The sequence below is a fragment of the Streptomyces sp. NPDC056144 genome (genome assembly GCF_042264145.1).
Lineage (GTDB): Bacteria > Actinomycetota > Actinomycetes > Streptomycetales > Streptomycetaceae > Streptomyces.
Map to the genome: position 1 here is coordinate 280,963 of NZ_JBHJVF010000003.1, position 200,469 is coordinate 481,431.

Below are 200,469 nucleotides of genomic sequence, written 5' to 3' on the forward strand. Positions count from 1 at the left end.
CCGAGACGCGGGTCGCGCACGGCGTGCAGCGCTCGACGTGTTTCTCCAGGGACCAGGCGTCCGTCTCGGAGTCGATGCCCTCCGCGTACCGGCGGGCCTGGGCGTCGGTGACGTGCCAGGGGGACGTCATGCGGTGCCTCCCAGGAGGTACGGGCCGGGGCCGAGCGCCGCGCGGAGTTCGCGGCGGGCGCGCAGGGCCCGGGTCTTGACGGTGCCTTCGGGGATGCCGAGAAGGCGGGCGGCCTCGCGGGTCGTCAGGCCGTCGACGACGGTCGCCCGCAGGACCTCGGCGAGTTCGGGCGAGATCCGGTCGAGGGCGGCGCCCACCTCCCCGTACTCCAGACCGGCGAGCACGCGCTCCTCGGCGGAGGGCGCGGGCGCGGCGGGTTCGAGGGGTGCGGCGGAGGCGCGTTCGGAACGCGCGTGGGCGCGCTGGGCGTCGACGAGCCGGCGGGCGGCGATCACCCAGAGCCAGCCCCCGGCCTCGCCGGAACCCCGGTAGCCGTCGGCCGAGCGCCAGACGGTGACGAAGGCGTCCTGGAGGACCTCCCGTACCGTCTCCTCGTCCGGGCAGCGACGGGCGAGCCGCGCGTACAGCCAGCCGGCGTGCCGGTCGTAGAGGGCGGCGAGCGCCTCGGCGTCACCGCGCGCGACCGCGCGCAGCAGCGTCGCGTCGTCGCTCTCGTCTCGCCTCACGGGCCCCCCTGAGGGGCGTAACAGTCTCACGCCCCTCTATCGCCCGTGCGGCCGACCTCGGTTCACGGGGCGGTCGGCGGGCCGCCCTCCGGGAGGGCGTCGAAGACGCGCTGGAGGGCGGGCGGGCGCTCGCGGTCGTCGGTGACGAGGACGCGGTCGCGGTAGGTGAGGGTGTACGTGAATCCGTCGGCGACCGGGGTGCCGGCGGGGCGCTCCGGGACCTCGGCGAGCGCCGGGTCCTCCAGCGCGGCCCGCAGCGCGGCGGCCTCGGTGGGGGTCTGGCGGCCGGTGCGGGGCGGCTTGGCGGCGGAGTGCGAGGTCCAGGCGCCGTCCTCGTGGACGACGAGCCGGTTGCGCACCCCGGCGAAGCCGCCGGTGACGGCCACGTCGACGAGGACGGCGGAGGGCTGGGGTTCGGTGGAGGGGGTGGCCGGCGTGGCGGAGGTCGTCGCCTCCGTCGGCACGACATCGGCGGACACCGGGCCACTCGCGCGCGTGCCCGTGCCCGTGCTCGCGCCCGTGCCCGGCGGGGCGGCCGGGTCGCAGGCGGCGACGCCGCAGGCCAGGACGCCCGCGAGGAGCAGGGCGCCGATGCCCCGCCCCCTCTCCCGTACGCCGTTTCGGGATCCGCGTCCGTCCCTGTCCCCGTCTCCGTGTCCCATGGGTCGAGCATGCCCGCCGGCGGCCCCACGGCGCAGCCCGACGGCGCGATCGGCCGGGCCCGTCCGGTCAGTCTCCCGACCGGACGATCCCCGTCAGCGGCCCCCGGTACCGCCACCCCAGCGACGCGTAGAGCGCGCGGCCGTCCGTGGTCGCCGCGAGGACTCCGGTCGTGGCGCCGGCCTGTGCGGCGGCGGCTTCCAGGGTGAGCATGACGTTGGCGCCGAGGCCGCGCCGTCGGTGCGCGGGGTCGGTCTCGATCTGGTCGGCGACGGCGGTGGTGCCGGTCACGGCGATCTGGCCGCGCGCGGCGAGCGTGCCGTCGGTGGCGAGGACGCGGACGTGGACGACACCGTTCCGGACCTCGACGGTCCGCGCGTACCCCTCGGGCGGCGCCGGGCGCGCGGCCGGGTCCAGCGGTTTGACCATCATGAAGCCCGGGTCGTCGGGGATCGTCCACCCGTCGCCGATCCACCCCGCCACCTCCTCCGGCTCGGCCACCACCTTGAGCCAGCTGTACGGCTCCGTCAGCCGCGCGCACAGCGCGCCGACGGTCGCGGCGTCGGGCGCGGGCAGCACGTGCCGGAGGACGTGCCGGGGCAGGCCGACCCGGACGCTGAACCCCCAGGGCTCGACGACGGCCTCGGGCGTCCCCCGCGAGACGGTCCAGCCGGCCACCCAGGCAGAAGTAATAGCTGCGATGTCCATGGGGGTATTACATCGGCCTGGAGTCCTCTGTGGGGAGGCTGATCGCTCAGAGCGAACGGCGCCGGGGGAACATTCGCGGACTCACATGCATTGAGTCGGTACAGCTCAACTTGATTGATGCTGACGATTGATGCCGACGACCACCGAAGGTCTGCCGGAGACCACCGAAGGGGAGATCATGGCTTCTGAGTCCACGTCCGTGCCGCTCACGCTGCCCGTGCTGCCGCTCGACGACGAGGTCGTGCTGCCCGGCATGGTGGTGCCGCTCGACCTGTCCGACACCGAGGTCCGCGCCGCCGTCGAGGCCGCGCAGGCCGCCGCGCGGAGCGGGGCCGGGAAGCCGCGGGTGCTGCTCGTGCCGCGGGTCGACGGGACCTACGCCGGGATCGGCGTCCTCGGCACCGTCGAGCAGGTCGGACGGCTCTCCGACGGCGACCCCGGCGCGCTCATCCGCGGCCTCGGGCGCGTCCGCATCGGGGCCGGTACGACCGGGCCCGGCGCCGCCCTGTGGGTCGAGGGCGCGACCGTCGAGGAGTCCCTGCCCGATCCGCTGCCCGGCTCCGTGACCGAGCTGGTCAAGGAGTACAAGGCGCTCGCCACCAGCTGGCTCAAGAAGCGCGGCGCCTGGCAGGTCGTCGACCGCGTGCAGCAGATCGACGGGGTCAGCGCCCTCGCCGACAACGCCGGCTACTCGCCCTTCCTCACCGTCGAGCAGAAGGTCGCCCTCCTGGAGGCCGCCGACCCCGTCACCCGCCTCAAGCTGGCCACCGCCCAGCTCCGCGAGCACCTCGCCGAGCAGGACGTCGCCGAGACCATCGCCAAGGACGTCCAGGAAGGCGTCGACAAGCAGCAGCGCGAGTTCCTGCTCCGGCGCCAGCTCGACGCCGTGCGCAAGGAGCTCCGCGACCTGAACGGCGAGGCCGAAGGGGACGAGTCGGACGACTACCGCGCCCGCGTGGAGGCCGCCGACCTGCCCGAGAAGGTCCGCGAGGCGGCCCTCAAGGAGGTCGAGAAGCTGGAGCGCTCCAGCGACCAGTCCCCCGAGGGCTCCTGGATCCGCACCTGGCTCGACACCGTCCTCGAACTGCCCTGGAACGAGCGGACCGAGGACCAGTACGACATCCCCGGCGCCCAGGCGATCCTCGACGCCGAGCACGCGGGCCTCGCGGACGTGAAGGAGCGCATCACCGAATACCTCGCCGTCCGCAAGCGCCGCGCCGACCGCGGCCTCGGCGTCATCGGCGGCCGTCGCGGCGGCGCCGTCCTCGCCCTCGTCGGCCCGCCCGGCGTCGGCAAGACCTCGCTCGGCGAGTCCGTCGCCCACGCCATGGGCCGGAAGTTCGTGCGCGTCGCCCTCGGCGGCGTACGGGACGAGGCCGAGATCCGCGGACACCGGCGTACGTACGTGGGCGCGCTGCCCGGCCGGATCGTGCGGGCGATCAAGGAGGCCGGGTCCATGAACCCGGTGGTCCTGCTCGACGAGATCGACAAGGTGGGCTCCGACTTCCGGGGCGACCCGGCGGCCGCCCTCCTCGAAGTCCTCGACCCGGCGCAGAACCACACCTTCCGCGACCACTACCTGGAGGTCGAACTCGACCTGAGCGACGTCGTGTTCCTCGCGACGGCCAACGTGCTGGAGGCGATCCCCGAGGCCCTCCTCGACCGCATGGAGCTCGTGCGCCTCGACGGCTACACCGAGGACGAGAAGGTCGTCATCGCCCGCGACCACCTGCTCCCGCGCCAGCTGGAGCGGGCCGGCCTGGAGCCGGGAGAGGTCGTCCTGGAGGACGCGTCGCTGCGTAAGCTCGCCGGGGAGTACACCCGGGAGGCGGGCGTCCGCACCCTGGAGCGCGCCATCGCCCGGCTGCTCCGCAAGGTCACCGCGCAGCACGAACTGGGCGACCGCGAGCTGCCGTTCACGGTCACCCCGGACGACCTGCGGGACCTCATCGGCCGGCCGCACCACGTGCCCGAGTCCGCGCAGGACCCGGCCGAGCGGCGCACGGCCGTGCCGGGTGTCGCCACCGGTCTCGCCGTGACCGGGGCGGGCGGTGACGTCCTCTTCGTCGAGGCGTCCCTCGCCGACCCCGAGACCGGCGCCGCCGGGCTCACGCTCACCGGCCAGCTGGGCGACGTGATGAAGGAGTCCGCGCAGATCGCGCTCTCCTTCCTCCGCTCGCACGGCGCGGAGCTGGAACTGCCCGTCACCGGCCTCAAGGACCGCGGCGTGCACATCCACTTCCCGGCGGGCGCGGTCCCGAAGGACGGCCCGAGCGCGGGCGTCACGATGACGACCGCCCTCGCGTCGCTCCTCAGCGGCCGGCTGGTCCGCACGGACGTGGCCATGACCGGCGAGGTCTCCCTCACCGGCCGGGTCCTGCCGATCGGCGGCGTGAAGCAGAAGCTGCTCGCCGCGCACCGGGCGGGCATCACGACGGTCGTGATCCCCAAGCGGAACGAGGCCGACCTGGACGACGTCCCGGCCGAGATCCTGGAGAAGCTGGAGGTCCACCCGGTGACGGACGTCCGCCAGGTCCTGGAGATCGCGCTCGCCCCGGCGGCGGTGCCGGTGGTCGCGGCCGCGTAACTCCCGTACGGCAACGGCGGGGTGCTCCTTCGGGAGCACCCCGCCGTTGTCAGTGGCGGCTGCCATGCTCGTACGCATGAACGACGACGCCTTCTGGGCTCTCATCGACGGGTCGCTCCGCCGTCCCGGCAGCCGGGCGGAGCGGCTGGAGCGGCTGCGGACGGAGCTGCTGCGCCGGCCGGCGGCCGAGAGCGTGGCCTTCCAGGTGCGCCTGGAGGAGGCCTGCGAGACCGCCCGCATACGCCCGCTGTGGGCGGCGGCGAACCGCGTTGAGCGCGGCTCCTGCAGTGACGACGGCTTCCACTACTTCACGCTGTGGCTGGTGGGCCAGGGACGGGAGGTGTACGAGGCGGTCCTCGCCGACGCCGACGCGCTGGCCGACGTGCCCGCGGTGCTGGCCCTCGTCGGACGGCCGGTCGACGACTGGTGTGACCACGAGTGGCCCGAGTGGGAGGAACTCGACTACGTAGCCCAGGACGCCTTCGACGAGCTGACCGGTCAGGAGGACGACGAAGGGGACGAGTTCCTCGACGCCGTCGAGGAACTCGCGGAGGAACGGGAGGGACCGGAGGAGTGGGAGGAGCGGGAAGAGGACGAGGTGCCCTGGGAGGCTCGGCCGGAGGGGTTGGCGATACCCCGGCTCTCCGCCCTCTTCCCGATCGGTACCTCCGCCGCCTGAGGGGACAGGCCTAGGAGGCGGAGGAGTTCCGGCGGCGGCCCAGGAGCAGGGTGCCGGCCGCGAAGGCGGCGAGGCCGCCCGCGCCCGCGAGGGCCAGGGGGAGCGGGGAGGCGGGGGTGCCGGCGGTGTCGGCGGAGAGCGCCGGGGCCTGCTCGTCGCCGCCGTGGCCCGCGTGGCTGACGGTGGAGAGCTCGGCGCCGGCCGCGATCTTCGCCTCGGTCGGAGCCTTCGCCGCGACCGCGGTGGTGCCGCCGAAGGTGACGTCCGAGCAGCTGTAGAAGGCCTCGGGGCTGTCGCTGCGCTGCCACACCTTGTAGACGATGTGGCGGCCGGTGCGGGCCGGGAGGTTGCCGGTGAAGTTGTAGTAGCCGTCCTGCGAGGTGCGGGTGGTGGGGTAGACGGCGACGGGGGTGGAGTCCAGGTCCGACCACTTGAGGGGCTGCGTGGGGTCGAAGCCGGGCTTGGTGATGTAGATCGTCATCGTGCCGGAGTGGGGCGCGGTGACGCGGACCTTGAAGTTGAAGGCTCCGGCGGCGACGGCGGTCGAGGGCCAGTCGGTGCGGGCCCAGTCGAGCGCGCGGTACTTGGCGCGGTTGGCCGAGCAGAGCTTGCCGTCGGGGATGAGCGCCTGGTGGTTCCCGGCGGCGTTGGCGATGTTGACCTCGTTCCAGTCGTAGAGCGGCTGGGTGCCGGAATCGGCGACGAGGTCCTTGCACACCTGCGACTTGGGGGTCTCGGGCCCTTCGGCGTAGCAGGCGGCCACGCGGCTGACGGGGTTGAAGACGGCGCCGTGGGCGCTCGCGGTGGTCGGGGTGAGGCTGACCAGGGCGGCGGCGGCGGACAGGGCGGCGACGCCGGTGGCGGTGCGGCGGGAGGACTGCATGCGGGGGCTCTCTCTCGTGCGTGGGGGAGGACGGGAGTACGGGGGCGAGCAACGCGCGTCGGCGGCACGGAAGTTGAATTCCGGCCGACCGGCGTAGAGCCTCGCATTGGTCCATACCAATCGGCAAGGGGGTGGGCGCGAAAAAGCGGCCCCCCGGGTGCCGCCGCACCCAGGGAGCCGCCGTGGCGCCGTGAACGAACCGCAGGTCAGCCGTTGGCCAGCGCCTGTACGCGCGAGTAGTCGCCGTTGAAGTGGTTGTGGTCGCCGACCGTCGGGCCGGAGGAGGTGTACTGCCAGATCGTGTAGTAGAGCCAGCCGGCCGGGAGTTCGCCGACCTCGGAGGCGTACCGCGCGATCCACAGCGGGTTCGTGGACGAGAAGGCGGCGGAGTTGCCCGTGCACTGCTTCCACCAGCTCGTCGCCGTGTAGATGACCGCGTCGCGGCCCGTCCGGTACTTGTACCGGTTCACGAAGTCCTGGATCCACGCGACCATTCCGGCGGCCGTCTTGCCGTAGCAGGTGGCGCCGTACGGGTTCCACTCGATGTCGAGGACGCCGGGCAGCGTCTTGCCGTCCTTCGACCAGCCGCCGCCGTTGTTGACGAAGTAGTCCGCCTGGGCCGCGCCGCTGGTCGTGTCCGGGGTGGCGAAGTGGTAGGTGCCCCGGATCATGCCGACGTTGTAGGAGCCGTTGTACTGCTGCGCGAAGGAGGTGTTCTTGTAGTACGTGCCCTCCGTCGCCTTCACGTAGGCCCACTTGACCCCGCTGTTCCAGAGGGTGGACCAGGCCACGTTCCCGTTGTGGCTGGACACGTCCACGCCCTCGGTCTGCACGGCGGCGGCGAGGCCCGGGGCTTCGGCTGCGGGCTTTCCGCCCTTGCCGTCGTGTGCGATCACGCCCATGCCCATGGAGGCGGAACCGCGGGCGGGGACGGCCCGCGCCCCCGGGTCCTGGGCGGCGCCGGCGGAACCGGCGAGCGGGAGGAGGAGTGCCAGCGCCGCGAGGGCGGCACCGGCGAGGGTCGTTCCGGATCTGTGCACACGCATCGCGTGCCTCCGAAAGGCTCGGTGGGGGAGTGGTACCGACGGGGAGCGGTACCGACAGTCCTGGGTGTGGACATGTCAGAAAGGACGCTACGCGCGTGGACCCGCCCCGCGAAAGGGGGTCGGGATACCGCCGTTGGTCTACTCCTGCGAAATACTGGAGGAGCTGCGGCGATCGTCCGCGGCAGGGGGAAACTTTCAGCGGCGGGAAGCCGCCCCAACGACGCCTGGGAGGTGCTGACGTGCACGGAAGCGGTACGGGAAGTGAAGGCCGAGGCGCCACGTCGTCGGGCGTCGACCCCGAGTTCCTCGCGCTCGAACGGGAGCTCGCCGTGTTCCTGCGGCGGGCGCGGGCGCAGTCGGGCGAGATGGCGCGGGAGGTGCACCCCGAACTGGAGCCCGCCGCCTACGGGCTCTTCGTGCGGCTCGACGACGCCGGGCCGCAGCGGGCCACCGAGCTCGCCGGGTACTTCGGCGTCGGCAAGGCCACCATGAGCCGCCAGCTGCGGGCCCTGGAGATGCTCGGGCTCGTCGTCCGCGACCCCGACCCCGCCGACGGGCGCGCCTCGCTGGTCCGGCTCACCGACGAGGGCCGCGACCGGTTCCGGCACGTGCGGGACGCGCGCCGCGAGCGGTACGTCCGCAAGCTCGTCGACTGGGACCGGTCGGAGGTCGCCGAACTCGCCCGGCTGCTCCACCACTTCAACGTGCGCTCCGAGGGCTGACGGACCGCCTCAGGGCAGGCGGGGCAGGGACGCGTAGACCGCCGTCGCGTCGTCGTGCGGCTTGCCCCTTCTCCGTACGCCCCTGGCGGCGTCGGCCTCCTCCAGCGCCCGCACCCTGCGCAGCAGGCCCCCCGCGCCCTCCTCGCGCAGGACGCCGAGGCAGGCCGTCCAGTCGCCCGCGCCGAACGTGTCGACCCAGCGGGTCGCCCCGTCCGTGAGCGCCGCCAGGGCCCGCACCTCCGAACGCGGAGTCGTCCCCGTCACCGCCCGTGCCGCGACCTCCGGGTCGGCCGCCGCCGTGAAGAAGCCGCCCTCGGCGTTCCGCAGCCGGTCCGTCGCCTCCACCGAGCGCAGCACCTCGGCCGGCACCCGGTCGAGCCGGTCGTCGAGCACCGCCCGTACCGTCCCGTCCGGCGCCTCCAGGAGGAGTGCCGAGTCGGAGAGGACCAGGTGCTCCACCACGGCCGCGTTCCAGCGGGCGAGGACCACCGTCGCCTGGGGCGTACGCACGTGAGAAAGGTCACAGGTGTCCCGGTGGGCGTCCGCGGTGCGCCGGATTGCCCGCGCCAGGACCCCGGCGAGCGGCATGTCCGGCCGAGAAGCGGACAGTTCGGTCAAAGCCCCGCCCAGCCGCGCGGTGAACCACGGCACCGTGTGCACACAACCGTCATCACCCGCGGGAGGTGTGACGCCGTCGAGGAGGACGAGCGTCCCGCCGTCGCCCGCACCGGGCAGAGCTGCGGCCGCCCAGTCCTCGTTGGGGCGTTCGGGACTGCCGGGGAGGGTGGCGACATCGCTGCGCATGACCACCAGTGTGCCCCGCCCCGCCGCGAGACGCCGGGTTCCTTCACGGCACCTCCAAACGGCCGGAAATGGCCTGTACCAACCCCGCCGGGGCGCCGTGGAGGGCGGAAGCGGGGCCTCCGTCGAGCTGCGGGCGGGCATCCTGCCAAAGCCCGCGCGGAAGATCCAACCGGGGCCCGCGAAGGCCCGTGGCGCCCGGCTCGGGGAGCCGGGCCGGAGTTGTTCGCCAACTCATGAGTGTTGTTCACTCGTTCGGGTGGCGGAGCGGCCGTTGCGCGTCCCCTTCCCAGAACCGCTGGAATGGTCGGAAGCCGTACCAGGGGTGGGGGCGCTCCACGTGACCGGTCGTCACCTCTGCTTTGTGGGCGGACGAGTCAAGGATGCGGACACCGGTGGAGAAGAAGCGGCCTCGGAGCAAGAACGGCACGCGGAGCCAGACCCCCGACGCGACGGCGACCCCGTCCGGGGCCCCCACGGCACCCGTCTCGCCCGCCGGAGCCGCCGCGCCGGCCCCCGGCCGTCCCAAGCGCGTCCGTAACCGCCTCGTCCTCGGCGTCGCCCTCGTCGGCGTCACCGTCCTCGCCGCCGGCGCCCCCGCCGTCCTCGCCGCCTCCACCGATCTCACCGAGACCCAGCGACTGGTCACCCTCGCCGAGCTCGACCGGCAGGCCGTCACCCTCGCGCACTCCCTCGCCGACGAACGCGACGAGGTCGTCGCCTACATCGCCGCCGGCCGCGACCAGCAGTCCGGCGAGGCCAAGGACAAGCGGCAGATCACCGACGCCCGCGCCACCCGCGTCGACCGCCAGATCGACGAGATCCGGCCCGCCGCCGCCCCCGAGCTCCGCCGCGAACTCGCCGGCGTCCCCTCCGTCCGCCGCGCGGCCCTCACCGGCGAGGGCACGGCCCTGGAGGCCCACAAGGCCTACTCGGACGTCATCGCCAAGCTCCAGGCCCTCTCCGAGGAGCTCGCCGAGAAGACCCCGGCCCGCGCCGCCGACGCCGCCCTCACCGAGGCCACCCGCGCCCCCGCCGCCCTCGGCCGCGCCGTCGAACAGGCCTCCGCCACCCGCGGCCTGCTCCTCGCCGCCCTCGCCGTCCCGCAGCCCGCGCCCACCGGCGAGGTCCACTACGACCCCGCCACCGGCACATACCTCCCCGACGAGCCCGAGGGCGCCGCCGAGGCCACCCGCGCCCGCGACGCCCTCGGCGCCGCCGCCCAGCAGGCCCGCGTCCGCGAACTCGCCGCCCTCGGCGACTTCGACCAGGCCGCCGGCACCGCCGCCCGCGACTCGCTCTCCGCCACCGTCGCCGGACCCGAGGTCAAGAACGCCGAACGCTCGCTCGCCACGCTCACCGACCAGCCCCGGCTGACCGAGAAGGAGCGCGAGACCGACCCCGGCGCGCTGGAGGCCACGCTCTCCGCCCGCATCGAGCAGATGCGCGGCGTCGAGTCCGCCCTCGCCACCGAGCGCGTCGAACGCCTCGCCGCCCTCCGCGACGACGACGTCACCGCCCTCGAACTGCGCATCGCCTTCCTCGGCGGCTGCCTGCTCCTCGCGATCGGCGTCTCCACCTACGTCGCCCGCACCCTCACCCGCCCCCTCGCCGTCCTCCGCCTCGGCGCCGCCCGCCTCGCCGGAGCCCCCGAGCCGCAGACGGCGGAGGCGGTCCGCTTCACCGGCCGCAACGACGAGTTCGCGCAGGTCGTCCGCTCCCTCAACACCCTCCACGGCAGGCTCGCCGCCCTCGGCGCGCACACCGAGCGGCTCGACGACGAGCGCGCCGACCTCGCCGCCGCCAAGGACTCCGTCGCCGCCGAGCTCGCCGCCCAGCGCGCCGACCTCCAGGGCCGGGTCGCGCTCCTCACCGCCGACCTCGAACGGCTCCGCGGCACCGTCCACCACACCTTCGTCAACCTCTCGCTCCGCAGCCTCGGCCTCGTCGAGCGCCAGCTCGGCGTCATCGAGAAGCTGGAGGAGCGCGAGCAGGACCCGGACCGCCTCGCCACCCTCTTCAAGCTCGACCACATGGCGACGGTCATGCGCCGCCACAGCGAGAACCTCCTCGTCCTCGCCGGCCACGAGCACGTCCACGGCCACGCCGGGCCCGTCCCGCTCGTCGACGTGCTGCGCGCCGCCGTCAGCGAGATCGAGCGGTACGAGCGGGTCACCATCCAGTCCCTGCCGCCGCACGCCCAGATCGCCGGCTTCGCCGCGGACGACCTGAGCCACCTGATCGCCGAACTCCTGGAGAACGCCACCTCGTTCTCGCCGCCGGACGCCGAGGTCCAGCTCTCCGGCTGGCTCCTGGAGACCGGCGAGGTCGTCCTCTCCGTCCTGGACGCCGGCATCGGCATGACCGAGCCCCGTCTGGCCGAGCTCAACGCGCGCCTCGCCGCCGCCGACCCGGACGCCTTCGAGGGCGAGGGCCTCGGCATGCGCGTGACCGCGCTGCTCGCCGCCCGCCACGGCGTCAGCGTCCAGCTGCGCGAGCAGAAGCCCGGCGGCATCGCGGCGGTCGTGGTCCTGCCGCTGCCGCTGCTGCCGACGACGCCTCCGACGAGCGTCTCGGAGCCGGTACGGGTCGCGGGCGCGGCGCCCGTACTCCACCTGCCCGGCTCGGTGGCCGAGGCCAACTCCAACACCCTGCCGACCCGGGAGCGCGACCCGCTCGTCGAGGCGGCGGAGCGCGCGATCCGCGCGGCGGAGGAGGCCGAGGCGGAGGCCCAGGCCCAGGCCCGGGCGGCCCAGGCCCCTGCCGTGGAGCCCGAGCCGGAGCCCGAGCCCGAGCCTGTGGCCGTGGCGCAGCCGTACGTATCCGAGCCCGAGCCCGAGGCCGTGCCGGAGCCGTACGTCCCCGAGCCCGAGGCGTACGACGAGCTCCCGGCCCCCCGCGAGTCCGTCTCCGAGACCACCCTCCAGGTCCGTCTCCCCGCCCCGCCCCCCGAGCCGGACGCCCACGACCGCGCCGCCGACGAGGCCCAGGCCCCGGTCCAGGCCCCGGCCCAGGCCCAGGCCCAGGCCCCGGTCCAGGCCCCGGCCCAGGCCCAGGCCCAGGCCCAGGCCCAGGCCCCGGTCCAGGCCCCGGCCCCGGCCCAGGCCCAGGCCCCGGCCCAGGCGCCGGAGCCCGGCCCCCGTCCCGCCCAGTGGGAGCGGGTCACCGACAAGGGCCTGCCCAAGCGCACCCCGCGGGTGGTCCGCCAGCCCGGCTCCGCCGTCACCCCGCGCCAGGGCGGCGTCGACGCCGAGGCCCTGCGCCGCCGCCTCGGCGGCTTCCACCAGGGCGCCAAGGCCGGCCGCAGGGACGTCGAGGCGGAGCTCGACGCCACGACGGCCCCGGCTCCGGCCCCGGGCGCGGGCATGGCCCCGGGCGCGGCGGCCCGCATAGCGAGCAGCGACAGCACCGCACGTGCACGTACAGAGGAGTTGACGGGGGACACAGTCGAGGAGGCACGCAGTTGACCGCGACGGGAACGTTCGGACTGAGCACGGAGGCCCGCAACCTGCAATGGCTGCTGGGCAACCTCGTGGAGGAGGTGCCCGGCGTCCGCTCGGTCGCTGTCGTCTCCTCCGACGGACTGATGCTGCTCTCCTCCGACCCGGACGAGCAGCAGGCGGCCGCGACGGCCGCCGCCGAGCCGCCCCGCCCCGAGGGCCCGCGCGGCTCCAGCGCCGACCTGGCCACGATCGTCTCCGGCATCGGCAGCCTCACGGTGGGCGCGGCCCGGCTGATGGACGGCGGCGGGGTCAAGCAGACCATGGTCGCGATGGAGGAGGGCAGCGTCTTCGTCATGTCGATCAGCGACGGTTCGCTGCTCGGCGTGCACGCCACGCCCGACTGCGACATGAGCGTGGTGGCGTACCACATGGCGCTCTTCGTGGGCCGCGCCGGACACGTCCTCACCCCCGAAGTCCGCAGTGAGCTGCGCAAGTCGATGGCCGAGCCGAGGGAGAGCACCCGGTGATACCCGCCGTCACGCCCGCCTTCAAGCTGCCGGTACGGGGAGAGGGGCGCCGCCCCTCCCGCGTACGCCCGTACTCGCTCACCGGCGGCCGCACCCGCTTCGGGCACGTCCTCCTCGTCGAGACCTTCGTGGCCGCGCTCGAAGTGGCCGCCCTCGAAGCGTCGCCCGCGCGCAAGGTCCTGACGGACGGCGGCCCGGCCGCCCGCGGTCTGATGCCGGAGATGCGGGCGATCGTCGCGCTCTGCCGCCGCATGCGGACGGTCGCGGAGATCTCGGCCCTCCTGAAGATGCCGCTGGGCGTCGTCCGGGTGCTGCTCAGCGACCTGGCCGACCAGGGAAAGATCCGTGTGTACGGGACCGGTCACGGCACCGGCCAGCCCGACCGCGCGCTCCTCGAAAGGGTGCTGAGTGGACTCCGTCGTCTCTGACGCCACCGCCGTCTCCGAAACTCCGGCGGTCGCCGGGATCCCGGCCCAGCCCCGCCCGGCACCGGTCGAACCGGACCCCGAGGACGGCGCCCAGGACTGGCAGCTGGACCACACCCGCGCCCCGATCGCGACGAAGATCGTGGTCGCGGGCGGCTTCGGCGTCGGCAAGACCACCTTCGTCCGCGCGGTCTCGGAGATCACCCCGCTCCAGACCGAGGCGCTGATGACCCGGGCGAGCGAGGACACCGACGACCTCACGTCCACGCCGGACAAGCTCACCACCACGGTGGCGATGGACTTCGGCCGGATCACGCTCGACAACGACCTCGTGCTGTACGTCTTCGGCACTCCGGGACAGCAGCGCTTCTGGTTCATGTGGGACGACCTGGTGCGCGGGGCGATCGGCGCGATCGTGCTCGCCGACACGCGGCGGCTCACGGACTGCTTCCCGGCGCTCGACTACTTCGAGAGCTGCGGCCTGCCGTACATCGTGGCCGTCAACCACTTCGAGGGCACGGCGCGCTTCGAGCCGGAGGACGTCCGGGAGGCCCTGACCATCGCCCCCGACGTACCGGTGGTGATCATGGACGCGCGCAAGCGCTACAGCGTCGTCGAGACCCTGCTCTCAATGGTCGCCCACGCGCTCGAAGCCACGCCCGAATAGGCAAGACGCACCACGCACCACGCACACAGGCCAGGAGCACCACCATGCGGAAGATACTCATCGTCGGCGCGGGCCAGTCCGGCCTGCAGCTCGCTCTCGGACTCCAGTCGCAGGGGTACGAGGTCACCCTCATGTCGAACCGGACGGCGGACGAGATCCGCTCCGGCCGGGTCATGTCGACCCAGTGCATGTTCGACACGGCCCTCCAGCACGAGCGGGACCTCGGCCTCAACTTCTGGGAGTCCCAGGCGCCCCGCACCGAGGGCGTCGGCGTCTCGGTCGCCGCGCCGGACACCAGCCGCGCGATCGACTGGGTGGGCAGACTCCGCGGGTACGCGCAGTCCGTGGACCAGCGCGTGAAGATGGCCGGCTGGCTGGACACCTTCGCGCAGCGCGGCGGCCAGCTGGTCATCCACGGCGCGGCCGTCGGCGACCTCGACTACTTCTCCCGCAGCTACGACCTGGTGCTCGTCGCCGCGGGCAAGGGCGAGCTGGTCTCCATGTTCGGCCGGGACGCGGCCCGTTCGCCGTACGCGGAGCCGCAGCGCGCGCTCGCCGTCGCGTACGTCCACGGTCTCGGCCCCCGTCCCGAGCACCCGGAGTTCGACGCGGTCCGCTGCAACCTGGTCCCGGGCGTCGGCGAGCTGTTCGTCATGCCGACCCTGACCCTCGGCGGCCGCGCCGACATCCTCTTCTGGGAGGGGATACCCGGCGGCCCGCTCGACGTCTTCCAGGGCGTCAAGGACCCCTCCGACCACCTGGCGCTGACGCTGGAGCTGATGGAGAAGTTCACGCCCTGGGAGTACGCGCGGGCCACCAAGGTCGAGCTGACCGACGCCGGCGCCACCCTCGCCGGCCGGTACGCGCCGACCGTGCGGAACCCGATCGGCCGCCTCCCCGGCGGCGGTCTCGTCCTCGGTGTCGCCGACGTGGTCGTCGCGAACGACCCGATCACCGGCCAGGGCGCCAACTCGGCCGCCAAGTGCGCCGCCACCTACCTCGCGGCCATCGTCGAGCACGGCGACAAGCCCTTCGACGAGGCGTGGATGCAGGCCACGTTCGACCGCTACTGGGCGACCGCGCGGCACGCCACGACGTGGACGAACGCGATGCTGGGCGCCCCGCCGGAGCACGTCCTCCAGCTCATCGGCGCCGCGGGCGAACTCCAGCCGGTCGCCGACCGCTTCGCGAACGGCTTCGACGACCCGTCGGACTTCGAGAACTTCTTCTTCGACCCGGAGAAGACGGCGGCGTACCTGGCCTCGGTCTCCGGAGCCTGACAAGCCTCTGACCTGCGTCGGAGCGGTTGTCATTGGTGGTTGTTGGTGACCCTCGGGACCCGTTTGACGGCCCAGAGACGGCCCGGCTCCGGGCCCGGGGGAAGCCGCTAGCGCTAGCGGCGCTGCCCGCTAACGTTAGCGGCCCCGCTAGCGCCTGAAGCGGCTGTGAGCAGCGTGTTAGCCGTTAGCGCCCACCTTCGGAATCTGCTTCGTTGGAGGATAGACAGGGCGGCACCGGCCACCGGCCGCGCGTCAGGGCGAAGAGTCAGAAGGGCCGCCCTGACGAGCGGACGTCTTTCCGGCCGCCCATGGAGCTGGTTGGCGCGGGCGTGTTGGCGGTGGGTGGTCCGCTCAGTCAGCGGTTGAGTGGGGTGGAGCGCAGTCATACTTCTCGGCGTGAGAGCGAAAATGAAGAAGCTGGCGTGGCGTACGCTCCTGGTCCTCCTGTCAGTTGGGGCGCTCATCGGTCTTGGTCTGCTGCTTTTGCGGGGGCCCTGGTGGTTTGATGGGGACCACCTCCTAGACAAGAATCTCCAACCCGCCGCCGGCGTAGTCGTTACTGGCTTCCGGACTACGCTCGTTGCTCTGGGTGTGGCTGTCACGGCTGGGATCGGCTTGGTCTACACGCATCGGAACTTCGAGCACACCCGCGAAAAGGACCGCGAGCAAGCGGAGATGACCCGCGAGGGTCAAGTCACGGGTCGCTACGTCGAAGCGATCAAGCTGTTGGCGGCACGGGACTCTGCGGAGGAGGGTCCAAGGGTCATGGAGCGCTTGGGCGGGATCTACGCACTTGAACGGATCATGCGCGACTCTGAGAAGGATCACGACACGGTGGTGCAGGTGCTCGCAGCCTTCGTGCGCCAGCAAGCGGCATTGCCAGACCCCGATCTCCCAGACCCGGGCGACCAAATCCCCCGCCCGGGGCCGAAGGAGGATGTCCAGGCAGCGCTCAGGGTCCTCGGCCGGCGCCCGAACAGGGTGGAATCACAGCGGCTGGACCTGTCATTCACCGCTCTCTGGCGCGTCGACCTGTCTGGTGCTCGACTTGAAGGCGCCGACCTCTTTGGGGCTGAGCTCCACCATGCAGATCTCAGGTACACGGATCTGAAGGGGGCGGAACTTGGAGCTGTAGAGCTCGAGGACGCGGAACTTGCGCATGCCGATCTTAGGGGGGCAAACCTCGCAGGTAGGCTCAACATCGCCGCAAAGCTGGAAGTGGATCAGCTACTGCAAGCAGTATTCGACAAGCACACAAAGCTGCCGCTTCACCTTGCTCACAAGCCGGAAGTGAAAAAGGCGCTTGAGGCGTAGCGATGCCATGCGTGCGCGCGGAGGGTCAACTCGCCTTGCCTTGTCGCATGTCGCTGCACAGGGCAGCGGCCCTTTGCAGCACATCGAGCGGGCACGTGGCTTTTCAAGGGGCGGGGACGGCGGTGCGCACCCTCGGTCCCCCGCCCTTGAAAAGCCTCCCGTGCCTCTCTTGCTAGAGAGTTGAGAGAAAACAGCGTCCGCAGCGTCCGCAAGCCGCCCGGCGCACCCTCTGACCTGCGCTTTCACTGTGGACGCTAAACAAACTGTTTAGCGTCCGCTAGCGTCCGCAGCGTCCGCACGACCCGCTCCCCTCTAAGAGCGTTGTTGCAGGTCAGGGTGCTCTTAGGGGGGGAGAGGGTGCGGACGCTGAACCCTCCGAGGGCCCGCACAAGCAAGAGGAGCACGCCGCGCCGGGTGCTCCTCTTGCTTGTGCAGTCGCTGGACGCTCCGACGGCCGGCCGACCCGGACGAAGAATCCACCCGGGCGCGGCCGGGTGGGCTCTTCCGTGGGATGTCGTGCCGACCCGAACTTGTCGTGCCCCTTGTCTTGTCGCTTGTCTTGTCGCTTGTCGCCCCGCAGGCCAGAGTGCCCTGGGCGGCGCCAAGGCCGGCGAGCGGGTGCCCGGGCAGGGTGACAAGACAAGCGACAAGGCGAGGAGCGCATGTCAGCCCGCTCCTGATGGCGATTGCCGCAGCGCGAGCGGAGAGAGCTGCCATAGGTCGCATGCCCGCAGGGCACCCCGTCTTCGATCTCTCTCCGATCGGAACACCGGGCCTGACAGCCGCCTGACGTCTGACACCGTCACGGGTCCCTGACACCCAAACCCTTAGGCGAACGCGGGTGTCACGCACTCTGACACCCCGCGTGACACTGCCTTGACACCCGCGCATGACGCCTCCTGACACCACAGCGCCCCTGCTAGGCCTAGCAGTCGTTGCCGCTAGGTCTAGCAGGGGCGCTAGCAGTCGAATGGGCTCCTGACCTGGGATCTAGCGTCTAGCACTCAGATTTCAGCCCAGCCCCTTCGAGCGCTTTCAGCACTGAATCAGGCTCACCGCTGTAGAGGATGTGCGGCTCCCCGGCCTGAGGGGGGACGAACCGAGTCCGGTAGCGGGCCAGGTCGTTCTCCGAGAAGTAGATCGAGTTCGGATCAGCTTCGTGCTGAGCGTTCCTCTGGCTCACCCGCGACCAGAGTTCCTCATGACTTGCTTCCAGGTAGACCAGCAGCGGCAGGGCACCGGCGTCCGTGGCGATCGCCATCCACCGGGCTCGGTCGTCGGGGGTCCAGAATCCGTGGTCAACCACCACGTTGCGGCCGGCCCGGAGGTGGTCACAGAGCTCCACGGCAATCTCTTCGAGTACCGGGCGCTCCAGGGTCGGGAACGTGCCCCGCGGGAAGTCGACGCCATACACGCCGTGGCGGCGGAACATCTCCTCGTCCGGGCACAGCCGGACGAACCCGCGAGCCGTAAGCGTGCGGGAGAGCGTCGTCTTGCCCGAGCCCGGAAGCCCCGCCATGAGCACGCAGAAGGGCCGCACGGCCTGGTCCGCCGTCACTGCGTGAGCTCCGATTCCGTGAGCCATGTCCGGCCAGGGCCGCCAAGATCCACGCCGTACTCCACGACGTGATCCCCGCTGTCGACGAACTTCGCGGTCATCACGACCACCGGTTCCGTAGGCGGGTTTGTGGGGTCCAGCTCCAGGAGCTCCGCGTCCGCTGGCGTCAGCAGTCGGGCCGATGCCGTGTCGATCCGGCGGGTGATCGGCCGCCCCGTGGCCTGGGCGATGAGCTGGAGGGACGTTCCACCGGACAGACGCGCGCTCTCCGCCAGCTGGGGGACGAGCTTCCCGTACTGCACCGGGATCCACGACGTGGAGTGCGCGACGATGCCGTGCCGGTCGCGGTAGACGCGGCTACGGCGGATCACGTCCGCGCCGGACTCGATGTCGAGCACCTGCGCCACGTCGGCCGGCGCCGGGACCACGGCCGCTACGTGGGAGTCGGATCGTTCGCCCGCTCCCCAACTCGACCCGCTTCGGCGGCCTCGGTCCTGGCGCTGCGCGCCGGAGGACATGGGGGCCGGGCGGTCGATTACCTCGGTGCCGATGCCGTGGATTCCCCGGATGAGCCCGTCTGTGCGGAGCTTCCGGAGCGCCTTCTCGGCCGTCGCGGTGCTGACGCTCCACTCCTGGGAGAGCGCCTTGATGCTGGGCAGAAGCTCGCCCGGCTGCAGCTGGCCGGACGTGATCATTTCCTCGTAGTGCGCGGCGATCCGTGCGTACGGCGCCCGATGGCCGGCCTGATCCGACACCACGTCAACTCCCTTGCTCATTGGATGCGTTCCCTAGCGTACCGCTTGACACCCTAGGGTGCCCTAGGGAACCTTAGGGATGTGCCTGCCGGTCGGATCGATCGGAACGGGTACGGCTCCCTGCATGGGGGCTGAGGCATGGAAACGTCCTGGTCAGTGGCCTAGGACGAAACAGGGAGCGGCTCCCTACCGCCAAGCAGATAGCCGCTCCCCGACCCACGAAGGGGTACTCCCATGATGCCTGGATCGAACGAGACCGCGTTACTGGTTCGGCCTTCTGTGGCCGTTGTGGAGCTGACCGGGGATGAGCGCGTGGTGGCGCTGTACGTCTCGGACATGCCCGACCGGTTCCGCGCCAGCTCCGTGGACAAGTCGCAGGTGGCCGCCTGGATCGTGCAGGGCGCCGAGCGCATCGGCCTGGAGGAGCTGCGCCGTGAGGCGGCGTTCTTCTACGGGCACCGGCTGCTGGAAATGAGCCGCGTCGTGCCGGTGGACGTGCAGGCCCGGCACGAGCAGCGATTCCCGAAGGCTCGCCGCCTGGAGAAGGCGGAGTCGCTGGCCGCCGCCACGAAGATGCCGACCTGGATGCCGATGACGCCGCAGGCCATGGCCCGGAACTCGGCCGCCGAGGTCGAGGGCGGGTGCCCGTGCCGGGGTACCCGGTCCATCAAGCTCGGCCGCGCGTTCTCCCTGATCTGCCCGGTCCACGGCCGTGCCACCGCACACCAGAACCGTGCGGGGGTGGCGCTGTGACGATCGCGCCCGAGTCCCCCATGAACCTCCCCGCCCCGATGCCGGCCGAGGGGAACCTGCGGCTGGCGGCGGCCATCGTCGAGGCCGATCTGACCTACGCCGAACTCGCCGAGCAGCTCCAGGTGGACCCGAAGACCGTGGAGCGGTGGGTGAACGAGCCCGGACGCCGCCCCTACGCCCGTCACGCCCACGCCGTCGCCCGCGTCCTGGGGACGACGGTGTGGGACCTGTGGCCCGCCATGCGGCCGAAGGAGCTGTCCCTGCAGGCGCCGTCCGTGGTGCCGGTGCCGCCAGTCCTGCTGACGGCCGCCCGGGACGCGCTGAGCCGGGTCGAGAACCTCGACCTCGGCACGGCGAGCCCGACCGCCATGGCCATGCACCTGGGCTCCCTGTCCGCCGCGCTGCGGACCGTGCTCGACCTGGTCGACGTCTCCGGGGTGACTGGGTGAGCCTGCACGCCTCTCCACGGCTCAACGCCGCCCGTCGTCGCAGCCGCAAGGCTCAGCTCGCGGCCCGCGACGGCTGGCGGTGCGCCTACTGTCGGCACCGCTTCCGCGACCTGCGCGACGCGACCATGGACCACGTCGTCCCCTACTCGATCTACCGGACGTGGTCCGCGAATGCCCTCGTGCTCGCCTGCCATCCCTGCAACCACGCCAAGGCCGACCGGCTGTTCCTCTCGCTCGCCCTGTTGCTGGTGTGGTCGACCGACCCGGCGTTCACGGGTGTTCAGCCGACTGGCGACCCGACCGACCCGACGTCCCCCGCGCCCGACTCGGAGTCGAGCCGGTTCGGCCCGGACCAGGTCGACTGGCTGATGCTCGCACGGATCGTTCACGCCTGTTCATCGGCCGCGCGGTCTACCCCTGACCAGGCAAAGCATCGCGAACCGGCCGAGCGTCGCGTGCGGGTCGGTCGACTCGACCACGGGCGGCGTACGGCCCGGATGAACACCTGTGAGCAGTCGACCGATCGAGGGGTGAGCGCGTGAACAGCACCACCAAGCCGGTGAACGGAACCGCCCGACCGACCGGCCCCGACCGGTCGACCGACCCGGCGCCCGTGAACACCGGACAGTCGGCCGTGAACACCGGACGGGCGTCCGTGAACAAGCGCCCGCCGGCCGACGACGGGGGCAAGAAGCCATCGGCCGCCGTGCGGCTGGTCGCCCTCGCCCGGGAGCGGTACCGGTTCGTCGTGTCGACCGACGGCCGCCCCTACGCGGTCGCGATCGACGGCCCGAACATCGCCCTGCCCCTGCGCGGCCGGTCCGGCGTCCGCCAGCGGCTCGCCCGCCTGTACGCGGAGACGTTCGACGGGGACGTGGCCTCGCAGTCCGCGCTCGCGGACGCCATGACCGTGCTGGAGGGGATCGCGGAGTCGGACGACCCGGTGCAGGTGCACCTGCGGGTCGGGCATGACGACGCGGGGACGATCGTGGTCGACCTCGGCACCGCCGACGGCCGCGCCGTGACCGTGTCGGCCGGCGGCTGGCACGTCGTGGAGCGTTCCCCGGTCCTGTTCCGCCGGTCCGGGGCCATGGCGCCGATGCCCGCGCCGGTCCTGCTCGGGGACGGGCTGTCGATGCTCCACAGCCTGCTGAACATGGACGAGTCCGCGTTCCGGCAGCTCGTGGTGTGGCTGGTTGCCGCGTGGATGCCGTCCATCCCCCACCCCGTCCTGACGTTCAAGGGCGAGCAGGGCACGGGGAAGTCGGCCGCCGCGCAGATGATGGTCAACCTGGTCGATCCCTCCCCGGCCGCGAAGCGCTCCCAGCCGAGGGATCACAAGGCGTGGGCGACGCAGGCGTTCAGTTCGTGGGCGCTGTGCCTGGACAACATCTCCACGCTGCCTCAGTGGCTCTCCGACACCCTGTGCAAGGCCGTGACCGGGGACGGGATCGTGGACCGTGCCCTCTACACCGACGACGACGTCGTGGTCCTCTCCTTCCGCCGGGTCCTGGCGATGACGACGATCGACGCCGGAGCCCTCGCGGGGGACCTGGCCGAGCGGCTGCTCATGCTGGAGCTCCAGATGATCGAGCCGGAGCAGCGCCGCACCGAGGAGGAGTTGGCGACGGCGTTCGAGACGATCCGGCCGGCCGTCCTCGGCTCGCTCTTCGACCTCCTCGCCACCGTCCTCGCCGTCCTGCCCGACGTGAAGCTGGCCTCCATGCCCCGCATGGCCGACTTCGCCCGGATCCTCGCAGCGGTCGACCAGGTGATGGAGTGGACGACCCTGGACGACTACCTTGCCGCGTCCGCGAACGTCGCCGGAGACGCCCTGGAGGGCGACCCGTTCGGCTCCGCGCTCGCGGCCCTGGTCGAGGAGTGCGGGACCTGGACCGGCACGGCCGCCATGCTCCTGGAGCACGTCCAGCCGCCTGGCGGCATTCGGCCGCCGTCCTGGCCCAAGGACGCCACTCGCGCCGGAGGGAAGGTGAAGCGCCTCGCCCCTCTCCTGCGGTCGATCGGGATCACGGTGGACGACACGCAACGTAGCCGGGACCGGCACCGCCACAAGCTCCTCGTGCTCGCCCGGGCCGACCTCTCCGACGAGGCAGCGTCCGCAGCGTCCGCACCCCCGACCGGCCCTCTCTGGCCCGACGTGCCCCCAATCGGACAGGGCCACAGGGTCCCTGACCAGTACTGACGCCGCCGGACCGGGCCGCACACCAGCGGCCCGGACACGGCCGGAGCTGCGGACGCTACAGCCGTCCAGCGCCCGCAGCGTCCACACCAGCGTCCGCACCCCTCACCGCCTCTGACCTGCACGAACGAAGGCGTGCGGACGCTGGGGCGCTGCGGACGCTGAAATGCACCACATCTCTAGGACGGCGACCGGCACCACTCCCACCCCGCCCCGCGACGGACACGAGGAGTCACCCCACCCCATGGTCAGCAAGCCGATCGAGACCCTCCGCGCCGGACTCCCGGACCGCTACTTCACCCCCGAGGACATCGCCGCGATGTTCTGCGTCCCCATCGAGACCGTCTATCACTGGCGCAAGCAGCGCACCGGCCCGCCCGGCTTCCGCGTCGGCCGCCACGTCCGCTACGACCCCGCCGCCGTCCGCACCTGGGTCCAGCACCAGGAAGCCGCCGACACCGCCGCCTGACTCTGCCGGCCGAGCGGGAGGTAGGGCCCCCTCCCGCTACCCGTCACGGCGTCACACCCCCGTCACACCCCACCGTCACACCCCCTGCCGAGACCGCTCGGGTAGAGGGAGCCCTTTACCCCGGTAGAGGGGGCGGCAAAGGCCACTGACCTGCGAGGTAAGGCAGGTATAGGGGGAGGCGTCACGGCCGTCACGGACCCCCGTCACACCCGTGACGCCACCCGTGACGCGGGTGTGACTCCGTCCGTCACGGCCGTCCGCTCGGGGCCGCTCGTGTGGCTGTCGCCCGGGATTCGAACCCGGGGTTCCGCAGCCGGGCGAACCGGCGTACGGAGTCCTCGGCCGCTAGACGACGACAACCGCGCGCAGCCTACCCAGTCAGGGAGGCAGGGAGAACTCCCTGACCGCCTCCCTGAACCGCCTCCCTGCCGGTGACCTGCTCAAACCCTCCGCCAGGGAGGCAGGGAGGCACCCTCCTCGACCACCCCGAACCCCTCCACAACCACTTCCACGGCACCCCCATGCCTCCCTCCCTGAGGGCAGGCACACCACCACCGAGAGGAAACAGCCCACATGGCTGGCCACGTCCAGGACCGCTGGTACAAGACCGAGATCGACGACGACGGGAACGAGCGCCGCACCAAGACCGATCGGTATGGCACCGGCCTCCGCTACCGCGCCCGCTACATCGGCCCCGACGGCACCGAGAAGTCGAAGTCGTTCCCGGACCGCAAGAAGCGCCTCGCCGAGGAGTGGCTCACCCTGATCGAGGCGGACATGTCCCGGGGGCAGTACGTGGACCCGAGGGCGGCCAAGACCACGTTCCAGCAGTTCACCGAGAAGTGGCTCAAGTCCCACGGCGTGGACCCGAGGACGCTCGAATCCATGACGTCGCAGCTCAAGCTCCACGCGTTCCCTCACATCGGCTCGCGGCCTCTCGGTTCGTTCCAGCCGAGTCACATCCGGGAGTGGGTGGCGGTACTCGAATCGACCGTGACGGGGTCGTACGGGCGGGCCATCTACGCGAACGTGCGGGCCGCGTTCAGTGCGGCCGTGGACGACGGCCACCTGAGCCGGAACCCCTTCTCCGCAGGTTCCGTTCGGCCGCCGGCCATCGACGCGAAGCGCGTCCTTCCCTGGACGGCCGAGAGGGTGTTCGCGGTCAGGCAGGCCATGCCTGAGCGGTACCGCGCCATGGTCGACTTGGGCGCTGGGTGCGGACTGCGACAGGGGGAGATCCTGGGCGTAGCCGTGGATGCGATCGACTTCGAGGCCGAGACACTGCACATCGGGCAGCAGCTCAAGCTCAGCAGGAGCAAGCCGGTATTCGCCCTCCCCAAGGGCGGGAAGGTTCGCGATGTGCCGCTGCCCGGACCCGTCGCCGATGTCCTGCGGGCCCACATGAAGCAGCACCCGCCGGTGGAGATCACCCTCCCTTGGAGGACGACTGACGGACCGAAGGTGACCAGGCGCCTCATCTTCCTGGCCCCGGGCGGCAACCACGTCTGGCGTACGTCGCTGAACGAGGAGGCGTGGAAGCCTGCTCTTGTCACGGCTGGCGTCATCGCCCCGCCGGAGACCAAAGAGGACCGGCACGCCGCTGCCCGCGAGCATGGGATGCACGCGCTGAGGCACTTCTGCGCCTCCGCCCTCCTGGACGGAGGGGAGAACATCAAGGCCGTCAGTGAGTACCTTGGGCACAGCAACGCGGCCCTGACGCTCCGGATCTACGCCCACCTCATGCCGAGCAGTCAGGAGCGCACCCGGAGCGCCATCGCGAGCGTCTACGAATCGGCCGCCTTCGAGGTGTGACGACCTCGTGTCGTCCCGCCCAAGTGCCCCCAGCCTCTCGTGTGCTTGATGAGGAGCGGCTGGGGAAGCGGCACTCCGGTTCGCTGCTGCCGGTAGGTCGTGACTACCCGGCACCACCCTGCTTCCACTGCAGGTACAGGGTGGCCAGGGCTATCAGGAGGCTGATCACGGCTGCTCCAGCCCCGATCCAATCGGGGCGCGTCCAGGGAGGAGGCGTGCGGATTCTCATGGGTGTACTATTCTTCCCGGTGCACTCTCCTGTGCATCGGGTTGGCTCTTTCATGTGAACCTCCTGGTGAGCGTGAAGAGTTAGCTGAAGAGTCCGTGCGCACTCGGCCAAGAGTGGAGCGCAGCGGGCTCTTTTCGCATGCCTAAAGGCGAACCCTAGTGCAGGTCGGCCCAATCGCTCTCGGTTGAACCGAAGTTGAGTTGGCGGTCCAAAGCAGGGTGTGGAGGCGCCATCGCGAGCGTCTACGAAGCGGCCCGGTTCCAGCTCCGACGGCCCACAGGCGGCCCACGGCCCCGCTCGGGCGCCCCAGTTGACGGAAACCTGCTGGTAGAGCCCGTGCAGGGCCGATCGGTGTTTTCTCCGACCCGGAGAAGACGGCGGCGTACCTCGCGGAGGTCGCGGGCGCCGGTGCCGATGCCGGTACCAGCGCCGGTGCCGTGCCGGAGGCCCCCGCTCCGTAAAAGAATCGATTCAGCGCCAGGAGTGTTCGAGAATCCCCGCATGTCCCTCTCGAACACCCTGGCCCTCGTCGACGCCGACCTCGCCGCCGGACGCGTCCCCATGGCGCGCCAGCGGCTGCGCGGTCTCGTCTCGTCCTTTCCCTGGGACCTGACCCTCCGTCGCCGTCTCGCCGAGGTCTACCGGCTGTACGGGGACCCGGCCGAGGCGGGCCGCTGGATGTACCTCGAAGAGGACCGGGACGCCGACGAGACGGCCGCCTTCGAGGCGCGGTACAAGACCGCCGGCCGGCGGATGAAGGCCCTCGCGTGGCACGGCCCCGAGGCGCTCGCGGCCACCGCCTTCGCCCAGGAGCGGCTGGCGGCCCTGCGCGCGGCCCGTGCGGCGGAGACGGGCCGGCCGGTCGACTGGGACGAGCCCCTCTCGTACGAGGAGGACGTCGACCCGTACGAGGACGACGAGCCGATGAAGCTCCGCGACAAGCTCGCGGGCCTCGGCTGCTTCCTCGCCGCCCTCGTGGGCGGTGGCGCCTTCGTCTACGTCTGGGTGCTCGGCCTCATCTCCCTGTGGGACTGACGTCGTACCCCTCGTCCCCGCCCTCCCGCGCCCCCGTCGGAAGCTCCGGCGGCGCGTACGTCTTCAGGGCCGTCGCGCCCGGGTCGGGGCGGACCGCGCCGATCAGCGGGTTGGCGGCGATGGGGGAGACCTTCACCTTCCCGCCGGGGCGCGGCGCCTGCACCACCAGGCCCTCGCCGAGGTAGAGGGCGACGTGCGTGGCGCCCTCGAAGTACACGACCAGGTCGCCGGGGCGCAGCTCCGCGAGCGGCACGCGGGGGAGGGTCGCCCACTGCTCCTGGCTCGTGCGCGGGATGTCCCGGCCCGCCGCCGCCCAGGCTCGCTGGGTCAGCCCCGAGCAGTCGTACGACTCCGGGCCCTCGGCCCCCCACTCGTACGGTTTGCCGATCTGCCCCACGGCGAAGCGCAGCGCGTCGGATCCGGCCCGGGACGGGGTGCGGCGGCCGTCGAGGACTCCGGTGTCGAGGAGTTCGCGCTGCGCGCCCGCCGTCTGGGTCCGTTCGAGCTCGGTGAGCCGGGTCAGCTGGTCGGCGGAGAGGGAGGCGAGCAGCTTCTCGACCTCGCGGAGCTTCGCCGTCACCTCGTCGCGCCGCACCCGCTGGGCCGCGGCGAGGGTCTGCTGCCGGTCGAGGGCCTTGCGTGACGCGCTCGCGAGCGCGTCGGCCTTCCGCTCGGCCGAGGTGAGCCGCTCGACCGTGCCGGCCCGGTCGCGGGCGGCGCGGGAGAGCAGCCGCCCCTGGTCGAGGGCGGTCTGCGGGTCGTCCGCGAAGAGCACCTGGAGGTACGCCGAGAAGTCCGACCGGCCCTGGTACTGCTCCCGCGCGAGCCGCCCGGCCTCGGCCCGGCCCTTGGCCAGCTCGGTACGGGCGGTGGTGAGCTGCGCCGTCACCTTCCGGGTGTCGGCGGCCTGGGCGGTACGGGCCTCCTCGGCGGCGTTGAACCGCTCGGTGGCCTCCTCGGCCTGCTGGTAGAGCGTGCGCAGCCGGGTGAGGAGGGCGGCGACGGAGTCCCCGCCGGGGGGCGGGAGCGCGGAGGCGTCGTCGAGGGGCGGGGCATCGGCGTCGGCGGCGACCGGGCCGACGGGCTCCACCGGGTCCACGGGCTCCGCCGGCTCCGCCGCCGGTCCCACCGTCGGTTCGACCGGCCCCACCGGATCCACCGGCCCTTCCGCCGGTTCGACCGCTTCCGCCGGTCCCACCGTCGGTTCGACCGGATCCACCGGTCCCACCGTCGGTTCGACCGGATCCACCGGCCCCACCGTCGGCTCGACCGGATCCACCGGCCCCACCGGCTCCTCCGTCGGGTCCGCCCACGCGATCGGGGCCTCGGCCGGAGGGTCCGGGGCGACCGGCGGGTCCGTCGGTCCCGCTCCCGCCGCCGGGACCACCCCCGCCAGGGCGGTCACCGCCGCCAGCGCCCCCGTGCAGACCGTACGCAGCAGCCTTCGTGACACGTCACCACCTCCCTTTCCCTGGGGATGATGGCGTGTCATTTCATCCGATTACCTCACGCATCGGACGAAGTGCGGCGTGCTCACTCTTTCGGCCCAGGCTCGCGCGGGCCCGGCTTCGACCACGGCCACTTCAGCTCCCGCCGCTCGCGGCCGTCGGGGGCGTACTCGTACACCCAGCCCGTCTGGAGCCCGAGCCGCTTCGTGTGCCCCGCGGGCTCGCGCCGGTACGCGTACACGGTCGGCGGCCGGCCGTCGTGGGCCGGGACCGGGACCTCGTACCACTTCGGCGGGTGGCCGGTCGGGCCCAGGAGGATCGGCAGGACCCGGCCGTCGAGCGGGCCGCCGCGGAAGGGGGTGTTCTGGCTCTTCACCGCTCCAGTTTCTCCCGGCCGGAGCGGTCACAGCAGGTGGGCCGCCTCGCCGACGATCGGTGTCACCTTGCGCGCGAGCCGCGCCACCGGCCCGTCGGCCGTCTCCTGGGCCAGCATCCGCTTCACGACCCCCGCCGTCTCCTCGTCGCCCGCCGCCGTCGCCGCGAGCAGCGCGACCAGGTGGTCCACGAGCCAGTCCCGCAGCTCCTCCGCCGGGGGCTGCTTTCCCGCGTCGAGCCAGATCAGCGAGGCCGCCTCCACCGCCGCGATCCACGTCCTGACGAGGAGGGAGAGCCGCAGCCCCGGCTGCTCGACCCCCAGGTGGAAGTGGATCTGTTCGGCGCCGGTCCGGCGCACCTCGTCCACGATCGCGCTCGTCCGGGACGTCTCGGCCACGCTCCCGCCCCGCAGCAGCGCGCTGAACCCGGCGTCGTGCCCGTCGACGAAGGCGAGGTACCGGTCGAGGACCCGCCCGAGCCGCTCGGTCGGTGCCCCGGCCGGCGGCTCGGTGAAGCAGCGGTTGAGCGCGTCGGCGGAGGAGCGGAGGGCCGCCTCGTACAGCTGCTGCTTGCCGCCGGGGAAGTACCGGTAGACGAGCGGGCGCGAGACGCCGGCGGCCTCGGCGACGTCGTCGAGCGAGACGTCCTCGGGCGGCCGGTGGGCGAAGAGCTCCTGGGCGGAGTCGAGCAGTTGCTCGCGCCGCTCCTCGACACTCAGCCGGCGGTACGCGGGTGTGGCGGCGCTCGTCATGTGCCGACCCTAAAGGGTGGGCGACTCCCGTACGACTTGTTGACGATCCGTCTACCAACGTGTGAGCCTGCGGGAAGCGGACGGTAGGCAGGACCGGAAGGAAACGGAAGGAGTCGTCGGTGCCGACGAACGACCTGTACGTGAACGCCCCCGCACAGCCCGTCTGGGAGGTGCCCGCCACTGGCCGGGCACGCTTCTCCTGGGAGTACGACGACGGACGCGAGCGCCTCCTCGCCCTCTACCAGAAGGGCAAGGACAAGCAGTGGGACGGCGCGACCCGCGTCGACTGGTCCCTCGACGTCGACCCGCACGACCCGCTCGGCACGCCCGACGAGGTCCTCACCCTCCACGGCACCCGCCACTGGGCGAAGCTCACCGAGAAGGACAAGGGCGAGCTGCGACAGCACTACGCGGCCTGGAACTTCAGCCAGTTCCTCCACGGCGAGCAGGGCGCGATGGTCTGCGCCGCCCGCATCGTCGAGTCCGTCCCCGACCTGGACGCGAAGTTCTACTCCGCCACCCAGACCATGGACGAGGCCCGGCACGCGGAGATCTTCGGCCGCTTCCTGCACGAGAAGGTCGGGATGCTCTACCCGGTCAACGACGACCTCCGGAGCCTCCTCGGCGACACCCTCCACGACTCGCGCTGGGACATGCCCTACCTCGGCATGCAGGTCCTCATCGAGGGGCTCGCCCTCGCCGCCTTCGGGATGATCCGCGACACCACCGACAAGCCGCTGCCGAAGCAGATCCTCGCGTACGTGATGCAGGACGAGGCCCGGCACGTGGCCTTCGGCCGGATGGCCCTGCGCGACTACTACAAGCAGCTCACGGACGCGGAGCTCCGCGAGCGCGAGGAGTTCGTCATCGAGGGCTGCTACCTCATGCGCGACCGGCTGCGGGGCGTCGAGGTCCTGGAGAACTTCGGCATCGCGCGGAAGGAGGCCGAGGAGCTCAGCGAGCGCAGCGAGTTCCTGCACCTCTTCCGGAAGCTGCTGTTCAGCCGGATCGTGCCCTGTGTGAAGGACATCGGCCTGTGGGGCGAGCGGCTCCAGAAGGCGTACCTCGACATGGGCGTCTTCGACCTCGGCGACTCGAACCTCGACCTGCTGATGACCCAGGACGAGGAGATCGCGGAGGCCCTGGACCGGGAGCGGTTCGCGGCGGAGGAGCGGGAGCGGGTGGCGGAGGTGGAGCGCACGATCGAGGAGGGGAGCGCCTGACCTCCCTGGCCTACCTCCGGGCCTCCGCCTCCAGCCTGAGGGCCTCCCGCATCACGTCCCGGGCGATCGGCGCCGCGCTGCCGCCGCCGCTGATGTCCGTACGGGAGGCCTCCGCGTCCTCGACGACGACGGCGACGGCCACGGCCGGCTGGGCGGAGTCCTCGGCCTGCGCCCAGGCGATGAACCAGGCGTACGGGGTCCCCGTGTTGCCGAAGCCGTGCTGGGCGGTGCCGGTCTTGCCGCCGACGCGGGCGCCGGGGATCGCCGCGTTGGTGCCCGTGCCCTCCTCGACGGCCTTGACCATGAGCCGCTGGAGCTGGAGGGCGGTGGCCGGGTTCATGGCCTGGCGGTAGCTGCGGCGGGGGGTGCGGTCGACGGTGGTGCCGCCGGAGGTGGTGGTGCGGTCGACGAGGTACGGGCGGGCGATCTCGCCGTGGTTGGCGACGGCCGCCGCGACCAGGGCCATCTGGAGCGGGGTCGCCGTCGTGTCGAACTGGCCGATGGACGACAGGGCGAGCTGGTCGGGGCTCATGTCCTCGTCGAAGTTGGACTTGGCGACCCAGGAGGGCACGCGGAGGCCGGTGTCGTTGAATCCGAAGGCCTCCGCCGCGTCGACCATGCCGGTGAGCCCGACCTCCACCCCGAGCCCGGCCATCACCGTGTTGCAGGACCACTGGATGGCGTACGAGAGGGAGGCGTCCGCGCAGCCCTTGGCCTCGTTCGGCAGGACCTGGCGGGTGCCGGGCAGGACGAAGGGGTCGGGGGTGTCGGTCGGCGCGTCGACGTCCCGGACGACTCCGGCGTCCAGGGCGGCCGCCGCCGTCACGATCTTGAAGGTGGAGCCGGGCGGGTACGTCTGCCGGAGCGCGCGGTTCAGCATCGGCTGGTTGGGCGAGGTGGTGAGCCGCGTCCAGGCGTCCTTGACCGTCTTCCCGGTGCCGGAGAGGACCCCGGGGTCGTACGAGGGCGAGCTCACGAGCGCCAGGATCCGGCCGCTCGACGGCTCGACCGCGACGACGGCACCGCGCTTGCCGTCGAGGCCGCGGTAGGCGGCCTCCTGCATGGTCGCGCGGACGGTGGTGAGGACGTCGCCGCCGGGCTGGCGGCCCCGGGTGAGGTCGTTCCAGAGGGGGAGGGGCGCGAGCATCGGGTCGGTGCCGGAGAGGACGGCGTCCTCGGCGTTCTCGACGAGCGTGGTGCCGTACGTCTGGGAGGCGTAGCCGGTGACGGGCGCGTACAACGGGCCCTGCCGGTAGCTGCGTTCCCAGCGCAGCTGCTGACCGCTGTCGCGCGATCCGGTCACGGGCTTGCCGTCGACGACGATCTCGCCGCGCGGCTCGGCGTACCGCTCGATGGCGATCCGCCGGTTGGCGGGGTTGTCGTCGAGGTCCTCGGCCTCGAAGACCATGACCCGGGCGGCGTTGACGAGCAGGGCCACGAGCAGCACGAGACAGAGCGCGGCGGCCCGCCGGATGTACCGGATCACGCGACGCCTCCCGGGGTAGGGATCAGGCAAGGGCCCGCACAGCCGGAACCTTTCACCGCGCCTCCCACCGCGCCTCCCACCGCACCTCTCACCGCGCCCCTCACCTCGCCTCCGCCTCCCCGCCCACCCGCGCCAGCGTCCCCGTGTCCGCCGTGTCCGGCTGCGGCGCCCGCGCCGAGTCGCTGACCCGGATGAGGAGCGCCACGATCACCCAGTTCGTGACGACCGACGAGCCGCCCTGCGCGAGGAACGGCATCGCCATGCCCGTCAACGGGATCAGCCCCATCACCCCGCCGGCGATCACGAACACCTGGAGCGCCACGATCGACGCGAGCCCGATCGCGAGCAGCCGCCCGAAGGGGTCGCGCAGCGAGAGGCCGGCGCGGTAGCCGCGGGCGACGAGGAGCGCGTACAGCAGGAAGACCGCGGTGAGACCGACGAGTCCGAGCTCCTCGCCGACGGTGGCGAGGATGAAGTCGGACTTCACGGCGAAGCCGATGAGGATGGAGTGCCCGAGCCCGAGCCCCGTGCCGAGCATCCCGCCGGCCGCGAACGCGAACAGCGACTGGGCGAGCTGCCCGGGGCCGTCCCCGGCGCGGATGGAGGCGAAGGGGTCGAGCCAGTCGGCGACGCGGCTGTGCACGTGCGGTTCGAGCGAGCCGACGAGGAAGGCCCCGGCGGAGGCCAGGACGAGCCCGACGGCGATCCAGCCGGTGCGGCCGGTCGCCACGTACAGCATGATCACGAACAGCCCGAAGAAGAGCAGCGAGGTGCCGAGGTCGCGTTCGACGACGAGGACGCCGACGCTGAGCAGCCAGATCGCGACGATCGGCCCGAGCACCCGCCCGGTGGGGAACTGGAACTTCCAGATCCGGCGGCCGGTGTGGGCGAGGGCGTTGCGGTTGGCGGCGAGGTACGCGGCGAAGAAGACCGCGAGCAGGATCTTGGCGAACTCGCCGGGCTGGAAGGAGAGCCCGCCGATCCGGATCCAGATCTTGGCGCCGTTCACGGCGGGGAAGAAGATCGGCAGGATCATCAGGGCGAGCGCGGCGGCGACGGAGACGTACGCGTACTGCTGGAGCGTGCGGTGGTCGCGCAGGAGCAGCACCACCACGATGAAGAGCGCGACGCCGAGCGTCGACCAGACGAGCTGGGTGGTCGCCGCCTGGTCCTTCGGGGTCTCCAGGTCGAGCCGGTAGATGAGCACCAGGCCGAGGCCGTTGAGCAGGACCGCGATCGGCAGGAGCAGCGGATCGGCGTACGGGGCGCGGAAGCGGACGGCCAGGTGGGCGACGAGGGCGAGGAGCCCGAGCCCGGCGCCGTAGCGGGCGGCGTCCGGGGGGACGGCGCCGCTGCGGGCGAGACCGACGGCGGCGTAGCCGGACACGGAGATGAGGACGGCGCCGACGAGGAGCGAGAGTTCCACGCCGCGACGCCTGGGGACGCGTACCCCGGGCGGGGGAGCGTCCGTGCGCGGTGTGGTGGCCATGGTGCGCAACGTAGCAAGCGGTATGCCGTATGTCCCTTTTGTGTGACGGTGTGCCGTCGGCTCTCGGGGTGCGGCACTCAGGTCACGGCTCCCGGGGCCCAGCTCCCTCCTCTCAGCTCTCCGGGGGCGGCTCTTCGAGCGCGGGCAGCCGCAGGACGGCGGAGGCGCCACCGCCCTCCGCGGCGGTGAACTCCAGCCGGGCGCCGATGACCTCGGCCTGCCCGACGGCGATCGTCAGCCCGAGCCCGTGCCCCTTGCCGCCGCTCTCGGTGCGGAACCGCTGCGGCCCCGACTCCAGGAGGTACGGGGGATAGCCGGGCCCGTGGTCCCGTACGGTCACGACCGGCCCGTCGACCGTCACCACGACCGGCGGGGCGCCGTGCTTGTGCGCGTTGGCGACGAGGTTGCCGAGGACCCGCTCCAGGCGCCGCCGGTCCGTCTCGACGGTGGTGTCCCGGACGATCCGCACCTCGGTCTCCGTCCCGGAGGCCCGCACCACGCGCGCGGCGAGCGGGCCGAGCTCGTGCTCGGCGAGGTCGACGGTCTCGTTGCGGGCGTCGAGCCGCGAGATCTCCAGGAGGTCCTCGGTGAGGTCGCGCATCGCCCGCACCCGGTCCTGGACCAGCTCGGACGGCCGTCCGTCCGGCAGCAGTTCGGCGGCGGCCGAGAGCCCGGTGAGCGGGGTGCGCAGCTCGTGGGCGACGTCGGCGGTGAAGCGCTGCTCGGACTGGAGCTTGCGCTGGAGCGAGGAGGCCATGGTGTCGAGGGCGCCGGAGACGGTGGCGACCTCGTCCTGGTGGCGGGAGGGGTCCGCGGTACGGGGATCGTCGACGCGCGCGTCGAGGTCGCCGGCGCTGATCCGGCGGGCCACCTGGGCGGTCAGGTGGAGGCGGCGGGTGACGCGGGTGACGGCGAAGACGCCGACGAGGAGGGTGACGCCGATCGCGAGGGCGGAGGAGCCGAGGATCGACCGGTCGAGGGCCTCGATCGTGGCGGCGCTCTGCGTGTAGTCGACCCGGACGGCGAGGGCGCGGCCGTCGGCGGGGCCGGCCGCCCACATGGTGGGCCGCCCCTCGTGGTCGGTGACGACGGTCCCGTGCTCGCCCTTGACGGCGAGGGCCCGCAGGGACGCGGGGAGGCCGCGCGGGTCGATCCCGGCGAACGGGGGGAGCGGCTCGCCGTCGACGTACAGCCGGCTGACGTCGGTGAGCCGGGTGAGGGCCTTCTCGCGGGCGTCCTGGACGGTCTTCGCGGTGACGGAGACGTGGACGAGGATGCCGAGGAGCGCGGCGAGGGCGCAGCACATGACGGCGATGAAGACGGCGGCCTTCCAGGTGAGGGTCGCCGTCCAGGCGGGCAGCCGGGGCGGTCGGGGCGGCCTCACGGCGCGGTCTCGGTAGGGGCGGCGGAGGCCGAGGGGGCGACGAGCGCCGGCTCCGAGGGTGACGGGCTGACGAGGACGGGCGCGGGCACGGTGGAGGCGCCCGCGCCCGGCGGCTTCACCCGGACGATCTCGTCGCTCGCGGGGAGCATGCTGTGCTGCGTCTCGTCCCAGGACCACGCGGTGCGGTACTCGTACCCGGGGATGCCGGCGGAGCTGACCCGCATGATCAGGTCCCGGCCGGCCAGCTCGACGCTGACGACCTGGTCGACGGTGGACATGATCCGGGTGAGCCCGCCGTTCTCGGCGAGGTAGACGCGGACGCCGACCTGCTGGTCGGGCATGCGGATGCCGACGATGAGCTCGTCGCGGCCGTTGCCGGTGAGGTCGCGGTAGTACGGCCGCATGACCGGGCAGGCGGCGGGCTTGGTGCCGCAGGCCTCGATCGCGCGGACGGTCTCGTCGTACAGCCCGTCCCCGCCGGAGTACGTGCCCGGGCGCGCCCGCACCTCGGCCTGGACCACGGCGATGGGGGTGACGCGGCGGACGTCGCTGTCGGGGACCTCCACGCCGGGGACGCGCTCGGTGTCGGACTCGCCGTAGTCGATCGGCGGATCGGTGACGGGCGGCAGCTCCGGCCACAGGCGTACGGGCCCGACGGCCGTCGGTGTCGCCCCGGCGCTCCGCAGGCCGCCCTCGCCGCTGCCGCACCCGGCGACGAGCGTCGCGCAGGCCGCGGCGAACACCGCCCCGCGGACGACTCCGCGCCGCACCCGCTGCGCTCTCACCCGGCTCCTCGAAGGACGACGACGTTGACCGTATGAACCCTATTCAACGGGACGCCCTATTTGTCCACCCGGCGGGGAGGCCGACGGGAAGCCTGAGGGGAAGACCGACGGGGCTCTACGGCCGCTCCATCCGGGCGAGCGCGGCCCGGCACAGCGTGAGGAGCTTCTCGTCCTGGTGGATGTCGTGGCTGCCGGAACCGCCCTCGCGGGCGTTGTGACGGCGTCTTCGGGTCAGCTCGGTCAGGATCACGAGCCGCGCGTCCGCCGCGGCCGGGCCCATCTCCGCCAGGCACTCCGCGATGTCCACGCGCGCGTGGCCGTTCTCCTCCCAGGCCGCGAGCAGGATGGGGACGGTGAACGCGGTGTCGCCCGTGATCCGCCAGAGGGCGGTGGCGCAGCGGACCCGCACCCAGAGGTCCTGGGAGGCGAGGCCGGGCCGCAGCGCGGGCGCCGCGGCCGCGGCGGCGGGGCCGACGGCGCCCAGGGCGAGGGCGGCGGAACACCACTCGGGCCCGGACGCGTCCGGCCGCAGCCACCGCTCAAGCGCGGGCAGCACGTCCGTGACGTCGCCCTCGGCGGCCCACAGCGCCCGCGCGGCGGCCGCGGAGACCTGGGCGCTCCCGTCCCCGAGCAGGGCGCGCAGCTCGGGCGCGGCCTCCCGGGCCGCGGGCCCGAAGGCCGCGAGGGTACGCAGGGCCGCCTCCCGCACCCAGTCGCGCCGGTGCTCGGGCGCACCGCGCAGCACCCGCAGCACCTCGGGCAGCGCCTGCTTGCCGCGCACGGCCGCGAGCCCGAAGAGCAGCGGCTGCGCCCGGTCGTACAGCCGCTCGTCCAGCTCGACCGCCCCGAGCCGCTCGCGCAGCAGCGGCGCGAGCCCCGAGGCGGCGGGCCCGAGCCCGTCCAGGGCGTAGAACAGCTCCCGCCGCACCTCGTGCCCCTCGGCCAGCAGCCGGGCGAGCGGCGGCACGGCCCGCGCGTCCCCGGCCCGGGCCAGGGCGAGCAGCGCGGTCTCCCGCCACGACCGCCCCACGGGCCCGGCGAGGGGCCCGAGGCCGCAGGCGGGTGCGGCGGAGCCGTGGCCGGCAGAGCCGGCGGAGGGGGTGACGGCCGGGGTGCCGGGGGCGGCCGGGGTCACCGACCCGGGGGCGGCCGGGGCCGCCGGGGTCACCGACTCGGGGTCGCCCGCGCCCGCCGGGTCCGCAGGCGTCGTGGCCCAGCCCGCCATCTCCTCCGCCACCCGCTCCGCCAGCGCGTCCGTCGCCGGGGCGGTCAGGTCGAAGAGGCGCTCCAGGAAGGAGGCGGCGGCCTCGCGGAGGCGCGGGTCCGGGGTGTGCAGCTGGTCGCCGATGTGCCGGACGACCTCCTCGTACCGCCCCCGCCAGACCCGTATCAGCCCACCGCACAGCCAGATCGCGTCCGAACGCTGCCAGGGGTCGGGGCTGCGCAGCTGCGCGAGGATCAGCTCGATCCGCTCGTCTACGCGGTCGTCGAGCGCGCAGTGGAGCGTACGGAGCAGCTCCTCGGCCCACGGCGCGGGCCGTCCCGCCATGTGCTCGCCCAGCAGCTCCCGTACCTGCCCGATGAACGTCTGCGAGCCGCCCTCCCCGTCATCCCACGCCCGCCCGTCGCCGTCGCCGTCCCCGTCCTCACCCGCGGCCTCCCGGATGTCCTCGAGGAGTTCCGTCACCCGCCCCACGACGTCGTCCGGGATCGAGGCAGGCGCGCAGCGCGCCAGCTGGGCGAGGGCCGCGAGCCGTACCCCCGGGTCCTGGGCCGCGCGGGCCAGCCAGCCCAGCCACGCGACGGTCTCGGCGCGCAGCGACGCGTGCCGCAGGGCGATCCGGCCGACGGAGGACACGAGGGTGAGCCGCACCTCGGTGTCCCGTTCGACGGTGAGCCGCTCTCTCAGGAGGGTCAGGACACGCGCGGGCTCGGGGTGCAGCGAGGCGAGCGCGCAGGGCGCGGCGAGCCGCACCTCGGTGTCGGCGTCCCCGACGAGCCCGAGGAAGACGTCGGCGCCGGCGGCGATGGCGGCCGAGGCCATCGCGTAGTTGGCGGCCGGGATGAAGTCCTCGTCGTCCGGGTCGAGTCCGTCCAGCTCGTCCAGTTCGTCGTCGTCGTCCAGCTCGATCCCGCCGATGCTGGTGAGCAGCTCGACGATCCCGCCCCGGTCCTGGACCGCCGGGTCCGCGACGAGTTCGAGGAGGAAGGGGATGCAGGCGAGCGTCGAGTCGTAGACGTCCCCCTGGTGGTGCACGGCGCCGTACATGCCGTCGAGGGCCGACTCCCGCTCCGCGGGATCGGCGGAGGCGAGTCCGCGGAGCAGCGCCGGCACGTCGTCCGCGGGGCCGTACGCATGCCCCAGCGAGGCCCAGTCGACCTCCTCGATCCCCGTCAGCATTGCCAGGCCGCCTTCCCCGCGAGCAGTACCGAGCAGTCAGTGTGCACCACGTCACGGACAACAACCCCTGGCCGACGGCACAGGCCCGCGCGAGGGCCCGGGGTTGCGCTCTCTTTGCGCCATGTGCGGCGCGGAGCAGGGCGGTTGCTCTCGGTACTTGTTCGGGGCAAGGTCGCTGAAGGCGCCGCTCCGCGTCCCGGGTCAGCCGTCCGAGCGCACCCGGACGAATCCCACGTGGTCGTGCCGCCCGGCGACCTGCCGGAGCTCGACCGGAACGGGAGATTCCAGCCAGTGCGCCCCGGGAAACTCCACCGCTTCCCCGGCTGCCCCCGCCCCCTCTCGACCCCCCTCCCGATCTCCGTCCCGGTCCTCCTTCCGACCTCCGCCCCGGCCCTCCTCCCGGCCCTCCTCCCGGTCCTCTTCCCGGCCCCCCTCTCGACCCTCCTCCGCGAGCCCGCCCGGAGCGCCCCGGTCGCCCTCCACGAGCCCTCCGACCAGCTCCCCGACCTCCCGAGCCTGCACCGCGGTAAGCCGCGGCGAGGTGGCCACCGTGCGGCCGTCCGCGAGCCGGACGACGAGGGCGCGAGGCCGCTCGACCGGCCCGATCAGCCCCAGGAGCAGGCCGTCGCTCGTGTCGGTGTGCCGGATCTTGCGCCAGGCCCAGGTGGACCCCGCCCGGTAGGCCGAGTCCAGGGACTTCGCGACGATGCCCTCGACGCCGGCGTCCCGCAGGTCGCGGAACCAGCCCCGCGCGGTCTCCTCGTCGAGGGTGGCGAGGACGCGCTGGAGGGGCGGATCGACGTCCCGCAGGACGGCCCCGAGCAGCTCCCACCGCTCGCGCAGCGGCAGCCCGCGCACGTCGCGCCCGGGCACGGCGAGGAGGTCGAAGGCGATGTACGAGACGGGCACCCCGGCCCGTACCCGCTCGGCGTGCGAACGCAGCAGGTCGGTGAAGCTGAGCCGCCCGTCGCGGTAGGCGCACAGCTCGCCGTCGAGCACGGTTCCGGGCGGCAGCCGCTCCGTGAGCGGCCCGGCGATCTCGGGGAACTCAGGGGCGAGGTCCCGGCGCGAACGGGACTGGAGGACGACCTTCCCGCCGTCGAGGACGAAGGCGAGGGCGCGGAAGCCGTCGAGCTTGAGCGAGTACTGCAGCTCAAGGGCCGGGGTGTCGCCCTGCGCGGGGATCTCGTCGACGGAACGGGGCCGCATGACGTCGACGGGCGGCGTGAGCACGACACCCCTGGCACCCCTGGCACCCCTGCCATCCATGGCCCCCCTGGCACCCCTGGCCCCCCTGGCACCCATGCCACCCATGGCACTCCTCGCACTCATGGCGCTCCTGGCACGTTTCCGGCCCGACCGGTGTCGAAAAGGGGCTCCAGGAGCTCCCCGTACCGCTCCAGACGTGGCGCGATGTCGCCCATGGAAAACACGAGCGCGCCGGAATCCGGTAGCGGTGTCTCCGCGCACTCCGCGACCTCCTCCCACGTGACGGGGGTGGAGGCGGTCGGCAGGGTGCGGGCCCGCAGGGTGTACGGCGTGGCGGTGGTCTTGGCGGCGGCGTTCTGGCTGTGGTCGACGAAGACCTTCCCGGGCCGGAGAGCCTTCGCCATCCGGTGCACGACGAGCCGCGGAAGCTCCGCCTCCGCCGCGACGGCGAGCTGTTTCGCGTACGCCGAGACGTGCGCGGACGGGGTGGGGGCGATCGGTACGAGGAGGTGGAGCCCCTTCGCCCCGGAGGTCTTGGCGAAGGCTTCGAGACCGTCGGCGGCGAGCCGTTCGCGCAGGTGGAGGGCGACCCGGCAGCACTCGACGACGGTCGCGGGCGCCCCCGGGTCGAGATCGAGCACGAGCCGGTCGGCGACGCCGGGGGAGGAGGCCCGCCACTGGGGGGTGTGGAACTCGACGACGAGGTTCGCGGCCCAGACCAGCGCGGCGAGGCCGTCGACGACGACCTGCCGGGCGCGGGGTGCGTCGGAGCGGGGCACGGGGGCGGTCGTCACCCAGGCGGGTGTGCCGGGCGGCGGGTTCTTGGTGAAGAACAGCTGCCCGCCGGGCCCGTCGGGATAGCGCAGGAAGGAGACGGGCCGATCGCGCAGATGCGGCAGGATCACGGGCCCGACGGTCGCGTAGTAGTGCAGCAGCTCGCCCTTGGTCGTCCCGGTGGCCGGGTGGAGCACCTTGTCGAGGTTGCTGAGCGTGAGGCGCCGTCCCTCCACCTCCGTGATGGGCGTCATACGATGAGAATCCCACGTTTACGGGATAAGTCTCCGTATCTCCGTATCTCCGCATAAGGAGCGAAGCGTGAGATCCATCTGGAACGGCGCCATTTCCTTCGGCCTGGTCAGCATCCCGATCAAGCTGGTGAACGCCACCGAGAGCCGGTCCGTCTCGTTCCGCCAGATCCACCTCAAGGACGGCGGCCGGGTCCGCTACAAGAAGGTGTGCGAGCTCGACGGCGAGGAGGTCTCGACGGCGGAGATCGGCAAGGCGTACGAGGAGGCCGACGGGGTCATGATCCCGATCACCGACCAGGACCTGGCCGCGCTGCCGCTCCCGACGGCGAAGACGATCGAGATCGTGGCGTTCGTCCCGGCGGGGGAGATCGACCCGCTCCAGATGGAGACCGCGTACTACCTCTCGGCGAACGGGGTGCCGGCCGCGAAGCCGTACACACTGCTGCGCGAGGCGCTCAAGCGGAGCGACAAGGTGGCGGTCGCGAAGTTCGCGCTGCGGGGCCGGGAACGGCTCGGCATGCTGCGGGTGGTGGACGACGTGATCGCGATGCACGGGCTGCTGTGGCCGGACGAGATCAGGGCGCCTGAAGGGGTGGCCCCACAGACGGCGGTGACGGTGCGGGAGGCCGAACTCGACCTGGCGGACGCGCTGATGGCGACGCTCGGCGAGGTCGACATCAGCAGCCTGCACGACGACTACCGCGAGGCCGTGGAGGAGATGATCGCGGCGAAGGCGGAGGGCGGCGCGGCGGTGGCGCCGCCGGAGCCGGGTGAGGACGGGGGCGGGGGTCAGGTCATCGACCTGATGGCGGCGCTGGAGAGCAGTGTGCGGGCGGCGAAGGAGGCGCGGGGGGAGGTGGCGGAGGTGACGGAGCTGAAGCCGAGGGCGGCGGCGAAGAAGGCGGCGGCGAAGAAGGCGACGGCGGCCAAGAAGCCGACGAAATCGGCGAGTTCGGCGAGTTCGGCGAAGCGGACCGCAAAATCGACGGCCGCCAAGCCGGAGTCGGCGAAGAAGCCCCCGGCGAAACGGACACCGCGCAAACGCTCGGCTTGACCGGCAAAACCCCCTATAGACGACGAAGGCCCCCGGACCGCAGTCCGGGGGCCTTCGCGTTGCACGCCCCGTTCGCCCCGAAAAGTCCCCTCAACTCCCCGCACATCGGACACATCTGACCGACCTTCGGACAACAGAAGGTCAAATCCTTGTTGTAGACCTGTCAAACAGGCGGCTTCGCTGGCACGCTCGCATCCGCATCACACAGCCACCCCCCCCCACAGCACCCCCACGTGTTTTCAGCTGATGCAGCTGTTGCAGCGAAGGAGCCCGCGTGATCCGCCAGCAGTCCTCGCCCCGCCGTACCGCCGCCACCACCGCCCGTGCCGCCGCCCTGATCGCGTCGGCCGCCATGGTCGTCGTCGGCGTCCAGACCGGAACGGCCAGCGCCGACGCCCAGCGCGAGGCCGGCGCCACCGCCGTCGTCCTCACCGGCACGCAGCGCGCCGCCGCCGTCCAGGAGGCACAGGCCGGCGCCGCCGCCACGGCCAAGGCCATCGGCCTCGCCGCCCAGGAGAAGCTGGTCGTCCGGGACGTCGTCAAGGACGCGGACGGCACCGTCCACACCCGCTACGAGCGCACCTACGAGGGCCTCCCCGTCCTCGGCGGCGACCTGGTCGTGCACCAGAAGAAGGACGGCTCCCGCAAGACCACGAAGGCGACCGAGGCCCGCATATCCGTCGCGACCACCGAGGCCGCGGCCCCGGCGGCGACGGCGCGGAGCACCGCGCGCAAGGTCGTCTGGGCGGCCACGGGCAAGCCGGTCCTCGCCTTCGAGACCACCGTCAAGGGCGTCCAGCAGGACGGCACGCCGAGTGAGCGCCACGTCATCACCGACGCGACCTCCGGCAAGGAACTGTTCTCGTACGAGGCGATCGAGACGGGCGTCGGCAACACGATGTACGCCGGCCAGGTCACCCTCGGCACCTCGGGCTCGTACACGCTGACGGACGCCACCCGCGGCGGCCACAAGACGTACGACCTCAACGGCGGCACGTCCGGCACCGGCACCCTCTTCACCAACTCCGTGGACACCTGGGGCAACGGCCTCGCGTCCAACCGCGCCACCGCGGCCGCCGACGCCCACTACGGCGCCGCCGTCACCTGGGACTTCTACAAGAACGAGCTCGGCCGCAACGGCATCCGCGGCGACGGTGTCGGCGCGTACTCCCGCGTCCACTACGGCAACGCGTACGTGAACGCCTTCTGGGACGACTCCTGCTTCTGCATGACGTACGGCGACGGCATCGGCAACACCCACCCGCTCACGTCCCTCGACGTGGCCGGCCACGAGATGTCCCACGGCCTGACCTCCTCCACCGCCAACCTCCGCTACAGCGGCGAGTCCGGCGGCCTGAACGAGGCCACGTCCGACATCCTCGGCACCTCGGTCGAGTGGTACGCGAACAACTCCACCGACGCCGGCGACTACCTCATCGGCGAGAAGATCGACATCAACGGCAACGGCACGCCGCTCCGTTACATGGACAAGCCGAGCAAGGACGGCAAGTCCGCCGACTACTGGTCGAAGTCGGTCGGCCGCCTCAACGTCCACTACTCCTCGGGCCCGGCGAACCACTTCTTCTACCTGCTCTCCGAGGGCAGCGGCACGAAGACGATCAACGGCGTCACCTACGACTCGCCGACCGCCAACAACTCCACCCTCACGGGCATCGGCCGCCAGGCCGCGTACAAGATCTGGTACAAGGCCCTCTCCACCTACATGACCTCCTCCACCGGCTACTCCGGCGCCCGCACCGCCACCCTCTCCGCCGCCGCCGACCTCTACGGCTCCGGCAGCACCCAGTACAACGCGGTCGCCGCGGCCTGGACCGCGATCAACGTGAAGTAACCCGCACGACCGACCACCACCTCCGCCGGGGCCGCCACCAAGCGACCCCGGCGGAGGTGTTGGTGGGGAACCGGGGGGCTGCGGGGTGCGTCGTGCCGTGCGACGGCAGACCGAGGAGTCGGGGGCGACCACGATGCGAAGAGCGATGATCCAGCTGGTGACGGGGTGCGCGGCGGTGTTGTCGGTCACGTCCTGCGCGATGTCGGAGAGCCCGGCGGGGGAGCCGTCGCCGACGAGCGGCCGGGCTCGCGTGTCCGCGACGGTGACCCCCGGTCCCTCCGCGATCGAGCCGACGAGCAAGGAGCAGGCCGTGGCCTGGGCGGCCGACCGCATGAACGCCGCCGCCTCCGGCGCCAACTCCCCGGCGGGACCGGGGCTGCTGGTCGCCGCCGACTCGGACAAGGGGGCCCTCTTCGTGTGGGAGACGGCGGACGGCCGGTCCTGTCACGGCGTCGCGTTCATGCCGGGGACGACGACCGTCGCTTGTTCTTCCCGCCCCGACCCGCCTTCGGCGGAGGGAGAACCACGGCTCGTCCCGCTGGTGCGCATGATGGCGACGGGGTGGAACGTGGTCTTCGGCGCGGAGCGCGAGACGGTGGAGTCCGTCACCTGTAACGGCAGACGGCTTCAGGTGAGGGATGTGGGAGTCACAGCGAACGGACGCCGCACGGTCCACGCCATCGAGTTCCCCGACCTCACCGTGGGCGAGGTGAGCGTGCGGGTGAGAAGGGGAACACGTGTGGTCACGGAGTACCTCGAACTGGAGAAGTTCGAGAAGGCGGGCGGCCAGGACCTGCCGAGCTGCGGTCCCGTCGATCGCTAGAGTCCACCCCGCACACGAAGCCCTGGGTGCACATACAACAAGACCCCGTCCTCAGCGTTTCCGCCGACTACGGGGTCTGTCTGGCACTTCCTGTGAAGTGCCCCCGGCAGGATTCGAACCTGCGCACACGGCTCCGGAGGGCACTCTCGTCTGGGCGGTCCGCAGCGCTCTGAGCTGCGGAGACTTGCCTTGACGCTGTTGTGGGACCTTCCGGTTACTCGCTCCTCACTCGCACACGCCGGTCCGCGTTTCTCCGCGGAGACCGCGACACTGTCAGAGCATCGAGCTAGTGTTCGATTATGGAGATCACGCGTACCAGCCCTCCCCGAGGCAGGGGGCCTCCCTTTACGCTGCTCGCACTGGGGCGGAGAGATCAGGGGGGTCCTGCTTGGTGGACAGAGACGGCAAGTCTCGCAAGCGGAACATTCAAGCCGTTGATGATCGCACCGTCACTACGATGATGGAGCAGCTGCAGGTGGGCTATGTCTCCACCGTGGCGGCGACGGCCGGCTGTTCCGTGGAAGTGATGAGCAAGGACACCTTCGGTGTCGATGTCCAGTTCATCCGCCCTGGGCGCAACCACCTGGAGCAGGAGAGTTTGCTCTTCGCGCAACTCAAGTGCACCACTCAGGTGGTTCCCAATCGAGACGACAAGTCATTCCGCTACAAGTTCTCGAAGCGTGAGTACTTTGAGGGCCTGTCGGTGGTTCGTTCGTATCCTAAGAAGATCCTCATCGTTATGACGGTGCCCCTCGCTCAGTGCGACTGGACCGAGATCATGGATGGCGGGCTTCTCGTGAAGCGGGAGTGCTACTGGACGCACCTTGAGGGGGAGGCGTCGGATCTGGTGAAGCCCGTGATCGACGTCCCCACGGGCAACGTATTCGACGCGCAGGCACTGATCGAGCTCTTGGGTAGGCAGGATAGGGGTGAGTCGCTTGCTGGGTGAGACCGAAGGCTTGACTATCCCGGCCAATGTTGATCCAGGTAGGCTTCAAGCGATCTTGGGCGAGCTGGGATGGCTCGTTGCTGGTTCGCGTGCTGGCATCTATGCGCGATATGCGCCGCCGGGGGGTGGTGAATATGAAGGCATGCCCAGTGTCGTCATTCCCCTTGACTCGAATGCCCCCGACTATCCGCAGCTAATGCATTCGGCGCTAGCTCAATTGGCTCAGCGTCGTGACTTCTGGTCGCGTTCGCTGTACCCCAGGATTGCTGTCGCCGCCTCCGACGAATTCCGATTCCAGAAGGAATCGAAGGCGCCGAGTGGTTTGATCTCATGGCGTCAGGGTGAGCGGCTGATTGAGAGTGCGCGCAGGACTTTCCTGGCTGGTGCGAAATACTACCTTGGTCCAGGTCGTCATTTCGTTAATCGGCATGGGCGATTCGCTACGCGATACTTGGATCAGATCCTCATGGGGCAGACGGCGGTTGGTAGTTACATTGTCACTGCTCTCGCTCCGTCGGATGCTGCGATCGATCTCAAGCAAGGATCTGAGGGTTCGACCCGGATGCTAGACGTAGGCGTAACTCGGGTGCGGAGTGTCAACGAGGCCGTGGTCCATGCCGTGGGAGCAACCGTAGAGGCCCTTGATCACTACCGGGCAAGTGGCTCACTCGCAGGGTTCGAGCAGGGCGTCATCGACGGCATTTCTTACGAGATGACCAATGCTCTCCTCGGTATAGCCTCTAATTCCGATGAGGCGCTCATTGCCGTGGAGTGGGATCAAGGGCAAGCGAGGCCAAGTGGGGTGGAGAGTGAGTTCCTTTTCCATTCCGAGGATGTTGCTCCCCTTTCGCAGGCGGCCGTGAGGCTGGCTGAGGATGAATCATCTACGCAGTTTACGATCACCGGTAGAGTTCATCTTCTCGCGAAGAAGACAGTGGGGAGTCCCGGCGTATTCGGTATCGACTCGCTGCAGCCACAAGGGCCCCGCAAGGTTCGCGTGAGGCTTGCGGATGAAGAGGACTATCACGAGGCTGTTAGGGCGCATGAGGAGGATCTTGCGATTCTTGTGGCCGGGCGCCTAGAAAAAGAAGGCAATCTGAGTTGGCTCTATGACGCCACTGTGGTGCGGACGCTTGGGCCGCTGGAGGAATTTCAGGCCACTAGGCGTCCCTCGGAGCAAGAGGGCATTCCGGGCCAGTTGGGGATGTTCTAGCGCTTAACGACTGCTGCGCGTCGCAGGTGGCATCGATTTCTGCTGTCGCCTGCGGCGGGCTGCGTAGTATTAGCTGCTTAAGTGAGGGATTTGGTGAATGCGGAGCCCTAGGTCGTAATCGCTGGAGGAGAGTGTGAGGGAGGTGGCATGGCGGAGCGACCGAGTCCGCGCGGCACGTATCTGTCTATCGCGGATGGCCTAAGGAAGGATGTCGAAGGGGGCAGGGTTACGTCTTCGCTGCCGTCGGAAGCGACGCTCATGGCGTCTCATGGCGTGTCGAGAAACACCGTGCGCCGTGCCTTGAAGGTTCTTGAGGCTGGCCGTGTCATTGAGTCAGTGCCTGGCGTCGGATGGCGGGTTGTGGGCAGTGGCGACGCAACGTCGCTCGTTGACCGGATGGTGAGCGTCATCCTCGATGACCACCTTGCGGTGGGGGATGTCTATCCCAGTGAGTCCCAGCTCTGTACGCGGTTTGGAGCCTCGCGAACTGCAGTACGTCGTGCGCTCGCGCAGATGGAGGGGAACGGTCTGCTCGACACAGTCCATGGCAAAGGGCGGACTGTGCGCGCTCTCCCAGGTTCGACCGAGCAGCCGTAGCCTGGCGTCCATGGGGCTTACTGAGTGGGCGTACTCGCTCTCCGAATCGATGCTGTCCGAGCCGCTGCCGCGTCGTTGGGCGCATTCCATCGGCGTGGCCAAGCGGGCTCGGTCCCTGAGCCCGATCCTCGGCGCTGATGCCGAGCTGCTGGAGGCCGCAGCCGTTCTGCATGACGTCGGGTACTCGCCGGCCATCGCGACCACCGGCTTTCACCCGCTCGACGGGGCTCGGTTCCTTCGAGACCAAGAGGGTGCCGATGAGCGGGTGGTGCGGCTCGTGGCGCATCACTCCTGTGCGCTCCTGGAGGCCGAGGAGCGAGGGCTTCGGCATGAGCTTGAGACTGAGTTCGAGCTTGAGCGGCCCGAGCTTGTGGACGCGCTGATCGTCTCTGACATGACGACGACCCCCGACGGTGGGCACACCACTCCGATCGCCCGGTTGGACGAGATCGTGCAGCGGTACGGGCCGGACACCATCGTGGGGCGGTTCATTCAGCGCGCGGCGCCCGAGATCTACGCCGCCAACGAGCGGGTGGAGCACCGTATGGCCGCTGCCGCGGCCGGCGCTCAACCGAGGTAGGGCTCCCGTCGCGATTCGTCCAGGCCGTGTCGGATGCGCAGCCTCATGGACGGGTGGATGTCCAGGTCATCGAGGTCCGCTGGGTTCACCCAGCGGACCTCCTTCGATTCGCTGCTCGTGCGGAGGGACCCGCCGACCGGGTGGGCCCGAAAGCAGATGGAGAACTGCTGGCGGACCTCTCCGTCGTCGTACGCCAGGACGTGATCCGGGTCCGTGTAGAGGCCGACGATGTTGTCCACCTCCACCTCGATCCCCGTCTCTTCCCGGACCTCCCGGACCGCGGTGTCACCGATTCGCTCACCGATGTCGTGCCCCCCGCCAGGAAGAGCCCACAGGTCGTTGTCGGTCTTGTGGATGAGGAGGAGCCGTCCCTCGCCGTCGCGTACGACGACCGTCACGGACGGCACCACCGAGTTGGCCTTTGGAGCGGCGGGGTCGCGGAAGTAGTCGATACGGCTCATGCGTCCGAGCCTCCCAGGTCAGTGGGGGAGGTGATGGGGCGGGCGCTCTCCCAGACCCGTTCGATGCTCTCGGCGTAAGCGTCGAATAGCTCGCCGCCGGCCACCCGCTGGATGTGCAACACCGGCGCCATGTACGCGCCGACGCCGTACAGGTGCCCGTTCGCGAGCATCTGGTCATCCGCGCGATAGAGGGAGTTGTAGAGCGTGGTGGAGTGGAGGCGGAACTCCACGCCGGGGAGTCCGAAGAGTGGCGCATAGTTGACCAGGGCATTTCGGATCTTGCCTGCCATGGCCCCGCCGATCCCCTCGTCGGCTCCGCGCACTGCCACCGCAGCTGAGTCGGGGTCGCCGAGCATGAACCGGACCGGGATGCCGGCGGCCGACTTCTCCTTGACGACCTGGTGGAAGGCCGCGTCCTCGGTGAGCCAGAACCCCGAGTAGACCAAGACGTCGAAGGACCGCTGAGCGCTGGCGTAGAGCTGCGTCCAGAGCCGATTCGGCACGACCGAGCGGTGGGGGTAGAGCTTGATCAGCTCGGCGTTGCCCGCCTCGGTGACCTCTGCGGACGTCCGCTCCTCAGACCATAAGTAAGACATCTCGCGCTGAAGGAGCGAGGCTGTCGCGTACTTGAATCGGCGGTACGGCTGGCGCTTGGGGTCGTTGATCCAGCGCTCGACTGTCTTCGCCGACACCCCGAGCCGCTCGGCGACCTGATCGAGCGTCATGCCGCTCTCGATGATGGCGCCGCGCAGTCGTTCGTTGGCCATGCCGCACTCTCCCACCCGCGGGACGACTTGGGACGACTTCACCGTAGCCAAGTCGTCCCGCAGTCGTACATGTGTGGAGTCCAGCGTCTGCCCTGATCAGGCCAAGCTTGAGGCATCGAGCGGGGCGGGTTCACGAACTCCTTGAAAACCAAGGGACTTGACGACCCCAACCCGTCTCTCCATGATGAGGAACAGGTAATACATGTACCTCATTGGTTTCGGCCCGAAGAGAGGTGCTGTCTGCAAGCACAGGGCGGGGACGCTGCAATCCCGCTAAAGGCCAGGTGGAACAGGGTTTCGGCCCGTACTGGCGAGGTGGCCCGGCGACCGCGAGCAACGGCCGGAGGGTGGGGACACAGGTCCCCCTTGCAGTGCTTCATCCGATCCAACCGACCGAGGGGGTCCCCATGCATCGACGAAGACTCTGGGCGTCGCCCGTGCTCGACCGGCACGGCGACCACGCCCACCGCGTCCCCTGATCCGCCGCTTCGACGCACCGGGATAGCCGGTGACTCGCGGACGTCAGGTCACCTGCGCAGCGATTGCTGCGGCCGGTTGCCTCCCTCGCCCGTCCGGACCCCGCACGGGGTGCCGTACGGGCGAGGCAGGGGGAGCCGGAGAGATTCCGACCCCGCCGCGCTGGGGTGGCTGCCTCTCACCACGGACCGAGGCCACCCAGCGCCCCTTCGACAAGTTCAGGAGCGATCAGCCATGCGTACATTCATCGGCGGCCATCAGGCCGTCAGCACCAACGACTTCGTGGAACTCGCCCTCGGCACCCCGGTGGAACTGTGGCTCGGGGTGGAGGGCGAGAGCGAGGAGGAGCGCGCGGCCCGTCTGGACGCGGCGCGGGACATCCTCGCGGACAACCCGAACCTGCCGGACGAGGTGAGCCGGGTCGCCGCCGAGGCGATCGAGGCGTTCGCTCCGGAGCTGTTCAATGTCATCCCGCTGGTTCGGCCGGCGGCCCGCCGCTCCCGTTCCCGGAAGGGAGCGGCGGCATGAGCGCCCGGGTGCCCTGGGGCCCGGAGCTGGTTCTCGTCTGGCTCGGCTCGCTGATCGCGGTGGGCAGTGCCGCGGGCGCTGTTGCGGCCCATCAGGCGTGGCTGTTCGCCGCGGCGGTTCTCGGGTTCCTCATCCAGCACATCGGCTGGGCGGTTCGGAACCGGAAGCTCTTCGGTGGTGCGCGATGACGACCGCGATCACCAACGAGCGGTCGGCGGTGCCGCCGCTGACCCGTCCCGAGTTGGGCCTCGCCGGTATCGGCGCGCTCGCCGCAGCTGGCGTCGGAGCCCTCGGGCTCATCTCCTCCTTCGACGCCGTGTCGGCCGCCGCGCTGCGGTGGGGCTTCGGCGAGCCGTGGATGCTGCCGGTCGGCATCGACGTGGCCATTCCGGTGTTCACCGTGGCCAACCTCCTGCTGATCCGGATGGACATGGCCCTCGCGTGGGTGCGGTTCGTTCCCTGGGCCCTAACCCTGATCACCTGCGGCCTGAACGTGGCCGCCGGGCACGGAATGTGGGCCAAGCTCGCCCACGGCACGATGCCGCTGCTGTGGGTGGTGTTCTCCGAGATCGGCGCCCACATCTACGCCGTACGGATCGGGGCCGCGACCGGCCGCCGGATGGACAAGATCCGGGCGTCGCGGTGGTTGCTCGCCTTCCCCTCCACGTTCTCGCTGTGGCGGCGAATGACGCTGTGGGAGATCACCTCCTACGCCGACGCGCTCTCCCGCGAGAAGGAGCGGCAGCTCGCCCGCGCCGACCTGCGCGAGACCTACGGCTGGCGGTGGCGGTCGAAGACCCCGCGCCGCGAGCGCGTCCTCCTGCGGCTCGGGGAACTTGCCCCCAACGGGGCCGTGGAGGAGCCGGAGCAGGAGCCTGCTGTGCCGCCCGTGCCGCCGCCGGACAAGGAACAGGACGAGCAGAAGTCGCGCAAGCGCACCACCCGCCAGAAGCCCAAGGGGGCGAAACCGCCCCGCTCGGCGGCGGAGCTGCTGACCGAGGCCCGCGAGCTGACCGCCGACTGGCCGCTGGCGGGGATCAACGCAGAGGCGATCCGGACCGCACTGCACTGCTCGGCAGCCAACTCCCGTGTTTTGCGTGACGAGTTGCTCGCCGAACGAGCCAGCCGCCCGGAGCTCCACTCCGTGGAGACGAAGGACGGCAGCGACGCGGACGAGTCCGCCGAGACGGCCGAGGAGGTCGCCGCATGAACACCCTCGCCACGATCCTCGCCGCGACCGGTCCGCTCGCGGCCGGATGGTCCGGCCACGTGCTGTGGCTGCGCCGCCGGCTCCGCACCGCCCGCCGCGACCCGCTGACCGGGCTGCGGACCCGCGAGGGTTTCACCCGCCGGGCCGCCGCGCTCCTGCGCGACAACAGGGCGGTGGTCGTCCTCGCGGACGTCGACCACTTCAAGCAGATCAACGACCGCCACGGCCACGCGGCCGGCGACGCCCTCTTGAAGGTCACTGCCGACCGGCTCGCCCACTACGTCGGCCCGAACGGCGTCGCCGGGCGCCTCGGCGGCGACGAGTTCGCGGCCGTCGTCCTGGACACCGACGGCACGGTCACGGACCTCCTGGCCGTCCTTCACGGGGTACTGGCACGCCCCGCCGACAAGGCCAACCCGGACGTGGCCACCACGGTGTCCCTCGGCTGGGTCCGCGCCGCCGATTTCCCCGGCGAAGACCTCTCCGCGCTCCTCGGTCGCGCCGATGAGGCCATGTACGCGGCCAAGCAGGGCCGCACCGGGATCAAGGGGGCCCGGCTGGGTCGGTTGCTCTCGGCGGTCACCGGCCGCCGGTCTGGACGCCGAGGTGCCCCGGCCGGGGCACCGGCGGTGGGGGTGGCGGCATGATGCCGGGCCCGCTCGCCGCCGCCGACCTTTTCCACACCGTGATGGAGGCCGCACAGCACCGCTGCCAGTGCGCCGGCGTATGCGGACAGCCCCACACGAAGGGCGAGGGGCGCTGCACCCGCGAGCACGGCCGCCACGCGGGCAAGCACAGCGGTCCGATCCGCCTTATGGCCGCCGCGGCCGACCCGCTCACCACCGAGCTCGCCGCCGCGGCTCTGCCCGCGAGCGAGCTGCGCGCCTGGTGCCCGCCCTGCTTCACCGCCGCCCGCCGGGCCGCCCAGCGTGCCACCTCGGCGCCCGACGCCGACCAGGGCGGCCTGTTCGACCTCAACCCCTCCGACGCCTGATCCGAGGAGCACGCCATGCAACCCGCCACCCTGTACCGCCTGTCCCGCCACAGCGACGCCGACCGCACTGGGCGCTGGCGCCCGGAGCGGCTGACCGTCCACACCGCCCGCGTGAGTATCAGCGGGGCCCGCAAGACGGCGGACACCGTCCACGTCTACGAGACGACCGACCGCGACGGCAACAACCTCCACGTTGCCCACGTCCACTACGGCCGCGGCCACTGGGGCAACGGCGCGTTCATGACCGAGATCTACGAGATCCCCACCGCCGCCCTCCTGGAGATCTAGCGCCCCAGGTGCCCGGGGAGAAAGGGGACACGAACTGTGTCCTCTCCCGCGGCATCGCGGGCTGACGATTCACCGCACGGGCCCGGCCGCTCACCTTCCACAGCGCCGGCCGGGCCCGTCGTTCCCTCCCGAGAGAAGGAAGAGTCTCAGTGAAGCACCCCGACGACGAGAACGACTTCTTCGACCGACTCGAAGCCGACATGGCCACCACCGGGTCGCCCGACTCCGGGGCCGACGTGGTCGACCTCGACAAGGCCCGATCCGCCCGCACCGAGTCGGCCAACTCCACCGCCGACGCGTCGGCCGACTCCCACACGCGCGAGTCGGCCGACGAGTCGGGTGACCCGTCGGCCCGCCGGTTGGTCGACGGCCCGGCGCTCGCCGGGCCCGGCTACCTCGGCCGACTCGCGGGCGCCAAGCGGCGACGGATCGTCCCCGCGTGGCTGCGGTCGACGGCCGATCTCAAGACCGCCGCCCGCTGGGTCGCCAGCCACTACAGCCACCTCGCCGGGTACCACGCGCTCCGCTCCCCGGTCTACGCCGGGCGTCTCGCCCTCCAGGCCCCGCGCGGTGCGGCGAAGTTCGTCGGCGGCACGATGCGCTGGGTCGCCGACCGCGAGGGCGAGCCCGTCCGGCTCGCCGCCGTCCGGCGCGAGGACGCGGCGGAGTACCTCAAGCTGTCGCGGCAGCGCGACGGCCGCGTCCGGCTCCGGACCCTGGTCGCCACCCTCGCCACGCTGATCGGCATGGGCGCCGCGCTCGCCCTCTACGTCCTCGCCCCCGGCTGGCTCCAGGTCGTCTCGGTCGGTGCGCTGTTGCTCGCCCTCGGGTCGGCCGGCGGCCAGGCCGACGCTCCGGTCATCAACCGGGCCGTGGAGGTCACCAAAGCACCCAAGCTCACCAGCGACATCGTCCTGCGCGCGTTGGGGGCGCTCGGCATCCCGGCGATCAACCAGGCACAGGGCAAGGGTCGGGACGGCTTCACGTTCACTGCCCCGATCACCCGCGACGGGCCTGGCTGGCGTGCGGAGGGCGACCTCCCGTACGGCGTGACCGTCACGGACGTGATCGAGCGCCGCGACAAGCTCGCGTCCGGCCTGCGCCGCCCGCTGGGCTGCGTCTGGCCCGAAGCCGTACCGGAGGAACACACCGGGCACCTGGTGCTGTGGGTCGGCGACCAGGACATGTCGACCGCGCGGAAGCCCGTGTGGCCGCTGCTCAAGAGCGGGGCCACGGACCTGTTCAAGCCGGTCGCTTTCGGCACCGACCAGCGCGGACGCTGGGTGGAGATGACGCTCATGTACATCGCCGCCGTCATCGGCGCGATCCCCCGCATGGGCAAGACGTTCCTCCTGCGACTGCTGCTCCTGATCGCCGCCCTCGACCCGCGGGCCGAGCTGCACACCTACGACCTCAAGGGCACCGGCGACCTCGACCCGGTCGGCGAGCGCGTCTCGCACCGCCACCGCGCCGGGGACGACGACGAGGACATCGAGTACGCCCTCGCCGACCTGCGGGAACTGCGAGACGAGCTGCGACGCCGGGCGAAGATGATCCGCTCCCTGCCCCGGGACATCTGCCCGGAGTCGAAGGTCACCAGCGAGCTGGCGAACATGAAGAACCTGGGGCTCCACCCGATCGTCGTCGGCGTGGACGAGTGCCAGGTGTGGTTCGAACACCCAAAGCACGGCGCGGAGTTCGAGGAGATCTGCACCGACCTGGTCAAGCGCGGCCCAGCCACCGGCATCGTGCTGCTGCTCGCCACCCAGCGCCCCGACGCCAAGGCCCTGCCGACCGGCATCAGCGCGAACGCGTCGGCCCGGTTCTGCCTCAAGGTCATGGGCCAGCTGGAGAACGACATGGTCCTGGGCACGTCCTCGTACAAGCGAGGCGTGCGGGCCACGATGTTCTCCTGGAAGGACAAGGGCATCCACTACTTCGTCGGCGAAGGAGCGGACGCCCGGATCGTCTCCTCCGTCTACGTCGACGCCCCCACCGCCGAGACCATCGGCCTGCGGGCCCGCAAGCTCCGCGAACAGGCCGGCACCCTCTCCGGCCACGCGCTGGGCGAGTCGTTCGAGACCGGCGAGACCAGCGCGTACGACCTGCTGCGCGACATCCTCGCCGTCGTCCCCGCAGAGGAGCCCAAGGTCTGGTCCGAAGTCGTCGTGGCCCGGCTCGCCGAGCTGCGCCCCGACGTCTACGGCGGCTGGGACCCCGAGGGACTGGCCGCCGCCCTCAAGCCCCACGGCATCTCCACCACCCAGGTGTGGGGCAAGACCGAGAGCGGCAAGGGCGCCAACCGGCGCGGCATCGAGCGCTCCCGCATCTCCGCTGCCATCACGGAACGTGACGGAAGCCGGGACGCGAGCTGACACGGATCGCCGCTAGACCTAGCAGCAAGCCCCGCTAGATCTAGCGGCACCGCTAGCACCCCATACCGCATCTGGTCAGCCCGCTAGTACCTAGCGGGCTGACCTGCGCATACCCGGAAAACCGCCGGAGAGGCCCCCGATGACCCCCTTCCTCACCGCTAGCGCACTCCTGCTCGCCATCACGCTCGGTTACTCCGCCCTGTGTGCGGCCTCGCCGTTCGGTAACTGCCGCAAGTGCAACGGACTCGGCTTCGCCCTCATGACGGACCGCAAGGGCAAGCCCAAGCGCGGCAAGACCTGCCGCCGCTGCAAGGGCCACGGCATCCGCATCCGCGTCGGCCGCCACCTGTTCAACATCGCCGCCCGCGTCCACCGCGACGGCACCCGCTGACCCCGCAACGACAGGAGCCTGACATGAACTTCGAGATCTCCGCCGTCCTGCTCTTCGGCGCCGCGTCCGCCTTCGCCGTGAAGAGCAAGTCCTCCGGCGCCGGCGCCGCCATCGTGCTCTTCCTCTTCGGGTTCTTCGCCGCCGGGACCGGCGCGTACGAGCCGATCGCCAACCTCGTCCAGTCCTCCGCCACGGCCCTCTCCGACCTCGCCAACTAGCCGAAGGAGCACGCGATGAACGAGCCGATCACCGCCCCGCACTGGCTCACCACGGCCATGCCGAAGGTGGCCCCCGCCCTCGCCACGTCCACGGTCCTGGTCCTCAGCCGGATCTGGAACGCCAACGGCGCCGAACACTCCGTCGGCAATGCCATCCTGATGGTCGTCCTCGCCGCCGGAGCCGCCACGGCCGGCGCCTTCGCCTCCGCCGGACACCGCGGGGACAGCGTCCTCGCCGGAGCTGCCTTCGCGACCTCGGGCGGCCTCGCCTTCGCCGGGGTCGCCGGATACGCCGACGGACTGTCCCTCCCGCTCCTGCTCTGGGTGCTCGCCACCGCCGTCGCCTACGGCCTCGCCGCCCGCTACTGGCGCACCGCCCGCAGCGAGACCACCGCCTACGAGCGCCGCACCGTCGAGCGGCGCGAGGACCACGCCCACATCGAGCGCGTGGAAGCCCTGCGTGCCGGAGCCCAGATCGAGGCCGCCCGCACCGGCGCCCTCTACGCCGAGCAGCTCGCCACCGCCCTCCTCACGCGCGCGGCCCTGCCCGGCTTCGACCCCCAGGTCCTCACCCGCGCCGGACTGCCCGAACTCGCCGCCACCGAGAACACCAAGGAGCACTGACCCATGTTCGAGATCCGCGTCATCTGCGACCCCGACGACACCGAGCAGGTGACCGCCGCGCTCGGCGGCACCTTCACCACAGGTGCCGTACGCCAGTACGCCACCCGCGACGGCAAGCGCGAGCGCCTCTACCTCACCGCCGACCTGCGGGCCGAGCGGTGGCCGACGCCCGAGGAGGCCTACGCGCTCGCCCCGAGCATCATCAGCGAGGTCGGCTGGACCGCTGGCACCGCGGCCGACAAGCCGTTCGGCAAGGGCCTCGGCCGCGAGTTCTGGCTCCGCAAGGCCGCGCTCCTTGACCGCATCGCGCTGGGCGACGAGAGCGAGCGCGTACGCACCGACGCGGCGGAGATGGCCACCGCGGCAGCCCGCCGCCTCATGGACACCGACGGCACCGCGGTCATCTGCGACCCTCGCGCCTACGTCCGCCAGCAGTACGAGCGGTGGCTCAAGCAGAAGTAGCTGTGCCCGGGGCGGTCGCCTCTCACCACAAGACCGCGACCGCCCCGGCTCTCCGTCCCTTCGACAGAAACAGGAGAACCCTCAGCATGACACCTGAGCCCGCCCATGGGCAGTACGCCCCCGTGGTGCCGCTGCACAGCGCGCCCGGCGGCACCGAGCGGATGGCGCCGCACGACCGGGAAGCCGAACAGGCCGTCGTCGGCGCGCTCATGCTCGCGCCCGGCGTCATCGGCGACGTGAACGGCTCGATGGACCCGGGCGACCACTACGTGCCCGCCCACGAGACGATCCACCGCGCGATCCTCGCCCTGCACGCCCAGGGACAGCCCGTCGACCCGATCACCCTCGGGCACCACCTGGAGCAGACCGGAGAGCTCGTCCGCGCGGGCGGACGGCCCTACCTCCACACCCTCATCCAAGCCGTGCCCTCCACAGCCAACGCCACCTACTACGCCGAGATCGTCCACGACCTCGCGCGGCGCCGCCGGAGCATCGAGGTCGGCACCCGCATCGTCCAGGCCGGCATGTCGGCCGAGGCCACCGAGGACGACCTCCGCGAGGCCCTCGCGCTCGGCGCCGCGACCGTCCCGACCGCGTGGCCCGAGCCGATCCCGCTGGACCGACAGCCGAAGCTGCCGCCGTTCCCCGTCCACGCCCTCCCCGGCTGGGTCGCGGACCTCGTCGTCGCGCTCGCCGAGGAGACCCAGACCCCAGTGGACCTCGCGGGCGCCCTCGCCCTCTCCGTCCTCGCGACCGCGGCCGGCGGCCGGGCCGTCGTCCAGGTCCGCGGGCGGTGGCGCGAGCCCACGAACCTCTTCGTCGTCGTCGCCCTCGGTCCGGCCAACCGTAAGTCCGCCGTCTTCGCCGCCATGACGGCCCCGCTCTACGAGGCGGAGAACACGCTCGTGGAGGGCTCCAACCTCACGATCGTGGAGGCCGAGGTCACCGCCCGCATGGCGCGCGAGGCCGCCGACAAGGCCGCCGCTCAAGCCGCCAAGGCGGAGGGTCCCGAGCGGGACAACCTGGTGGCCGAGGCGATCGGCCTCGCCCAGACCGCCGAGTCCCTGACTGTGCCGCCGCGCCCGCGACTCCTCGCCGACGATGCCACCCCGGAGACCGTCACCACCCTGCTTGCCGAGCAGGGCGGCAGGCTCGCGGTCATGTCCGCCGAGGGCGGGATCTTCGACATCATCGCCGGGCGGTACTCCGGTGTGCCCAACATGGAGGTCTTCCTCAAGGGCCACGCCGGCGACCGGCTGCGCGTCGACCGCCGGACCCGCCAGGAGTTCATCGAGGCGCCCGCGCTCACCATGGGGCTCGCCGTCCAGCCCAGCGTCTTGGAGGACATCGGCAAGAACCGCGGCTTCGACGGCCGCGGGCTGCTCGCCCGCTTCCTCTACTGCCTGCCCGAGTCGCTGGTGGGCTACCGGAAGATCGACCCGGACCCCGTTCCGCCCGCTGTTGGTGCGACGTACGAGCGGAACGTCTTCGCTCTCACGCTCAAGCTCGCGGACTGGACCGACCCCCTTGTGGTGCAGGTGGGCCCCGAGGCCGATGCTGTCCTCAAGGCGTACGGCGAGCGCTTGGAGCCGCAGCTCCGCACCAAGGGCGGGCGTCTCGGGCACATCGGGAAGTGGGCCGGGAAACTCGTGGGCGCCGCGGCCCGCATCGCCGGTCTGCTCCACCTCGCCGAGCACATCGACGGCGGCACCAATGCCCCGATCAGTGCCACCACGATGGGCGCGGCGATCGAAGTGGCCGACTACTTCGCCGCCCACGCCCTGACCGTCTTCGACCTCATGGGCGCCGACGCCACCCTGGCTCGCGCCCGGAGCTTGCTGTCCGTCCTGGAGGACAACGGTTGGGAGAGCGTCAGCCGCCGGGACCTCTTCGCCAAGCTCTCCCGTTCCGAGTTCCCCACCATCGCCGAACTGGAGCCGGCCGCTGCCGTCTTGGAGGAGCACGGCTACCTCCGCAGCGAGACCCCGCCCCGCACCGGCAAACGGGGTCGCCCGCCGGCGCCCCGCTACCTGATTCATCCGAGCGTCCGCGAGGCCAAGGCGTGAGCGTCCCCGCCCGCCTTCGCATGGGACCCCCGCCGCACAAACCGCAGAATCCGCAGAAACCCCCGGGTGGCCGTCCCCACCTGCGGAAACGGCCCGTCGGCCCGGCAGCCGCAAAAATCCGCGAAACCGCCGCACAAATCCCGTCGCCGGTTACGCGACGCTCGGCCCTCGGTGCCTCCGTCCATTTCTGCGGCGATTCTCGCGATTTTTGCGGCAGCCGCCCCCGCACCCCCAACGCCGCAGGTCAGGCCCCGGATCCGCAGGTTTCTGCGGATTCTGCGGTTTCTGCGGCGCTCCGCCCTGTCTTCGGTAGCCAGTCGAGGAGGACCCGTGTCCGCGACGCGTGACGAGATGCTCACGATCCCCCAGGTCGTGAAGGAGATCGGAATACCCCGAGCCACCTTCTACCGGTGGCGCCAGCTCAAGAAGGGCCCGAAGGCCATCAAGCTCCCGAACGGCGCGGTCCGCATCCGTCGCTCGGATCTGGAGCGCTGGATCGAGACCCTGGAGGAAGCCGCGTGACTTACCGCAAGTCCAGCAACACCCCGGGCGCCCGCAACAGCGGGCGCCCGCCCGTTTCCGGGGACCTGACCCTCTCTACGGACGTACGGGTCTGGAAGGTCAACCAGGTACGGAGCAAGAAGGCTCCGTATCAGATCCGCTGGACGGTCGCCGGAAAGGTGAAGGCCGCCAGCTTTGCCACCGTGGCCCTCGCGGAGAGCCGTCGCTCCGAGCTGTGGCAGGCGATGCGGAAGGGAGAGGCATTCGACGTGGCGTCCGGCCTGCCGGAGTCGGAGCTCCGGGCCGCTGCCGCGAAGGAGAACGAGAAGCCCGACCCGTCGTGGTGGGACTTTAGCCGCGAGTACATGTCGAGCCGGTGGCGTACGGCGGCGGCAAAGACTCGTGAAGGGCTGGCCGACAGCCTGGCCACGGTAGCGCTCGCGATGGTGGAGGGCGGGAAGAAGGCGCCCACGCCGGAGGAGACGCGGCTCGCGATGCGGTGGGCGGTGGTACCGGCACACCAGGACGAGGATCCGCCGCCGGAACTCGTGGCGGCATGCACGTGGCTCCGGACCCGATCGCTGGCGCTCTCGGCTCTCACCGACCCCAAGGTGGTGCGGGACGTCCAGTACCGGCTCTCGTTCAAGCTGGACGACACCCCGGCGGCGGGGGAGACCTACAAGCGTCGGCGCCGCGGCTTCAACACGGCCATGGAGTACGCCATTGAGTGCGGGTACCTGGAGGAGAACCCGCTCGCGGGAGTGAAGCGTGCGGGGTCCACCAAGGGTGACGTGGTGGACCCCCGTGTTCTGGTTAATGCAGTCCAGGGCGAACAGCTCCTCACGGCGGTTTCTTACGTGGGCTCCGTCCACCGGAACCGCGGGCGCCGACTCGTCGCCTTCTTCGCCTGCCAGATGTACGCGGCGATGCGGCCGGCCGAGGCGGTGGGGCTCCGGAAGAAGGACTGCTACCTCCCCGAGAAGGGGTGGGGGACGCTCACGCTCAAGGAGACCCGGCCGGTGTCCGGCAAGCGATGGACGGACTCGGGGCAGCGCCACGACAAGCGCGGACTCAAGTCCCGTGAGCCCAAGGCGGACCGGCCGGTCCCGATTCCCCCGACGTTGGTCGCCATGCTTCGCGCGCACATAGCGGAGTTCGGCACGGCGAAGGATGGCCGGCTCTTCGCCAACGAGCGTGGCGCCGTGCTCGGAACGTCCAGCTACTGGAGGGTCTGGCAGGATGCCCGGCCGATCGCCCTCCCGCCAGACAAAGTGGATTCACCGCTCGCCCACCGGCCGTACGACCTGCGGCACACCTGCATCACGAACTGGCTGAACGCGGGAGTCCCCGTCGCCGAGGTGGCCCGCCGGGCGGGCAACTCACCCGAGGTCATCCACCGCCGCTACGAGGGCTGCATTGACGGACACGAGGAGTTGAACAACAGGAAGATCGAAGAGGCCATGGGATGGGTGGAAGGATCATAGGCCGTTAGCTGTCGAGCGAGTCGGAGTCATAGAACTCCGACTCGCGGGCCCGCTTGGCGCCTGCCGATCACTGCATCACTACAACACCAGCAGGCGGCTATTCGCCATGTCGCCTGCCTTCAATGTATTCCTCGGTGCATCGCTTGATGTGGTCTTCCATTCCCTCGGAATTAGAAAGGTGAGGGGAAAGGATGGTGCTGCTGGTTACATGAGCCGCAAGGAGTTGGGTGGCTTCGACGACAGCCAGCGATTCCCCGGCTCCACCCAGGTTGGCTTCGTGCAGGTCCGCTCCTGAGAGGTTGGTCCCCCGGAGGTATGCCCCTTGGAGTTGTGCCGCCCGGAGATTAGCGCCGCTGAGGTTGGCGCCGTCAAGGTTGGCCCGTTCCAGGATCGCACCTTGGTCGAAGTGAGCTTCCCTTAGGTCGCAGTTCGAGAGGTCCGCCCGCCGGAGATTGGCCTTAGAAAATCGTGCAGCTGTGAGCGCCGCACCGTTGAAGTCCGAGTTGTTCAACTTGGCTTTGGTGAAGTCGGCGCCGCGCAGATCGCTCGTCTCGTTGCCTATGAGGCTTACGCCAGCCAGGTTGGCCCTCCTCAAGTTGAGGGCTCGTGCTCTCTCGGCTCCCACAATGTCGGTGCTTCGGCGGGCAATGACTGCGAACGCCGATCGATCGGGTTCGCGAACGGTCGCGGGGTCCTCCCCGTTGTTGCCTTCCCGCTGCTTCTTACTACTCTCCCTGATCGCCCCAGACAGCAACTGGATGATGGTGAGAGCATCCTCTGGCGAGTCGGTCATTATGCGTTCCAAGGCATAGATGCCGCCAAGCTGGGATGTGTTGCTCTCGGAAGCGAGGAGTCCCACAGCTTTGACGTAGCGCTCGGTAACCTGCCCCTCGCGGGCGAGGTCCTGCTTCTCCCTGTCCATGGCCCTCGTGTGTGCCAGGTTCTCTTCAGATAGGGCGTGCTGCTTCCGGTCCCTCTCCTGCGTCTGCTCAAGGGTTGCGCGGGTCACCTGAAGGTTCTTCCACGTCAGGTACGCGCCGAGGACGGCCACGGCTGCAAGCCCGAAGCTCACCACGGCGGTGCGGAACCCAGTGACGAGCACCGCCTTCGGAGCGTCATCCTTGGTGAGTCGATCTAGGTGGGCACCGTCGAACCGCCACGGTCCCTTAACCAGCATCCAAGCGAGGAAGCTGACGGCCGCAAGCGCCGCGATGATGGCGAGAGTCTGGAGTATCCAGTTCGGCTTCTTCTGGCTCTGTTGCACCCGTGTCCTCCGGAGGTGATGACCTACGTCGGCGCGATTCTTACGTGCGGGTTGGCGATTCGTCACGGGGTGTCGAGCCGCGCTGCCCGGCGTCAGGTGATGTGCCGGCGAGCACCAAACAGGCTCACTCGCCACTCACTCGCGATCAGTGACACACAACGACAGAGACCCGGACTCAGTGGGACTGAGTCCGGGTCTTTGTGTTTGGCACTCTCGCTGGTCAGCGGGTTGATCACGCTGTCCGAGCTGGAGTGCCCCCGGCAGGATTCGAACCTGCGCACACGGCTCCGGAGGCCGTTGCTCTATCCCCTGAGCTACGGGGGCGTTGCCGCGTTCGGCGGCGACGGGTAGAACCCTACCAGCCTTGGGGGTGTGCCTGTGAACAGGGATTTCCAGGGTGTCACCGGGCGGCGGGTCCCCCGCACGGGTCGGAAGTGGGCAAAACCCGGACGCAGCCCCTCGGGGCGTCCTACTCTCGTTGATGTGTCAGGCATGTCCGGTCGGGTGCTTGTTGTCGACGACAACAAGGTGATCCGGCAGTTGATCAGGGTCAATCTCGAACTCGAGGGGTTCGAGGTCGTGACCGCGGCCGATGGTGCCGAGTGTCTGGATGTCGTGCATCAGGTCTGTCCTGATGTCGTCACCCTCGACGTCGTCATGCCCCGCCTCGGGGGGATCAAGACGGCCGAGCGGCTGCGCGCCGATCCGCGCACCAGGCATCTGCCGGTGGCGATCATCAGCGCCTGCGGCGAGCACGAGGTGACCGGTGGGGCCGGGGCCAGTGTCGACGCGTTTCTGGCCAAGCCCTTCGAGCCGTCCGAGCTTGTCCACGTCGTCCGGCAGCTGATGCACCGGGAGCGGCGCGAGCGGCGCGAGGCCGGGCCTGGTTCCGGTGATTCCCGAGAAGCCGGAGACGCCGGAGAGGAACCGCACGCAACTGTCGTCTCCCCCTGAGGGCCCCCTGAGCGCCTGCGGAGCCCCCGCTGAGTGCACGCCGAGTGCCCGCATGTCGAAACCGGTTCGCGCTGGGCCCCCCCTCCTCCCCTAGGCTTGGAGTGTGACCCCCGCGGACCTCTCCCTCACCGTGCTGCACGCCGTGCGCCGTGCGGTCGACGACGGTGCGCTGGCGGTTGACGTACCCCCGCGGGTGAAGGTCGAGCGGGCCCGGCCCGGTGGGTCGGGGGAGTACGCGAGCAATATCGCCCTCACCCTCGCCCGGCCCGCCGGTCGCAGCGCGATCGACGTCGCCAGGGTCATCGAGGAGCGGCTTCGCGACGTTCCCGGGCTTCGCGGTGTGGAGATCACCGGGCCCGGGTTCCTCAATTTCACGCTTCAGGGGCAGGACCGCGCCGGGGAGCTCGTGCGGGCCGTGCGGGACGCCGGACTCGCGTACGGGCACGGCACCGCGCTTGCCGGGACCACCGTCCGGTTCGCCGAGGTGACGGAGGCGCGGGCCTGTGTCGTGGGCGAGGTGGTGGCCGGTCTGCTGCGGTCCCAGGGGGCGCACACGGAGGTAGGCGGTGGCGAGACGCTGTACGTGCGCCCCGCTCCGTACGACACCGCCGTGCTCGGCGTCGACGCCGCCCGCTGGTCCCTCCTGCGGGCCGCCCCGCACGACCGGGCTCTGGACGGGCCGCCGCTGCTCGTCCAGCACGAACGCAATAGCCTCTTCCGGGTGCGGTACGCGCACTCCCGCGTCCGGCGGCTGATCGTCAACGGCGCACAGCTCGGGGTCACCCCCTCGTACGCGTACGAAGCCGGCGCGGATGTCGACGCGCCCGCGCTGCTCGATGCCCTCGGCGACCACCCCGCCGTGCTCCTCGCCGCCGCCCGCCACCGCGCCCCCGACCGGGTCGCCCGGCACCTCGAAGCCACCGCCGACGCGCTGCTCGCGTTCCAGCACACCGTGCTGCCGCTCGGTGACGAGAAACCCTCGGCCGCCCACCGGTCCCGGCTCGCGCTCGCCGAAGCCGCCGGGACGGTGCTTGCCGGTGGCCTGTCCCTGCTCGGCATCAGCGCACCCGATCGGATTTGAAAGAGCCACTCATGAGCCGTTCCGCCCACCCCGCCGGGCCCCGCCACGCAGACGTCCTCCCCGAGGGCCACTACACCGCGCCGCCCGCCGACCTGAACGTTCTGGACCCCAAGGTCTGGGCGCGGACCGTCGCCCGGGACGAGCGCGGTGTCGCCACCGTCGGCGGGATCGCCGTCGACGCGCTCGCCGAGGAGTTCGGCACCCCCGCGTACTTCCTCGACGAGACCGACTTCCGCGCCCGCTGCCGCGCCTGGGCCGAGGCCTTCGGGGGGGACGCCGACGTCTTCTACGCCGGCAAGGCGTTCCTCTCCCGCGCCGTCGTGCGCTGGCTCGCCGAGGAGGGGCTGAACCTCGACGTCTGCTCCGGGGGCGAGCTGACCACGGCGCTGTCGGCCGGCATGCCCGCCGAGCGCATCGCCTTCCACGGCAACAACAAGAGCGAGGAGGAGATCCGGCGGGCCGTCGAGGTCGGCGTCGGCCGGATCGTCCTCGACTCCTTCGCGGAGATCGTCCGCGTCGCGCACATCGCCCAGTCCCTCGGCAAGCGGCAGCGCGTGCTGATCCGTGTGACCGTCGGCGTCGAGGCGCACACGCACGAGTTCATCGCCACCGCCCACGAGGACCAGAAGTTCGGCATCGCGCTCGCCGGCGGGCAGGCCGCCGAGGCCGTCCGCCGCGCGCTGAAGCTGGACGCGATCGAGCTCGTCGGCATCCACTCGCACATCGGTTCGCAGATCTTCGACATGGCCGGCTTCGAGGTCTCCGCCCGCCGCGTCGTCCAGCTGCTCGCCGAGGTCAGGGACGAGCACGGTGTCGAGCTGCCCGAGATCGACCTCGGCGGCGGCCTCGGCATCGCGTACACCTCCGCGGACGACCCGCGCGAGCCGCACGAGATCGCCAAGGCGCTCAGCGAGATCGTCACCCGGGAGTGCGAGTCCGCCGGGCTGCGCACGCCCCGGATCTCCGTCGAGCCCGGGCGGGCCATCGTCGGGCCCACCGCCTTCACCCTCTACCGGGTGGGGACGGTCAAGCCGCTCGAAGGACTGCGGACGTACGTGAGCGTCGACGGCGGCATGTCGGACAACATCCGGACCGCGCTCTACGACGCCGAGTACAGCGTCAGCCTCGTCTCGCGGACCAGCGACGCCGAGCCCATGCTCTCCCGCGTGGTCGGCAAGCACTGCGAGAGCGGCGACATCGTCGTACGGGACGCGTTCCTGCCCGCCGACCTGGCGCCCGGCGACCTCGTCGCCGTCCCCGCCACCGGCGCCTACTGCCGCTCGATGGCGAGCAACTACAACCACGCGCTCCGGCCGCCCGTCGTCGCCGTCCGCGACGGCGAGGCCCGGGTGATCGTCCGGCGCGAGACGGAGGAAGATCTCCTGCGTCTCGACGTCGGCTGATGAAATAGTCGAGTCATGGCCGAGCGGTGAAATAGATGTCTCAGGATCCGGACAGGGGGCGGAAACCCCCGTCCGGTGAGTGAGACTGGTTCCACCGGAGCGATCCGGGGGGCTACGGCCGCGGAGAGCCGTAGAGAAACGACCGTAGACGAAGCTGAAGTACGGGAAAGAGGTCGGATGATGCGTACGCGTCCGCTGAAGGTGGCGCTGCTGGGCTGTGGAGTGGTCGGCTCAGAGGTGGCGCGCATCATGACGACGCACGCCGACGACCTCGCCGCGCGCATCGGCGCGCCGGTCGAGCTCGCCGGCGTGGCCGTCCGCCGCCCCGACAAGGTCCGCGGCGGCGTCCCGGCCGAGCTGATCACCACCGACGCGACCGCCCTCGTCAAACGCGGGGACATCGACGTCGTCATCGAGGTCATCGGCGGGATCGAGCCGGCCCGTACCCTCATCACCACCGCGTTCGAGCACGGCGCCTCCGTCGTCTCCGCCAACAAGGCGCTCCTCGCCCAGGACGGCGCGACGCTCTACGCCGCCGCCCAGCAGCACGGGCAGGACCTGTACTACGAGGCCGCCGTCGCCGGCGCCATCCCGCTGATCCGCCCGCTGCGCGAGTCCCTCGCCGGCGACAAGATCAACCGCGTGATGGGCATCGTCAACGGCACGACGAACTTCATCCTCGACAAGATGGACACGTCCGGCGCCGGCTACTCCGAGGCGCTCGACGAGGCCACCGCCCTCGGGTACGCCGAGGCCGACCCGACCGCCGACGTCGAGGGCTTCGACGCCGCCGCCAAGGCCGCCATCCTCGCCGGCATCGCCTTCCACACGCGCGTGCGCCTCGACGACGTCTACCGCGAGGGCATGACCGAGGTCACCGCCGCCGACTTCGCCTCGGCGAAGCAGATGGGCTGCACCATCAAGCTGCTCGCGATCTGCGAGCGGGCCGCGGACGGCGGGTCCGTCACCGCGCGCGTGCACCCGGCGATGATCCCGCTGAGCCACCCGCTGGCCTCCGTCCGCGAGGCGTACAACGCCGTCTTCGTCGAGGCCGACGCCGCCGGGCAGCTCATGTTCTACGGCCCCGGTGCCGGTGGCGCCCCGACGGCCTCGGCCGTCCTCGGCGACCTCGTCGCCGTGTGCCGCAACAAGCTCAACGAGGCCAACGGCCCCGGCGAGTCCGCGTACACCCAGCTGCCCGTGAGCTCCATGGGCGAGGTCGTCACGCGGTACCACATCAGCCTCGACGTGGCCGACAAGCCGGGCGTCCTCGCCCAGGTCGCGACGGTCTTCGCCGAGCACGGCGTGTCGATCGACACGGTCCGCCAGCAGGGCAAGGACGGCGAGGCCTCTCTCGTCGTCGTCACCCACCGCGCGCCCGACGCCGCCCTCTCCGGGACCGTCGAGGCGCTGCGGAAGCTCGACACCGTGCGCGGTGTCGCCAGCATCATGCGTGTTGAAGGGGAGTAAAGGACCCATGACCAGCAAGGGCACCCACCAGTGGCGCGGCATCATCGAGGAGTACCGGGACCGTCTTCCGGTCACGGACACGACGCCGGTCGTCACGCTCCGTGAGGGCGGTACGCCGCTCGTCCCCGCTCAGGTCCTCTCCGAGCGCACGGGCTGCGAGGTGCACCTCAAGGTCGAGGGCGCCAACCCCACCGGTTCCTTCAAGGACCGCGGCATGACGATGGCCATCACCAGGGCCAAGGAGGAGGGCGCGCAGGCCGTCATCTGCGCGTCCACCGGCAACACCTCCGCCTCGGCGGCGGCTTACGCGGTGCGGGCCGGCATGGTCTCCGCCGTCCTGGTGCCGCAGGGCAAGATCGCGCTCGGCAAGATGGGTCAGGCCCTCGTGCACGGCGCCAAGATCCTCCAGGTCGACGGCAACTTCGACGACTGCCTGACGCTCGCGCGCAGCCTGTCCGAGAACTACCCGGTGGCGCTGGTCAATTCGGTCAACCCGGTCCGCATCGAGGGCCAGAAGACCGCCGCGTTCGAGATCGTGGACATGCTGGGCGACGCCCCCGACATCCACGTCCTGCCCGTGGGCAACGCCGGCAACATCACGGCGTACTGGAAGGGGTACCGCGAGTACGCCGAGGACGGCCTCGCGACCCACCGCCCCCGCATGTGGGGCTTCCAGGCCTCCGGTTCCGCGCCGCTCGTGCGCGGCGAGGTCGTCAAGGACCCGTCGACGATCGCCACCGCGATCCGTATCGGCAACCCGGCCTCGTGGGACTACGCGATCGCCGCGCGCGACGAATCGGGCGGTTTCATCGACGAGGTGACGGACCGTGAGATCCTCCAGGCCTACCGCCTGTTGGCCGCGCAGGAGGGCGTCTTCGTCGAGCCGGCCTCGGCCGCCTCGGTCGCCGGTCTCCTGAAGGCCGCCGCGCAGGGCAAGGTCGACCCGGGTCAGAGGATCGTCTGCACGGTCACCGGCAACGGCCTGAAGGACCCCGACTGGGCCGTCGCCGGCGCCCCCCAGCCGGTCACCGTCCCCGTCGACGCCGCGGCCGCCGCCGAGCGTCTCGGCCTGGCCTGATCTCGACTCCCCCGGCGCCCGGGGGAGTACTGATCGAAACCCGATCAGGAACGTACATAGGCGCACAGGTTGGCTCGCGACACGCATCGTGCGCCTCCTGTGCGCCCTATGTCGCCACAGAACCTTCCTTCGATAGGCTGTACCGAACCCGCCCCGACGCATATGCGCGGTGTTGTTGCCGTTGTCGCCCCCTGAGGCCGATGCGGAATCCGGGTCTCCGAGTACGTTTTCGTGAACACTCGCTGTACGAAACACCGTTGTCGCAATCAAGGAGAGTCAACGAGCGATGGCCGGTCCAGCGTTCCGCGCCGCCGCCGTACGGGTGCGCGTCCCCGCCACCAGCGCCAACCTCGGCCCGGGCTTCGACGCCTTCGGCCTGTCGCTGGGTCTCTACGACGACGTCGTCGTCCGGGTGGCCGACTCCGGCCTGCACGTCGACATCGCGGGCGAGGGCGCCGAGACCCTCCCGCGCGACGAGAGCCACCTGCTCGTACGGTCCCTCCGCACGGCCTTCGACCTGCTCGGCGGACAGCCGCGCGGCCTCGAGGTCGTCTGCGCCAACCGCATCCCGCACGGCCGCGGCCTCGGCTCCTCCTCCGCCGCCATCTGTGCCGGCATCGTCGCCGCCCGCGCCGTGACCATAGGCGGGGACGCGAAGCTCGACGAGGCCGCCCTGCTCGAACTCGCCACCGAGATCGAGGGTCACCCCGACAACGTCGCCGCCTGTCTGCTCGGCGGCTTCACCCTCGCGTGGACCGAGTCCGGTGCCGCGAAGGCGATCAGGATGGATCCTTCGGATTCCATCGTTCCGGTGGTTTTCGTCCCCGGAAAGCCCGTACTGACGGAGACCGCCCGCGGCCTGCTCCCGCGCACCGTCCCGCACGTGGACGCCGCCGCCAACGCCGGCCGCGCCGCCCTCCTCGTCGAGGCCCTGACCCGCCGCCCCGAGCTGCTGCTCGCGGCCACCGAGGACCGGCTGCACCAGGAGTACCGGGCCCCCGCGATGCCGGAGAGCATCGCCCTCGTGAACCGACTGCGCGCGGACGGCGTCCCCGCGGTCATCTCCGGCGCGGGCCCCACGGTCCTCGCGCTGGCCGAACCGGGGACGGCCGACAAGGTCGCCCTCCTCGCGGGTGAGGGATGGGCCGCCAACCGGCTCGACCTCGACGCGTCCGGAGCGAGCGTGCTGCCGCTGGCGCCCTAGGGGCGCGCGGCGGCGGGCCGCGAGGGGGCGCCGGGCAGCGCCCCCCACCGCCCGGACACGAGATTGCCGGTGAGGGAGAGGGGGAATGTTTGTTGGAGCCGGTAGTGTTAACCTCAAGTCTGCACCTGACCTCTTTGTGGAGCGGTGCGGAGTGTCCCCATCAGGGACCACCGATTCTTCCGGAAGCCTCCTCAACTGCTGAGCAGCCTGCCTGAGCAGTTTTGAGCACGCTCCGGAACCGGCGCGACACCCCTCGCTTTTTCCGGTGAGGGCCGAGCAGGGGGCCTCGGGCCGGACCCACAGCACGTTTTTCTCTCTCCGCCGTACCCGGCGGGACCACCGCCCCGGACACGGTCCACAAGCCAGGACCCTGCCGGACAGCACAACCGGTCGCCGAGCCAGATGGCCGACGTCCGCTCCAGGGAAGGACCCTTCGTGAGCGACACCACCGATCTGATGGGCGTGACTGCCGACAGCAGTGTCGACACCTCCGCGCCCGCCGCAGGTGCTGCCAGCACCGCACGGCGCCGCCGCTCCGGCACCGGCCTCGACGGCATGGTCCTGGCCGAGCTGCAGCAGGTCGCGTCCGGCCTCGGCATCAGGGGCACCGCGCGGATGCGCAAGAGCCAGCTGATCGAGGTCATCAAGGAGACGCAGGCCGGAGGAGGCTCCGCCGCCCCCGCCAAGGCCGACGCCGCCGCCGAGACCAAGCCGAAGCGCCGCGCCACCTCCAAGGCGCGCACGGGCGAGACCGCGGCCGAGACCGCCGCGCCCAAGGCGGAGAAGGCCGAGAAGGCCCCTGCCCAGCAGCAGATCGACATCCCCGGCCAGCCGGCCAGTGAGGACGCGCCGGTCGGCGAGCGTCGCCGCCGTCGCGCCACCGCCCCCGCCGGTTCGCCGGAGGGCGAGGCCAAGTCCGAGGCCGCGCAGACCGTCAAGGTCGAGGCGCGCACGGAGACCGCGCGTACGGAGACCAAGGCCGACGCGCAGGCCGAGGGTGCCGTCGACGGCGCCGAGGGCCGCAGCCGCCGTGACCGCGGCGAGCGTGGGGAGCGCGGCGAGCGCCGTGACCGCCGCGACCGTCAGCGCGAGCGCGGCAAGGGCGACGAGCAGCAGGGCGGCGGCCAGGGCGGCCAGCGTCAGCGCCAGGGCGGCCAGGGTCAGGGTCAGGGCCAGCAGAGCCAGGGCCAGGGCCAGGGCCAGCAGGGCGGCGGCCAGCAGGCCGGTCCGCAGGACGACTACGACGACGAGGCGGGCGGCCGTCGTGGCCGTCGCGGCCGCTACCGCGACCGCCGCGGCCGTCGTGGCCGTGACGACTTCCAGGCCGGCGAGCCGCAGGTCTCCGACGACGACGTCCTGATCCCCGTCGCGGGCATCCTGGACATCCTCGACAACTACGCGTTCATCCGGACCTCCGGCTACCTGCCCGGCCCGAACGACGTGTACGTCTCCCTCGCCCAGGTCCGCAAGAACGGCCTGCGCAAGGGTGACCACGTCACCGGCGCCGTGCGCCAGCCGAAGGACGGCGAGCGCCGCGAGAAGTTCAACGCGCTGGTCCGCCTCGACTCCGCGAACGGCATGGCCGCCGACTCCGGCCGCGGCCGCCCGGAGTTCAACAAGCTGACCCCGCTCTACCCGCAGGACCGGCTCCGTCTGGAGACCGACCCGGGCGTGCTCACCACCCGCATCATCGACCTCGTCTCGCCCATCGGTAAGGGCCAGCGCGGTCTGATCGTGGCCCCGCCGAAGACCGGCAAGACCATGATCATGCAGGCGATCGCCAACGCGATCACGCACAACAACCCCGAGTGCCACCTGATGGTCGTCCTGGTCGACGAGCGTCCGGAAGAGGTCACCGACATGCAGCGGTCGGTCAAGGGCGAGGTCATCTCCTCGACCTTCGACCGCCCGGCCGAGGACCACACCACCGTCGCCGAGCTGGCCATCGAGCGCGCCAAGCGTCTCGTCGAGCTGGGTCACGACGTGGTCGTCCTGCTCGACTCGATCACCCGCCTGGGCCGCGCGTACAACCTCGCGGCGCCGGCCTCCGGCCGCATCCTGTCCGGTGGTGTCGACTCGACCGCGCTCTACCCGCCGAAGCGCTTCTTCGGTGCCGCGCGCAACATCGAGGACGGCGGCTCGCTGACCATCCTCGCGACCGCGCTCGTCGACACCGGTTCGCGCATGGACGAGGTGATCTTCGAGGAGTTCAAGGGCACCGGCAACATGGAGCTCAAGCTCGACCGGAAGCTCGCCGACAAGCGCATCTTCCCCGCGGTGGACGTCGACGCGTCCGGCACCCGCAAGGAGGAGATCCTCCTCGGCAGCGACGAGCTCGCGGTCACCTGGAAGCTGCGCCGCGTGCTGCACGCGCTCGACCAGCAGCAGGCGATCGAGCTGCTCCTCGACAAGATGAAGCAGACGAAGTCGAACGGCGAGTTCCTGCTCCAGATCCAGAAGACGACCCCCGGGGCCGCCAACAACGACTGACGCATGATCGACTTGTGACCTGCGTCACGCGGCAGTGGTGGGGCATCGCCCTCGTAATCCTGTCGTGACCTGCGTAAACCGCCGCGCCCACCGTGAACTCACGGTGGGCGCGGCGCGTTGATCACGGGGAAGTCACAGGTCCGTATGCAACCCTTTCGGGTGCTTCGCCGTCACAAAAGGTGAACCGAGGGCCCGAGGGAAGACGATGACCGAGCAGAACAACACCGGCCGAATACCCGGCGCGGGTACTGGCCGCCGCCGCAAGCCGCCCACCAAGAGCCGCCGCCTCCCCGTACTCATATCGGGGGCCGTCGCGGTGCTCATCCTGGGCGGCGCCGGACTGGGGTACGTGTACGTCAAGCTCGACGGCAACATCAAGGGCGTCGACATCAACGCCCAGCTCGGCACCGAGCGCCCCGACGACGTCGACAACGGCTCGATGGACATCCTCGTCCTCGGCTCCGACTCCCGCTCGGGCGACAACGGCGCGTACGGCAAGGACGAGGGCGGAGCCCGCTCCGACACCGCGATGATCGTCCACGTCTACGAGGGCCACAAGAAGGCGAGCGTCGTCTCGATCCCGCGCGACACCCTCGTCACCCGCCCCGAGTGCGTCGACAGCCAGGGCGGCACCGTCCCCGGCCAGACCCGCGCCATGTTCAACACGGCGTACGAGGTCGGCGGACCGGCCTGCGCGGTGAAGACCGTCGAGTCGATGTCCGGCATCCGCATGGACCACTACATGGAAGTCGACTTCACCGGCTTCAAGAAGCTCATCGACGAGCTGGGCGGCGTGGAGATCACCACCACCCAGCCCATCAAGGACAGCAAGAGCCACCTCGACCTGGAACCGGGCACCCACACCCTCGACGGCGAGCAGTCCCTCGGTCTCGTCCGTACGCGCAAGAGCGTGGGCGACGGCAGCGACCTCGGCCGCATCCAGCTCCAGCAGGCCTTCATGAAGGCCTTCATGAACCAGGTGAAGTCCCTCGGCGTCTTCACCAGCCCCACGAAGCTCCTCGACCTCGCCGACGCGGCCACCAAGGCCATCACCCCGGACTCGGAGCTCGACTCCGTCAACGAGCTGATGGGCTTCGCGAAGAGCCTCGCCGGAATCGGCGCCGAGAACGTCAAGATGATCACGCTGCCGGTGCAGTACGACCCCGTCGACCCGAACCGCGTCGTCCCCCTGGAAGCCAAGTCGGAACAGGTCTGGACGGCCCTCAAGGCCGACAAGCCGATCCCCGCGTCCGCCACCCAGGACGCCGCCACGGGCAAGGCCGACGGCGTCGTGAAGTAGCCGCGGAGCCGCCCGGGACACGCACGGGAATACTCCCGGCCCGACCCCGGTTTGGGGAGATGCGCCCAGTCCTGGCAGACTGGTACGTCGGCCCCGGTTCACGCTCGCCGCAAACCCGTGACAGCGACCCGGAGCCCTCCCGAAACTAGGAGACACCTTGAAGCGCGAGATTCACCCCGAGTACGTCGAGACCCAGGTCAGCTGCACCTGTGGCGCGTCGTTCACCACCCGTAGCACCCTGACCGAGGGCACCATCCGTGCCGAGGTCTGCTCCGAGTGCCACCCGTTCTACACGGGCAAGCAGAAGATCCTCGACACCGGCGGCCGCGTGGCCCGCTTCGAGGCCCGCTTCGGCAAGGCCGGCTCCGCCGCGAAGTAGCGAGCCCCTGCGCCGGTCCTCGGTCGCCCCGCGCGGGTGGCCGGGACCGGCGCTTTGCCGTCCCGTAGCAATTGACGAAAACCCAGGAGCCCCCGATGTTCGAGGCGGTCGAGGAACTGGTCGGCGAGCATGCCGACCTCGAGACGAAGCTCGCGGACCCTTCGGTCCACGCCGACCAGGCCAACGCGCGCAAGCTGAACAAGCGCTACGCCGAGCTGACCCCCATCGTCGCCACGTACCGGTCCTGGAAGCAGACCGGTGACGACATCGAGACCGCCCGCGAGTTCGCGCACGACGACCCCGACTTCGCCGCCGAGGTCAAGCAGCTCGAGAAGGACCGCGAGGAGCTCACCGACAAGCTCCGCCTCCTCCTCGTCCCGCGCGACCCGAGCGACGACAAGGACGTCATCCTGGAGATCAAGGCCGGCGCCGGTGGCGACGAGTCCGCGCTCTTCGCCGGCGACCTGCTCCGCATGTACCTCCGGTACGCCGAGCGCGTCGGCTGGAAGACCGAGATCATCGACGCCACCGAGTCCGAGCTCGGCGGCTACAAGGACGTCCAGGTCGCGGTGAAGACCAAGGGCGGCAACGGCGCGACCGAGCCCGGCCAGGGCGTCTGGGCCCGCCTCAAGTACGAGGGCGGCGTCCACCGCGTGCAGCGCGTGCCCGCCACCGAGTCCGCCGGCCGCATCCACACCTCCGCCGCGGGCGTGCTCGTCACGCCGGAGGCCGAGGAGGTCGACGTCGAGATCCACGCCAACGACCTGCGCATCGACGTCTACCGCTCGTCCGGCCCCGGCGGCCAGTCGGTCAACACCACCGACTCCGCCGTCCGCATCACCCACCTGCCGACCGGCATCGTCGCCTCCTGCCAGAACGAGAAGAGCCAGCTCCAGAACAAGGAGCAGGCCATGCGCATCCTGCGCTCCCGGCTCCTCGCCGCCGCCCAGGAGAAGGCCGAGGCCGAGGCCGCCGACGCCCGGCGCAGCCAGGTCCGCACCGTCGACCGCTCCGAGAAGATCCGGACGTACAACTTCCCGGAGAACCGCATCTCGGACCACCGCGTCGGCTTCAAGGCGTACAACCTGGACCAGGTGCTCGACGGCGACCTGGACACGATGATCCAGGCGTGCGTCGACGCCGACTCGGCGGCGAAGCTCGCCGCCGCGTAGGTCCGCAGCACAAGGCCCCCTCAAAGCCCCACCCCGCACCACGGAGGACCAGCGTGAACCTGCTGCTTGCCGAGGTGGCCCAGGCCACCCAGCGGCTGGCCGACGCCGGCGTTCCCTCACCGCGTTTCGACGCCGAGGAGCTCGCCGCGTTCGTGCACGGCGTCAAGCGGGGGGAGCTGCACAACGTCAAGGACGCGGACTTCGACGCCCGCTACTGGGAGACGATCGCCCGCCGGGAGGCCCGCGAGCCGCTCCAGCACATCACCGGCCGGGCGTTCTTCCGCTACCTGGAGCTCCAGGTCGGCCCCGGCGTCTTCGTGCCCCGGCCGGAGACCGAGTCGGTCGTCGGCTGGGCCATAGACGCCGTGCGCGCCATGGACGTCGTCGAACCGCTCATCGTCGACCTCTGCACCGGCTCCGGCGCCATCGCGCTCGCCATGGCGCAGGAGGTGCCGCGCTCCCGCGTGCACGCCGTCGAGCTCTCCGACGACGCCCTCGTGTGGACCCGGAAGAACGCCGAGGGCTCGCGCGTCACCGTCCACCAGGGCGACGCGCTGACCGCCCTGCCGGAGCTGGACGGCCAGGTCGACCTGGTCATCTCCAACCCGCCGTACATCCCGCTCACCGAGTGGGAGTACGTGGCGCCCGAGGCCCGCGACCACGACCCGGAGATGGCCCTCTTCTCCGGCGAGGACGGCCTCGACACCATCCGCGGCATCGAGCGCACCGCCCACCGTCTCCTGCGCCCCGGCGGCCTCGTCGTCATCGAGCACGCGGACACCCAGGGCGGGCAGGTGCCGTGGATCTTCAACGAGGAGGCCGGCTGGGCCGACGCCGCCGACCACCCGGACCTGAACAACCGGCCGCGCTTCGCGACCGCGCGCAAGGCCACGCCATGACGTCGGCCACGACCGCGACGACGGCTGCGGCTGCTGCGACTGCTTCGACGAATCACGTGAACGAGGAGGCCGGGAAGTAATGGCAAGGCGATACGACTGCAACGAGGCCACCGACCGCGTCACCGGTCTGCGCGAGGCGGCCTCCGCCGTCCGCCGGGGCGAGCTGGTCGTGCTCCCCACCGACACCGTGTACGGGATCGGGGCGGACGCCTTCAGCAGCGAGGCCGTCGCGGACCTGCTGGCCGCCAAGGGCCGGGGCCGCAACATGCCCACGCCCGTCCTCATCGGCTCCCCGAACACCCTCCACGGCCTCGTCACGGACTTCTCCGAGCAGGCCTGGGAGCTCGTCGACGCGTTCTGGCCCGGAGCCCTCACCCTCGTCGCCAAGCACCAGCCGTCCCTCCAGTGGGACCTGGGCGACACCCGGGGCACCGTCGCCATCCGCATGCCGCTGCACCCCGTCGCGATCGAGCTGCTCACCGAGGTCGGCCCGATGGCCGTCTCCTCGGCGAACCTCACGGGCCACCCGTCCCCGGAGACCTGCGACGCGGCCCAGCAGATGCTCGGCGACTCCGTCTCCGTCTACCTCGACGGCGGCCCGACCCCCGGCATCGTCCCGTCCTCCATCGTCGACGTCACGGGCAAGGTCCCGGTCCTGCTGCGCGAGGGCGCGCTCTCCCCGGAGGAGCTCCGGAAGGTCGTACCCGACCTCGAGGTGGCCAGTTGACCGCCCCTGAGGGGCGTGGCATAGCGGGGTTCGACGACAGCACCACCTTCCGCATCCTCCACGTCAGCACCGGCAACGTCTGCCGCTCGCCCATCACCGAGCGGCTGACCCGCCATGCCCTGTGCGACCGCCTCGGCGATCCGCTGGGCGGCGGCCTGATCGTGGAGAGCGCCGGCACCTGGGGGCACGAAGGCGCCCCCATGGAGGCCAACGCCGAACTGGTCCTCGCCGACTTCGGCGCGGACTACAGCGGCTTCGTGGGCCGCGAGCTCCTCGACGAGCACGTCATCCGCGCGGACCTGGTCCTCACGGCGACCCGCGACCACCGCGCCCAGGTCATCTCGATGGGCCACTCGGCGGGCCTGCGCACCTTCACCCTGAAGGAGTTCACCCGCCTGGTCCGCGCGATCGACCCCGCCACGCTCCCGGACCCCCGGGACGAGGGCATGGTCGAACGCGCCCGAGCCCTGGTCCGCGCCGCCGCGGCTCTACGCGGGTGGCTCCTGGCCCCGTCCGCCGACGCGGACGAGGTCAACGACCCGTACGGCGCCCCGATCAGCTTCTTCCGCTCGATCGGCGAGGAGATCAACCAGGCCCTCGACCCGGTCGTGACGGCCCTGACGGGTGTCGACGCCAAGGGCTGACGGGCGGGGGGCGAGGGCCGCGCCTACATTGGTTCCATGCCGTCGGTCACCGCGCCCCTCGATGAGGATCTCGACGTCCTGCGCCGGCAGGACCCCGAGGTCGCCGATGTGCTGTTCGGGGAGGTGCGGCGGCAGGGGGACAGTCTTCAGCTGATCGCGGCGGAGAACTTCGCGTCGCCCGCGGTTCTCGCCGCGCTCGGTTCGCCGCTCGCCAACAAGTACGCCGAGGGTTATCCCGGAGCCCGTCACCACGGTGGCTGCGAGTTCGCCGACGCCGCCGAGCGGATCGCCGTGCAGCGGGTCACCGCGCTCTTCGGGGCCGAGCACGCCAACGTACAGGCGCACTCCGGTTCCTCGGCCGTCCTGGCGGCGTACGCGGCCCTCCTGAGGCCCGGGGACACCGTCCTCGCCATGGGGCTCGACCACGGCGGGCACCTCACCCACGGGTCGCCCGCGAACTTCTCCGGGCGGTGGTTCGACTTCGTCCCGTACGGCGTCGACGCCGAGACCGGGCTCGTCGACTACGAGCAGGTCGCCGCCCTCGCCCGCCACCACCGCCCCAAGGCGATCGTCTGTGGCTCGATCTCGTACCCCCGCCACCTCGACTACGCGGTCTTCCGCGGCATCGCCGACGAGGTGGGGGCGTATCTCATCGCCGACGCCGCCCACCCCATCGGGCTCGTCGCCGGGGGAGCGGCGCCGAACCCCGTCCCGTACGCCGACGTCGTCTGCGCGACCACCCACAAGGTCCTGCGCGGGCCGCGCGGCGGGATGATCCTGTGCGGTGCCGAGCTCGCGGAGCGGATCGACCGGGCCGTCTTCCCCTTCACGCAGGGCGGCGCGCAGATGCACACGATCGCCGCGAAGGCGGTCGCGTTCGGCGAGGCGTCCACCCCGGCGTTCGCCGCGTACGCCCATCAGGTGGTGGAACACGCGCGCGTACTCGCCGCCGCGCTCGCCGCCGAGGGCTTCGCGCTGACGACCGGCGGCACGGACACCCACCTCATCACCGCCGACCCGGCGCCCCTCGGCATCGACGGCCGCACCGCCCGCGCCCGGCTGGCCGCCGCCGGCATGGTGCTCGACACCTGCGCCCTCCCGTACGGGGACGGGCGCGGGATCCGCCTCGGTACGGCCGCCGTCACCACGCAGGGCATGGGCGCCCCGGAGATGGCGAGAATCGCCGCCCTTTTCACGGCCGCGCTCCGTGACGACCCCGCCGAGACCGCCCGCGTACGGGCGGAAGTACGGGAGCTGACCGGCCGATTTCCCCCGTATGGACCCTGAGCGGAGCCCGAGCGCAACCGTTCGGGTGGCCTGCGTGTCTCCCAGCACATGGACGGCACGGCTAGGGTGTGGGGCTGAGATGGCCAGCGATTCCTGTGGGGCAGCCCGTGCGTGATTACCTGCTGACGCTCTGTGTCACGGCTGCGGTGACCTATCTGCTGACCGGGCCGGTGCGGAAGTTCGCCATCGCGACCGGGGCGATGCCGGAGATCCGCGCCCGCGACGTACACCGAGAACCGACTCCGCGGCTCGGTGGCATCGCCATGTTCTTCGGGCTGTGCGCGGGACTCCTCGTCGCCGACCACCTCCAGAACCTCAGCAGCGTCTTCGAGCTGTCCAACGAGCCGCGCGCGCTGCTCTCCGGCGCCGCGCTGATCTGGCTGATCGGCGTCCTCGACGACAAGTTCGAGCTGGACGCGCTCATCAAGCTGGGCGCGCAGATGATCTCCGCCGGCGTGATGGTCGCGCAGGGTCTGACGATCCTGTGGCTGCCGATCCCCGGCGTCGGCACGGTCGCCCTGACCCCCGGTCAGGGCACGCTCCTGACGGTCGCCCTGGTGGTCCTCACGATCAACGCGGTGAACTTCGTCGACGGCCTCGACGGTCTCGCCGCCGGCATGGTCTGCATCGCCGCCGCCGCCTTCTTCCTGTACGCGTACCGGCTCTGGTACGGCTACACGATCGAGGCCGCCGCCCCCGCGACGCTCTTCGCCGCGATCCTGATGGGCATGTGCCTGGGCTTCCTGCCGCACAACATGCACCCGGCGCGGATCTTCATGGGCGACTCGGGCTCGATGCTCATCGGCCTGATCCTCGCCGCCTCGGCGATCTCGATCACCGGCCAGGTCGACCCGGACGTCCTGAAGCTGTTCGAGGGCTCGACCCGTCAGGCCACCCACGCCGCCCTGCCGGTCTTCATCCCGCTCGTGCTGCCGCTGACGATCATCGCGATCCCGATGGCGGACCTGGTCCTCGCGATCGTGCGCCGTACGTGGAAGGGCCAGTCGCCCTTCGCGGCGGACCGCGGCCACCTGCACCACCGGCTCCTGGAGATCGGCCACTCGCACAGCCGCGCGGTGCTGATCATGTACTTCTGGTCCGCGCTGATCGCCTTCGGGACGCTCGCGTACTCGGTCCACTCGACGTCGATGTGGATCGTGCTCGCGATCACGGTGCTGAGCGCCGTCGGGCTCGTCCTGCTCCTGCTGCCGCGTTTCACGCCCCGCGCCCCGCGCTGGGCCCAGAAGGTCGTCCCGCCGCGCTACCGGCGCCGCAGGCCCGCCCAGGACGCCCTGGTGGCGGAGGAGAAGCTTCCGGTGCCCTCGGGGCTCCACGGCGCCACGGCCATCGGCAACCGCGAGGGCTTCACCGATAGGCGGAAGGCCGGAACGCCGAGTTGACGAATGCCGCATCCGCGGCCATTACCTGACAAGGTGCCCGCTTGTCGCGCACACACGCGCGCCGTAACCCTCATGTGTGACAGTTGGCACACCCTACGGGTAAAGACCTATTCAAATAGTTTGTGATACGGTTCACGAGACCCGGCGCCAGAGCCGAAAGACCGTAGTGCGACGGTCTGTTGGCCCCGAGACCCACCTCGGACCGGGCTTACGCTCGTCCTTGACGACACCATCGCCCCCTCCATCAAGCGGAGACACCGCCATGCCGTCCAACGACGCACGCCTCCTTCTGCATACCGCCGTACCCACCGCTGTCGTCGGCGCTGTCGCGACCGTCATCAGTGGCGTGGTCGCCGGTGGCAAGGGTGCGATCGGCGCCGTCGTCGGCACCCTGGTCGTGCTCCTCTTCATGGGGATCGGGCTGATCGTGCTCCAGCGGACGGCGAAGAAGCTGCCGCAGCTGTTCCAGGCCATGGGGCTCATGCTCTACACGGCCCAACTCCTGCTGCTCTTCGTCTTCCTCGCCCTGCTGAAGGACACCACGGCGTTCGACTTCAAGGCATTCGCGTTCACACTGCTGGCGACGACCGTGGTGTGGGTCGCCGCACAGGCCCGGGCCTACATGAAGGCCAAGATCATGTACATCGACCCCGGAAACACGGGGTCGAAGTCGTGAAAGGTAGGGCCGGGATAAAGCGGTGTTCGGCTTCCTGCTATCGTCCGGTGCCAACTGCGGCACTGCGGGCGCGGGCATCCGAGACGCCTGTCCCAGCGCGAGGCTCGATGCCGAACCGCCGCCCCCTTATCCGTAAGACCAGTCCAGTGCCGACCCGCGGCTGCGTGCCGCGCCGACACAACGAGGTTGCCGTACCTATGCGCCACGCTGAAGGAGCCCGCGGTGAGTGCTGACCAGACGCTTGCCTTCGACCCGGATTGCCACATCTTCACCGGATGTGGCTTCCCGGCGCCGGGCCTGCACACGTTCATGTACGAGCCGATCGCCACGTGGGGAAGCTTCGAGTTCACGAAGCCCATGCTGCTCGCGATCCTGGGCTCGATCGTGGTCGTCGGGTTCTTCTGGGCCGCCTTCCGCAAGCCCAAGCTGATCCCCGGCAAGATGCAGATGGTCGGCGAGGCCGGTTACGACTTCGTGCGTCGCGGCATCGTCTACGAGATCATCGGCAAGAAGGACGGCGAGAAGTACGTCCCCTTCATGGTGTCGCTGTTCTTCTTCGTATGGATCATGAACCTCTGGTCCATCATCCCGCTCGCCCAGTTCCCGGTCACGTCGCTGATCGCCTTCCCGGCGGCCCTCGCGCTGATCGTCTACGTGGTCTGGGTCTCGCTGACCTTCAAGAAGCACGGCTTCGTCGGCGGCTGGAAGAACATCCTCGGGTACGACAAGTCCCTGGGCGCGATCCTCCCGCTGATCATGCTGCTCGAGTTCTTCTCGAACCTGATCATCCGGCCCTTCACGCACGCGGTCCGACTGTTCGCGAACATGTTCGCCGGTCACCTGCTCATCGTGATGTTCTCGCTGGCCACCTGGTACCTCATGAACGGCATCGGCTTCGTCTACGCCGGCGCCTCCTTCGTGATGGTCCTCGTGATGACGGCGTTCGAGCTCTTCATCCAGGCCGTCCAGGCGTACGTCTTCGTCCTCCTGGCTTCCAGCTACATCCAGGGCGCTCTCTCCGAGCACCACTGAGTCCGGTCCCTCGACCGGCAGCACAACCCCCCAAACCCCCAGTCGTCCGGTGGCCAACCCCCACCGGGTCCTTGAAAGAGAAGGAAGAACCGGCATGTCCGCTCTCGAGACTCTCGCCGCCGTCAACGGAAACGTCGCCTCCATCGGCTACGGCCTCGCGGCCATCGGCCCCGGCGTCGGCGTCGGCATCATCTTCGGTAACGGCACCCAGGCCCTCGCCCGTCAGCCCGAGGCTGCCGGCCTGATCCGCACCAACCAGATCATGGGTTTCGCCTTCTGTGAGGCGCTCGCCCTCATCGGCATCGTCATGGGCTTCGTCTACAAGTAAGCCGGACCGACTGCCCGATTCTTTACACGGAAGGCACTGATGTGAACGCTCTGCTTCTTGCGGCAGCGGAGGAGCCCCAGCCTCCTCTGATCCCGCATCTCGACGAGCTCGTCATCGGCCTGATCGCCTTCGTCATCGTCTTCGGCTTCCTCGCCAAGAAGCTCCTCCCGAACATCAACAAGGTTCTGGACGAGCGTCGCGAGGCCATCGAGGGTGGCATCGAGAAGGCCGAGTCGGCCCAGATCGAGGCTGAGAGTGTGCTGGAGCAGTACAAGGCTCAGCTCGCCGAGGCCCGCCACGAGGCCGCGCGTCTTCGCCAGGAGGCGACGGAGCAGGGCACCGCGATCATCCAGGAGATGAAGGCGGAAGGCCAGCGACAGCGCGAGGAAATCATCGCGGCCGGCCACACGCAGATCGAGGCCGACCGCAAGGCCGCGTCCGCGTCGCTGCGTCAGGACGTGGGCAAGCTCGCCACCGACCTGGCCGGCAAGCTGGTCGGCGAGTCCCTCGAGGACGCCGCCCGCCAGAGCCGCACCATCGACCGCTTCCTCGAGGAGCTCGAGGAGAAGGCCGAGGCCGTCCGATGAACGGAGCGAGCCGCGAGGCACTGGCCGCCGCCCGTGAGTCCCTCGACGCGCTGACCGACAACACGTCGGCCGACGCGACGAAGCTCTCGGACGAGCTGGCCGCAGTCACCGCGCTGTTCGACCGCGAGGTGTCGCTGCGCCGCGTCCTGACCGACCCCGCGCAGGCGGGCGAGGCCAAGGCCGAGCTCGCGCAGCGACTCCTGGCCGGTCAGGTGGGCGGCGAGACCGTCGACCTGGTCTCGGGCATGGTGCGCAACCGCTGGTCGCGTTCGCGCGACCTGGTCGACGTGGCGGAGGAGCTGGCGAACATCGCCGACCTCACCGCGGCGCAGAAGTCGGGCACGCTCGACGCCGTCGAGGACGAGCTGTTCCGGTTCGGCAGGATCGTGTCCTCCAGCCCCGAGCTCCGCTCGGCGCTGACGGACAAGGCCGCCACGGCCACCGCCAAGAAGGAGCTGCTCCACAGCCTCCTCGGCGGCAAGGCCCAGGCGACCACCGAGCGCCTGGTGATCCGTCTGGTGACCCAGCCCCGGGGACGTAGCCTGGAAGCGGGACTCGAGTCCCTCTCCAAGCTCGCCGCGGCGCGCCGGAACCGGATGGTCGCCGTCGTCACCTCGGCGGTGCCGCTGTCCGACCAGCAGAAGCAGCGCCTCGGTGCCGTCCTGGCCAAGCTGTACGGCCGGGAGATGCACCTGAACCTCGACGTGGACCCGGCGGTCCTCGGCGGGATCACCGTGCAGATCGGCGACGAGGTCATCAACGGCTCCATCGCGGAGCGCCTCGGCGAGGCGACCCGTCGTCTGGCCGGCTGACGGCAGCAGCCACAGCAACACAGCTTCAAAGAATCACAGCAACACCAGCGGCCCGGTTGGGCCGTGCAGAGATTGCAGAAGATTCCTGGGGGTCGGCCCCCAGACCCCTTAAGAAACTTCGGGCCCAACAAGGAGAGCAGGGAACCCAGATGGCGGAGCTCACGATCCGGCCGGAGGAGATCCGGGACGCACTGGAGAACTTCGTCCAGTCGTACCAGCCGGACGCGGCCTCGCGCGAGGAGGTCGGCACGGTCAGCCTGGCCGGTGACGGTATCGCGAAGGTCGAGGGTCTTCCCTCGGCCATGGCGAACGAGCTGCTGAAGTTCGAGGACGGGACCCTCGGTCTCGCCCTGAACCTCGAAGAGCGCGAGATCGGCGCGATCGTCCTCGGCGAGTTCAGCGGCATCGAGGAGGGTCAGTCGGTGCAGCGCACCGGCGAGGTCCTCTCCGTCGGTGTCGGTGAGGGCTACCTGGGTCGCGTCGTCGACCCGCTCGGTAACCCGATCGACGGTCTCGGCGAGATCGCGACCGAGGGCCGCCGCGCCCTCGAGCTGCAGGCCCCGGGCGTTATGGCCCGTAAGTCGGTGCACGAGCCGATGGAGACCGGCTACAAGGCCGTCGACGCCATGACGCCGGTCGGCCGTGGTCAGCGTCAGCTGATCATCGGTGACCGTCAGACCGGCAAGACCGCGCTGTGCGTCGACACGATCATCAACCAGCGTGACAACTGGCGCTCGGGCGACGTGAACAAGCAGGTCCGCTGCATCTACGTCGCCGTCGGCCAGAAGGGCTCGACCATCGCGTCCGTTCGCGGCGCCCTGGAAGAGGCCGGTGCGCTCGAGTACACGACGATCGTCGCCGCCCCGGCGTCCGACCCGGCCGGCTTCAAGTACCTGGCGCCGTACACCGGTTCCGCCATCGGTCAGCACTGGATGTACCAGGGCAAGCACGTCCTGATCGTCTTCGACGACCTGTCGAAGCAGGCCGACGCCTACCGTGCCGTGTCGCTGCTGCTGCGCCGCCCGCCGGGCCGTGAGGCCTACCCGGGTGACGTCTTCTACCTGCACTCGCGTCTCCTCGAGCGCTGCGCGAAGCTCTCGGACGAGCTCGGTGCCGGCTCGATGACCGGTCTCCCGATCGTCGAGACCAAGGCGAACGACGTCTCGGCGTTCATCCCGACCAACGTCATCTCCATCACCGACGGCCAGTGCTTCCTGGAGTCCGACCTGTTCAACGCCGGCCAGCGCCCGGCCCTGAACGTCGGTATCTCGGTCTCCCGTGTCGGTGGCTCCGCCCAGCACCCCGCCATGAAGCAGATCGCCGGTCGTCTCCGTGTCGACCTGGCCCAGTTCCGTGAGCTCGAGGCCTTCGCGGCCTTCGGTTCCGACCTGGACGCTGCCTCGAAGGCGCAGCTGGAGCGCGGTCAGCGGATGGTCGAGCTGCTCAAGCAGGCTCAGTACCAGCCGATGCCCACGGAGAACCAGGTCGTCTCGGTCTGGGCCGGCACCACCGGCAAGATGGACGACGTCCCGGTCGCCGACATCCGTCGCTTCGAGGCCGAGCTCCTGGCGTACCTGCGCCAGAACCACTCCGGTCTCATGACCTCCATCCGCGAGGGCAAGAAGATGTCGAACGACACCCTGACGGCCGTCGCCGACGCCATCGCCGAGTTCAAGCAGCAGTTCGAGACTTCTGACGGCAAGCTGCTCGGCGCGGACGCCCCCGCCGTCAACGTCTCGAAGTGACGACGGAAGGGACCTGACTCATGGGAGCGCAGCTCCGGGTCTACAAGCGTCGCATCAAATCCGTCACCGCGACGAAGAAGATCACCAAGGCGATGGAGATGATCGCCGCCTCGCGTGTCGTCAAGGCGCAGCGCAAGGTGCAGGCGTCCACTCCGTACGCGACCGAGCTGACCCGCGCGGTCACCGCGGTGGCGACGGGTGCGAACGACAAGCACCCGCTCACCACCGAGGCGGAGAACCCGAGCCGTGCCGCGGTCCTGCTCCTCTCGAGCGACCGCGGTCTGGCCGGTGCCTTCAACTCCAACGCCATCAAGGCGGCGGAGAAGCTCATCAAGAAGCTGGAGAGCGAGGGCCGCGCGGTCGACGTCTACGTCGTCGGTCGCCGTGGTGTCGCGCACTTCAACTTCCGTGAGCGGAAGCTCAGCGACACGTGGACCGGCTTCACGGACGAGCCCACGTACGCGGACGCCAAGAAGGTCGCGGCACCGCTGATCGAGGCGATCGAGAAGGACACGGCCGAGGGTGGCGTGGACGAGCTCCACATCATCTACACCGAGTTCGTCTCGATGATGACCCAGACGGCGGTCGAGGCCCGGCTGCTGCCCCTCAGCCTCGACGAGGTGGCGAAGGAGGCCGGCGAGCCGGACACCCTCCGCCCGCTGTACGACTTCGAGCCGTCGGCGGAGGACGTCCTCGACGCCCTGCTGCCGCGCTACGTCGAGAGCCGGATCTACAACGCGCTGCTCCAGTCGGCTGCCTCCAAGCACGCCGCCACGCGCCGCGCGATGAAGTCGGCCACCGACAACGCGGGAGACTTGATCAACAACCTCTCCCGACTTGCCAACGCGGCCCGCCAGGCCGAAATCACCCAGGAAATCAGCGAGATCGTCGGTGGCACCGCAGCCCTGGCCGACGCGACCGCGGGGAGTGACAAGTAATGACGACCACTGTTGAGACGGCCGCCGCCACGGGCCGCGTCGCCCGGGTCATCGGCCCGGTCGTCGACGTGGAGTTCCCCGTCGACGCGATGCCGGAGATCTACAACGCCCTGCACGTGCAGGTTGCCGACCCGGCCGAGGAGGGCAAGCTCAAGACGCTGACCCTCGAGGTCGCGCAGCACCTCGGTGACGGCATCGTCCGTACCATCTCGATGCAGCCCACCGACGGTCTGGTCCGCCAGGCCCCCGTGGTCGACACCGGCGACGGCATCACGGTGCCCGTCGGCGACGTCACCAAGGGTCGCGTGTTCAACACGCTCGGCCAGATCCTGAACGAGCCCGAGGCCGAGGCCGAGGTCACGGACCGCTGGTCCATCCACCGCAAGGCCCCGGCCTTCGCGGACCTCGAGTCGAAGACCGAGATGTTCGAGACCGGCCTCAAGGTCGTCGACCTTCTCACCCCGTACGTCAAGGGTGGAAAGATCGGTCTGTTCGGTGGTGCCGGTGTCGGCAAGACCGTTCTGATCCAGGAAATGATCATGCGTGTGGCCAAGCTGCACGAGGGCGTTTCCGTCTTCGCCGGCGTCGGCGAGCGCACCCGTGAGGGCAACGACCTCATCGCGGAAATGGAAGAGTCCGGCGTTCTGGACAAGACCGCGCTGGTCTTCGGCCAGATGGACGAGCCCCCGGGCACCCGTCTCCGCGTCGCCCTCGCCGGTCTGACCATGGCGGAGTACTTCCGCGATGTGCAGAAGCAGGACGTGCTGTTCTTCATCGACAACATCTTCCGCTTCACGCAGGCCGGTTCCGAGGTCTCGACCCTGCTCGGCCGCATGCCGTCCGCCGTGGGTTACCAGCCGAACCTGGCCGACGAGATGGGTCTCCTCCAGGAGCGCATCACGTCGACCCGTGGTCACTCGATCACCTCGATGCAGGCGATCTACGTCCCCGCGGACGACCTGACCGACCCGGCCCCGGCCACCACCTTCGCCCACCTCGACGCGACGACGGTTCTCTCCCGTCCGATCTCCGAGAAGGGCATCTACCCGGCCGTGGACCCGCTGGACTCCACGTCCCGCATCCTGGACCCGCGCTACATCGCGCAGGACCACTACGACGCCGCCACGCGCGTCAAGGGCATCCTGCAGAAGTACAAGGACCTCCAGGACATCATCGCGATCCTCGGTATCGACGAGCTCAGCGAGGAAGACAAGCTCGTCGTGCACCGCGCGCGTCGTGTCGAGCGCTTCCTGTCCCAGAACACCCACGCGGCGAAGCAGTTCACCGGTGTGGACGGTTCGGACGTTCCGCTCGACGAGTCGATCGCCGCGTTCAACGCGATCTGCGACGGTGAGTTCGACCACTTCCCGGAGCAGGCGTTCTTCATGTGCGGTGGCCTTGAGGACCTCAAGAACAACGCCAAGGAGCTCGGCGTCTCCTGAGCCTCGTGCTCGCCCGAGAGGGGCGGGATCCGTCCCGCCCCTCTCACCACGCCCACTAGAATTGACCCCAACACCCGGCACGACCGCCGGGTGGTGACCCGAGGAGCCACCCTTGGCTGCTGAGCTGCACGTCGAGCTGGTCGCCGCGGACCGGAGTGTCTGGTCCGGCGAGGCCACCCTGGTCATCGCGCGTACCACCTCCGGCGACATTGGCGTCATGCCCGGCCACCAGCCGCTGCTGGGTGTGCTGGAGTCGGGCCCGGTGACCATCCGTACGAGCGAGGGCGCGACTGTCGTCGCCGCCGTCCACGGTGGATTCATCTCGTTCGCCGACGACAAGCTGTCTCTGCTCGCGGAGATCTGCGAGCTGGCGGACGAGATCGACGCCCAGCGCGCCGAGCGCGCGCTGGAGCGTGCGAAGACGGATTCCGACGCCGCCGCCGAGCGGCGCGCGGAGGTCCGCCTGCGCGCGGTGTCCGTCCGCTGACGGTCCGCGCAGAGTAGGACGTAGTGCCCTCAGCCGCGGCACGGCTGGAATGTTCCAGACCGTGCCGCGGCTGAGGCGATGCAGATGCGGTTGCAGGTGTATTCGGTTCGGCCGGACGACGGCTACGGGACGCAGCGAGGAGGTCGGTGAAGATGTTCCTCGCTCTGCTCGTGTGCGGCCTGGTCGTCGCACTGGTGGTGATCGGGCTCTTCGTCTTCGGTTTGCGCCGGAGGCTGATCCAGCGTGCCGGCGGCACCTTCGACTGTTCCCTGCGCTGGGACATCCCGGACGAGCCGGATCCGACCGGCAAGGGCTGGGTGTACGGAGTCGCCCGCTACAGCGGTGACGAGATCGCCTGGTTCCGTGTCTTCTCGTACGCGCCCCGCCCCCGTCGCGTCCTGGAGCGCTCGGCCATCGTGGCCCTGGAGCGCCGGATGCCGGAGGGCGAGGAGGAGCTCGCGCTGCTCTCCGACGCGGTGATCCAGGCGTGTACGTACGACGGTGTGCGCCTGGAGCTCGCGATGAGCGAGGACGCGCGGACCGGGTTCATGGCCTGGCTGGAGGCGGCGCCTCCCGGCCAGCGGGTGAACGTCGCGTAGACATGAGAGAGCGGGGGTCGGTGCCTGGGCACCGGCCCCCGCTCTCGTGTGCTGCGGGTTAGTTCAGACCGGTGTTGATGGCGCCGACGAGCTCGCCGTTGGTGGTGTCACCGCTGAACTCCCAGAAGAACGCGCCTCCGAGGCCCTGGTTCTTGGCCCAGGTCATCTTGGAGGTGACGGTCGACGGGGTGTCGTAGCTCCACCAGTTGGTGCCGCAGTGGGCGTAGGCCGTGCCGGCGACGGTGCCGTTGGCCGGGCAGCTGTTCTTGAGGACCTTGTAGTCCTCGATGCCCTGCTCGTACGTGCCCGTCGCCGGGCCCGTCGCCGTGCCGCCGGGGGCGGACTGGGTGACGCCGGTCCAGCCGCGGCCGTAGAAGCCGATGCCGAGGAGCAGCTTGTTGGCGGGGATGCCCTTCGCCTTGAACTTGGCGATCGCCTCGGCGGAGCTGAAGCCCGCCTTCGGGATGCCGGCGTACGAGGTCAGCGGGGAGTGCGGGGCGGTCGGGCCCTTGGCGTCCCAGGCGCCGAAGAAGTCGTACGTCATCACGTTGAACCAGTTCATGTACTGCGCGGCGCCCGCGTAGTCGGCGGCGTCGATCTTGCCGCCGGTGGAGCCGTCGGCCGTGACGGCCGCCGTGACCAGGTTGTTGGCGCCGAACTTGGCGCGCATGGCCTGCATCATGTTCTTGAAGGAGGCGGCGCCGCTGGTGTCGCAGGTGAGGCCGCAGGCGTTCGGGTACTCCCAGTCCAGGTCGATGCCGTCGAAGACGTCGGCCCAGCGCGGGTCCTCGACCAGGTCGTAGCAGGACTGGGCGAAGGCGGTCGGGTTCTGCACGGCCTGGCCGAAGCCGCCGGACCAGGTCCAGCCGCCGAAGGACCAGAGGACCTTGATGTTCGGGTACGCCTTCTTCAGCTTGCGCAGCTGGTTGAAGTTGCCGCGCAGCGGCTGGTCCCAGGTGTCGGCGACGCCGTCGACGGACTGGTCGGCGGTGTAGGCCTTGTCGTAGTCGGCGTAGGCGTCACCGATGGTGCACTTGCCGCCCTGGACGTTGCCGAACGCGTAGTTGATGTGGGTGATCTTGGACGCGGAGCCCGAGGTCACGATGTTCTTCACGTGGTAGTTGCGTCCGTAGACGCCCCAGTTGGTGAAGTAGCCCATCTTCACGGCGTTCGGGTTCGGCGTGCCGCCTCCGCCGCCCGTGGTGTGGACGGGGGTGGGGCCGGCCGCCGGGCCGGTCTGGTCGATGCTGTCGCGGGCGACGACCGTGTAGCTGTAGTCGGTGCCGGCGGTGAGCCCGTTGTCCGTGTAGGTGAGGGCCGTGGTGGTGGTGACCTTCGTGCCGTCGCGCAGCACGTCGTAGTTCTTGACGCTCTTGTCGTCGGTGGCGGCGGTCCAGGTCAGCTTCACCGAGGTGTCGGTGATGGCGGAGGCGACCGGGGTGCCGGGGGCCGAGGGCGGGTTGTCGCCGGGCTGGCTGGTGCCGTCGCAGGGAGCGCCGTTGATCTTACAGTTGCTCGGCGCGCCGGGGCCGGCGCCGTTGTAGCCGAAGGAGACGGAGGCGCCGGGGGCCAGCGTGCCGTTCCAGCCGACGTTCTTGGCGGTCCAGTGGGTTCCGGAGCTGGTGACGGTGGCGTCCCAGGCGGAGGTGACGGAGGTGCCGGCGGGGTAGTCCCACTCGACGGTCCACGAGCTGATCGTGGTGGTGCCGGTGTTCTTGACGGTCCAGTTGGCGCCGAAACCGGTGCCCCAGTCGGAACCCTTGGTGTACGTGGCCGTGGCCGAGGTGGCCGCTTCGGCGGGGGTGGCGAGGCCGACCATGGCGGCCAGCGGCAGGATCAGGGCGGTCAGTCCGGCAGCGGTCCGGTGTCTGAACCCTGTTCTGCGCGACGGTGCTTGAGTGCTCAACGGTGCTCCTCAAGTTGCGGACGGTGCAAGGTGGGGGTGGTCCGTGAAGATGCGCGCGCCCCGCGAGCGTAGAAAGGTCTGGACCAACCGTCAAGAGGTCCAGACCAACGTCGCCGGAATCCTGCTAGAGCCCCAACTCCTGTGCCAGTACGGCCGCTTGGACCCTGCTCCGCAGTCCCAGCTTGCCCAGCACCTTGCTGACGTGGGTCTTCACCGTCGCCTCCGCCATGTCCAGCCGTACCCCGATCTCCGCGTTCGACAACCCCCCGCCGAGCGCCGCCAGGACCTCCCGCTCGCGGGGCGTCAGGACGTCGAGCCGCGCCGGATCCGCCGACGGGACGGCGGGGCGGCTCGTCGCGGCGAACTCCGCGAGCAGGCGGCGGGTCACCGCCGGGTCGACCGTCCCCTCGCCGCGCCCCACCGTCCGTACCGCCTCGATGAGTTCACGCGCGTCCGCGTTCTTCAGGAGGAACCCTGCCGCGCCCGCGCGCAGCGCCCCGAACACGTACGCGTCGAGGTCGAAGGTGGTCAGGACGAGCACGTCGGCCAGCCCCTCCGCCACGACGATCCCGGTCGCCGTCACCCCGTCCATCCGGGGCATCTGCACGTCCATGAGGACGAGGTCCGGGCGGAGTTCCCGCGCGAGCTCCACCGCGCGCTCACCGTCCGCCGCCTCGCCGACGACCTCGATGTCGGGCGCGCTGCCCAGGATGAGGACGAGTCCCGACCGTACGGCCGCCTGGTCCTCGGCGACCAGGACCCGCACGGTCCTCGCGCCCTCGTGTGCCGTGTCCGCCGTCATGCCCGCTCCTCGTCGTGCGCGTCCACCGGCAGCTCCGCCCGGACCCGCCAGCTTCCGCGTCCCTCGCCGTCGTCCACCCGGCCCGCCTCGAAGACCCCGCCGAGCAGGGCCACCCGCTCCCGCATCCCCACCAGACCCGCCCCCGAACCGGGCGCGGTCGGACCCGGGCGCTCCCCGTACGGGCTCGTCACCTCGACCGTCAGGGCCCCCGGCGCGCGGGCGAGCGCCACCCGGACCTCGCCGGGCGCCGCGTGCTTGAGCGCGTTCGTCAGGGACTCCTGCACGATCCTGTACGCCGCCAGCTCCACCGGCGCCGGAAGGCCCGCCTGGCTCTCCCTGCCGTCGTCCAGGACGAGGACGAGACCGCTCGGCTCCGCGTTCGCCGCCGCCTGAGCCAGGAGCGCGTCCAGGCCCGCGAGCGTGGGCGCGGCGGCCGGCTCCGTGTCCCCGCTGCCGTCCCGGAGGAGGCCGATGAGTCGCCGCATCTCGGCGAGACCGGCCACGCTGTTCTCGCGGATCACGGTCAGGGCCTGCCGGGTGGTGGCCGGCTCGTCGAGGGAGAGCGCCGCCGTGGAGTGGATCGCGATGGCCGAGAGGTGGTTCGCCACCATGTCGTGCAGCTCGCGCGCCATCCGCGAGCGCTCCGCCACCACCGCCTGCGTCCGGTCCATCTCGGCGAGCAGCGCGGTCTGCTCGGCCCGCAGCCGGGCCGAGTCCGCCGCCTCCCGGTGGTTGCGGACGACCGCGCCGGTCACGGCCGGGAGGAAGGACACCATGCCCGTGATCACGCCGACGAGCAGGGCGACGGCGTTCTGCCACCACACCAGGAAGCCGGCCGTCACCCCGACCGTGACCAGCGCGGTCGTGTAGGGGATACGCCGGGCCTGGGCGGGGGAGCCGTAGACGACGGCCGCGTAGACGATGTCGGTGTACATCAGGACCGTCGCCAGGTTCCCGTTGGTGAACTGGTCGGCCACGAGCGCGCACGTGCCGACGGCCAGGGCCGTCCGGGGCAGGGTCCGGCGCACCGCCTCCATGGCGGCCATCACGACGAGCGGGACCAGCGCGGCCCACCGCTGGTCGAAGACGCGGTCGCCGGTCGTGTAGAGCCCGAAGGACCACAGGAGCAGCCCGCAGGCGAGCCCCGAGACGGCGATCAGCAGGTCGACGCGGTGCGGGCGGGGGAGGGTCACCCTCTCATCCAACACGTCCACGGGCGCCCCGACCTCCTCGCCCGGGCCGATCCGCGCCCCCGCCGGCCTCCGTCGAACGATGTAGACGCGTGTCGTCACCGGCGACGACGAAACGGGCCGCTTTCCACGGGAGCCTCGTAGAGGGAAGCGAAAGGGGAACCGTCGTGATCGTCACGCTGATCGTCGTCTGCGAGGTGGGATTCTGGGTCCTGCTGGCCGCCGGCCTCGCCGCCCGTTACCTGCTGAGGATGCCGAAGCTGGGCATGGCCCTGCTGCTGTGCGAACCGCTCCTTGAGGTCCTGCTCCTCGTCGTCACGGCGATCGACCTCAAGAACGGGGCCGAGCCGAGCTGGCGGCACGGGCTCGCCGCCGTCTACATCGGCTACACCGTCGGCCACGGCCACCGGACCGTGAAGTGGCTCGACGGCCACGCCGCCCACCGCTTCGGCGGCGCCCCGCCGCCCGTGGGGCCGCCCCGATACGGCATGGCCCGCGCCCGCCACGAGGGCCGCGTCTGGCTCGGCTCGGTCGTCGCCGCCTCCGTCGCCTCCGCCCTGCTGCTCCTGGCGATCTGGTACGTCGGCGGCGACGGGAACACCGATTCGCTGCACGGCTGGATCTTCTTCGCCTGGCGCGCGGCCGGCATCCACGGCCTGATCGCGCTCACCTACGCGATCTGGCCGAAGAAGCCCCCGACGGGGTCCGAGGAAGGGTCAGCGCTCCCCGCCCGGGACCCAGAGCACGTCCCCGACCTCCTTGTTGGCCGTACGCGCAAGGATGAAGAGCAGGTCTGACAGCCGGTTGAGGTAGGTCGCGGTCAGGGCGTTCATCGTCTCGCCGTGCGCCTCCAGGGCCGCCCACGTGGAACGCTCGGCCCGGCGGACCACCGTGCACGCCTGGTGCAGCAGCGCCGCACCGGGCGTGCCGCCCGGCAGGATGAAGGAGCGCAGCTTCTCCAGCGGCTCCAGGAAACGGTCGCAGTCCGCCTCCAGCTTGTCGACGTACCCCTGCTCGACGCGCAGCGGGGGGTACTTCGGGTCCTCCACGACCGGGGTGCAGAGGTCCGCGCCCACGTCGAACAGGTCGTTCTGGACGCGGACGAGGACCTTCACGACCTCCTCGTCCAGCTGCCCGAGGGCGATGGCAGCGCCGATGGCGGCGTTCGCCTCGTTGGCGTCGGCGTACGCCGAGATCCGCAGATCGGTCTTGGCGGTCCTGCTCATGTCGCCGAGGGCGGTGGTGCCCTGGTCGCCGGTACGGGTGTAGATGCGCGTCAGATTGACCATGGGACCCACCCTAGGGGGCGCCTCGAACTCCCCGCGGAGGTGTCGTCGGTGTGACGTCCGTCAAAGAAGGCGTGACGCGCATTACTTCACGGTCACATGGCGCTCCGCGAGCGCTAATCTCCGCGAGGAACCAGAAGTGAACAGGCGTTAAGGGGTGGAACAACGTGGCCAGGAAGCTTGCCGTCATCGGAGCCGGACTCATGGGATCGGGCATCGCTCAGGTCTCCGCGCAGGCGGGCTGGGACGTGGTCCTGCGTGACGTCACCGACGCCGCCCTGACCCGTGGCACCGACGGCATCAAGGCGTCCTACGACCGCTTCGTCGCCAAGGGGAAGCTCGACGCCGCCGACGCCGAGGCCGCCCTCGGCCGCATCACCGCCACCACCGAGCTCGAAGCCGTCGCCGACGCCGACATCGTCGTCGAGGCCGTCTTCGAGAACCTCGACGTCAAGCACGAGATCTTCCGCTCGCTCGACAAGGTCGCCAAGGACGGCGCCGTCCTCGCCTCCAACACCTCCGCGATCCCGATCACCAAGATCGCCGCCGTGACCGAGCGCCCCGAGGCCGTCGTCGGCACCCACTTCTTCTCGCCCGTCCCGATGATGCAGCTCTGCGAGCTCGTCCGCGGCTACAAGACGAGCGACGCCACCCTCGCCACCGCCCGCGAGTTCGCCGAGTCCGTCGGCAAGACCTGCATCGTCGTCAACCGCGACGTCGCCGGCTTCGTCACCACCCGGCTCATCGCCGCCCTCGTCGTCGAGGCCGCCAAGCTCCAGGAGTCCGGCGTCGCCACCGCCGAGGACATCGACATCGCGTGCAAGCTCGGCTTCGGCCACGCCATGGGGCCGCTCGCCACCGCCGACCTCACGGGCATCGACATCCTCGTGAACGCGGCCAACAACATCTACACCGAGTCCCAGGACGAGAAGTTCGCGCCGCCGGAGCTGATGCGCCGGATGGTGGACGCGGGTGACATCGGCCGCAAGAGCGGGCAGGGCTACTACACGTACTGATCGCGACCGACTCTCGAAACCTCACTCCGTGGGGTGAATTTCGGTACCGGTTCGCTGACAAGGCGCAACGCTTCTGCCGGTGCGGCAGTCAGTTGTATGTCGAATGTTTGTCGAAGACGGAGCACTCTCGGGGAGCACTTATGCACATCAGGGGCGACCACGTCGAGCTGGTCGTCGGGGGCCGCCTCGACGTCCGCAGCGCGGCGGACGCCCGTACGGTCCTGCACTCGGCCGTCGACGACGGCGTCGGCGACCTCGTGCTCGACCTGACCGGCCTCGACTCCTGGGACGCGACCGGACTCGGCGTGATCATGGGCGCCCACCGCAGGGCCGGACGCTGCGGGCGGCGGCTCGTGCTGCGCGGGGTGCCGCCCCAGATGCAGCGGTTGCTCGTCGCGACCCGGCTGCACCGCATCCTCGCCATCGAGGGCGGCCTCGCGCTGGAGTCCCTGCCCCGGGTGTGAACCCCAGCGGCCTCCGGGCGTCTGTGAAGCCGCTGTGTGAACCAGGCGTCACACGCAATCCTCACAAGACCGTGACGTCTTGGTCTCTGCGGCACCCCGGCTGTTCCCGCGCGCCCGACCACGGTCTAGGGTTCGCTCGCCTGCACATTGACGGACCCACCCCGCGGGCACCGGACAGCGCTTCTTGGGGGCTTGGACCATGGACCCGATCAACGCCGGGGCGGAGCAGTACGGTCACGACGCCGAGGCCGAGGACGCCCGCCCCGCACCGGGATCGGCCCTGCCCGAGCGCTCCCCGGGCGCGCCCGCCCGCGCCCGCGTCGTCCGTGTCTTCTCCGGCGACCTCCTCCTCACCGTCAACCCCGTCGACGGCAGCGAGATAGCCCCCTGCCCGCCGGGCCAGGAGCCCGAGGCCCCCCGCCCCCGCACCCCCGAGGAGCTCGCCGAGGCCGCCCGGGCCGCCGCCCCCTCCGTACCGCCCGGCCCCGCCGCCCCCGTCCTGCCGCTCCTCGAACGCGAGGAGAAGCGCCGACGGCTCACCGCCGTCCTCGGCCGCGGCGGCTCCGCCCGCGTCGCCGGCCCCGCCGGATCCGGCCGCACCGCCCTCCTCGACGCGGTCGCCGCCGACTGCGCCGAGCTCGCCCCCGACGGCGTCATCCGCCTCTCCGGCCACCAGCGCACCCTCACCGAACTCCTCCACGAGCTCTTCACCGCCGTCCGGTACGCCCCGAACCAGCGGCCCGACAGGACCGCGCTGCCCGAACGGCTCGCCGACATCGGCGCGATCGTCGTCGTCGACGACCTGGAGTTCGGCGGCGCCGCCCTCGACGAGCTGCTCGCCGCCGCCCCCGAGTGCGCCTTCCTCCTCGCCACCGGAACCGACACCCCCGCCCCCTCCTCCGACGCCCCCGTCGAGGACGTCCTCCTCACCGGGCTGGGCCGCGCCGCCTCCCTGCGCCTCCTGGAGAGCGCCGTCGGCCGCACCCTCACCGACGAGGAGGTCAACTGGGCCGGCGACCTCTGGTTCGAGTCCGAGGGGCTGCCGCTCCGCTTCGTCCAGGCCGGGGCACTCCTGCGCCAGCGCGACCGACTGCGGGTCACCCCCGCCGAGTTCGACGCCTTCGGCGCCCTCGACGAGGTCTTCGGACCCACCGACCCCGAGGCCGCGGCGGCCGTGGCGGCCGCCGCCTGGGACGGCATCGACCCCGACATCGAACTCCGCGAGATACCCCTGCCCACCCTCGGCGAGGGCGCCGCGCCCGCCGCCCTCCTCGCCTCGCGCCTCGGCCGCTCCGCCCAGGCCACCTTGCGCTTCGCCGTCGCCCTCGGCGGCGAGCTCCCGCACCAGGCCCACCTGCCGGCCCTCGTCGGCGACACCCACGCCGACGCCGCGCTCGGCGAACTCCTCGCCTGCGGCCTCCTCACCCCCGTCGGCGCCCGCTACCGCCTCGCCACCGGCGTCCTCACGCAGCTCCTCGCGCACGGGTACGAGCACGACGCGGCCGACCGCGTCCACACCGCGGCCCAGCACTACGCCTGGTGGGTCGCCCACCCCTCCGTCACCCCCGAACGCGCCGCCGCCGAGGCCGACGCGCTGCTCGCGGCGCTCACGGGGCTCCTGGCGGCGGGGCCGGGAGGTACGGAGGCGGTGCCGCCCGGCACGCCCGGTGCCGCCGCCACCGGCGAGGAGCGTCACGCCACCGCCGTACTCCTCGCCCGGGCCGCGGCCCCCGCCTTCGCCGCGGGGCTCCACTGGGGCGCCTGGGAGCGGGCCCTGCGCGCCGGGCAGGAGGCCGCCCGGCTCGCCGGGGACGTCGCCGAGGAGGCGTACTTCCACCACGAGCTCGGCGTCCTCGCGATCTGCGGCGGGAACCTGGAGCGGGCGCGCGCCGAGCTGGAGGCCTCGATCGCGATGCGCGGCGTCCTCGCCGACAAGCGCGGCACCGTCGCCGGCCGCCGGGCGCTCGCCCTCGTCGCCGACCTCGCCGGAGAGCACGTGGGCCCGATCGCGCCCCGCGCCGAGGACCCCGCCTCGCCGCCCCACGGCACCCCCGCCCTGCCGGCCCCGCCCGGCGCCCTCGGCTCGCTCGGCCCGATCCCCTTCGGCCCCTCCGACGCCCGCGACGCCTTCGGCGCCCCCGCCCGGCGTGGGGCTCCTGCCCCGTTCGGGGCGCCCGGGGCCTCCGGCCCGGCCGGGGATGCCGATTCCCTCGGCGCCTCCGGTCTGGGCGGCGCCTCCGGCTCGCTCGGCGGCCCCGGTGCTTCCGGCGTTTCCGGCGTTTCCGGTGCTTCCGGTGCCGCCGGTTCCGCCAGTGCCTCTTCGCCCGGGGCCGCCGGCCAGAGTGGGGCTCCCGGCCCGCTCGGCACCCCCGGTGCCCCCGGGGCTGCCGGTTCCCTCGGGGCGTCCGGTCAGCGCGGGGCGTCCGGGGCGCTCGGGGGCTCCCGCCCCGGCGGTGCCCCCGGCGGACTCGGAGGCGGCAGGGCCGCCGCCGGTGGGGCCGCCTTCGGGGACCTCGCCGCCTACGCCGACTTCGTCGACGAGGGGCCGACCGTTCTCCGGCAGCCCGAGGAGGAGCCGCGGGGGAGCGGCCGTCGGGGTCTCGGCGGCGGCGTCCTCGCCGGCGCCCGGCGCAACCTCGCCGCCGTCGGCGCGGGCGCGCTTCTCGTCGCCGTGCTCGGGACCGTCGTCACGATCGGCGCCACCTCCGGAAACGCCGACGACCCCGCCACCAACCGCGTCACCTCCGACAGCACCGCCACCGAGGGCGCCACCGACGGCACCGGTGGCGACGAACCGCCCGCCGAGGGCGAGGCGGGTGCGGGGGAGGACGAGACCGAGGGCCCCGGCGCGTCCGGTACGCCCTCCGGCACCGGCTCCGCCTCCCCGAGCGCCACGGCCTCCGACGGCGCCTCTCCGTCGAGCTCCTCGTCGAGCCCGGGCGCCACCGAGGCCCCGAGCACCTCCGCCACGCCCTCGGCCTCCGGCAGCCCGAGCCCGACGACCGCGCCGCCGACCACGACGAAGGCGCCGACGACCGCCCCGGCCACCACCCGGCCGCCGACCCGGCCGAGCTCGTCGAGCCCGGTGGTCGTGCCGCCCTCGCCGACCTCGTCGAGCCCGACCGCGAGCCCCAGCGCGACCACGCCCTCGCCGTCGGCCTCGTCCACCTCCCCGTCGCCCTCGGCGAGCGCCTCCACGGCCCCGGTGACCGGAGGAAGCCCCGACGGCTCCGCCTCCGCGAGCCGCGAGGTCCCTCCCTCGGACACCCCGAGCCCCGGCGTGCCGACCCTCTGAAGCGGTACGGGAAAGGCCCCGGGTGCGATGACAGCACCCGGGGCCTTTCCCGTACACGCGAGAACAACCGGAAGAACTAGAAAAGACGCAGCTTGTCGTCCTCGATGCCGCGCAGGGCGTCGTAGTCGAGGACCACGCAGCCGATGCCCCGGTCCGTCGCGAGGACCCTGGCCTGCGGCTTGATCTCCTGCGCCGCGAAGACGCCCTTCACCGGCGCGAGGTGCGGGTCGCGGTTGAGCAGCTCCAGGTAGCGGGTCAGCTGCTCGACGCCGTCGATCTCGCCGCGCCGCTTGATCTCCACCGCGACCGTCCCGCCGTCCGCGTCGCGGCACAGGATGTCGACGGGCCCGATCGCCGTCGGGTACTCGCGGCGGATCAGGGTGTACCCCTCGCCGAGGGTCTCGATGCGGTCGGCGAGCAGCTCCTGGAGGTGGGCCTCGACGCCGTCCTTGATGAGGCCGGGGTCCACACCGAGCTCGTGCGAGGAGTCGTGGAGGATCTCCTCCATCGTGATGATCAGTTTCTCGCCCGCTTTGTTGATCACGGTCCAGACGCCCTCCTCGCCCTCGACACCCTCCTTGAGGGTGCACGGCGGGGACATCCAGTTGAGGGGCTTGTACGCCCGGTCGTCCGCGTGGATGGAGACGCTGCCGTCGGCCTTGACGAGGATCAGACGGGGCGCGGAGGGCAGGTGGGCCGTGAGCCGACCCGCGTAGTCCACGGAGCAACGGGCAATGACGAGACGCATGGTCCGCAACGCTACAAGACGGGCGCTCTTCCGCGCGATTCGGGCGTCGCCCGGGCATCGTCAGTGTGTCGCCGGGGCATCATCATTGGCCGAACACCCGTCGGTTATCAGCCGGTTGTGTTCCCAATCTTCTGGTGCGGCCAGGTCTGCGCGCTTACCGTGGAAGCTGGAGGTCGTCGTCCGTGCACGCTGCGTGGCGTACGGCCGGCCTTCGTCCCTGCCCGCAAGACCCCGTCCGCGGGGTCGCGAGAGGAGAACCCATGTCGCTCGACGTCTCACCGGCACTGTTGGAACAGGCCGAGCGAGGCGAGGTCGACGAAGCCGACTTCGTCGACTGCGTCCGGACCTCCCTGCCCTACGCATGGGAGATGATCAGTTCTCTGGTGGCCCAGCTGAAGGTCGACGGCGGAGAGTTCGCCGACAACCAGACGCCGCCGCCGAATGAGCAGGCACGTGGTCAGCTGCTGCGCGCGCTCGCGAGCGACGCCATTCGTGGCGCCCTGCAGCGGCATTTCGGGGTGCGTCTCGCCTTCCAGAACTGCCACCGGGTGGCGGTCTTCCCGCTGGACCCCGCGGTGGACGAGCGACTCGCCCGCTTCACGTCCATCAGGGGGCAGCTGCTCAACCAGTCGCCGGAACTGCGCGACTGCTGAGACATGGTGCCGCCGCTCCGGCTCGCGGGAGACGTCGTGGTCGACGCGCGCCGACGCGCGTCGCCCACGGCGGAATGCCGGAGCGGCGGCACGTCCTCACTCATACGAGGAGGGGGAGGACCTCGGCGCCGAGCCGCCGGACGTTCTCCTCGGTGGCGGCGAGGTCGCCCGAGCCCTCCGCGAGCAGGGCGAAGCGCGTGATGCCCGTACGCTCCGAGGTCGCCGCGAGACGGTCCGCCGCGAGCCGCGGTGTGCCCACCGGGTGGAGTCCGCAGAGCAGCTCCGTGTACGCCACCGGGTCCCGCATCGACCGGAACCGGCCGTCGACCGTCACATGCGCGTCCAGACCCTGCTTCAGCCAGCCCGGCATCGCCTTCACGAGCGTCTCCGCCGCGTCCGCGGTCCGGTCCGCCAGCTGGGCCACCCCCGCCGAGACATGGCCGTCCGCGATCCGCGCGATCTCGTCCGGATCCCGTCCCGCCTCCCGCGCCCAGCGCGCCCAGGCACCGACCATCTCGGCCTTCTCCTCGTCGCCGCAGTGCATTCCGAGCAGCATGGGCAGGCCGCGCTCCGCCGCGAGCCGCACACTCCTGGGCGAGGTGCAGGCCACCACGACCTCCGGGGCGGACGGTCCGCCGATCAGCTCGTCGGCCCGGGGGACCACCGTCACCTCGCGGAACGCGAACCGCTCCCCGTCGGCGCCCACGCGCGGCTCGGTCAGCCAGCGGAGCAGCAGGTCGAGGGAGTCGGGAAAGCCCTCCTCGTACGCCGGGAGTCCCGCGCCGAAGACCTCCAGGTCGATCCAGGGACCGCCCCGGCCGACCCCCAGCGTGAACCGTCCGCCCGAGGTGAGGTGCAGCAGCGCCGCCTGCTCGCCGAGGGCGACCGGGTGGACGGTCGTCAGCACGCTGACCGCCGTGCCCACCCGCAGCCGCCTGGTCCGGCCGAGGAGCAGCGCGGCGAGCGTCACGGCCGAGGGACAGACCCCGTACGGCACGAAATGGTGCTCGGCCAGCCAGACCGAGTCGAGCCCCGCCTCCTCGGCGACCTCGGCGGTCCGCACCGCCCGGTGCAACGCCTCTCCCTGCCCCTGGCCCGGGAACTGGGCGGCCAGTACGAACGTACCCACGCGCATCGCTGCTGCCTCCTTGGGGCCGACGCGTATCTCCCCTCGCAACGGCAACAACGTCTGACACGTGCCAAAGGCAACGGCCGTTCATGAAGTTCTTGCGATTTTCCGCTAAGCCGCCTCGGGACGGGCCCGGGGCACCGCGTCGCGGCCCGTACGCTGGACGGAACGGTCCGTGTTCCCAGACCCCGTGAGGTGTGCCCGTGTCCCCGCGCCACAACCGTTCCCGAGGCGGCGAGAAGCCCGCCCAGCAGCCGGGCGACCACGACGACCGGTACGGCGGCTCGCAGCGCACCGAGTCCTGGCAGGGCGAGGAGTGGTTCGTCCGTCTGGTCGCCGGGGCGAGCTCCCCGGGCAAGCGCTACCGCTGCCCCGGCTGCGACCAGGAGATCCCGCCCGGCGCCCCGCACGTCGTCGCCTGGCCCGAGTACGGCGGCGTGGATGACCGCCGCCACTGGCACAAGGCCTGCTGGAACGCGAAGGACCGCCGCACCAGCAGGGTGCAGCGGTCCCGTAACGCGCCCCGGTATTAGGGGCGTTTCTCAGACGTCCCGGCTGTTCAGCAGCGCGTAGGCGCCGCCGAGGGCCGCGGCGGCGATGCCCGCCATGATCAGGACGGGCTCCCAGCCGGCGGGGCCGTTGTCGAACGGCGGCTTCTCGCTGTAGAGCGCGATCATCTGCGAGGGGATCGCGTACGTGAGCAGGAACTCCTGCACGGACCGCAGCGCCTCGGCCATCATGAACATGGCCGCCACGAGCGGGAGCAGCATCACGCCGATCATCACCGTGATCGCGCCGGCCGAGTGCCGGATGATCGTGCCCAGCGCGAGGGCGGCGAGACCGAGGAACGCGAGGTAGGCGCTGGCGCCCACCGTCGCCCGGAGCCACTGCGCCGCCGTCGGCGCCGAGGCCGCGTCCACCATCGACACCTGCGCCGCGCCCACGACGGCCGTGACGACGAGGCCGACCACGAAGACGAGCAGGAAGTAGACGACCGCCTTCGCCGTGAGCACCCGCGACCGGCTGGGACAGGCCGTCAGGGTCGTACGGATCATGCCCGTGCCGTACTCGGAGGCGATGGTGAGGACGCCGAGCGTGATCACGCAGATCGCGGCCGGCAGCATCCCGAAGAAGCCGAAGGCCAGCGCGGACTCGTCGCCCAGCGACTCCTCGGACATCGAGGCGATGGCCGCGACCCCGAGGCCGATGGCGAGCATCAGCAGGATCATGACGCCGAGCGTCCACATCGTCGACCGGACCGAGCGGATCTTCGTCCACTCGGAGGCGAGGGCGTCGCCGAGGGTCGCTCTGCGGACCGGGATGGGGGACACGTAGGCGTACGGCTGAGGGGCCGGGGCGGCGTACGGCTGGGGGGTGGGGGCGGTCATCGGGCGTCCTTGGTGGTGTCGACCGGCGGCTGCGGGGCGCTCGACGGGCCCGCCTGCGGGGGCTGGGGCGCCGGAGCCGTGGCGTACGGGTTCTGTCCGGGCGGCGGCGGGGCGTACCAGCCCTGCTGCGACACCTCGGGCGCGACCGGCGGCTGCGGGAGCCCGTATCCGGGCTGGCCCGGCTGCTGCGGGGCCTGGAGGTGGGCGAGCCGGTCGTCGGTGGAGCGGTAGTCCACCGCGCTCTGCGTCAGCCGCATGTACGCCTCCTCCAGGGAGGCCTGGTGCGGGGAGAGCTCCCAGAGCCGTACGTCCGCCCCGTGGGCGAGGTCGCTGATCCTCGGCAGCGGCAGGCCGGTCACGCGCAGGGCGCCGTCCGGCTCGGACAGCACCTGGCCGCCCGCCCCCATGAGCGCCGCCGTCAGCTTCTCGCGCTGGACGGGCTCCGCCTCGGGCGTCCGCACGCGAGCGAAGTCGGCGGAGTTCGCCGAGATGAAGTCCTTCACCGGCATGTCCGCGAGCAGCTGGCCGCGGCCGATGACGATCAGGTGGTCGGCCGTCAGCGCCATCTCGCTCATGAGGTGGCTGGAGACGAAGACGGTCCGGCCCTCGGCGGCCAGCTTCTTCATCAGGTTCCGCACCCAGAGGATGCCCTCGGGGTCCAGGCCGTTGACCGGCTCGTCGAAGAGCAGCACCTGCGGGTCGCCGAGGAGCGCCGCCGCGATGCCGAGCCGCTGGCCCATGCCGAGCGAGAAGCCCTTCGAGCGCCGCTTGGCGACGTCCTGGAGGCCGACCACGCCGAGGACCTCGTCGACCCGGCCCGCCGGGATGCCGGCGAGCTGCGCGAGCGAGAGGAGGTGGCTGCGGGCGCTCCGCCCGCCGTGCACGGCCTTGGCGTCGAGCAGGGCGCCGACCTGCCGGGGCGCGTTCGGCAGCTGCCGGAAGGGGTGGCCGCCGATCGTCACATGACCCGCCGTGGGCCGGTCGAGCCCGAGGATCATGCGCATGGTCGTCGACTTGCCGGACCCGTTGGGCCCCAGGAACCCGGTGACCACACCGGGCCTCACCTGGAAGGAAAGGTTGTACACGGCCGTCTTGGCGCCGTAGCGCTTCGTCAGGCCGACTGCCTCGATCATTCTCCAGCCCCATCGACAGGTCGTCGCGTGCGTGCATGCGTGCGTACGTACGAGCTAGGAGCTTATCCAGCCGCTCGCGGTTCCCGTGAGCGGAAAAGTGACGACCAGGGAATCTCCGGGAGATTCCCTGGTCGTCCCCTACGGGTTCGCGCGGGTGCGGGCCTGTGCGGTCAGGCGTACGGGGTCAGGCGTACGGGGTCAGGCGTCGCGCTCCTTCAGCACCACGTAGCCGCCGAGCAGCGCCGCCACCACCCACACGAGCATGATCGCGAGCCCGCCCCACGGGCCGTACGGGGCCTCGTCGGTGTCCATGGCGTTCGGCACGACCTGCATGATCTTCGCGCCGGCCTGGTCCGGGAAGTACTTCGCGACCTCCTTCGCCTTCGGCACCGCCGACAGGATCTGCGAGATCAGGAAGAAGAACGGGACCAGGATGCCGAGCGAGAGCATCGAGGAGCGCAGCATGGCCGCCACGCCCATCGAGAAGAGCGCGATCAGCCCCATGTAGAGCCCGCCGCCGATCACCGCCCGCAGGACGTTGTCGTCGGTGATCGACGCCCGGTGGCCGCCGAGCAGCGCCTGGCCGAGGAAGAAGGACAGGAAGCTCGTCGCGAGACCGACCAGGAGCGCGAGCCCGCCGGCCACGGCGACCTTCGAGAAGAGGAAGGTCGCCCGCTGCGGCACGGCCGCGAGCGAGGTGCGGATCATGCCGGAGGAGTACTCGGTCCCCACGACGAGCACCCCGAAGACCACCATCGCCAGCTGTCCCAGGATCATCCCGGAGAAGCTGACGAAGGTCGGGTCGAAGGTGGCCTGCTCGGCCTCGCTCAGGTCGTCGAAGGTGGACTTCATGAGCGCGCAGAGCGCCGCGCTCATCGCCACCGTGACGAGGAACGCGCTCGCGAGCGTCCACACGGTCGACGAGACCGTCCGGATCTTGGTCCACTCGGACTGGAGGACCGCGGTTGCCGCTGCCATCGATCAGGCTCCCTCGGAGGTCGAGCCCCACCGGGGGCCGGGAGCCGCCTGGGCCCCCACGTCGGTGCCGTGCGCGTGGTACTCCACCGCACCGGCCGTCATCTGCATGAACGCTTCTTCGAGGGAGGCCCGCTGGGCGCTCAGCTCGTGCAGCACGAGCCCGTTGGCCGCCGCCAGCTCGCCCAGCTTCTCCGTGCTCGCCCCGTCGACCTCAAGGGTGCCGTTGCCGGCCTCGACGACGATGAAGCCGTTCGCGTACAGAACGTCCCGCAGCCGTTCCTGCTGCGGGGAGCGAAGCCGTACGAAACTCCGCGAATTCTGCTGGATGAAATCGGCCATCGAGGTGTCGGCGAGAAGTTTTCCCTGCCCGATCACGATCAGGTGGTCGGCCGTCAGGGCCATTTCGCTCATCAGATGGCTGGAGACGAAGATCGTCCGCCCTTCGGCGGCGAGCGCCTTCATCAGATTGCGGATCCAGTGAATTCCCTCGGGGTCCAGACCATTGACGGGTTCGTCGAACATCAGGATCTCGGGATCGCCGAGCAGCGCCGAGGCGATGCCGAGCCGCTGGCCCATGCCGAGGGAGAAGCCCTTCGACTTCTTCTTCGCGACCTGCGTCAGACCCACCAGGTCGAGCACCTCGCCCACCCGGCTCGTCGGGATCCGGTTGGACTGCGCGAGGCACAGCAGGTTGTTGTACGCGGACCGGCCGCCGTGCATCGCCTTGGCGTCGAGCAGCGCCCCGATGTACTTCAGGGGCTCGTCGAGCTCCCGGTAGTGCTTGCCGTCGATCCGGACCCGCCCGCTCGTCGGGTTGTCCAGGCCGAGCATCATCCGCATCGTCGTCGACTTGCCCGCCCCGTTCGGCCCGAGGAAGCCCGTCACGACACCCGGGCGGACCTGGAAGGAGAGATGGTCGACCGCCGTCTTCGTGCCGTATCGCTTGGTGAGGCCCTCAAGCTCGATCATGCGTACCAACCTAAAGGTGCGCAAAACCCCCCGCCACCGGAGTGACAGGGGGTTCGCGCACCGCTCTTCAGCTGTTCACGACCGGTTCGCCCACGGGGCTGCTCGCGACCGGGTGCGTCAACGGGCCGGGTTGGTCAGCGGGCCCGGTTCGTCAACGGGACTGCTGGGCCGGGACGCCGGCCGCGCGCTCGTCGTCGATCGGGGAGCCGGCGGCCGCGACAGCGGCACCCGTGAGGGTGGCCAGCATCTCGCGGACGTTGGTCAGCTGGGCGTTGATCGAGTCGCGGCGGTTCGTCAGGGCCGCGAGCTCACGCTCCGACTCGCTGCGGATGCGGTCGGCCTTCGCGTTCGCGTCGGCCACGATGTCCTCGGCCTGGCGCTGCGCGGTCTCCACCGTCTGACGGGCACGACGCTCCGCGTCCGTGCGCAGCTTCTCGGCCTCCAGGCGGAGCTGCTCGGCGCGGTGCTCGATCTCCGCGAGGCGCTTCTCGGCCTTCGCCTGACGCGAGGCCAGGTCCCGCTCCGACTGCTCCCGACGCTTCGCCAGGTTGGTCTCGAAGTCCGCGGCGGCCTGGGCGGCCTTGGCGCGGGTCTCCTCGAAGAGGGCGTCCGCCTCCTCGCGCTTCGACTGCGCGTCCTTCTGCGCCTCGGCACGCAGCGAGTTGGCCTCGCCCTGCGCCTTCTCGACGATCCGGACGCCCTCGTCCTCGGCCTTCGACTTCCGCTCCGCCGCGAAGTTCTCCGCGTCGTTGCGCACCTGCTGGGCGGCCGACTCGGCCAGCTCGCGGTGCTGCTCGGCGGCGCGACGGGCCTCCTCGCGCAGGTCCTTCGCCTCCTCCTCGGCCAGCCGGAGGATCTTCTCGACCCGGGCGCCGAGGCCCGCGTACGACGGCTCGGCGTCGGTGACCTGCGCCTGGGCGTTCTGCGTCTCGAGGTGGAGTTCCTCGATGCGCTTCTCCAGCGAGGTGATGCGGGAGAGCGCGCTGTCGCGGTCGGACACGAGCTTCGTAATGCGGTCGTCCACCTGACCGCGGTCGTAACCACGCCGCACGAGCTCGAAGCCGAAGGGGGAGGATGTGTCGCTCATGGGTTTCCTGTCGAATGAGACCGGTGAGGTGATAGAGGGAATCCTAGGGGCCGAAGCGGCGTGTCATCGAGCGTATGCCCGTTTGATCTGGAGAATGTCCAGCCTTTTGAGTGGCTAGCCGTCCTGGCTCTTGCCACCCGAACGAGTGACGCCGGTCGACGCTCCCGCCCTGACCCCATCCTTCGTGCCCCCGGAGGGTGTCTCGAAAGATTCCAACGCCTCCAGCACGTCCTGGACACGGGAGATCTCGGCATTGATGTCCTCGCGCCTGCGCACGAGGGTGCCCAGCTCCCGCTTGCCCTCCTCGACGGTCCGCTCGGCCTCGGCCTCGGCCTCGGCGCGGATGCGCTCGGCCTCCGCCTTGATGGCCTCGGCCTCCGCGACGAGCGAGGCCTTCTTCTGCTCGGCCTCCTTGAGGAGCGCCTCCGCCTTGCGGACCGCGGCGATCCGGACCTTGCTCGCCTCCGAACTGGCCTCGGAGACCAGTTCCTTCGCCTTCTCCTCGGCCTCGGCGCGCTGTTCGGTGGCGGCCGTGACCAGCTTGTCGACGCGCTCGCCGGCCGTCTTCATCTGCTCGGCCGTCTCGCGCCGCGCCCGGTCGTGCAGTTCCTCGATCTCGCCCTCGACGCGGCCGCGCAGCTCCTCCGAGCGCTCCCTTATGGCGGTCGCGTCGCTGCGCGCGCCGACGAGCAGCTCGTCGGCGTCCGCGCGGGCCTTCTCCACCAGGGAGTTGCCCTCGACGGTCGCCTCGGCGACGATCCGCTCGGCCTCCTTGCGGGCCGCGCCGACCATCGTGTCCGCCTGCGTCTCGGCCTCGGTGGTGGCGCGCAGCGCCTCCTCCTGGGCCTTGGCGACGAGCTGGTCCGCCTGCTCGGCCGCGTCGGAACGCTTCCGGGCGCCGGCCTCGCGGGCCTCGTCGAGCGTCCGGTCCGCCTCCTCGCGGGCCTCCGCGCGCATCTGCTCGGCCGCCGCCTCGGCGTCGGCCTTGACCCGCTCCGACTCGGCACGGATCCGCTCGGCGTCCTGCTGGGCCGCCGCGAGCGCCTCCGCGCCCTCGGCGCGCAGCCGTTCGGCCTCCTCCGAGGCGGCGTCGACGGTCCGTGACGCCTCGGTACGGGCTTCCGCGCCGACCGAATCGGCCAGCTCGGCGGCCTCGTTGACGATCCGCTCGGCCTCGGCCGTGGCCTCGCCCACGAGGGTGTCGGCCTGTTCGGCGGCGTCGGAACGCCGCTTGTCGGCCGCCTTCCGGGCCTCGTCCATGGTCTGGTCGGCGTCGGCGAGGGCCGCGTTGCGCAGGGCCTGCGCGTGGGCCTCGCCGTCGGTCTTGACCTGCTCGGCCTCGGCGCGGAGGCGTTCGGCCTCCCGCTCGGTGGTCTCGCGGAGCTCGGCGGCCTCGGCGGCGATCCGTTCGGCTTCGGCGCGTGCTTCGCCGACGAGGGTGTCGGCCTGTTCGGCGGCGTCCGCGCGGCGCTTGTCGGCGGCCTGGCGGGCTTCGTCGAGGACCTGCTCGCCCTCGGCGATGGCGGCCTCGCGCAGCGCTTCGGCGTGGGCCTCGCCGTCGGCCTTGACCTGCTCGGCCTCGGTACGGAGACGCTGTGCGTCCTGCCCGGCGGTCTCCAGGACCTCGGCGGCCTCCGCGGCGATCCGCTCCGCCTCCGCGCGCGCCTCGCCCACCGTCGTCTCGGCGCGCTCGGCGGCCTCGGAACGGATGCGGTTCGCGTCCTCGCGGGCGTCCGCCCGCGTACGGGCCGCGTCCTGTTCCGCCGAGGCCAGCGAGTCCGTCACCTCGGTGCGTACCCGCTGGGCGTACTCGGCGGTGTCGGAGCGCAGCTTCTCGGACTCGGCGATCGCGTCCGCGACCGTCCGCTCGGCCAGCGCCTTCGCGGCCTCGGACTCCTCCTCGGCGCGCGCCCGGACCCGGGCGGCGTCCTCGGAGGCCCGCTCCCGCTCCTCGTACGCGTCGGTGCGGACCCGGTCCGCCTCCTCCTGCGCCTCGGTGCGCGTGCGCTCCGCCGCGTGCTCGGCGGCGCTGCGGAGCCCGGTGATCTCCTCCTCGGCCTGCTCGCGCAGACCGGCGACCGAGTCCCGTACCTCCTGGGCGGCCCGCGAGGCGGTGGCGACCATCTCGGTCGCGCGGGTGTCCGCCTCCTCGACCAGGCGCTGGGCCTCGGCCTGCGCCTCCTCGACCCGCTTGCGGGCGGCGGCGAGGAGCTCCTCGGACTGCTCGCGGGCGAGCTCGCGCTCCCGGCCGGCCTCGGTACGGGCCGATTCGAGGGTCGACTCGGCCTCGCGGCGGCGCCGGTTGGCCTCCTCCTGCGCGGCGGCGAGCGCCTCGGCGGCCTCGGCGGCCACCCGCTCGGCCGCGGCGGCGGCCTCCGCGCGCACCCGGTCGGCGGTCTCCTGCGCCTCGCTCCTGAGCCGCTCGGCCTCCTCGGCGGCCTCGGTACGGAGGCGCCCGGAGGCGGTCTCGGCCTCGGTACGGGTCGTCGCCGCGTCCTCGGCGGCCTCGGCGCGCAGCCGCTCGGCCTCCTGCTCGGCCTGCTCGCCGAGGTTGCGGATGCGCTCGGCGGCCTCGGTCCGCAGCCGCTCGGTCTCGTCGGCGGCCTCCCGCCGCATCAGCTCGCTCTCGGCGCGGGCGTCGGTCAGCTCCTCGCCGGCCGCCGCGACCTTCGCCTCGGCCTCGGCGTGCAGCCGGGCCAGCTCCTCCGCGGCCTCCGTCCGGCGGGCCTCGGCGGCGCGCTCGGCGTCGGCGCGCAGCCCGGCGGCGTCCTTCTCGGCCGCCTCCTTGACGGCCTCGGCCTGCTCCTCGGCCTCGGCGCGCAGCCGCTCGGCCTCGGCGCGGGTCCGCTCCAGGGTCTCCTCGGCCTGGGCGCGGAGCGTCTGGGCGCGCTCGACGGCCTCGGCCTTGACCCGGTCGCTCTCCGTGCCGGCCTTGGTGCGCAGCTCGTCGGCGTCCGTGCGGGCCTTGGTGAGGAGCTCCTCGGCGGTCTTCGCCGCCTCCTCGATCTGCTGGAGGGCCTCGCGGCGGGCCTCGCCCCGGATCCGCTCGCCCTCGGCGACGGCCTCGGCGCGCAGCTGCTCGGCCTCGCCGCGCAGGCGGCGGGCCTCCTCCTGGAGCTCGACCGTCTTGGCGCGGTACTCCTTGGTGTCGTCCTTCGCCGAACCGAGCAGCTCGTCGGCCTGCTCCTCGGCGAGCGTCCGCAGCCGGTCCATCTCGGTCTCGGCCTCGCGGCGGATCCGCTCGGCCTCCTCGGAGGCCTTGCGGGTGGTCTCGCGGGCGTCGTCGGACGCCTTGGTGAGGATCTCCTCGGCGCTGCGGGCGGCCTTGGCGAGCGCGGCGGCGGAGTCCTCCGCGACGGCCGTACGGGCCTTCTCGGCGGCTTCCGTGACCAGCTTCTCGGCCTCGGCGGTCGCCTCGCGGAGCTTCTCCTCGGCCTCGCCCTTGAGGGCCTCGGCCTCCTTGGTGGCCTCGCCGACGAGCCGGGCGATCTCGGTCTTGGCCGTACGGGTGCGCTGCTCGTTGACGGACTCGGCGGAGGAGATCTGCTTGGCGGCGGCCTCCTTGGCCTCCGCGAGGGTCTTCTCGGCCTCGGCGCGGGCGAGCCGCAGCTTCTCCTCGGCCTCCTGGACGCGCTGCTCGGCGGCGCGGGAGAGCTCGGTGGCCTGGCGGCGGGCCTGGTCGGTCTCGGCGGTGGTCGTCGAGCGGAGCTGCTCGGCGTGGGTGGTGGCCTCCTGGGCCTGGCTGGACGCGGCGCCCAGGAGCCGCTCGGCGTCCTTGCGGGCGCGCTGGAGGATCGCCTCGGCCTCGGCACGGGCGGCCTCGGCCTCGGTGCCGACGCGACGGCTGGTCTCCTCGGCGAGCCGGGTGGCCTCGGCGCGGGCGGCGGCGAGGGCCTGCTCGGCCTCCGCGCGGGACTCCTCCATGAGGCGGCGGGCCTGGGACTCCGTACGGGCACGGAGCTGCTCGGCCCAGGCCACGTTCTCGTTGACGTGGGCCTCGACGGTCTGGCGGCGCTCGTTCAGCTCCTGGTCCAGCTGCTGACGGCGCTGGACGGCCTCGGTGTGCAGCTCGGCCTGGAGACGGGCCTGGTGCTCGGCGTGCTCCTGGAGGATGCGCTGCGTCTGGGCGCGCGCGTCGCGCAGCTCCCGCTCGGCGTCCTGGCGGAGCTGTTCGGCCTGCGCCTGCGCGTTGCGCAGCATCTGCTCGGCCTGGTAGCCGATGTCCGCGCTGTCGTAAGCGGGCCGTGACGCGATCGTGCGGCGCGCCTCGTGGAGCTTGGCGCGCAAGACCTCGACCTGGTAACCGAGGTCCTCGGCGTGCTGGACGGCCTTCTCGCGTTCGGTCTTCAGCCGGTCCATCTCGGCTTCGAACCGGGCGAGATGGTCGTCTTCAGCTCGGTGGCTCTCCTGGCGTTCGTAGCCCCGCACTGCGCGGTCCATCCTTCCCCAAGCTCTACGAGCAGGGGGCACCGTCCCTGATCGCAACAACGAGCACCGTCCTCACGGACGAGGACGGACCCCCGGGGAATCGTGGCAGATCGGACGACCCCGACATCCCGACTTCGATGCCGCACGAGCGGCCCCGACCGGCCCCGGCCCGGAGCCGCCCACTCTACCGGGCCGGGAATACGGAGGTCAGTGCTCGGCTGAGGAGTGGTCAGCGGAGGCGGGCGCCGAGGTGACCAGTTCCGTCAGGACGCCGTGGCAGTCCTTGGGGTGCAGGAAGGTGATGCGGGAGCCCATGGAGCCGATGCGCGGCTCGTCGTAGAGGACGCGGACGCCCTTGCCGCGGATGGCCTCGGAGTCCCCGTCGACGTCCTCCGTGCCGAAGGCGATGTGGTGGACGCCCTCGCCGTTCTTCGCCAGCCACTTGCCGACCGCGGAGTCCTCGCGGGTGGGCTCCAGGAGCTGGAGGTAGGAGGCCCCGCCGTCGGAGGTCCCGTTGATCTTGAGCATGGCCTCGCGGACGCCCTGCTCCTCGTTGACCTCGGAGTGGTAGACCTCGAACCCGTACGTCGCCCGGTAGAACTCGACGGTCTTGTCGAGGTCGTGACAGGCGATTCCGATGTGATCGATACGCGTCAGCATGGCCCTAGTGCAGCGTGCGGAGAGGTGGTTACGCAACGTGTGTGCGATCACACCGGCAGGCCGGTGACCACGTGGCGCGCCCCTCAGTACATTGGCGGTAAACCCTCGTTCACCTCTCATCCCAAGGGGCCGTGCCTCATGTCTGGAACGACCGGTACCACCTCAGTGATCGTCGCGGGCGCCCGCACGCCCATGGGTCGCCTTCTCGGCTCGCTCAAGTCCTTCTCCGGCGCCGACCTGGGCGGATTCGCCATCAAGGCCGCGCTCGACCGGGCCGGCATCGGCGGCGACCAGGTCCAGTACGTGATCATGGGCCAGGTGCTCCAGGCGGGTGCCGGGCAGATCCCCGCCCGCCAGGCGGCCGTCAAGGCCGGCATCCCGATGAACGTCCCGGCGCTCACCATCAACAAGGTGTGTCTCTCCGGTCTCGACGCCATCGCGCTCGCCGACCAGCTGATCCGCGCCGGCGAGTTCGACATCGTCGTGGCCGGCGGCCAGGAGTCCATGACCAACGCCCCGCACCTGCTGCCGAAGTCCCGCGAGGGCTTCAAGTACGGCGCGATCGAGATGCTCGACCACATGGCGTACGACGGCCTCACCGACGCCTTCGAGTCCATCGCGATGGGCGAGTCCACCGAGAAGCACAACACCCGCCTGGGCATCCAGCGCCCGGAGCAGGACGAGATCGCCGCGCTGTCGCACCAGCGCGCCGCCGCCGCGCAGAAGAACGGCATCTTCGAGGCCGAGATCACCCCGGTCGAGATCCCGCAGCGCAAGGGCGACCCGGTGATCTTCGCCAAGGACGAGGGCATCCGCGCCGAGACGACCGTCGAGTCCCTCGGCAAGCTCCGCCCGGCCTTCGCCAAGGACGGCACCATCACCGCCGGCACCTCCTCGCAGATCTCCGACGGCGCCGCCGCCGTCGTCGTGATGAGCAAGGCCAAGGCGGAGGAGCTCGGCCTGGAGTGGATCGCCGAGATCGGCGCCCACGGCAACGTGGCGGGCCCGGACAACTCGCTCCAGTCGCAGCCGTCCAACGCGATCCTGCACGCCCTCAAGAAGGAGGGCCTGGGCGTCGAGGACCTCGACCTCATCGAGATCAACGAGGCCTTCGCCGCGGTCTCCGTGCAGTCAATGAAGGACCTCGGCGTGACCCCCGAGAAGGTGAACGTCAACGGCGGCGCCATCGCCCTCGGTCACCCGATCGGCATGTCCGGCGCCCGTGTCGTCCTCCACCTCGCCCTGGAGCTCAAGCGGCGCGGCGGCGGCGTCGGCGCGGCGGCCCTCTGCGGCGGCGGCGGGCAGGGCGACGCGCTCATCGTGCGCGTGCCCGGCAACGGCAAGTAATCACCGGCAGTACGGCGTAGGCAGCCTTACGGCGTAGGCAGCACCGAACCAAGGAGCAGCGAAAGATGGTGGACGTCCCCGCACTCGTCGCCCAGGCGCGCGAGGGCAGGCCGAGGGCAGTGGCCCGGCTGATCTCGCTCGTGGAGGGGGCGTCCCCGCAGCTGCGCGAGGTGATGGCGGCGCTCGCGCCGCTGACCGGCAACGCCTACGTGGTGGGCCTGACCGGCTCGCCCGGCGTCGGCAAGTCCACGTCGACCTCCGCGCTCGTGACCGCCTACCGGCGGGCGGGCAAGCGGGTCGGCGTCCTCGCCGTCGACCCGTCCTCGCCGTTCAGCGGCGGCGCGCTGCTCGGCGACCGGGTCCGGATGTCGGAGCACGCCTCCGACCCGGGCGTCTACATCCGCTCCATGGCCACCCGCGGCCACCTGGGCGGCCTCGCCTGGTCCGCCCCGCAGGCCATCCGCGTCCTCGACGCGGCCGGCTGCGAGGTGATCCTCGTGGAGACCGTCGGCGTCGGGCAGTCCGAGGTGGAGATCGCCTCGCAGGCCGACACCTCGGTCGTCCTCCTCGCGCCGGGCATGGGCGACGGGATCCAGGCCGCGAAGGCGGGCATCCTGGAGATCGGTGACCTGTACGTGGTGAACAAGGCCGACCGGGACGGGGCGGACGCCACCGCCCGCGAGCTCAACCACATGCTGGGCCTCGGCGAGGCGCGCGGGGCCGGTGACTGGCGGCCGCCGATCGTCAAGACGGTCGCGGCGCGCGGCGAGGGCGTCGACGAGGTCGTGGAGGCCCTGGAGAAGCACCGCGCCTGGATGGAGGAGCACGGGGTCCTGGCGGAGCGCCGCCGGTCCCGTGCCGCCCGCGAGGTGGAGACCATCACGATCACGGCCCTGCGCGAGCGGATCGGCGTCCTCCACGGGGACCGCCGCCTCGACGCGCTGGCCGAGCGGATCGTCGGGGGCGAGCTCGACCCGTACGCGGCCTCGGACGAGCTGATCGCGAGCCTGACGGGCAACTGAGGGCCGAGCCGCTCGGAGACGTACGAGAAGGGCCTCCCCGGTCGTCCGGGGAGGCCCTTCCTCGTGTCTGTCGTGCGCGACGGGAGCTACGGCTTGCCGCGCAGGCCGCGCAGCTGCTCCGCGACCGGCTTGAGCGACTGGTGGAGCCCGTCGAGGGCCTCACCGCTCAGCTGGTCGATGAAGTGCCGGCGGACCGACTCGACGTGGTGCGGGGCGACCTTGCGCATGGTGTCCATGCCCGCGTCGGTGAGGACCGTGTAGAGCCCGCGCCGGTCGGACTCGCAGTTCTCGCGCCGGACGAGTCCGGCGTTCTCCATGCGGGTGATCTGGTGGGAGAGCCGGCTCTTCGACTGGAGGGTGGCGGTCGCGAGGTCGCTCATCCGCAGCCGCCGGTCGGGCGCCTCCGAGAGGTTCACGAGGATCTCGTAGTCGTTCATCGTCAGGCCGAAGGGCTGGAGATCCCGCTCCATCTGGTACGTGAGCATGCGCTGCACGTCCAGGAACGTGCGCCAGGCGCACTGCTCGCCGTCACTGAGCCACGGGGTGGCCGTCTCGGCCTTCTCGGTCTCCATGAATCGATTCTACCTAAGAAGTTGAATTGTGGACGAAGTCTGGGAGTGTGCGTTCGAGGACGTCACTTTCCGCAGATTACCGCTCACAACCCGAAGCGACGCTGGAGGTCGCCGAGCTGGCCGGGAAGGCGCGGTACCGACCCCTGCACCGCCTGGCCGGAACCGTGCGGTGCGTGCTGGCCCGGGACGCCCGCCTGCGCCGGAGGCCCGCCGACCGCCCGCTCCGGCATCAGCAGCTCCGTCGACTGGAGCAGCACCGTGCCGGCACCGACGAACTCGAACTGGTGCTCCTCGCCGGAGGTGCCGCCGATCCCCGTCAGGGCCCGTACGCCACCCATGACACCCGTCATGTACCCGTGGTCGTAATGGTGACAGGGCGAGGGGCAGTCCGCCCAGCCGACCAGCGCCTGCGGGTCCACCCGCAGCGGCGGCTCCATGAAGACCACCGGACCGTTCGACGCGGCCACGAACTTCCCCGTGCCGATCAGCGTCACGAACCCCGGCACGATCGACTGCTTCAGCGCCAGCGTCGGCTGGTACGCGAGCAGATTGCCCGAGCGGATCGTCAGGTTGCCCTCGTCCAGGTCGTACGAGTTCACGTCGAAGGCCCGGTCCGCGAGCAGCATCTTCCCGCTGCCCTCCGCGACCACCCAGTCGCTCGCGTGCAGCGGCGAGTGGAAGGCCGTCCTGACCAGCCGGTCGAGCCGCCCGTGCCCGATGCCGTTGAACTCGATCCGCCCGTAGTAGGCGATCATCTTGCCCTTCTGCAGGAACCACTGGGAGCCCTTGAGCTCCACGCAGAAGGTGTACGGGTTCACGTTGTCGTCCGACGGAAGCGTCGTCGGGTCGTGGATCACCGGGGTGCTCACAGCTTCTCCTCCGAGGCCTGGACGTACACCGCGCCGCTGCCGCTCAGCTCCAGCTGGAAGGCCTCGCCGGAGCCGCGCCCCACCATGTCGCGCCAGCCGAGCGCGGTGGACAGCTTGTTCCGCACGTCGCCGTGGTGGGCCACGTACGCCTGCGGGTCGACGTGGACCGGGCGGCCGGGGCTGATCGGCAGCTCGATGACCCCGCCGTGCGCCATGACGGCCACCGAGCCGTGGCCCCTGAGCGTGGTGGTGAAGAGGCCCTGGCCGGTCACCTGGCCGCGGACCATGCCCATGACCCCGCCCTGCGAGCCCATGAACATCGTGCCCTGCTCCAGGGTGCCGTCGAAGGCGAGGAGCCGGTCGGCCTCCACGTACAGGGTGTCGCCGGTCAGGGCGATCACCTGGATGTGGTGGCCGCCGTGCCCGAACATCACCGTGCCGTTGCCCTCGACCGTCATCAGCGGCGTCGCCTCGCCGGCCACGCGGCGGCCGATCATCGACATCAGGCCGCCCTGACCGCCCGACATGTTCGGCGTGAAACTGACGTCTCCGCGGTACGCGAGCATCGCGCCGCGCTGACTGAACATGCGCTGTCCGGGAATGACCGTCGCCTCGACCATCTTCGAGTTGACCTCGCGGAACGGCATCAGACATCGCCCCCGATCGTGTTCCGCTCGCTCGGCTGGACGTACACGAGGCCGTCCCCCTCGAAGCGGATCTGGAACGCCTCGCCGCCGCCCTCGCCCATCAGCGTGCGGAAGGTCACACCCGACTGGAAGTGCTGCTGGAGGTTGCCCTGGTGCGCGATGTACGCCCCCGGGTCGACCTGGAGCGGGTACTGCGGGGTCACCCGCAGCACCACCGCCGGGCCGTCGGACATGATCGCCGCCTGGCCCGTGCCCTCGACGGTGGTCGTGAAGAGGCCGTTGCCGGTGGCGCCGCCGCGCATGCCGGTGAAGGTGGTGCCGGTGCGCAGTCCGGCGTCGGTGCAGAGCAGGTTGCTCGCCTCGACCCAGAGCTTGTCGCCGTGCAGGGACACGAGGTTGATCTCGGAGGCGCGGTCGGCGAACCAGCAGGTCCCCTGGCCGCGTACCTCCATGACCTCCATCTGCTCTCCGGTGAGCCGCCGGGTCACCATGCCCCGCAGACCCTCACCGCCCCCGCTCATCTTCTTGAACGCCATCTGGCCGTCGTAGGCGACCATCGAGCCGTTCTTCGCCTTGACGGCGTCGCCTGTCATGGAGACGGCGAGCACTTTGCTGCCTTGGAGTCGGAACGTAGCCACCCGAGGAAGGTACTGGCCCCCCGCCTAAAGAGACAGCAAAGTCGGCGTGCACAATGGACGGGCCCCTCCTTGTGCATCCGTTCACAAGATCGAACGAAGGTGAACCCCTCCGTGGACCTCAAGACCGCTTCCTCGCTCCACCGGCTCCGGCTCGTCTCGGCTCCGGAGGCCATCTCCTTCCTCCTGCTGCTCGTCTGCTCCGTGCTCAAGCGCACGACGGACTTCAACGCGGTGCCGGTGATGGGCGCGATCCACGGCATCCTCTTCGTCCTGTACGTGCTCTTCTGGCTGGACGCCTGGAACCGCACCAAGTGGAGCTTCGGCACCGCCGCCCTCTACTTCGTCCTCTCGGTGCTGCCCTTCGGCGGCTTCTACGCCGAGCGGAAGCTGAAGGGCGAGGCCGCCCGGGCCGTCGCCGCCTCGCGCGACGCCGCGAAGGACTCCGTCAAGATCTGAGGCGCTCCCTCCCGTGAACCCCCGAACCCCCGGCTCCGTGTACGTCACGGGGGCGGGGGTTTCTTGATCGCCGATGGTTGAGCGACTGCTCAAAATGGGCTAACTTCCCTGGTGGGCAATGTTGAGCGGTCGCTCAAAATGCCGGATGGCCTGTCCGCCGTCGGTCTCGGTGTCTCCGCGGGGGAGCGCCACCGCTCCGGCGGCGGACGGGGCGTCCACCGCGCGCGGGCGTGAGGGGGTACGGCATGCGAGAGGACCTGACGGGCCGTAAGTCCGGTGCGCAGGAAGCCCGTAGCCAGGAGACCCGCGACAAGTTGCTTGACGGCGCCCTGCGTACGCTCGTCGAGCAGGGCATCGGCAAGGCGTCCGCCCGGGCCATCGCGAGCGCCGCGGGCGTCAACCAGGCCCTGGTCTTCTACCACTTCGGCACCGTCGACGAGCTCCTCGTCGCCGCCTGCCGGCGCGGCGCCGAGCTGCGCGTCGCCCGCCACCGCGAGCGGCTCGCGGGCATCGACAGCTTCTCCGAGCTGCTCGCCTTCGGGCGCGCGCTGCACGAGGAGGAGCGCGAGGCGGGCCACGTCGACTTCCTCGGCCAGCTGCTCGCGGGCGCGCAGGCGCACCCCCGGCTCGCCCGGCCCACGGCCGTCGGTCTCGACCTCTGGATCGCCGAGATCGAGCAGGTGATCGGCCGGGTCCTCGCCGGGACCCCGCTCGCCGAGTTCACCGACCCCGCCGGGCTCGCCCGCGCGGTCGCCGCCTCCTTCGTCGGGCTCGAACTGTACGAGGGCGTGGACCCCGGCGGGGCGGAGGCCGCCTTCGCCGCGCTCGAACAGCTCGGCGCCCTGATGGCGGCCGTCGAGGAGCTGAACCCGGTCGCCCGGAAGGCCTTCACGTACACACTGCGTCGACAGAGTGGTCGCGGTCGGTAAAAACGCTCGCTCGGACGACTCCAGTCGACACGCCGGTGTTTTGCCCTTTTTGTGGGGTTATCGACCCGTTCGACGACAGCTGGAGGCACCGTGCGGCCGGGAGGCTACGACTACGACACCTACAGCCGACTCGCCGGTCCCCTCACGGACCCGGACCCGGCGGCCGCGGCGTACACGGTGCAGTACCGAAGTCTGCTGTCGAAGGAGCCGCACCGAATACGAGCGGTCCTCCTGATGAGCCTCGCGCCGGTGCTCTCGGCGCTGCTCCTCGCCTATCTCGTCTGGCCCAGCCACTGGACCGTCCGCGAGGGCGGCGACGCCTGGCTCGTCCACCTCGACACCGTCATGCTCGTGTCGATCGGCCTCATCTGCTTCTTCATGCTGGTGAACGTCACGTCGATCGCCCACGCCACCATGGTCGCCCGCGACCCCGTACCGGTCCGCGCCGAGCCCGGCACCCGCGTCGCGTTCCTCACGACGTACGTCCCCGGCAAGGAGCCGCTCTCCATGGTCCGCGGCACCCTCGAAGGCGCCGTACGGATCCGCCACGACGGACCCCTCGACGTCTGGCTCCTCGACGAGGGCGACGCCCCCGAGGCGAAGGCCCTCTGCGCCGAACTCGGCGTACGCCACTTCACCCGGGCCGGCGTCCCCGAGTGGAACCGCAGGAAGGGCGCCCACAAGGCGAAGACCAAGCACGGCAACTACAACGCCTGGCTCGCCATGCACGGAGACGCCTACGACTTCTTCGCCTCCGTCGACACCGACCACGTCCCGCTCCCCAACTTCCTGGAGCGCATGCTCGGTTACTTCCGCGACCCGGACATCGCCTTCGTCGTCGGCCCCCAGGTGTACGGCAACTACGACAACCTCGTCACCAAGGCCGCCGAGTCGCAGCAGTTCCTCTTCCACGCCCTCATCCAGCGGGCCGGGAACCGCTACCGCGCCCCCATGTTCGTCGGCACCAACAACGTCGTCCGGATCGCCGCCCTGAAGCAGATCGGCGGCCTGTACGACTCCATCACCGAGGACATGGCCACCGGCTTCGAACTGCACCGCAGGAAGAACCCGCGCACCGGGCACTTCTGGCGTTCGGTCTACACCCCCGACGTCCTCGCCGTCGGCGAGGGCCCGGCCTCCTGGACGGACTTCTTCACCCAGCAGCTCCGCTGGTCCCGGGGCACGTACGAGACCATCCTCAAGCAGTTCTGGAAGGCCCCTTTCCGCACCCCTCCGGGCCGCTTCCTCAACTACACGCTGATGCTCGTCTACTACCCGATGACCGCCGTCAACTGGCTGCTCGGCGTGCTCAGTTGCGTCCTCTACCTGTGGCTCGGCGCCTCCGGCACCCAGGTCTCCACCTCGGTCTGGCTCATGATCTACAGCGACGCCGTCGCCCTCCAGATCGGGCTCTACCTCTGGAACCGGCGCCACAACGTCTCGCCCCACGAACCCGAGGGCTCCGGCGGCCTCGCCGGCATGGCGATGTCCGCGCTCTCCGCGCCCATCTACCTCAAGTCCCTCGGCTCGGCGTTCCTCCGCACCCGCGGCCGGTTCGTCGTCACCCCCAAGGGCGGCCAGGCCAGCCCCGACCGGGTCCTCACCTTCCGCATCCACCTCTACTGGGCGGTGGTCCTCGTCGCCTCGCTCGTGGCCTCCGTCCACTACGGCCACACCCACGCGGCCATGCGCACCTGGGCGTCCCTCGCCCTCGTCGTCGCCCTGGCCCCGGTCACCCTCTGGGCGTTCACGACCGTACGGGACAGGCGCCGCGCCTCCGCCGCCGCCTCGGCCGTGGCCGTGGCCGTCGACACCGCGCCCCAGACGACCCCCGTCACGGCGATCAGCCCCATCGCGCCCGCGACCCCCGCTCCCACGACGACCGGAGGGAACTGAGCCATGGCCTACCGGCCGTCGAAGAAGTTCAAGAAGACCCTGTTCGGCAGCGGGGCGGTCGTCGTCCTCGCGGCGCTCAACGCCCCCGCGGCCGTCTCGTTCGCCGAGGAGAAGTACCACGCCTACAAGATCGCCCAGCCCGAGTACAAGCGGCAGTTCGGCTCCTGGGAGGAGGTGAACGTCCCCGAGGAGTACCGGATCAACGCGATCCACGCGGCCCTCCTGCACACCGGCAAGGTGCTGCTCATCGCCGGCTCCGGCAACGACCAGAAGAACTTCGACGCCGGCACCTTCGAGTCCATCCTCTGGGACCCGGTGAAGAACACCTTCAAGAAGATCCCCACCCCCGAGGACTTCTTCTGCTCCGGACACACCCAACTCCCCGACGGGCGGCTGCTCGTGGCCGGCGGGACCGCCCGGTACGAGGTCCTCGGCGACGAGGTGGCGAAGGCGGGCGGCGGCATGCGGGTCAAGAACGAGAGCCCCGACAAGGCCGTCACCCTCAAGAAGGGCACCGTCTTCCGCTCGCCTTCCGGGGTCGAGTACGTCTCCAAGTTCGACGTGACCGTCCCCAAGGCGAAGCGCGAGTTCGAGATCTCGTACTTCAACAGCGGCCAGATGAAGCCGTGGAAGACGAAGGTCACCGCCGCCGAGTCCCGCGTCTTCGTCGAGGCGCGGAAGGCGGGCCCACAGGCCCTCACCACCGAGGCCGCGCAGTACGAGGTGGTCGGGCTCAAGGGCGACGACGCCGACAACGTCTACGGGCTCGCGCAGAAGCTCACCACCGAGAAGCAGGACTTCCAGGGCATCAAGGGGGCGTACGAGTTCGACCCCCGCGCCGAGAAGTACGTGCCCGTCGCCCCCATGCGGGACGCCCGCTGGTACCCGACCCTCCTCACCCTCCAGGACGGCAAGGTCCTCGCCGTCTCCGGACTCAACGACGTCGGCGACGTCGTCCCCGGCGACAACGAGTACTACGACCCCGAGACGAAGAAGTGGACCAAGGGCCCCTTCCGCTACTTCCCCACCTACCCCTCCCTCTTCCTCACCCAGGGCGGGAAGGTCCTCTACACCGGCTCCAACGCGGGCTACGGCCCCGCCGAGAAGGGCCGCGAACCGGGCCTCTGGGACCTGAAGAAGAACACCTTCACCAAGCTCGGCGGCCTCACCGCCCCCGACCAGCTGGAGACCTCCTCCTCCGTCATGCTGCCGCCCGTCCAGAGCCAGAAGATCATGGTCCTCGGCGGCGGCGGGGTCGGAGAGTCCCCGAAGTCCACCGCCCGTACGTCGATCGTCGACGTCTCCCAGGACAGCCCCGTCTTCAAGGAGGGCCCGGCGCTCCCGCAGGGCACCCGCTACCTCAGCAGCGTCCTGCTGCCCGACGACACCGTCTTCACCACCGGGGGATCGGAGCAGTACCGGGGCCGCAGCGGCAGCGACATCCTCAAGGCGCAGTTCTACGACCCGAAGACCAACGCCTTCACCGAGGCCGCCGAACCCACCGTCGGCCGCAACTACCACTCCGAGGCGCTGCTGCTGCCCGACGGGCGGGTGGCCACCTTCGGCTCCGACCCGCTCTTCGGCGACAAGGACAACACCAAGCTCGGCGACTTCGAGCAGCGCGTCGAGGTCTTCACCCCGCCCTACCTCCACAGGGCGGGCGCCGACCGGCCCGTCCTCGGCGAGGGCTCGCCGGAGCTCGACCAGAACGGCCGCGCCACCTTCAAGACGAAGGACGCCGGGCGGATCGCGGAGGCGCGGCTCATGCGGCCCAGCGCGGTCACGCACACGACGGACGTCGAACAGCGGTCCGTGAAGCTCGACCTGACGAAGGGCCAGGACGGCATGACGGTCACCGTCGACGTACCGGAGGACCGGACACTCGTGCCGCCGGGCTGGTACATGCTCTTCGTGACGGACGCCGACGGCATCCCGTCGGAGGCGAAGTGGATCCAGGTGTCGTGAAGGCCCCTGCCTGACGTCCCCGTCCCCGGCTAGGACTTCGCCCTGCGGGCAAGGCCCAGGGCGTAGTCCGGCCACCAGGTGCCGGCCGCCGGGCCGCCCCGGCACTGGCCGTCCGAGTCGCCCGGCCGCTTGATCCACAGATAGGCGTCGACCAGCTCGTCCCCGGTCCGGTCCGTCGGCGGTACGCCGAGGGCCCGGCCCGGCGGATTGCACCAGGCCTCCGCCCGGTCACCCGGGAGGGGGCCGTCGCCGTTCCGGCTGGTGTCCACGGTGAAGTGGGTGCCGCCGAGCAGGCCCGAGAGCGTGGAGCCGAAGCCCCGGACGGCCTCGTTCGTCTGGAAGTTGGACACGTTCAGCGAGAAGCCGTCCGCGCGGGCGATCCCCGCCCGGCGCAGCGGCTCCACCAGCTTGCCCGGGTCGTTGATCCACGCCGGGTTGCCCGCGTCGAGGTAGACCCGGGTGCGGGGCTGCCGCTTCAGCCGCTCGACCGCCTCGGTCAGCAGCTGGTAGCGCTCGTCGTGGTACTGGCCGGGGGTGCAGCCGTCCACGATGTGCGGCACCGCGTCCGGTTCGAGGACGACGATCGCGGAGGCGTCGCCGATCGCCGAGGCGAAGGCGTCGACCCAGGCGCGGTAGGCCTGGCCGTCGTGCGAACCGCCCGCCGAGTACATGCCGCAGTCGCGGTGCGGGATGTTGTACGCGACGAAGACCGCCGTCCTGCCCTCGGCGGCGGCGCCGCTCACCGCGCGCGTCACCTCCGGGACCGGGTTGTCCCCGGCCGGCCAGTCCGCGACCGGCTGCTCGGCGATCCGCTTCAGGATCCGGGCGTCCTCGGCCCTGCCCTGGGCCTCGTACTGCCGGACCTGCTTCGCCGCGTCGCTCTCCGGGTCGACCCAGAAGGGCGAGCCGGCGGAGGGCGGCGGGGCCTCGCCGGCGGAGGAGGGCGGGCCGACCGGGGTCCGCCCGGCGGGCTCGTCGTCGCCGCCGCACCCGCTCAGGAGCAGCGCGGAGGCGAGGGCGCAGGCGATCGCGGTGGTGACGGTACGGCGGGACATCCGGCCCCCAGAGTCGGGTACGGGACGGTCGGTCGGCGGCGTCATCGTGACATAACGGTCACATCGCGTCCGGCTGCGACACCGCGATGCCCAGCGGAGTGCGCTCGTACAGCACCTGATGGCCGTAGCGCCGGGACGTCAGGAGCCCCGCGTCGCGCAGTACGGAGAGGTGCGCGGAGACGGAGGAGGGCGCCTTGCCGAGCCGGTGCGCGAGCGCGGTCGTCCCCATCGGCTCCTCCAGGGCGCAGAGCACGTCCGCCCGCACCGGCCCCAGCAGCCGCGCGAGGACCTCCGGGGTCCGGCCCCCGGCCTCCGACCACAGCCCGCCGATGCCCCGGGCGGGGTACACGACGGTCGGCTGCCACGGCGGATCGAAGCCGCTCACGACGTCGGGCCAGGTGAACACGGAGGGCATGAGGACCAGCCCCTGCCCGTCGAGGGGCCGGATGTGCTCGCCCTTGTAGTCGACGGTGAGGGTCGCGGTGGGGGCGTCCCAGGAGAACGCCGGATGCAGCTCCCCGAGGAGCCGTTCGAGCCCGCCCTCGGCGAGCCGCCGCGAGTGGTAGGCCACGTCCGCCTCCAGGAGGGCGCGGAGCCGGGGCCAGTCGGGCGCGATGAGCGCCTCGTACGCGAGCCGGAGCAGCTCGGCGAGCCGCCCCACCGCCCCGGCGGGATCCGCGAGCAGCCGCCGGCCCTCGGGCGTCTCCGCCGCGCCGGGGGTGTCGGCGAGCGCCCGCGTGAAGTCGTCGTGGACGAGCGCCGGGTCCGTCTCCCGTACGGCCGCGATCTCGTCCTCGAAGGAGGCGGCGGGCCCGAGGGGCGGGGGATAGAGGAAGTCCGGACTGTGCCCGTTCATCGGCATGAGCAGGTGCAGCGGCCCGAGATCGAGCTCCCGGGCGGCGCCCGCGATCCGCCGCATCCACGGCAGGTGGTACGCCTGTTGCCGGGGCCGCGCGAGCACGCGGACGGCGGAGTGCGTCTCCCAGAGCGGCGAGATCGCGAACCGGATCCGCAGCGGGTCGGCTTCGCCGAAGTGCAGGTGGTACGGCACCGCTGGGCCTCCATGATTCGCCTGGAGCCGAAAGTCTAGGCCCGCCCCGGACCCCCCGGCACCCTGCTCGCATGCCCACGAACGACACCGGGACGCCACCCCAGGCGCCCGCGCCCGCCGCTGCCCACGAGCGCCCGCCCCGTCCCGGATACCTCGCCGTCTTCGCCGTCCGGGAGTTCCGGGTCGTGTTCGTGGCGCATCTGTTCTCGCTGCTCGGCGTGGTCGTCAGCGAGCTCGCGCTCACCGTGCTCGTCTACGACCTCACCCGGTCGCCGCTGCTCTCCTCGCTCACCTTCGCCCTCGGGTTCCTGCCCTACCTGGTCGGCGGGACCCTGCTCGCCGGGCTCACCGACCGGCTTCCGCCCCGGCGGATCCTCGTCGTCTGCGACCTCTTCTGCGCCGCCTGCGTCGCCGTCATGGTCGCGCCCGTCGCCCCGGTCGCCCTGCTGCTCGTCCTGCGGTGCGCCATCGCCCTCGTCTCGCCCGTCTTCCAGGGCACCCGCATGGCGACGCTCGCCGACATCCTGGGGGAGGGGGACCTCTTCGTCCTCGGGCGGTCGCTGCTGCGGATCGTCTCGCAGAGCGCGCTGCTCACCGGGTTCGCGGTGGGAGGCGTGCTGCTGACCGTCGTCCCGCCGCGCGGCGCCCTCGCCGTCACCGCCGTCACGTTCCTCCTCTCCGCGCTGCTGCTGCGGTTCGGGACCGTCCGGCGCCCCGCGCGGGCCGCCGGGGAGCGGCAGGGGCTCGCCGGGACCTGGGCCGTGCTGCGGAACCGCCGTGTCCGCGCGCTCATGCTGATGTTCTGGGTGCCGCCGCTCTTCGCCGTCGTCCCCGAGGCCCTCGCCGCCCCGTACGCCGACGAGATCGGCGTCTCCACCGCCGCCCTCGGCCTCCTCATGTGCGCGCTGCCCGTCGGGACCATCACGGGCGAGCTGCTCGCCGGATCGTTCCTCTCCGCCGCCGCGCGCTCCCGGATCGTGCTGCCGCTCGCCGTGACCGGCGTGCTGCCGTACCTCCTCTACGCCCCCGCGCCCGGCCTCGCCCTCGCGGCCCTCGCGCTCTTCCTGGCGGGCGCCACCGGCGCGTACACCCTCGGTCTCGACGCCTGGTTCGTCGACGCCGTCCCCGAGGAGCAGCGGGGGAGGGCCATGACCCTCATGTCGGCGGGCATGATGACCGTCCAGGGCGTCGGCATGGCGGGGGCCGGGCTCGCCGCCGAGTTCGCCCCCGCGCACACCGTCGTCGCGGGGACGGGAGTCGTCGGCACCCTGTGCCTGCTCGCCGCCGCGGCCGAGCTGCGCGCGACCGAAAGGCGAGACAGGGCTGACCGGCATGTGACCTGTCGGTAAGGTCGACGCGTGCCGAAGCCGCTCAGTCTCCCCTTCGACCCCATCGCACGCGCCGACGAACTCTGGCAGAAGCGCTGGGGCCCGGTCCCCTCCATGGCCGCGATCACCTCGATCATGCGCGCCCACCAGATCCTCCTCGCGGAGGTCGACGCGGTCGTCAAGCCGTACGGGCTGACCTTCGCGCGGTACGAGGCCCTGGTCCTGCTGACCTTCTCGAAGGCCGGCGAGCTGCCGATGTCCAAGATCGGCGAGCGGCTCATGGTCCACCCGACCTCCGTCACGAACACGGTCGACCGGCTGGTGAAGTCGGGCCTCGTCGACAAGCGGCCCAACCCCAACGACGGCCGCGGCACCCTCGCCTCCATCACGGAGAAGGGGCGCGAGGTCGTCGAGTCCGCGACCCGGGACCTGATGGGGATGGAGTTCGGGCTCGGGGTGTACGACGCCGAGGAGTGCGCGGAGATCTTCGCGATGCTCCGCCCGCTGCGGGTGGCGGCGGACGACTTCGACGAGGGGTGACCCCCGCGAAGATCGCCCCGAACCGTCCCTTACGCTCGATGGCATGAAAGAGACTGTGCTGACCCGCTACCGGGTCATGGCCTACATCACCGCGATCTGGCTCCTCGTCTTCACCGGCGCGATCGTCGCCAAGTACGTGTTCGAGGTCGGCGACACCATGCTGATCTCCCAGATCCACGGTGTGCTCTTCATCATCTACGTCCTCTTCGCCTTCGACCTGGGCTCCAAGATGAAGTGGCCGTTCGGCAGGCTGCTCTGGGTCCTGGCCGCCGGCTGCATCCCCTTCGCCTCGTTCTTCGTCGAGCCGAAGGTGACCCGCGAGGCGCGCGCGCTGATCGCGGGCACGGCGGCCCCGGCGCCCGTCAAGGTCTGACCGGCCCCCACCCCCGCACGTATGTGCGGGGGTTTGCCATCGACATTTACTAGGACGTCCTAGTAAATTCGAAGCATGGACGCTGACGCCATCGAGGAAGGCCGCCGTCGCTGGCAGGCCCGTTACGACAAGGCCCGCAAGCGGGACGCGGACTTCACCACGCTCTCCGGTGACCCGGTCGAGCCGGTCTACGGGCCCCGGCCCGGCGACACCTACGAGGGGTTCGAGCGCATCGGCTGGCCGGGCGAGTACCCCTTCACCCGAGGGCTCCACCCGACCGGCTACCGCGGCCGGACCTGGACCATCCGCCAGTTCGCCGGCTTCGGCAACGCCGAGCAGACCAACGAGCGCTACAAGATGATCCTGGCCGCCGGCGGCGGCGGCCTCTCCGTCGCCTTCGACATGCCCACCCTCATGGGCCGCGACTCCGACGACCCCCGCGCGCTCGGCGAGGTCGGCCACTGCGGTGTCGCCATCGACTCCGCCGCCGACATGGAGGTCCTCTTCAAGGACATCCCGCTCGGCGACGTCACCACCTCCATGACGATTTCGGGCCCCGCCGTCCCCGTCTTCTGCATGTACCTGGTCGCGGCCGAGCGCCAGGGCGTCGACCCGGGCATCCTCAACGGCACGCTCCAGACCGACATCTTCAAGGAGTACATCGCGCAGAAGGAGTGGCTCTTCGAGCCCGAGCCCCACCTGCGCCTCATCGGCGACCTCATGGAGCACTGCGCGGCGAGCATCCCCGCGTACAAGCCGCTCTCCGTCTCCGGCTACCACATCCGCGAGGCCGGGGCGACGGCCGCGCAGGAGCTCGCGTACACCCTCGCCGACGGCTTCGGCTACGTCGAGCTCGGCCTCAGCCGCGGCCTCGACGTCGACGTCTTCGCCCCCGGCCTCTCCTTCTTCTTCGACGCCCACCTCGACTTCTTCGAGGAGATCGCGAAGTTCCGCGCCGCCCGCCGCATCTGGGCCCGCTGGATGAAGGAGGTCTACGGCGCCAAGACCGACAAGGCGCAGTGGCTCCGCTTCCACACCCAGACCGCCGGTGTCTCCCTCACCGCCCAGCAGCCGTACAACAACGTCGTACGGACCGCGGTCGAGGCCCTCTCCGCCGTCCTCGGCGGCACCAACTCCCTCCACACCAACGCCCTCGACGAGACCCTCGCGCTCCCCAGCGAGCAGGCCGCCGAGATCGCGCTGCGCACCCAGCAGGTGCTGATGGAGGAGACCGGCGTCGCCAACGTCGCCGACCCGCTGGGCGGCTCCTGGTACGTCGAGCAGCTCACCGACCGCATCGAGGCCGACGCCGAGAAGATCTTCGACCAGATCAAGGAGCGCGGCCGCCGCGCCCACCCGGACGGCCAGCACCCCATCGGGCCGATCACCTCCGGCATCCTGCGCGGCATCGAGGACGGCTGGTTCACCGGCGAGATCGCCGAGTCCGCCTTCGTGTACCAGCGGTCCCTGGAGAAGGGCGACAAGCGGGTCGTCGGCGTCAACGTCCACCACGGCTCCGTCACCGGCGACCTGGAGATCCTCCGCGTCAGCCACGAGGTCGAGTGGGAGCAGGTCCGCGTCCTCGGCGAGCGCAAGGAGCGCCGCGACGACGCCAAGGTCAGGGCCGCCCTCGACGCCATGCTGGCGGCGGCCCGCGACGGCTCGAACATGATCGCGCCGATGCTCGACGCGGTCCGCGCCGAGGCCACGCTGGGCGAGATCTGCGGCGTGCTCCGCGACGAGTGGGGCGTGTACGTGGAGCCCCCGGGCTTCTGATGTTCCCCGTGTGAAAGGGGCGGTACGGGAATCCCGTACCGCCCCTCGCGCGTGTCCCGGCCGTTACTTGGCCGCCGTGCCGAGCACCTTCGCCGGGGTGATCCGCACGACCACCCGCACCTCCTCCGGCGGCAGCTCCAGGTACTCCTTTCCGGCGCCCTCGCCCTCGTACTTCTCGGCGAGCGCGACGGCGACCGCCCGGCCGGCGTCCTCGGTGACCGTCGCCGTGCCCCGTATCTCCGCGTAGCGGAACTCGGCGCTGCCGTCGTGGACGGTGAGGCTGACGCGGGCGTCGGCGCGGATGTTCTTGATCTTGCGGCGGCCGTCCTGGCTGGAGATCAGGACGTCGTCGCCGTCGCGGCCGACCCACACCACCGAGGTCTGCGGGGAGCCGTCGGGCTGGATCGTGGCCAGGACGGCCGGGTTGGGGGCGTCGAGCAGGGCGCGGACGGAGTCCGTGAGGTGAGTCGTCACGGTCGCCACCGTAGGGGCTGACGGGCCCCGGCCGCCTCGGACTTTCGGCCCCGGTCCGCCGTCCTCAGCCCAGGCTCGCCACCGCGCCCAGGCCGCCCACCAGGAGGGCCGAGAGGCGGCCCGCCCATGCGCCGTCGACCGGCTCCGCGCTCACCAGGGCGCGGTGCAGGACCGCGCCCGCGATCACGTCGAAGATCAGGTCGTCGGTGGCGTCCACGACGACCGGGTCGCGGTCCGAGGGCAGCTCGCCGCGCTGCTGGGCCCGCCGGCGGCCCGCGAGGACGAGCCGCTTCTGCCGGTCGACGATCGAGGCGCGTATCCGCTCGCGGAGCGGCTCGTCGCGGGTCGACTCGGCGACCACCGCCATCAGGGCCGTCTTGGTCTCCGGGCGCTGCAGGAGCGCCGCGAACTGGATGACGACGTGCTCGATGTCCGCCTGGAGGGAACCGAGGTCGGGCAGATCGAGTTCGTCGAAGAGGACGGCGACGGCGTCCACCACGAGCTCGTTCTTGTTGGCCCAGCGGCGGTAGAGGGTCGTCTTCGCCACCCCGGCGCGGCCGGCGACGTCCCCCATCGTGAGCTTGGACCAGCCGAGGTCGACCAGGGCGGCCCGGGTCGCCTCCAGGATGGCGGTGTCGGCCTCGGTGGAGCGTGGCCGTCCGGTGCGGCCGGTGGGGGGCTTGCTGCTGCACATGGACGTCGACCATACCCGTCGGTAGGTAGGGCGCCAGAGGTGCGGGATGTGAGGCAGTTCACCGTACGGATCGGGGCCCGGCCCCTCCCGGAGGCTCCCTCCGGAGAGTTACGCTACGACCTGTAGCGAAAGGCAATGAGCGGCCTGAGCGACAACCACATGTGCCGGGTGGGGACCCGGCGGGCCATCGGGTGGGGATCCGATGACCACACGCACGACATGCACCACATGCATCACATGCACGACATGCACCACGCATGACGAAGACAGTCAGGGACCGTGTCGTCCGTGCGTCTCGCAATCACCGGCGGGAGGCGCGCGGACGGCACGGTTCAGCCATGACGTACGCGGTTCGGCCACCGCGTGACGGTGACGCGCGCGGAAGGGGGAGGATGTAGGCATGCAGCCCCGAAACATGTCCATGAGCGGCGTCGTCGACCTCGCCGCGGTGAAGGCGGCCGGAGAGGCCAAGGCCAAGGCGGAGCAGGTCCGTGCCGAGGCAGCCCGGCAGGGTGGCTCCGCCGCCGTGTCCCCGTCCGCCCTGGTGATCGACGTCGACGAGGCCGGCTTCGAGCGCGATGTCATCCAGCGCTCCGCCGAGGTCCCGGTCGTCCTCGACTTCTGGGCCGAGTGGTGCGAGCCGTGCAAGCAGCTCGGCCCCCTCCTGGAGCGGCTCGCCGTCGAGTACAACGGCCGCGTCCTCCTCGCGAAGATCGACGTCGACGCCAACCAGATGCTGATGCAGCAGTTCGGCATCCAGGGAATTCCGGCCGTTTTCGCGGTGGTCGCCGGTCAGGCGCTGCCCCTCTTCCAGGGCGCGGTCCCCGAGGCCCAGATCCGGGAGACCCTCGACCAGCTGATCCAGATCGGCGAGGAGCGCTTCGGCCTCACGGGCATCCGGGTGGACGCGGACGCCGAGGGCGCCGCCCCGTCCGAGCGCCCCGTCGGCCCGTACGACGCGCTGCTGGAAGCGGCCATGGTCGCGCTCGACGCCGGTGACCTGGCCGGCGCCGTCCAGGCGTACAAGAACGTGCTCGCCGACGACCCCGGCCACCCCGAGGCCAAGCTCGGTCTCGCGCAGGCCGAGCTGCTCCAGCGGGTGCAGGACCTCGACCCCGGCGCCGTCCGCAAGAACGCGGCGGACAACCCGGCCGACGTCACGGCGCAGATCGCCGCCGCCGACCTCGACCTCGTCGGCGGTCACGTCCAGGACGCCTTCGGCCGGCTCGTCGAGACCGTGCGCCGCACGGCCGGCGAGGACCGGGACGCGGCGCGGCTGCGGCTCCTGGAGCTCTTCGAGGTGATCGGCGCCGACGACCCGCGCGTGACGGCGGCCCGGCAGGCGCTCGCCCGGGTGCTCTTCTGATCTGCTCCTGACAGTTTCCCGACAGCCACACAGAGTGCCGAAGCGCCTGACGATTTGGCGACACGGCGACACGCGGCGGCCGCGCTTTACCAAAACTTGGTAATCGCGGCCGCTGTTACTTGCAGTAAATGACTGGGCGCCTTTTGCCCGTGTTTTTCACTCCTTCGGCCGACATTCCGGCTCACTTCCGTCCACCCTGTGTGGCCGTCCGGAGTCGCCCCGCCACGAGCTCGTCACCGACGCGTTACTAGCGAGTAATGAACCCCTTGTGCGAGGGCCGGGAATGGACCACGATCGGCGACGCTCGGTCCTCACCGCATCACCCCGGCAACCAACCGGGTCGCGGCGGGGGTCCCCACCGGGCGAGGCCGGCGCTCTTGGCACCGGCCGTGGACAGGGGGGTTCCCGATCTCACCGAACGGGGCCTGTCCAATCCGGTCACGCGCAAAGCGTGGCTCATGGTTGTCGCTCGGGAGTGATCGCCGGTGATTCGGACGTGCATAGCGCCGCCTGACGCCCCGGCGGTGCCCTTCCCGAGGACGTAGCTCTTCTCCCATCCCGAACGGGCCCAGGCCCGCGCGGATGTGTACGTCCGAGAAGGAGGAATTCTCATGAAGTCCCAGGTTCGTGGCGGGACCAGGTGGAAGCGGTTCGCGGTCGTCATGGTTCCGAGCGTGGCCGCCACGGCCGCGATCGGCGTCGGCCTCGCCCAGGGTGCTCTCGCCGCGTCTTTCAGCATCTCCGGCCAGCAGTTCAAGGTGAAGGCCGACCGCCTCGTCGGTAACGACTTCGTCCAGTACGGCAGCGTGGACGGGGGCACGGACCTCGAAGGCAAGCCCTTCGCCGAGCCGGTCGCCGTCTCGGGCTTCTCCGAGGCCTGGATCACGAACATGTGCCAGTCGGTCGTCACGCCGAAGGTGCCGTTCATCGGTGAGTCCGTCACGCTCCGCCTCGAGGCGGGCAACGGCGGCACGCCGGTCTACGCGAAGGGCATCTACCTCGATGTCGCCGAGCTGAAGACCGACGCCGAGTTCACCGACATGGACCTCGGTATCGCCGTCGGCAAGCTCAACACGGGCCCCGACGGCAAGCCGGTCGCCGGCAAGCCGGGCATCCAGCCCAACACCCAGGCGAACCCGTACGGCTTCGGTCAGCGTGCCAAGACCGCGGTCCTGAACGACGTCCGCCAGAAGGCGTGGGCCACCACGGCCGCGACCTTCAAGCTCCCCAACCTGAGCCTCTCCCTGCACCGGGGCGAGTCGGCGGAGTGCTACAAGGGCTGATTCCGGTCCGGAGGGTGGGGGCCGTCCCGTACGGCCCCACCCGCTCCGGGCGCCCGCACCACCTTCACCACTCTTCTCAGCAACACCGCTTCCAGGGAGCTGTTTCATGAGCGCCGAGATCCCCGCCTCCCACGGAGTCCCCAAGCAGGACAACCGGTTCAAGGTCTGGCGGCAGACCCGGCCCTTCTGGGCGGGACTCCTCACCATGCTCGGTGGCGTACCGATCGCCTACCTTCCGTACGGGGACCTGCGGCTCGGTAACGCCACGCTCGCCATGCAGACGACCGCCGGCGCCGGAGCGCTGATCATCGGCGTCCTGCTCATCACCCTCGGCTTCACGATGTGGTTCCAGCCCATCGTCCGGGTGTTCGCGGGCATCGCGACGATCATCCTGGGGCTCGTCTCCATCCCGGTGTCGAACTTCGGCGGTCTCGTCATCGGATTCCTGCTCTCCCTGATCGGCGGCGGCATGTCCGTGGCCTGGGCGCCCGCGCCGCCGGTGGAGGAAACGCCCGACGACGCCGACGGCCTCGACGGCGCTTTCGACACCGACGACGCTCTCGACGGCATCTCCGAGCACCCCGAGGCGGAGCACCACGCGACCGAATCGACGATCGACGCCAATGGCGGGAGGAACAGTGCGGGGTGACGAGACGCAGTCTGCGCTCGGGAAGACGGGCCCGCGGCACGCGGCCCCGCGCAAGTCGCTGCTGAACATGATCCAGGGCCCCGCGGGCAAGGCCATGGCGCTGGCCGCCATGCCGACCGCGGTGTTCGTGGGCATGGGCCTCACGCCCAAGCTCGCCCTCGCCGACGAGAAGGACATCCCCTTCGCGCCCGGCCCCTGCGTGACCCGCTCCGACGAGCCGACCCCCGAGGCGACGGCGACCGCGACGGCGACGCCGGAGAACACGGCGAAGCCGACCGAGAGCGCGAAGCCCACGGAGAGCGCCAAGCCTGACGAGAGCGCCAAGCCGGAGGCCACTCCCTCCGGGACGGCGACCGCGACCGCGTCCGCCTCCCCGTCCGCCACGGCCTCCGCGAGTACGGCTCCGAGCGCCACCGCGACCCCCGCGCCGACCGCGACGGGCGAGACCGCCACGCAGCGCACGGGCGGTGCCCAGGCGGTGGACGACGCCGAGGCGCCCGCGCCGACGGCGACGCCGACGAGCACCCCCTCGCCGACGAAGTCGACGAACCCGCTCGACCCGCTGGGCGTCGGCGACGCGCTCCGCGACCTCTTCGACGGACCCGACCCGAAGCCGACGGCCACCGCGACCACCGCGGCCGCGCCGACGACCGAGGCCCCGGCGGCCGACCGCGTCGAGGCGGCGGCGGACGACGAGACCGCCGCGCCGACGACCGCGCCGAGCGCCACCGCGCCCGCCACGGCCGAGCCGGAGCCGACCGCCACGGCCACCACGACGGCGAAGCCGAAGGCGACCGAGGACGCCTCCACCAAGGCCGCCAAGGACGCCATCAAGAAGGCGGCCGCCGAGGCCGGTGCGAAGGTCGAGGAACTCCCCGAGAGCGCCAAGGGTCTCGACGCGAAGCCGGACGAGTCCATACCCGACGGCGCCAAGCCGCGCTTCCCGTGCCCCGAGCCCGACCCCGAGGCGCTCGCGGCGGCCGACCTGGAGCCCGGCATCCCGCTGCTCCCGGACGACCCGTGGCGGCTGGAGAGCTCGCTGCTCACGCTGAGCGGTCTGAAGTACCACGGCATCGTCGAGGTGAAGACCGGCAGCGGCAAGATCAAGAAGGTCCTGAAGTTCACCGCGACCTCGATCGACATCAAGGACCTGCACCAGCTGACGGTCCACTCCGAGGGCTACACGGGACACGTCCGCTCCAACAGGGGCTCGACGTCGACCATCCGCAACGGCACGGTGACCATGTACACGGAGGAGCTGAAGGGCAACCTCTTCGGCATCATCCCGATCACCTTCGCGCCGGAGTCCCCGCCGCCGCTGGACGTCCCCTTCGCGTTCTTCAGCAACGTGAAGCTCAAGCAGGCCGGCCAGTTCGGCGGCACGCTCAAGGTGCCGGGCCTCCGCAACACCATCGAGCCCAGCTGACACCTTCGTACAGCACACGAGAAAGCCCCCGTCCGCACCGGACGGGGGCTTCCTCGTACGTCACGAGCGACGAGGTCAGTCGCGCTCTCCGCCACCGAGGTGGTGGACGCGGACCATGTTCGTCGTGCCGGGGACGCCGGGGGGCGAGCCGGCCGTGATGACCATGGTGTCACCGGCGTTGTAGCGCTGGAGCTTGAGGAGCTCCGCGTCGACCAGGTCGACCATCGCGTCGGTGTTGTCCACGTGCGGGACCACGTGGGACTCGACGCCCCAGCTCAGGGTGAGCTGGTTGCGGGTGTTCGCGTCCGTCGTGAAGGCCAGGATCGGCTGCTGCGCCCGGTAGCGGGACAGGCGGCGGGCCGTGTCGCCGGACTGGGTGAAGGCGACGAGCGCCTTGCCGCCCAGGAAGTCGGCGATCTCGCAGGCCGCGCGGGCGACCGAACCGCCCTGCGTGCGCGGCTTCTTGCCCGGGACGAGGGGCTGGAGGCCCTTGGAGAGGAGCTCCTCCTCGGCCGCGGCGACGATCTTCGACATCGTCTTGACGGTCTCGATCGGGTAGGCGCCGACGGAGGACTCGGCCGACAGCATGACCGCGTCCGCGCCGTCCAGGATCGCGTTGGCGACGTCGCTCGCCTCGGCGCGGGTCGGACGGGAGTTGGTGATCATCGACTCCATCATCTGGGTGGCGACGATGACCGGCTTGGCGTTGCGGCGGCAGAGCTCCACGAGGCGCTTCTGCACCATCGGGACCTTCTCCAGCGGGTACTCCACGGCGAGGTCGCCGCGGGCCACCATGACGGCGTCGAAGGCGTCGACGACGGCGGCCATGTTCTCGACGGCCTGCGGCTTCTCGACCTTGGCGATGACGGGGACCCGGCGGCCCTCCTCGTCCATCACCTTGTGGACGTCCTTGACGTCGTTGGCGTCGCGGACGAACGACAGGGCGACCATGTCGCAGCCCATGCGGAGCGCGAAGCGGAGGTCGTCGACGTCCTTCTCGGACAGGGCGGGGACGTTGACGGCCGCGCCGGGCAGGTTGATGCCCTTGTGGTCGGAGACGACTCCGCCCTCGACGACGATCGTCTTGACCCGGGGGCCGTCGACCTCGACGACGCGGAGCTCGACGTTGCCGTCGTTGATGAGGACCTGGTCGCCCTTGGAGACGTCGCCGGGCAGGCCCTTGTAGGTCGTGCCGCAGATCGACTTGTCGCCGGGGACGTCCTCGGTGGTGATGGTGAACTCGTCACCGCGCACCAGCTCGACGGGGCCTTCGGCGAAGGTCTCCAGGCGGATCTTCGGGCCCTGGAGGTCGGCGAGGACGCCGACGGCGTGCCCGGTGTCCGCGGAGACCTGCCGGACGCGGTCGTACCGCTCCTGGTGTTCTGCCTGGGAGCCGTGGCTGAAATTGAATCGGGCCACGTTCATACCGGCCTCGATGAGAGCCTTCAGCTGCTCATACGAGTCGACGGCGGGGCCCAGCGTGCAGACGATTTTGGAACGGCGCATAAGGCGGATCCTATCGGTTTGTTTCTCTGCGGAATATTCCGACTGGCGGAAAGTACAAATGGGCGTGGGGGTGCTCAAGCGTTCACTCGTTCGAGCTCAACTGGCGCGAAATGAGCGCCGGATGGAGGCTCGATGGGTGCTCGGCGGGTGCCCGATCAGCGCCCGATGAGCGGGTATCGCCGTTAATGCGGACCCTGGACCAGGGCGAAGCTCTGCCGCGCGATCTCCAGCTCCTCGTCCGTCGGCACCACGGCCACCGCCACCCGCGCGTAGTTCGGCGAGATGATCCGGGCCTCGTCGGAACGGACCGCGTTGAGGTCCGCGTCGACGGCGAGGCCCAGCTCCTCCAGGCCCGCGATGGCAGCCTCGCGCACCGGGGCCGCGTTCTCGCCGACCCCCGCCGTGAACGCCACCGCGTCCACCCGGCCGAGCACCGCGTAGTACGCGCCGATGTACTTCTTCAGGCGGTGCACGTAGATCTCGAAGGCGAGCGTGGCCGCCGGGTCGCCCTCGTCGACGCGACGGCGGATCTCCCGCATGTCGTTGTCGCCGCACAGCCCGACCAGACCGGACTTCTTGTTCAGGAGGATGTCGATGTCGTCCGCCGACATCCCCGCCACCCGCTTGAGGTGGAAGGTGACCGCCGGGTCGATGTCGCCCGAGCGGGTGCCCATGACCAGGCCCTCCAGGGGCGTCAGGCCCATCGAGGTGTCCACGCACCGGCCGCCCGCCACGGCCGAGGCGGAGGCCCCGTTGCCCAGGTGCAGCACGATCACGTTCACCTCCTCGGGCGCCTTCCCGAGGAGCTTCGCCGTCTCGCGCGACACGTACGCGTGGGAGGTGCCGTGGAACCCGTACCGGCGGATGCGGTGCTCGTCCGCGGTCGCGACGTCGATCGCGTACCGCGCCGCCGACTCCGGCATCGTCGTGTGGAAGGCCGTGTCGAAGACTGCGACCTGCGGGAGGTCGGGGCGCAGCGCCATCGCCGTACGGATGCCGGTGAGGTTCGCCGGGTTGTGCAGCGGCGCCACCGGCACGAGCCGCTCGATCTCCGCGAGCACCTCGTCGTCGACGACCGTCGGCGCGGTGAACCGCATCCCGCCGTGCACGACCCGGTGGCCGATCACGGCCAGTTCGGGGGAGTCCAGGCCCAGGCCGTCCGCCGCCAGTTCCTCGGCGACCGCCTTGAGCGCCGCCGCGTGGTCGGGGATCGGGCCGGTCGTCTCGCGCTTCGCGCCGCCACCGCCCTGGAGCGGGGTGTGCACGAGCCGCGAGGTCTCCTCGCCGATCCGCTCCACCAGGCCCTGGGCCAGACGGCTGCCGTCCGCCATGTCGATCAGCTGGTACTTCACCGACGAGGAACCGGAGTTGAGGACCAGTACGCGGGTGGGGGTCATGCCGGGATCTCCTGGGCCTGGGACTGGATCGCCGTGATGGCGACCGTGTTGACGATGTCGCTGACGAGGGCGCCGCGCGAGAGGTCGTTGACCGGCTTGCGCAGGCCCTGGAGGACCGGCCCGACGGCCACGGCGCCGGCCGAGCGCTGCACGGCCTTGTAGGTGTTGTTGCCGGTGTTGAGGTCGGGGAAGATCAGGACGCTCGCCTGGCCCGCGACCTCGGAGTCCGGCAGCTTCGTCGCCGCGACGGAGGGCTCGACGGCCGCGTCGTACTGGATCGGGCCCTCGATCCGCAGCTCGGGATGGGCCTCGCGGACCAGCTTCGTCGCCTCGCGGACCTTGTCGACGTCGGCGCCGGAACCCGAGGTGCCGGTGGAGTACGAGAGCATCGCGATCCGCGGCTCGACGCCGAACTGCGCGGCGGTGGCGGCCGACTGGGCGGCGATGTCCGCGAGCTGCTCCGCGTTCGGGTCCGGGTTGACCGCGCAGTCGCCGTACACGAGGACCTTGTCGGCGAGGCACATGAAGAAGACCGAGGAGACGATCGAGGCGTCCGGCTTCGTCTTGATGATCTCGAAGGCGGGCCGGATCGTCGCGGCCGTGGAGTGCACGGAGCCCGAGACCATGCCGTCGGCCAGGCCCTCCTGGACCATCAGGGTGCCGAAGTAGTTCACGTCCGAGACGACGTCGTACGCGAGCTCGACGGTGACGCCCTTGTGGGCGCGCAGCTTCGCGTACTTCTCCGCGAACGCGTCGCGCAGCTCCGAGGTCTGCGGGTCGATCAGCTGCGTGTCGGCGAGGTCCACGCTCAGGTCCGCGGCCTTCTTGCGGATCGTCTCGACGTCGCCGAGGAGCGTCAGGTCGCAGACGTCACGGCGGATCAGGACGTCGGCGGCGCGCAGGACGCGGTCCTCGGTGCCCTCGGGGAGCACCACGCGGCGGCGGTCGGCGCGGGCCTGTTCGAGCAGCTCGTGCTCGAACATCATCGGCGTGACGCGGCCGCTGCGGGCGACGGAGACCCGCTTGAGGAGGTCGGCGGTGTCGACGTGCCGCTCGAAGAGGCCGAGGGCGGTCTCCGCCTTGCGGGGGGTGGCCGCGTTCAGCTTCCCTTCGAGGGCGAAGAGCTCGGAGGCGGTGGTGAAGCTGTTGTCCGGGACGGAGATGACCGGGGTGCCGGGCGCGAGCCGGGCCGCGAGGGTCAGGATCTCGTCGCTGGGCCGCTCGTTGAGCGTCAGGAGCACTCCGGCGATCGGCGGGGTGCCGGCCGAGTGCGCGGCGAGCGCGCCGACGACCAGGTCCGCGCGGTCCCCGGGGGTGACGACCAGGCAGCCGGGCGTCAGGGCGTTGAGGAAGTTCGGCAGCATCGCGCCGCCGAAGACGAAGTCGAGGGCGTCGCGCGCGAGCCCCGCGTCGTCGCCGAGGACGACCTTCGCGCCGAGCGCGTGGGTGATCTGGGCGACCGTGGGCGCGGCGAGCGCCGGCTCGTCCGGCAGGACGTAACAGGGCACGGGCAGGCGGGCGGAGAGCCGCTCGGCGATGATCTCCCGGTCCTCGGCGGCGACCCGGTTGACGATCATCGCGAGGACGTCGCAGCCGAGGCCGTCGTACGCCCGGAAGGCGTTGCGCGCCTCGGCCCGTACGGACTCCGAGGGCTGGCCCTTGCCGCCGACCACGGGGATGACGGAGGCACCGAACTCGTTCGCCAGGCGGGCGTTGAGGGCGAGCTCGTCGGGGAGCTGCGTGGCGGAGAAGTCGGTGCCGAGGACGAGGACGACCTCGTACTCCCGGGCGACCGTGTGGAAGCGGTCGACGATCTCGGAGACGAGGGCGTCGGTGCCTCTCTCGGCCTGGAGGTCCGAGGCCTCGTGGTAGTCCATGCCGTAGACCGTCGAGGGGTCCTGGGTGAGCCGGTAGCGGGACCGCAGGAGGTCGAACAGGCGGTCGGGTCCGTCGTGGACCAGCGGGCGGAACACCCCCACGCGGTCCACCTGGCGGGTGAGGAGCTCCATGACTCCCAGCTCGACGACCTGGCGGCCGTCACCGCGGTCGATCCCGGTCACGTACACGCTGCGCGTCACGCCGTGGTCTCCTGTCCAGTCCTGCGGAAACGGGGTGGTCCTCGCCGTCAACCGAGGGCATCCGAAAAGCCCCGATAGGACGGCATTACCCCCTTGACAGTACCCCCGGCGAGGGGTAAATCGCCCGCCGGACGAAGGCCCCGGAGCGGCGGGACCAAAGACCCTCGAAATGTCGCGGAGAGTGACGCGCGGCGGGGCGACGAGCGGCCCCGCCCGGCGAGGCGTGTGAGAATTGCCGTGGCTCATAACGGACCGCGACCGAGCAGGAGTACAGCACGATGCGCATCGGAGTTCTCACGGCAGGCGGCGACTGCCCCGGCCTGAACGCAGTCATCCGGTCGGTCGTGCACCGGGCGCTGACCGGCCACGACGACGAGGTCATCGGCTTCGAGGACGGCTTCAAGGGCCTCCTCGACGGCCACTACCGGCCCCTCGACCTCAACGCCGTCAGCGGCATCCTCGCCCGCGGCGGCACGATCCTCGGCTCGGCCCGCCTGGAGCGCAACCGACTGCGGGAGGCCGCCGAATCGGCCCCCGACCTGGCGAAGCAGTACGGCATCGACGTCCTCATCCCCATCGGCGGCGAGGGCACGCTGACCGCCGCCCGGATGCTGTCCGACGCGGGCATGCCCGTCGTCGGCGTCCCGAAGACGATCGACAACGACATCTCCTCCACGGACCGCACCTTCGGCTTCGACACCGCCGTCGGTGTCGCCACCGAGGCCATGGACCGCCTCAAGACCACCGCCGAGTCGCACCAGCGCGTGATGGTCGTCGAGGTGATGGGCCGCCACGCCGGCTGGATCGCCCTGGAGTCCGGCATGGCCGGCGGCGCGCACGGCATCTGCCTCCCCGAGCGGCCCTTCCAGGTCGACGACCTCGTCAAGATGGTCGAGGAGCGCTTCGCGCGCGGCAAGAAGTTCGCGGTCATCTGCGTCGCCGAGGGCGCGCACCCGGCCGAGGGCTCGATGGAGTACGGGAAGGGCGAGATCGACCAGTTCGGTCACGAGCGCTTCCAGGGCATCGGCAACCAGCTCGCCGTCGAGCTGGAGCGGCGCCTCGGCAAGGAGGCCCGCCCGGTCATCCTCGGCCACGTCCAGCGCGGCGGCACGCCGACGGCGTACGACCGGGTGCTCGCGACCCGCTTCGGCTGGCACGCGGTCGAGGCGGCGCACCGGGCCGAGTTCGGCCGGATGACGGCGCTGCGCGGCACGGCCATCGAGATGGTGCCGCTGGCCGAGGCCGTGACGCAGCTGAAGACGGTCCCCGAGGACCGGATGCGCGAGGCCGAGTCGGTCTTCTGATCCGACCGGATCGTTCGTCCCGCCGGAAGGGACTTCCGTCCCGACCTGTCCCGGATCCGCTCCGGGACCCGGACCCCCCGAAGTGGCCCCGACCCTCCCCCCGTGGAGGGTCGGGGCCACTTCGCGTGTCCGGCGTCACGCCCGGCCGAATTGCCGAAATCCACTCTTGAGCGAACGAGCGAGATCAACAAGGCTTGAGGCTTGTCCCGGACATGTCCCAACACGGTCCGGCGGAGGGGAGACGGGCAGATGACGCCGGGGCACCGGGCACCCGACCCGCGCGAAGCGCGCGACGCGGCGGAGTTCCTCGCCTGCCTCCAGGCGCTCAAGGACTGGTCGGGCCTGACCTACCGCGAACTCGCCACGAGGGCGGAGGCGTACGGGGACGTCCTCCCGCGCTCCACGGTGGCGAACATGCTGGCCCGCGCGACGGTGCCCCGCGAGGAACTGCTCACCGCGTACGTCCGCGCGTGCGGGGCGGCCCCGGCGGCCCTGGAGGACTGGCTGACGGCGCGGAAGCGACTGGCGGTTCGGGGCGGGGACGAGGGTCCGGGGCACCAGGGGTCGGGTGCCCCGGACCCGGAGGCCGCGAGTCCGGACTTCCGCACGGCGGAGGTCCCGTCACCGCGACCGGAGCCGACGGAGCCGCTCGCGCAGCCGCCGTCGGGGGCGGCGGAGACCACGGTCACCGGGTCCGGAATGCGGGTGCGGATGTGGCGGGGGATCGTCTCCGGTGTCGCGCTCGCCGGGCTCGGGTTCGCCGGGGTCAGCTTCGTCGCCGTGCTGCGGGACGGGCACGGCGGGCATCCGCCGCGGCTGCTCACCGCGCCCGCCGCCGGGGACGTACGCATCCGGGTCGTCGGGACGGACCTGTGTCTCGGCGAGCGGCGCGGGACCCGGAGCGGGCAGATCCACCAACTGCCGTGCCCCGACGCCGAGGTGCCGCTGTACTCCCTGGAGGAGGCGGGCGGCGGCCGGTGGCGAATCGTTTCGGACCATCCCGACTACGGTCCGGGCTGCTCCGGCATCCCCTCCGGCGGCCGGATACCGGGCGCCGCGTACGAGGACTCCGAGTGCGGCGACCCCAGCCGGGTCGAGGCCTTCGCCCTGGAGCCGTACGGCACGCCCGTCCAGGGCTACCGGATCGTCCCGAAGGGGTCCGCCGGGTCCGCCGGGTCCGGCGATTCCGCCGAGTCCGCCGGATCGGCCGCGCCCGGCAGCTGCGTCACCGTCGTCGGCGACCGCACGGCGGTCTGGGCCCGTCTGGCCCAGACGCCGTGCGCGCCCGACGCGGCCGGTCAGCTGTTCAGCTTCGACCGCCGTTAGACCCTTGGACCCTGATCAGCCGGGCAGGCCCGGAGCGGGCTCCACCAGGCGGGACCTCAGCGCCTCGACCACCGCCGGGTCCAGGCCCACATGGCCGGTGACGTAAGCGTCCACCGACCCGTACCGCTCCCGCAGGTCCGCGAGGAACAGCCGCATGATCTCGGCCGGGGCCCGCCCGTAGCCCGGCCAGCGGAGCTCGCGGCCCGGGTGGGAGGCCTTCCAGTCGGCGATCAGCCGCTCCGTCGCCAGCTCCGTGAGGGCGAAGTCCGCGAGGATCTCCTCGTCGGGGACGCCGAGCAGCGAGAGGATGACCGCCGCGAGCAGTCCCGTGCGGTCCTTGCCGGACGCGCAGTGGAAGACGAGCGGCCCGTCGGCCGCCGCGACGACCTCCAGGGCCGTACGGAGTTCCTCCGCGCCGTCCTCCGCGACCTCGGCGAACCGGTCGGCGAGGTAGCGCCACGGGTCGAGCGCGGGGTCGATCTCCGCCTGGTCGTACGGCCGGTGCTCGATGGACAGGTTGTGCCAGGCGGCCGGCTCGCTCTCCGGCAGACGCCCCTTCGCGGCGATCTCCCAGGGGTAGCGCAGGTCGATCACGGCGGTGACGCCGAGGGCGCGGAAGCGGTCGAGGTCCTCGGGTCCGGACGCCGCCAGCTTGGCGAGCGAGTCGGAGCGGTAGAGGGTCTCCCACCGCACGGTCCCGCCGTCGGCGGTGCGATATCCGCCCAGGTCACGGAAGTTGTGGAGTCGTTCGAACGGTATGTGTCGTCTCACCCGGTCAATCTAGACACCTCTTGATCCGCCGGACAGGCCTACTCGCCCACCGCCGCCCAGAAATGCCCGGTGATCTCCTCCAGGTACGCCCGCCCCTCGTCGCCCGTCGCCCCCGAAGCGCCCCAGCTGCTCGTCGCCGCCATGCGCGCGTGGTACTCCGCGTGCAGCCGCTGGAGCGCGGGCTCGACGAGCCGCTTCGGCAGCGGTACGAGCTTCAGCGCCGGCTTCACGTACGCCTGCCAGCGCGTCGTCGCCGCGTCGCGCAGCACCGCCGCGAGGCCCTCGTCGCCGCCGGTCGCCGTGACCAGCTCGCGCGGGTTGAGGCCGAGGATCTCGGCGAGGGCGGCGGTCTGGCGTTCGGTGCCGCGCCAGCGGCCCTCGTCCTCCATCCGCCGGTACGCGGACTCCGCCAGGCCCAGGAGCCGCGCCAACTCCTCCGCGGCGAGCCCCCGCGCCATCCGGTGCTCGCGCAGCGTCGACGCGACGGCGATCAGCTCGGCCGGGGCGCACCACAGCACGCCCGCGAGCGCGCTCAGCTCCTGCGCCGTCGGGAGGGCGCGGCCGCGCTCCCAGGCGACGATCGTCTCGGGCGGGACGAACATGCCGTACTGGGCGCGCAGGCCGTACGCGACATGGTCGGGGGCCATGCCGAGGCCCTCGCGCAGGCGGCGCGCGGCGGGGCCGTCGAAGGGGGGAGAGGGTGGGTGCACCCTGCCACGGTAGGTGCGGAGGGTAACGGCTGGCTACGGTGCGTTCGCCCAACGCCTGAGCTTGTGGGAACGTGCGAACCGCCCGGTAATGACGGGTCCCCCTCAACGCCCTCCGCGGCGGCCGTCGACCCGGCGGTACTGGAGCTCCGGGCGCCCCACCTGCCCGTACCGCGGAGCCCGTACGGTCCGGCCCTCGGTCACCAGGTGCTCCAGGTAGCGGCGGGCCGTGATCCGGGAGATCCCGACCAGCGCCCCCGCCTCGGCGGCGGTGAGCCCGGCCGGGGTCTCGCGGAGCGCACGGGTGACCGCCTCCAGGGTCGGGGCGCTGAGCCCCTTCGGGAGGCTGCTCGGATGCGGGGCCCGCAGCGTGGCCAGGGCCCGGTCCACCTCCTCCTGCCCGGAGGCCTCCCCGGCGGACGCCCGGAACTCCGCGTACCGCACGAGCCGGTCCCGCAGCGTCGCGAAGGCGAAGGGCTTCAGGACGTACTGGACCACCCCGAGCGAGACGCCCTCGCGGACGACCGACAGGTCCCGCGCCGAGGTCACCGCGATGACGTCCGCGCCGTGCCCGGCGGCGCGCAGGGCGCGGAGGAGGTGGAGCCCGTGGCCGTCGGGAAGGTACAGGTCGAGCAGGATCAGATCGACCGGCGTCCGGTCGAGCACCCGCACGGCGGCGGCCCGCGAATGCGCGACCCCGACGACGGAGAACCCCTCGACCCGCCCGACGTAGAGCGCGTGTGCGTCGGCGGCGACGGGATCGTCCTCGACGACGAGCACCCGAACGGCCCCGTTTCCGTCCTCGCTCACGAGGTCACCTCGGCCATGCGGGCCTCCGCGCCTCCCCGGTGACCGGCGGCCGGCGCCGTCGTCCTCGGCAGGCGGGCCGTGAACTCCGCCCCGCCGTTCTCCGCCTCCGTCACCGTCAGCGTGCCGCCCGCGCGGGCCACGGCCTGGCCGACCAGGGCGAGGCCCAGGCCGCGGCCCGGGCCCCGGGTGGTCCAGCCGCGGCCGAGGACCGCGTCGCGGTCCGCCGGGCGGACGCCGGGGCCGTTGTCGCCGACGCGGAGGAGCAGCGGGTCGCCGCCCGTGATCGTGACCGTCACGCGGGCGTGCGGGGTGCCGCTCACCGCCTCGACCGCGTTGTCGACGAGGTTGCCGAGGATCGTGACCAGGTCGCGGGAGGGCAGCGACGGCGGCACCCCGCCGTCGTCGACACGGCTGTCCTCGGTCAGGACGAGCTCCACGCCCCGCTCGTTCGCCTGCGCCGCCTTCCCGAGCAGCAGCGCCGCCAGGACCGGTTCGCCGACCGCCTCGACGACCCGGTCCGTGAGCGCCTGCGCGAGCTCCAGTTCGGCCGTCGCGAACTCCACCGCCTCGGTCACCTTGCCGAGTTCGACGAGCGACACCACCGTGTGCAGCCGGTTCGCCGCCTCGTGCGCCTGCGAGCGCAGCGCCTCCGTGAAGCCGCGCTCCGAGTCCAACTCGCCCGACAGTGACTGGAGTTCCGTACGGTCCCGGAGCGTCACGACCGTGCCGCGCCGCTCCCCGCCCACCACCGGGCGGGTGTTGACGACGAGCACCCGGTCGGCCGTCAGGTGCGTCTCGTCCACCCGAGGCTCCGAGGACAGCAGCGCGCCGGTCAGCGGCGCGGGCAGGCCGAGTTCGGCGGCCGGGCGCCCGACGACCGCCCCGGCCGCCGCCCCGACGGAGGCCTCGTCGAGGCCGAGGAGCTCACGCGCCCCGTCGTTGATGAGGGCGATCCGCCGCTGCCCGTCGAGCATCACGAGCCCCTCGCGCACCGCGTGCAGCGCGGCCTCGTGGTAGTCGTGCATGCGGCTCAGCTCCGCCGCGTTCATGCCGTGCGTGTGGCGGCGCAGCCGCGCGTTCACCACGTACGTCCCCGCCCCGCCGAGCGCGAGCGCCGCGCCCGCCATGCCGAGCAGCGCGGCCACCTGCCCCCGTACCTGCTCGCTGATCTTCTCGATCGTGATGCCCGCGCTGACCAGCGCGACGACCCGGCCGTCCGCGCCCCGGACCGGCGTCACCGTGCGGACGGAGGGGCCGAGCGTCCCCCGGTACGTCTCCGAGAACGTCCGGCCCGCCGCCGCCTGCTCGATGTGGCCGAGGTACGTCCGGCCGATCTGCGTCGGATCGGGGTGCGTCCAGCGCGTCCCGTCCGGCGCCATGATGACGACGAAGGCGACGCCGGCATGCCCGCGCAGCGCCTCCGCGTACGGCTGGAGCGCCGCCGTCGGCTCCGCCGAGCCCGCCGCGGCGACCACCGAGGGGGAGTCGGCGACGGCCGCCGCGGTCGCCGTGGCCTGCCGGCGCGCGTTCTCCTCCGCCTGCCCCCGGTCCGTGACGTACGCGAAGACCGCGCAGCCCGCCACGACGACGGCCACGAGCACGACCTGCATCGCGAAGAGCTGGCCGGCCAGGCTGCGGGGGCGGGGGAGGGCGAGACGCATGCGGGTAAGTCTGCACGGCGCCGGAGCCGCGGAGTTTGCTCGGGGGCGTTGCGTTCCCGAATCGTTCTCTTCCCGCTCTTCTCGCTCTTCCCGTACGGGCGGTCCGTGAACGAAAGGCACGCAACCGTGACCCCGGTCACGGGCTGGTGGATAGTCGCGGAGTCCGCGAGGACCGGATGGCACCCATCAGCTCAAGGAGGAGCCCGTGGCCGCAGCACGACGGGACCGTACGCACTACCTGTACCTGGCCGTCATCGGCGCCGTACTGCTCGGCATCGCCGTGGGATTCCTGGCGCCGGGCGTCGCCGTCGAGCTCAAGCCGCTGGGCACCGGCTTCGTCAACCTGATCAAGATGATGATCTCGCCGATCATCTTCTGCACGATCGTCCTCGGCGTCGGATCGGTCCGCAAGGCCGCCAAGGTCGGCGCCGTCGGCGGCCTCGCCCTCGGCTACTTCCTCCTGATGTCGACCGTCGCACTCGCGATCGGTCTGGTCGTCGGCAACCTCCTGGAGCCCGGATCCGGCCTCCACCTCACCAAGGAGATCGCCGAGGCCGGAGCCAAGCAGGCGGCGGGCGGCGGCGAGTCGACCCCGGACTTCCTGCTCGGCATCATCCCGACCACCTTCGTCTCGGCCTTCACCGGGGGCGAGGTCCTGCAGACCCTCCTCGTCGCGCTGCTCTCGGGCTTCGCGCTCCAGGCGATGGGTACGTCCGGAGAGCCGATCCTGCGCGGGATCGGCCACGTGCAGCGCCTCGTCTTCCGCATCCTCGGGATGATCATGTGGGCCGCGCCGGTCGGCGCGTTCGGCGCGATCGCCGCCGTCGTCGGGGCGACCGGCGCCGCCGCGCTCAAGTCCCTCGCCGTCATCATGATCGGCTTCTACCTGACCTGCGGACTCTTCGTCTTCGTCGTCCTCGGCGCGATCCTGCGCCTGGTCGCCGGGATCGGCATCTGGAGCCTGCTCAAGTACCTCGGCCGCGAGTTCCTCCTCATCCTCTCCACCTCCTCCTCGGAGTCCGCGCTGCCGCGGCTCATCGCGAAGATGGAGCACCTGGGCGTCAGCAAGCCGGTCGTCGGCATCACTGTGCCGACCGGCTACTCCTTCAACCTCGACGGCACCGCGATCTACCTGACGATGGCCTCGCTCTTCGTCGCCGAGGCGATGGGCGACCCGCTCTCGGTCGGCGAGCAGATCTCCCTCCTCGTCTTCATGATCATCGCCTCGAAGGGGGCGGCGGGCGTCACCGGCGCCGGACTCGCGACGCTCGCGGGCGGCCTCCAGTCGCACCGGCCCGAACTCGTCGACGGCGTCGGCCTGATCGTCGGCATCGACCGCTTCATGAGCGAGGCCCGCGCCCTCACCAACTTCGCGGGCAACGCCGTCGCCACGGTGCTGGTCGGCACCTGGACCAAGGAGATCGACCGGGAGCGTGTCGCGGAGGTCCTCGCAGGGAAACTCCCCTTCGACGAGACGACCCTCGTCGACGACCACGCCCCCGCGGCGGTCCCGGACCAGCGGGCCGACGAGGGCGAGGAGAAGGCGCGCGCCGGCGTCTGAAGAACCCCGGGCCCCGGGCCTTGAGCCGGATCCGGGACCCGGTACGGAAGGGCGGTCCCCCGCAGGACCGCCCCGATGGGTGGAAGGGCGGTCCCCGCAGGGCCGCCCTTCTCGCGGGTAGGGGGGTGGGGAAGCGTCGCAGGCGCGGTTGTCCCGTCGACTCAAGGACGACACAGAAGGATGCCGCCAAGACAGGTGATCTCGTACTCCCCGTACCGGGCAATGTGGTCGGCCACCAGCGTGCGGGCCCGATCGATGGTCGCGTCGAAGGGCACGTCCTGCTGGTCCGCCCAGGCTCGGTACGAAGCCATGTGGGCGATGACGGGCTCGGGGTCGCGGACAGTGATGGTCCCTGGCAGTTCGACGACCTCGACCTGACTGAACTCCTCCCTGAGGAAGGACGGGGCCTCCTCCAGGGAGAAGCGGGCGCTGAGCGAGATTCGGGCCGGGCCGCGCTCGACGCCGAGGACGGCACCGGCGGCCCGCTGCCAGAGGTCGTCCATTTCAGCCTTGTCGCGATCACTGTTGGTGGAGACGACCACCAGCCCGTCACGGGCCACGACCCGGGCCAGCTCCCTGACCGCCTGGGGGATGTCGGGTACGTGGTAGAGCATGTGGAGCGCGAGAGCGGCGTCGACGCTGCCCGTCGCCAACGGAAGCCTCGCGGCGTCGGCCACGGCGACCGGGCCGGGGACACTGGCGAGGATGCCGGGAGCGATGTCGAGGCCGAGCAGGGACAGGTCCGGGCGGTCCTGACGGAGCCGCTGGATGAACTTGCCGTTGCCGCAGCCGATGTCGACGACCCGCCCATGTACGTCGCCCAGCTGCTCGGCCACGAGGCCAGGGAGGTTGTACCGCGGTGTCTGCCACTGGTAGAGCGACTGCCGGGCGGCCAGGTCCCGGTCTCCGTTGTAGGCGCTGCCCGCCAGGCGGGTCCGGTCGGTGACGGCGGCGTCGTGGGCGGCGGACAGGTCGGTCATGTCGACAACTCCGGTGGGTGGGCGGCGGGCAGGGACGCACGGACGGCCGTGTGCTGGAGTCGTTCGCGCAGGTGCACTGCCCGCGCGGCTCCACCGTACTGCGACCCTTCCAACTCCCGTCCGAGAACGGTGAGCCGGCGCACGATACTGGCCGACATGCGCTCCGGCGAGGCTCGGAGCACGAAGCCGAGCGTCTCCTCCGTGCCGTCCAGGTCACCCAGGAGAAGGTGCCCGCTGGCGAGGTCGAGGTGCGCGGCGAACAGGTCGCCGACGGACTGGTCGTCTCCGTCCGCGCCGCGATAGAGGCGGATCGCCGTCTCGGCGCTGACGATGGCCCGCTGGACGTGTTCCTGCCCGCCCACGGCCAGGAGGGTCGTTCCGGCGTACGCGAACTGCTTGGCCGCAGGGAAGTCGAAGATTCCGAGAGCCTCGTGCCGACCCGAGATCGCCTCGCGGGATCGTTCGGCATCCGAAAGGGCGGCGAGCGCGCCTGCCGAGTCGCCGACTATCGCCAGCGCCCGCGCCTCCAGACTCGACAGCCGCGCACCGATGCTGCCGCTCGCCCTGTGCCGCCGACCGACCTGCGCCAGCCGGGCCGCCTGCTCGTACCGCCCCGTCCAATACGCGATCAACGACTCCACGGACCGCACCCAGGCCAGCATTCCCTCGTGCCCGGCTGCTTCGGCGCAGGCGCGTGCGGTGCGAGCGTGGGTGGCGGCGGAGTCGTAGGCGCCGAGGTCGAGGCAGACGTGCGCGGACAGGCCGCAGAGGCGGGAGGCGGAGAGGTAGAGGTCGGCGGTCTGCCTTGGGTGCTGCCTCCCACGCAGCAGCTCGAACACCCCATCCCGTAACCGCTTGATCTCGACGTACTGCTCCATCAGCGGGTGGCTGACGTACGTACGGGCGAGCCGGCCGACGTCTGCCTCCAGCTGTTCCACCACGAACTCGTCGGCGTTCCGCTGCGCGATGAAGCGGGCGAACTCGGCCGAGCGCACGGCGTCCTCAGAGAGCGGGTCTCCACGGGCGTGAGTGTCTTCGGGCGGCAGCACCGACGGCACGGTCTCGACCTCGGCGGCGTCAGCCCCGTCCCACTGCCCCTTGCTGATGGCAACGGCTCGGTCGAGTACGGCGACATCGACACCGAAGACCTGCGCCAGGTACTTCCGGGCGTAGGGAACGGGAACTCGCGCTTCGCGCTCGTACCTCCCGATCTCCTTGCCGGTCTTCGCGGAACGCCCCTCCAGGGCGTTGAACTCGTCGGCAACCCTCTGCTGGCTCCAGCCGCGCGCGATACGCAGCCGGATGAGCAAGGCGCCGATCCCGGTGTCGCCCATGCCGTCTCCCAGGAGCACGTGACCTCTGGCTCCCATAGTGGCCCCCGCTTTGGCCCCCGTGCTGGCTCCCGACCCAAACGAGTTAAGCCGCTTTCCTGTTACCCATGGCAAGCAGACTCACCACCCAGGCCACCGACACCACCCCGGTCCTGCTTCCGGGCTCGGGTCGGCATCGCACCATGCTGCGGATCGAGGTCCACGACAGCGGCGAGAAGAGGCCGACGCGGCGGGTTCCCGAGGAGCCCGTCGTCGACGACCGCGGTCTGCTCATCGTCGCCGCGACCGCTGACAGCTGGGGGGTGAAGGAGCGGACGGGCCCCGGAAAGTGCGTCTGGGCCGCATTCGACCGTGCCAAGAACGGGGCCGCTCCCCTGCCGCCCCACACCACCGGCCCCCACCAGGGAGGCACCACGTGACCACGCACCCCGTCTCGCCGAACACCGTCCTCGCCAACGCCCTCCACCACGCCGAGGATGTCCTGACCCCGCGCATCCTGGCCGCCCCGCCCGAGCGGATCGTGCTGGTCGTCGGCACCCAGATCAACGGCGCCCCGCACATCGGCACCTCGCTCGTGCAGTCGCTGGCCTTCGCCATGGCCGCCCGACTGCGCGACCGCTTCGGCCTCCCCACCGAGGTGCTCTTCAGCGCCCTCGACAACGCCCCGTACGAGCTGACCACCGACCCGGCCAGCGGTCACCGCTACCAGCGCGCCTACGCCCAGGCCCTCGGCGAGCAGGGCCTGCTCGACCTCGTCAGCGCCCTCTACCAGCCCCTCTTCGCCGCCCTGTCCAGGCGCCTGGGCATCCCGCACCGCATCGAGACGTACACCCGGCAGCAGGCCGGCGAGCACTATCGCCGCACCTGGCTCCGGCTCCTGCCCCGCATCGACGCCGCCCGCTGGTGGCTCGCCCCCTCCACCGGCACCCCGCACCTCCGCGTCCCCTGCCCGCACCCCGGCTGCGGCTGGGCCGAGAAGCACGCCGAACGCACTCGGGTCCACCTCGCCGGCCCCGAGTCGGCGGAAGTCTCCGCGACGTGCCTCCACCACGGCCCGTACGAGGCCACCATCATGCCCACCGCCGGCGGCTACCTGGACCTGGCCACCCTGTACCGCAACCTGGTCAAGGAACTCGCCCTGACCAGCCCCCAGGGCACCCTGCACGTCATGGTCAAGGGCGGCGACTGGGTCTTCGGCTCCCACCTCGTCGACGAGGCCCTCCAGGCCGTGGGCCTCACCCGCGCCCAGCTCCCGGCCCGCCTGTTCTGCCCCCAGGTCGTCACCGACACCGGTGCCAAGCTGTCGAAATCCCTCATACGAGAAGGTCGTGCCCCCTTGCCCGAGGGCGCCGCCCCTTGGATGCTCGACACCCGGCAATGGCCAGGCACCGTCACCAAGTACGCCGACCAGCTGCTCGCCATGGCCGAGACCCTGCTCTCCGACCCCCGCCACTTCTTCCGCTCGTACTCGGCCGCCGAGATCAGCCGCATGATCACCGCACCGTCCCCCAGGAGCGTTCCCTCCCGATGACCGACCGCACCGCCCGCGTTCGCGAGCTCCACCTCTACCGCCAGTACTTCGAGCTCGTCGTAGCGGGCACCAAGACCATCGAGGTGCGGGTCAAGTACCCGCATCTCGCGGACCTCGCCGCCGGCGACACCATCCGCTTCCGCATCAAGGGCACCGACGAGACCTGCGACGTCGACGTCCTCCGTGTCACCGAGTACCCCGACTTCGAGGCCCTCCTCGATGGCGAAGGCCCCTCCAGCGTCAACCCGACCGCCACCCGCGACCAGCAACTCGCCAACATCCGCACCATCTACGGACCCGAGAAGGAAGCCCTCGGTGCCCTCGCCGTCGAGATCAAGCTCGGGCCGGGTGGCTGACGCCCACCGTCTCCGCCACCGCCCGTCCCAGCCACTCCCCGGTATGGCCGAACGCGTAACCCAGCTTCTCCGCCCGGCCGTTGTCCATCCCGTACGACCGGGTGAAGGCGAAGGGGGACACCTCGCCGATCTCCACCTCCTGGAAGACCGCCCGGCCGCCCACCTGCCGTACGATCTCGGCGCACAGGTCGGCGGTGGTGAGCGGGCCGTGGGAGTTGGCGTTCACCGGGCCGGTGAAGTCGGCTGTCGCCGTCCAGGCGAGGAACGCGGCGATCTCCTCGACGTAGACGTAGGTCGCCGGGTGGTTCACCACCGGCACGGTGATCGGCTCGCCCGCCTCGATCCGCCGCACGTAGTGGTCGAGCCGGCCGGTGAAGTCGTCGGCGCCGCCCAGGACATGGGCGACCCGTACCGACGTCCAGGCGAACGGCGACCCGTCCGCCGCGAACACCGCCTCGGCCTGCCGCTTGCCCTCCCCGTAGTGGGCGTCACGGAACTCGGCCTCGTCCCAGGGGAGTTCGGTGTCCACGGCGACCGAGGCCAGGTCCACGGCGTCCTCCGTGACCGGCGTCGCCGAGTCCTCGTGCCCGTACACCTCCACGGTGGACGTCATGACGTAGCGCCGGGTCCGCCCCGCGAAGACCCGGCGGGCGACGGCCGCCTGGCGGGGCGTGTAGCAGACCTGGTCGACGACGACGTCGAAGGAGCGGTCCACGAGGACGGATTCCAGGGCGTTTTCGTCGTCGCGGTCGGCGGTGAGCCGTTCGATTCCCTCGGGGTGGGAGTCCGGGGAGGAGCCCCGGTTGAGCACGGTGATCCGGTGTCCGGAATCCCGTAGGAGCGCGATGAGCCGCTTTCCGAAATAGCGGTTCCCGCCGATGACCAGAATGTCCATGAATCCCCACTCCCTTTCTTTCGAATCCCAGTGTTACGTTGTCCGTTCGCGTTCTGAAGGGGGAAACATGGGAGTCCGCGCCGTCGAACCGAAGGAACCACGGCATTCGCGCGTCGCCACCGACGAAACCTCGGCGGCCGCTTTCGACGCCGTCGACCGGCAGATCCTGGACCTCCTCCAGAGCGACGGCCGCATCAAGCTGAGCGAGCTCGGCCGCCGTGTCCGGCTCAGTCCCGCGGCCGTCACCGAGCGCGTCCGCCGCCTGGAGGCGAGCGGCGCGGTCACCGGGTACGGGGCCCACGTCTCCCCGGCGCGCCTCGGCTACGGCATCCAGGCGTTCATCCGCGTGAACCCGCACGGCGGCTACACGCTCAAGCACCCCCGCACCCTGGAGCTGACCGCCCGCCCCGAGGTCCTTGAGGTCCACCACGTGGTGGGCGAGGACTGCTGGATCCTGAAGGTCGCCGTCACGGACACCGTCCACCTGGAGGACGTCCTGGAGCAGACCTCGGCGCTCGGCCGGACGACGACCTCGATCGTGCTGTCCTCGCCGGTCGAACGGAAGTCGCTGCTGCCCATGCCGTGACCCCTTGCCGTGACCCCTTGCCGTGACCCCTTGCCTTGACGTCGGCGTCAAGGCGTACGTTCGTGGCCATGCGCATCGGAGAACTGGCCGAACGGGCGGGAACCACCACGCGGACCCTGCGGTACTACGAGTCCCGTGGCCTCCTGTCCGCGCGCCGCACGGAGCAGGGGCACCGCACGTACGACGAGGACGACCTGCGGCTCCTCCAGCAGATCAGGACCCTTCAGGCCTTCGGGTTCGAGCTGGAGGAGACGCGGCCGTTCGTCGACTGCCTGCGCGCGGGCCACCCGGCGGGGGACTCGTGTCCCGCGTCGATCGCCGTCTACCGGCGCAAGCTCGCCGAGCTCGACGGCCTGATCGACCAGCTCCAGGCGGTACGCGCCCAGGTGGGCGCCCAGCTGCTGCGCGCCGAGGCGGAGCTCCCGCACGGCCCGGAGCCCCGGTGCGAGACCGATCCGACAGGGGAGAGAGGGACGCCATGAGTACGTACACGGAGCACGTGGGCGAGGTCACGGACGGGGACTTCGCGACGGAGGTGCTCGGCGCGGGGCAGCCGGTCCTGGTGAAGTTCACGGCCGAGTGGTGCGGGCCGTGCCGGCAGCTGAAGCCGGTGCTCGGCGCGATCGCCGAGGAGGAGGCGGGCCGGCTGCGGGTCGTCGAGATCGACGTGGACCGCAACCCGGAGACGACCCTGAGGTACGGGGTTCTCGGCACCCCGACCCTGATGGTCTTCCGGGCCGGCGAGCCCGTGATGTCCCTGGTCGGCGCCCGGCCGAAGCGCCGCCTCCTGGAGGAGCTGGCGGACGTCCTCTGACGAGAAATGCCCCGACTGTAATTGACAGTCGGGGCATTGCGGCGCGTATATTAGAAAATCCATGTCCACAATGAGGAGTGGAGATGGAGAAGTTCAATAAACGCACTGTATCGCGCCGGGAGTCGAATTGTCAACCGAGGAAATTCGGAACGAACAGCAATTCATCACCGATCTCTATGCCCGCCTCGACGACCTGAGGGACCGGGCCGAGGCCGCCGTCGCCGTCGCCCTGCGCACCCCCGGCGTCGGCAGCAGCCAGGGCCGTCTCGAACGGGACGTCGTCGTCGCCGAGCAGTCCGGGCTGCTCGCCGCCTTCGACGCGGGGGAGAGCGGGCTGTGCTTCGGCCGGCTCGTCTTCCGCGACGGCCGCGACCACCACATCGGCCGCCTCGGCATCCGCCGGGACGACCCGAACCGTACGCCCCTGGTCGTCGACTGGCGGGCCGAGATCGCCCGCCCCTTCTACCTCGCCACCGGCTACGAGCCCCTGGGGCTCTCCCGGCGGCGGCACATCACCACCCGGGGCCGCGAGGTCACCGCCCTCCACGACGAGGTCCTCGACCTCGCCGACGCCACCCGCACGGGCCACGAGAGCCGCGACGCCGACGAGGTGCTGCTCGCCGCGCTCGACGCCGCCCGCACCGGCCGCATGCACGACATCGTGCAGACCATCCAGGGCGAGCAGGACGCCATCATCCGCTCCCCGCACCAGGGCGTCCTGGTCGTCGAGGGCGGCCCCGGCACCGGCAAGACCGCCGTGGCCCTGCACCGGGCCGCGTACCTCCTCTACGCCCACCGCGAGCAGCTCGCCCGCCGCGCCGTCCTCATCGTCGGCCCCAACCCGGCCTTCCTCGGCTACATCGGCAACGTCCTGCCCTCGCTCGGCGAGACCGGCGTCCTGCTCGCGACCCCCGCCGAGCTCTTCCCCGGCGTCCGCGCCACCGGTACGGACACCCCGCGCGCCGCCGCCGTCAAGGGCGCCGCCGCCATGGCCGAGGCCCTGGCCGCCGCCGTACGGGACCGCCAGCAGGTCCCCGGGCGCGGCGAGCCGCTGATCGTCCCGCACGACGACGGCGACCTCGTCATCGACTGGGACATGGCCCTCGAAGCCCGTCACAAGGCGCGCGAGACCTTCCTCCCGCACAACCTCGCCCGCCCCTACTTCGTCTTCCGGATCCTCGACGCGCTCGCCGAGCAGCTCGCCGACCGCATCGGCGCCGACCCCTACGGCGGCCCGAACTTCCTCGGCCCCGACGACATCGCCCTCCTCGCCAAGGGCATCGCCGCCAACCCCGAGGTCCACGCGGCGATCGACACGCTCTGGCCGCCGCTGACCCCGCAGGAGTTCCTCGCCGACTACCTCGCCGAGCCCACCCACCTCGCCGACGAGGCGGACGCGGAGGCCATCCGGCGGGACGGCGGTCCCTGGACCCCGGCGGACGTCCCCCTCCTCGACGAGGCAGCCGAACTCCTCGGCGAGGACGACTCGGCCGCGCGCGCCGCCCAGGAGGCCGAGCGGCAGAAGCAGATCCAGTACGCGCAGGGCGTCCTCGACGTCTCCTTCGCCTCCCGGACCTACGAGTTCGAGGACAAGGAGGAGCTCGACAAGGACGCCTCCGAGGTCCTCTCGGCCCACGACATCATCGACGCCGAGCGGTTCGCCGAACGCCAGGAGGAGGCCGACCACCGCACGGCCGCCGAGCGGGCCGCCGCCGACCGCACCTGGGCCTTCGGCCACATCATCGTCGACGAGGCCCAGGAGCTCTCCGCGATGGCCTGGCGGCTCCTCATGCGCCGCAGCCCGACCCGCTCCATGACCCTCGTCGGCGACCCCGCCCAGACCGGCGACCCGGCGGGCGTCGGCGCCTGGGAGGAGATCCTCTCCCCGTACGTCGAGGACCGCTGGCAGCACGTCCGCCTCGGCGTCAACTACCGCACGCCCGCCGAGATCATGGCGGTCGCCGCCGAGGCCCGGCGCGCCACCGAGCCGGACTTCGAGCCGCCGAGCTCCGTCCGCTCCACGGGCGTGGAACCGTGGGACCGCACGGTCGAGGACCCGGTGAAGGAGGCCGCCGACGCGGTCGCCGACGCCCTCTCCGGCGAGCTGCGCTCCGGGGGCCGGCTCGCGGTCGTCGCGCCCGAGACGCTCCTCCCCGCCCTGGTCGCGGCCCTGCCGGACGCGGCCCACGGCCCGGCCCCGGACCTCACCCGGCCGGTGGTCCTCCTGGACCCCCGGCAGGCGAAGGGCCTGGAGTTCGACACCGTCCTCGTCGTCGACCCGGACGGCATCCGGGACGCCGCCCCGCACGGGGTGAACGACCTGTACGTGGCGCTGACCCGGGCGACCCAGCGCCTCGGGATCATCAGGCCGAGCGCGGGCGCGACGGCGGTCACGCCGGCCTGAGCCACACCGTCGCGAGCGGCGGCAACGTCATCCGCAGGCTCGCGGAACGCCCGTGCCACGGCACCGACTCGGTCTTCACCGGATCGGTGCCGACCACGTGCCCGCCGCCGTACCGGGCGTCGTCCGTGTTCAGCACCTCCGCCCAGGCGGCGAAGGTGTCCGGCACGCCGAGCCGGTAGTCGTGCCGGACGACCGGCGAGAAGTTCGAGACGGCGAGCAGCGGGGAGCCGAAGCCGTCGAACCGCAGGAACGCGAAGACGTTGTCCTCGGCGGCGTCCCCGACGACCCACTGGAAGCCGTCCGGGACGGTGTCCCGCTCCCAGAGCGAGGGCGTCCCCGCGTACACGGTGTTCAGATCCCGTACGAGATCCTGGACGCCCCGGTGATCGGCCTCCGCCCCGTACGCCGGGTCGAGCAGCCACCAGTCCGGCCCGTGCTCGGCCGACCACTCCCCGCCCTGGGCGAACTCCTGCCCCATGAAGAGGAGTTGCTTGCCCGGGTGGGCCCACATGAAGCCGAGATAGGCCCGGTGGTTCGCCCGCTGCTGCCACCAGTCGCCGGGCATCTTCGACACCAGCGACCGCTTGCCGTGGACGACCTCGTCGTGGGAGATCGGCAGGATGTAGTTCTCGCTGTACGCGTAGACCATCGAGAAGGTCATCTCGTGGTGGTGGTACTTGCGGTGCACCGGCTCCTTCCCGACGTAGCCGAGGGAGTCGTGCATCCACCCCATGTTCCACTTCATGCCGAAGCCGAGCCCGCCGAAGCCGCCCGGGCCGACCTGGTCGGTCGCCCGGGTCACGCCGTCCCAGGCCGTCGACTCCTCGGCGAAGGTCACGATCCCCGGGCAGCGCCGGTACACGGTCGCGTTCATCTCCTGGAGGAAGGCCACCGCGTCCAGGTTCTCCCGGCCGCCGAACTCGTTGGGCAGCCACTCGCCGTGCTCGCGCGAGTAGTCGAGGTAGAGCATCGAGGCGACGGCGTCGACGCGGAGGCCGTCGAGGTGGAACTCCTGGCACCAGTACACCGCGTTGGCGACGAGGAAGTTCCGCACCTCCTTGCGCCCGTAGTCGAACTCCAGGGTCCCCCAGTCCGGGTGGTGCGAACGGCGCGGGTCCTCGTGCTCGTACAGCGGACGCCCGTCGAACTCGGCGAGCGCCCAGTCGTCCTTCGGGAAGTGCGCGGGCACCCAGTCCATGAGGACGCCGATCCCGGCGCGGTGCAGGGCGTCGACGAGGAACCGGAAGTCGTCGGGGGTGCCGAGACGGGCGGTCGGCGCGTAGAAGCCGGTGACCTGGTAGCCCCAGGAGCCGCTGAACGGGTGCTCGGCGACGGCCATGAACTCGACGTGGGTGAAGCCGAGGTCACGGACGTACGCGGGCAGCACCTCGGCGAGCTCCCGATAGCTCAGCCCGGGCCGCCAGGAGGGAAGGTGCAGCTCGTAGACGGACAGCGGGGCCTCGTGGTGCGGCCGGTTGCCCCGCCGCTCCATCCACTCGGCGTCGTCCCACGTGTAGTGCGAGGCGGTGACCACGGAGGCGGTGTTCGGCGGGCACTCGGTGCGGCGGGCCATGGGGTCGGCGCGGACCGTGTGCGAGCCGTCGGGACGGGTGATGTCGAACTTGTAGACGGCGCCCTCGCCGATCCCCGGCACGAACAGCTCCCACACGCCGGTCGACCCGAGCGAGCGCATCGGCAGCCCGGTGCCGTCCCAGTGCGTGAAGTCGCCCGTGACCCGCACGCCGCGGGCGTTCGGCGCCCAGACGGTGAAGCGGGTGCCGTCGACGCCGTCGTGGGTCATCGGCCGGGAACCGAGGGCGGTCCAGAGCTCCTCGTGCCGGCCCTCGCCGATGAGGTGCAGGTCGAGCTCGCCGAGGGAGGGCAGGAAGCGGTACGGGTCCCGCACGGCGAGCTCGTCCCCGCTGTCGTAGCGGACGCGCAGCTCGTACGCGGGGACCTTCCGCAGGCGCGGAAGAAGCCCGGAGAACAGCCCGTCCCCGTCGTCGTGAAGGAGGATCCGGTTGCCCTTGGTGACGACGGCGACCTCCCGGGCCCAGGGGCGCAGCACTCGGACGACGACCCCGCCCCGTACGGGATGCGCGCCGAGCACGGCGTGCGGGTCGTGGTGCTCACCGGCGAGCAGCCGGGCCCGCTCGCCCGGATCGAGCGGCGGCGCCGTCCGCACGAGGGGCCGCTCCGATGCGGGCGCCTTCTTGGTGCGGGACGTCTTGCCTGCGCTTCGGGCGGTCACCGGGGGCCTCCTGGAGGACGAGGGGGTACGGGTGTACTACGGGGCAAACGGCGGTACGGGGCGGGGGGAAACTCGGCCGAACGGGGCGACGCGCGCATCCGCAGGCAGAACCCCTTCCGAGCCCCGCCCCGACTGCTCCGAACGGGTAGCGCCCGCGCTTGGAGGGACGGCGCCGCGCCGCACCTCCGTGTGGGCAGTCGTCCCGCAGGGCGGGACGGGTGGGCACACGGGACGGCGCCCTTCGCGGCGCCTCCGCTCCCTGTGCCTGAACCCGCACCGGTACCGCACCGCACTGGGGGTGCGGGTCCAGGCGCGGAAGCCTAGGCCCGGCAGGGGCGCCGTTCCGTTGTGCCCACCCGTTCCGCCCCAGCGGAACGACTGCCCACAACGGGGGTGGGCGTCCCGCCCACACGCGGGCGCGGTCCGCGGCGGAACGGCGGAACGGCGACGGGTGGGCGGCGGCGTCACGTCAGTGCGGCAAGGCGTTGGATGGCGGCCAGGGGGACCGGGAGCCAGTCCGGGCGGTGGCGGGCCTCGTAGACGACCTCGTACACCGCCTTGTCCGTCTCATAGGCCCGGAGGAGCGCGGGGTCCGTACGGGGATCCGCCCCCGCCACCTCCGCGTACCCCGTGCAGTACGCCGCCCGGCACCGCCCCGCCCACTCCGCGTTCCACGGCCGGTGCGTCCGCGCCGCGTAGTCGAAGGAGCGGAGCATGCCCGCGACGTCGCGGACCGTCGGCTGGGGGCTGCGCCGCTCGTCCAGCGGCTTCGCCGGTTCGCCCTCGAAGTCGATGACGGCCCAGGCGCCGTCGGACCCGCGCAGGGTCTGGCCGAGGTGCAGGTCGCCGTGGATGCGCTGCAGGACCCCCGCCCCCGGCGCGTCGCCGGCTGCCGCGAAGACGGCCCGGAGGCCGGGGACGTACGGCAGGAGCGCGGGTACGGCCTGGGCCGCCGTGTGCAGGCGGCGGTCCATGGCGGCGGCGAGGTGTTCGGTCTCGGAGCGCCGCAGCCGCTGTGTGGGCAGCGCGGCGGCGAGGGCGAGGTGCACCTCGGCGGTGGCCCGCCCGAGGGCCCGGGCCTCGGTGGTGAACTCCCGCCCGTCGGCGAGCGCGTCGAGCGCGAGCCGCCAGCCGTCGCGGGAGTCCCGCAGGTACGGCTGGAGGACGCCGAGGGTCGCCGCCCCCGACTCGAACCAGGCGACGGGCGCGGGGACCCGCCCGCATCCGGCGCCGGCGAGGGCGAGGGGGAGTTCGAGGTCGGGGTTGGCGCCGGGGCTGACCCGGCGGAAGATCTTCAGGATGTACGAATCGCCGTACACCAAGGAGGAGTTGGACTGTTCGGTGTCGAGCATGCGCGGGGGCAGCCCCGGTGGCAGGGGGGCAGTGGCGTGGAAGCGCAGCGGCCCGGTCCGGCCGGGTGTGCGCAGCCGTTCGTAGAGGAGCCCCGCGAGCCGTGGGTCGCGCAGGCCCTCGTACACCGCGCGCCCGGCGAGCGGGCCCTGCCGGATGCGGCCGATGAGGGCGGGGCCGAGCCGGGGCGGCAGCTGGGTGCGGACGCCCAGGAGGAGTTGGTAGCAGTCGGCGGGCGTCCCGGCCGGCCGGCCGGGTTGCTCGACCCGGACGAGCAGGTGGAGGAGGCCGGGTCCCGCGCCGTCGAGGGGCAGCAGCTCCGTGGCCGCGTCCAGCGTGAATCCGGTGACCCGGCGGCCTTTGCCCGCGAACCAGCGCTGCCGGGGCAGCCATGCGTGGAGCAGGGGTGCGAGGGACGGGAGGAGGGCGTCGGGGGCCCGGGTGGTGGATGCGGTCTCCGGCATGGCATCGCGTCCTTTCCCCGGGGTGCGCGACGGGCTGTCGTATGCGTTCAAATGCGCAGAGTGTCCCGGATGGCGGCTGTGACTGTCCGGATGTGCGGGACGTGTCGGAAAGGGTGATCCGTACGGGTCCGTCAAGTGGGCCCGGATGGACCAGAATCGTGACGTGGATCGTGTGTGGGACACAGTGCCCAGAGGGGGACGGAGGAAACCGTCCCACCCCTGAGGAATCCGAACTGGCTCTCGTTCAGCTCTTCTTGAGACGGAACCAGTAGAAGCCGTGACCCGCAAGGGTCAGGAGGTAGGGCAGCTCGCCGATGGCCGGGAACTCCACCCCGCCGACCAGTTCCACGGGCCGCCTTCCGGCGAAGCTCCGCAGGTCGAGCTCGGTCGGCTGCGCGAACCGCGAGAAGTTGTTCACGCAGAGGACCAGGTCGTCGCCGTCCTCGCGGAGGAAGGCGAGCACCGCCGGGTTGGACGCCGGGAGTTCCGTGTACGTCCCCGTCCCGAAGGCACGGTTCTGCTTTCGGATCTCGATCATCCGCTTCGTCCAGTGGAGGAGCGAGGAGGGGGACGCCATGCCCGCCTCGACGTTCGTCACCTGGTAGCCGTGGACCGGGTCCATGATCGTCGGCAGGTAGAGCCGGCCCGGGTCGCAGGAGGAGAAGCCCGCGTTCCGGTCGGGGGTCCACTGCATCGGGGTCCGTACGCCGTCCCGGTCGCCGAGCCAGATGTTGTCGCCCATCCCGATCTCGTCGCCGTAGTAGAGCACCGGCGAGCCCGGCAGCGAGAAGAGGAGCGCGGTGAAGAGCTCCATCTGCTTCCGGTCGTTGTCGAGGAGCGGGGCGAGGCGGCGCCGGATGCCGATGTTGGCCCGCATGCGCGGGTCCTTGGCGTACTCGGCGTACATGTAGTCGCGCTCTTCGTCGGTGACCATCTCGAGCGTGAGCTCGTCGTGGTTGCGCAGGAAGATGCCCCACTGGCAGCCGGAGGGGATCTCCGGCGTCTTGGCGAGGATCTCGGAGACCGGGTGGCGCGACTCGCGCCGCACGGCCATGAAGATGCGCGGCATGACCGGGAAGTGGAAGGCCATGTGGCACTCGTCGCCGCCGGAGCGGAAGTCGCCGAAGTAGTCGACGACGTCCTCCGGCCACTGGTTGGCCTCGGCGAGCAGCACCGTGTCCGGGTAGTGGTCGTCGATCTCCTTGCGGACCCGCTTGAGGAAGTCGTGGGTCGCCGGGAGGTTCTCGCAGTTGGTGCCCTCCCGCTGGTAGAGGTAGGGCACCGCGTCGAGCCGGAAGCCGTCGATCCCGAGGTCGAGCCAGAACTTCAGCGCGGAGAGGATCTCCTCCTGCACCTTCGGGTTCTCGTAGTTGAGGTCCGGCTGGTGCGAGAAGAACCGGTGCCAGTAGTACTGCTTGCGCACCGGGTCGAAGGTCCAGTTGGACGTCTCCGTGTCGACGAAGATGATCCGGGCGTCGGCGTACTGCTTGTCGTCGTCGGCCCAGACGTAGTAGTCGCCGTACGGGCCGTCCGGGTCCTTGCGGGACTCCTGGAACCACGGGTGCTGGTCGCTGGTGTGGTTCATGACGAAGTCGATGACCACGCGCATCCCGCGCTGGTGGGTGGCGTCGACGAACTCCACGAAGTCGGCCAGGTCGCCGAACTCCGGAAGGACCGAGGTGTAGTCGGCGACGTCGTACCCGCCGTCCCGCAGCGGGGACTTGAAGAACGGCGGCAGCCAGAGGCAGTCGACGCCCAGCCACTGGAGGTAGTCCAGTTTGGACGTGATGCCCTTGAGGTCGCCGACGCCGTCGCCGTTGCTGTCCTGGAAGGAACGGACGAGGACCTCGTAGAACACCGCCCGCTTGAACCAGTCGGGATCTCGGTCCTTGGCGGGCGTGTCCTCGAAGGTGTCGGGGACGGGCTCGTTGACAGTCATGATGTGGGTGACCCTCCGGTCTGCGGGGACGGTCGCAGGACGAGGACGTGCGCGGGTGTGACACCCGGCTCCAGGCGCACGTAACCGGCCCTGCCCCAGTGATAGGTCTCGCCGGTGAGCTCGTCGCGCACCGGCACGGTCTCGTGCCAGCCGAGGCCGAGTTCCGGCATGTTCAACGAGACCGTCGCCTCCTGGGTGTGGTGCGGGTCGAGGTTGACGACCACCAGAACGGTGTTCGAACCCGAGCGCTTGCTGTACGCGATCACCTGCGGGTTGTCCGTGTCGTGGAACGACAGGTTCCGCAGCCTGCGGAGCGCCGGGTGACGGCGCCTGATCCGGTTCAGGGTGGTGATGAGCGGGGTGATCGTCGCCCCCGAGCGCTCCGCCGACTCCCAGTCGCGCGGCCGGAGTTCGTACTTCTCCGAGTTCAGGTACTCCTCGCTGCCGTCCCGCAGCGGGGTGTTCTCGCACAGCTCGTACCCGGCGTACATGCCCCAGGACGGCGAGAGCGTCGCGGCGAGGACCGCCCGCACCTCGAAGGCGGGCCGGCCGCCCTCCTGGAGGTAGGCGTGCAGGATGTCGGGGGTGTTCACGAAGAAGTTCGGCCGCATCAGCGCGGCCGTCTCCCCGGACAGCTCCGTCAGGTATTCCGTGAGCTCCTCCTTGGCGGTGCGCCAGGTGAAGTACGTGTACGACTGCTGGAAGCCGATCGTGCCGAGGGCCCGCATCATCGCCGGCCGCGTGAACGCCTCCGCCAGGAAGATCACGTCCGGATCGGCCCGGTTGATCTGCCCGATGACCCGCTCCCAGAAGACCACCGGCTTCGTGTGCGGGTTGTCGACGCGGAAGATCCGGATGCCGTGGTCCATCCAGAACCGCAGCACCCGCACGGTCTCCGCCACGATCCCGTCCATGTTGTCGGCGGCGCCGTCGAAATCGATCGGGTAGATGTCCTGGTACTTCTTCGGCGGGTTCTCCGCGTACGCGATCGAGCCGTCCGGCCGGTGGCGGAACCACTCCGGGTGCTTCTCCACCCACGGGTGGTCCGGCGAGCACTGGAGCGCGAAGTCGAGCGCGATCTCCAGGCGCAGTTCCCGCGCCCGGGCCACGAACGCGTCGAAGTCCTCGAAGGTGCCGAGGTCCGGGTGGAGCGCGTCGTGCCCGCCCTCCGGCGAGCCGATCGCCCACGGCACGCCGACGTCGTTCGGCGAGGCCGACAGGGAGTTGTTCGGTCCCTTGCGGTGGGTCTCGCCGATCGGGTGCACCGGCGGCAGGTAGACCACGTCGAAGCCCATGGCCGCGACCGCCGGAAGCCGCTCGGCGGCGGTACGGAAGTTCCCCGGGACCGTACGGCCGTCGACCTTCCGGGCGCCCTCCGAACGGGGGAAGAACTCGTACCAGGAACCGAACAGAGCCCGTTCGCGCTCCACCTGGAGCGGCAACTCGGCCGAGGAGGAGAGGAGTTCGCGCAGCGGGTACCGGTCGAGGGACTCGACCACCCGGGGCGCGAGGGCCGCCGCGAGCCGTACGGCCGCGGGCCGCGAGACGTCCCGCAGCGCGTCCGCCGCCGCGAGCACCGCCTCCCGGCCGCCGCCCTTCTTCGGGACGCCCTTCGCCGCCCGCTCGTGCAGCTCGGCCCCCTCCGCGAGGACCAGTTCGGAGTCGATCCCGGCCGGGATCTTGATCTTCGCCGTGTGGCGCCAGGTCGCCACCGGGTCGCTCCACGCCTCGACGGTGTACGTCCAGAGGCCCTCGGCGTCCGGGGTGACCTCGGCGCCCCACCGGTCGGTGCCCGGGGCCAGTTCGCGCATCGGGGTCCACGGCCCCGGCCGCCCGGAGGGGCCGCGCAGGACGACGTTGGCGGCGACGGCGTCGTGCCCCTCGCGGAAGACGGTCGCCGTCACCTCGAAGGACTCCCCGGCCACCGCCTTCGCGGGGCGCCGGCCGCAGTCGACCAAGGGGCTTACGTCCAGGACGGGAATGCGTCCCATGAGCGGAATCACGACATCATCACCTGACGGGTCACGGGGGTGCGGGTGGTGGTGCGCTCTTTCTAGCTCCGTCGAGGGCCGGCGGGTTGCGGGCATGACGGCTCCTGTCCGCGTTCACTCGGATGGCGGGTCCACAGGGAGTACGGGGGGAACGGGATCGCGAGAGAGGTGGATTCGGGGGGTGTACCGGAGGAGCCTTCCCACGGTTCTCGGGTGGGCAATCCGGCGCCTTGTTAACTACTCGGACGTAGCCCGGACGACAAGCGTGCTCGTCGCAAAAGACCGGATACAACCGCCCGTCCGCGCGCCCTTCGCGCCCCGAGGCGGTCTCGCGGATCCGCGTCCCACCGCCTACCGTTCCGAGGGGGTGTCCTGCCGGCCAGGCCGGGCTCGCGGCGTCTGGCACGGCACCTCGCCGCGTTGCCGAAACGCCTCGATAGCTCCGCTATCAAGGCGCTCCGGCGCCTTGCGATGTGCCGCACCAGACGCCGCTCCCTGATCCGGCCTGACCGACAGGACACCCCCACGGCACCCGGACGCGCTACGTGGTGCGTCCGCTCCGCTCCGTACTCGCCTGCGAAGGTGGACACGTGAAGGCAATCCGTCGATTCACCGTGCGTCCTGTCCTCCCCGACACCCTTCGACCCCTCGCCGACCTCGCGCACAACCTGCGCTGGTCCTGGCACGAGCCCACCCGCGCGCTCTTCGACTCGCTCGCCCCCGGCGGCCGCGCCGGGGCCGACCCCGTCCGGATCCTCGGTGCCCTCGAAGCGCCCCGGCTCGCCGCGCTCGCCGCCGACCGGGCCTTCCTCGACCGGCTCGCCGCCGCCGCCGAGGACCTCGACACCTATCTGCGCGCCCCCCGCTGGTACCAGCGGGCCGACGGCAGCGCCGAACGCCCCGCCGCCATCGCCTACTTCTCGCCGGAGTTCGGCGTCGCCGCCGCCCTGCCCCAGTACTCCGGCGGCCTCGGCATCCTCGCCGGCGACCACCTCAAGTCCGCCAGCGACCTCGGCCTCCCGCTGATCGGCGTCGGCCTGCTCTACCGGCACGGCTACTTCCGGCAGTCCCTCGGCCGCGACGGCTGGCAGCAGGAGCAGTACCCCGTCCTCGACCCCGGCGAGCTCCCCGTCGACCTGCTCCGCGAGGCCGACGGCACCCCCGCCCGGATCACCCTCGCCCTGCCCGAGGGCCGCAGCCTCCACGCCCACATCTGGATCGCCCGGGTCGGCCGCGTCCCGCTCCTCATGCTCGACTCCGACGTCGAGGAGAACGCCCCCGGCGAACGCGGGGTCACCGACCGGCTGTACGGCGGCGGCAGCGAGCACCGGCTGCTCCAGGAGATGCTCCTCGGCATCGGCGGCGTCCGCGCCCTCCGCACGTACACCCGGCTGACCGGCACCCCCGAGCCCGAGGTCTTCCACACCAACGAGGGCCACGCCGGACTCCTCGGACTCGAACGCGTCCGCGAACTCCAGGGGCAGGGGCTCGACTTCGACAGCGCCCTGGAGACCGTCCGCGCCGGCACCGTCTTCACCACCCACACCCCCGTCCCCGCCGGCATCGACCGCTTCGACAGCGCCCTCGTCGCCCGCCACCTCGGCGAGGACGGCGCGCTCCCCGGCGTGGACACCGGCCGGATCCTCGCCCTCGGCGACGAGACCCCGCTCGGCGGCGAACCCGGGGTCTTCAACATGGCCGCCATGGGACTTCGCCTCGCCCAGCGCGCCAACGGCGTCTCCACCCTCCACGGAGCCGTCAGCCGCGCCATGTTCGCCGGGCTCTGGCCGGGCACCGACCCCGACGAGGTGCCGATCACCTCCATCACCAACGGCGTCCACGCCGCCACCTGGACCGCCCCCGAGGTGGGCCGTCTCGCCCCGGACGCGGACGACCGCGAGCTGTGGGAGCTGCGCCGCACCCTGCGCGAACGGCTCGTCGCGGACGTACGGGTACGGCTCCGGGCCTCCTGGCGGCAGCGGGGCGCGGCCGACGCCGAGCTCGGCTGGACCGACACCGTCCTCGACCCCGAGGTCCTCACCATCGGCTTCGCCCGCCGGGTCCCCTCGTACAAGCGGCTCACGCTCATGCTCCGCGACAAGGACCGGCTGCGGGCGCTGCTGCTCCACCCCGAGCGGCCCGTGCAGCTCGTCGTGGCGGGCAAGGCGCACCCCGCCGACGACGGCGGCAAGAGGCTCGTGCAGGAACTCGTCCGCTTCGCCGACGACCCCCGGGTGCGGCACCGGATCGTCTTCCTGCCCGACTACGGCATGGAGATGGCCCGCGACCTCTACCCCGGCTGCGACGTCTGGCTCAACAACCCCCTCCGTCCGCTGGAGGCCTGCGGGACCAGCGGCATGAAGGCGGCGCTCAACGGCTGTCTCAACCTCTCCGTCCTCGACGGCTGGTGGGACGAGTGGTTCGAGCCCGAGTTCGGCTGGTCCATCCCCACCGCCGACGGGGCCGCCGCCGCCGACGAGGAGCGCCGCGACGACCTGGAGGCCGCCGCGCTCTACGAGCTGGTCGAGCGCCGGGTCGCCCCCCGCTTCTACGACCGGGGCCCCGACGGCGTACCGGCCGGCTGGACCGCCATGGTCCGGCGCACCCTCGCCGACCTCGGCCCGAAGGTGCTCGCCGACCGCATGGTCCGCGAGTACGTCGAGCGGCTGTACGTCCCCGCCGCCGGCGCCCGCAGGGCGCTCACCCCGGACCGGGCGCGGGAGCTGGCGGCCTGGAAGGCGCGGGTGCGGGAGGCGTGGCCGGCGGTGTCGGTCGACCACGTGGAGATCGGCGACGACCTCGCCGGGTCGGACGCGGAGCTCGGCGCGACCCCCGTCGTCCGGGTCCGGGTCGCCCTCGGCGGGCTCGACCCCGACGACGTCGAGGTGCAGGCGGTGACGGGCCGCGTGGACGCCGAGGACACGCTCACCGACACCCGTACCGCCACGCTGAAGCCGGACGGCCGCCCGGACCTGGACGACCGCAGGCCGTACGCCGGGACCCTGGAGCTCGACCGCACCGGCTCCTTCGGCTGCACGGTCCGCGTCCTGCCGGCCCACCCGCTCCTCGCCCACCCGGCCGAACTGGGCCTGGTGGCGCTGCCGGAGGAGACGACGGGCGAGGGCGCGGGCGTCCTGCTCCGCTGACACGGTCCGGGACGCGCGAGGGCGGGCGCCCGGAGGGGAGATCCCCTCCGGACGCCCGCCCGGGTTCGCGCTGGTGGAACCGCCGGCCTTACGGGAAGGTCAGCTTGAACTGGTTGATGTAACCGGTGTCGGCGCCGGCCTTGTCCTGGACGCGGAGCTTCCAGGCACCGTTGGCGACCTCGGAGGAGGCGTTGACGGTGTAGGTCTGCTGGATGTTGTCGGCGCTGCCGCCGGCGCGGTTGCTCAGGCTGTAGACCGAGCCGTCGGGGGCGATGAGGTCGACCACGAGGTCACCGATGTAGGTGTGGACGATGTCCACGCCGACGGCGAGGTTGCTCGGGGCGTTGCCGGTGATGCCGGTGACGTTGACCGTCGAGGTCACCGCGGCTCCGGGGGAGTCCGGGATGGTGACGTCGGTGTCGTTGGTGAAGGACGTGCCGGTGGGCGGGTTGCCACCGGGGCGCGAGCCGACGTTGATGGCGGCCCAGGCGTGCTCGACGGCGAGCGCCTCGACGCTTCCGACGCCGTAGAGCGCCTTGGCCACGTCGACCGTGCCGGTGCGGGCACCGGCGTAGTTCGTGGTCGTGCCCCACTTGGTGGTGAGGGCCTTGAACCAGATCAGCTCCGCCTTGGCGCGGCCGATGCCGGTGACGGGCAGGCCGTCGGAGGTCGGCGAGTCGTAGGTGACGCCGTTGACGGTCTTCACGCCGCTGCCCTCGGACAGCAGGTAGAAGAAGTGGTTGGCCGGGCCCGACGAGTAGTGGACGTCGATGGAGCCGATGCCCGAGTACCAGGCGTCCTTGGACGAGCCGTCCTTGCTCGGCTTGTCCATGTAGCGCAGCGGGGTGCCGTTGCCGCGGATGTCGATCTTCTCGCCGACGAGGTAGTCGCCCGGGTCCGACGCGTTGTTGGCGTAGAACTCGACGGCCGCCGCGAAGATGTCCGAGGTGGCCTCGTTGAGGCCGCCGGACTCGCCGCTGTACTGGAGGCCGGCCGTGTTGGCCGTGACGCCGTGCGTCATCTCGTGGGCGGCCACGTCGATGGACGTGAGCGGCTTGGTGTTGCCCGAGCCGTCGCCGTACGTCATGCAGAAGCAGGAGTCCTGCCAGAAGGCGTTGACGTACGCGTTGCCGTAGTGGACGCGGGAGTACGCGCCGACGCCGTCACCGCGGATGCCGGTGCGGCCGTGCACGTTCTTGTAGTAGTCCCACGTGAGCGCGGCACCGTAGTGCGCGTCGGCGCCGGCCGTCGCGCGGTTCTGCGGGGTGCCGTTGCCCCAGACGTCCGTGGTGTTGCTGAACAGCGTGCCGGTGCCGGACGAACCACCGTTGAGGTCGTACGTCTTGTGGTTGCCGCGGCCGGTGTCGGTCAGCGTGTACGAGGGCGCGGTGCCGAGCGTCACCTGACCGCTGTACTGGGTGTTGCCGGTGCCGGTCTCGACGGCCTGCCACTCGTAGAGCTTCGCACCGCTCTTCGCGTCGGTGACGACGTGCAGCTCGTTCGGGGTGCCGTCGTGCTGGAGGCCGCCGACGACGGTCTCGTACGCGAGGACGGGCGCGCCCTTGGCCATCCAGACGACCTTGCGCGGGGCGCGGTCGGCGGCGGCCTTGTCGGAGCCCTCGGCCTTGGCGGCGCTCAGCGCCTGCTTCGAGGCGGCGGCCGGGGCGACGGTCGCGGTGGTGTCGATGTTCTTGAGCTCGGCGCGCGAGGACTTGGAGACGCTCTGGGTCGCGCCTGCCTTGGACTCCTCGACGATGAGGTCGCCGCCGAGGACGGGCAGTCCGGCGTAGGTGCGCTCGTAGCGCGTGTGCGTCGTGCCGTCCTGGTCCTGCACGACGTCACGGACGACCAGCTTCTCCTGGGCGCCGAGGCCGAGGGTCTTGGCCGTGGCGGCCTTGTCGGCGTCCGCGGCCTTGATGAGCGCGGTGCGCTCGGCGGGGGTGAGGTCGGCCGGGAGCTTGCCCGGGTTGACCTTGCCGAGGGACTGCGTCTGGGAGGCGGCATCGAAGGTGCCGGCCGAGGCGGTACCGGTCTGGACGCCGACGGCGATCATGGCCGCGGCGGCGATCAGGGCACCGGTCGCGGTGGCGCGGCGGCTGGGCGTGGATCTCACGCAGACTCCTAATGCGAGGGGGGTACCGGGGACTGGGGTGAGTCCGCCGGGATGAGCAAGGAGAGCTGTGGAGCACGTACGGGTGAAGCAGTGGACTCCTGTGCGGTAAATCGATGCGAAGAGCCGGGGAGAGAGTGACAGGACTGACGGGTACCTGTCAGGAGTGCATCGTCAAGTTGGCCGGAATTCGTCCGCTGCCTGTACGCGCGTGTTCGTTAACCGGACGTTTCGTCGATCTTGGGAGGAAAGCCGTCCGCGGTTCGGGGAGCCCGGAATCCCCGCGTGCGGGAGCGGTGGGGACTGCTACCGCCGGTACGGGAGGGCGCGCGCGATCCGGGCGGGACGGCCCGCCCGGATCGCGACAGCCTGTGGCGTGAATCGTTCGGTGGCTGTGCCCGGTCGAGGGCGGGTCAGCCCACCAGGCTGTCCCGCCACGCCTGGTGCAGGCTCGCGTAGCGGCCCTCGCCGGCCGTCAGGGACTTCGGGCTGCCGTCCTCGACCACGCGGCCCGCCTCCATCACCAGGACCCGGTCCGCCACCTCGACCGTCGACAGACGGTGGGCGATGACCACCGCCGTGCGGCCCGCGAGGACCGTGTCCATCGCGCGCTGGACCGCGCGCTCGCCCGGCACGTCGAGGGAGCTCGTCGCCTCGTCGAGGATGAGGACCGCCGGGTCGGCGAGCAGCGCGCGGGCGAAGGCCACCAACTGCCGCTGACCTGCCGAGATCCGGCCGCCCCGCTTGCGTACGTCGGTGTCGTAGCCGTCCGGGAGGCCCTCGATGAACGCGTGGGCGCCGATGGCCCGCGCCGCCGCCTCGATCTCGGCGCGGCTCGCGTCCGGGCGGCCGATGGCGATGTTCTCCGCGACCGTGCCCGAGAAGAGGAACGCCTCCTGGGTCACCATGACGACACCCCGGCGCAGCTCCGGCGTCGCCAGGTCGCGCAGGTCGACGCCGTCGAGCAGGACCCGCCCGTCCGTCGGGTCGTAGAACCGGGCCAGGAGCTTCGCGAGCGTCGACTTGCCCGCGCCCGTCGCGCCCACGACCGCCACCGTCTGGCCCGCCGGGATCGTCAGGTCGAAGGCGGGCAGGACCTCGCCGCCCGTCCGGTACGCGAAACGGACCTTCTCGAAGACGACGTCCCGCCCCGGCATGCCCGTGCGCTCCGGCAGCTCCCGGGGCGCGGCCGCCTCCGGGACGCCCGGCTCCTGCGCGAGCAGGCCGGCGATCTTGGCGAGGGAGGCCGCGGCCGACTCGTACGAGTTGAGGAACATGCCGAGCCGGTCGATCGGGTCGTACAGCCGCCGCAGGTAGAGCACGGCCGCCGCCAGGACGCCGAGTTCGAGCGTGCCGCCCGCGACCCGGTACGCGCCCCACAGGACCATGCCGGCCACCGCCGTGTTCGACACCAGGCGCGAGCCGACGACGAAGCGGGCCATCTCCAGGAGCGCGTCCCCGTTGCTGCGCTCGTGCCGGTGGTTCAGCGCCGCGAACTCGGCGTCGTTGGTCTCCTCGCGGCGGAACGCCCGGACCGGCCGGATGCCGTTCATCGTCTCCGCGAACTTCACGATCACGCCCGCGATGGCCGTGGACCGCACCCCGTACACCGCGCCCGCGCGCCGCCGGTAGAGCCGCACGAGCAGGTAGAGGGGGAGGAAGGAGGCGACCGCGACCCCGCCGATGCCGAGGTCGAGCCAGAGCAGGACCAGGCAGATGGAGACGAAGGACAGGAAGACGCCGACGAGCTCCTGAAGGCCCTCGGAGAGCAGCTCGCGCAGCGACTCGACGTCGGTGGTCGAGCGGGAGATCAGCCGCCCCGAGGTGTACCGCTCGTGGAAGTCGACGCTGAGCGTCTGCGCGTGCCGGAAGATCCGGCCCCGCAGATCGAGCAGGACGTCCTGGTTGACCCGGGCCGCCACCCGGACGAAGGCGTACTGGAGGAGCCCCGAGAGCCCCGCGCAGAGCAGGTAGCCGACCGCCACCGCCACCACCGGGCCGTGGTCCCCGGCCCGGAAGGCCGGCACGCCCCGGTCGATCGCGTACGCGACGAGCAGCGGGCCCGCCTGGATCGCGGCCTCCTTCACCAGGAGGATCAGCGCGGCCGCCGTCACCCGCAGCCGGTGCGTGGCGAGCAGCGAGCGCAGCAGCGCGCCCGTCGCGCCGGGCGGCGCGGGCAGGTCGTCCTGGTCGAAGGGGTCCGGGAGAGCGGGCGCCTCCGCCGCGGGCTCGTCCCGCTTCTCCTCCACCGTGGTGTCCGTCGTCACGTCGTGGCCCCCTCGGCCCTGTCGTCCACGCCGGACATCAGCCAGGCGTACTCCTCGCTGCTCCGCAGCAGTTCCTGGTGCGTGCCCACCGCCGCGATACGGCCCCGGGAGAGCAGCGCGACCCGGTCGGCCAGCATCACCGTCGACGGGCGGTGCGCCACGACCAGGGCGGTCGTCTCCCGCAGGACCTCCCGCAGGGCGGCCTCGACCCGCGCCTCCGTGTGCACGTCGAGCGCCGACAGCGGGTCGTCGAGGACCAGGAAGCGGGGCTTGCCGACCACCGCGCGGGCGAGCGCCAGCCGCTGCCGCTGGCCGCCGGAGAGGCTCAGGCCCTGCTCGCCGACCTGGGTCGCCGCGCCGTCGGGCAGCCGGTCGACGAAGCCGTCCGCCTGTGCGATCCCGAGGGCGCGCCGCAGCTCCGGCTCGCCGGCCGAGGCGCCCGCGCCCATGAGGACGTTCTCGCCGACGCTCGCCGAGAAGAGCGTCGGCTCCTCGAAGGCCATCGAGACGAGGGAGCGGAGCCGCGCGCGCTCCATCCCGGCGATGTCCTCGCCGTCCAGGAGGATGCGTCCGCCGGTCGCCTCGTGCAGGCGCGGGACGAGCGCGGTCAGCGTCGTCTTGCCCGAGCCGGTGCCGCCGACCAGGGCGAGCGTCTCGCCGGGGCGGATGTGGAGGTCGACGCCGTCGAGCACGGGCGGGGTGCCGGCGGGCGCGTCCGGGTAGCGGAAGACGACGTTCTCGAACCGCACGCCGTCCGACCCGGAGTCCGCCATGTCCGTACGGGCACGGGTCGCCGTCTCCGGCTCCTCCTCCGCGTCCATCACCTCGAAGTACCGCTCCGTCGCCGTCGCCGCCTCCTGGCTCATCGCGAGGAGGAAGCCGATCGACTCCACCGGCCAGCGCAGCGCGAGCGCCGTCGACAGGAACGCGACGAGCGTGCCCGCCGACAGGTCCCCGTCCGCCACCTGGACGGTGCCGAGGACGAGCGCCGCCCCGATCGCCAGCTCGGGGACGAACGTGATGACGCCCCAGATCATGGCGAGCAGCCGGGCCTTGGTGAGCTCGGTGCCCCGCAGCGTCTCCGCGAGCACCCGGAAGGCCCGCGCCTGGCTGCGGTGCCGGCCGAAGCCCTTGACGATCCGGATGCCGAGGACGCTCTCCTCGACGACCGTCGTCAGGTCGCCCACCTGGTCCTGCGCGCGCCGCGCCACGGCCCCGTACCGCCCCTCGAAGAGCGAGCAGACGAGGACCAGCGGCACCACGGGCGTGAGCAGCACCAGGCCGAGGGACCAGTCCTGGGCGAGCAGCAGCACGCAACCGGCGAGGATCGTCACCGCGTTGACCAGCAGGAAGGTCAGCGGGAAGGCCAGGAACATCCGGACCAGCATGAGGTCGGTCGTGCCGCGCGAGAGCAGCTGTCCCGAGGCCCACCGGTCGTGGAAGGCGATCGGCAGCCGCTGGAGCCGCCGGTACAGATCGGCCCGCATCCGCGCCTCGACCCCGGCGAGCGGCCGGGCGACCAGCCACCGCCGGTAGCCGAAGAGCAGCGCCTCGGCGATGCCGAGCAGGAACAGGTAGAGCGCCCCGAGCCACACCCCGCCCGGGTCGCGGTCCGCGACGGGTCCGTCGACCATCCACTTCAGGACGAGGGGGATGACGAGCGACAGACAGGAGGCGACGATCGCGACGAAAGCGGCCGTGAAGAGCCGCACCCGCACGGGTCGGACATAAGGCCACAAACGCAGCAACACCCGGACCGCCGACCGGTCGTGGGGCGTCGCCGAAGGCGCGGAGTTCTCTGGGGGCAAGGGTTTCTCGGGCATCGCACCCGACCTTACGGTCCCCCACCGACACGCCTCATCCGGTTTTCGGACGCCGCCCCTCCGCTCGGCCGCGGGGCCTCACTCCCGCACCCGCAGCATCACCGTCGACCGCGCCCCCACCCGGATCACCTCCCCGCCCCGGTGGACCGTCCCCGGCGCCGCCTCCTGCTCCTCGCGGCCCGTGTCCACGAGGAGCTCGTACGACTGCGCCCACGGCGGCCCCGGCAGGCGGAAGTCCAGCGGGCGCGGTCCCGCGTGGAGGACGGCGAGGAAGCTGTCGTCGGTGATCCGCTCCCCGCGCTCGTCGCGCCCCGGGATGTCCCGGCCCGAGAGGTAGAGGCCGAGCGTCGCCGTCGGCGCGTACCAGTCCCCGTCCGTCATCTCCTCGCCGTCCGCGCCGAACCACGCCAGGTCCCGCAGCCCGTCCGCCCGCTGCGCCCGCCCCGAGAAGAACGCGCGGCGGCGCAGCACCGGGTGCTCCTGCCGCAGGGCGAGCAGACGCCGGGTCAGGGCGAGGAGCTGGGCGCGCCCCGGGTCCTCGGGCAGCGACCAGTCGAGCCAGCCGACCTCGTTGTCCTGGCAGTACGCGTTGTTGTTGCCGCCCTGGGTGCGGCCCATCTCGTCGCCCGCGACGAGCATGGGGACGCCGGTCGACAGGAGCAGGGTGGTGAGGAGGTTCCGGATCTGGCGCAGCCGCAGCGTCTGGATCTCCGGGTCCTCGGTCTCGCCCTCGGTCCCGCAGTTCCAGGACCGGTTGTCGTGGGTGCCGTCGCGGTTGCCCTCGCCGTTGGCCTCGTTGTGCTTCCGCTCGTACGTCACCAGGTCCCGGAGCGTGAAGCCGTCGTGCGCGGTGACGAAGTTGACGGAGGCGTACGGCCGCCGCCCGCCCCAGGCGTAGAGGTCGCTGGAGCCGGAGAGCCGGTAGCCGAGGTCCCGCACGTCGGGCAGCGCGCCGCGCCAGAAGTCCCGTACGGCGTCCCGGTAGCGGTCGTTCCACTCGGTCCACAGCGGCGGGAAGGCGCCGACCTGGTAGCCGCCGTTGCCGACGTCCCAGGGCTCGGCGATGAGCTTGACCCGGCGGAGCACCGGGTCCTGGGCGATGACGGCGAGGAAGGGGGAGAGCATGTCGACGTCGTGCATGGAGCGGGCGAGCGCCGCCGCCAGGTCGAAGCGGAAGCCGTCCACGCCCATCTCGGTCACCCAGTAGCGCAGGGAGTCGGTGATGAGCCGGAGCACCTGCGGCTGCACGACGTGCAGCGTGTTGCCGCAGCCCGTGTAGTCGGCGTACCGGCGGGCGTCGGACTGGAGCCGGTAGTAGCCGCGGTTGTCGATGCCCTTGAGGGAGAGCGTCGGCCCGAGCTCGCCCGCCTCCGCCGTGTGGTTGTAGACGACGTCGAGGATCACCTCGATCCCGGCCGCGTGCAGCGCCCGCACCATCCGCTTGAACTCGCCGACCTGCTGCCCCGCCGTCCCCGTCGCCGCGTAGCCGGCGTGCGGGGCGAAGTAGCCGATCGAGTTGTACCCCCAGTGGTTGCGCAGCCCGCGCCGCAGCAGGTGGTCCTCGTGCGCGAACTGATGGACGGGCAGCAGCTCGACGGCCGTCACCCCGAGCCCGACGAGGTGCTCGATCGCCGCCGGGTGCGCCAGCCCCGCGTACGTGCCCCGCAGCCGCTCGGGGATCCCCGGGTGGAGCCGGGTGAACCCCTTCACGTGGAGCTCGTAGATGACCGAGTCCTGCCAGGGCGTCTTCGGCCTGCGGTCGTCCGACCAGTCGTCGTCGTCCTGGACGACGACCCCCTTGGGGACGTGCGGCGCCGAGTCCCGGTCGTCGCGGACGGTGTCGGCCACGTGCTGCTGCGGCCAGTCCCGCACATGCCCGTACGTCTCCGGGGGCAGCGCCGCGAAGTCCCCGTCGACGGCCCGCGCGTACGGGTCGAGGAGCAGCTTCGCCGGGTTCCAGCGGGCGCCCGTCCAGGGGTCCCACCGGCCGTGCACCCGGTACCCGTACCGCTGACCGGCCCCGATGCCGGGCACGAAACCGTGCCAGATCTCGTGCGTCAGCTCCGTCAGCGGCAGCCGTACCTCCGCACCGTCCCCGTCGAACAGGCACAGCTCGACCGCCTCCGCGCCCCCCGCCCACAGCGCGAAGTTCGTCCCCGCCACCCCGCCGGGCCCGGTCCGGCAGCGCGCCCCGAGGGGCGTCGGCGCCCCCGGCCACACCGCGAGGGGGCGCCGCGTGTCCTCCGCGGCACGTCCCCGTACCGTCTCCTGCTCGGCTGCGCTCGACACCGTCCGGCCTCCCGCGGCTCATGGGGCCCGCACGCCGGGGAGCGGCGGCGTCCCGGCCGCCGCTCCCGCGCGTCGCGCATTCCCGTCGTCCTCCCTGTTCTGCCCGCGCGGCCCCGCTCCCAACATGGCCCGCACGTACGTTTCCCCTGGAGGGGGGCCGTCGTTGGGCCGGGCGTGAATCGCGTATGGAAGCGGGCGGCGTACGCCCTGGCGGTGGCGGGCCTGTCGACGGGACTGATGACGGGCCTCGCGGGATGCACGGGAGCCGACGGCGGCGGGGGCATCGGCCTCCCGATGCCGGGGAAGGCGAGGGCTCCCGGTGATGTCATCCGGGTCAGCCCCGAGGACGGCCGGCGGGGCGTGCCGGCCGACGGTCCCCTGGAGGTACGGGTGGACAGCGGGCGCCTCGAACGGGTGACGGTGGTGCAGGTCGAGGACGCCCAGCGGACCCGGGTCGCGGGCGAGATCTCCGCCGACGGGCTGAGCTGGCGGCCGGGCGAGGGCACCCGGCTCGCGCTCGCCGCCAAGTACAGCGTGGACGCCGTCGCGCTCGACGCCCACGGCCGCCGCTCCGCCCGGCACACCACCTTCACCACGGTCGTCCCGGAGAGCCGCTTCATCGGCTACTTCAAGCCGGAGAACCGTTCCACTGTCGGCACCGGGATGATCGTCTCCTTCTCCTTCAACCGGCCGATCGAGAACCGCGCCGAGGTCGAACGGGCCATCAGGATCACCTCCGAGCCGCCCGTCGAGGTCGCCGGCCACTGGTTCGGCAAGGAGCGGCTGGACTTCCGCCCCGCCGCGTACTGGAAGCCCGGCACCCGCGTCACCCTCGACCTCGCGCTCCGCGACGTCGAGGGCGCGCCCGGCGTCTACGGCATCCAGCGCAAGAAGGTCGGCTTCACCGTCGGGCGCTCCCAGGTCTCCCTGGTCGACGCCGCCGCCCACACCATGGAGGTCCGCAGGGACGGCGAGGTCCTCGCCACCGTGCCGATCACCGCGGGCGCGCCGAAGACCACCACGTACAACGGGAAGATGGTCGTCACCGAGCTGTACGACGTGACGCGGATGGACGGCCGGACGGTCGGCTTCGGCGGCGAGTACGACATCAAGGACGTCCCGCACGCCATGCGGCTCACCGAGTCCGGGACCTTCCTGCACGGCAACTACTGGGCCTCCCCGGGCACCTTCGGCTCGGCCAACGTCAGCCACGGCTGCGTGGGTCTGCGCGACGAGAAGGGCGGCAGCGCCGACTCCCCGGCCGGCTGGTTCTTCGACCGGACGCTCGTCGGGGACGTCGTCGAGGTGGTCAACTCCAAGGACAAGAAGGTCGCTCCGGACAACGGGCTCGGGGGGTGGAACCTGGACTGGGTCCACTGGAAGGCCGGTTCGGCGCTGAACTGACGCCCGGCGCACCCCCCTCGCGCGCATCCCCCGTCACCAGGCCAACTCCGGTCCCCGCCCCTACGATGATCGGGACGGAACGGTGACATTCGCGTGGATCTTTCGTGTCCTGCGGTGTGATTACCTGACGCCGTGCGCGCGAGCTGATGCGCACGGGGGTGGGGCCGTGGCGTTGCCAGGCCGTGCGAGGGGAGACGACCACAGTGAACGGGCAGCCGATATCGGGGGCATCGGTAGGGACGACGGCTCGCCGTCAGCGGCGGGGCCGGAGCGTCCGCCTGTCGGCGCTGGCCACAGGGGCGCTGCTGCTCGCGCTCACCGCCTGCGGCGGCGGTGACACGGGCGGGGACGGCGGCAACGCGGGCCAGAACCCGGCGGCCCAGGGCACGGGCAAGCCGGACAACGCGGCCTCCCAGGCCGTCGTGACGGTCCTTCCGAAGGACGGCGCCGACTCGGTCGCCACCAGCGGCGCCCTCAAGGTGACCGCCGAGCAGGGCAAGCTGACCACGGTCACGGTCGCCGACTCCAAGGGCACCGAGGTCGAGGGCGCGATCGCGGCCGACGGCACCAGCTGGACGCCCACCGCCCACCTCTCCGCGGGCACCCAGTACAAGGTCCACGCCATCGCGAAGGACGCCGAGGGCCGCGAGTCGGCGAAGGACACCACCTTCACCACGCTGGTCCCGCAGAACACCTTCATCGGCCACTACACGCCGGAGGACGGCTCGACCGTCGGCGTCGGCATGCCGGTCTCCATCAACTTCACCCGGGGCATCACCGACCCCGAGGCCGTCGAGAAGGCCATCAAGGTGACGGCCGAGCCGGCCGGCGAGATCGAGGGCCACTGGTTCGGCAACGACCGCCTCGACTTCCGCCCCGAGGAGTACTGGGCCGCGGGCACCAAGGTCACGGTGCAGCTCAACCTCGACGGCGTCGAGGGCCGTCCGGGCGTCTACGGCAAGCAGAAGAAGACCGTCAGCTTCACCATCGGCCGCCGTCAGGTCTCCACCGTCGACGCGAGTGCCAAGACGATGAAGGTCGAGCGCGACGGCAAGATCATCAAGACGCTGCCGATCACCGCGGGCGCCCCGTCCACGACGACGTACAACGGCCAGATGGTCATCAGCGAGAAGTACAAGGTGACCCGCATGAACGGGGCCACGGTCGGCTTCGGCGGCGAGTACGACATCAAGGACGTCCCGCACGCCATGCGCCTGTCCACCTCGGGCACCTTCGTGCACGGCAACTACTGGGCCCCGGCGAGCACCTTCGGCTCGCAGAACGTCAGCCACGGCTGCGTCGGCCTCCAGGACGTGCGCGGCGCGGGCGACTCCTCGACCCCGTCGGCCTGGTTCTTCGACCGCTCGATCATCGGTGACGTGGTCGTCGTGAAGAACTCCAAGGACAAGCAGATCCGTCCGGACAACGGCCTGAACGGCTGGAACATGGACTGGTCGGAGTGGGTCAAGTAGACCCGAGCCGACGAAGGGGCCCGGTGCTGTGAGCAACAGCACCGGGCCCCTCGTCGTTAACGGCCACTAACCTTTCCCCATGACTGTGAACCTCGAAGTCGCCGACGGCGTCGGCACGATCCGCCTCGACCGCCCCCCGATGAACGCCCTCGACATCGCCACCCAGGACCGGCTGCGCGAGCTGGCCCAGGAGGCGACCGACCGGGACGACGTGCGGGCCGTGATCCTCTACGGCGGCGAGAAGGTGTTCGCGGCCGGCGCGGACATCAAGGAGATGCAGGTCATGGACCACGTGGCCATGGTCAAGCGCTCGCGCGCCCTCCAGGACTCCTTCACCGCCATCGCCCGCATCCCCAAGCCGGTCGTCGCCGCCGTCACCGGGTACGCGCTCGGCGGCGGCTGCGAGCTCGCGCTCTGCGCCGACTACCGGATCGCCGCCGACAACGCGAAGCTCGGCCAGCCGGAGATCCTCCTCGGCCTGATCCCGGGCGCCGGCGGCACCCAGCGCCTCTCCCGCCTCATCGGCCCGTCCCGCGCCAAGGACCTCATCTTCACCGGCCGGATGGTCAAGGCGGACGAGGCCCTGACCCTCGGCCTCGTCGACCGGGTCGTGCCCGCCGCCGAGGTGTACGAGCAGGCGCACGCCTGGGCCGCGAAGCTGGCGCAGGGCCCCGCGGTCGCCCTGCGCGCGGCGAAGGAAGCGGTCGACCAGGGCCTGGAGGCCGACATCGACACCGGCCTCGCCATCGAACGCACCTGGTTCGCCGGGCTGTTCGCCACCGAGGACCGCGAGACGGGCATGCGCAGCTTCGTCGAGGAGGGCCCGGGCAAGGCGAAGTTCGCCTGAGCCGCCCTTGAAGCCCCCCTGTCCGGGGCCACCCAGGGGGCCGATTCCATCGGAACGGCCCCCGCGGGAGGCTCCGTGCGGCCATGATGGGGGGCATGGCGGGCCTGGAGAGCAGGGAACAACCATGGCCGCGGGGCAGCGCGGCCGCCGCGCGGTGGGGACCGGTCGCGGAGGGCGAACAGGGCGCCGACATACTGGAGTTGTTCGGCAATCCGGCCGAGCGGGAGGTCCGGCTCGTCTCCGAGCCCGGCAAGGCGTGGGTGGCCCGGAGGCTCACCCAGGCGGTGATCCTCTGGCAGTGGGGACTCGGTCCGCAGGTCGCGGAGCACGCGGTCCTGCTCGTCTCGGAGCTCGTCGGGAACGCCGTCCGGCACACCGGCGCCCGCTCCTTCACCCTGCGGCTGCACCGGCGGCGCGGCTGGATGCGGGCCGAGGTCGGCGACCCCTCGCGCGGGCTGCCCTGTCTGATGCCGGTGGCCGAGATGGACGAGAGCGGTCGCGGCCTGCTGCTCGTCGAGAAGCTCTCCGACCGGTGGGGCGTGGACCTCGGGCCGTTCGGCAAGATCACCTGGTTCGAGATGAGGGTCGTCGACCGGGTCTGAGTTCCGGGAGCGGACGCACGAAAGCCCCCGTCCGCCGTGGTGGGGCGCGTGGGGGCTCTCGTGTAAAGCGCCGTGGACGGGGGGGTGTATCCACGGCGCCGCTTGTCGACCTGGCCCGGGTCAATGGGGGTCGTGTCTCCGACTATGGCAGACAGGGGACCGCACCGCCAAACGTCCCTACTGGGACAGAGTCGGACATATGGGTGGAGATCGTCTATGAATCATTGGTGACATGTGGCACCCGCCTTGCAAACTGTGAATGACTATGCGGTTCATTGATTGTTTCCCGGGCTCGTCCGCATGCTGGACGTCCCGATCCGCTTGGCAAACGTCCTGAATCGGCCTAATCGGCGCGATTCGGTGGACATCATCCTTTACTGGTCGGGTGAAGCCGATCGACCGCCGCGGCGCCCTCCGGGCGGGCGCGGCCCTCGCAAGCGCGGGCCTCCTGACGTCCTGCGGTACGGCCCCGCCCCCGGCACCCAGGGCGGCCCGCCCCGCCCCCACCCCGGCGTCCGCCCGCGTCCCGGCCCCGGCCCCCGCGCCCCGCCGTTTCCCCGGCAGCCCCGCCGAGATCACCCACGGCCCCCGCGACCGGCCCCGCGTCGCGCTCACCTTCCACGGCCAGGGCGACCCGGCCCTGGCCCGTACCCTCCTCGGCCAGGCCGAGAAGGCCGGCGCCCGCGTCACCGTCCTCGCCGTCGGCAGCTGGCTCGACGCCCACCCCGCCATGGCCCGCCGGATCCTCGACGGCGGACACGACCTCGGCAACCACACCCAGCGTCACACCGACATCAACGCCCTCGGCGAGGCGGAGGCGTACGCGGAGATCGAGGCCTGCGCCGCCCGGCTGCGCCGCCTCACCGGCTCCGTCGGCACCTGGTTCCGGCCCTCGCGCACCCAGCACGCCACCCCCGCCGTCCTGCGCGCCGCCCAGCGCGCCGGATACCCGCACACGCTCTCGTACGACGTCGACTCCCTCGACTTCACCTCGCCCGGCGCCACCGCGATCCTCGGCAACGTCACCGGCTCCCTCGAACCCGGCTCGGTCGTCAGCCTCCACTTCGGCTACCCGGAGACCGCCGCCGCGCTGCCCCTCCTCCTCGCCGACCTCGACCGCCGCGGCCTGCGCGCGGTCACCACCACGGAGCTGCTGACCTGATGGCACACCTCACCAAGCGCGGCGGCCTCCTGCTCGCCGCGGCCCTGCTCGCCGGTACCGCCCTCGCCGGCTGCGGCGGTGGCGGCGACCGGACCGAGAACGGCGCCACCGGCGTGAAGAAGGCCGCCGCCCCCGCCGTCCCCAAGCCGGCCGCCGCGCCCGCCGGACTCCCCGGCATGCCGCCCGTGCTCGACCCGAACGACGTCTACGCCGCCGACCGCCCCGGCAGGCTCTCCCCGGTGGTGCGGGACTTCCCCTCCCGGATCTACGTCCCCAACACCAACTCCAACACGGTCTCCGTCATCGACCCCGCCACCTACAAGGTGATCGAGACGATCCCGGTCGGCGTCCAGCCCCAGCACGTCGTCCCGTCCTGGGACATGAAGACCCTCTGGGTCAACAACAACCGGGGCCACACCCTCACCCCCATCGACCCCGCCACCGGCGTCGCCGGGAAGCCGGTCGAGGTCCACGACCCGTACAACCTCTACTTCACGCCGAACGGCAAGTACGCCGTCGTCATGGCCTCGCTCGACCGAGAACTCGTCTTCCGCGACCCCCACACCATGGAGCGGAAGAAGACCGTCCCCGTCAGCTGCTACGGCGTCAACCACGCCGACTTCTCCGCCGACGGCCGCTACTTCGTCGTCTCCTGCGAGTTCTCCGGCGAACTCCTCAAGGTCGACACCGAGAAGATGGAGGTGATCGGCCAGCAGAAACTGCCCTTCCAGGGCGCCATGCCGCAGGACGTGAAGATCTCCCCGGACGGGAAGACCTTCTACGTCGCCGACATGATGGCCCACGGCATGTGGGTCCTCGACGGCGAGAAGTTCACCACCCCGACCCTGCTCCCCACCGGCAAGGGCTGCCACGGCCTCTACATCAGCCGGGACTCGAAGGAGATGTACGTCCCCAACCGCGGCGAGGGCTCGATCTCCGTCTTCGACTTCGGCAGGAACAAGCTCACCAAGAAGTGGTGGCTCCCCGACGGCGGCTCCCCGGACATGGGCGGGGTCTCCGCCGACGGAAAGGTCCTCTGGCTGTCCGGGCGGTACGACTCCGAGGTGTACGCCGTCGACACCACGACCGGGCAGCAGCTGGCCCGCATCCCCGTCGGCGGCGGCCCGCACGGCCTCGCGGTCTACCCGCAGCCGGGCCGGTACTCGCTCGGCCACACGGGCATCTTCCGGTAGCCGCTCAGCCCGCGACCAGGAGCGCCTCCGACGCCACCGGCCGGTACCCCGCCGCCTGGAAGGTCCGCACGCTGCGCGCGTTGCCCGGCGACTGCTGCGCCCACACCACGTCCCCCGGGGTGAGGTGACGGGCCGCCGTCGCCAGCGCGCGGCCCAGTCCCCGGTGGCGTACCGCCTCGTCGACCTCGACCGCCGCCTCCCAGCGGCCGGCCACGCCCCGGCCCAGGATCAGGATGCCGCCGTCGGCCGCCCAGACCCGGACCTCGTCGCGGAACTTCAGCGCCCGCTCGACCCGGGGGTGTGAGGGGTCGTCGATCTCGCGGAGCTCCAGCGGGGGAGGGCCGGGGAGGGCGTCGGCCACCGTCAGCAGGTCGATCGTGTTCATGCGCAGGCCCGTGCGGGTCATCAGGGCGACGAGGAAGGCCGGGTTCATGCTCGCCGCGAGCGGGTCGCTCGACGTGGCGGCGAGCTCCGCCCGTATCCACTCCGGATCGGCGTCCGAGAAGATCACCGAATGGGCGGTGAAGGCGAGGACGCCCGCGTCACGGCGGTTCGGCTGGGGAACGACCGTCGTCGACCCGTCCGGGGGAGGGAACGTTCCGCTCGCCGCCGCCGCCAGGATCCGTGCCACTTCGCTGTTCATACCACCCATCATCCGGCAGGAACGGGGCCGCTAATCTTTCACCCGTCAAGGAAGCACCAAGAAGGGGCGGAAGCAGTGGCGAACATCGACGAGGCGCGTACGGCGTTCAACCAGTTCGACGCGGACGGCGACGGATTCATCACCGCGGCGGAGTACAAGAGCCTCATGGCGAAGCACGGCGACTTCAACGTCACCGAGACGGTCGCCGAGGTGCTCATCAAGCAGCGCGACGACAACGGCGACGGCGTCCTGTCCTGGGACGAGTTCTGGGGTCACTACAGCAAGGCCTGACCCGAACGGTCCAGTCCCACGAGCCCGGGCGGGCGGCCTCACACTGAGTTGCCGCGCGACCCGGGCTCGGTGACGATCGAGCGGTGACGCTTCCCGGACCTTTCGGTACCCCGAGCCGTCTGACAGCGGTGGTCGTCATCGCCGCCGCCGTCCTCGCCGTCGTCCTGCTGGGTGCGGGCATAGCCCAGACGGGGACGGGAGAGCTCCGGATACCCGCAGCCGGTACCACCGCGCTGCTGCGCTTCCTCGTCCTCGCCGGCCTCGCCGTCCAGGTGGGCGAACTCGCCGGAGGCCGGATAGCCGGCGCGGGCCCGCGACCCCGCGCGTACTCCGTCCCGGCGGCCCTGCTCGCCGCGGGCGCCTCCGCCGGACTCCTGATCCTCCTCGCCGCCGTCAGCGGCCTGAGCCTGCCCGTCGTCTACGGGCTCCGCGAAGGACGCCTGCTGCTCGTCACGGCCAACGCCTTCCTCCTCGCGGCCCTGTGCGCGGCCTCCCGGCGCCCGGTCCTCGCCGTGGCCCCGCTCGCCGTCGCGATCCTCTCCGAGGCCCTGCGCGCCCACCCGGAACCCGCCACCCCGGCCATCGGCACGGCCCTGACCGTCGTCCACCTCACCGGCGCCTCGCTCTGGTGCGGAACACTCCTGTACGTGCTGAGGACCATGCGGCTGAGGGGCGGAGGGCGGGACGTCCTGGCCCGCTACGCCCGCATGGCCGCCGTCGTGTACGCGGCACTCGCCGTCACCGGCACCGTCTCCACCCTCCGCCGCCTTCCCCTGGACGCCGTCCTCACCTCGGCGTACGGCAGGGTCCTCCTGGTGAAACTGCTCCTCTTCGGCGGCGTCAGCCTGCTGGCCCTCGCGGCCCGCGCCCGGATGCTGTCCGGCGGCGACGCGGAGTCCCCGGCCCGCGTGGAGGTGGCGGCCCTGGGTGTGATCGTGGCCGTGTCGGCCCTGCTGACCGTGGTCCCGGATCCGCACTGGCTCACGCCGTAGAACTTCCCTGATATCGCGGGGAGTTGGCCGGGAACCTCATTGGCCTAGACCTATTGTGCGGCCCCCGTCGCGACGGTACGTTCGTCCCGGCTGCGCAGCCGTGCACATCCCCGGCTATCAGGAGGACACGTCATGCTTGCCACGTTTCGCCGCACCGCAGCCGCCCTCGCCCTCACCGTGACCGCCGGAGCGCTCGCGCTCGGCACCGCGGGCACCGCCGAGGCGGCCCCCGGGCCCGGCTGGTACGCCCGCAGCCACCACGCCTCGTACGCCGAGTGCCAGGCCGCCGGCACCGCCGGCTACCAGATCTGGGGCCCGATCTTCTTCTGCGAGCCGCTGAGCTCCACCCGCCCGGACGTCATCGTCCTGTGGGTCCGCTACTGACCCTCACTCCGGACGGCTGAAACGGCGGGCGGCCCACGCGAGGGTCAGGGCGCCGACGGCGAGGAGGAGACCGGCCTCCAGAAGGAGCGGCGGCTGATGCCCGGCCCAGCTGAGGCCGCCGCCCGACGCCTGGTCCGGGACCCGCAGCGCGACGCACCGGCGGAGCAGGTCCACGCCGTACGCGAGCGGGTTCGCCGCGGCCAGGGCGCGGCACCAGCCGGGCAGGGACTCCAGCGGGAAGAACGCGCCGGACAGGAAGAGCAGCGGCATCATCAGCAGGCTGAGCAGGGTGTGGAAGAGCTCCGGGCCGCGCAGCGTCACCGCCAGCGCCAGGGTCAGGCTCGTGAGGGCGAAGGAGGCCAGCAGCACGGCGCCGAGGAGCAGCAGCAGGAGCACCGGGTCGTACGGCAGACCGACGGCTCCGGCCAGGCAGAGCAGGACGGCGCCCTGCACCGCCGCGACGAGCGTGCCGCCGAGGCAGCTGCCCACGAGCAGGGTGGAACGGCCGACGGGGGCCATCAGGAGCTCACGGAGGTAACCGCTCTGCCGGTCGGTGATCAGCCGGATGCCCACCATGACGGCCGGGGTCTGCACGGTCATCATCAGCATGCCGGGGAAGAGGTACGTCCGGTAGTCCGTGCCCAGCGAGGCGGTGGGGATGAGAGCGGCGAGCCCCCCGCCGAGGGCGAAGAGGTAGAGCACCGGCTGCAGCAGGATCAGCGCGGTGGAGGAGCGCTGGGCGGCCAGCCGCAGCAGGTCGCGGTGGACCAGGGCGTGGACCGCCCGCAGCTCGCGCCGCAGCCGGGAGGCCCGGCCCCGCTCCGCGGCCTCGGGCGCCCGGAGGGCGAGGGTGGTCATCGGGCGGCTCCCATGCTGCGGCCGGTGTGGTGGAAGAACACGTCGTCGAGCGTGGGCGGGGTCGCGGAGGCGGCGTGCACGGCGATGCCGTGCGCCTCCAGGGCCGCGCACAGCCGGGGGATCCAGGCGCTGCCCTCCGGCACCCGCAGCCACGTCCCCTCGGCGTCCACGGTGACGGTCCGGTCCGGCGGGGCGGCCTGGGCGACGACCTTCCGGGCGCGCCCGTCGTCGCTGGTGCGCAGCACCACCCGGTCGTCGCCGATCGCGGCCTTCAGGTCGGACGGCGTGCCCTCGGCGACCAGGCGGCCCCCGTCGATGATCCCGATCCGGTCGCAGTGCTCCGCCTCCTCCAGGTAGTGGGTGGTGACGAAGAGGGTGCTGCCGTCCCGCTCGCGCAGCGCCCGCAGGTGGTCCCAGATCCCGGCCCGCGCGTGCGGGTCGAGCCCGGTCGTCGGCTCGTCCAGGAACAGCACGCTCGGGGAGTGCAGCAGCTGGCGGGCGATCTCCAGGCGGCGCCGCGTCCCGCCCGACAGGGCGCGTACGGGGAACCGGCGCCGGTCGGCGAGACCGGCGGGCCCGAGCACCTCGGCGGTGCGGTCGCGCACCTCGCGGCGGGCCATCCCGTACAGACGGGCGTGGACGCGCAGGTTCTGCTCGACGGTCAGGTCGGGGTCGAGGGCGCCGTGCTGGAACAGGATGCCGACCCGGCGGCGCACGTCGTGGGGGCGGGCGGACACGTCGAAGCCGGCCACGGCGGCGTGACCGGAGGTGGGGCGGGCGAGCGCGCACAGCATCGCGATGGTCGTGGACTTCCCGGCGCCGTTGGGGCCGAGGAAGCCGTAGCTCTCGCCCCGGCGCACGTCGAGGTCGAGGCCGCGGACCGCGTCGACGGCGGTGCCGTCCGGGCCCGGGTAGCTCTTCACCAGGCCGCGCGCACTGATCGCGTGGCCGGAGTCGTACGGCTGCTCCTGCATCGGTCCCGCCCTCCGTCGCCCTCCGTCGCCCTCCGCGTCGGCCGGATCCCACACCGGCCGGCGGCTGCCTCCGAGGCAACCACCGGCCGGGGGGTTCATGGCCGCTACGCGCAGCTGATGCCGATACAGACGGTGTTGAGGAGCGTCAGCAGGCCGACGCACGCGCACGTTCCGCTGAACGAGTCGCCGTCGACGCCGACCGGGTCGGTCTCCGGAAGGGCGTGCAGGTGGGCCAGCAGCTCAAGGTCCTGGTTCTCCATGACAATCTCCTTCACTCTGTGACGTGGCGACGGGGGACCCCGCCGCTCATACCGGCCGCTGGACCATCCAGTGCCGGGGCTCTTGGTGGCGCACCCGCAGGAGGAACGCCAGGATTCCCGCCGAACCGTCGCTCCAGCTCGTCGAGACGTCCCCGTACTCGTTGGGGAAGACGACGTGGCCGCCGCGCCGGGATCCTTCGACGAGGACGAGACGGGCCAGTTGCCGGGCCCGCGCCAGGTGGGCGGGATCACCGGTGGCCTCCGCCATGTCGAGGAGGAAGTCGCCGTTGCCCGCCAGGCCGTGGCACTGGGTGACGGGGGCCCGGGAGGCCCGCTCCACGACGGCCCGGGTGGCGCCGACGGCGAGGTCGCGGAAGCGGTCGTCGCCGGTCGCCCGCCACAGCCGGACCAGGAAGGAGCCGATGCCGGCCGAGCCGTGGCACCAGTACGGCGCGGTCGGCACGTCCCCGGCCTGCGCGGGCCACTGCGCCGCGCCGCCGACCATGACGGCCTGCGCCGCCAGGAGCTCGCCCGCCTCCACGGCCAGGCGCCGGTGCTCGGGGTTCTTGGTGATGCCGGCGGCCTCCAGGAGGAAGCAGCCGATGCCGGCGGCGCCGTGGGCGAAGCCCAGGTAGCGCTTCCCGGCCTCCTCGGACACCGCCTCGGCGGGTACGGGCCAGCTCGTCCCGGACGGTTCGCGCCGGGCCGCGGCGGCCAGCCGGTCGGCGGCCTCGGCGACCCGCTCGGCGAAGCGGGGGTCGCCGGTGCGGTGCCAGAAGTGGGCGGCGGCCAGTCCGCCGCCGGCCGCGCCGTGCGTGATGTCGTGGCTCGGCGTCGGCTCCTGGGGCGCGAGGGCGAGGGCCAGGGCGTGGTCGACGAGCGCCCGGTCGCCGACGGCGCGGCCCGCGTCGTACAGCGCCCAGGCCGTGCCGCGGCCCCCGAAGTGCAGGCCGGGACGGGTGGCCGAGGTGTCGGCGCGTGCGGCGATCCAATGACCGGCCGCGGCGATGCGCTCGGGAAGCCGGGGGTCGCCGGTGACCTCGAAGAAGCGGGTGAGGGCGGACAGCACGCCGGCCGCGCCCTGCTGCACGATGCAGGCGTCGGTCTCCCCGGCCTTGACGGAGACGGGCCAGAGGCGCCGGTCGTCCTCGGGCGTCATGGAGTCGAGGAGGTGCTCCACGATCCCGGCCACGGCCTCGTCCAGGGCGCCGGTGTCGCCGTCCGTCGTGGCGGTACGGGCTCCGCCCGGCTCCGTACAGCTCTCGCGGAGCGCGTCCCGGGCCCGCGCGGGGGTCCAGCGGGCGGCGGGGTCGTCCCTCATCAGCCCGAGGATCATCGCGACCAGGCCGTCCGGCAGGTCCAGCGGGGCGGCGCAGGCGGCCAGCCACGCGGCGAGCCGTTCCTCGGCCGGCCGGGCGGCGGGCTTCTCCGCCAGGAGGGCCGGCACCTTGCCGGTGAGGACGAAGCACAGGGTCGCGCCGAGGCTGTAGTAGTCGCCGGTCGGGGAGACGGGCGCGTCCACCAGGCGCTCGGGGGGACTGAAGCCGGGCGTGCCGACGCGGGTCGGGAGGGCCTCGTCCTCGGCGAGGACGGCGAGCTCCAGGTCGATGAGGCGCAGTCCGCCGTCGGGGCGGACCATCACGTTGGCCGGGGTGAAGTCGCGCAGGACGCAGCCCCTGGCGTGGGCGGCCTCGACGAGGTCGATCAGGAGCCGGGCCTGGTCCAGCGCGTCGGCGCGGTACCGGTCGGCGCCCGCGTCGCGGAAGTGCTCGGCGGCCCAGTTCCGCAGCGGGATCCCCGGCACCTTCTCCTGGGCGAGGAACAGGTGGCCGCCGTGCTCGAAGAGGGCGAGCGGCTCCGGCGCGAGCCCGGTGCCCCTGAGCTTCTCCAGGGTGCGGGCCTCGGTGCGCAGCCAGTCGCGGACGTCGTTGCCGTCGGCGTCGGCCTCCACGTGGGGGCGGGTCTCCTTGATGACCACGGGCGCGCCGGTCCCGACGTCGGTGCCCCGGTAGACGCCGCCCTTGTTGGTGTGGCGGATGGCCTCCCGTACCGAGAACCGGCCGCCGAGGAGGACGGGCCCGGGCTTCTTCACCTCGACGGGCACGGCGTGGTCGGGGAAGGGGCTGACCGCCCACTCCGGGGGCGCGTACCGCCCGGTCCGCCTGTCCTCCACCGGCTTGCCGTCGGGGTCCTCGATGTACCAGATCATGAGTCCGTCGGCCGAGAGCCGCTGCCGCCCGACGAACGCGCCGTAGCGGTAGTGCACCAGGCTGCCGGGGGCGTACGGCCGGTCGGAGAGGATGCGGGGCCCGGCGAGGCCGGCGGTCGCCGCGTGGAGGGCCCGCGCGAGGCGGGCCGCGTCGGCGTCGGAGGCGGGGTAGACGGTGAGGAACTTGCCCGAGCTGCCGCGCGGGGTGGCCCGGGTGTTGAGGGCGCCGACCTGTTCCAGGGAGCGGGCGAACTTGAAGGCCGACCCGTCGGGGAGCAGCACTTCGAGGGACTTCAGGAGCACCGTCGGCGCGGAAGCGGAGGTGGCGGAGACGTGCAGCTTCCAGCCCTGCTGGGGGCCGGCCCCGGAGCGCGGTGCCACCCGGCACCAGCTCTCGTTCGACTCGGTCGTCCAGCGCTCGCCCGTCCCCGTGACGCGCAGCGCGCCGCGGAGCAGGGTCTCCAGCTCGGACTCGGTGACTTCGGTCGTCATGCCCATCCCTCTCAACGGGGGGAAACCGCTGAGGTGGAGCGTGCCCCTGGCAGATGGTCATATCAACGGGCGCACGGTCGCATTCACCTGATCCGGCGAGCGCACGGCCTTGTTGTGCCACCTTGTGGCGCGACCGCGCAGAAACGGTGTGCGGCCGCGCACAAGGGAGCGCATTTCGTGAAAACGAGGAAGGCCCTGACCAGCGCCGAAGGTGACAGCGCTGCTCAGGGCCTTCACATGACCGGGACGGGGACTACGTCGGTGTCCGGTCAGCGATCGGTCAGTGTGCGGTCAGCGGTTCTGGAGGGCCTTCACGTTGTCGCCGAAGGACCAGCCCTTCGAGCCGTCCCAGTTGACGGACCACGTCATGAGTCCCTTGAGGGAGCCGCTGAACGCGTTCCACGCCTGGCCGACCTGACTGGGCGCCATGTGGCCGCCGCCCGCGCCGGGCTGCGCCGGCAGGCCGGGCACCTGCTTGTCGTACGGCACCTTGATCGTGGTGCCCTGGATGGTCAGACCGTTGTTGAGGCAGGTGGTCTGGGCGGTGAAGCCCTGCACGGTGCCGGCCTGGTACGAGTCGCCCGAGCAGCCGTACATGCTGCCGTTGTAGTACTGCATGTTGAGCCACCACAGCCGGCCGTTGTCCGCGTACTTCTTGATGATCGGCAGGTACGAGCCCCAGATGGACCCGTAGGTGACGCTGCCGCCGGTGACGTACGCGGTCTCGGGCGCCATCGTCAGGCCGAAGCCCGCCGGCATCTGGGCGAGCACGCCGTCGATGATGCGGATCAGGTTGGACTGGGAGGCGGAGAGGGTGTTGATGTTCCCGCTGCCGGACAGGCCGGTCTCGATGTCGATGTCGATCCCGTCGAAGTTGTACTTCTTGAGGATCGGGACGACCGTCTGCACGAAGCGGTCGGCGACCGTGCTCGACGACAGGTCGATGCCCGCGGTCGCGCCGCCGATGGACATCAGGATCGTGGCGCCCTTGGCCTTGGCCTCGCACATCTCCGCAGGCGTCGCCACCTTCACGCCCGCGTCCATGCCGTCCTGCCACAGGACGGTCCCGTCCGAGAGGATCACCGGGAAGGCGGCGTTGATGACGTTGTAGCCGTGCTGGGCTATCCGGCTGTCGGTGATGGGGATCCAGCCCATGCCGGGGTGGACCCCGTTCGAGGCGCCGTCCCAGTTCTCCCAGTACCCCTGGAGCACCTTGCCGGCCGGCTTGGGCTTCGTGGCGCAGGTGACGTCACCGGGAGGCGTGGTGGGCGGGGTGGTGGGCGGCTGGGTGGTCGGCGGCGCGGTCGTGGGCGGCTGGGTGGTCGGCGGCGCGGTCGTGGGAGGCGCCGTGGTGGGCGGCTGCGTGGTCGGCGGGGTGGTCGTCGGCGGCGTGGTCGTCGGCGGCGTGGTCGGCGTGCCGCCGGGGCCGGTGAGCGACACGTCGTCGGCGAGGTACGCGGGCGTCCCGTACCAGCCGTGCAGGTAGACCGTCACCGACGTGGTGTTCGCGCCGGTGGTGAAGTTGACGCTGAGCTGGCTGTACGAGGAGGAGCCGGGCGTCCAGGTCTGCGGCTCGCTCGCGGCACCGGTGCCGGTGGCGCCGAGGTAGACGTAGCTGCCCTGGACGTAGGCGCTCAGCGTGTACGCCGAGTTGGGCTGCACGCTGACCGTCTGGCTGCACCGGGCGTTGTCCTGGCCGGACGGCGTGCCCTTCAACGCGGACGTGCCGGAGCGCACCGGGCTGCTGACGGCCGCGCCGGATCCTCCGGTGCAGGTCCAGCCGGAAAGGCCGCTCTCGAAGCCGGAGTTGGCCAGCAGGTTGGGGGCGGCGGCGCCGGCCGGGCCGGAACCGGCCAGGGTGACGCCCGCGCCGATGAGGGCGGCGGCGCTCATTCCGGCGAAGGCGCGGGTCAGGACGGTGGAGCGGTGCCGGGCACGGACGGCGGCCGGACGCCCGCCGTCCGCCTCGGGCAGCCTGTGAATACGCCGATGGAACATGCCGTGCTCCATTCTTCGCCGGGGTGGCGGATGCGGTGGGGGCGATCGACGGGAGCGTAGGAGCGACGGTCGGGGCCGTCAATAGGTCTGGACCAAAGCTGGACGGCGGCGCTCCGGGCAGCGAAAAGGCCCCGACCCGCGCGTCCGGGACGAACGCGCTGGTCAGGGCCTTCAGGAAGCCGCCGAGGGCTGCCTCAGCACTCGATGATGTTCACCGCGAGACCGCCGCGCGCGGTCTCCTTGTACTTCACACTCATGTCGGCGCCCGTCTCCTTCATGGTCTTGATGACCTTGTCGAGGGAGACGAGGTGGCTGCCGTCGCCGCGCATGGCCATCTTCGCGGCCGTGACGGCCTTGACCGCCGCCATGCCGTTGCGCTCGATGCAGGGGATCTGGACCAGGCCGCCGACCGGGTCGCAGGTCAGGCCGAGGTTGTGCTCCATGCCGATCTCGGCCGCGTTCTCGACCTGCTCGGGGGTGCCGCCGAGGACCTCGGCCAGGGCGCCGGCCGCCATCGAGCAGGCGGAGCCGACCTCGCCCTGGCAGCCGACCTCGGCGCCGGAGATCGAGGCGTTCTCCTTGAAGAGCATGCCGACCGCGCCGGCCGCGAGCATGAAGCGGACGATGCCGTCCTCGTCGGCGCCGGGCACGAAGTTCATGTAGTAGTGCAGGACGGCGGGGATGATGCCGGCCGCGCCGTTCGTCGGGGCGGTGACCACCCGGCCGCCGGCCGCGTTCTCCTCGTTCACGGCCATCGCGTAGAGGGTGATCCACTCCATCGCGAGCGCCGCCGGGTCGCCCTCGGAGCGCAGCTTGCGGGCCGTGTTCGCGGCGCGGCGGCGGACCTTCAGGCCGCCGGGCAGGATGCCCTCGCGGGACATGCCGCGCGAGACGCAGGCCTGCATGACGCGCCAGATCTCCAGGAGACCGGCGCGGATCTCGTCCTCGGTGCGCCAGGCCTTCTCGTTCTCCAGCATGAGCGAGGAGATCGACAGGCCGGTCTCCTTCGTCAGGCGGAGCAGCTCGTCACCGGTGCGGAAGGGGTACTTCAGGGCGGTGTCGTCGGGGACGATCGGGTTCTCGCCGGCCACCGCGTCCTCGTCCACGACGAAGCCGCCGCCGACGGAGTAGTACGTCTTCTCCAGGACCAGCGCGCCCTCGGCGTCGTACGCGAAGACCGTCATGCCGTTGGCGTGGTACGGGAGCGCCTTGCGGCGGTGCAGGATCAGGTCGTCGTCGAAGGCGAACGGGATCTCGTGCATCCCGAGCAGGTTGATCCGGCCCGAGGACTTGATCCGCTCGAACTCCTCGTCGGCGGTCTCCACGTTCACCGTACGGGGCGAGTTCCCCTCCAGGCCGAGGAGGACGGCCTTCGGGGTGCCGTGCCCGTGGCCGGTCGCGCCGAGGGAACCGTACAGCTCCGCTCGTATCGCCGCCGTGTGGGCGAGCAGGCCCTCGTTCTTGAGCCGGCGGGCGAACATCCGGGCCGCGCGCATGGGGCCCACCGTGTGGGAGCTCGACGGACCGATGCCGATCGAGAACAGGTCGAAGACCGAGATGGCCACGGGAGGACTCCTTGTGGGGGCTAGACGCCGTTGTCTGCCGGGGTGGTGCAGAAAAAGCGGAAGGGCTGGGCACGAGCAGGGGCACCGCGCTCACTGTCCAGTGTGCGCGGTGCCCCGGAGCTTCGTACGACTGAAAGCGTACGAAACGATTACAGACCGGGGTACAGCGGGTGCTTGTCGGCCAGCGCCGTCACCCGGGCCTTGAGGGACTCGGCCTTGGCCTCGTCGAAGCCGGGCTTCAGGGTCTCCGCGATGATGTCGGCGACCTCGGTGAAGTCCTCGGCCTGGAAACCGCGGGTCGCGAGCGCCGGCGTACCGATGCGCAGACCCGAGGTGACCATCGGCGGGCGCGGGTCGTTCGGAACGGCGTTCCGGTTGACCGTGATGCCCACCTCGTGGAGGCGGTCCTCGGCCTGCTGGCCGTCGAGCTCGGAGTTGCGCAGGTCGACGAGGACCAGGTGCACGTCCGTGCCGCCGGACAGGACGGAGACACCGTGGGCGGTGACGTCGTCCTGGACCAGGCGCTCGGCCAGCGCGCGGGCGCCGTCCAGGGTGCGCTGCTGGCGCTCCTTGAACTCCTCCGAGGCCGCGACCTTGAAGGAGACGGCCTTGGCCGCGATCACGTGCTCCAGCGGGCCGCCCTGGAAACCGGGGAAGACCGAGGAGTTCAGCTTCTTCGCGAATTCCTTCTTCGCGAGGATGATGCCGCCGCGCGGGCCGCCGAGCGTCTTGTGCGTGGTGGAGGTCACCACGTCCGCGTACTCGACCGGGTTCGGGTGCAGACCCGCCGCGACCAGGCCGGCGAAGTGGGCCATGTCGACCCACAGGTACGCCTCGACCTCGTCGGCGATCCGGCGGAACTCCGCGAAGTCCAGCTGGCGCGGGTAGGCGGACCAGCCCGCGATGATGACCTTCGGGCGGTGCTCCTTGGCGAGGCGCTCGACCTCGGCCATGTCGACCAGGCCGGCCTCGTCCACGTGGTACGCGACCACGTTGAACTGCTTGCCCGAGAAGTTCAGGCGCATGCCGTGGGTCAGGTGACCGCCGTGCGCCAGGTCGAGACCCAGGATCGTGTCGCCCGGCTGGGCGATCGCGAAGAGGGCGGCCTGGTTCGCGGAGGCGCCGGAGTGCGGCTGGACGTTGGCGTACTCGGCGCCGAACAGGTCCTTGATCCGGTCGATCGCGATCTGCTCGGCCACGTCGACGTGCTCACAGCCGCCGTAGTAGCGGCGGCCCGGGTAGCCCTCGGCGTACTTGTTGGTGAGGACGGAGCCCTGGGCCTCCATGACCGCGACCGGAGCGAAGTTCTCCGAGGCGATCATCTCGAGGGTGGACTGCTGACGGCGGAGCTCGGCGTCGACGGCGGCGGCGACGTCGGGGTCCAGCTCGTGGAGAGGGGTGTTCAGAAGCGACATGAATCGATCCCTAGGGGGTCTCGGTTAGCCGGCGGTGAAGGCGGTGTACTCGTCGGCGGAGAGCAGGTCCTTCGGCTCCTCCGTCAGGCGCACCTTGAACAGCCAGCCGCCCTCGAACGGGGCGGTGTTCACCAGCGCCGGGTCGTCGACGACGTCCTGGTTCGCCTCGACGACCTCACCGGTCACGGGGGAGTACAGCTCGCTGACCGACTTGGTCGACTCCAGCTCGCCGCACTCCTCGCCGGCGGTCACGGTGGCGCCGACCTCGGGGAGCTGGACGTACACGATGTCGCCGAGCGCGTTCGCCGCGTGCTCGGTGATGCCGACGGTCGCGACGCCGTCAACGGCGTCCGTCAGCCACTCGTGCTCCTTGCTGTAACGAAGCTGCTGGGGGTTGCTCATGACCTGATTCTCCTGGATCGAGGGAGTACTGATGAACGGAGGTCTCGCGGGGTGAGACCGGAGTAAGACGATTACGTCACTTCTGGCGCTTGTAGAACGGCAGCGCCACGACCTCGTAGGGCTCGTGGGTGCCGCGGATGTCCACGCCCACACCGGCGGTGCCGGGGGCCGCGAGCGCCGCGTCGACGTACGCGATGGCGATCGGCTTGCCGAGGGTCGGGGACGGGGCGCCCGAGGTGATCTCGCCGACGACCTCGCCGCCGGAGACCACGGAGAAACCGGCGCGCGGGACGCGGCGGCCCTCGGCGATCAGGCCGACCAGCTTGCGCGGCGGGGCGGTCTCGGCGCGCTCGGCCGCGGCCTCCAGGGCCTTGCGGCCGACGAAGTCGCCGGGCTTCTCGAACTTCACGACACGGCCGAGACCGGCGTCGAAGGGGGTGAGGGCGGTGGTCAGCTCGTGGCCGTACAGCGGCATGCCCGCCTCCAGGCGGAGCGTGTCGCGGCAGGACAGGCCGCAGGGGATCAGGCCGACCGGGGCGCCCGCCTCGGTGAGGGCCTTCCAGACGCCCTCGGCGTGCTCGGGCTTGAGGAAGAGCTCGAAGCCGTCCTCGCCGGTGTAGCCGGTACGGGCGATCAGCGCGGGGACACCGGCGACCGTGCCGGGCAGGCCGGCGTAGTACTTCAGGCCGTCCAGGTCGGCGTCGGTGAGCTGCTTGAGGATGCCGGGGGCCTCCGGGCCCTGGACGGCGATCAGGGCGTACGCGTCGCGGTCGTCGCGGACCTCGGCGTCGAAGCCGCCGGCGCGGGCGCCCAGGGCGTCCAGGACGACCTGGGCGTTGGAGGCGTTGGCGACGACCATGTACTCCGTCTCGCCGAGGCGGTAGACGATCAGGTCGTCGAGGATGCCGCCGTCCTCCTGGCAGATCATCGTGTAGCGCGCGCGGCCGTTGCCCACCGTGGAGATGTTGCCGACGAGCGCGTAGTCGAGCAGGTCGACGGCCCCCGGGCCGGTGACCGTGATCTCACCCATGTGCGAGAGGTCGAAGAGACCGGCCTTCGTGCGGACGGCGACGTGCTCGTCCCGCTCGCTCGTGTAGCGCAGCGGCATGTCCCAGCCCGCGAAGTCGGTCATGGTCGCGCCCAGCGAACGATGCAGGGCATCGAGGGCGGTCAGACGGGGGGCAGTGCTCATGGGGTGGCTCCCGGGTCCCAAGGGCGTGATCGGTGACGAAAACACATGACGGGCGAGGACGTCCTCCCCATCTGTCATGGAACCTGAGAGGTTCACCGAAGGCATCTCGTGACCGAGACGTTCGGCTTGCACCTTGGGTGGGGACACGGCAGGGTGTCCCGCTTTTCAGATCTGCCTCATCCACGCGGTACGGGGCCTGAGAGATTCAAGGGAGGGTCTTGCTCCTTCGGCGTCCGGACCCCTGAGACGGTCCGGAACTCTCCCGCGCGGATTCGAGCGGCCGGTATGCGGTTGTGTGCGGCGCTGTGCGCGCCTGGCGCGGACATCATTGCACGCGTGCTCCGCGCGGCACATCACTTGTATCTCATTACCGTCTCTTTACACTTCGTGGGCAAGGGTCTTGTCAGGCCCGGCAGGGGGAGCAGCGATGAGGATCCAGCACACCGGCGCGGTCGCCCAGCACAGCGGCGCGTACGCGCCGGGAACCGGCATACCGGACCAGCGTGCCCGCGCCAGGACCGCGCGCGGGACCCGCCGCGGGGCCCGCGTCCTGCGGGACCTGCGCGAGCGCGGCGGCCGCGGTCCCCGCGCCCTCAGCTTCCAGGAGGGCGACCTCGTGGTCGTCTCCGGGCTGCCCGGGAGCGGCAAGTCCACCCTGATGCGGCGGGCCGCCGACGGCCGGGGCGTCGACTCCCAGGACGCCCGCGAGCGCTGGGAGGCCGGGCTGCCCCGCGCGCTGCGCTTCCTGCCGTACGGGATCTACCGGCCGCTCGTCCGGGTCGCGCACTACGCGGGGCTGCGCAGGGCCCTGCGCTCCGGCGCGAGCCTGGTCGTGCACGACTGCGGCACCCAGTCCTGGGTGCGCGGCTGGCTCGCCCGCGAGGCGCGCCGCCGGGGGACCGCCCTGCACCTGGTCCTGCTCGACGTGACGCCGGACACGGCCCGCGACGGGCAGCGGTCCCGGGGCCGGGGCGTCTCGGCCTACGCCTTCGCCCGGCACCGCCGGGCCGTCGGGCGGCTCCTGCGCGCCGCCGAGGCGGGCGGGCCGCCGGCGGGCTGCGCCTCGGTGACCCTGCTCGACCGGGACGCCGCCGACACCCTGCGGAAGATCGGCTTCCGGCCGGCGGCCTGAGGGGGCGGCCCGAGGGGCCTGCCTGAGGGGCCTGCCTGAGGTGCCGGTCTGAGGGGCCGGTCTGAGGGGCCGGTCCGAGGGGCCGGCCCCCGGTTTTGGCCATGCCGGCACCGGAGCGGCGTTAGGGTGCTGCGGGGCGCCCCGGGAGGGCGCGCCCGCGCGACACAGGGGAAAGCAGGAACCGTGGACATGACGTGGCCGGGCAACGAGCTCGAAGAGGTCCTCGCCGCATCCCTCGGCAACCCCGGCGCGGGCGGCCGGCTCGTCGAGGTGCTGGGCCGCAGCCCCGTCTGGGTGCCCCTGCCCAACGGCGGCGGCCCCGACAGCACCTCCCTCGACCTGCCGACGATGGAGATCGAGGGCGCGGCCTTCGTCCCCGTCTTCAGCTCCGAGCAGCAGTTCCACGCCTGCGTCGGCACCCACATGTCGTACACCGTCGCCCCCGCCCGCGACTTCGCCCGCGGTCTGCCCCCGCAGCTCGGCATCGCCGTGAACCCCGGCGGCACCGTCGGCGTCCCGCTGCCCCCGCCGGCCGTCGCCGAGCTCTGCCGCGTCGGCCGCACCGCGCTCGACGGGCCGGCCTCCGGCGGCCGCGTCCGGCTCTTCGAGCCCGACTGGCAGGACGACCCGGTCGACTTCCTCGCCGCCGCCTCCGCCGAGTTCGAGGCCACCGGTGTGGTCGCCACCGCCCGCCGCGCCCTCGCGAGCGTCGAGGGCACCGAACCGGCCCTCTTCGTCGGCGTCCAGCTCCTCCGCCCCGACGCCGACCGCTCCGCGCCCCTCGACGCCCTCGGCCGCGCCCTCGGCCGGGTCGAGGTCGCCTGGCCGGTCAACCTCATCCTCCTCGACATGGCGCACGACCCGGTCGGAGACTGGATGACGGAGCGGGTCCGCCCCTTCTACCGGCACGCCGCCGGCTGAGTCTCCCCCTCCGTCTAATCTGAACCGCATCTGCACTGCATCCGAGCATCCGGGCATCCGCGCCGGGCCGTACGAGGAAGAGGGGCGGGACCCCAGGTGAGCGCGTCAGGCACCGCTGCGACCGGACACGTCGAGCACATGCTGCGCCAGGTGGCACCCGGACGCTACGACGCGTACGAGCAACTGCTCCACGCCCTCGCCGACGGCGAGCTCCTCATGCTGCTCTGGCAGGGCACGGCCGGCTCCTCCGAGGCTCAGTACGGGAACATGGAGGTCGAGGGCTTCGGGTACGCGCCCTGCGTCACCTCCGCCCAGGAGCTCGCCGCCTCCGGCTGGAACCGCGCCCACGAGCTCGTCACCGGCCGCGAGATCGCCCGCGCGCTCTACCCCGACCGCTGGGGCATCTGGCTCAATCCGCACGCCCCCGGCGGCGGTGTCGGCATCCCCTGGGCCGACCTGCGGCGCATCGCCACCGGTCTGGACCGGATGCCCGCGGGACCGCTCCGGGTGAGCGAACCCGCCCTGGAGATCCCGCAGTTCTACGCCCTGCTCACGCAGAACGCGCACCGCACCCCGGCCGTCAGGTCGCTGCGCCGCGGCTGGGTGCAGCCGGCGCTCGGCTCCCCGTACCTCGCCATCGGTCTCGACCTGTACGACACCTCCGCGGCGGCCGTCGACACGGTCCGCGCGATGATGCGCCAGTCGATCTCCGCCGTACCCGACGGGCTGCCCGTCTCGACGGTCTCGCTCTCCGACGCGTACGACCCCGTCGCCCTCTGGCTCGGCGCCCACGCGCGCCCCTTCTACGACCGCGACGCGCACGGCGGACGCGGCTCAGCCGCCCCGGGGGCCGCTCAGGGAGCCGTCCCGGGATACGGGTACCCGCCCCCGGCCTCGTCCGGATACTGAGACGACCCTCGTCCCACTCCTCGTCCCTCGCGCCTCCGGAGTCCGCTCCGGAGGCTTTCGTTCGCCCCAATAGAGCACGTCGAAACACCAGTTGGGCGACATGTCCGATTGGGGCGAAGAGGGCCCGAGATGGTCCGCTCACGTGATCACGACGTCCGTATAACGGAAGTCGCAGCACCGCATCACGTTTGAGCAAACATTCCTCGTCAGGGCTGGCGGGTGATCGCGGACGCGTTGAAGACTCCCCGGAACACCGGGCGTTCGGGTCCTTTCGAACCGAATCCCCAGCAGGTTGTTCCACCGAGCCGCTACCCGCGGCGGGCAAGGGCCGGCTACCGGCGGCCGAGAGGGGTCCTCACCACGATGACGGCACCACTGCACGAGACGAGTGCGGGCGAGTCGACCGCCACCGTCGTCGGCGCGCCCGACGCTTCCGGCGCGCCCGGCACGTTGGACACCCCCGGCACCAAGGCCATCCAGGGCCGTTCGCCCTGGCAGATCGCCTGGACTCGCCTCAAGCGCGACAAACTCGCCCTCGCCGGCGCCTTCGTCGTCTTCTTCCTGATCCTCGTCGCGGTCCTCGCGCCGGTCATCGTCGGCTTCCTCGGCCACCCGCCGGACGAGTTCCACGAGGACCAGATCGACCCGCTGTTCGGCACGCCGATCGGGTCGTGGGGCGGCATCAGCTCCGACTTCCTCCTCGGCGTCGAGCCGGTCAACGGCCGCGACGTCTTCAGCCGCATCGTCTACGGTGCGCGGATCTCGCTCCTCGTGGCCTTCCTGGCGGCGCTCTTCGCGGTCGTCCTCGGCACGATCCTCGGCATCGTCGCGGGCTACTTCGGCGGCTGGATCGACGCGGCGCTCAGCCGGGTCATGGACGTCATGCTGGCCTTCCCCCAGCTGCTCTTCACGATCGCCCTGGTCTCCGTCCTGCCGAACTCCTTCCTCGGACTCGACGGTTCGGGCGTCCGCATCGCCGCCCTGGTGCTCGTGATCGGCTTCTTCGGCTGGCCGTACGTCGGGCGCATCGTCCGGGGCCAGACGCTCTCGCTGCGCAACCGCGAGTACGTGGAGGCCGCCCAGAGCCTCGGCGCCGGCCGCCTCTACATCCTCCGCAAGGAGCTGCTGCCGAACCTGATCGCTCCCATCACGGTCTACGCGACCCTGATGATCCCGACCAACATCCTCACCGAAGCCGCGCTCAGCTTCCTCGGCGCGGGTGTGAAGCCTCCCACCGCTTCCTGGGGGCAGATGCTGTCGAAGGCCGTCAACACCTATGAATCGGACCCCCTGTTCATGGTGATCCCCGGCCTCGCGATCTTCATCACCGTCCTGGCGTTCAACCTCTTCGGCGACGGCGTGCGTGACGCGCTCGACCCGAAGGGCTCCCGCTGACCGTTCGCCGACGACCCGCACGACCCGCCCCTGCCGCTGGCGACAGGAGGCACATCCCCAAATCGGCGGACCGCCCTCGACGGCCGCCACTATCCCGGAGGTTGCTGGACCCATGCTGAAGAGCTCTCAGCGCAGAATCGCCGCGGGCGCGCTGCTCGCCGCGGCCGTCATGGTCGTCACCACCGCGTGCGGCGGCGACACCGGCAGCAAGGGCAACGGCGAGAACAAGGGCAACGGGGGACTCGCCTTCAACGGCGGCGTCAACAAGGTCCTGAACGCCTCCGACAAGAAGGGCGGCGAGCTGAAGTTCATCGGCTCGCAGGAGGCCGACTCGTGGGACCCGCAGCGCGGTTACTACGGCTTCGTGTGGGACTTCGCCCGCTACTACACCCGTCAGCTCGTGACCTACAAGGCCGAGCCGGGCGCCGCCTCCACCGAGCTCGTCGCCGACCTCGCCACCGACACCGGCAAGGTCTCGGCCGACGGCCTCACCTACACCTTCACGCTGAAGGACGGGGTGACCTGGGAGGACGGCAAGCCGATCACCTCCAAGGACATCAAGTACGGCATCGAGCGCATCTGGGCCCAGGACGTCATCTCCGGCGGCCCGATCTACCTCCAGCAGGTCCTCGACCCGAAGACCGAGTACAAGGGCCCGTACAAGGACACCACCCCGGACAAGCTCGGCCTGAAGGCGATCGAGACCCCGGACGACAAGACCATCATCTTCAAGCTGCCGGTCGCCAACGGCGACTTCCTGCAGATGCTGGCCATGCCCGCCGCCACCCCGGTCCGCCAGGACAAGGACACGGGCGCCAAGTACGGCCTCAAGCCGTTCTCCGCGGGCCCGTACAAGTGGGCCTCGTACACGCCGAACAAGTCCATCAAGCTCGTCCGCAACGACAAGTGGGACGCGAAGACGGACACCGTCCGCAAGGCCCTCCCGGACAGCGTCTCCGTCACGTTCACCACGAACTCCGACGACATGGACAACCGTCTCGTCGAGGGCGAGTACGACCTCGACCTCAACGCCACGGGCATCGGCGCCGCCGCTCGCCAGAAGGTGCTCCAGCAGCACAAGAACAACGTGGACAACCCGCAGACGGGCTTCATCCGCTACGCGGCCTTCCCGCAGACGGTCACGCCGAACATCGAGTGCCGCAAGGCCATGATCTACGCGGCCGACTCCAAGTCCCTCCAGACCGCCCGTGGCGGCCCGCAGGCCGGTGGCGACATCGCCACCAACATGCTGCCCCCGGCGATCAAGGGTTCGGACCCGAAGGCCGACGTGTACGGCAAGCTCGCCGGCAAGCCGGACACCGCGAAGGCCAAGGAGGCCCTCGCCAAGTGCGGCAAGCCGAACGGCTTCAAGACCACGATCGCGGTCCGCAACAACAAGCCGATCGAGATCGCGACCGCCGAGTCCCTCCAGCAGTCGCTGAAGGCCGTCGGCATCGACGCCCAGATCGACCAGTTCGACGGCGCCCAGACCTCCGGCATCATCGGTTCGCCGAAGACGGTCAAGGAGAAGGGCTACGGCATCATCATCATGGGCTGGGGCGCCGACTTCCCGACCGGCCAGGGCTTCCTCCAGCCGCTCGTCGACGGCCGCTTCATCCTCCAGTCCGGCAACAACAACTTCTCCGAGCTGAACGACAAGGCCGTCAACGGTCTGTTCGACCAGGCGCTGAAGGAGACGGACCCGGAGAAGGCCGGCGAGCTCTACAAGCAGATCAACCAGAAGGTCACGGAGGCCGCGGTCTACCTGCCCTTCACCCACGAGAAGAACATCATCTGGCGCGGTTCGCGACTCACGAACGTCTACACGGCCGACGCCTACAACGGCCGCTACGACTACGCGTCGCTCGGCGTCGTCAAGTAAGCCGAGTTCCCTCCGTCAGCTCGCTCCAACGGCGCACCCGCCGCTAGGTCCGAAGGGCAGGTGATGGCCGAGGGCGGCGGCCGGGGGGCCCCGACGGGTCCACGCGCCGCGCCCCCCCCCACCCCCAGGATGACGACGACTGCCGAGGGC

179 protein-coding genes, 1 tRNA gene, 1 pseudogene and 1 riboswitch (1 of these 182 only partly in view) are annotated in these 200,469 nt (G+C 71.5%); of the genes and pseudogenes, 108 read left to right on the top strand and 73 right to left on the bottom strand.

The window, feature by feature from the left end:
- The 4 genes from ACFC0Z_RS12125 to ACFC0Z_RS12140 all read right to left on the bottom strand — a co-directional run.
- Positions 1-130: the start of a zf-HC2 domain-containing protein gene (locus tag ACFC0Z_RS12125; protein ID WP_376435695.1), read on the bottom strand. 977 nt of this gene lie to the left of the window's left edge; 130 of the gene's 1,107 nt are visible here — the first part of the coding sequence; the start codon lies at positions 128-130; its stop codon lies beyond the left edge, outside the window.
- Entirely contained in the window at positions 127-726 is a 600-nt protein-coding gene (locus ACFC0Z_RS12130) for an RNA polymerase sigma factor (RefSeq protein WP_376435698.1), read from the bottom strand. Before ACFC0Z_RS12130 ends, ACFC0Z_RS12125 begins: the two co-directional genes overlap by 4 nt.
- 32 nt (positions 727-758) lie before the next feature.
- Positions 759-1,358, bottom strand: a complete 600-nt coding sequence (locus ACFC0Z_RS12135; protein ID WP_376435701.1) for a hypothetical protein — start codon at positions 1,356-1,358, stop codon at positions 759-761.
- A 67-nt stretch (positions 1,359-1,425) separates the two neighbouring features.
- The gene (locus ACFC0Z_RS12140) at positions 1,426-2,064 is read right to left on the bottom strand and encodes a GNAT family N-acetyltransferase (RefSeq protein ID WP_376435703.1); all 639 of its coding nucleotides are present in this window, start codon (positions 2,062-2,064) and stop codon (positions 1,426-1,428) included.
- A 178-nt stretch (positions 2,065-2,242) separates the two neighbouring features.
- Here ACFC0Z_RS12140 and lon point away from each other — a divergent pair, with 178 nt between their 5' ends.
- Together lon and ACFC0Z_RS12150 are read left to right on the top strand one after the other, a co-directional pair.
- Positions 2,243-4,651 carry an endopeptidase La gene (gene lon, locus ACFC0Z_RS12145; protein ID WP_376436667.1) on the top strand — a complete coding sequence of 803 codons (2,409 nt, stop codon included), beginning with the start codon at positions 2,243-2,245 and terminating at the stop codon, positions 4,649-4,651.
- 76 nt (positions 4,652-4,727) lie between these two features.
- On the top strand, positions 4,728-5,330 hold the full coding sequence (locus ACFC0Z_RS12150; protein ID WP_376435705.1) for a DUF4240 domain-containing protein: 603 nt from the start codon (positions 4,728-4,730) through the stop codon (positions 5,328-5,330).
- Positions 5,331-5,340: 10 nt separating this feature from the next.
- Here the strand turns inward: ACFC0Z_RS12150 and ACFC0Z_RS12155 are convergent, their stop codons facing one another.
- Complete coding sequence (locus tag ACFC0Z_RS12155) at positions 5,341-6,213, bottom strand: lytic polysaccharide monooxygenase (RefSeq protein ID WP_376435708.1); 873 nt, start codon at positions 6,211-6,213, stop codon at positions 5,341-5,343.
- Positions 6,214-6,419: 206 nt separating this feature from the next.
- On the bottom strand, positions 6,420-7,259 hold the full coding sequence (locus tag ACFC0Z_RS12160) for a lysozyme (RefSeq protein WP_376435711.1): 840 nt from the start codon (positions 7,257-7,259) through the stop codon (positions 6,420-6,422).
- A 239-nt stretch (positions 7,260-7,498) separates the two neighbouring features.
- On the opposite strand from ACFC0Z_RS12160, the gene ACFC0Z_RS12165 reads away from it, so the two are divergent.
- Positions 7,499-7,981, top strand: a complete 483-nt coding sequence (locus ACFC0Z_RS12165; RefSeq protein WP_376435714.1) for a MarR family winged helix-turn-helix transcriptional regulator — start codon at positions 7,499-7,501, stop codon at positions 7,979-7,981.
- A gap of 9 nt (positions 7,982-7,990) precedes the next feature.
- On the opposite strand, the gene ACFC0Z_RS12170 is transcribed toward ACFC0Z_RS12165, so the two are convergent.
- Complete coding sequence (locus tag ACFC0Z_RS12170) at positions 7,991-8,785, bottom strand: hypothetical protein (protein ID WP_376435717.1); 795 nt, start codon at positions 8,783-8,785, stop codon at positions 7,991-7,993.
- 392 nt (positions 8,786-9,177) lie between these two features.
- Between ACFC0Z_RS12170 and ACFC0Z_RS12175 the strand changes: the two genes are divergently transcribed.
- From ACFC0Z_RS12175 to ACFC0Z_RS12200, 6 genes are all read left to right on the top strand, one after another.
- Positions 9,178-12,249 carry a nitrate- and nitrite sensing domain-containing protein gene (locus tag ACFC0Z_RS12175; RefSeq protein ID WP_376435719.1) on the top strand — a complete coding sequence of 1,024 codons (3,072 nt, stop codon included), beginning with the start codon at positions 9,178-9,180 and terminating at the stop codon, positions 12,247-12,249.
- Positions 12,246-12,752 carry a roadblock/LC7 domain-containing protein gene (locus tag ACFC0Z_RS12180; protein WP_376435721.1) on the top strand — a complete coding sequence of 169 codons (507 nt, stop codon included), beginning with the start codon at positions 12,246-12,248 and terminating at the stop codon, positions 12,750-12,752. The genes ACFC0Z_RS12175 and ACFC0Z_RS12180 overlap by 4 nt, the downstream gene beginning before the upstream one ends.
- Positions 12,749-13,180, top strand: coding sequence for a DUF742 domain-containing protein (locus ACFC0Z_RS12185; RefSeq protein ID WP_376435723.1), 432 nt, complete (start codon positions 12,749-12,751; stop codon positions 13,178-13,180). The genes ACFC0Z_RS12180 and ACFC0Z_RS12185 overlap by 4 nt, the downstream gene beginning before the upstream one ends.
- On the top strand, positions 13,161-13,844 hold the full coding sequence (locus ACFC0Z_RS12190; protein WP_376435726.1) for an ATP/GTP-binding protein: 684 nt from the start codon (positions 13,161-13,163) through the stop codon (positions 13,842-13,844). The genes ACFC0Z_RS12185 and ACFC0Z_RS12190 overlap by 20 nt, the downstream gene beginning before the upstream one ends.
- Positions 13,845-13,888: 44 nt before the next feature.
- Entirely contained in the window at positions 13,889-15,124 is a 1,236-nt protein-coding gene (locus tag ACFC0Z_RS12195; protein ID WP_376435729.1) for a styrene monooxygenase/indole monooxygenase family protein, read from the top strand.
- 408 nt (positions 15,125-15,532) lie between these two features.
- Positions 15,533-16,438 (top strand): pentapeptide repeat-containing protein, encoded by a 906-nt coding sequence (locus ACFC0Z_RS12200; RefSeq protein ID WP_360809015.1) that lies wholly within the window; start codon positions 15,533-15,535, stop codon positions 16,436-16,438.
- Between the two features lie 997 nt (positions 16,439-17,435).
- Here the strand turns inward: ACFC0Z_RS12200 and ACFC0Z_RS12205 are convergent.
- On the bottom strand, positions 17,436-17,996 hold the full coding sequence (locus ACFC0Z_RS12205) for an ATP-binding protein (protein ID WP_360809013.1): 561 nt from the start codon (positions 17,994-17,996) through the stop codon (positions 17,436-17,438).
- The gene (locus tag ACFC0Z_RS12210; protein WP_376435732.1) at positions 17,993-18,772 is read right to left on the bottom strand and encodes a GntR family transcriptional regulator; all 780 of its coding nucleotides are present in this window, start codon (positions 18,770-18,772) and stop codon (positions 17,993-17,995) included. The genes ACFC0Z_RS12205 and ACFC0Z_RS12210 overlap by 4 nt, the downstream gene beginning before the upstream one ends.
- Before the next feature lie 291 nt (positions 18,773-19,063).
- On the opposite strand from ACFC0Z_RS12210, the gene ACFC0Z_RS12215 reads away from it, so the two are divergent.
- The 7 genes from ACFC0Z_RS12215 to ACFC0Z_RS12245 all read left to right on the top strand — a co-directional run bounded on the left by ACFC0Z_RS12215 (position 19,064) and on the right by ACFC0Z_RS12245 (position 25,698).
- The gene (locus ACFC0Z_RS12215; RefSeq protein ID WP_376435735.1) at positions 19,064-19,504 is read left to right on the top strand and encodes a hypothetical protein; all 441 of its coding nucleotides are present in this window, start codon (positions 19,064-19,066) and stop codon (positions 19,502-19,504) included.
- The gene (locus tag ACFC0Z_RS12220) at positions 19,501-19,953 is read left to right on the top strand and encodes a helix-turn-helix transcriptional regulator (protein WP_360809009.1); all 453 of its coding nucleotides are present in this window, start codon (positions 19,501-19,503) and stop codon (positions 19,951-19,953) included. Before ACFC0Z_RS12215 ends, ACFC0Z_RS12220 begins: the two co-directional genes overlap by 4 nt.
- Positions 19,950-20,495: an HNH endonuclease gene (locus tag ACFC0Z_RS12225; RefSeq protein ID WP_360809007.1), complete on the top strand. Its 546-nt coding sequence runs from the start codon at positions 19,950-19,952 to the stop codon at positions 20,493-20,495. Before ACFC0Z_RS12220 ends, ACFC0Z_RS12225 begins: the two co-directional genes overlap by 4 nt.
- Positions 20,492-22,156: an ATP-binding protein gene (locus ACFC0Z_RS12230; protein ID WP_376435739.1), complete on the top strand. Its 1,665-nt coding sequence runs from the start codon at positions 20,492-20,494 to the stop codon at positions 22,154-22,156. Before ACFC0Z_RS12225 ends, ACFC0Z_RS12230 begins: the two co-directional genes overlap by 4 nt.
- 241 nt (positions 22,157-22,397) lie before the next feature.
- The gene (locus tag ACFC0Z_RS12235; protein WP_376435742.1) at positions 22,398-22,622 is read left to right on the top strand and encodes a helix-turn-helix transcriptional regulator; all 225 of its coding nucleotides are present in this window, start codon (positions 22,398-22,400) and stop codon (positions 22,620-22,622) included.
- 573 nt (positions 22,623-23,195) lie between these two features.
- A complete protein-coding gene (locus ACFC0Z_RS12240; RefSeq protein ID WP_376435745.1) occupies positions 23,196-24,434 on the top strand; it encodes a tyrosine-type recombinase/integrase in 1,239 nt (412 codons plus the stop codon).
- A gap of 730 nt (positions 24,435-25,164) precedes the next feature.
- A complete protein-coding gene (locus tag ACFC0Z_RS12245; RefSeq protein WP_376435748.1) occupies positions 25,165-25,698 on the top strand; it encodes a DUF6584 family protein in 534 nt (177 codons plus the stop codon).
- Here ACFC0Z_RS12245 and ACFC0Z_RS12250 read toward each other — a convergent pair.
- The 3 genes from ACFC0Z_RS12250 to ACFC0Z_RS12260 form a co-directional block, all read right to left on the bottom strand.
- Positions 25,679-27,151 (bottom strand): NlpC/P60 family protein, encoded by a 1,473-nt coding sequence (locus tag ACFC0Z_RS12250; protein WP_376435751.1) that lies wholly within the window; start codon positions 27,149-27,151, stop codon positions 25,679-25,681. The genes ACFC0Z_RS12245 and ACFC0Z_RS12250 overlap by 20 nt on opposite strands.
- Before the next feature lie 80 nt (positions 27,152-27,231).
- The gene (locus ACFC0Z_RS12255) at positions 27,232-27,522 is read right to left on the bottom strand and encodes a hypothetical protein (protein ID WP_376435754.1); all 291 of its coding nucleotides are present in this window, start codon (positions 27,520-27,522) and stop codon (positions 27,232-27,234) included.
- Between the two features lie 27 nt (positions 27,523-27,549).
- A complete protein-coding gene (locus ACFC0Z_RS12260; protein ID WP_376435757.1) occupies positions 27,550-28,272 on the bottom strand; it encodes a TetR/AcrR family transcriptional regulator in 723 nt (240 codons plus the stop codon).
- A 119-nt stretch (positions 28,273-28,391) separates the two neighbouring features.
- On the opposite strand from ACFC0Z_RS12260, the gene ACFC0Z_RS12265 reads away from it, so the two are divergent.
- Positions 28,392-29,495, top strand: a complete 1,104-nt coding sequence (locus ACFC0Z_RS12265; RefSeq protein WP_376435760.1) for a ferritin-like domain-containing protein — start codon at positions 28,392-28,394, stop codon at positions 29,493-29,495.
- Positions 29,496-29,505: 10 nt separating this feature from the next.
- Here the strand turns inward: ACFC0Z_RS12265 and ACFC0Z_RS12270 are convergent, their stop codons facing one another.
- From ACFC0Z_RS12270 to ligD, 7 genes are all read right to left on the bottom strand, one after another.
- The gene (locus tag ACFC0Z_RS12270; RefSeq protein WP_376435763.1) at positions 29,506-30,981 is read right to left on the bottom strand and encodes a penicillin-binding transpeptidase domain-containing protein; all 1,476 of its coding nucleotides are present in this window, start codon (positions 30,979-30,981) and stop codon (positions 29,506-29,508) included.
- A 100-nt stretch (positions 30,982-31,081) separates the two neighbouring features.
- Positions 31,082-32,470 carry an FtsW/RodA/SpoVE family cell cycle protein gene (locus tag ACFC0Z_RS12275; RefSeq protein WP_376435766.1) on the bottom strand — a complete coding sequence of 463 codons (1,389 nt, stop codon included), beginning with the start codon at positions 32,468-32,470 and terminating at the stop codon, positions 31,082-31,084.
- A gap of 112 nt (positions 32,471-32,582) precedes the next feature.
- Positions 32,583-33,854 carry an ATP-binding protein gene (locus ACFC0Z_RS12280; protein WP_376435769.1) on the bottom strand — a complete coding sequence of 424 codons (1,272 nt, stop codon included), beginning with the start codon at positions 33,852-33,854 and terminating at the stop codon, positions 32,583-32,585.
- Positions 33,851-34,639 (bottom strand): hypothetical protein, encoded by a 789-nt coding sequence (locus ACFC0Z_RS12285; RefSeq protein ID WP_376435772.1) that lies wholly within the window; start codon positions 34,637-34,639, stop codon positions 33,851-33,853. Before ACFC0Z_RS12285 ends, ACFC0Z_RS12280 begins: the two co-directional genes overlap by 4 nt.
- Positions 34,640-34,754: 115 nt before the next feature.
- A complete protein-coding gene (locus ACFC0Z_RS12290; protein WP_376435775.1) occupies positions 34,755-37,040 on the bottom strand; it encodes a PBS lyase in 2,286 nt (761 codons plus the stop codon).
- A 201-nt stretch (positions 37,041-37,241) separates the two neighbouring features.
- Positions 37,242-38,273 (bottom strand): DNA ligase, encoded by a 1,032-nt coding sequence (locus ACFC0Z_RS12295; RefSeq protein WP_376435778.1) that lies wholly within the window; start codon positions 38,271-38,273, stop codon positions 37,242-37,244.
- A gap of 95 nt (positions 38,274-38,368) precedes the next feature.
- Positions 38,369-39,277, bottom strand: coding sequence for a non-homologous end-joining DNA ligase (gene ligD / locus ACFC0Z_RS12300; protein ID WP_376435781.1), 909 nt, complete (start codon positions 39,275-39,277; stop codon positions 38,369-38,371).
- A gap of 67 nt (positions 39,278-39,344) precedes the next feature.
- Between ligD and ACFC0Z_RS12305 the strand changes: the two genes are divergently transcribed.
- The 7 genes from ACFC0Z_RS12305 (at position 39,345) to ACFC0Z_RS12335 (ending at position 46,345) form a co-directional block, all read left to right on the top strand.
- Positions 39,345-40,331, top strand: a complete 987-nt coding sequence (locus tag ACFC0Z_RS12305; RefSeq protein WP_376435784.1) for a Ku protein — start codon at positions 39,345-39,347, stop codon at positions 40,329-40,331.
- 274 nt (positions 40,332-40,605) lie between these two features.
- Positions 40,606-42,183, top strand: coding sequence for a M4 family metallopeptidase (locus ACFC0Z_RS12310; protein ID WP_376435787.1), 1,578 nt, complete (start codon positions 40,606-40,608; stop codon positions 42,181-42,183).
- A 97-nt stretch (positions 42,184-42,280) separates the two neighbouring features.
- Positions 42,281-43,006: a hypothetical protein gene (locus tag ACFC0Z_RS12315; protein ID WP_376435790.1), complete on the top strand. Its 726-nt coding sequence runs from the start codon at positions 42,281-42,283 to the stop codon at positions 43,004-43,006.
- Between the two features lie 457 nt (positions 43,007-43,463).
- Positions 43,464-43,955, top strand: coding sequence for a DUF4365 domain-containing protein (locus tag ACFC0Z_RS12320; RefSeq protein ID WP_376435792.1), 492 nt, complete (start codon positions 43,464-43,466; stop codon positions 43,953-43,955).
- Complete coding sequence (locus ACFC0Z_RS12325) at positions 43,945-45,168, top strand: hypothetical protein (RefSeq protein WP_376435795.1); 1,224 nt, start codon at positions 43,945-43,947, stop codon at positions 45,166-45,168. The genes ACFC0Z_RS12320 and ACFC0Z_RS12325 overlap by 11 nt, the downstream gene beginning before the upstream one ends.
- 147 nt (positions 45,169-45,315) lie before the next feature.
- The gene (locus ACFC0Z_RS12330; RefSeq protein WP_376435798.1) at positions 45,316-45,765 is read left to right on the top strand and encodes a winged helix-turn-helix domain-containing protein; all 450 of its coding nucleotides are present in this window, start codon (positions 45,316-45,318) and stop codon (positions 45,763-45,765) included.
- A 10-nt stretch (positions 45,766-45,775) separates the two neighbouring features.
- A complete protein-coding gene (locus ACFC0Z_RS12335; RefSeq protein ID WP_376435801.1) occupies positions 45,776-46,345 on the top strand; it encodes an HD domain-containing protein in 570 nt (189 codons plus the stop codon).
- Here the strand turns inward: ACFC0Z_RS12335 and ACFC0Z_RS12340 are convergent.
- Together ACFC0Z_RS12340 and ACFC0Z_RS12345 are read right to left on the bottom strand one after the other, a co-directional pair.
- The gene (locus ACFC0Z_RS12340) at positions 46,333-46,806 is read right to left on the bottom strand and encodes an NUDIX hydrolase (RefSeq protein ID WP_376435804.1); all 474 of its coding nucleotides are present in this window, start codon (positions 46,804-46,806) and stop codon (positions 46,333-46,335) included. The two genes, ACFC0Z_RS12335 and ACFC0Z_RS12340, sit on opposite strands and share 13 nt — an antisense overlap.
- Complete coding sequence (locus ACFC0Z_RS12345; protein ID WP_376435806.1) at positions 46,803-47,573, bottom strand: helix-turn-helix domain-containing protein; 771 nt, start codon at positions 47,571-47,573, stop codon at positions 46,803-46,805. Before ACFC0Z_RS12345 ends, ACFC0Z_RS12340 begins: the two co-directional genes overlap by 4 nt.
- Before the next feature lie 711 nt (positions 47,574-48,284).
- On the opposite strand from ACFC0Z_RS12345, the gene ACFC0Z_RS12350 reads away from it, so the two are divergent.
- The 14 genes from ACFC0Z_RS12350 (at position 48,285) to ACFC0Z_RS12415 (ending at position 59,191) form a co-directional block, all read left to right on the top strand.
- The gene (locus ACFC0Z_RS12350) at positions 48,285-48,578 is read left to right on the top strand and encodes a hypothetical protein (RefSeq protein WP_329851572.1); all 294 of its coding nucleotides are present in this window, start codon (positions 48,285-48,287) and stop codon (positions 48,576-48,578) included.
- A complete protein-coding gene (locus ACFC0Z_RS12355) occupies positions 48,575-48,766 on the top strand; it encodes a hypothetical protein (protein WP_376435810.1) in 192 nt (63 codons plus the stop codon). Before ACFC0Z_RS12350 ends, ACFC0Z_RS12355 begins: the two co-directional genes overlap by 4 nt.
- Positions 48,763-49,788, top strand: coding sequence for a DUF2637 domain-containing protein (locus ACFC0Z_RS12360; protein ID WP_376435812.1), 1,026 nt, complete (start codon positions 48,763-48,765; stop codon positions 49,786-49,788). Before ACFC0Z_RS12355 ends, ACFC0Z_RS12360 begins: the two co-directional genes overlap by 4 nt.
- Positions 49,785-50,435, top strand: a complete 651-nt coding sequence (locus ACFC0Z_RS12365; protein WP_376435815.1) for a GGDEF domain-containing protein — start codon at positions 49,785-49,787, stop codon at positions 50,433-50,435. Before ACFC0Z_RS12360 ends, ACFC0Z_RS12365 begins: the two co-directional genes overlap by 4 nt.
- Complete coding sequence (locus tag ACFC0Z_RS12370; protein ID WP_376435818.1) at positions 50,432-50,782, top strand: hypothetical protein; 351 nt, start codon at positions 50,432-50,434, stop codon at positions 50,780-50,782. Before ACFC0Z_RS12365 ends, ACFC0Z_RS12370 begins: the two co-directional genes overlap by 4 nt.
- A 15-nt stretch (positions 50,783-50,797) precedes the next feature.
- Positions 50,798-51,070 carry a hypothetical protein gene (locus ACFC0Z_RS12375; RefSeq protein ID WP_376435821.1) on the top strand — a complete coding sequence of 91 codons (273 nt, stop codon included), beginning with the start codon at positions 50,798-50,800 and terminating at the stop codon, positions 51,068-51,070.
- 149 nt (positions 51,071-51,219) lie between these two features.
- A complete protein-coding gene (locus tag ACFC0Z_RS12380) occupies positions 51,220-53,445 on the top strand; it encodes a cell division protein FtsK (protein WP_376435824.1) in 2,226 nt (741 codons plus the stop codon).
- Positions 53,446-53,584: 139 nt separating this feature from the next.
- Positions 53,585-53,836, top strand: coding sequence for a hypothetical protein (locus tag ACFC0Z_RS12385; RefSeq protein ID WP_376435827.1), 252 nt, complete (start codon positions 53,585-53,587; stop codon positions 53,834-53,836).
- A gap of 23 nt (positions 53,837-53,859) precedes the next feature.
- The gene (locus ACFC0Z_RS12390) at positions 53,860-54,054 is read left to right on the top strand and encodes a hypothetical protein (protein ID WP_033206753.1); all 195 of its coding nucleotides are present in this window, start codon (positions 53,860-53,862) and stop codon (positions 54,052-54,054) included.
- A 15-nt stretch (positions 54,055-54,069) separates the two neighbouring features.
- Complete coding sequence (locus ACFC0Z_RS12395) at positions 54,070-54,678, top strand: hypothetical protein (RefSeq protein ID WP_376435830.1); 609 nt, start codon at positions 54,070-54,072, stop codon at positions 54,676-54,678.
- Between the two features lie 3 nt (positions 54,679-54,681).
- On the top strand, positions 54,682-55,140 hold the full coding sequence (locus ACFC0Z_RS12400) for a hypothetical protein (protein ID WP_376435833.1): 459 nt from the start codon (positions 54,682-54,684) through the stop codon (positions 55,138-55,140).
- A gap of 86 nt (positions 55,141-55,226) precedes the next feature.
- On the top strand, positions 55,227-57,206 hold the full coding sequence (locus ACFC0Z_RS12405; RefSeq protein ID WP_376435836.1) for a DUF3987 domain-containing protein: 1,980 nt from the start codon (positions 55,227-55,229) through the stop codon (positions 57,204-57,206).
- Positions 57,207-57,536: 330 nt separating this feature from the next.
- Complete coding sequence (locus tag ACFC0Z_RS12410) at positions 57,537-57,728, top strand: helix-turn-helix transcriptional regulator (protein ID WP_376435839.1); 192 nt, start codon at positions 57,537-57,539, stop codon at positions 57,726-57,728.
- Complete coding sequence (locus ACFC0Z_RS12415; RefSeq protein WP_376435842.1) at positions 57,725-59,191, top strand: tyrosine-type recombinase/integrase; 1,467 nt, start codon at positions 57,725-57,727, stop codon at positions 59,189-59,191. The genes ACFC0Z_RS12410 and ACFC0Z_RS12415 overlap by 4 nt, the downstream gene beginning before the upstream one ends.
- Before the next feature lie 97 nt (positions 59,192-59,288).
- Here the strand turns inward: ACFC0Z_RS12415 and ACFC0Z_RS12420 are convergent, their stop codons facing one another.
- Both ACFC0Z_RS12420 and ACFC0Z_RS12425 read right to left on the bottom strand, forming a co-directional pair.
- A complete protein-coding gene (locus ACFC0Z_RS12420; protein WP_376435845.1) occupies positions 59,289-60,455 on the bottom strand; it encodes a pentapeptide repeat-containing protein in 1,167 nt (388 codons plus the stop codon).
- Positions 60,456-60,707: 252 nt separating this feature from the next.
- Positions 60,708-60,779, bottom strand: a tRNA-Arg gene (locus ACFC0Z_RS12425).
- 168 nt (positions 60,780-60,947) lie between these two features.
- Between ACFC0Z_RS12425 and ACFC0Z_RS12430 the strand changes: the two genes are divergently transcribed.
- The 25 genes from ACFC0Z_RS12430 to ACFC0Z_RS12550 all read left to right on the top strand — a co-directional run bounded on the left by ACFC0Z_RS12430 (position 60,948) and on the right by ACFC0Z_RS12550 (position 86,589).
- Positions 60,948-61,409: a response regulator gene (locus ACFC0Z_RS12430; RefSeq protein ID WP_376436669.1), complete on the top strand. Its 462-nt coding sequence runs from the start codon at positions 60,948-60,950 to the stop codon at positions 61,407-61,409.
- A gap of 103 nt (positions 61,410-61,512) precedes the next feature.
- Complete coding sequence (gene nrtL / locus ACFC0Z_RS12435; RefSeq protein ID WP_376435848.1) at positions 61,513-62,490, top strand: ArgS-related anticodon-binding protein NrtL; 978 nt, start codon at positions 61,513-61,515, stop codon at positions 62,488-62,490.
- Between the two features lie 11 nt (positions 62,491-62,501).
- The gene (gene lysA / locus ACFC0Z_RS12440; RefSeq protein WP_376435850.1) at positions 62,502-63,893 is read left to right on the top strand and encodes a diaminopimelate decarboxylase; all 1,392 of its coding nucleotides are present in this window, start codon (positions 62,502-62,504) and stop codon (positions 63,891-63,893) included.
- 177 nt (positions 63,894-64,070) lie between these two features.
- Entirely contained in the window at positions 64,071-65,363 is a 1,293-nt protein-coding gene (locus ACFC0Z_RS12445; protein WP_376435853.1) for a homoserine dehydrogenase, read from the top strand.
- Positions 65,364-65,370: 7 nt separating this feature from the next.
- On the top strand, positions 65,371-66,441 hold the full coding sequence (gene thrC / locus ACFC0Z_RS12450) for a threonine synthase (RefSeq protein ID WP_376435856.1): 1,071 nt from the start codon (positions 65,371-65,373) through the stop codon (positions 66,439-66,441).
- Between the two features lie 286 nt (positions 66,442-66,727).
- Positions 66,728-67,645: a homoserine kinase gene (thrB, locus tag ACFC0Z_RS12455; protein ID WP_376435860.1), complete on the top strand. Its 918-nt coding sequence runs from the start codon at positions 66,728-66,730 to the stop codon at positions 67,643-67,645.
- Between the two features lie 435 nt (positions 67,646-68,080).
- Entirely contained in the window at positions 68,081-70,135 is a 2,055-nt protein-coding gene (gene rho, locus ACFC0Z_RS12460) for a transcription termination factor Rho (protein ID WP_376435863.1), read from the top strand.
- Between the two features lie 205 nt (positions 70,136-70,340).
- Positions 70,341-71,435, top strand: a complete 1,095-nt coding sequence (locus ACFC0Z_RS12465; RefSeq protein WP_376435866.1) for an LCP family protein — start codon at positions 70,341-70,343, stop codon at positions 71,433-71,435.
- Between the two features lie 157 nt (positions 71,436-71,592).
- Positions 71,593-71,814, top strand: a complete 222-nt coding sequence (gene rpmE, locus ACFC0Z_RS12470) for a 50S ribosomal protein L31 (RefSeq protein WP_030210647.1) — start codon at positions 71,593-71,595, stop codon at positions 71,812-71,814.
- A gap of 95 nt (positions 71,815-71,909) precedes the next feature.
- Positions 71,910-72,986, top strand: coding sequence for a peptide chain release factor 1 (gene prfA, locus ACFC0Z_RS12475; RefSeq protein WP_376435869.1), 1,077 nt, complete (start codon positions 71,910-71,912; stop codon positions 72,984-72,986).
- Between the two features lie 53 nt (positions 72,987-73,039).
- Positions 73,040-73,885, top strand: coding sequence for a peptide chain release factor N(5)-glutamine methyltransferase (gene prmC, locus ACFC0Z_RS12480; protein ID WP_376435872.1), 846 nt, complete (start codon positions 73,040-73,042; stop codon positions 73,883-73,885).
- A 79-nt stretch (positions 73,886-73,964) separates the two neighbouring features.
- Positions 73,965-74,612: an L-threonylcarbamoyladenylate synthase gene (locus ACFC0Z_RS12485; RefSeq protein WP_376435875.1), complete on the top strand. Its 648-nt coding sequence runs from the start codon at positions 73,965-73,967 to the stop codon at positions 74,610-74,612.
- Positions 74,609-75,256: a protein-tyrosine-phosphatase gene (locus ACFC0Z_RS12490; protein WP_376435878.1), complete on the top strand. Its 648-nt coding sequence runs from the start codon at positions 74,609-74,611 to the stop codon at positions 75,254-75,256. The genes ACFC0Z_RS12485 and ACFC0Z_RS12490 overlap by 4 nt, the downstream gene beginning before the upstream one ends.
- A 36-nt stretch (positions 75,257-75,292) precedes the next feature.
- Complete coding sequence (gene glyA, locus ACFC0Z_RS12495) at positions 75,293-76,543, top strand: serine hydroxymethyltransferase (RefSeq protein WP_376435880.1); 1,251 nt, start codon at positions 75,293-75,295, stop codon at positions 76,541-76,543.
- A gap of 107 nt (positions 76,544-76,650) precedes the next feature.
- Complete coding sequence (locus tag ACFC0Z_RS12500; RefSeq protein WP_376435883.1) at positions 76,651-77,943, top strand: MraY family glycosyltransferase; 1,293 nt, start codon at positions 76,651-76,653, stop codon at positions 77,941-77,943.
- 262 nt (positions 77,944-78,205) lie between these two features.
- Positions 78,206-78,619: a hypothetical protein gene (locus ACFC0Z_RS12505; protein WP_376435886.1), complete on the top strand. Its 414-nt coding sequence runs from the start codon at positions 78,206-78,208 to the stop codon at positions 78,617-78,619.
- Positions 78,620-78,841: 222 nt separating this feature from the next.
- Complete coding sequence (gene atpB, locus ACFC0Z_RS12510; RefSeq protein WP_376435889.1) at positions 78,842-79,651, top strand: F0F1 ATP synthase subunit A; 810 nt, start codon at positions 78,842-78,844, stop codon at positions 79,649-79,651.
- 94 nt (positions 79,652-79,745) lie between these two features.
- Positions 79,746-79,979 (top strand): ATP synthase F0 subunit C, encoded by a 234-nt coding sequence (atpE, locus tag ACFC0Z_RS12515; protein WP_010474382.1) that lies wholly within the window; start codon positions 79,746-79,748, stop codon positions 79,977-79,979.
- A gap of 41 nt (positions 79,980-80,020) precedes the next feature.
- Entirely contained in the window at positions 80,021-80,566 is a 546-nt protein-coding gene (locus ACFC0Z_RS12520; RefSeq protein WP_376435892.1) for a F0F1 ATP synthase subunit B, read from the top strand.
- The gene (locus tag ACFC0Z_RS12525) at positions 80,563-81,378 is read left to right on the top strand and encodes a F0F1 ATP synthase subunit delta (protein ID WP_376435895.1); all 816 of its coding nucleotides are present in this window, start codon (positions 80,563-80,565) and stop codon (positions 81,376-81,378) included. Before ACFC0Z_RS12520 ends, ACFC0Z_RS12525 begins: the two co-directional genes overlap by 4 nt.
- Positions 81,379-81,527: 149 nt before the next feature.
- The gene (gene atpA / locus ACFC0Z_RS12530; RefSeq protein ID WP_352021425.1) at positions 81,528-83,123 is read left to right on the top strand and encodes a F0F1 ATP synthase subunit alpha; all 1,596 of its coding nucleotides are present in this window, start codon (positions 81,528-81,530) and stop codon (positions 83,121-83,123) included.
- A gap of 20 nt (positions 83,124-83,143) precedes the next feature.
- Entirely contained in the window at positions 83,144-84,061 is a 918-nt protein-coding gene (locus ACFC0Z_RS12535; protein ID WP_376435898.1) for a F0F1 ATP synthase subunit gamma, read from the top strand.
- Positions 84,061-85,503: a F0F1 ATP synthase subunit beta gene (gene atpD, locus ACFC0Z_RS12540; protein ID WP_376435901.1), complete on the top strand. Its 1,443-nt coding sequence runs from the start codon at positions 84,061-84,063 to the stop codon at positions 85,501-85,503. The genes ACFC0Z_RS12535 and atpD overlap by 1 nt, the downstream gene beginning before the upstream one ends.
- A gap of 112 nt (positions 85,504-85,615) precedes the next feature.
- On the top strand, positions 85,616-85,990 hold the full coding sequence (locus ACFC0Z_RS12545) for a F0F1 ATP synthase subunit epsilon (RefSeq protein ID WP_189799849.1): 375 nt from the start codon (positions 85,616-85,618) through the stop codon (positions 85,988-85,990).
- Between the two features lie 152 nt (positions 85,991-86,142).
- The gene (locus ACFC0Z_RS12550; RefSeq protein WP_024761908.1) at positions 86,143-86,589 is read left to right on the top strand and encodes a DUF2550 domain-containing protein; all 447 of its coding nucleotides are present in this window, start codon (positions 86,143-86,145) and stop codon (positions 86,587-86,589) included.
- Positions 86,590-86,647: 58 nt separating this feature from the next.
- On the opposite strand, the gene ACFC0Z_RS12555 is transcribed toward ACFC0Z_RS12550, so the two are convergent.
- The 3 genes from ACFC0Z_RS12555 to ACFC0Z_RS12565 form a co-directional block, all read right to left on the bottom strand.
- Positions 86,648-88,495 carry a glycosyl hydrolase family 18 protein gene (locus tag ACFC0Z_RS12555; RefSeq protein WP_376435906.1) on the bottom strand — a complete coding sequence of 616 codons (1,848 nt, stop codon included), beginning with the start codon at positions 88,493-88,495 and terminating at the stop codon, positions 86,648-86,650.
- A gap of 124 nt (positions 88,496-88,619) precedes the next feature.
- Positions 88,620-89,297, bottom strand: coding sequence for a response regulator (locus ACFC0Z_RS12560; RefSeq protein ID WP_376435908.1), 678 nt, complete (start codon positions 89,295-89,297; stop codon positions 88,620-88,622).
- Entirely contained in the window at positions 89,294-90,490 is a 1,197-nt protein-coding gene (locus ACFC0Z_RS12565) for a sensor histidine kinase (protein WP_376435910.1), read from the bottom strand. Before ACFC0Z_RS12565 ends, ACFC0Z_RS12560 begins: the two co-directional genes overlap by 4 nt.
- Positions 90,491-90,654: 164 nt before the next feature.
- Between ACFC0Z_RS12565 and ACFC0Z_RS12570 the strand changes: the two genes are divergently transcribed.
- Positions 90,655-91,284: a hypothetical protein gene (locus ACFC0Z_RS12570; protein WP_376435913.1), complete on the top strand. Its 630-nt coding sequence runs from the start codon at positions 90,655-90,657 to the stop codon at positions 91,282-91,284.
- On the opposite strand, the gene ACFC0Z_RS12575 is transcribed toward ACFC0Z_RS12570, so the two are convergent.
- Positions 91,204-91,776: a cob(I)yrinic acid a,c-diamide adenosyltransferase gene (locus ACFC0Z_RS12575; RefSeq protein WP_376435915.1), complete on the bottom strand. Its 573-nt coding sequence runs from the start codon at positions 91,774-91,776 to the stop codon at positions 91,204-91,206. The genes ACFC0Z_RS12570 and ACFC0Z_RS12575 overlap by 81 nt on opposite strands.
- A 164-nt stretch (positions 91,777-91,940) precedes the next feature.
- Here ACFC0Z_RS12575 and ACFC0Z_RS12580 point away from each other — a divergent pair, with 164 nt between their 5' ends.
- The 3 genes from ACFC0Z_RS12580 to ACFC0Z_RS12590 all read left to right on the top strand — a co-directional run bounded on the left by ACFC0Z_RS12580 (position 91,941) and on the right by ACFC0Z_RS12590 (position 96,548).
- Positions 91,941-92,789, top strand: coding sequence for a 3-hydroxyacyl-CoA dehydrogenase family protein (locus tag ACFC0Z_RS12580; RefSeq protein WP_376435918.1), 849 nt, complete (start codon positions 91,941-91,943; stop codon positions 92,787-92,789).
- Between the two features lie 140 nt (positions 92,790-92,929).
- Positions 92,930-93,253 (top strand): STAS domain-containing protein, encoded by a 324-nt coding sequence (locus ACFC0Z_RS12585; protein WP_030210572.1) that lies wholly within the window; start codon positions 92,930-92,932, stop codon positions 93,251-93,253.
- Between the two features lie 199 nt (positions 93,254-93,452).
- Positions 93,453-96,548, top strand: a complete 3,096-nt coding sequence (locus tag ACFC0Z_RS12590) for an ATP-binding protein (RefSeq protein WP_376435921.1) — start codon at positions 93,453-93,455, stop codon at positions 96,546-96,548.
- Between the two features lie 76 nt (positions 96,549-96,624).
- Here ACFC0Z_RS12590 and nucS read toward each other — a convergent pair whose 3' ends face one another.
- Positions 96,625-97,296: an endonuclease NucS gene (gene nucS / locus ACFC0Z_RS12595; RefSeq protein ID WP_376435923.1), complete on the bottom strand. Its 672-nt coding sequence runs from the start codon at positions 97,294-97,296 to the stop codon at positions 96,625-96,627.
- Between the two features lie 260 nt (positions 97,297-97,556).
- Between nucS and ACFC0Z_RS12600 the strand changes: the two genes are divergently transcribed.
- Positions 97,557-97,949, top strand: coding sequence for an SCO5389 family protein (locus ACFC0Z_RS12600; RefSeq protein WP_356542766.1), 393 nt, complete (start codon positions 97,557-97,559; stop codon positions 97,947-97,949).
- Between the two features lie 100 nt (positions 97,950-98,049).
- On the opposite strand, the gene ACFC0Z_RS12605 is transcribed toward ACFC0Z_RS12600, so the two are convergent.
- Positions 98,050-99,084, bottom strand: a complete 1,035-nt coding sequence (locus ACFC0Z_RS12605) for an LLM class flavin-dependent oxidoreductase (RefSeq protein ID WP_376435927.1) — start codon at positions 99,082-99,084, stop codon at positions 98,050-98,052.
- A gap of 197 nt (positions 99,085-99,281) precedes the next feature.
- On the opposite strand from ACFC0Z_RS12605, the gene ACFC0Z_RS12610 reads away from it, so the two are divergent.
- Entirely contained in the window at positions 99,282-99,611 is a 330-nt protein-coding gene (locus ACFC0Z_RS12610; RefSeq protein ID WP_376435930.1) for an ATP/GTP-binding protein, read from the top strand.
- 9 nt (positions 99,612-99,620) lie between these two features.
- Here ACFC0Z_RS12610 and ACFC0Z_RS12615 read toward each other — a convergent pair whose 3' ends face one another.
- From ACFC0Z_RS12615 to mce, 7 genes are all read right to left on the bottom strand, one after another.
- Positions 99,621-100,466, bottom strand: coding sequence for an ABC transporter permease (locus tag ACFC0Z_RS12615; protein WP_376435933.1), 846 nt, complete (start codon positions 100,464-100,466; stop codon positions 99,621-99,623).
- Complete coding sequence (locus tag ACFC0Z_RS12620; RefSeq protein ID WP_376435936.1) at positions 100,463-101,599, bottom strand: ABC transporter ATP-binding protein; 1,137 nt, start codon at positions 101,597-101,599, stop codon at positions 100,463-100,465. The genes ACFC0Z_RS12615 and ACFC0Z_RS12620 overlap by 4 nt, the downstream gene beginning before the upstream one ends.
- Positions 101,600-101,797: 198 nt before the next feature.
- Positions 101,798-102,577 carry an ABC transporter permease gene (locus tag ACFC0Z_RS12625; RefSeq protein ID WP_376435938.1) on the bottom strand — a complete coding sequence of 260 codons (780 nt, stop codon included), beginning with the start codon at positions 102,575-102,577 and terminating at the stop codon, positions 101,798-101,800.
- Between the two features lie 3 nt (positions 102,578-102,580).
- Positions 102,581-103,546: an ABC transporter ATP-binding protein gene (locus tag ACFC0Z_RS12630; protein WP_376435941.1), complete on the bottom strand. Its 966-nt coding sequence runs from the start codon at positions 103,544-103,546 to the stop codon at positions 102,581-102,583.
- Between the two features lie 151 nt (positions 103,547-103,697).
- Positions 103,698-104,633 (bottom strand): cellulose-binding protein, encoded by a 936-nt coding sequence (locus ACFC0Z_RS12635; RefSeq protein ID WP_360810130.1) that lies wholly within the window; start codon positions 104,631-104,633, stop codon positions 103,698-103,700.
- 114 nt (positions 104,634-104,747) lie between these two features.
- Positions 104,748-109,061, bottom strand: coding sequence for a polarized growth protein Scy (gene scy, locus ACFC0Z_RS12640; protein WP_376436672.1), 4,314 nt, complete (start codon positions 109,059-109,061; stop codon positions 104,748-104,750).
- A 207-nt stretch (positions 109,062-109,268) separates the two neighbouring features.
- Positions 109,269-109,721 carry a methylmalonyl-CoA epimerase gene (mce, locus tag ACFC0Z_RS12645; protein ID WP_376435945.1) on the bottom strand — a complete coding sequence of 151 codons (453 nt, stop codon included), beginning with the start codon at positions 109,719-109,721 and terminating at the stop codon, positions 109,269-109,271.
- A 138-nt stretch (positions 109,722-109,859) separates the two neighbouring features.
- Here mce and ACFC0Z_RS12650 point away from each other — a divergent pair, with 138 nt between their 5' ends.
- Positions 109,860-111,068 carry an acetyl-CoA C-acetyltransferase gene (locus ACFC0Z_RS12650; RefSeq protein WP_376435947.1) on the top strand — a complete coding sequence of 403 codons (1,209 nt, stop codon included), beginning with the start codon at positions 109,860-109,862 and terminating at the stop codon, positions 111,066-111,068.
- Between the two features lie 65 nt (positions 111,069-111,133).
- Entirely contained in the window at positions 111,134-112,090 is a 957-nt protein-coding gene (gene meaB, locus ACFC0Z_RS12655; protein WP_376435950.1) for a methylmalonyl Co-A mutase-associated GTPase MeaB, read from the top strand.
- 86 nt (positions 112,091-112,176) lie between these two features.
- Here the strand turns inward: meaB and ACFC0Z_RS12660 are convergent, their stop codons facing one another.
- The 4 genes from ACFC0Z_RS12660 to ACFC0Z_RS12675 form a co-directional block, all read right to left on the bottom strand.
- Positions 112,177-112,662, bottom strand: coding sequence for a MarR family winged helix-turn-helix transcriptional regulator (locus ACFC0Z_RS12660; RefSeq protein WP_376435953.1), 486 nt, complete (start codon positions 112,660-112,662; stop codon positions 112,177-112,179).
- Positions 112,663-112,745: 83 nt separating this feature from the next.
- The gene (locus tag ACFC0Z_RS12665; RefSeq protein WP_376435956.1) at positions 112,746-113,531 is read right to left on the bottom strand and encodes an AIM24 family protein; all 786 of its coding nucleotides are present in this window, start codon (positions 113,529-113,531) and stop codon (positions 112,746-112,748) included.
- Entirely contained in the window at positions 113,528-114,178 is a 651-nt protein-coding gene (locus ACFC0Z_RS12670) for an AIM24 family protein (protein ID WP_376435958.1), read from the bottom strand. Before ACFC0Z_RS12670 ends, ACFC0Z_RS12665 begins: the two co-directional genes overlap by 4 nt.
- Positions 114,178-114,816, bottom strand: a complete 639-nt coding sequence (locus ACFC0Z_RS12675) for an AIM24 family protein (protein WP_231071665.1) — start codon at positions 114,814-114,816, stop codon at positions 114,178-114,180. The genes ACFC0Z_RS12670 and ACFC0Z_RS12675 overlap by 1 nt, the downstream gene beginning before the upstream one ends.
- 111 nt (positions 114,817-114,927) lie before the next feature.
- Between ACFC0Z_RS12675 and ACFC0Z_RS12680 the strand changes: the two genes are divergently transcribed.
- The 4 genes from ACFC0Z_RS12680 (at position 114,928) to ACFC0Z_RS12695 (ending at position 120,062) form a co-directional block, all read left to right on the top strand.
- Positions 114,928-115,272, top strand: a complete 345-nt coding sequence (locus ACFC0Z_RS12680) for a DUF3817 domain-containing protein (protein ID WP_376435960.1) — start codon at positions 114,928-114,930, stop codon at positions 115,270-115,272.
- A 245-nt stretch (positions 115,273-115,517) separates the two neighbouring features.
- Positions 115,518-116,201, top strand: coding sequence for a TetR/AcrR family transcriptional regulator (locus ACFC0Z_RS12685; RefSeq protein WP_376435962.1), 684 nt, complete (start codon positions 115,518-115,520; stop codon positions 116,199-116,201).
- A 90-nt stretch (positions 116,202-116,291) separates the two neighbouring features.
- Positions 116,292-118,097, top strand: a complete 1,806-nt coding sequence (locus ACFC0Z_RS12690) for a glycosyltransferase family 2 protein (protein ID WP_376435965.1) — start codon at positions 116,292-116,294, stop codon at positions 118,095-118,097.
- Positions 118,098-118,100: 3 nt separating this feature from the next.
- Positions 118,101-120,062 carry a galactose oxidase-like domain-containing protein gene (locus tag ACFC0Z_RS12695; protein ID WP_376435968.1) on the top strand — a complete coding sequence of 654 codons (1,962 nt, stop codon included), beginning with the start codon at positions 118,101-118,103 and terminating at the stop codon, positions 120,060-120,062.
- A 29-nt stretch (positions 120,063-120,091) separates the two neighbouring features.
- On the opposite strand, the gene ACFC0Z_RS12700 is transcribed toward ACFC0Z_RS12695, so the two are convergent.
- Complete coding sequence (locus ACFC0Z_RS12700; protein WP_376435970.1) at positions 120,092-121,117, bottom strand: glycoside hydrolase family 6 protein; 1,026 nt, start codon at positions 121,115-121,117, stop codon at positions 120,092-120,094.
- Positions 121,118-121,175: 58 nt separating this feature from the next.
- Complete coding sequence (locus tag ACFC0Z_RS12705) at positions 121,176-122,168, bottom strand: DUF5937 family protein (RefSeq protein WP_376435973.1); 993 nt, start codon at positions 122,166-122,168, stop codon at positions 121,176-121,178.
- 71 nt (positions 122,169-122,239) lie between these two features.
- On the opposite strand from ACFC0Z_RS12705, the gene ACFC0Z_RS12710 reads away from it, so the two are divergent.
- The 4 genes from ACFC0Z_RS12710 to ACFC0Z_RS12725 all read left to right on the top strand — a co-directional run bounded on the left by ACFC0Z_RS12710 (position 122,240) and on the right by ACFC0Z_RS12725 (position 126,185).
- Entirely contained in the window at positions 122,240-123,517 is a 1,278-nt protein-coding gene (locus tag ACFC0Z_RS12710; protein ID WP_376435976.1) for an MFS transporter, read from the top strand.
- 9 nt (positions 123,518-123,526) lie between these two features.
- Entirely contained in the window at positions 123,527-124,036 is a 510-nt protein-coding gene (locus ACFC0Z_RS12715) for a MarR family winged helix-turn-helix transcriptional regulator (RefSeq protein ID WP_376435979.1), read from the top strand.
- Positions 124,037-124,079: 43 nt separating this feature from the next.
- Positions 124,080-124,409 carry a DUF3817 domain-containing protein gene (locus tag ACFC0Z_RS12720; RefSeq protein ID WP_376435981.1) on the top strand — a complete coding sequence of 110 codons (330 nt, stop codon included), beginning with the start codon at positions 124,080-124,082 and terminating at the stop codon, positions 124,407-124,409.
- Positions 124,410-124,484: 75 nt separating this feature from the next.
- Positions 124,485-126,185 carry a methylmalonyl-CoA mutase gene (locus ACFC0Z_RS12725; RefSeq protein ID WP_376435983.1) on the top strand — a complete coding sequence of 567 codons (1,701 nt, stop codon included), beginning with the start codon at positions 124,485-124,487 and terminating at the stop codon, positions 126,183-126,185.
- A gap of 63 nt (positions 126,186-126,248) precedes the next feature.
- Here the strand turns inward: ACFC0Z_RS12725 and ACFC0Z_RS12730 are convergent, their stop codons facing one another.
- Both ACFC0Z_RS12730 and ACFC0Z_RS12735 read right to left on the bottom strand, forming a co-directional pair.
- Entirely contained in the window at positions 126,249-126,668 is a 420-nt protein-coding gene (locus ACFC0Z_RS12730; RefSeq protein WP_376435986.1) for a PPOX class F420-dependent oxidoreductase, read from the bottom strand.
- A gap of 55 nt (positions 126,669-126,723) precedes the next feature.
- A complete protein-coding gene (locus ACFC0Z_RS12735; protein WP_376435989.1) occupies positions 126,724-127,353 on the bottom strand; it encodes a TetR/AcrR family transcriptional regulator in 630 nt (209 codons plus the stop codon).
- 400 nt (positions 127,354-127,753) lie between these two features.
- On the opposite strand from ACFC0Z_RS12735, the gene ACFC0Z_RS12740 reads away from it, so the two are divergent.
- The 4 genes from ACFC0Z_RS12740 to ACFC0Z_RS12755 all read left to right on the top strand — a co-directional run bounded on the left by ACFC0Z_RS12740 (position 127,754) and on the right by ACFC0Z_RS12755 (position 132,077).
- Positions 127,754-128,719 (top strand): tetratricopeptide repeat protein, encoded by a 966-nt coding sequence (locus ACFC0Z_RS12740; protein ID WP_376435992.1) that lies wholly within the window; start codon positions 127,754-127,756, stop codon positions 128,717-128,719.
- Between the two features lie 611 nt (positions 128,720-129,330).
- The gene (locus tag ACFC0Z_RS12745; protein WP_376435994.1) at positions 129,331-130,002 is read left to right on the top strand and encodes a DUF6230 family protein; all 672 of its coding nucleotides are present in this window, start codon (positions 129,331-129,333) and stop codon (positions 130,000-130,002) included.
- A 106-nt stretch (positions 130,003-130,108) separates the two neighbouring features.
- The gene (locus ACFC0Z_RS12750; RefSeq protein WP_376435997.1) at positions 130,109-130,651 is read left to right on the top strand and encodes a DUF6114 domain-containing protein; all 543 of its coding nucleotides are present in this window, start codon (positions 130,109-130,111) and stop codon (positions 130,649-130,651) included.
- The gene (locus ACFC0Z_RS12755) at positions 130,641-132,077 is read left to right on the top strand and encodes a hypothetical protein (RefSeq protein ID WP_376436675.1); all 1,437 of its coding nucleotides are present in this window, start codon (positions 130,641-130,643) and stop codon (positions 132,075-132,077) included. The genes ACFC0Z_RS12750 and ACFC0Z_RS12755 overlap by 11 nt, the downstream gene beginning before the upstream one ends.
- Before the next feature lie 75 nt (positions 132,078-132,152).
- Here ACFC0Z_RS12755 and pyk read toward each other — a convergent pair whose 3' ends face one another.
- The 3 genes from pyk to pta all read right to left on the bottom strand — a co-directional run bounded on the left by pyk (position 132,153) and on the right by pta (position 137,058).
- A complete protein-coding gene (pyk, locus tag ACFC0Z_RS12760; protein WP_376435999.1) occupies positions 132,153-133,583 on the bottom strand; it encodes a pyruvate kinase in 1,431 nt (476 codons plus the stop codon).
- Between the two features lie 182 nt (positions 133,584-133,765).
- A complete protein-coding gene (locus tag ACFC0Z_RS12765) occupies positions 133,766-134,980 on the bottom strand; it encodes an acetate kinase (RefSeq protein ID WP_376436002.1) in 1,215 nt (404 codons plus the stop codon).
- Positions 134,977-137,058 (bottom strand): phosphate acetyltransferase, encoded by a 2,082-nt coding sequence (pta, locus tag ACFC0Z_RS12770; RefSeq protein WP_376436004.1) that lies wholly within the window; start codon positions 137,056-137,058, stop codon positions 134,977-134,979. Before pta ends, ACFC0Z_RS12765 begins: the two co-directional genes overlap by 4 nt.
- 278 nt (positions 137,059-137,336) lie before the next feature.
- Here pta and ACFC0Z_RS12775 point away from each other — a divergent pair, with 278 nt between their 5' ends.
- On the top strand, positions 137,337-138,362 hold the full coding sequence (locus ACFC0Z_RS12775; RefSeq protein ID WP_376436007.1) for an ATP-dependent 6-phosphofructokinase: 1,026 nt from the start codon (positions 137,337-137,339) through the stop codon (positions 138,360-138,362).
- A 249-nt stretch (positions 138,363-138,611) separates the two neighbouring features.
- On the top strand, positions 138,612-139,688 hold the full coding sequence (locus tag ACFC0Z_RS12780) for a helix-turn-helix domain-containing protein (protein WP_376436010.1): 1,077 nt from the start codon (positions 138,612-138,614) through the stop codon (positions 139,686-139,688).
- Positions 139,689-139,703: 15 nt separating this feature from the next.
- Here the strand turns inward: ACFC0Z_RS12780 and ACFC0Z_RS12785 are convergent, their stop codons facing one another.
- The 4 genes from ACFC0Z_RS12785 to ACFC0Z_RS12800 form a co-directional block, all read right to left on the bottom strand.
- On the bottom strand, positions 139,704-140,459 hold the full coding sequence (locus tag ACFC0Z_RS12785; RefSeq protein WP_376436012.1) for a tyrosine-protein phosphatase: 756 nt from the start codon (positions 140,457-140,459) through the stop codon (positions 139,704-139,706).
- Positions 140,460-140,497: 38 nt separating this feature from the next.
- Positions 140,498-141,169: a helix-turn-helix domain-containing protein gene (locus ACFC0Z_RS12790; RefSeq protein WP_376436015.1), complete on the bottom strand. Its 672-nt coding sequence runs from the start codon at positions 141,167-141,169 to the stop codon at positions 140,498-140,500.
- Between the two features lie 102 nt (positions 141,170-141,271).
- Complete coding sequence (locus tag ACFC0Z_RS12795) at positions 141,272-141,976, bottom strand: response regulator (RefSeq protein WP_376436018.1); 705 nt, start codon at positions 141,974-141,976, stop codon at positions 141,272-141,274.
- On the bottom strand, positions 141,973-143,637 hold the full coding sequence (locus ACFC0Z_RS12800) for an ATP-binding protein (RefSeq protein WP_376436020.1): 1,665 nt from the start codon (positions 143,635-143,637) through the stop codon (positions 141,973-141,975). Before ACFC0Z_RS12800 ends, ACFC0Z_RS12795 begins: the two co-directional genes overlap by 4 nt.
- Positions 143,638-143,842: 205 nt before the next feature.
- On the opposite strand from ACFC0Z_RS12800, the gene ACFC0Z_RS12805 reads away from it, so the two are divergent.
- Positions 143,843-145,198 (top strand): cation:dicarboxylate symporter family transporter, encoded by a 1,356-nt coding sequence (locus tag ACFC0Z_RS12805; RefSeq protein WP_376436023.1) that lies wholly within the window; start codon positions 143,843-143,845, stop codon positions 145,196-145,198.
- A gap of 161 nt (positions 145,199-145,359) precedes the next feature.
- Here the strand turns inward: ACFC0Z_RS12805 and ACFC0Z_RS12810 are convergent, their stop codons facing one another.
- Together ACFC0Z_RS12810 and ACFC0Z_RS12815 are read right to left on the bottom strand one after the other, a co-directional pair.
- On the bottom strand, positions 145,360-146,178 hold the full coding sequence (locus ACFC0Z_RS12810) for a class I SAM-dependent methyltransferase (RefSeq protein WP_376436025.1): 819 nt from the start codon (positions 146,176-146,178) through the stop codon (positions 145,360-145,362).
- Positions 146,175-147,512 carry a helix-turn-helix domain-containing protein gene (locus tag ACFC0Z_RS12815; protein WP_376436028.1) on the bottom strand — a complete coding sequence of 446 codons (1,338 nt, stop codon included), beginning with the start codon at positions 147,510-147,512 and terminating at the stop codon, positions 146,175-146,177. Before ACFC0Z_RS12815 ends, ACFC0Z_RS12810 begins: the two co-directional genes overlap by 4 nt.
- A 104-nt stretch (positions 147,513-147,616) precedes the next feature.
- Here ACFC0Z_RS12815 and ACFC0Z_RS12820 point away from each other — a divergent pair, with 104 nt between their 5' ends.
- From ACFC0Z_RS12820 to ACFC0Z_RS12830, 3 genes are read left to right on the top strand one after another with little or no spacing between them, the layout of a single operon-like run.
- A complete protein-coding gene (locus ACFC0Z_RS12820; protein ID WP_376436030.1) occupies positions 147,617-147,928 on the top strand; it encodes an ATP-binding protein in 312 nt (103 codons plus the stop codon).
- Positions 147,925-149,040: a hypothetical protein gene (locus tag ACFC0Z_RS12825; protein ID WP_376436033.1), complete on the top strand. Its 1,116-nt coding sequence runs from the start codon at positions 147,925-147,927 to the stop codon at positions 149,038-149,040. The genes ACFC0Z_RS12820 and ACFC0Z_RS12825 overlap by 4 nt, the downstream gene beginning before the upstream one ends.
- Complete coding sequence (locus ACFC0Z_RS12830; protein WP_376436036.1) at positions 149,037-149,396, top strand: ASCH domain-containing protein; 360 nt, start codon at positions 149,037-149,039, stop codon at positions 149,394-149,396. Before ACFC0Z_RS12825 ends, ACFC0Z_RS12830 begins: the two co-directional genes overlap by 4 nt.
- Here ACFC0Z_RS12830 and ACFC0Z_RS12835 read toward each other — a convergent pair.
- A complete protein-coding gene (locus ACFC0Z_RS12835) occupies positions 149,374-150,291 on the bottom strand; it encodes an NAD-dependent epimerase/dehydratase family protein (RefSeq protein WP_376436039.1) in 918 nt (305 codons plus the stop codon). The two genes, ACFC0Z_RS12830 and ACFC0Z_RS12835, sit on opposite strands and share 23 nt — an antisense overlap.
- 67 nt (positions 150,292-150,358) lie before the next feature.
- Between ACFC0Z_RS12835 and ACFC0Z_RS12840 the strand changes: the two genes are divergently transcribed.
- The 4 genes from ACFC0Z_RS12840 to ACFC0Z_RS12855 all read left to right on the top strand — a co-directional run bounded on the left by ACFC0Z_RS12840 (position 150,359) and on the right by ACFC0Z_RS12855 (position 154,095).
- Complete coding sequence (locus ACFC0Z_RS12840) at positions 150,359-150,877, top strand: Lrp/AsnC family transcriptional regulator (RefSeq protein WP_376436041.1); 519 nt, start codon at positions 150,359-150,361, stop codon at positions 150,875-150,877.
- A gap of 68 nt (positions 150,878-150,945) precedes the next feature.
- On the top strand, positions 150,946-151,359 hold the full coding sequence (locus tag ACFC0Z_RS12845) for a MerR family transcriptional regulator (protein WP_376436044.1): 414 nt from the start codon (positions 150,946-150,948) through the stop codon (positions 151,357-151,359).
- Positions 151,356-151,691: a thioredoxin family protein gene (locus tag ACFC0Z_RS12850; protein WP_376436046.1), complete on the top strand. Its 336-nt coding sequence runs from the start codon at positions 151,356-151,358 to the stop codon at positions 151,689-151,691. The genes ACFC0Z_RS12845 and ACFC0Z_RS12850 overlap by 4 nt, the downstream gene beginning before the upstream one ends.
- Before the next feature lie 127 nt (positions 151,692-151,818).
- Entirely contained in the window at positions 151,819-154,095 is a 2,277-nt protein-coding gene (locus ACFC0Z_RS12855; protein ID WP_376436049.1) for a HelD family protein, read from the top strand.
- Here the strand turns inward: ACFC0Z_RS12855 and glgB are convergent.
- From glgB to ACFC0Z_RS12875, 4 genes are all read right to left on the bottom strand, one after another.
- Positions 154,082-156,346, bottom strand: a complete 2,265-nt coding sequence (gene glgB, locus ACFC0Z_RS12860; RefSeq protein ID WP_376436051.1) for a 1,4-alpha-glucan branching enzyme — start codon at positions 156,344-156,346, stop codon at positions 154,082-154,084. The genes ACFC0Z_RS12855 and glgB overlap by 14 nt on opposite strands.
- A gap of 464 nt (positions 156,347-156,810) precedes the next feature.
- Positions 156,811-158,160, bottom strand: coding sequence for a maltokinase (locus ACFC0Z_RS12865; RefSeq protein ID WP_376436054.1), 1,350 nt, complete (start codon positions 158,158-158,160; stop codon positions 156,811-156,813).
- A gap of 244 nt (positions 158,161-158,404) precedes the next feature.
- Entirely contained in the window at positions 158,405-160,099 is a 1,695-nt protein-coding gene (treS, locus tag ACFC0Z_RS12870; RefSeq protein ID WP_376436056.1) for a maltose alpha-D-glucosyltransferase, read from the bottom strand.
- Positions 160,096-162,090, bottom strand: a complete 1,995-nt coding sequence (locus ACFC0Z_RS12875) for an alpha-1,4-glucan--maltose-1-phosphate maltosyltransferase (RefSeq protein ID WP_376436059.1) — start codon at positions 162,088-162,090, stop codon at positions 160,096-160,098. Before ACFC0Z_RS12875 ends, treS begins: the two co-directional genes overlap by 4 nt.
- Positions 162,091-162,680: 590 nt before the next feature.
- Between ACFC0Z_RS12875 and glgP the strand changes: the two genes are divergently transcribed.
- Positions 162,681-165,236 (top strand): alpha-glucan family phosphorylase, encoded by a 2,556-nt coding sequence (glgP, locus tag ACFC0Z_RS12880; protein WP_376436061.1) that lies wholly within the window; start codon positions 162,681-162,683, stop codon positions 165,234-165,236.
- 88 nt (positions 165,237-165,324) lie between these two features.
- Here glgP and ACFC0Z_RS12885 read toward each other — a convergent pair whose 3' ends face one another.
- The 4 genes from ACFC0Z_RS12885 to glgX form a co-directional block, all read right to left on the bottom strand.
- Positions 165,325-167,349: a M4 family metallopeptidase gene (locus ACFC0Z_RS12885; RefSeq protein WP_376436064.1), complete on the bottom strand. Its 2,025-nt coding sequence runs from the start codon at positions 167,347-167,349 to the stop codon at positions 165,325-165,327.
- Between the two features lie 410 nt (positions 167,350-167,759).
- Positions 167,760-169,595 (bottom strand): ABC transporter ATP-binding protein, encoded by a 1,836-nt coding sequence (locus ACFC0Z_RS12890; RefSeq protein WP_376436678.1) that lies wholly within the window; start codon positions 169,593-169,595, stop codon positions 167,760-167,762.
- Between the two features lie 14 nt (positions 169,596-169,609).
- On the bottom strand, positions 169,610-171,436 hold the full coding sequence (locus ACFC0Z_RS12895) for an ABC transporter ATP-binding protein (RefSeq protein WP_376436067.1): 1,827 nt from the start codon (positions 171,434-171,436) through the stop codon (positions 169,610-169,612).
- A gap of 78 nt (positions 171,437-171,514) precedes the next feature.
- On the bottom strand, positions 171,515-173,725 hold the full coding sequence (gene glgX / locus ACFC0Z_RS12900) for a glycogen debranching protein GlgX (RefSeq protein WP_376436069.1): 2,211 nt from the start codon (positions 173,723-173,725) through the stop codon (positions 171,515-171,517).
- A gap of 174 nt (positions 173,726-173,899) precedes the next feature.
- Here glgX and ACFC0Z_RS12905 point away from each other — a divergent pair, with 174 nt between their 5' ends.
- The 6 genes from ACFC0Z_RS12905 to ACFC0Z_RS12930 all read left to right on the top strand — a co-directional run bounded on the left by ACFC0Z_RS12905 (position 173,900) and on the right by ACFC0Z_RS12930 (position 180,405).
- Positions 173,900-175,129 carry an Ig-like domain-containing protein gene (locus tag ACFC0Z_RS12905; RefSeq protein WP_376436070.1) on the top strand — a complete coding sequence of 410 codons (1,230 nt, stop codon included), beginning with the start codon at positions 173,900-173,902 and terminating at the stop codon, positions 175,127-175,129.
- A gap of 203 nt (positions 175,130-175,332) precedes the next feature.
- Positions 175,333-176,601: an Ig-like domain-containing protein gene (locus ACFC0Z_RS12910; RefSeq protein WP_376436073.1), complete on the top strand. Its 1,269-nt coding sequence runs from the start codon at positions 175,333-175,335 to the stop codon at positions 176,599-176,601.
- Positions 176,602-176,680: 79 nt separating this feature from the next.
- Positions 176,681-177,448 (top strand): enoyl-CoA hydratase/isomerase family protein, encoded by a 768-nt coding sequence (locus ACFC0Z_RS12915; protein WP_376436076.1) that lies wholly within the window; start codon positions 176,681-176,683, stop codon positions 177,446-177,448.
- Positions 177,449-177,531: 83 nt separating this feature from the next.
- Positions 177,532-178,050, top strand: coding sequence for an ATP-binding protein (locus tag ACFC0Z_RS12920; protein ID WP_376436078.1), 519 nt, complete (start codon positions 177,532-177,534; stop codon positions 178,048-178,050).
- A 385-nt stretch (positions 178,051-178,435) separates the two neighbouring features.
- Positions 178,436-179,212 (top strand): polysaccharide deacetylase family protein, encoded by a 777-nt coding sequence (locus ACFC0Z_RS12925; RefSeq protein WP_376436081.1) that lies wholly within the window; start codon positions 178,436-178,438, stop codon positions 179,210-179,212.
- Positions 179,212-180,405, top strand: coding sequence for a hypothetical protein (locus ACFC0Z_RS12930; protein ID WP_376436084.1), 1,194 nt, complete (start codon positions 179,212-179,214; stop codon positions 180,403-180,405). The genes ACFC0Z_RS12925 and ACFC0Z_RS12930 overlap by 1 nt, the downstream gene beginning before the upstream one ends.
- Positions 180,406-180,409: 4 nt before the next feature.
- On the opposite strand, the gene ACFC0Z_RS12935 is transcribed toward ACFC0Z_RS12930, so the two are convergent.
- Complete coding sequence (locus ACFC0Z_RS12935) at positions 180,410-181,048, bottom strand: GNAT family N-acetyltransferase (RefSeq protein WP_376436087.1); 639 nt, start codon at positions 181,046-181,048, stop codon at positions 180,410-180,412.
- 75 nt (positions 181,049-181,123) lie between these two features.
- Between ACFC0Z_RS12935 and ACFC0Z_RS12940 the strand changes: the two genes are divergently transcribed.
- The 3 genes from ACFC0Z_RS12940 to ACFC0Z_RS12950 all read left to right on the top strand — a co-directional run bounded on the left by ACFC0Z_RS12940 (position 181,124) and on the right by ACFC0Z_RS12950 (position 182,715).
- Positions 181,124-181,339 carry an EF-hand domain-containing protein gene (locus tag ACFC0Z_RS12940; protein ID WP_376436090.1) on the top strand — a complete coding sequence of 72 codons (216 nt, stop codon included), beginning with the start codon at positions 181,124-181,126 and terminating at the stop codon, positions 181,337-181,339.
- An 83-nt stretch (positions 181,340-181,422) separates the two neighbouring features.
- Complete coding sequence (locus ACFC0Z_RS12945; protein ID WP_376436092.1) at positions 181,423-182,331, top strand: CopD family protein; 909 nt, start codon at positions 181,423-181,425, stop codon at positions 182,329-182,331.
- A 132-nt stretch (positions 182,332-182,463) separates the two neighbouring features.
- Positions 182,464-182,715: a hypothetical protein gene (locus ACFC0Z_RS12950; RefSeq protein WP_376436095.1), complete on the top strand. Its 252-nt coding sequence runs from the start codon at positions 182,464-182,466 to the stop codon at positions 182,713-182,715.
- A gap of 3 nt (positions 182,716-182,718) precedes the next feature.
- Here the strand turns inward: ACFC0Z_RS12950 and ACFC0Z_RS12955 are convergent, their stop codons facing one another.
- From ACFC0Z_RS12955 to gcvT, 10 genes and pseudogenes are all read right to left on the bottom strand, one after another.
- Positions 182,719-183,573 (bottom strand): ABC transporter permease, encoded by an 855-nt coding sequence (locus tag ACFC0Z_RS12955; RefSeq protein ID WP_376436097.1) that lies wholly within the window; start codon positions 183,571-183,573, stop codon positions 182,719-182,721.
- Positions 183,570-184,547: an ATP-binding cassette domain-containing protein gene (locus tag ACFC0Z_RS12960; RefSeq protein ID WP_376436100.1), complete on the bottom strand. Its 978-nt coding sequence runs from the start codon at positions 184,545-184,547 to the stop codon at positions 183,570-183,572. Before ACFC0Z_RS12960 ends, ACFC0Z_RS12955 begins: the two co-directional genes overlap by 4 nt.
- A gap of 104 nt (positions 184,548-184,651) precedes the next feature.
- Positions 184,652-184,807, bottom strand: coding sequence for a VenA family class IV lanthipeptide (locus tag ACFC0Z_RS12965; RefSeq protein WP_165590978.1), 156 nt, complete (start codon positions 184,805-184,807; stop codon positions 184,652-184,654).
- A 46-nt stretch (positions 184,808-184,853) separates the two neighbouring features.
- Entirely contained in the window at positions 184,854-187,508 is a 2,655-nt protein-coding gene (gene lanL, locus ACFC0Z_RS12970; protein WP_376436103.1) for a class IV lanthionine synthetase LanL, read from the bottom strand.
- Positions 187,509-187,799: 291 nt separating this feature from the next.
- Positions 187,800-188,720, bottom strand: coding sequence for a chitinase (locus tag ACFC0Z_RS12975; RefSeq protein ID WP_376436681.1), 921 nt, complete (start codon positions 188,718-188,720; stop codon positions 187,800-187,802).
- A gap of 270 nt (positions 188,721-188,990) precedes the next feature.
- A pseudogene (locus tag ACFC0Z_RS12980) lies at positions 188,991-189,518 on the bottom strand (carbohydrate binding domain-containing protein); the annotation flags it as partial.
- 182 nt (positions 189,519-189,700) lie between these two features.
- Positions 189,701-191,071 (bottom strand): L-serine ammonia-lyase, encoded by a 1,371-nt coding sequence (locus tag ACFC0Z_RS12985; RefSeq protein ID WP_376436105.1) that lies wholly within the window; start codon positions 191,069-191,071, stop codon positions 189,701-189,703.
- Positions 191,072-191,220: 149 nt separating this feature from the next.
- A complete protein-coding gene (gene glyA / locus ACFC0Z_RS12990; RefSeq protein WP_376436108.1) occupies positions 191,221-192,486 on the bottom strand; it encodes a serine hydroxymethyltransferase in 1,266 nt (421 codons plus the stop codon).
- Between the two features lie 24 nt (positions 192,487-192,510).
- On the bottom strand, positions 192,511-192,888 hold the full coding sequence (gene gcvH / locus ACFC0Z_RS12995) for a glycine cleavage system protein GcvH (RefSeq protein WP_376436111.1): 378 nt from the start codon (positions 192,886-192,888) through the stop codon (positions 192,511-192,513).
- A 76-nt stretch (positions 192,889-192,964) separates the two neighbouring features.
- A complete protein-coding gene (gene gcvT, locus ACFC0Z_RS13000; RefSeq protein ID WP_376436114.1) occupies positions 192,965-194,080 on the bottom strand; it encodes a glycine cleavage system aminomethyltransferase GcvT in 1,116 nt (371 codons plus the stop codon).
- Between the two features lie 175 nt (positions 194,081-194,255).
- Positions 194,256-194,355, bottom strand: a riboswitch (glycine riboswitch).
- A gap of 152 nt (positions 194,356-194,507) precedes the next feature.
- On the opposite strand from gcvT, the gene ACFC0Z_RS13005 reads away from it, so the two are divergent.
- The 5 genes from ACFC0Z_RS13005 to ACFC0Z_RS13025 all read left to right on the top strand — a co-directional run bounded on the left by ACFC0Z_RS13005 (position 194,508) and on the right by ACFC0Z_RS13025 (position 200,319).
- On the top strand, positions 194,508-195,212 hold the full coding sequence (locus tag ACFC0Z_RS13005) for an AAA family ATPase (RefSeq protein ID WP_376436117.1): 705 nt from the start codon (positions 194,508-194,510) through the stop codon (positions 195,210-195,212).
- Positions 195,213-195,401: 189 nt separating this feature from the next.
- Positions 195,402-196,133, top strand: a complete 732-nt coding sequence (locus tag ACFC0Z_RS13010) for an enhanced serine sensitivity protein SseB (protein ID WP_376436120.1) — start codon at positions 195,402-195,404, stop codon at positions 196,131-196,133.
- A 96-nt stretch (positions 196,134-196,229) separates the two neighbouring features.
- Positions 196,230-197,042: an enhanced serine sensitivity protein SseB C-terminal domain-containing protein gene (locus tag ACFC0Z_RS13015; RefSeq protein WP_376436123.1), complete on the top strand. Its 813-nt coding sequence runs from the start codon at positions 196,230-196,232 to the stop codon at positions 197,040-197,042.
- Between the two features lie 363 nt (positions 197,043-197,405).
- Entirely contained in the window at positions 197,406-198,437 is a 1,032-nt protein-coding gene (locus ACFC0Z_RS13020; RefSeq protein ID WP_376436126.1) for an ABC transporter permease, read from the top strand.
- Between the two features lie 112 nt (positions 198,438-198,549).
- A complete protein-coding gene (locus tag ACFC0Z_RS13025) occupies positions 198,550-200,319 on the top strand; it encodes an ABC transporter substrate-binding protein (RefSeq protein ID WP_376436129.1) in 1,770 nt (589 codons plus the stop codon).
- Positions 200,320-200,469: the final 150 nt, after the last annotated feature.

Bases quoted from the DNA above. Each gene is read 5' to 3' on its own strand.
- ACFC0Z_RS12135 (WP_376435701.1), bottom strand. From the start codon at position 1,358: ATGGGACACGGAGACGGGGACAGGGACGGACGCGGATCCCGAAACGGC.
- ACFC0Z_RS12140 (WP_376435703.1), bottom strand. From the start codon at position 2,064: ATGGACATCGCAGCTATTACTTCTGCCTGGGTGGCCGGCTGGACCGTC.
- lon (WP_376436667.1), top strand. From the start codon at position 2,243: ATGGCTTCTGAGTCCACGTCCGTGCCGCTCACGCTGCCCGTGCTGCCG.
- ACFC0Z_RS12150 (WP_376435705.1), top strand. From the start codon at position 4,728: ATGAACGACGACGCCTTCTGGGCTCTCATCGACGGGTCGCTCCGCCGT.
- ACFC0Z_RS12155 (WP_376435708.1), bottom strand. From the start codon at position 6,213: ATGCAGTCCTCCCGCCGCACCGCCACCGGCGTCGCCGCCCTGTCCGCC.
- ACFC0Z_RS12160 (WP_376435711.1), bottom strand. From the start codon at position 7,259: ATGCGTGTGCACAGATCCGGAACGACCCTCGCCGGTGCCGCCCTCGCG.
- ACFC0Z_RS12170 (WP_376435717.1), bottom strand. From the start codon at position 8,785: ATGCGCAGCGATGTCGCCACCCTCCCCGGCAGTCCCGAACGCCCCAAC.
- ACFC0Z_RS12195 (WP_376435729.1), top strand. From the start codon at position 13,889: ATGCGGAAGATACTCATCGTCGGCGCGGGCCAGTCCGGCCTGCAGCTC.
- ACFC0Z_RS12200 (WP_360809015.1), top strand. From the start codon at position 15,533: ATGAAGAAGCTGGCGTGGCGTACGCTCCTGGTCCTCCTGTCAGTTGGG.
- ACFC0Z_RS12210 (WP_376435732.1), bottom strand. From the start codon at position 18,772: ATGAGCAAGGGAGTTGACGTGGTGTCGGATCAGGCCGGCCATCGGGCG.
- ACFC0Z_RS12235 (WP_376435742.1), top strand. From the start codon at position 22,398: ATGGTCAGCAAGCCGATCGAGACCCTCCGCGCCGGACTCCCGGACCGC.
- ACFC0Z_RS12240 (WP_376435745.1), top strand. From the start codon at position 23,196: ATGGCTGGCCACGTCCAGGACCGCTGGTACAAGACCGAGATCGACGAC.
- ACFC0Z_RS12245 (WP_376435748.1), top strand. From the start codon at position 25,165: ATGTCCCTCTCGAACACCCTGGCCCTCGTCGACGCCGACCTCGCCGCC.
- ACFC0Z_RS12260 (WP_376435757.1), bottom strand. From the start codon at position 28,272: ATGACGAGCGCCGCCACACCCGCGTACCGCCGGCTGAGTGTCGAGGAG.
- ACFC0Z_RS12275 (WP_376435766.1), bottom strand. From the start codon at position 32,470: ATGGCCACCACACCGCGCACGGACGCTCCCCCGCCCGGGGTACGCGTC.
- ACFC0Z_RS12290 (WP_376435775.1), bottom strand. From the start codon at position 37,040: ATGCTGACGGGGATCGAGGAGGTCGACTGGGCCTCGCTGGGGCATGCG.
- ligD (WP_376435781.1), bottom strand. From the start codon at position 39,277: ATGACGCCCATCACGGAGGTGGAGGGACGGCGCCTCACGCTCAGCAAC.
- ACFC0Z_RS12320 (WP_376435792.1), top strand. From the start codon at position 43,464: ATGATGGAGCAGCTGCAGGTGGGCTATGTCTCCACCGTGGCGGCGACG.
- ACFC0Z_RS12330 (WP_376435798.1), top strand. From the start codon at position 45,316: ATGGCGGAGCGACCGAGTCCGCGCGGCACGTATCTGTCTATCGCGGAT.
- ACFC0Z_RS12335 (WP_376435801.1), top strand. From the start codon at position 45,776: ATGGGGCTTACTGAGTGGGCGTACTCGCTCTCCGAATCGATGCTGTCC.
- ACFC0Z_RS12340 (WP_376435804.1), bottom strand. From the start codon at position 46,806: ATGAGCCGTATCGACTACTTCCGCGACCCCGCCGCTCCAAAGGCCAAC.
- ACFC0Z_RS12345 (WP_376435806.1), bottom strand. From the start codon at position 47,573: ATGGCCAACGAACGACTGCGCGGCGCCATCATCGAGAGCGGCATGACG.
- ACFC0Z_RS12350 (WP_329851572.1), top strand. From the start codon at position 48,285: ATGCGTACATTCATCGGCGGCCATCAGGCCGTCAGCACCAACGACTTC.
- ACFC0Z_RS12355 (WP_376435810.1), top strand. From the start codon at position 48,575: ATGAGCGCCCGGGTGCCCTGGGGCCCGGAGCTGGTTCTCGTCTGGCTC.
- ACFC0Z_RS12360 (WP_376435812.1), top strand. From the start codon at position 48,763: ATGACGACCGCGATCACCAACGAGCGGTCGGCGGTGCCGCCGCTGACC.
- ACFC0Z_RS12365 (WP_376435815.1), top strand. From the start codon at position 49,785: ATGAACACCCTCGCCACGATCCTCGCCGCGACCGGTCCGCTCGCGGCC.
- ACFC0Z_RS12370 (WP_376435818.1), top strand. From the start codon at position 50,432: ATGATGCCGGGCCCGCTCGCCGCCGCCGACCTTTTCCACACCGTGATG.
- ACFC0Z_RS12375 (WP_376435821.1), top strand. From the start codon at position 50,798: ATGCAACCCGCCACCCTGTACCGCCTGTCCCGCCACAGCGACGCCGAC.
- ACFC0Z_RS12385 (WP_376435827.1), top strand. From the start codon at position 53,585: ATGACCCCCTTCCTCACCGCTAGCGCACTCCTGCTCGCCATCACGCTC.
- ACFC0Z_RS12390 (WP_033206753.1), top strand. From the start codon at position 53,860: ATGAACTTCGAGATCTCCGCCGTCCTGCTCTTCGGCGCCGCGTCCGCC.
- ACFC0Z_RS12395 (WP_376435830.1), top strand. From the start codon at position 54,070: ATGAACGAGCCGATCACCGCCCCGCACTGGCTCACCACGGCCATGCCG.
- ACFC0Z_RS12400 (WP_376435833.1), top strand. From the start codon at position 54,682: ATGTTCGAGATCCGCGTCATCTGCGACCCCGACGACACCGAGCAGGTG.
- ACFC0Z_RS12405 (WP_376435836.1), top strand. From the start codon at position 55,227: ATGACACCTGAGCCCGCCCATGGGCAGTACGCCCCCGTGGTGCCGCTG.
- ACFC0Z_RS12430 (WP_376436669.1), top strand. From the start codon at position 60,948: ATGTCCGGTCGGGTGCTTGTTGTCGACGACAACAAGGTGATCCGGCAG.
- lysA (WP_376435850.1), top strand. From the start codon at position 62,502: ATGAGCCGTTCCGCCCACCCCGCCGGGCCCCGCCACGCAGACGTCCTC.
- ACFC0Z_RS12445 (WP_376435853.1), top strand. From the start codon at position 64,071: ATGATGCGTACGCGTCCGCTGAAGGTGGCGCTGCTGGGCTGTGGAGTG.
- thrC (WP_376435856.1), top strand. From the start codon at position 65,371: ATGACCAGCAAGGGCACCCACCAGTGGCGCGGCATCATCGAGGAGTAC.
- thrB (WP_376435860.1), top strand. From the start codon at position 66,728: ATGGCCGGTCCAGCGTTCCGCGCCGCCGCCGTACGGGTGCGCGTCCCC.
- ACFC0Z_RS12465 (WP_376435866.1), top strand. From the start codon at position 70,341: ATGACCGAGCAGAACAACACCGGCCGAATACCCGGCGCGGGTACTGGC.
- prfA (WP_376435869.1), top strand. From the start codon at position 71,910: ATGTTCGAGGCGGTCGAGGAACTGGTCGGCGAGCATGCCGACCTCGAG.
- ACFC0Z_RS12485 (WP_376435875.1), top strand. From the start codon at position 73,965: ATGGCAAGGCGATACGACTGCAACGAGGCCACCGACCGCGTCACCGGT.
- glyA (WP_376435880.1), top strand. From the start codon at position 75,293: ATGCCGTCGGTCACCGCGCCCCTCGATGAGGATCTCGACGTCCTGCGC.
- ACFC0Z_RS12505 (WP_376435886.1), top strand. From the start codon at position 78,206: ATGCCGTCCAACGACGCACGCCTCCTTCTGCATACCGCCGTACCCACC.
- atpE (WP_010474382.1), top strand. From the start codon at position 79,746: ATGTCCGCTCTCGAGACTCTCGCCGCCGTCAACGGAAACGTCGCCTCC.
- ACFC0Z_RS12525 (WP_376435895.1), top strand. From the start codon at position 80,563: ATGAACGGAGCGAGCCGCGAGGCACTGGCCGCCGCCCGTGAGTCCCTC.
- atpA (WP_352021425.1), top strand. From the start codon at position 81,528: ATGGCGGAGCTCACGATCCGGCCGGAGGAGATCCGGGACGCACTGGAG.
- ACFC0Z_RS12535 (WP_376435898.1), top strand. From the start codon at position 83,144: ATGGGAGCGCAGCTCCGGGTCTACAAGCGTCGCATCAAATCCGTCACC.
- atpD (WP_376435901.1), top strand. From the start codon at position 84,061: ATGACGACCACTGTTGAGACGGCCGCCGCCACGGGCCGCGTCGCCCGG.
- ACFC0Z_RS12550 (WP_024761908.1), top strand. From the start codon at position 86,143: ATGTTCCTCGCTCTGCTCGTGTGCGGCCTGGTCGTCGCACTGGTGGTG.
- ACFC0Z_RS12560 (WP_376435908.1), bottom strand. From the start codon at position 89,297: ATGACGGCGGACACGGCACACGAGGGCGCGAGGACCGTGCGGGTCCTG.
- ACFC0Z_RS12575 (WP_376435915.1), bottom strand. From the start codon at position 91,776: ATGGTCAATCTGACGCGCATCTACACCCGTACCGGCGACCAGGGCACC.
- ACFC0Z_RS12585 (WP_030210572.1), top strand. From the start codon at position 92,930: ATGCACATCAGGGGCGACCACGTCGAGCTGGTCGTCGGGGGCCGCCTC.
- ACFC0Z_RS12590 (WP_376435921.1), top strand. From the start codon at position 93,453: ATGGACCCGATCAACGCCGGGGCGGAGCAGTACGGTCACGACGCCGAG.
- nucS (WP_376435923.1), bottom strand. From the start codon at position 97,296: ATGCGTCTCGTCATTGCCCGTTGCTCCGTGGACTACGCGGGTCGGCTC.
- ACFC0Z_RS12600 (WP_356542766.1), top strand. From the start codon at position 97,557: ATGTCGCTCGACGTCTCACCGGCACTGTTGGAACAGGCCGAGCGAGGC.
- ACFC0Z_RS12605 (WP_376435927.1), bottom strand. From the start codon at position 99,084: ATGCGCGTGGGTACGTTCGTACTGGCCGCCCAGTTCCCGGGCCAGGGG.
- ACFC0Z_RS12615 (WP_376435933.1), bottom strand. From the start codon at position 100,466: ATGACCGCCCCCACCCCCCAGCCGTACGCCGCCCCGGCCCCTCAGCCG.
- ACFC0Z_RS12620 (WP_376435936.1), bottom strand. From the start codon at position 101,599: ATGATCGAGGCAGTCGGCCTGACGAAGCGCTACGGCGCCAAGACGGCC.
- ACFC0Z_RS12625 (WP_376435938.1), bottom strand. From the start codon at position 102,577: ATGGCAGCGGCAACCGCGGTCCTCCAGTCCGAGTGGACCAAGATCCGG.
- ACFC0Z_RS12630 (WP_376435941.1), bottom strand. From the start codon at position 103,546: ATGATCGAGCTTGAGGGCCTCACCAAGCGATACGGCACGAAGACGGCG.
- ACFC0Z_RS12635 (WP_360810130.1), bottom strand. From the start codon at position 104,633: ATGAGCGACACATCCTCCCCCTTCGGCTTCGAGCTCGTGCGGCGTGGT.
- mce (WP_376435945.1), bottom strand. From the start codon at position 109,721: ATGCTGACGCGTATCGATCACATCGGAATCGCCTGTCACGACCTCGAC.
- ACFC0Z_RS12650 (WP_376435947.1), top strand. From the start codon at position 109,860: ATGTCTGGAACGACCGGTACCACCTCAGTGATCGTCGCGGGCGCCCGC.
- meaB (WP_376435950.1), top strand. From the start codon at position 111,134: ATGGTGGACGTCCCCGCACTCGTCGCCCAGGCGCGCGAGGGCAGGCCG.
- ACFC0Z_RS12660 (WP_376435953.1), bottom strand. From the start codon at position 112,662: ATGGAGACCGAGAAGGCCGAGACGGCCACCCCGTGGCTCAGTGACGGC.
- ACFC0Z_RS12670 (WP_376435958.1), bottom strand. From the start codon at position 114,178: ATGCCGTTCCGCGAGGTCAACTCGAAGATGGTCGAGGCGACGGTCATT.
- ACFC0Z_RS12685 (WP_376435962.1), top strand. From the start codon at position 115,518: ATGCGAGAGGACCTGACGGGCCGTAAGTCCGGTGCGCAGGAAGCCCGT.
- ACFC0Z_RS12695 (WP_376435968.1), top strand. From the start codon at position 118,101: ATGGCCTACCGGCCGTCGAAGAAGTTCAAGAAGACCCTGTTCGGCAGC.
- ACFC0Z_RS12700 (WP_376435970.1), bottom strand. From the start codon at position 121,117: ATGTCCCGCCGTACCGTCACCACCGCGATCGCCTGCGCCCTCGCCTCC.
- ACFC0Z_RS12710 (WP_376435976.1), top strand. From the start codon at position 122,240: ATGCCCACGAACGACACCGGGACGCCACCCCAGGCGCCCGCGCCCGCC.
- ACFC0Z_RS12720 (WP_376435981.1), top strand. From the start codon at position 124,080: ATGAAAGAGACTGTGCTGACCCGCTACCGGGTCATGGCCTACATCACC.
- ACFC0Z_RS12725 (WP_376435983.1), top strand. From the start codon at position 124,485: ATGGACGCTGACGCCATCGAGGAAGGCCGCCGTCGCTGGCAGGCCCGT.
- ACFC0Z_RS12735 (WP_376435989.1), bottom strand. From the start codon at position 127,353: ATGTGCAGCAGCAAGCCCCCCACCGGCCGCACCGGACGGCCACGCTCC.
- ACFC0Z_RS12740 (WP_376435992.1), top strand. From the start codon at position 127,754: ATGCAGCCCCGAAACATGTCCATGAGCGGCGTCGTCGACCTCGCCGCG.
- ACFC0Z_RS12745 (WP_376435994.1), top strand. From the start codon at position 129,331: ATGAAGTCCCAGGTTCGTGGCGGGACCAGGTGGAAGCGGTTCGCGGTC.
- ACFC0Z_RS12750 (WP_376435997.1), top strand. From the start codon at position 130,109: ATGAGCGCCGAGATCCCCGCCTCCCACGGAGTCCCCAAGCAGGACAAC.
- pyk (WP_376435999.1), bottom strand. From the start codon at position 133,583: ATGCGCCGTTCCAAAATCGTCTGCACGCTGGGCCCCGCCGTCGACTCG.
- ACFC0Z_RS12765 (WP_376436002.1), bottom strand. From the start codon at position 134,980: ATGACCCCCACCCGCGTACTGGTCCTCAACTCCGGTTCCTCGTCGGTG.
- ACFC0Z_RS12775 (WP_376436007.1), top strand. From the start codon at position 137,337: ATGCGCATCGGAGTTCTCACGGCAGGCGGCGACTGCCCCGGCCTGAAC.
- ACFC0Z_RS12780 (WP_376436010.1), top strand. From the start codon at position 138,612: ATGACGCCGGGGCACCGGGCACCCGACCCGCGCGAAGCGCGCGACGCG.
- ACFC0Z_RS12800 (WP_376436020.1), bottom strand. From the start codon at position 143,637: ATGCGTCTCGCCCTCCCCCGCCCCCGCAGCCTGGCCGGCCAGCTCTTC.
- ACFC0Z_RS12810 (WP_376436025.1), bottom strand. From the start codon at position 146,178: ATGACCGACCTGTCCGCCGCCCACGACGCCGCCGTCACCGACCGGACC.
- ACFC0Z_RS12815 (WP_376436028.1), bottom strand. From the start codon at position 147,512: ATGGGCGACACCGGGATCGGCGCCTTGCTCATCCGGCTGCGTATCGCG.
- ACFC0Z_RS12820 (WP_376436030.1), top strand. From the start codon at position 147,617: ATGGCAAGCAGACTCACCACCCAGGCCACCGACACCACCCCGGTCCTG.
- ACFC0Z_RS12830 (WP_376436036.1), top strand. From the start codon at position 149,037: ATGACCGACCGCACCGCCCGCGTTCGCGAGCTCCACCTCTACCGCCAG.
- ACFC0Z_RS12835 (WP_376436039.1), bottom strand. From the start codon at position 150,291: ATGGACATTCTGGTCATCGGCGGGAACCGCTATTTCGGAAAGCGGCTC.
- ACFC0Z_RS12840 (WP_376436041.1), top strand. From the start codon at position 150,359: ATGGGAGTCCGCGCCGTCGAACCGAAGGAACCACGGCATTCGCGCGTC.
- ACFC0Z_RS12845 (WP_376436044.1), top strand. From the start codon at position 150,946: ATGCGCATCGGAGAACTGGCCGAACGGGCGGGAACCACCACGCGGACC.
- ACFC0Z_RS12850 (WP_376436046.1), top strand. From the start codon at position 151,356: ATGAGTACGTACACGGAGCACGTGGGCGAGGTCACGGACGGGGACTTC.
- ACFC0Z_RS12865 (WP_376436054.1), bottom strand. From the start codon at position 158,160: ATGCCGGAGACCGCATCCACCACCCGGGCCCCCGACGCCCTCCTCCCG.
- treS (WP_376436056.1), bottom strand. From the start codon at position 160,099: ATGACTGTCAACGAGCCCGTCCCCGACACCTTCGAGGACACGCCCGCC.
- ACFC0Z_RS12875 (WP_376436059.1), bottom strand. From the start codon at position 162,090: ATGGGACGCATTCCCGTCCTGGACGTAAGCCCCTTGGTCGACTGCGGC.
- ACFC0Z_RS12895 (WP_376436067.1), bottom strand. From the start codon at position 171,436: ATGCCCGAGAAACCCTTGCCCCCAGAGAACTCCGCGCCTTCGGCGACG.
- ACFC0Z_RS12915 (WP_376436076.1), top strand. From the start codon at position 176,681: ATGACTGTGAACCTCGAAGTCGCCGACGGCGTCGGCACGATCCGCCTC.
- ACFC0Z_RS12920 (WP_376436078.1), top strand. From the start codon at position 177,532: ATGATGGGGGGCATGGCGGGCCTGGAGAGCAGGGAACAACCATGGCCG.
- ACFC0Z_RS12930 (WP_376436084.1), top strand. From the start codon at position 179,212: ATGGCACACCTCACCAAGCGCGGCGGCCTCCTGCTCGCCGCGGCCCTG.
- ACFC0Z_RS12935 (WP_376436087.1), bottom strand. From the start codon at position 181,048: ATGAACAGCGAAGTGGCACGGATCCTGGCGGCGGCGGCGAGCGGAACG.
- ACFC0Z_RS12950 (WP_376436095.1), top strand. From the start codon at position 182,464: ATGCTTGCCACGTTTCGCCGCACCGCAGCCGCCCTCGCCCTCACCGTG.
- ACFC0Z_RS12955 (WP_376436097.1), bottom strand. From the start codon at position 183,573: ATGACCACCCTCGCCCTCCGGGCGCCCGAGGCCGCGGAGCGGGGCCGG.
- ACFC0Z_RS12960 (WP_376436100.1), bottom strand. From the start codon at position 184,547: ATGCAGGAGCAGCCGTACGACTCCGGCCACGCGATCAGTGCGCGCGGC.
- ACFC0Z_RS12965 (WP_165590978.1), bottom strand. From the start codon at position 184,807: ATGGAGAACCAGGACCTTGAGCTGCTGGCCCACCTGCACGCCCTTCCG.
- lanL (WP_376436103.1), bottom strand. From the start codon at position 187,508: ATGACGACCGAAGTCACCGAGTCCGAGCTGGAGACCCTGCTCCGCGGC.
- glyA (WP_376436108.1), bottom strand. From the start codon at position 192,486: ATGTCGCTTCTGAACACCCCTCTCCACGAGCTGGACCCCGACGTCGCC.
- gcvH (WP_376436111.1), bottom strand. From the start codon at position 192,888: ATGAGCAACCCCCAGCAGCTTCGTTACAGCAAGGAGCACGAGTGGCTG.
- gcvT (WP_376436114.1), bottom strand. From the start codon at position 194,080: ATGAGCACTGCCCCCCGTCTGACCGCCCTCGATGCCCTGCATCGTTCG.
- ACFC0Z_RS13005 (WP_376436117.1), top strand. From the start codon at position 194,508: ATGAGGATCCAGCACACCGGCGCGGTCGCCCAGCACAGCGGCGCGTAC.
- ACFC0Z_RS13010 (WP_376436120.1), top strand. From the start codon at position 195,402: ATGACGTGGCCGGGCAACGAGCTCGAAGAGGTCCTCGCCGCATCCCTC.
- ACFC0Z_RS13020 (WP_376436126.1), top strand. From the start codon at position 197,406: ATGACGGCACCACTGCACGAGACGAGTGCGGGCGAGTCGACCGCCACC.
- ACFC0Z_RS13025 (WP_376436129.1), top strand. From the start codon at position 198,550: ATGCTGAAGAGCTCTCAGCGCAGAATCGCCGCGGGCGCGCTGCTCGCC.